Annotated in this window: 193 protein-coding genes and 2 tRNA genes (2 of these 195 running past the window's edge); 102 read left to right on the top strand and 93 right to left on the bottom strand. The window is 61.8% G+C overall.

Annotated elements, in window-relative coordinates:
- The 7 genes from BM344_RS11095 to BM344_RS11065 all read right to left on the bottom strand — a co-directional run.
- Positions 1-745, bottom strand: partial view of an aspartate kinase gene (locus BM344_RS11095; protein WP_091989635.1) — the 5' portion only. It extends 698 nt beyond the left edge of the window; the window shows 745 of its 1,443 coding nt (coding positions 1-745); the start codon lies at positions 743-745; its stop codon lies beyond the left edge, outside the window.
- A gap of 54 nt (positions 746-799) precedes the next feature.
- Positions 800-2,068: a diaminobutyrate--2-oxoglutarate transaminase gene (gene ectB / locus BM344_RS11090; RefSeq protein ID WP_091989632.1), complete on the bottom strand. Its 1,269-nt coding sequence runs from the start codon at positions 2,066-2,068 to the stop codon at positions 800-802.
- Positions 2,069-2,307: 239 nt separating this feature from the next.
- Positions 2,308-2,823 carry a diaminobutyrate acetyltransferase gene (gene ectA / locus BM344_RS11085; RefSeq protein ID WP_091989629.1) on the bottom strand — a complete coding sequence of 172 codons (516 nt, stop codon included), beginning with the start codon at positions 2,821-2,823 and terminating at the stop codon, positions 2,308-2,310.
- A gap of 149 nt (positions 2,824-2,972) precedes the next feature.
- Complete coding sequence (locus BM344_RS11080) at positions 2,973-3,923, bottom strand: metallophosphoesterase family protein (protein WP_091989626.1); 951 nt, start codon at positions 3,921-3,923, stop codon at positions 2,973-2,975.
- 3 nt (positions 3,924-3,926) lie between these two features.
- Positions 3,927-5,330 carry a sodium:solute symporter family transporter gene (locus BM344_RS11075; protein WP_091989623.1) on the bottom strand — a complete coding sequence of 468 codons (1,404 nt, stop codon included), beginning with the start codon at positions 5,328-5,330 and terminating at the stop codon, positions 3,927-3,929.
- Positions 5,331-5,778: 448 nt separating this feature from the next.
- Complete coding sequence (locus tag BM344_RS11070; RefSeq protein ID WP_091989619.1) at positions 5,779-6,750, bottom strand: radical SAM protein; 972 nt, start codon at positions 6,748-6,750, stop codon at positions 5,779-5,781.
- A 79-nt stretch (positions 6,751-6,829) separates the two neighbouring features.
- The gene (locus BM344_RS11065; RefSeq protein WP_091989617.1) at positions 6,830-9,025 is read right to left on the bottom strand and encodes an FAD-dependent oxidoreductase; all 2,196 of its coding nucleotides are present in this window, start codon (positions 9,023-9,025) and stop codon (positions 6,830-6,832) included.
- Between the two features lie 415 nt (positions 9,026-9,440).
- On the opposite strand from BM344_RS11065, the gene BM344_RS11060 reads away from it, so the two are divergent.
- The 11 genes from BM344_RS11060 (at position 9,441) to BM344_RS11010 (ending at position 23,542) form a co-directional block, all read left to right on the top strand.
- Positions 9,441-10,226 carry an HpcH/HpaI aldolase family protein gene (locus BM344_RS11060; RefSeq protein ID WP_167363233.1) on the top strand — a complete coding sequence of 262 codons (786 nt, stop codon included), beginning with the start codon at positions 9,441-9,443 and terminating at the stop codon, positions 10,224-10,226.
- Positions 10,227-10,264: 38 nt separating this feature from the next.
- The gene (locus BM344_RS11055; RefSeq protein WP_091989614.1) at positions 10,265-11,476 is read left to right on the top strand and encodes an ATP-grasp domain-containing protein; all 1,212 of its coding nucleotides are present in this window, start codon (positions 10,265-10,267) and stop codon (positions 11,474-11,476) included.
- Entirely contained in the window at positions 11,476-13,272 is a 1,797-nt protein-coding gene (locus tag BM344_RS11050) for an IucA/IucC family protein (protein ID WP_091989612.1), read from the top strand. Before BM344_RS11055 ends, BM344_RS11050 begins: the two co-directional genes overlap by 1 nt.
- Positions 13,269-14,462, top strand: a complete 1,194-nt coding sequence (locus tag BM344_RS11045; protein ID WP_228143598.1) for an MFS transporter — start codon at positions 13,269-13,271, stop codon at positions 14,460-14,462. Before BM344_RS11050 ends, BM344_RS11045 begins: the two co-directional genes overlap by 4 nt.
- Complete coding sequence (locus tag BM344_RS11040) at positions 14,453-16,303, top strand: IucA/IucC family protein (protein WP_091989609.1); 1,851 nt, start codon at positions 14,453-14,455, stop codon at positions 16,301-16,303. Before BM344_RS11045 ends, BM344_RS11040 begins: the two co-directional genes overlap by 10 nt.
- Positions 16,296-17,492 carry a type III PLP-dependent enzyme gene (locus tag BM344_RS11035; RefSeq protein WP_091989607.1) on the top strand — a complete coding sequence of 399 codons (1,197 nt, stop codon included), beginning with the start codon at positions 16,296-16,298 and terminating at the stop codon, positions 17,490-17,492. Before BM344_RS11040 ends, BM344_RS11035 begins: the two co-directional genes overlap by 8 nt.
- 100 nt (positions 17,493-17,592) lie before the next feature.
- Complete coding sequence (locus BM344_RS11030; protein ID WP_091989604.1) at positions 17,593-19,704, top strand: TonB-dependent receptor family protein; 2,112 nt, start codon at positions 17,593-17,595, stop codon at positions 19,702-19,704.
- A complete protein-coding gene (locus BM344_RS11025) occupies positions 19,704-20,627 on the top strand; it encodes an ABC transporter substrate-binding protein (protein WP_228143597.1) in 924 nt (307 codons plus the stop codon). Before BM344_RS11030 ends, BM344_RS11025 begins: the two co-directional genes overlap by 1 nt.
- Positions 20,624-21,628, top strand: a complete 1,005-nt coding sequence (locus BM344_RS11020; RefSeq protein ID WP_091989602.1) for a FecCD family ABC transporter permease — start codon at positions 20,624-20,626, stop codon at positions 21,626-21,628. The genes BM344_RS11025 and BM344_RS11020 overlap by 4 nt, the downstream gene beginning before the upstream one ends.
- Before the next feature lies 1 nt (position 21,629).
- Positions 21,630-22,706: a FecCD family ABC transporter permease gene (locus BM344_RS11015; RefSeq protein ID WP_228143596.1), complete on the top strand. Its 1,077-nt coding sequence runs from the start codon at positions 21,630-21,632 to the stop codon at positions 22,704-22,706.
- Between the two features lie 17 nt (positions 22,707-22,723).
- A complete protein-coding gene (locus BM344_RS11010) occupies positions 22,724-23,542 on the top strand; it encodes an ABC transporter ATP-binding protein (RefSeq protein WP_091989599.1) in 819 nt (272 codons plus the stop codon).
- A gap of 1 nt (position 23,543) precedes the next feature.
- Here the strand turns inward: BM344_RS11010 and BM344_RS11005 are convergent, their stop codons facing one another.
- Positions 23,544-24,218 carry an FAD-binding oxidoreductase gene (locus BM344_RS11005; RefSeq protein ID WP_091989597.1) on the bottom strand — a complete coding sequence of 225 codons (675 nt, stop codon included), beginning with the start codon at positions 24,216-24,218 and terminating at the stop codon, positions 23,544-23,546.
- A 191-nt stretch (positions 24,219-24,409) separates the two neighbouring features.
- Between BM344_RS11005 and BM344_RS11000 the strand changes: the two genes are divergently transcribed.
- A complete protein-coding gene (locus BM344_RS11000) occupies positions 24,410-25,585 on the top strand; it encodes an ADP-ribosylglycohydrolase family protein (protein ID WP_091989593.1) in 1,176 nt (391 codons plus the stop codon).
- Between the two features lie 17 nt (positions 25,586-25,602).
- On the opposite strand, the gene BM344_RS10995 is transcribed toward BM344_RS11000, so the two are convergent.
- From BM344_RS10995 to BM344_RS10985, 3 genes are all read right to left on the bottom strand, one after another.
- On the bottom strand, positions 25,603-26,301 hold the full coding sequence (locus BM344_RS10995) for an SDR family NAD(P)-dependent oxidoreductase (RefSeq protein WP_091989590.1): 699 nt from the start codon (positions 26,299-26,301) through the stop codon (positions 25,603-25,605).
- A gap of 139 nt (positions 26,302-26,440) precedes the next feature.
- Entirely contained in the window at positions 26,441-27,292 is an 852-nt protein-coding gene (locus BM344_RS10990) for a UDP-2,3-diacylglucosamine diphosphatase (RefSeq protein ID WP_091989587.1), read from the bottom strand.
- A 131-nt stretch (positions 27,293-27,423) separates the two neighbouring features.
- Positions 27,424-28,047 carry a YbhB/YbcL family Raf kinase inhibitor-like protein gene (locus tag BM344_RS10985; RefSeq protein WP_091989584.1) on the bottom strand — a complete coding sequence of 208 codons (624 nt, stop codon included), beginning with the start codon at positions 28,045-28,047 and terminating at the stop codon, positions 27,424-27,426.
- A 133-nt stretch (positions 28,048-28,180) separates the two neighbouring features.
- Between BM344_RS10985 and BM344_RS10980 the strand changes: the two genes are divergently transcribed.
- The 3 genes from BM344_RS10980 to BM344_RS17565 all read left to right on the top strand — a co-directional run bounded on the left by BM344_RS10980 (position 28,181) and on the right by BM344_RS17565 (position 29,553).
- On the top strand, positions 28,181-28,513 hold the full coding sequence (locus tag BM344_RS10980) for an ankyrin repeat domain-containing protein (protein ID WP_091989581.1): 333 nt from the start codon (positions 28,181-28,183) through the stop codon (positions 28,511-28,513).
- Between the two features lie 6 nt (positions 28,514-28,519).
- Entirely contained in the window at positions 28,520-29,263 is a 744-nt protein-coding gene (locus BM344_RS10975) for a spermidine synthase (protein WP_091989579.1), read from the top strand.
- A 113-nt stretch (positions 29,264-29,376) separates the two neighbouring features.
- A complete protein-coding gene (locus BM344_RS17565; protein ID WP_167363232.1) occupies positions 29,377-29,553 on the top strand; it encodes a hypothetical protein in 177 nt (58 codons plus the stop codon).
- Between the two features lie 27 nt (positions 29,554-29,580).
- Here the strand turns inward: BM344_RS17565 and BM344_RS10970 are convergent, their stop codons facing one another.
- Both BM344_RS10970 and yghU read right to left on the bottom strand, forming a co-directional pair.
- Positions 29,581-30,141, bottom strand: coding sequence for an LOG family protein (locus tag BM344_RS10970; RefSeq protein WP_091989576.1), 561 nt, complete (start codon positions 30,139-30,141; stop codon positions 29,581-29,583).
- Entirely contained in the window at positions 30,138-31,010 is an 873-nt protein-coding gene (gene yghU, locus BM344_RS10965; RefSeq protein WP_091989573.1) for a glutathione-dependent disulfide-bond oxidoreductase, read from the bottom strand. The genes BM344_RS10970 and yghU overlap by 4 nt, the downstream gene beginning before the upstream one ends.
- Positions 31,011-31,119: 109 nt before the next feature.
- Here yghU and BM344_RS10960 point away from each other — a divergent pair, with 109 nt between their 5' ends.
- The 3 genes from BM344_RS10960 (at position 31,120) to BM344_RS10950 (ending at position 35,458) form a co-directional block, all read left to right on the top strand.
- Entirely contained in the window at positions 31,120-33,240 is a 2,121-nt protein-coding gene (locus BM344_RS10960; RefSeq protein ID WP_091989570.1) for a NosR/NirI family protein, read from the top strand.
- A 102-nt stretch (positions 33,241-33,342) separates the two neighbouring features.
- Positions 33,343-33,948, top strand: coding sequence for a TetR/AcrR family transcriptional regulator (locus tag BM344_RS10955; RefSeq protein WP_091989567.1), 606 nt, complete (start codon positions 33,343-33,345; stop codon positions 33,946-33,948).
- A gap of 199 nt (positions 33,949-34,147) precedes the next feature.
- Positions 34,148-35,458 (top strand): NAD(P)/FAD-dependent oxidoreductase, encoded by a 1,311-nt coding sequence (locus BM344_RS10950; protein WP_091989564.1) that lies wholly within the window; start codon positions 34,148-34,150, stop codon positions 35,456-35,458.
- On the opposite strand, the gene nuoN is transcribed toward BM344_RS10950, so the two are convergent.
- The 14 genes from nuoN to BM344_RS10880 all read right to left on the bottom strand — a co-directional run bounded on the left by nuoN (position 35,455) and on the right by BM344_RS10880 (position 50,607).
- Positions 35,455-36,885 (bottom strand): NADH-quinone oxidoreductase subunit NuoN, encoded by a 1,431-nt coding sequence (nuoN, locus tag BM344_RS10945; protein WP_407656856.1) that lies wholly within the window; start codon positions 36,883-36,885, stop codon positions 35,455-35,457. The two genes, BM344_RS10950 and nuoN, sit on opposite strands and share 4 nt — an antisense overlap.
- Entirely contained in the window at positions 36,882-38,414 is a 1,533-nt protein-coding gene (gene nuoM / locus BM344_RS10940) for an NADH-quinone oxidoreductase subunit M (protein ID WP_091989559.1), read from the bottom strand. The genes nuoN and nuoM overlap by 4 nt, the downstream gene beginning before the upstream one ends.
- A complete protein-coding gene (nuoL, locus tag BM344_RS10935) occupies positions 38,411-40,276 on the bottom strand; it encodes an NADH-quinone oxidoreductase subunit L (RefSeq protein WP_228143595.1) in 1,866 nt (621 codons plus the stop codon). The genes nuoM and nuoL overlap by 4 nt, the downstream gene beginning before the upstream one ends.
- The gene (nuoK, locus tag BM344_RS10930) at positions 40,273-40,581 is read right to left on the bottom strand and encodes an NADH-quinone oxidoreductase subunit NuoK (RefSeq protein WP_091989556.1); all 309 of its coding nucleotides are present in this window, start codon (positions 40,579-40,581) and stop codon (positions 40,273-40,275) included. Before nuoK ends, nuoL begins: the two co-directional genes overlap by 4 nt.
- Positions 40,581-41,108 carry an NADH-quinone oxidoreductase subunit J gene (nuoJ, locus tag BM344_RS10925; protein WP_091989553.1) on the bottom strand — a complete coding sequence of 176 codons (528 nt, stop codon included), beginning with the start codon at positions 41,106-41,108 and terminating at the stop codon, positions 40,581-40,583. The genes nuoK and nuoJ overlap by 1 nt, the downstream gene beginning before the upstream one ends.
- Positions 41,109-41,126: 18 nt before the next feature.
- Entirely contained in the window at positions 41,127-41,696 is a 570-nt protein-coding gene (gene nuoI / locus BM344_RS10920; RefSeq protein WP_091991025.1) for an NADH-quinone oxidoreductase subunit NuoI, read from the bottom strand.
- 37 nt (positions 41,697-41,733) lie between these two features.
- Entirely contained in the window at positions 41,734-42,711 is a 978-nt protein-coding gene (gene nuoH / locus BM344_RS10915) for an NADH-quinone oxidoreductase subunit NuoH (RefSeq protein ID WP_091989551.1), read from the bottom strand.
- A complete protein-coding gene (gene nuoG / locus BM344_RS10910; RefSeq protein ID WP_091989548.1) occupies positions 42,708-45,461 on the bottom strand; it encodes an NADH-quinone oxidoreductase subunit NuoG in 2,754 nt (917 codons plus the stop codon). The genes nuoH and nuoG overlap by 4 nt, the downstream gene beginning before the upstream one ends.
- A gap of 38 nt (positions 45,462-45,499) precedes the next feature.
- Positions 45,500-46,870: an NADH-quinone oxidoreductase subunit NuoF gene (nuoF, locus tag BM344_RS10905; protein ID WP_091989545.1), complete on the bottom strand. Its 1,371-nt coding sequence runs from the start codon at positions 46,868-46,870 to the stop codon at positions 45,500-45,502.
- Positions 46,867-47,394, bottom strand: a complete 528-nt coding sequence (nuoE, locus tag BM344_RS10900) for an NADH-quinone oxidoreductase subunit NuoE (protein WP_091989542.1) — start codon at positions 47,392-47,394, stop codon at positions 46,867-46,869. The genes nuoF and nuoE overlap by 4 nt, the downstream gene beginning before the upstream one ends.
- On the bottom strand, positions 47,394-49,154 hold the full coding sequence (gene nuoC, locus BM344_RS10895) for an NADH-quinone oxidoreductase subunit C/D (RefSeq protein WP_091989539.1): 1,761 nt from the start codon (positions 49,152-49,154) through the stop codon (positions 47,394-47,396). The genes nuoE and nuoC overlap by 1 nt, the downstream gene beginning before the upstream one ends.
- Before the next feature lie 50 nt (positions 49,155-49,204).
- Positions 49,205-49,882 carry a NuoB/complex I 20 kDa subunit family protein gene (locus BM344_RS10890; protein ID WP_091989533.1) on the bottom strand — a complete coding sequence of 226 codons (678 nt, stop codon included), beginning with the start codon at positions 49,880-49,882 and terminating at the stop codon, positions 49,205-49,207.
- 74 nt (positions 49,883-49,956) lie between these two features.
- A complete protein-coding gene (gene ndhC, locus BM344_RS10885) occupies positions 49,957-50,367 on the bottom strand; it encodes an NADH-quinone oxidoreductase subunit A (protein WP_091989530.1) in 411 nt (136 codons plus the stop codon).
- Positions 50,368-50,533: 166 nt separating this feature from the next.
- A tRNA-Gly gene (locus BM344_RS10880) sits at positions 50,534-50,607 on the bottom strand.
- A 71-nt stretch (positions 50,608-50,678) separates the two neighbouring features.
- On the opposite strand from BM344_RS10880, the gene BM344_RS10875 reads away from it, so the two are divergent.
- The 3 genes from BM344_RS10875 (at position 50,679) to BM344_RS10865 (ending at position 53,562) form a co-directional block, all read left to right on the top strand.
- On the top strand, positions 50,679-52,403 hold the full coding sequence (locus tag BM344_RS10875) for a potassium/proton antiporter (protein WP_091989526.1): 1,725 nt from the start codon (positions 50,679-50,681) through the stop codon (positions 52,401-52,403).
- 107 nt (positions 52,404-52,510) lie between these two features.
- Positions 52,511-53,074: a L,D-transpeptidase family protein gene (locus BM344_RS10870; RefSeq protein ID WP_091989523.1), complete on the top strand. Its 564-nt coding sequence runs from the start codon at positions 52,511-52,513 to the stop codon at positions 53,072-53,074.
- Positions 53,075-53,280: 206 nt separating this feature from the next.
- Positions 53,281-53,562 (top strand): Lpp/OprI family alanine-zipper lipoprotein, encoded by a 282-nt coding sequence (locus tag BM344_RS10865; RefSeq protein ID WP_091989520.1) that lies wholly within the window; start codon positions 53,281-53,283, stop codon positions 53,560-53,562.
- 41 nt (positions 53,563-53,603) lie between these two features.
- Here BM344_RS10865 and BM344_RS10860 read toward each other — a convergent pair whose 3' ends face one another.
- The 7 genes from BM344_RS10860 to BM344_RS10830 all read right to left on the bottom strand — a co-directional run bounded on the left by BM344_RS10860 (position 53,604) and on the right by BM344_RS10830 (position 61,090).
- Positions 53,604-54,410, bottom strand: coding sequence for a slipin family protein (locus BM344_RS10860; RefSeq protein ID WP_091989517.1), 807 nt, complete (start codon positions 54,408-54,410; stop codon positions 53,604-53,606).
- 39 nt (positions 54,411-54,449) lie between these two features.
- A complete protein-coding gene (locus tag BM344_RS10855) occupies positions 54,450-55,946 on the bottom strand; it encodes an NfeD family protein (RefSeq protein ID WP_091989515.1) in 1,497 nt (498 codons plus the stop codon).
- Positions 55,918-56,904 carry a L,D-transpeptidase family protein gene (locus BM344_RS10850; RefSeq protein WP_407656855.1) on the bottom strand — a complete coding sequence of 329 codons (987 nt, stop codon included), beginning with the start codon at positions 56,902-56,904 and terminating at the stop codon, positions 55,918-55,920. The genes BM344_RS10855 and BM344_RS10850 overlap by 29 nt, the downstream gene beginning before the upstream one ends.
- Before the next feature lie 115 nt (positions 56,905-57,019).
- Complete coding sequence (locus BM344_RS10845; protein ID WP_091989510.1) at positions 57,020-57,589, bottom strand: TMEM165/GDT1 family protein; 570 nt, start codon at positions 57,587-57,589, stop codon at positions 57,020-57,022.
- 244 nt (positions 57,590-57,833) lie between these two features.
- On the bottom strand, positions 57,834-59,225 hold the full coding sequence (locus BM344_RS10840; protein WP_091989507.1) for an MDR family MFS transporter: 1,392 nt from the start codon (positions 59,223-59,225) through the stop codon (positions 57,834-57,836).
- A 3-nt stretch (positions 59,226-59,228) separates the two neighbouring features.
- On the bottom strand, positions 59,229-59,654 hold the full coding sequence (locus tag BM344_RS10835; RefSeq protein WP_091989504.1) for a MarR family transcriptional regulator: 426 nt from the start codon (positions 59,652-59,654) through the stop codon (positions 59,229-59,231).
- A 152-nt stretch (positions 59,655-59,806) separates the two neighbouring features.
- Positions 59,807-61,090: an MFS transporter gene (locus BM344_RS10830; RefSeq protein ID WP_091989502.1), complete on the bottom strand. Its 1,284-nt coding sequence runs from the start codon at positions 61,088-61,090 to the stop codon at positions 59,807-59,809.
- A 272-nt stretch (positions 61,091-61,362) separates the two neighbouring features.
- On the opposite strand from BM344_RS10830, the gene BM344_RS10825 reads away from it, so the two are divergent.
- From BM344_RS10825 to BM344_RS10810, 4 genes are all read left to right on the top strand, one after another.
- On the top strand, positions 61,363-62,265 hold the full coding sequence (locus tag BM344_RS10825) for a helix-turn-helix transcriptional regulator (protein WP_091991023.1): 903 nt from the start codon (positions 61,363-61,365) through the stop codon (positions 62,263-62,265).
- 23 nt (positions 62,266-62,288) lie between these two features.
- Positions 62,289-64,052, top strand: a complete 1,764-nt coding sequence (locus BM344_RS10820; protein WP_322853417.1) for an ExeM/NucH family extracellular endonuclease — start codon at positions 62,289-62,291, stop codon at positions 64,050-64,052.
- 111 nt (positions 64,053-64,163) lie between these two features.
- Positions 64,164-65,051, top strand: coding sequence for an alpha/beta fold hydrolase (locus BM344_RS10815; RefSeq protein WP_091989499.1), 888 nt, complete (start codon positions 64,164-64,166; stop codon positions 65,049-65,051).
- A gap of 148 nt (positions 65,052-65,199) precedes the next feature.
- Positions 65,200-66,264: an AraC family transcriptional regulator gene (locus BM344_RS10810; RefSeq protein ID WP_091989496.1), complete on the top strand. Its 1,065-nt coding sequence runs from the start codon at positions 65,200-65,202 to the stop codon at positions 66,262-66,264.
- Positions 66,265-66,267: 3 nt separating this feature from the next.
- Here the strand turns inward: BM344_RS10810 and queE are convergent, their stop codons facing one another.
- A complete protein-coding gene (gene queE / locus BM344_RS10805; RefSeq protein ID WP_091989493.1) occupies positions 66,268-66,924 on the bottom strand; it encodes a 7-carboxy-7-deazaguanine synthase in 657 nt (218 codons plus the stop codon).
- Positions 66,924-67,592 (bottom strand): 7-cyano-7-deazaguanine synthase QueC, encoded by a 669-nt coding sequence (gene queC / locus BM344_RS10800; RefSeq protein ID WP_091989490.1) that lies wholly within the window; start codon positions 67,590-67,592, stop codon positions 66,924-66,926. Before queC ends, queE begins: the two co-directional genes overlap by 1 nt.
- A 186-nt stretch (positions 67,593-67,778) precedes the next feature.
- On the opposite strand from queC, the gene BM344_RS10795 reads away from it, so the two are divergent.
- Positions 67,779-68,312 (top strand): 3'-5' exonuclease, encoded by a 534-nt coding sequence (locus BM344_RS10795; RefSeq protein ID WP_091989487.1) that lies wholly within the window; start codon positions 67,779-67,781, stop codon positions 68,310-68,312.
- A 15-nt stretch (positions 68,313-68,327) separates the two neighbouring features.
- On the opposite strand, the gene BM344_RS10790 is transcribed toward BM344_RS10795, so the two are convergent.
- Complete coding sequence (locus BM344_RS10790; RefSeq protein WP_091991016.1) at positions 68,328-68,567, bottom strand: hypothetical protein; 240 nt, start codon at positions 68,565-68,567, stop codon at positions 68,328-68,330.
- Positions 68,568-69,108: 541 nt separating this feature from the next.
- Here BM344_RS10790 and BM344_RS10785 point away from each other — a divergent pair.
- The gene (locus BM344_RS10785) at positions 69,109-69,381 is read left to right on the top strand and encodes a hypothetical protein (protein WP_091989484.1); all 273 of its coding nucleotides are present in this window, start codon (positions 69,109-69,111) and stop codon (positions 69,379-69,381) included.
- A gap of 33 nt (positions 69,382-69,414) precedes the next feature.
- Here the strand turns inward: BM344_RS10785 and BM344_RS10780 are convergent, their stop codons facing one another.
- From BM344_RS10780 to BM344_RS10770, 3 genes are read right to left on the bottom strand one after another with little or no spacing between them, the layout of a single operon-like run.
- On the bottom strand, positions 69,415-69,828 hold the full coding sequence (locus BM344_RS10780; RefSeq protein ID WP_091989482.1) for a response regulator: 414 nt from the start codon (positions 69,826-69,828) through the stop codon (positions 69,415-69,417).
- 13 nt (positions 69,829-69,841) lie between these two features.
- Positions 69,842-70,399: a hypothetical protein gene (locus tag BM344_RS10775; protein ID WP_091989479.1), complete on the bottom strand. Its 558-nt coding sequence runs from the start codon at positions 70,397-70,399 to the stop codon at positions 69,842-69,844.
- A gap of 30 nt (positions 70,400-70,429) precedes the next feature.
- Positions 70,430-73,897: a response regulator gene (locus tag BM344_RS10770; RefSeq protein WP_091991014.1), complete on the bottom strand. Its 3,468-nt coding sequence runs from the start codon at positions 73,895-73,897 to the stop codon at positions 70,430-70,432.
- Between the two features lie 201 nt (positions 73,898-74,098).
- Here BM344_RS10770 and BM344_RS10765 point away from each other — a divergent pair, with 201 nt between their 5' ends.
- Positions 74,099-75,169 carry a hypothetical protein gene (locus BM344_RS10765; RefSeq protein ID WP_091989475.1) on the top strand — a complete coding sequence of 357 codons (1,071 nt, stop codon included), beginning with the start codon at positions 74,099-74,101 and terminating at the stop codon, positions 75,167-75,169.
- On the opposite strand, the gene BM344_RS10760 is transcribed toward BM344_RS10765, so the two are convergent.
- Positions 75,166-75,423, bottom strand: a complete 258-nt coding sequence (locus BM344_RS10760) for a hypothetical protein (RefSeq protein WP_091989472.1) — start codon at positions 75,421-75,423, stop codon at positions 75,166-75,168. The genes BM344_RS10765 and BM344_RS10760 overlap by 4 nt on opposite strands.
- 196 nt (positions 75,424-75,619) lie before the next feature.
- On the opposite strand from BM344_RS10760, the gene BM344_RS10755 reads away from it, so the two are divergent.
- Complete coding sequence (locus BM344_RS10755; RefSeq protein ID WP_091989469.1) at positions 75,620-75,964, top strand: hypothetical protein; 345 nt, start codon at positions 75,620-75,622, stop codon at positions 75,962-75,964.
- Between the two features lie 10 nt (positions 75,965-75,974).
- Here the strand turns inward: BM344_RS10755 and BM344_RS10750 are convergent, their stop codons facing one another.
- Both BM344_RS10750 and BM344_RS10745 read right to left on the bottom strand, forming a co-directional pair.
- On the bottom strand, positions 75,975-77,261 hold the full coding sequence (locus BM344_RS10750) for a serine hydrolase domain-containing protein (protein ID WP_091989466.1): 1,287 nt from the start codon (positions 77,259-77,261) through the stop codon (positions 75,975-75,977).
- 121 nt (positions 77,262-77,382) lie between these two features.
- Positions 77,383-78,573, bottom strand: a complete 1,191-nt coding sequence (locus tag BM344_RS10745; RefSeq protein ID WP_228143594.1) for a GGDEF domain-containing protein — start codon at positions 78,571-78,573, stop codon at positions 77,383-77,385.
- A gap of 177 nt (positions 78,574-78,750) precedes the next feature.
- On the opposite strand from BM344_RS10745, the gene ybaK reads away from it, so the two are divergent.
- A complete protein-coding gene (ybaK, locus tag BM344_RS10740) occupies positions 78,751-79,221 on the top strand; it encodes a Cys-tRNA(Pro) deacylase (protein ID WP_091989461.1) in 471 nt (156 codons plus the stop codon).
- A gap of 90 nt (positions 79,222-79,311) precedes the next feature.
- Here ybaK and BM344_RS10735 read toward each other — a convergent pair whose 3' ends face one another.
- The 8 genes from BM344_RS10735 to BM344_RS10700 form a co-directional block, all read right to left on the bottom strand.
- On the bottom strand, positions 79,312-81,555 hold the full coding sequence (locus BM344_RS10735) for an NADP-dependent isocitrate dehydrogenase (RefSeq protein WP_091989458.1): 2,244 nt from the start codon (positions 81,553-81,555) through the stop codon (positions 79,312-79,314).
- Between the two features lie 321 nt (positions 81,556-81,876).
- On the bottom strand, positions 81,877-83,865 hold the full coding sequence (locus BM344_RS10730; RefSeq protein ID WP_091989455.1) for an acetoacetate--CoA ligase: 1,989 nt from the start codon (positions 83,863-83,865) through the stop codon (positions 81,877-81,879).
- A 16-nt stretch (positions 83,866-83,881) separates the two neighbouring features.
- Positions 83,882-84,661 (bottom strand): 3-hydroxybutyrate dehydrogenase, encoded by a 780-nt coding sequence (locus BM344_RS10725; RefSeq protein ID WP_091989452.1) that lies wholly within the window; start codon positions 84,659-84,661, stop codon positions 83,882-83,884.
- Between the two features lie 11 nt (positions 84,662-84,672).
- Positions 84,673-86,037, bottom strand: coding sequence for a TRAP transporter large permease (locus BM344_RS10720; protein WP_091989450.1), 1,365 nt, complete (start codon positions 86,035-86,037; stop codon positions 84,673-84,675).
- Entirely contained in the window at positions 86,037-86,675 is a 639-nt protein-coding gene (locus BM344_RS10715; RefSeq protein WP_091989447.1) for a TRAP transporter small permease subunit, read from the bottom strand. Before BM344_RS10715 ends, BM344_RS10720 begins: the two co-directional genes overlap by 1 nt.
- 115 nt (positions 86,676-86,790) lie before the next feature.
- The gene (locus BM344_RS10710; RefSeq protein ID WP_091989445.1) at positions 86,791-87,843 is read right to left on the bottom strand and encodes a TRAP transporter substrate-binding protein; all 1,053 of its coding nucleotides are present in this window, start codon (positions 87,841-87,843) and stop codon (positions 86,791-86,793) included.
- Positions 87,844-88,167: 324 nt separating this feature from the next.
- Complete coding sequence (locus BM344_RS10705) at positions 88,168-89,580, bottom strand: sigma-54 interaction domain-containing protein (RefSeq protein ID WP_091991011.1); 1,413 nt, start codon at positions 89,578-89,580, stop codon at positions 88,168-88,170.
- Positions 89,581-89,727: 147 nt separating this feature from the next.
- On the bottom strand, positions 89,728-91,827 hold the full coding sequence (locus BM344_RS10700) for a 3-hydroxybutyrate oligomer hydrolase family protein (protein ID WP_091989442.1): 2,100 nt from the start codon (positions 91,825-91,827) through the stop codon (positions 89,728-89,730).
- A gap of 352 nt (positions 91,828-92,179) precedes the next feature.
- On the opposite strand from BM344_RS10700, the gene BM344_RS10695 reads away from it, so the two are divergent.
- Positions 92,180-93,091: an alpha/beta hydrolase gene (locus tag BM344_RS10695; RefSeq protein WP_228143593.1), complete on the top strand. Its 912-nt coding sequence runs from the start codon at positions 92,180-92,182 to the stop codon at positions 93,089-93,091.
- A gap of 10 nt (positions 93,092-93,101) precedes the next feature.
- On the opposite strand, the gene BM344_RS10690 is transcribed toward BM344_RS10695, so the two are convergent.
- Positions 93,102-93,464 (bottom strand): DUF6164 family protein, encoded by a 363-nt coding sequence (locus tag BM344_RS10690; protein ID WP_091989440.1) that lies wholly within the window; start codon positions 93,462-93,464, stop codon positions 93,102-93,104.
- 82 nt (positions 93,465-93,546) lie between these two features.
- On the opposite strand from BM344_RS10690, the gene BM344_RS10685 reads away from it, so the two are divergent.
- From BM344_RS10685 to BM344_RS10670, 4 genes are all read left to right on the top strand, one after another.
- Positions 93,547-94,953 (top strand): DUF2868 domain-containing protein, encoded by a 1,407-nt coding sequence (locus BM344_RS10685; RefSeq protein WP_091989439.1) that lies wholly within the window; start codon positions 93,547-93,549, stop codon positions 94,951-94,953.
- A complete protein-coding gene (locus BM344_RS10680; RefSeq protein WP_091989436.1) occupies positions 94,950-96,380 on the top strand; it encodes a GTPase/DUF3482 domain-containing protein in 1,431 nt (476 codons plus the stop codon). Before BM344_RS10685 ends, BM344_RS10680 begins: the two co-directional genes overlap by 4 nt.
- A 50-nt stretch (positions 96,381-96,430) precedes the next feature.
- On the top strand, positions 96,431-96,826 hold the full coding sequence (locus BM344_RS10675; protein WP_091989434.1) for an ectoine synthase: 396 nt from the start codon (positions 96,431-96,433) through the stop codon (positions 96,824-96,826).
- Positions 96,827-96,918: 92 nt separating this feature from the next.
- Positions 96,919-98,040 carry an MFS transporter gene (locus BM344_RS10670; RefSeq protein WP_167363231.1) on the top strand — a complete coding sequence of 374 codons (1,122 nt, stop codon included), beginning with the start codon at positions 96,919-96,921 and terminating at the stop codon, positions 98,038-98,040.
- Between the two features lie 172 nt (positions 98,041-98,212).
- Here BM344_RS10670 and BM344_RS10665 read toward each other — a convergent pair whose 3' ends face one another.
- Positions 98,213-99,388, bottom strand: coding sequence for a type III PLP-dependent enzyme (locus tag BM344_RS10665; protein ID WP_091989428.1), 1,176 nt, complete (start codon positions 99,386-99,388; stop codon positions 98,213-98,215).
- Between the two features lie 180 nt (positions 99,389-99,568).
- On the bottom strand, positions 99,569-100,387 hold the full coding sequence (locus BM344_RS10660) for an ATP-grasp domain-containing protein (protein ID WP_091989425.1): 819 nt from the start codon (positions 100,385-100,387) through the stop codon (positions 99,569-99,571).
- 169 nt (positions 100,388-100,556) lie between these two features.
- On the opposite strand from BM344_RS10660, the gene BM344_RS10655 reads away from it, so the two are divergent.
- Entirely contained in the window at positions 100,557-101,411 is an 855-nt protein-coding gene (locus BM344_RS10655) for a translation initiation factor eIF-2B (protein ID WP_091989422.1), read from the top strand.
- On the opposite strand, the gene hrpB is transcribed toward BM344_RS10655, so the two are convergent.
- From hrpB to BM344_RS10625, 6 genes are all read right to left on the bottom strand, one after another.
- Entirely contained in the window at positions 101,365-103,845 is a 2,481-nt protein-coding gene (gene hrpB, locus BM344_RS10650; protein WP_091989420.1) for an ATP-dependent helicase HrpB, read from the bottom strand. The two genes, BM344_RS10655 and hrpB, sit on opposite strands and share 47 nt — an antisense overlap.
- A gap of 22 nt (positions 103,846-103,867) precedes the next feature.
- A complete protein-coding gene (locus tag BM344_RS10645; RefSeq protein WP_091989417.1) occupies positions 103,868-104,539 on the bottom strand; it encodes an SCO family protein in 672 nt (223 codons plus the stop codon).
- A gap of 147 nt (positions 104,540-104,686) precedes the next feature.
- On the bottom strand, positions 104,687-105,607 hold the full coding sequence (cyoE, locus tag BM344_RS10640) for a heme o synthase (protein ID WP_091989415.1): 921 nt from the start codon (positions 105,605-105,607) through the stop codon (positions 104,687-104,689).
- A complete protein-coding gene (locus BM344_RS10635; protein ID WP_091989412.1) occupies positions 105,604-106,665 on the bottom strand; it encodes a COX15/CtaA family protein in 1,062 nt (353 codons plus the stop codon). The genes cyoE and BM344_RS10635 overlap by 4 nt, the downstream gene beginning before the upstream one ends.
- Before the next feature lie 94 nt (positions 106,666-106,759).
- A complete protein-coding gene (locus BM344_RS10630) occupies positions 106,760-107,410 on the bottom strand; it encodes a hypothetical protein (RefSeq protein WP_228143592.1) in 651 nt (216 codons plus the stop codon).
- Positions 107,410-108,144, bottom strand: coding sequence for an SURF1 family protein (locus BM344_RS10625; RefSeq protein WP_208603392.1), 735 nt, complete (start codon positions 108,142-108,144; stop codon positions 107,410-107,412). The genes BM344_RS10630 and BM344_RS10625 overlap by 1 nt, the downstream gene beginning before the upstream one ends.
- A 77-nt stretch (positions 108,145-108,221) precedes the next feature.
- Here BM344_RS10625 and BM344_RS10620 point away from each other — a divergent pair, with 77 nt between their 5' ends.
- Positions 108,222-108,425: a twin transmembrane helix small protein gene (locus BM344_RS10620; protein ID WP_091989407.1), complete on the top strand. Its 204-nt coding sequence runs from the start codon at positions 108,222-108,224 to the stop codon at positions 108,423-108,425.
- A 10-nt stretch (positions 108,426-108,435) separates the two neighbouring features.
- Here BM344_RS10620 and BM344_RS10615 read toward each other — a convergent pair whose 3' ends face one another.
- Genes BM344_RS10615 through coxB form a run of 4 tightly spaced genes read right to left on the bottom strand, consistent with a single transcriptional unit; the run spans position 108,436 to position 112,714 of the window.
- Positions 108,436-109,323: a cytochrome c oxidase subunit 3 gene (locus tag BM344_RS10615; protein WP_091989404.1), complete on the bottom strand. Its 888-nt coding sequence runs from the start codon at positions 109,321-109,323 to the stop codon at positions 108,436-108,438.
- A 16-nt stretch (positions 109,324-109,339) separates the two neighbouring features.
- The gene (locus tag BM344_RS10610; protein WP_091989401.1) at positions 109,340-109,933 is read right to left on the bottom strand and encodes a cytochrome c oxidase assembly protein; all 594 of its coding nucleotides are present in this window, start codon (positions 109,931-109,933) and stop codon (positions 109,340-109,342) included.
- A 15-nt stretch (positions 109,934-109,948) separates the two neighbouring features.
- Positions 109,949-111,532 carry a cytochrome c oxidase subunit I gene (gene ctaD, locus BM344_RS10605; RefSeq protein ID WP_091991005.1) on the bottom strand — a complete coding sequence of 528 codons (1,584 nt, stop codon included), beginning with the start codon at positions 111,530-111,532 and terminating at the stop codon, positions 109,949-109,951.
- Positions 111,533-111,589: 57 nt separating this feature from the next.
- Positions 111,590-112,714, bottom strand: a complete 1,125-nt coding sequence (coxB, locus tag BM344_RS10600) for a cytochrome c oxidase subunit II (protein WP_091989398.1) — start codon at positions 112,712-112,714, stop codon at positions 111,590-111,592.
- Between the two features lie 202 nt (positions 112,715-112,916).
- On the opposite strand from coxB, the gene BM344_RS10595 reads away from it, so the two are divergent.
- From BM344_RS10595 to BM344_RS10565, 7 genes are all read left to right on the top strand, one after another.
- Entirely contained in the window at positions 112,917-114,245 is a 1,329-nt protein-coding gene (locus BM344_RS10595) for an MATE family efflux transporter (protein ID WP_091989395.1), read from the top strand.
- Between the two features lie 207 nt (positions 114,246-114,452).
- The gene (locus BM344_RS10590) at positions 114,453-115,103 is read left to right on the top strand and encodes a hypothetical protein (RefSeq protein ID WP_091989392.1); all 651 of its coding nucleotides are present in this window, start codon (positions 114,453-114,455) and stop codon (positions 115,101-115,103) included.
- Between the two features lie 13 nt (positions 115,104-115,116).
- Positions 115,117-115,782, top strand: a complete 666-nt coding sequence (locus tag BM344_RS10585; RefSeq protein WP_091991003.1) for a methylamine utilization protein — start codon at positions 115,117-115,119, stop codon at positions 115,780-115,782.
- Positions 115,782-118,160 (top strand): putative bifunctional diguanylate cyclase/phosphodiesterase, encoded by a 2,379-nt coding sequence (locus tag BM344_RS10580; RefSeq protein ID WP_091989389.1) that lies wholly within the window; start codon positions 115,782-115,784, stop codon positions 118,158-118,160. The genes BM344_RS10585 and BM344_RS10580 overlap by 1 nt, the downstream gene beginning before the upstream one ends.
- On the top strand, positions 118,160-119,032 hold the full coding sequence (locus tag BM344_RS10575) for a DUF3034 family protein (RefSeq protein WP_208603429.1): 873 nt from the start codon (positions 118,160-118,162) through the stop codon (positions 119,030-119,032). Before BM344_RS10580 ends, BM344_RS10575 begins: the two co-directional genes overlap by 1 nt.
- Positions 119,032-119,460 carry a group I truncated hemoglobin gene (locus BM344_RS10570; RefSeq protein ID WP_091989383.1) on the top strand — a complete coding sequence of 143 codons (429 nt, stop codon included), beginning with the start codon at positions 119,032-119,034 and terminating at the stop codon, positions 119,458-119,460. The genes BM344_RS10575 and BM344_RS10570 overlap by 1 nt, the downstream gene beginning before the upstream one ends.
- A gap of 22 nt (positions 119,461-119,482) precedes the next feature.
- Complete coding sequence (locus tag BM344_RS10565) at positions 119,483-119,869, top strand: DoxX family protein (RefSeq protein WP_091989380.1); 387 nt, start codon at positions 119,483-119,485, stop codon at positions 119,867-119,869.
- On the opposite strand, the gene BM344_RS10560 is transcribed toward BM344_RS10565, so the two are convergent.
- The gene (locus BM344_RS10560) at positions 119,859-121,655 is read right to left on the bottom strand and encodes a sensor domain-containing diguanylate cyclase (protein WP_091989377.1); all 1,797 of its coding nucleotides are present in this window, start codon (positions 121,653-121,655) and stop codon (positions 119,859-119,861) included. The genes BM344_RS10565 and BM344_RS10560 overlap by 11 nt on opposite strands.
- Before the next feature lie 157 nt (positions 121,656-121,812).
- Here BM344_RS10560 and BM344_RS10555 point away from each other — a divergent pair, with 157 nt between their 5' ends.
- Together BM344_RS10555 and BM344_RS10550 are read left to right on the top strand one after the other, a co-directional pair.
- Positions 121,813-122,043: a DUF1653 domain-containing protein gene (locus tag BM344_RS10555; protein ID WP_091989374.1), complete on the top strand. Its 231-nt coding sequence runs from the start codon at positions 121,813-121,815 to the stop codon at positions 122,041-122,043.
- 115 nt (positions 122,044-122,158) lie between these two features.
- Entirely contained in the window at positions 122,159-123,481 is a 1,323-nt protein-coding gene (locus tag BM344_RS10550; protein WP_091989371.1) for a Na+/H+ antiporter family protein, read from the top strand.
- A 364-nt stretch (positions 123,482-123,845) separates the two neighbouring features.
- Here BM344_RS10550 and BM344_RS10545 read toward each other — a convergent pair whose 3' ends face one another.
- The gene (locus tag BM344_RS10545; protein ID WP_091989368.1) at positions 123,846-124,100 is read right to left on the bottom strand and encodes a YheV family putative zinc ribbon protein; all 255 of its coding nucleotides are present in this window, start codon (positions 124,098-124,100) and stop codon (positions 123,846-123,848) included.
- Between the two features lie 71 nt (positions 124,101-124,171).
- Positions 124,172-126,217, bottom strand: coding sequence for an oligopeptidase A (gene prlC, locus BM344_RS10540; RefSeq protein ID WP_091989365.1), 2,046 nt, complete (start codon positions 126,215-126,217; stop codon positions 124,172-124,174).
- Between the two features lie 212 nt (positions 126,218-126,429).
- Between prlC and BM344_RS10535 the strand changes: the two genes are divergently transcribed.
- The 5 genes from BM344_RS10535 (at position 126,430) to BM344_RS10515 (ending at position 131,647) form a co-directional block, all read left to right on the top strand.
- Complete coding sequence (locus BM344_RS10535) at positions 126,430-126,966, top strand: gamma carbonic anhydrase family protein (protein ID WP_091989362.1); 537 nt, start codon at positions 126,430-126,432, stop codon at positions 126,964-126,966.
- A gap of 126 nt (positions 126,967-127,092) precedes the next feature.
- Positions 127,093-127,344 (top strand): hypothetical protein, encoded by a 252-nt coding sequence (locus BM344_RS10530; protein ID WP_091989359.1) that lies wholly within the window; start codon positions 127,093-127,095, stop codon positions 127,342-127,344.
- Entirely contained in the window at positions 127,341-129,449 is a 2,109-nt protein-coding gene (mdoH, locus tag BM344_RS10525; RefSeq protein WP_091989357.1) for a glucans biosynthesis glucosyltransferase MdoH, read from the top strand. The genes BM344_RS10530 and mdoH overlap by 4 nt, the downstream gene beginning before the upstream one ends.
- Positions 129,428-130,984 (top strand): alkaline phosphatase family protein, encoded by a 1,557-nt coding sequence (locus BM344_RS10520; protein WP_091989354.1) that lies wholly within the window; start codon positions 129,428-129,430, stop codon positions 130,982-130,984. The genes mdoH and BM344_RS10520 overlap by 22 nt, the downstream gene beginning before the upstream one ends.
- Positions 130,985-131,194: 210 nt before the next feature.
- Positions 131,195-131,647: an Hsp20/alpha crystallin family protein gene (locus BM344_RS10515; protein WP_091989352.1), complete on the top strand. Its 453-nt coding sequence runs from the start codon at positions 131,195-131,197 to the stop codon at positions 131,645-131,647.
- Between the two features lie 41 nt (positions 131,648-131,688).
- On the opposite strand, the gene BM344_RS10510 is transcribed toward BM344_RS10515, so the two are convergent.
- The 8 genes from BM344_RS10510 to BM344_RS10475 form a co-directional block, all read right to left on the bottom strand.
- Positions 131,689-132,006: a PA4642 family protein gene (locus BM344_RS10510; protein ID WP_091989349.1), complete on the bottom strand. Its 318-nt coding sequence runs from the start codon at positions 132,004-132,006 to the stop codon at positions 131,689-131,691.
- 111 nt (positions 132,007-132,117) lie between these two features.
- A complete protein-coding gene (locus BM344_RS10505) occupies positions 132,118-132,951 on the bottom strand; it encodes a flagellar motor protein MotB (RefSeq protein WP_091989346.1) in 834 nt (277 codons plus the stop codon).
- Positions 132,952-132,955: 4 nt separating this feature from the next.
- A complete protein-coding gene (locus BM344_RS10500; protein WP_091989343.1) occupies positions 132,956-133,729 on the bottom strand; it encodes a motility protein A in 774 nt (257 codons plus the stop codon).
- Positions 133,730-133,784: 55 nt separating this feature from the next.
- Entirely contained in the window at positions 133,785-134,612 is an 828-nt protein-coding gene (aroE, locus tag BM344_RS10495) for a shikimate dehydrogenase (protein WP_091989340.1), read from the bottom strand.
- Positions 134,602-135,531, bottom strand: a complete 930-nt coding sequence (gene hemF, locus BM344_RS10490) for an oxygen-dependent coproporphyrinogen oxidase (protein ID WP_091989336.1) — start codon at positions 135,529-135,531, stop codon at positions 134,602-134,604. The genes aroE and hemF overlap by 11 nt, the downstream gene beginning before the upstream one ends.
- 9 nt (positions 135,532-135,540) lie before the next feature.
- Positions 135,541-136,149, bottom strand: a complete 609-nt coding sequence (locus BM344_RS10485; RefSeq protein WP_091989333.1) for an L-threonylcarbamoyladenylate synthase — start codon at positions 136,147-136,149, stop codon at positions 135,541-135,543.
- 13 nt (positions 136,150-136,162) lie between these two features.
- Positions 136,163-137,293 carry a DNA-processing protein DprA gene (dprA, locus tag BM344_RS10480; RefSeq protein ID WP_091989330.1) on the bottom strand — a complete coding sequence of 377 codons (1,131 nt, stop codon included), beginning with the start codon at positions 137,291-137,293 and terminating at the stop codon, positions 136,163-136,165.
- Positions 137,294-137,365: 72 nt separating this feature from the next.
- Positions 137,366-138,382, bottom strand: coding sequence for a LysM peptidoglycan-binding domain-containing protein (locus tag BM344_RS10475; RefSeq protein WP_091989327.1), 1,017 nt, complete (start codon positions 138,380-138,382; stop codon positions 137,366-137,368).
- 420 nt (positions 138,383-138,802) lie between these two features.
- Between BM344_RS10475 and def the strand changes: the two genes are divergently transcribed.
- The 12 genes from def (at position 138,803) to BM344_RS10415 (ending at position 152,908) form a co-directional block, all read left to right on the top strand.
- Positions 138,803-139,306, top strand: a complete 504-nt coding sequence (gene def / locus BM344_RS10470; RefSeq protein ID WP_091989324.1) for a peptide deformylase — start codon at positions 138,803-138,805, stop codon at positions 139,304-139,306.
- A gap of 93 nt (positions 139,307-139,399) precedes the next feature.
- Complete coding sequence (gene fmt / locus BM344_RS10465) at positions 139,400-140,335, top strand: methionyl-tRNA formyltransferase (RefSeq protein WP_091989322.1); 936 nt, start codon at positions 139,400-139,402, stop codon at positions 140,333-140,335.
- 1 nt (position 140,336) lies between these two features.
- Positions 140,337-141,638 carry a 16S rRNA (cytosine(967)-C(5))-methyltransferase RsmB gene (rsmB, locus tag BM344_RS10460; RefSeq protein ID WP_091989319.1) on the top strand — a complete coding sequence of 434 codons (1,302 nt, stop codon included), beginning with the start codon at positions 140,337-140,339 and terminating at the stop codon, positions 141,636-141,638.
- Positions 141,635-143,038, top strand: coding sequence for a Trk system potassium transporter TrkA (gene trkA / locus BM344_RS10455; RefSeq protein WP_091989316.1), 1,404 nt, complete (start codon positions 141,635-141,637; stop codon positions 143,036-143,038). Before rsmB ends, trkA begins: the two co-directional genes overlap by 4 nt.
- A 136-nt stretch (positions 143,039-143,174) precedes the next feature.
- Complete coding sequence (gene glyQ, locus BM344_RS10450) at positions 143,175-144,200, top strand: glycine--tRNA ligase subunit alpha (RefSeq protein WP_091989312.1); 1,026 nt, start codon at positions 143,175-143,177, stop codon at positions 144,198-144,200.
- Between the two features lie 2 nt (positions 144,201-144,202).
- Positions 144,203-146,284 carry a glycine--tRNA ligase subunit beta gene (gene glyS, locus BM344_RS10445; RefSeq protein ID WP_091989310.1) on the top strand — a complete coding sequence of 694 codons (2,082 nt, stop codon included), beginning with the start codon at positions 144,203-144,205 and terminating at the stop codon, positions 146,282-146,284.
- 28 nt (positions 146,285-146,312) lie between these two features.
- The gene (gene gmhB / locus BM344_RS10440; RefSeq protein WP_091989307.1) at positions 146,313-146,870 is read left to right on the top strand and encodes a D-glycero-beta-D-manno-heptose 1,7-bisphosphate 7-phosphatase; all 558 of its coding nucleotides are present in this window, start codon (positions 146,313-146,315) and stop codon (positions 146,868-146,870) included.
- A 35-nt stretch (positions 146,871-146,905) separates the two neighbouring features.
- Positions 146,906-146,982 (top strand) — tRNA-Pro (locus tag BM344_RS10435).
- Positions 146,983-147,217: 235 nt separating this feature from the next.
- Positions 147,218-148,771: a methyl-accepting chemotaxis protein gene (locus BM344_RS10430; protein WP_091989303.1), complete on the top strand. Its 1,554-nt coding sequence runs from the start codon at positions 147,218-147,220 to the stop codon at positions 148,769-148,771.
- A 25-nt stretch (positions 148,772-148,796) separates the two neighbouring features.
- The gene (locus BM344_RS10425; protein WP_091989300.1) at positions 148,797-151,163 is read left to right on the top strand and encodes a sensor domain-containing phosphodiesterase; all 2,367 of its coding nucleotides are present in this window, start codon (positions 148,797-148,799) and stop codon (positions 151,161-151,163) included.
- Between the two features lie 23 nt (positions 151,164-151,186).
- A complete protein-coding gene (locus tag BM344_RS10420) occupies positions 151,187-152,476 on the top strand; it encodes a sensor domain-containing diguanylate cyclase (protein ID WP_091989297.1) in 1,290 nt (429 codons plus the stop codon).
- A gap of 60 nt (positions 152,477-152,536) precedes the next feature.
- Positions 152,537-152,908 carry a VOC family protein gene (locus tag BM344_RS10415; RefSeq protein WP_091989294.1) on the top strand — a complete coding sequence of 124 codons (372 nt, stop codon included), beginning with the start codon at positions 152,537-152,539 and terminating at the stop codon, positions 152,906-152,908.
- A 38-nt stretch (positions 152,909-152,946) separates the two neighbouring features.
- Here BM344_RS10415 and BM344_RS10410 read toward each other — a convergent pair whose 3' ends face one another.
- From BM344_RS10410 to ptsP, 3 genes are read right to left on the bottom strand one after another with little or no spacing between them, the layout of a single operon-like run.
- On the bottom strand, positions 152,947-154,710 hold the full coding sequence (locus BM344_RS10410; protein WP_091989291.1) for a PTS fructose-like transporter subunit IIB: 1,764 nt from the start codon (positions 154,708-154,710) through the stop codon (positions 152,947-152,949).
- Positions 154,707-155,672, bottom strand: a complete 966-nt coding sequence (pfkB, locus tag BM344_RS10405; RefSeq protein ID WP_091989288.1) for a 1-phosphofructokinase — start codon at positions 155,670-155,672, stop codon at positions 154,707-154,709. The genes BM344_RS10410 and pfkB overlap by 4 nt, the downstream gene beginning before the upstream one ends.
- The gene (ptsP, locus tag BM344_RS10400; RefSeq protein ID WP_091989285.1) at positions 155,672-158,503 is read right to left on the bottom strand and encodes a phosphoenolpyruvate--protein phosphotransferase; all 2,832 of its coding nucleotides are present in this window, start codon (positions 158,501-158,503) and stop codon (positions 155,672-155,674) included. Before ptsP ends, pfkB begins: the two co-directional genes overlap by 1 nt.
- Before the next feature lie 147 nt (positions 158,504-158,650).
- Here ptsP and cra point away from each other — a divergent pair, with 147 nt between their 5' ends.
- Positions 158,651-159,685, top strand: a complete 1,035-nt coding sequence (gene cra / locus BM344_RS10395) for a catabolite repressor/activator (RefSeq protein ID WP_091989282.1) — start codon at positions 158,651-158,653, stop codon at positions 159,683-159,685.
- Here the strand turns inward: cra and BM344_RS10390 are convergent.
- From BM344_RS10390 to BM344_RS10380, 3 genes are read right to left on the bottom strand one after another with little or no spacing between them, the layout of a single operon-like run.
- Positions 159,606-161,903: a helicase C-terminal domain-containing protein gene (locus tag BM344_RS10390; protein WP_091989279.1), complete on the bottom strand. Its 2,298-nt coding sequence runs from the start codon at positions 161,901-161,903 to the stop codon at positions 159,606-159,608. The two genes, cra and BM344_RS10390, sit on opposite strands and share 80 nt — an antisense overlap.
- Positions 161,900-163,609: a VRR-NUC domain-containing protein gene (locus BM344_RS10385; RefSeq protein ID WP_091989276.1), complete on the bottom strand. Its 1,710-nt coding sequence runs from the start codon at positions 163,607-163,609 to the stop codon at positions 161,900-161,902. Before BM344_RS10385 ends, BM344_RS10390 begins: the two co-directional genes overlap by 4 nt.
- A gap of 26 nt (positions 163,610-163,635) precedes the next feature.
- Positions 163,636-164,436 carry a polysaccharide deacetylase family protein gene (locus BM344_RS10380; protein ID WP_228143591.1) on the bottom strand — a complete coding sequence of 267 codons (801 nt, stop codon included), beginning with the start codon at positions 164,434-164,436 and terminating at the stop codon, positions 163,636-163,638.
- 393 nt (positions 164,437-164,829) lie between these two features.
- Between BM344_RS10380 and BM344_RS10375 the strand changes: the two genes are divergently transcribed.
- The 5 genes from BM344_RS10375 (at position 164,830) to folM (ending at position 169,489) form a co-directional block, all read left to right on the top strand.
- Positions 164,830-165,816: a TRAP transporter substrate-binding protein gene (locus BM344_RS10375; RefSeq protein WP_091989271.1), complete on the top strand. Its 987-nt coding sequence runs from the start codon at positions 164,830-164,832 to the stop codon at positions 165,814-165,816.
- 67 nt (positions 165,817-165,883) lie between these two features.
- Entirely contained in the window at positions 165,884-166,384 is a 501-nt protein-coding gene (locus BM344_RS10370) for a TRAP transporter small permease (RefSeq protein ID WP_091989268.1), read from the top strand.
- Positions 166,377-167,657, top strand: a complete 1,281-nt coding sequence (locus tag BM344_RS10365; RefSeq protein ID WP_091989265.1) for a TRAP transporter large permease — start codon at positions 166,377-166,379, stop codon at positions 167,655-167,657. The genes BM344_RS10370 and BM344_RS10365 overlap by 8 nt, the downstream gene beginning before the upstream one ends.
- Before the next feature lie 186 nt (positions 167,658-167,843).
- Positions 167,844-168,770, top strand: a complete 927-nt coding sequence (locus BM344_RS10360) for a LysR family transcriptional regulator (protein ID WP_091989262.1) — start codon at positions 167,844-167,846, stop codon at positions 168,768-168,770.
- A gap of 11 nt (positions 168,771-168,781) precedes the next feature.
- The gene (folM, locus tag BM344_RS10355) at positions 168,782-169,489 is read left to right on the top strand and encodes a dihydromonapterin reductase (protein WP_091989259.1); all 708 of its coding nucleotides are present in this window, start codon (positions 168,782-168,784) and stop codon (positions 169,487-169,489) included.
- Between the two features lie 9 nt (positions 169,490-169,498).
- Here the strand turns inward: folM and BM344_RS10350 are convergent, their stop codons facing one another.
- Complete coding sequence (locus BM344_RS10350) at positions 169,499-169,948, bottom strand: DUF4864 domain-containing protein (protein WP_091989256.1); 450 nt, start codon at positions 169,946-169,948, stop codon at positions 169,499-169,501.
- A 137-nt stretch (positions 169,949-170,085) separates the two neighbouring features.
- On the opposite strand from BM344_RS10350, the gene BM344_RS10345 reads away from it, so the two are divergent.
- Positions 170,086-170,376, top strand: a complete 291-nt coding sequence (locus BM344_RS10345) for a DUF6482 family protein (protein WP_091989253.1) — start codon at positions 170,086-170,088, stop codon at positions 170,374-170,376.
- 34 nt (positions 170,377-170,410) lie between these two features.
- On the opposite strand, the gene BM344_RS10340 is transcribed toward BM344_RS10345, so the two are convergent.
- Positions 170,411-171,196: an SDR family NAD(P)-dependent oxidoreductase gene (locus tag BM344_RS10340; RefSeq protein WP_091989250.1), complete on the bottom strand. Its 786-nt coding sequence runs from the start codon at positions 171,194-171,196 to the stop codon at positions 170,411-170,413.
- 115 nt (positions 171,197-171,311) lie between these two features.
- Between BM344_RS10340 and recC the strand changes: the two genes are divergently transcribed.
- The 3 genes from recC to recD are packed head-to-tail and all read left to right on the top strand — an operon-like array spanning position 171,312 to position 180,861.
- On the top strand, positions 171,312-174,905 hold the full coding sequence (gene recC, locus BM344_RS10335) for an exodeoxyribonuclease V subunit gamma (RefSeq protein WP_091989247.1): 3,594 nt from the start codon (positions 171,312-171,314) through the stop codon (positions 174,903-174,905).
- Complete coding sequence (gene recB / locus BM344_RS10330; protein ID WP_091989244.1) at positions 174,902-178,630, top strand: exodeoxyribonuclease V subunit beta; 3,729 nt, start codon at positions 174,902-174,904, stop codon at positions 178,628-178,630. The genes recC and recB overlap by 4 nt, the downstream gene beginning before the upstream one ends.
- Positions 178,627-180,861 carry an exodeoxyribonuclease V subunit alpha gene (gene recD / locus BM344_RS10325; protein ID WP_091989241.1) on the top strand — a complete coding sequence of 745 codons (2,235 nt, stop codon included), beginning with the start codon at positions 178,627-178,629 and terminating at the stop codon, positions 180,859-180,861. Before recB ends, recD begins: the two co-directional genes overlap by 4 nt.
- 124 nt (positions 180,862-180,985) lie before the next feature.
- Here the strand turns inward: recD and BM344_RS10320 are convergent, their stop codons facing one another.
- Positions 180,986-182,779, bottom strand: coding sequence for an ABCB family ABC transporter ATP-binding protein/permease (locus tag BM344_RS10320; RefSeq protein WP_091989237.1), 1,794 nt, complete (start codon positions 182,777-182,779; stop codon positions 180,986-180,988).
- A 176-nt stretch (positions 182,780-182,955) separates the two neighbouring features.
- Here BM344_RS10320 and BM344_RS10315 point away from each other — a divergent pair, with 176 nt between their 5' ends.
- From BM344_RS10315 to BM344_RS10300, 4 genes are all read left to right on the top strand, one after another.
- On the top strand, positions 182,956-184,698 hold the full coding sequence (locus BM344_RS10315; protein WP_091989234.1) for an ABC transporter transmembrane domain-containing protein: 1,743 nt from the start codon (positions 182,956-182,958) through the stop codon (positions 184,696-184,698).
- An 89-nt stretch (positions 184,699-184,787) separates the two neighbouring features.
- Complete coding sequence (gabT, locus tag BM344_RS10310) at positions 184,788-186,065, top strand: 4-aminobutyrate--2-oxoglutarate transaminase (protein ID WP_091989231.1); 1,278 nt, start codon at positions 184,788-184,790, stop codon at positions 186,063-186,065.
- 267 nt (positions 186,066-186,332) lie between these two features.
- Positions 186,333-188,048, top strand: a complete 1,716-nt coding sequence (locus BM344_RS10305) for a carbohydrate-binding module family 20 domain-containing protein (protein ID WP_091989228.1) — start codon at positions 186,333-186,335, stop codon at positions 188,046-188,048.
- A 96-nt stretch (positions 188,049-188,144) separates the two neighbouring features.
- Positions 188,145-188,915, top strand: a complete 771-nt coding sequence (locus BM344_RS10300) for a VC0807 family protein (RefSeq protein ID WP_091989225.1) — start codon at positions 188,145-188,147, stop codon at positions 188,913-188,915.
- 134 nt (positions 188,916-189,049) lie between these two features.
- Here the strand turns inward: BM344_RS10300 and gyrB are convergent, their stop codons facing one another.
- The 5 genes from gyrB to dnaA form a co-directional block, all read right to left on the bottom strand.
- Entirely contained in the window at positions 189,050-191,464 is a 2,415-nt protein-coding gene (gene gyrB, locus BM344_RS10295; protein ID WP_091989222.1) for a DNA topoisomerase (ATP-hydrolyzing) subunit B, read from the bottom strand.
- Between the two features lie 52 nt (positions 191,465-191,516).
- Positions 191,517-192,650, bottom strand: a complete 1,134-nt coding sequence (gene recF / locus BM344_RS10290; RefSeq protein ID WP_091989219.1) for a DNA replication/repair protein RecF — start codon at positions 192,648-192,650, stop codon at positions 191,517-191,519.
- 131 nt (positions 192,651-192,781) lie between these two features.
- On the bottom strand, positions 192,782-194,053 hold the full coding sequence (locus BM344_RS10285) for an ABC1 kinase family protein (protein ID WP_091989216.1): 1,272 nt from the start codon (positions 194,051-194,053) through the stop codon (positions 192,782-192,784).
- Positions 194,054-194,067: 14 nt separating this feature from the next.
- Positions 194,068-195,171 (bottom strand): DNA polymerase III subunit beta, encoded by a 1,104-nt coding sequence (gene dnaN / locus BM344_RS10280; RefSeq protein ID WP_091989213.1) that lies wholly within the window; start codon positions 195,169-195,171, stop codon positions 194,068-194,070.
- Between the two features lie 55 nt (positions 195,172-195,226).
- Entirely contained in the window at positions 195,227-196,669 is a 1,443-nt protein-coding gene (gene dnaA / locus BM344_RS10275; protein ID WP_407656853.1) for a chromosomal replication initiator protein DnaA, read from the bottom strand.
- Between the two features lie 657 nt (positions 196,670-197,326).
- Between dnaA and rpmH the strand changes: the two genes are divergently transcribed.
- The 5 genes from rpmH to mnmE all read left to right on the top strand — a co-directional run bounded on the left by rpmH (position 197,327) and on the right by mnmE (position 201,340).
- Positions 197,327-197,461 carry a 50S ribosomal protein L34 gene (gene rpmH, locus BM344_RS10270; protein WP_008940054.1) on the top strand — a complete coding sequence of 45 codons (135 nt, stop codon included), beginning with the start codon at positions 197,327-197,329 and terminating at the stop codon, positions 197,459-197,461.
- A 15-nt stretch (positions 197,462-197,476) separates the two neighbouring features.
- On the top strand, positions 197,477-197,884 hold the full coding sequence (gene rnpA / locus BM344_RS10265; RefSeq protein WP_091989206.1) for a ribonuclease P protein component: 408 nt from the start codon (positions 197,477-197,479) through the stop codon (positions 197,882-197,884).
- Positions 197,884-198,177 (top strand): membrane protein insertion efficiency factor YidD, encoded by a 294-nt coding sequence (gene yidD, locus BM344_RS10260; RefSeq protein ID WP_091989203.1) that lies wholly within the window; start codon positions 197,884-197,886, stop codon positions 198,175-198,177. Before rnpA ends, yidD begins: the two co-directional genes overlap by 1 nt.
- A gap of 4 nt (positions 198,178-198,181) precedes the next feature.
- Positions 198,182-199,897: a membrane protein insertase YidC gene (gene yidC / locus BM344_RS10255; RefSeq protein ID WP_091989200.1), complete on the top strand. Its 1,716-nt coding sequence runs from the start codon at positions 198,182-198,184 to the stop codon at positions 199,895-199,897.
- A gap of 72 nt (positions 199,898-199,969) precedes the next feature.
- Positions 199,970-201,340, top strand: a complete 1,371-nt coding sequence (gene mnmE, locus BM344_RS10250) for a tRNA uridine-5-carboxymethylaminomethyl(34) synthesis GTPase MnmE (protein WP_091989197.1) — start codon at positions 199,970-199,972, stop codon at positions 201,338-201,340.
- 23 nt (positions 201,341-201,363) lie between these two features.
- On the opposite strand, the gene thpD is transcribed toward mnmE, so the two are convergent.
- Together thpD and BM344_RS10240 are read right to left on the bottom strand one after the other, a co-directional pair.
- A complete protein-coding gene (thpD, locus tag BM344_RS10245; protein WP_091989193.1) occupies positions 201,364-202,299 on the bottom strand; it encodes an ectoine hydroxylase in 936 nt (311 codons plus the stop codon).
- Positions 202,300-202,481: 182 nt separating this feature from the next.
- Complete coding sequence (locus BM344_RS10240) at positions 202,482-204,302, bottom strand: acyl-CoA dehydrogenase C-terminal domain-containing protein (protein ID WP_091989190.1); 1,821 nt, start codon at positions 204,300-204,302, stop codon at positions 202,482-202,484.
- Between the two features lie 272 nt (positions 204,303-204,574).
- On the opposite strand from BM344_RS10240, the gene BM344_RS10235 reads away from it, so the two are divergent.
- Genes BM344_RS10235 through BM344_RS10225 form a run of 3 tightly spaced genes read left to right on the top strand, consistent with a single transcriptional unit; the run spans position 204,575 to position 209,427 of the window.
- Positions 204,575-205,135 (top strand): DUF3833 domain-containing protein, encoded by a 561-nt coding sequence (locus tag BM344_RS10235; protein WP_091989187.1) that lies wholly within the window; start codon positions 204,575-204,577, stop codon positions 205,133-205,135.
- Positions 205,136-205,182: 47 nt separating this feature from the next.
- On the top strand, positions 205,183-206,277 hold the full coding sequence (locus BM344_RS10230; protein ID WP_091989184.1) for an efflux RND transporter periplasmic adaptor subunit: 1,095 nt from the start codon (positions 205,183-205,185) through the stop codon (positions 206,275-206,277).
- Positions 206,278-206,280: 3 nt separating this feature from the next.
- Positions 206,281-209,427 (top strand): efflux RND transporter permease subunit, encoded by a 3,147-nt coding sequence (locus BM344_RS10225; protein ID WP_091989181.1) that lies wholly within the window; start codon positions 206,281-206,283, stop codon positions 209,425-209,427.
- A 17-nt stretch (positions 209,428-209,444) separates the two neighbouring features.
- Here BM344_RS10225 and BM344_RS10220 read toward each other — a convergent pair whose 3' ends face one another.
- Positions 209,445-210,710 (bottom strand): EAL domain-containing protein, encoded by a 1,266-nt coding sequence (locus tag BM344_RS10220; protein WP_091989179.1) that lies wholly within the window; start codon positions 210,708-210,710, stop codon positions 209,445-209,447.
- Positions 210,711-211,338: 628 nt separating this feature from the next.
- Here BM344_RS10220 and mnmG point away from each other — a divergent pair.
- The 15 genes from mnmG (at position 211,339) to glmS (ending at position 226,436) form a co-directional block, all read left to right on the top strand.
- Positions 211,339-213,225 (top strand): tRNA uridine-5-carboxymethylaminomethyl(34) synthesis enzyme MnmG, encoded by a 1,887-nt coding sequence (mnmG, locus tag BM344_RS10215; RefSeq protein WP_091989176.1) that lies wholly within the window; start codon positions 211,339-211,341, stop codon positions 213,223-213,225.
- A gap of 9 nt (positions 213,226-213,234) precedes the next feature.
- Positions 213,235-213,879: a 16S rRNA (guanine(527)-N(7))-methyltransferase RsmG gene (rsmG, locus tag BM344_RS10210; RefSeq protein WP_091989173.1), complete on the top strand. Its 645-nt coding sequence runs from the start codon at positions 213,235-213,237 to the stop codon at positions 213,877-213,879.
- 19 nt (positions 213,880-213,898) lie between these two features.
- Positions 213,899-214,693 (top strand): ParA family protein, encoded by a 795-nt coding sequence (locus tag BM344_RS10205; protein ID WP_091989170.1) that lies wholly within the window; start codon positions 213,899-213,901, stop codon positions 214,691-214,693.
- 60 nt (positions 214,694-214,753) lie between these two features.
- Complete coding sequence (locus BM344_RS10200) at positions 214,754-215,629, top strand: ParB/RepB/Spo0J family partition protein (RefSeq protein WP_091991000.1); 876 nt, start codon at positions 214,754-214,756, stop codon at positions 215,627-215,629.
- 283 nt (positions 215,630-215,912) lie between these two features.
- Positions 215,913-216,314: a F0F1 ATP synthase subunit I gene (locus BM344_RS10195; protein ID WP_091989167.1), complete on the top strand. Its 402-nt coding sequence runs from the start codon at positions 215,913-215,915 to the stop codon at positions 216,312-216,314.
- A 19-nt stretch (positions 216,315-216,333) separates the two neighbouring features.
- Positions 216,334-217,206, top strand: coding sequence for a F0F1 ATP synthase subunit A (gene atpB, locus BM344_RS10190; RefSeq protein WP_091989162.1), 873 nt, complete (start codon positions 216,334-216,336; stop codon positions 217,204-217,206).
- A 74-nt stretch (positions 217,207-217,280) separates the two neighbouring features.
- The gene (gene atpE, locus BM344_RS10185; RefSeq protein ID WP_012138088.1) at positions 217,281-217,538 is read left to right on the top strand and encodes a F0F1 ATP synthase subunit C; all 258 of its coding nucleotides are present in this window, start codon (positions 217,281-217,283) and stop codon (positions 217,536-217,538) included.
- A gap of 67 nt (positions 217,539-217,605) precedes the next feature.
- Entirely contained in the window at positions 217,606-218,076 is a 471-nt protein-coding gene (locus BM344_RS10180; RefSeq protein ID WP_208603391.1) for a F0F1 ATP synthase subunit B, read from the top strand.
- A gap of 15 nt (positions 218,077-218,091) precedes the next feature.
- Entirely contained in the window at positions 218,092-218,628 is a 537-nt protein-coding gene (locus BM344_RS10175) for a F0F1 ATP synthase subunit delta (protein ID WP_091989157.1), read from the top strand.
- A gap of 28 nt (positions 218,629-218,656) precedes the next feature.
- Positions 218,657-220,201 carry a F0F1 ATP synthase subunit alpha gene (atpA, locus tag BM344_RS10170; RefSeq protein WP_091989154.1) on the top strand — a complete coding sequence of 515 codons (1,545 nt, stop codon included), beginning with the start codon at positions 218,657-218,659 and terminating at the stop codon, positions 220,199-220,201.
- Between the two features lie 75 nt (positions 220,202-220,276).
- On the top strand, positions 220,277-221,140 hold the full coding sequence (gene atpG, locus BM344_RS10165) for a F0F1 ATP synthase subunit gamma (RefSeq protein WP_091989150.1): 864 nt from the start codon (positions 220,277-220,279) through the stop codon (positions 221,138-221,140).
- Between the two features lie 55 nt (positions 221,141-221,195).
- Positions 221,196-222,590, top strand: coding sequence for a F0F1 ATP synthase subunit beta (gene atpD / locus BM344_RS10160; protein ID WP_091989147.1), 1,395 nt, complete (start codon positions 221,196-221,198; stop codon positions 222,588-222,590).
- 47 nt (positions 222,591-222,637) lie between these two features.
- On the top strand, positions 222,638-223,060 hold the full coding sequence (locus BM344_RS10155; protein WP_008172596.1) for a F0F1 ATP synthase subunit epsilon: 423 nt from the start codon (positions 222,638-222,640) through the stop codon (positions 223,058-223,060).
- Between the two features lie 148 nt (positions 223,061-223,208).
- Positions 223,209-224,573 (top strand): bifunctional UDP-N-acetylglucosamine diphosphorylase/glucosamine-1-phosphate N-acetyltransferase GlmU, encoded by a 1,365-nt coding sequence (glmU, locus tag BM344_RS10150; protein WP_091989144.1) that lies wholly within the window; start codon positions 223,209-223,211, stop codon positions 224,571-224,573.
- 30 nt (positions 224,574-224,603) lie between these two features.
- Complete coding sequence (glmS, locus tag BM344_RS10145; RefSeq protein WP_091989140.1) at positions 224,604-226,436, top strand: glutamine--fructose-6-phosphate transaminase (isomerizing); 1,833 nt, start codon at positions 224,604-224,606, stop codon at positions 226,434-226,436.
- Positions 226,437-226,496: 60 nt separating this feature from the next.
- On the opposite strand, the gene BM344_RS10140 is transcribed toward glmS, so the two are convergent.
- Positions 226,497-228,572 carry a TonB-dependent siderophore receptor gene (locus tag BM344_RS10140; RefSeq protein WP_167363230.1) on the bottom strand — a complete coding sequence of 692 codons (2,076 nt, stop codon included), beginning with the start codon at positions 228,570-228,572 and terminating at the stop codon, positions 226,497-226,499.
- A gap of 398 nt (positions 228,573-228,970) precedes the next feature.
- Here BM344_RS10140 and nhaB point away from each other — a divergent pair, with 398 nt between their 5' ends.
- Positions 228,971-230,476, top strand: a complete 1,506-nt coding sequence (gene nhaB / locus BM344_RS10135) for a sodium/proton antiporter NhaB (RefSeq protein ID WP_091990995.1) — start codon at positions 228,971-228,973, stop codon at positions 230,474-230,476.
- Positions 230,477-230,567: 91 nt separating this feature from the next.
- On the top strand, positions 230,568-230,686 hold the 5' end (the start) of the coding sequence (locus BM344_RS10130; protein WP_228143590.1) for a substrate-binding periplasmic protein. Its footprint extends 733 nt past the window's final position; only the first 119 of its 852 coding nucleotides appear in the window; the start codon lies at positions 230,568-230,570; the stop codon falls past the right edge of the window.

Raw genomic sequence — 230,686 nt, 5'->3', positions numbered from 1 at the left:
AGCTCAGGTGGTATTCCTTGTGAATGATCGCTTCCCGGGCGTTGGTGATCACTGCCACCCGGCTGAAGGTCATCTCACTGTAGCCCCGGTCGAAAGTGCGCATCAGGCCTTCCTTGCACTGGGCATAGCCGGTCACGATCGGCAGCTCCCGGGACAGATCCACCGCGTCGAAGGCCTGCTTGAGCTTTTCGTCCAGCGGCAGCAGCTCGTTGTCGCGCCAGCCGGTCAGGTCCACAAACCGGGCGTTGACGCCCTCCTGCTGGAGCTTGAGGGCCGTATTGAAGGCGCTGTGGGCTTCGCCGATACCGGCGAGCATTTCGCGCACGGTGAGCAGGTGTTCCTCGAGCTGGAACTGGCCATAGGAGCACAGGCGCTGAAGGTCTATGAGACAGCCGCGAACACCTTCGATACGGTCGGTGATGAACTGGTCCGCCTGCTGCTTGAGCATCGGGTCCTCGAACAGCTCACCGTTGATGTCGGTCAGGAACTTGACCAGCTTGGTGAGGTCGTCGCCCCAGGCCCAATCCGATTCCGAATCGGCAAACAGGGCGTAGACACCGGGCTCTCCGGTCTTCTTGTGCTCCAGCAGTTCGTTGGTGACACCACCGTAGGCGGACACCACGAAAATGCGCTGGTACAGGTCGTCTTTCTTGCGATTCCCGATGATGATGTTATCGCGGACGGCCTCGTAGTTACTCATCGACGTACCGCCGATTTTTTCAACGGTATGTTGTTGGCTAGTCATAGGTTTGCCTTTGCTATCCTGCAGCATGAATGTCCAGCGGAGGGACAGCGGGCCTCACGAGGCCTCGCTGAGCCCCTCCTGCATGATTTCGTCGACACTTTGCGCCAGCAGGGCAGCCCCTTTCTTCAGGTCTTCCTCGCTGGTCGTCAGCGGCATCAGGCACTTGATGACTTCATCATTCGGACCACTGGTCTCGATGATCAGGCCGTGCTCGAAGGCACGCTTGGTAATCGGGCCTGTAATGTCCGCGTGGGTTGCTTCGATACCACGCATCAAACCGCGCCCCTTCATTTTGAACTGACCCGGGTACTTGTCGCAAATTGCCTGCAGGGCGTCGCCCAGCACCTTGGTCTTGGCCTTCACTTCGTTGGCGAAGGCGTCGTCTTTCCAGTAGGTTTCCACGGCGGTACGGGCGGTAATGAAGGCCATGTTGTTGCCGCGGAAGGTACCGTTGTGCTCGCCCGGATCCCACACATCCAGCTCCGGACGGAACAGCACCAGCGCCATGGGCAGGCCGTAGCCGCTCAGGGACTTGGACACGGTGACAATGTCCGGCTTGATCCCGGCAAACTCAAAGCTGAAGAACTCGCCAGTACGACCGTTGCCGGCCTGGATGTCGTCGAGGATCAGCAGAATATCGTGTTTCTTGCACAGCTCGGACAGGCCCTTGAGCCACTCGGCGCGACAGGCATTCAGGCCGCCCTCGCCCTGGACCGCCTCAACGATCACGGCGGCCGGCAGCTCGAAACCGGAAGAGCCGTCGCTCAGCAGCTTGTCCATGATCTCCAGGGTGTCCACGTCCTCACCCAGGTAGCCGTCGTAGAACATGAAATCGACGTTGCCCAGCGGTGTACCCACACCACCACGGTGGTGTTTGTTACCGGTGGTGGCCACCGCGCCCATGGTGACGCCGTGGAAGCCGTTGGTGAAGGAGATAATGCCATTACGACCCTTTACCTTGCGGGCCAGCTTGAGTGCGGCTTCCACACAGTTGGTGCCGGTGGGGCCGGTGAACTGCATTTTGTAATCCAGACCACGCGGTTCAAGGATGTACTTCTTGTACGACTCCATGAAGTCGTGCTTGGCCTTGGTGAACATGTCCAGGCCCTGGCTCACGCCGTCGGCCTCAATGTATTCCAGCAGGGCTTTCTTCAGAATGTCGTTGTTGTGGCCATAGTTCAGGGAACCAGCCCCGGCGAGGAAATCCAGGTATTCCTTACCGTCCTCGGTGTACAGGTGCGCGTTCTTGGCACGGTTGAAAATCACCGGGAAGGCACGGCTGTACACGCGTACTTCGGATTCAGTCGACTTGAAAATTTCCATGATCTTGCCTCTTAGCATGTCAGGTTCGAGGTAGGTGCGTGGCGGCCTGTCACAGTCATACGGTGTCGGTGTCGATCAGGCCCACCGCGCGTTGATTGAAGCCGTCTGGCAGGCCTACCTCAGTAGCCTGCCGGCTGGTTCAGATAACTATTTCCGATAACAGCTCGGTTCAGATAACCACTCGGTCACAACGTTTCGCTAACAACGTCTGGTAAAACGCCAGCACAGCGAAAGGCGTCTCAGACTGGCTTGGTGAAGGGCCCGATGCGGAGCAGGAATTCAGAGTCGTGCTCGCCGCCGAAGTGAGTGCCTTTCTCGAAGTGCTCGTGGTAGGTGAGCTCGGCACCCATATCACGGGCAAACGACCGGAACAGCGCCCAGGAGGCTTCGTTGTCCTCGGTGATGGTCGTTTCCATGTGGGTCACGCCCTTGCAGGCGTCACGGCCAACGATCGCTTTCAGCATGCGCTTGGCAAGGCCTTCTCCACGACCTTTCTCGTGGACGGCCACCTGCCAGACAAACACGGTATCGGGCTGTTGGGGAGGAATGTATCCGGAGATAAAGCCGACCAGGTCGCCGTCCTTCTCCGCGGCCACGCCAGTTTCGGCAAAGTGGCTGCACTGCAACAGGTTGCAGTAAATCGAGTTGGGGTCGAGCGGCGGGCATTCCGCCACCAGCTGGTGAAGCCTGAAGCCATCGTCCTTCACCGGTTTGCGAAGCGTGATGGCGGTTGTATTCGATCCTTCTGTTGTCATGGCGAGTTCAATTCGTGGCAAAAAGTTAGTGTTGAATTATATAGACCACAAAATATATTTCAAGTGAGCCGGAAATCGCGCCCACGACAGGGCGCTGGCCCCTTTTCTCAGAATAGACCGATTAACTTCATTCGCCAGTGACAGTCTGGTTAATTTGTCGACGAGAAGACAATATCATCCGGCACCAGGGAGGTGCCGTGAACGAGCCGGTTACGGTAGGAAACGGCCGCCGGCGAACCCGCAGGCCAGAGCCGATCGAATTCAGGGAGCCACTGCTCGAGGCGATAATCCACTGGCATCAGCGACACATGAAGCCCTCCCTGCTCGGCACCGGCAACCGGCTCGGTGACAGGGCTGGTGATGGCAATGCGGGTGATCAGCCCTCGCGAATCAGCGCGCAGGTTGCCCATGCCGGCCGAGCCATTATTGACCACCAGGCGGGCCCGCTCATCCACGCGGCCCGTCCAGAGCACAGGCAGGCAGGTGTGGGTGGAGGCGATGACATCGGCACCGGTTGCCCGGAACCAGTCCGAGAGTCTCTCCCCGCTGCCAGAAGCAAAAGCTTCGTGAGCCAGGCCCCAGCCGGCCAGGGACTCCGGATCACCGTGCACCACCAAAACCTTTAGGCCTCCAAATATCAGGCAGCGATAGCGCGGCAACAACGACAAACGCCGCTGGATATCCGGATGCTCACAGGCCACCGCCTGCAAACGCTCCATGATCCGGTTGGAGCGCTCTACCACCCCGTGATCGACAAAATCCGGATAGGCGCAACCACAGCCGGCACCAGCGCTGGGCAGGGCCAGTTCGTAATCGACATTGCCCAGACTGACCAGATGGTCCAGCACCCGGTTGTTGATCGACCGGAACAGACTGTCACTGGCGTTGAACCAGTTGAAATCGCCGTTAAACACCAGCTTCACCCGATGTCCCCGACGCTCCTCGGCCAGCGCCATCTGCTCGATCTCATCCAGGGCCCAGGGATTACCATAGAGACCGCCGATAATATAGAGCACGTCCTCCGATACCGTCTGGGGCTCCTGGCACAGGGCCTCAGGTGAGTAACGGTACGCCAGCGGACAGCTGCGGCCCTCGGTCATGGCTCAGGCCTCGCCAGCCGCCAGCGAGCGACCGACCAGCCGGCGCAGCACCAGCGGGACAAAGAAACCCGCGGTGCAGATCAGGAAGCCGTAGGCGTTCACGCCCAGCAACATGGCGTACTTACCATCGCCAATGGCCCAGCTTGCCGGAATCAGCCCGACCGCCAGCAACACGCCCAGCCCCAGACCAGTCCAGAAGCTCAGGTGGAAGCTCCAGGGCGACCACCGGGTGAATCCGTAAAACAGGAACACCGGCGCCAGCCCTATCACCATGGTGCCGGAGATGGTCGTGGCCTTCAGGATATCAGTGCCGGCGAACATGGGCAGGTTGCCCAGGAACGCGAAGATCACCATCACCACCGCGCCCACACGCATGCTGGGCAGCTTGTCCGATGCGCGGCGGGCCAGCCTTGGAAGATCCACTGCCAGGGACTTGGCCAGGGAGGTAAAGGTGGAATCCAGGGTGGAGCCGGCTGAAGTCATCATCACCACGCTCATGAAGAACAGCGCCGCCAGCCCCAGGGACTGCCCCACGGCCGCGGGCGCGTTGCCCATGGCATCGATGCCGTTAAGCCGGGCATGCACGCCCACCAGGCTGAAGACAAACACCGCCACAAAGCCCAGCAGTCCGGCCACCACAAAGCTCTTGAGCATGGTTTTTTCCTTGTTCACGAAGCCCCGGTCGGTGAGCACCGGATCATGAAACGGATAGCTGAACAATTGCAGCAAGGCTACCAGCAACAGATCAAAGCCGGCATTGAGCCGGAACTCGCCGTTGGTCAGCAGGGCGCTGGTGTCGTTGGCGGGAATGATCAGGAACAGCACCGCACCCACGAAGAACACGAACACAAACGCCTGGATCACATCGGTGAAGATCGATGACCGCAGCCCGCCTTTCAGGCTGTAGGCGAGAGTGAACACGGTAAACAGCATCGCCGCCGCGTAGTACTCCCATTCGCCGGGCAACCCGAAATAGCCACCCACCACAGCGGTGTTGCTCCAGACCTCGTTGTACAGCCGGATCAGGATGGCCGCGGCAAATGCCAACGCCGCCAGCCGCCCGAACCGGGAGGTGAGAAAGTCCTGCAGGCTGCGGGCGCCGGTCTGGGTCCGGATCAGGTAAATGATGTAGCCGGCCACCGGAATCGACAGCCAGTAACTGGCATACGCCAGCCCACCGACCACCCCATAGGCCGCCCCCAGGTTGGCGGCGTTGGTCACCGATTTGGCGAAAATCCAGCTGATAAAGATACTCGCCGTGAGTGACCACTGACCTACCGGATTGCCCTGATCGTCCGCGCCCTTGTAAAACGAATTCGCGTTCTTGCTCTTGGGCGACAGCGCGTACATCACCACGCCGTAGACCAGCAGAAATCCCCAGAACAGGGTGGCCTCTGTGAAGTTCATGTTTTCTTACCTTGTTCTTTGTCGTTTAGTCCGGGGCTTTTCCCGGGGTTTCTGGCTTGGGTGCCTTTCGGGTCAGGCCGGATGGGGTTTCAAAAAAACGCCCGTGAACCCATCCATGGGGGGCTTGGTCGCGCCATCCCTGGCGCTCCACATTTTTTGAAACCCCATCCCGCCTGCCCCTTGTTCAACCTAAGTTTTGGCTTCCCCGGCAGAGGAGCAAGACATCAGCCATCCCTTTGGCTCGCTTAATCACTCTTCTGATTTCGTATTTCTTTCCCACTCAGCAACCGAATAGCAAAGTCCTATCCGCGGTCTGGGGGGTGACGTTATTTTCCCGCCAGGAAAAAGATGTCTGAGCGAAGCAAGTTGTTTTTCCCAAGGGAAAATAACGTCACCCCCCAGGCCGCCAATGACCAGCCACCAGTCCTGAAACAACGAACACCCAGACCTAAACAGGTGCCGAACAACTGGCCCCAAACCGATAACAGGAAAAACACCGGTGGTGCCGCAACATAATCCGCTCATCCATGCTCTCGGCCAGCGTCCCACCCAGGTCGTACTGCGGGTCATCGTCCACCAGCGTGCAGGCATACACCCGCACCTGATCGCCCTTCTTCACCAACATCCGCGTATAGGTGCACATGAAGTGGGCCCGGGATTCACGGGTGGGGTACTTCTCCATGCACGTCTCGGTGATCTCCGGGCTGCCGTCTTCCGAGCCCGGGGTACCCAGGTCCGGGAAGGCCGTGAACGCCAGATTCTCCGGAATGCCCCGTTCCCGGAAGATCTCACGGAAGGCGGCTTCCACCTCGGACGGAATCTCCTCCGGGTCGGTCTGGCGGGCGACGGACACCTTGAAACCCTGCTCGATCAGCCAGCGGATGCCCTCGAGGGCTTCGTCAAAACTGCCTTCGCCCCGGTCCTTGTCGTGCCGGGCGCGATCGGGGAAATCCAGGCTGACGCGGAAATGGATCGGGTAGGGGTTGTCCAGCAATGGCAACACCTGGTGTTGGCGCTTGTGTAACGGTTCGGTGGCGTTGGTCAGCACGAAGCAGGGCCGATGCTGGCTGGCGTAGTCCAGGATGTTGACGAAATCCCGGATCACGAACGGCTCACCGCCGGTGAAGGAAAACTGCTCCACGCCCATCTCCAGGGCTTCGTGAATAAACGGTTTTACGTCGCTCAGTTTCATGCCCGGAATGCGGCCGTCGCCCGGGTGAGAGCCCTCGAGGCAGAAGGGACAGGCCAGGTTGCAGGCGGTGCCGGTGTGGATCCAGAGTTCCTTGAGCCGGTCGGCGTCGATGTAGCCGCGGGGGTCGCCGTTGCGGGTATGGGTCCAGCTGTCGCGGGCCCTGGGCTCCAGGATCTCCACAGCCGGAATGCGATTTTTTCGGGCCGCTCTGGCTTCGGTTACGGGCATGACTGCTCCTCAATACTTCAATGTTCAGGGACCACAGATAGGGGCAGGACCCAAAGGGTTCACGCCCCAAACCATTCCATCAGCCGGTGGTCACGTCGTTGTGCTTCAGGGGCTGCCGTCCTTCCTTGCCCCGGCGCCAGCCGTGGAGTTTCTCCAGCAGCTTCAGGACGCCTTCAGGCGCATGGGCCCGTTTCCATTCACCGGCCGCGTACTTCGCCGACTCGTTCCAGGTCGGGTAGGGGTGAATGGTGCCCAGGATCTTGTTCAGGCCCAGGCCATGCTTCATGGCCAGGGTAAACTCGGCGAGGATTTCCCCGGCATGGGCGCCCACCACCACAGCGCCCAGGATCTTGTCCTTGCCCGGCGGAGTCAGCACCTTGATGAATCCGTGGTCCTCGCTTTCGGCGATGGCCCGGTCCAGATCGTCCAGCCCATACCGGGTCACTTCGTAGGCCACCCCCTGGGCCTTAGCTTCGGCCTCACTGAGCCCCACCCGGGCCACTTCCGGTGAGGTGAACGTCACCCAGGGCATCACCCGGTAGTCGACCCGGAAGCGCTTGAACTGGCCGAACAACCCGTTTACTGCCGCGTACCAGGCCTGGTGCGAGGCCGCGTGGGTAAACTGGTAGGGCCCGGCCACATCGCCGCAGGCAAACACGTTCGGATAACGCAGGCTCATGTCCTCTTCCACCGGCACAGTGCCGTTGGGCAGGGTGTCCACGCCGATGCGCTCCAGATTCAGGCCGGCGGTATTGGCCGCTCGGCCCACGGCCACCAGCACCTCGTCGAAGGGAATTCGCACCCGCTCACCCTCGTGCTCGCAATAGGCCACCTTCTCGCCTTCCTCAATACGGAACTCGGCCGCGGAATGTTTCAACCGGACATCAATGCCGTCTGACTGGAACTGCTTCAACACCAGGTCAGAAACGTCGGTATCCTCTTTGGCCAACAGGCGATCACCCATCTCCACCTGTGTCACCTTGCTGCCAAGACGGGCAAAGGCATGGGCCAGCTCGGAGCCGATCGGGCCGCCGCCCAGCACCAGCAGGCGCTCCGGTTGCTCTTCCAGATGCCAGAGGTTGTCCGAGGTCAGCGGCTCCATGTCCTTCAGGCCGGGAATGGGCGGCACCGCCGGCTTGCCGCCCGTGGCCACCACAATGCTACGGGCAGTGAGCCGTTCGGTGCGGCCATCGTTATGGCGCACTTCCAGCTCCCAGGGCGACACGAAGCTGGCTTCGCCGGCAATGCAGTCCACGCCCAGCTTGCGGTAGCGCTCCGGCGAATCGTGGGGCTCCACTTTCGCGATCACCTCCTTGACCCGGCTCATGATGTTTTTGAAAGAGCCTTTCACCGGCACCGACTCCAGCCCGTAGCGGTTGGCGTGGCGCAGGGTGTCCGCTGCTTTGGCACTGCGGATCAGAGCCTTGGAAGGCACGCAGCCGGTGTTGAGACAGTCACCGCCCATTTTGTCCTTCTCGATCAGTGCCACCTTGGCCTTCACGGCCGCGGCGATGTACGCAGAAACCAGACCGGCCGAACCACCGCCGATCACCAGCAGGTTGTAATCAAAGTGCGCGGGCTTTTGCCAACCGGCGTATACCTTGCGGCGGCGAAGGAAGCCCACGACAAACTTGGCAATCAGCGGGAACAGACCCAACAGGGCAAAGGACAGCAGCAGATCCGCCGAGACGATGTCACCGGTGGACTCGATCTGGCCCAGTTGCGTGCCAGCGTTCACATACACAAAGGTACCCGGCAGCATCGCCGCCCAGCTGACCAGCGCGTAGGTGCGCAGCTTCATGGCCGTCAGGCCCATAGCCAGGTTGATCAGGAAGAAGGGGAACACCGGTACCAGGCGCAGGGTGGCCAGGTAGAACGCGCCGTCCTTTTCGATGCCCCGGTCCATTTTGGCGACAGTCTGACTGTAGCGCTTGCGCAGCGTGTCCCGCATCAGGAACCGGGCCACCAGAAATGCCAGGGACGCCCCGATGGTTGAGGCCACCGAAACCGCGGCCAGTCCGTACAGGTTCCCGAAAAAGGCGCCACCGGCGAGGGTCATGATGGCAGCTCCGGGCAGGGACAGCGCAGTTACCACCACATAGATAGCCACAAAACCCAGCACCGCCAGCCCCAGGTTCTGATCGATCCACTGACCGATGGCCTGCTGATTGGCCTTCAGGTTGTCGAGCGTCAGAAGCTCGGTACCGCCGGCGGCGACGAATCCGGTGACAACCGCCGCAATTACGGCGATCAGGATCCATTTCTTGAACGTCATGCAAAGGTCCTTTCTGATTCAGATCCACGGGCGAAATGACACCCGACCGCAGGGGCTTTACAGCACAGCCCTGCCGTGCGTATCCAGGCGATATTGCAGTTGTACGTCAGGTAATCCGCCATTGTGTCAACGAATGCTCATGAATATCTAACATTTCGGTTACACCCACCGTGTTCACAGCCGACACGTCGCTTTTCGGCAGCCTGAAAGACACATTCCCATTCTTGAACAATCGCTCACTAAAAGAAACAGCGATAGCCGATATTGCCAGCGTCTTTACCTACTTTTTGAGCCCGACAACGCCCTGGGAAACAACGGGCGCTGATACATGGAGCGCAGGGCTACGGTTGTCAGAAAATGCAAAATGATATCTAATGTTGTTGATAATCATTCTCGTTCATCAGGATTGCCGCCAATGCTGACCAATAACCGCACGCGCCAATTGATCACCGATGGCTTACCCGCCTTTGGACTACTGAACGCAGTACCAACGCCCTGGATGATCGAGATGATCGGCCATGCCGGCTATGACTTTGTCATCCTGGATACGGAACACATGTCCACCAATCCAGAGTCCCTGGAACACATGATTCGCGCCGCCGAGTGCGCCTCCGTCACCCCTCTGGTGCGAGTGCCAGGGGTTGATCGTGCTGCGATTACCCGGGCTCTGGACAGTGGTGCTCAGGGAATTGTTGTTCCCCGTATCCGTAATGCCGAAGAGGCGCGCGACGTTGTTCAGATGGCGCGGTACGCGCCTGCGGGGCAACGTGGAATTACCGGCGGCAGGACAACAGGTTTCGGAACCCTCCCGCTGAAAGACTACCTCAGGCAGGCCAACCAGGAAGTCCTCATTGTGCTCATGATTGAAGACCAGGAAGGCATCGACAACCGTGAAGCCATCCTGGGTGTTCCCGGTGTTGACTGGGTGCTTCCGGGAGCGGTTGATCTGTCGCAATCACTCGGCTGCCCTGGTGACCCGTTCCATTCGTCTGTCAATCACGCCATCGCGGAACTGGCAGCGAGTTGCCGCGGGCGTTCTGTGGAATTTTGCGCCTTGCCACGAAGTCCTGACCAATTGACGGAATGGCAGGAGTGGGGAGCAAGAGCCTTTCTCCTGGGAGAAGACCGCAGTCTGCTCTTTAAATACCTCAAGTCTCACCTTGCGACCTGCCGTGCCGAGTCGAGCCCGCCGTCTCCCTGAGGCGGCCATTCTTCTTCAAGCCTGACAAGAGTTTTCCTATGCGCGATACCGTACTTTTTCTTGCTCATGTTCCAACGGAAGCCCTGAATCGGGGATTCCTGCCTGCAGCCCAGTCGATGGGGCTGAAAGTGATCCTGCTGACAGACCAGGCGGCGACTCATCACCACTATTTCAGTCAACCGGACCTTCCCGCCTATCCGGAACAGATTCTCCAGTGTGATGTATTTAATCCGCTGTCTGTTCTCGATCTTCTCTCAGAACTCCCGGCGCCCGTGGGCGTGTTTTCCAACAGCGATCACCTGCAGACGGTGACCGCTCTGGCCGCAGCCTACCTGAATCTGCCGGGCAAAGACTGGCAAACCTGTTACCGGGCAAAAAACAAGGCCGCAATGCGCCAGTACCTGAAAGCGCTCGATGATGGCGCATGCTGGTTCAGGGCTGTGAATGATCAGACATCCCTGGGGAAGGTGATCGACGACGTTCCCTTCCCGTGTATTGCCAAGCCCCGGGAGGGGGTTGCCAGCCTCAACGTCAGGCGCCTGGACAACGCTGCGCAACTGCAATCGTTCTGTGATCAGTTCTGGCAGGAACAACCCGGGCAACCCTTGCTGCTGGAAGAGTTTCTGTCAGGCCCTGTTCACACACTGGAGACCATTGGGGACGGAAACAGCCTGATTGCGCTCGGAGGATTTGAAGTGCGGCTTTCCGAGCCTCCCCATTTTGTCGAACTTGAAGCGTCGTGGGTGCCCTACCAGCCGGACAGTCCTCACCTGCAGGAGATGTTCAGGCAGGTACGGCGCTTCGGTGTGGGCCTTGGCGCCTGCCATTCCGAATTTGTGATAACCGACAATGGGCCGAGACTTATCGAGATCAATTACCGTACGGTGGGGGATGGCCGCGAATTCCTGCTTGACCGCATGACGAATCATGGGCTGTTCCATGCCATCCTTCAGGCCCATGTTGGCAACCCTCTTGAATTATCCCCTCCCACGCAGGCGGCGCAGATACGCTATCTCAGTGCTTCTACCAGCGGCCGGGTTCGCCGTTCAGCTCCTGAGCGCAGGGAGCCGTGCGGTGACGGCATTGCCGAGTTTGAGCCTTTGAGGAAAGTGGGTGATGACCTCCGACTGACTCATTCAAACAAGGACTACCTGGGCGTGTTGCGGTTGTTTTCGAGCGATCCCTCCCGGGTGAAGGATACGTTGGCCGAATGGACCACCGATCTTGAAGCAGAGTGGGAGATAGGCTGATGACCCGGAACACCGCTCTGTCTTCAACAGACCCCGGGCAGTATCTGACCCGGAGGCTGGTCGATGCCCTGATCCGCGAAGACGTGGCCGGCTGCCAGAGTGATTCTCAGGCAGTTGGGGTGGACGGCGTGCCCGGCTCTCCAGGAACGCCGGCGACCTGGTTACGGTGGACGCTGGCGCAGGGCATCCTGTGGTTGCCGGTCCATCCGGCAACCTTCATGCAGCGTTGGCAGTGGAGTGGCGACGCGCTCATCTGGCAGCCCGCAGGCCAGGTCGGAAGCGTGTCGGAAGTGAATCACTACGAACAGGTTCTGGCCTGCCTCACCGCGGAGGAACACGACGACTCTGGGGAGCAGTTGGAGATCTATGCCGACGAGTGCAGAACCGCGGAGGCACACGACACCCTCTGCCTGGCGGAGCGGTCCAGGTGGTTTGACGACATCCGCCATCAGGGGCAAAGCTGGAAGGATTTTCCCCGGTTATCCGAACGCATGCTTCATTTCGATCGTCTCGCGGCCTTCCTCGATCATCCGTTTTATCCCAGTGCCCGCGCCAAGAGTGGTTTTGATAAGGCAGCACTGGTGGCCTACGCGCCTGAATTTGCCCCGCGTTTTCAGTTAAGGTGGCTTGCCGTCCCCGGCTCGGAAGTCACTTCGATGGGGGAGCTCCCAGGTTGCTGGCCGGATTTCAGCGAGGTAGGGCTGGATAACCGGCTTGCCGACAGCTACCAGCTCTTGCCGGTGCACCCTCATCTCTGGGACACCGCGCTGAGTGAGTATCTGTCGACCACAGACATCGGTGCCAGGGTTATCCGTGCGCCAGCGCCTGCGCTTTGGGTTCAGCCAACACTGTCGGTACGAACCCTCCAGCTTGAGGCAGCGCCGGAGGTCCACGTGAAAGTCCCTTTGACCATTCGCACACTGGGCAACCGGAACATTCGAACGGTCAAACCGAGCACACTTTATGATGGTCATACGGTTCAGAAAATCCTGCAGGAGATAGCCGGCAAGGACCCGGTCCTTAAAGGGACCTTTTCTGTAACCGACGAATCCTCAGGCCTGCACGTTGGCGATCTGCCCTGGCTGGGCTGTATTGTGCGCCGGTTTTGCGGGTTTTCCGACCAGCAGCAGATTGTGCCCGTTGCCTCCCTGTTAGCCGACAGCCCGGACGGTCGCTGCGTTGCCCAAATGATGGCGGACGAGTTTAATCGTGGCGACCTGACAGAGTGGGTGCGCCAGTACGTTGCCTTGACGCTGACGGTGCACCTGCGACTGTGGCTTGTCTACGGCATTGCGCTGGAGTCCAATCAGCAGAACTCCATGGTGCTGCTCACGCCGGGGCGGCCACCGCAGCTGCTTTTCAAGGACAACGACGCCCCCAGGCTGCGGCCAGACAGGCTACGCGGCCAGATGCCGTCCATCGAGTCAAAAGTTGCGCAACTCCGGGATCAACGCATCCTGGTCAAGGATGAAACACCTCTGGCGCAGATGTTTACCACCATCACCCTGCAACTGAACCTGGCGGTTATTCTTGAGGGCCTGTCCGCACGGGGGCTCGGATCCAGGGCCCACTGGTATAGGGTGCTTCGTGAGGAGGTGATCAGCGTCCTCGATCAGCTTGACGACCTCGGCGTCAATACTCAGCCAGCGCGCAAGGTGCTGCTGGAGGATCGCCAGCTTTACACCAAGTATCTTCTCAGGGCTGGCAGCCTGGAAAGCAAGTCCCGCACCGGCGCCGCTGACATCAATAAATTCTACGGTAAGCTGGCCCCGAACTTTCTCAGGAACGGATCATGAGCCAGTCCGTTCTGCCGGTGGTCCTGCTCAGCCACTTTACCGCGGCCTTGGTGGCACTCGGGATGCCACCATTTTTTGGGCTGATCCTGACCGACACATTTGCGGTTGAACACACCGTCTGGGTGGGCTGGTTCTATATTATCCCGACGGTTTTCACGGCGCTGGCGGCGCCGTTCTGGGGGAGGGTGGCGGACCGTTTCGGCCGCCGCTGGTCGCTGCTGCGGGCCCAGATTGGCCTGGCCTTGGCCTTCGTAATCGCCGGATTGGCGCCGAGCGTAGTTACCTTTGCCATGGCACTGATGGTTCAGGGCTTTCTGGGCGGAACCTTTGCCGCATCGAGCGCGTACCTCTCCACCGTTGCTCGCGGTCAAAACCTGACCCAGTCACTGAACTGGATGCAGGGCTCGGCCAGGTCGGCCATGATACTGGCGCCCATCCTTTTCGGTTTTTTCATGACCTGGGTGCCAGCCCAGCGTCTGTACCTCTACATGGCCATCCTGCCGCTTCTGTCAGCACTGCTGGTATGGAAGCTTGCTCCGCCAGATCCGGTTTCAGGTGGGCCTGGTGGCCAGAAACATTCACGTGAAAGGGTTTCGGCATCCGCTAGTTGGCTGCGATTGCGGTTACTTTACTTCGGTTTCAATTTCGCACTGGTGGCCAGTTTTCCCTACTTCATTCCCTGGACCCAGGAACGAACGGGCAGTACCGCCGCTTTGGCCGGAGTTCTCTACAGCCTCCCTCATGCCATCTACCTGATTATTCTGGTTAGCCCACTGCGACGAAGCGTGTTTTTCGGTAACCCGTGGACCTTGCCCGCAGGCCTGTCACTGTTCGTACTGTCCTACGTTATTCAGGCGACTGCCGGAACAACAGCCGCCATTCTCGCCGGACGATTGGTCATGGGGCTGGGCATGACGACCTGTCTTTTTGCCCTTAATGCCGAAACCGCACGCCTCACACGGATAGAAAACGCTGGCCAGAGCTTTGGCGCCCTCGACAGTGCGGGTAAATGGGCCGGTGTCGCCGCGGGGGTTCTCGCGGGTGTTGCCACAGGGATGAGCAATCAGACGGCGCCGTTCTGGCTGGGCGCCGGGGTAACACTTCTTACTATCACTCTGAGCGTCTACCGATCCCGCTCTCCCGCCACTGAACCAAGAACACCTAAACAAGGAGTAAAGCCATGGCAATGACAGCCTCGCATCATTATTTCAGAGATCAGCACTGCGACTTTCAGGCCGATCAAGCCAGCATGGAGGCCCTGCTGAATTGCTACTGTCGGGATCTGGCCCAACCCTCCGGAGAACTGGCGGTTCATCGTGGTGAAGGCAGCCGATCCTGGCCGCAGGGACTCCGTGTCCGCCTGGCTCTGGAACCGGTGAGCGTGCTACAGATTGCATTCCCGGAATCCGAAGATCTTCTGCTGGTTCTGGTGGCGGGAGACTCGCAGACCTGCAACTACCGCTACCTGTCCGCGCCGTATCACAAATCCGGGCTCAGGGGCTGGCGGGTCCTGGGGCTGGAGCAATTGGGCCGGATCCTGCTCCATCAAATGGCACGGCGCTTCAATGAACCCTTCAACGGCGAGCTCTACCGACAGATTCTTCTCAGCCGGAACGTCATGCGGAGTATTCTCGAATACACCCGCGTTCCCGCGGATTGGGGGCAGGGGCTGGAGGCTTTCCGCTGGTCAGAGCAATCCCTGAGTTTCGGGCACCGTTACCACCCGGCACCAAAATCCAGGGAAGGGTTCGACCCGGAAGATATCCTGCAATATTCCCCGGAGATGGGCGCGGGCTTCGCTCTCTCGTATTTCGCTGTTCATCCGGACGATCTTCGCACCCGGGGTGACATTGCCGGGCCAGCTTCAGCCTCCGGTCCGGACATCGGGCTGGATCTGCCCGATGGTTGGGTTGCGGTTCCTGTGCACCCCTGGCAGGCACGCTACCTTATGCGCCTCCCCGTCATCCGCAGCGCTATCCGTTCCGGGCGCATCCTGCCCCTGGGCCAGGTCGGTCAACGATTCTACCCGACCGCATCGGTTCGCACGCTATACCAGCCCGGCAGCCCCTACTTCCTCAAATTTTCAACCCACGTCCGACTGACCAACTGCATCCGGAAAAACGCGGTCTACGAATTGGAGAGTGCTGTAGCCCTCTCCGCCGCACTCAAGACCTACCTTGCCCCGTCACTGGCCCGTTGGCGGGGGTTCAGGCTGCTGTATGAGCCCGGCTACCAGACGGTTGATTTTATCGATCACCCAGAGCCTGATCGCCGCACCATAGCAGAGGGATTCGGCGTCATTATGCGAGACAGTATCGAATCGTACCTCGAACCTGGTGTCACACCATTGCTGGCCGCAGCGCTCTTCAGCGAAGACCGTTTCGGTCGCTGCCCGGCCACCGAAGCTGCCGATACCCTGGGAGTTGCAGAACGGCTCACCGTTTTGGAGGCCAGACTGGCGTGGTTCGAGCAGTACCTCGCCTTGCTGATCCCACCGATCTTCGAGTCGCTGTTCCATCATGGCGTGGTCTTTGAACCACATCTTCAAAACGTGGTTGTAGGCATTCGGGGGGGGTATCCCGTCCAGGTGTTTGTTCGTGACCTGGAGGGAACGAAGCTCGTGCCCGGCCGCTGGTCGGGACAACTGCCGGATACCCTCGATGAACAAACACTGGCGTCGGTTCATTACAGTCAGGGCAAAGCCTGGAAACGGATCGCATACTGCCTGTTGGTCAATCACCTGTTCCAGGCCGTAGCCTGCCTCTGCGGGGGAGACAAGTCTATTGAACGCCGGTTATGGCAGGCACTAGCCGGAGTCGTGCGCGACTGGCTGGAAGAGACCGACGACCCATGGGCCAGGGATGTTCTCGGCAGGCTTCTGGAGGGCGACCCCATTCCCAACAAAAGTAACCTGATGACTCGACTTTTCAAGCGCCCGGACCGTGAGTCACAGTACACCCGGGTACCCAACCCGCTGGCGCTGACGATGCCTTTCACCGTGGAGACCATGGAGGAGCTGTGCCATGCCTGACGTACCTGCCTCCGTTCAGCAGGCCATCCACGCGCTCAAGCGCGGTGAAAGCGACCCGCTGTGCGCCTATGTGTATGACCTGCCCGGACTCCGCAACCGGATAAGGGGCATAGTCGAGTGCTTGCCGGCCGGCTGTGACATGTTTTATGCCGCCAAGGCGAATCCGGCATGGCCGGTGCTCGGCGCCTTGGCCCCCTTTGTACGGGGCTTTGAAGTCGCGTCGGGTGGAGAGCTGGACTGGGTGCGTCGTCATTTCCCGACCACGCCGGTAATTTTTGGCGGCCCCGGCAAACTGGCATCGGACCTCGAAAAGGCTATTGATCAGAAGGTTGAACGGATCCACGTGGAAAGCCTGCTGGAATTACGGCGCCTGTGTGACATCGCCGACCGAAAACAGACCCATCAGGACATTCTGCTGCGCATCAATCTCGAACTGGCCGAAACACCCTCCACACGGCTTACCATGGGCGGCGTGCCCACGCCGTTTGGCATGGAGGAAGCCTGTATACCAGAAGCACTGGCGTTGCTGGCGAAGCAGAACCGGGTCAGGCTGCGTGGCTTTCACTTTCACCTGATGTCACACCAGCTCGACGAGAAACGTCATCTTGCGTTGATAAGGCACTACCTGGAGTCGGTTCGCGCCTGGGAAACGACGTACGACCTGAACCTTGCCGAGATCAATGTCGGTGGAGGAATCGGGATTAACTATACGCAGCCCGATCAGCAATTTGACTGGCCAGGGTTTTGTGCCGGCCTCGACGAGCTGCTTCAAGCTCACTCGGATCGGGCCTGGAACATCCGGTTCGAATGTGGCCGTTTCATCACCGCCCCCTGCGGCTTCTATGTTGGCGAAGTCCTGGATGTCAAACGCTGTGGCGACGAATGGTTTGCGATTTGCCGGGGTGGGACACACCACTTCCGGACCCCTGTTGCGCAGGCGCACAATCATCCATTTGAGGTATTGCCTGCCTCCGAGACAACCTTCGAATCACCCGGCGTCAAAGGCAACCCTGTCACCCTGGTTGGCCAGCTGTGCACACCCAAAGATGTCTTTGCCCGCCGGGTTGAGGTCGACTCGCTCGGGATTGGCGATCTGGTGGTCTTCCACTACGCAGGGGCCTACGCCTGGAATATTTCACATCAGGCCTTTCTGATGCATCCCCACCCAAACGAAGTTTTCATCGAGTAACCGGACAGCCGATTGACCCGTGGGATAATCTGACGTGATTGTAATGCGAATTATTATCAGTACAATGCGCACTAAAATTTAACGCGTGCTGGAGAACACAATGTCGAAGTCTGAAGTTTCAACGCCACTTAAGCGCCACCCTTTGTCTGTAGCCATCGCCATGCTCCCCGTTTCACTTCTGGCCATGGGCATCGCACCCGGCGCCGTGGCACAGGAGCGGGCTGAGGCTGCTGCCCTGCTTCCGGGACTGAACGTCACCGCAGACTGGCTGGGGCCGCCGACGGAGGTGTCCGAAAGAACCTACACGGGGGCGCGCACGGTGGTGGAGGAAGAGGAGCTTCAGGATACCGGCGCTCTGAACCTGGAGGACGCCCTGCGCCCGGTTCCCGGTGTTACAGTGCTTGATGAAACCGGCACGGGCATTCTCCCCAATATCGGTGTGCGTGGCCTGAATCCGCTGCGCAGTGAACGACTTCAGATTCTGCTGGACGGTTACCCGATTGCCATCGGCCCCTACAGCAACGTCGGCGTGTCGCTCTTCCCCGTTACCCTTCCGAGCCTGGAAGTCGTGGATATTGTCCGGGGCGGCGCCTCGGTTCATTACGGGCCTAACAACGTGGGTGGCGTGGTGAACTTCGTTACCAAGCCAATTCCGGCGGAAACCTCCCAGACCCTTCGCGAACGGGTAACCATTGCGGAGGAGACCGGCAACGTCTTTACCGACACCTACTACCGGGTCGGCGGCCGGGCCACTGACAAGCTCGACCTGCAGTTCCAGGCCAATGTCCAGCGCGGCGACGGCTTTCGTGACCACTCCGATACCGAAGTGGACAACCTGATCCTGGATGCCCGTTATTACCTGAACGACCAGCATGAACTGGCGTCGCAGCTGCAGTACTACCGTGTCGACGCCGAACTTCCGGGTGCCCTGACACCACAGGCCTATGAGCAGGACCGTACCCAGAGCCAGCGTCCCTACGATGGCTACGAAGCCGATATGAGCCGCGCCACTTTCACCTGGACTTACACGCCGGCGGACAACGTGGAATTCCAGTGGCGCAACTTCGTACACGATGCCGACCGCACCTTCTTCTTCGGCCAGAACCTCAGCGGCAACGGCCACTGGGCGGACCCGGGGCTGGATTCGACTCACGTCGCGGATTCACCACGTTTGTTCACCGTACTGGGCACCGAGCCCCGGCTCGCGATTCGCCATGGCCGCCATGACATTACCCTGGGCGCGCGATTTGTCAGCGAGGATGTGGAGTTCGACGTCAACCGCCTGGAACTGTCCTCCGGTAACCGTTCCGTGGCACGTGACTGGCACCTGGACACCCGGGCCGCGGCCTTCTACGTCAGCGATACCGTGTCCTTCCTGGATGACCGCCTGACAGTAACACCGGGCCTGCGTTACGAAGACGTCGATATGGATTTCCGCGACAACCTCAGTGGCAACACCGAGGAAAACAACGCGGAGGAGCTGCTGCCGGGCCTGACCGTGGGCTACCAGGCGTCTGATGATCTGTTTGTCTTTGCGAACAGTCAGCGTTCCCTGGTGCCGGTCCAGATTGCCCAGACCACCCGTGAAGGTGCCGTAGCCAATGAAACCGCCTGGAACCATGAGCTGGGCGCACGCCTGCAGGTAACACCGGACCTGTTCTCTTCCGCCACACTGTTCCGCATCGACTACGAGGATCAGATTCAGTTCAACCGTTCGACCAGTCGTTTCGAGAACCTGGGCGAAACCCGCCATCAGGGTATCGAACTGGCAAACCGCTGGAACCTCAACAGCCAGTGGGAACTGGGCCTGGGTTACACCTTCCTGGATACCGAACAGCTGTCCGGCGATAACGAAGGCAACGAGCTGCCCAACGCGCCCACCCACAAAGTCAGCGCCGATGCGGTCTACACCTACCAGGCCTGGGACGCCAGCGTGAACTGGGTGTACGTGAGCGAAAGCTACAGCGATGCCAACAACACGGAAGAGGAAACCAGCAATGGCAGTGCCGGCGAGTTGCCGGATTACCACCTGGTGACTGCCCGGGTCGGTCGCGACTTCGCGTTAGGCGGTGATCGTGTGCTGAACCTCGGCCTGGCGGTCAACAACCTGCTGGATGAGGATTACTACTTCCGGGGCGTGGACGTCAGCCCGGTCGGCCGGGTACCTCAGCCGGGCCGAAGCTTCATCCTCGAGGCCCAGCTGGACTTCTGATGGCCGCACTAAGGAAACGGATTGCAACGAGCCTGCTGGTTGTCCTGCTTTCGCCTGTATCGGGCTGGGCAGACAACCACAGCATCCGGTTGACGGACGACCGCGGGGAAACCCTGCGGTTGTCCGCTGCGGCAACCCGGCCTGCGGCGATTTCGACCTTCGGTGCCGATGTCGCACTGGCGCTGGGCACAGCGCCGGTCGCGGTCACCGACTACGGACTCCAGGGGGTGCCTGACTACCTGGCGCCACAGTTAAGCGGTGTTCGGGGTCTCGGACCGCGACACCAGCCCAATCTGGAAGTGCTGTCGTCGGTCCGGCCGGACCTCGTGATCGCCATCCGCCGCTATACCGAGAAGGACGGTGATCAGATCGAAGCCATCGCTCCGCTCCTGGCCCTGGACCTGATAACGGTCGAGGATAGCCTGCGGGCGGTGGAGTTGGCAGGCCAGGCGCTGGGTAAGCCGGCCAAAGCGGACGCACTCAATGATCGATTCCTCGAACGGGTTCAATCGCTCGCGGAGCGCAATAATGGCAAGCCCACGGGGACCTTGGCGCTGCTGACCAGCGGCAGTGAAACGCCCTTCATCTACTACGACCACTTTCTGCCCACTGTAGTGCTTGAACAGCTGGGCTTCGACAATGTTGGTGGCAAGCCACCCAATCCCGAGAGCGGCATCCCCCTGGGCTACCGGATCAGCCTTGAGGCCCTGCTGAAACTCAATCCAGACACCATTCTTCTGTTACCCACCAGTCGTCAGCGGACGTTCACAATGAATCCGATCTGGCCCTATCTCAAGGCCGTAAGCACCGGCCAGGTCTACGAAGTACCGCATTACTGGAAAGAGGGCGCCGGACCCATCGCCCGGGAGCGCATCCTCGATGACATTCAGCGTCTGTTGCTGGCCCCGGACTCCGGCACATGACCGGTAGCGCTTCGACAGCACGCCCCTCCAATATCTATGTGGTAACACTGCTGTTCCTGGTGCTGCTGTTTTTCCTTGGTCTGATGGCCGGTTCCCAGTGGGTGTCGCCACTCCAGCTGCTGTCAGCCATTGATGGCACCAGCGACCTGCTGACGCGCATTACCGTGCTGGAATTGCGACTTCCCCGCAACCTGCTCGGCATTCTTGGCGGGGCCGCGCTTGGGGTTGCCGGGGCCGTCATGCAAGGCGTTACCCGGAACTCCCTGGCATCGCCCGGCCTGACCGGCGTGATTGCGTCCGCCGCCCTGGCGGTGGTGTCACTTCGAACCCTGAGTTCACCTGGCGCAATGTGGCTGCCGCTGATGGCACTGGGCGGGGGCCTGCTCGGGGGTACTCTGACCTTCGCCATCGCCGGTCGAAGGAGACTCCAGCCGGAGCGCGTGGTACTCGCCGGCATCGCCGTCACCTCGCTGGCAACGGCACTGACTACCGGCCTTTTGCTGGTATCCGGGGCGGAGGCGGCAGAACTCTACTATTGGCTGGCGGGCAGCCTGATGGGAAGAGGCTGGCTCCAGCTCCAGATGGTGCTGCCCTGGCTGCTCCTGCCACTCGGTGCCCTGTTGGCCATGCAGCGCCCCTTTCGTGTGTTGCAGTTGGACGACGATCTGGCGCTGGCCATGGGCCTGGCCGTCGGACGTTGGCGCCTGACTTTCCTGTTACTGGCATTGCTGCTGGCTGCCGCGCTGGTCGCCTTCACCGGTCCAATCGTGTTTATTGGCCTGGTGGCGCCACACATCGCCCGGCGGCTCGCAGGCGATCAGATTCAGCACTGGCTACCATTGAGCGCTCTGCTCGGAGGGCTATTGCTGCTGGCCGCCGATATCCTGGCACGGCAACTGGCCTTCCCCCAGGAATTACCCGTCGGTATGCTGACCGCCCTTATTGGAGCCCCATGGCTGATCTACCTGCTCAATTCGCGAACCTCACCCCGGAGCGCATAACGTGACCAGTCCGGCAACAACACCAACCCGGGTAAGCCGCGCTGGCAGTCGGCCTTCGGGTGCCAGACCTATCGCCAGGCTGTTTCTGGCCGGCGGGCTCAGCCTGGTTGTTGTCATCATCGCTGGCGTTCAGCTGGGGGCTGTGGACCTGACCTGGGCCCAGGTTTGGGCTGGGCTCACCGGAGACAGCTCGCAACACGTACAGAGAGTCGTCTTCGAACTGCGGCTGCCCCGCACCCTGACCGGCGCCCTTATCGGTATTCACTTCGCCCTGTCGGGATGGCTGTTGCAGTTGCTCAGCCGCAATCCCCTGGCCGAAGCCGGCATTCTCGGCATCTCCGCCGGCGCAAGCCTGGTGGCCGTTATCGCCTTCATCGTCGGTGACTGGCTGGTCTCCAGTGAGAACCCCTACAGCAATACCTCCTTTGCCCTTCAATACCTGCCACTGTTTGCGATGGCCGGGGGACTGGTGACGGCGCTTGCGGTGTTTTGCCTTGGCATGCGCCATGGCCAGCTGTCGCCGGTGAAAATGACGCTGACCGGCGCTGTCATTGCCGGCATGCTTCACGCGCTGACCACCGGTGCCCTGGCGTTCTGGGGCCACGCCCATACCGAGCTGGTGGCCCAATGGCTGGCCGGCTCGCTGTATGGTAGCGAGTGGCAACACCTGCACACGTTGCTTCCATGGACACTCATTGGGCTGATCGGAGTGGCTCTGCTCATGCGCCCACTGAATGTGATGCAACTCGACGACCAACACTCACGTACGCTGGGCCTGGGCCTGAACCGCTGGCGTACCTTTGCTCTGCTGATTGCCACCCTGTTGGCGGCCAGCGCGGTCGGCGTGGTGGGCCCCGTTGGTTTCATTGGCCTGCTAATCCCACACATCAGCCGCCGGCTGGCCGGCGCCAACCTTCCGGTGCAGCTGGTGTTGTGTGTACTATTGGGCGCGGTGCTGGCAGTACTGGCGGATTTACTGGGCCGAACGCTGTTCACACCTTATGAAGTGCCCGTGGGCGTCGTTTCCGCCGTCCTTGGCGTACCTTTCTTTCTGTATCTGTTATCGCGTCAACCCTGAAGCCGGACCCCTTCACCATGTTACGAACCGAGTCTCTCTCGCTGGCTTATGGCGACAAAACGGTTGTAGACAACGTCTCGCTGATTATTCCCGAGGGTGGCATTACCTGTCTGCTGGGCCCCAACGGGTCCGGTAAGAGTACCTTGCTGAAAAGTTTTGCGGGCCTGCTGCCGGCCCGCTCCGGCCAGGTCTACCTGGACGACCAACCGGTTGCACAATGGGAACGGGGCAAGCTGGCCCTCAGGCTTGCCATGCTGCCCCAGAAACCGATTGTGCCGGAGGGTATCCTGGTCCGGGATCTGGTGGCGCTGGGTCGGTTCCCGCATCGTCGATGGTGGCAGCGGAACCTCACCACTGACGAAAACGCGATCCACGACGCCATGGCCATGACGGGCGTCTCGGATCTCGCTGAACGCCCGGTCGAAGCGCTTTCGGGCGGGCAACAGCAGCGGGTATGGATTGCCATGGCCCTGGCCCAGGAAACCGACATTCTGCTGCTGGACGAACCCACCACCTTCCTCGACTGGGGCTATCAGTTGGAAGTGCTGGAGCTTTTATCCAATTTGAATCGTGATCACGGCCTCACGGTGGTGATGTCATTGCATGATCTGAACCAGGCCGCACAGTTTGCCGATCGGATTGCGATACTGGCGGACGGCCAGCTCGAAACCATCGGCAGTCCCGGAGAGGTCATCACTGAAAACCTTATCAGCCGTGTGTTTGGCGTAACAACGGCAGTCACGGTCGGGCGGGACAACCGCCCATTCTGTTGCGGCTTTGCCGGGTCTATCAGAACTGACCGTGGTGCAAGTAATCGGCGCCTTTCAGTGACCTGACCTACTTCTCGAAAACCAGCGCGTCCGGCTTGGCGCCCAGCTCTTTCAACGCAGACATAATGCCCTTGTTGAACGGGTCGGGGCCGCACACATAGAACGCCTGATCAAAATTCTCTATGTGTGACTCCAGAAACGACTTGTCGATGACCCCATCCAGAAAGAGGTGATCACCCCTGGGCTTTTCATCGGTGATGACATTGATGAACTGATCACCCAGGATCGTCTCGAACTCGTCCCTGAGGATGATGTCCCGTTCACTCTTGTTGGAAAACAGCAGCTGGTTGTTGCCGATCTCACCCTTGCGATGCAGGTCTCTCAGAATGGCGATAAACGGGGTTACACCCGCACCGCCCGCCAGGAACACACCCTCGCCCTTGTATTCGATGGTTCCCCAAGGGTCACCGATGATCAGGTGATCACCCTTGCTGAGCTTTCCGATCTGGTCGGTCACGCCCTCGTGGTCCGGGTAGATCTTGATGGTGAACTCCAGATAAGGGTCGGAATCGAGCGAGGTAAAGGTAAAGGGCCGGCCTTCGTCCCGCCAGCCTTCGCGATCAACCGACACTTCGGTAGCCTGGCCGGGCGTAAACGTGTAACCCTGAGGCTTCTCCAGGCGAATCTGCCTGACATCGTGGGTCACATTCTGAATATCCTGAATTTTCAGTGTATAACTCATAGACACCTCCTCCCTTAACCCTAGAAGCCGCCCGCCGGAGCGTCAACGCCGGTTTCCGGTACGCACCCATGGGGTAGTGGTGACAACTCAGGCAAAGCCCTAGGATGGAGGGGCCAGGGCACATTGGTCCGGCCTCAGGCAACGGCTCGTATTTTCCGACAAGGCTCTGCATCCCAACCAAGGAGGCCTCAATGACCGACACACAACCCGGACAACGAACCCCCGCCATGATTGCGGCCCTTGCCGGCGGGTGGGTCGCCGATGCCGCAAGCCTGGGACTCCATTGGCTCTACAGCAGCGACCGCATCGCCGAAGTTGGGGGCGGGGCTCCGGAGTTTCTTCCTCCCAGAGCGGAGTACTACACCCGGGGTTTTGGCTACTTCGCCCACGACGGCAAGGAGACCGGGGATATCAGCCACTACGGCGCTGCCACCCACGTGCTGATGGAAAGTCTGCTTGCCAGTCAGGGCACACTGGACATTCGCGACTACCAGCGCCGTTTTCGGTCGTTTTTCGGGCCGGGCGGGCAATGGCGTGGCTTCATCGACAATCCCACACGCATCACGCTCGAGAACTTTGACGCCATTGAGCGCAACGCAGTGGAAAAGGCACTGGCCGACATGCCGGCCAGACTCACCGCCGAGCAGAAGCGCATCCTGGTACAAAAGGTGATGCCCTACACACGCCGGCTGACTGGCAGCCAGCTGGCCCGGCCAGTGCGCGAGGCCATTAACCTGACCTACCCAGACTCCGAAATCCAGGACGCCGGTGTCCACCTGGCAGAGACCATTGATCGGCATCGCGTGGCCGAGAGCGGCGCTGATGACACCCAGCTGCCAGCCGTCTCAAAACTGGCACCTCTGGTGGCGGTGTATTGTGGTCACCCGGACCTTCCGCAGGTTACAGAAGCAGCGGTTCGGGTAACCAACCACAACGATACGGCCGTGGCCTGGGCACGCTGCGCCATGAGGCTGCTCGATCTTCTGTTCCGGGGCGAGTCATTATCGACGGCCCTCGACAGCGCCGCCGGGGAGTCACCGGCCCCGGAAACTCTGAAAAAGGCGCGCGCGGGCAGGCGGATCGACGGGCCCGGCGCTGGCGACACCTTTGGTCGTACGTGTTACCTTCACGAAGCCATGCCGGTGATCTTCCATGTCCTGAGCCATGCCAGTAGCTACACGGAGGCGGTTCGCGCCAACATCCTTTGCGGTGGCGACTCCTGCGGACGGGCCTGGTTGATCGGGCCGGCGATGGCGGCTATCCATGGCCTCGGCGGTGAGCACGGGATTCCCCTGAGCTGGCTGGCACGGGTAAACCATGCGGCCAGCATCTTCTCGGATATCGAACGACTGGTAACATCCCGTTAAACACTGGGGCACACCGGCTACCAGGTCTCCCCGAACGGCCGGATATCGAGCTCATGGGTCCAGGCGGATGGATCCTGCTGGCACAGGTGCCAGACTGCATCCGCCACCGCCGAGGGCTGCACGAAAAAGTCATCGGGCTTGTCCGGCAACATATTGCGGGTACGGGGCAGATCCACCACACCGTCAATCACTACATTGGCCACGTGAATCTTCTCGGGCCCCAATTGTCGCGCCAGCGACTGGGCCAGGCTGCGCTGCGCCGCCTTGGCCGAGGCAAAGGGCGCGGTGTTGGCCCGGCCCCGGGTGGCCGCGGAGGCACTGGTTACAACGATACTCGCCGACGGGTGTTGCCTGAGCTGCGGCAATGCTGCCTTGGTGGCGGCCACCAGACCCTGAACGTTGATTCGCCAGTTGGCTTCGAAATCTTCCAGGCTGGCGTCTTCAACGCTTTTGAACGCGCCACCGCCAGCGTTATAGAGCATCACGGAAACCGGCCCGAGCCTACGTTCTATCGCCGTCATTACCGAGGCAATCTGTGCCGGCTCCATCAGATCACAGGGGAAGGCATGGGCACCCGTCAGCGAGGCCTCCAACTCCAGCAGGTAGTCCGTGCTCCGGGCCAGCATCGCCACCTGGAATCCTTCCTGGCAGAAGCGCCTGACCAGCGCCTCACCGTTGCCGGCGCCAACTCCCAGCACCACACAGATTCCGCTCATGGCAGGCCTCCTGTTGCTTCTGCGCATATCGGTCAGATGCGTCACCTGTTAGTGACGGACTGACCTCAGCATAGCAGACTCATCCGATTACTCTGGCACTCGGAGGCACCCGTAGCCTTGAGCTAACCGGCCTGATGGTTCAGTGGGCCAGCCGGTTCACCTGCTCAACAAATCCCGCGGGTACCACATCGAGGACCGGTCTTGCCTCACCACACACATCCGGATGCGGGGCCTCGGGTTCTGTCGCCAGTATCCTCGGGCTTTCCGACCAGTGCAGCAGTTCCAGCCGACCGTCCTGCCGTTCCACCAACGCCGTGCAGTGCTCCACCCAGTCTCCGTCGTTGCAGTAAAGCCCGTCTTCACTGCGCAGAAAGCCCGCGGAGTGGATGTGGCCACAGATAAAACCGTCGTAGTGGCCCTTCTCGGCAACGGTGAGGGCGGCCAGCTCGAACCGGCGGATAAAGGTGCGGGCCCGGCCAATTCGGCTTTTCACCCAGGCCGCGAGCGACCAGTAAGGCTTGCCCCGGAACCGGCGCCAGGCGTTGAACCAGCGGTTCAGTCTCAGCAGCAGGCCGTGGGCCCGATCGCCCACAAGCAGCATCAACGGGCTGCAGCGTACCACCTGGTCGAACTGGTCGCCGTGGCAGACCATGAACCGCCGGCCATCGGCGGTGGTGTGCTCGGCTTTGAGGCGCAGCTCGACACTGGCAATGGTCTGGCCGCAGAAGCGACGCAGGAAATCGTCGTGATTGCCGGGTATGTAGATCACCCGGGTACCACTCCCCGCCAGCTCCATGAGTTTGTGGATGACCGCGCGGTGGGCATCGGGAAAGTGTACCCGTCGCTGCATGGCGATCAGGTCGATAATGTCACCCACCAGGTACAGGGTCTGGCACTGCACCTGGTTGAGAAAATCCAGCAGGTAGTCGGCCTGGCAATCGGCCGTACCCAGGTGTACATCGGATATGAAAACACTCCGGTAGCGCCGCATGTGGTCTCCCGTCTCTCAGCCAGTCCGGATGCCTAAACCCTGACAGCCTCGGGTGACGGGGAGGTGACAACACAAAGACAGTTCAATGACGGCCAGGGTGTTGCCACACTCGTTGCAGCGCTTTCGCGGGGTCAGCGCAAGTCCGGGTTGAGGGTGTAGGTGCCGGTCACCCGGGCGCTGGCCAGCACGTGCCCGGCCATGGCCTCGCGCACGTCGTTGCCGTCGAACTCGCCCTCGAGGGCCAGAGTGTCGACATCCAGCGCGTGTACTTCGAAGTGGTAGTGATGGATGATTTCATCGTTCCAGGGCGGGCACGGACCGTCGTAGCCGGCGTAGGTGCCGTTCATGTCCGGATTGCCGGCCAGGAACTGGGTGTAATTGTTCACACCGCGAATGCCAATGGGGCCGGGGCCGGGTTCCTTGCCCTTGGGGATGACACCGTCACTGTCCTCGCCTTCAGGAATGCGGCTGATGTTGGCGGGAATGTCCACCAGCAGCCAGTGGAAAAAGTCCACCCGTTCCAGGTCTTTTGACACGGTCTTGCCTTCCTGGTTTACGTCATCCGCCACACTGGGCACGTCCGGGTCGAACATGATGATCGCAAAGCTTTTGGTGCCCTCCGGTGCGCCTTCCCAGACGATTTCGGGGTTCCGGTTGGGACCAAAACTCATGTGGTCTTCCTCGCTGTAGACCCCGAACGCGAATTTCTCCGGAATCGGTTGGCCTTCCTCGATGCCTCGAACCTCTAGTTTCACGGCGTTGCCTCCTCTTGTCTGGGCGGTTTGGCGTTTGGGCCAGGAGCTCATTGACTGTGACTGGGACAGCCAGGTTCTGTGATAATACGTACGGTTTTAACACAAAATCGATTGACCTGACCACGGAGCCCCGATGCCCAATAACAGACACGGCAAGCCGCAGAAGCCCGCCAGCCAGAAAGACGAAGACGCCGTTGCCTTCGCCCAGGGCATTTTCGAGCTGGCCCGCAATGGCGGTGCCGGACCGCTCAGAGTGATGCTGAGCGCCGGCGTTCCGGCCAACATGCGCACCAGTGACGGCGAAACCCTGCTGCTGCTGGCGAGCCGCAACGGCCACACGGATACGGTGCGCCTGCTGCTGGAGCAAGGTGCCAGTGCCGATGTGCAGGACAACCACGGCAATACCGCCCGGTCGGTGGCGGCCACAGACGAGGTCCGACGACTGCTGGACGACCACGGCCAGTAACCCGGCATGTTCAACAAAGGCGAGATTATCCATCACACCCGGGATGCCCTGGGCAGCATTCTGGTGATCGACTACCGCAAGCACCGGGTGCTGACCTTCAACACGGTGTTCGAGCAGAGCAAGATTGACCGCCGCTACCCGTACCTGCCCGTGCACGAATACAACCGGGCCATGATGCTGCCCTCGCTGTTCGCCAACCCCGGGCATGTCACGCTCCTGGGCCTTGGCGGGGGCGTTATGGCAAACGCGTTCCACCACCTGTTCCCGGATTGCCGGATCCACGCCATTGAGTTGCGGGAAGCGGTGCTGGAGACGGCTCGGGAGTTTTTCGAGCTGCCCGACAGCGAGCGGCTTGAAGTCACCATCGCCGATGCCCGGGACACCCTGGAGAAGGCGCCGCCCGGAAGCACCGACATGATCCTGGCCGACCTGTACACGGCCGACCGGATGAGCCCTGCCCAGGCCCAGCGGCAGTTTGTGGACCAGTGCGCGCGGGTGCTGGCCGAAGACGGCTGGCTGGTGCTGAACTATCACCGGACACCGGACATCGACGGCCCCTATTTCCGGCGGCTGAAGCGCTATTTCGCAGTGCTGCTGACGTTCCGTAGCAAGAGCAACAACACCGTGGTGTACGCCAGCAAACACCACTTCCAGTCTGTGCATCCCAGGGACCCGATACTGGACGACTTCGAGGCCCGGCTGCCCATCGACTGGCGGCGCCTGATGGCCAAGGTCACGCGGATGGAATAGGCCGGCGCGGGCTCTCACTTCGGACTTTCGCCTGGGAATGGTCCTTGATGAATGGGAACTATGCTCCATAGTTACAGGTAGGGAAGCCCACATGCTCAGGAGGACTCGGAATCATGAGCGAGGACGACTACAAGAAGCTTCACCCGGTACTCAGTGAAGTCACCCGGACCTACGTGGACCTGTACACCAACCGGCCAAACGAGAAAAACCGTGAGAAGCTGATCAAGCTTGAGGCCCTGCTGCACGAAAAACTGGAAGCGATCCGGAAAGCAAAGGAAGGCGGGGAATAAGGCCCGGCATGGCCGGGCCACAGGGCCTCAGGTCCACTTTTCTCCCGGGCCCTGGTAATCCTCAAAAGCCCGGTGCAAAGACTCGGGCTGGTCGGTCTGTACCAGCATGTCGATGTATTGCTGGCTGAGGAAACCGGCCTGCTCCATGGTGCTGACCATGGCCAGTAGCGGATCAAAGAAACCGTTGACGTTGTAGATGGCGCAGGGCTTGCGGTGCAGCCCCAACTGGCCCCAGGTCCAGGCCTCGAACAATTCTTCCAGGGTGCCGATGCCACCGGGCAGTGCCACGAAGCCGTCCGCCAGGTCCGCCATCAGGGCCTTGCGCTCGTGCATGTTCTTCACCACATGCAGTTCTGTCAGCCCGCCGTGGGCCAGCTCCCGGTCCCGCAGATGCTCGGGGATAACCCCGTGCACCCTGCCGCCAGCGGCAAGCACGGCATCGGCCACCACACCCATAAGGCCGACATGGCCGCCTCCGAACACCAGCTCAATGCCGTTCCGCCCGAAATAGTCACCGAGTTCCCGGGCCTTGTCGGCGAAGACCGGATCGTTGCCGGTCCGGGAGCCGCAGTAGACGGCGATTTTCATTCGCCGTCCCCGATCTTGTCCTGGGTCCGCAGCTCGAAATCACTGGCGTCGTGGCGTTCGTGCAGCTGGCTTTCAGGCTCACCCCAGGCGCGGTTGACCACTCGGCCCCGCTTCACCGCCGGGCGCTTGGCAATCTCATCGGCCCAGCGAATCACGTGGGTGTAGGTGTGGGCTTCCAGGAATTCCGCCGCCTCATACACCTTGTTCTTCACCAGGGCGCCGTACCAGGGCCAGATGGCCATGTCGGCGATGGTGTATTCGTCGCCGGCAATGTAGCGGTGGGTTGCCAGCTGACGGTTCAGCACATCCAGCTGACGCTTCACTTCCATGGTGTAGCGGTTAATCGGGTACTCGTAGTACTCGGGCGCGTAGGCGTAGAAATGCCCGAAGCCACCACCCAGCATGGGCGCGCTGCCCATCTGCCAGAACAGCCAGTTCAGGGTTTCGGCCCGGCCGGCGGTGTCTTTCGGAAGGAAGGCACCGAATTTCTCCGCCAGGTACAGCAGGATGGAGCCGGATTCGAACAGGCGCAGGGGCGGGTTCACGCTGTGGTCCATCATGGCCGGGATCTTGGAGTTCGGGTTCACTTCCACAAAGCCACTGCCGAACTGCTCCCCTTCGGTAATCCGGATCAACCAGGCGTCGTACTCGGCCTCCTTGATGCCAAGCTCCAGGAGCTCCTCGAGCATCACCGTCACCTTTACCCCGTTGGGTGTGGCCAGGGAATACAACTGCAGCGGGTGCTTGCCCACCGGCAGTTCCTTGTCGTGGGTCGGGCCGGCGATCGGCCGATTGATACTGGCGAACCGACCCCCGCTCTCGGAGTCCCATTTCCAGACTTTTGGTGGTGTGTAGGTCGCGTCGCTCATGGTCTTTCTCCTCACAAAGTAGCAGTCAGCTGGCTCCGAGGTCGCATTGAGCCCGGGGCCGAAAACTCTAGCATGGAAGATCAAACAAAAAGAACCACAGGAGTACCCCATGCCAGGGCGCCTTGTGCTCCTTGTTGCCTGTCTGTTGGTATTGCCTCCGGTCCAGGCCGAGCTGTCAGACAGCCGGCGGGCGCTGATCCAGGAGCTGTTTCCGTCGGCAACCGTCATTGAAGACAAGCTGCCGGAATTTCCCGTGTACCCCGTTTACCAGCTCCAGGAGTTGCTCGGCTATGCCTACGAAAGCATCGACCACAGCCGACTCCAGGGCTTCGCAGGAAAACCTGTAAGCCTGCTGATCGGCCTGGATACCCGGGGACGCTTTACCGGTGTAAAGGTACTGAACCATCACGAACCGGTGTTTCTCCACGGCCTTGGCGAAGAACCGCTGTTTGCCTTCGTGGATCAATACGAAGGCCGCTCCCTGAAAGAGCAGATCATTGTCAGTACCTCCAATTCCAGCCGTAGCGGTCGCAGTGCCGACGGTAACGTGGTGCACTTCGACGGCGTCAGCAAGGCCACGGTCTCGGTACTGATCATCAACGACACTGTGCTGTCCTCGGCCCTGAAAGTCGCCCGCACAAAGCTCGGGGGTTTTGCCCAGAGCGCACCTACCCGGGCCAAACCGGATTTCTACGAGCCGCTGTCCTGGCAGCAGCTGGTGGATCGCGGCTATATCGGGCACTGGCAGATTACTGCCAATACCGTCGAATCGGCGCTGGGCCGGCCCCTGGCCGACTACCCGCAGAGCGTTGAACCACCGCCCGGCGAACCCTTCGCCGAGCTGTTTTTCGGCTATATCAATTCACCCATGGTCGGACGAAACCTGTTCGGCGATGAAGGCTACGAGCGCCTGATGCAGCGACTCGACGACAACGCCCAGGTCCTTGTTCTCATGTCCCGGGGGGCGTTTCCCCATGTTTCCGGTGACTTTGTTCCCGGCAGCTCCCCGGACCGGGTCGGCCTGGCCCAGAACAACCTGGCGGTGGAAATGCGGGACCTGAACCTGCTGGATCAGAGCCTCGACTTCCGCGCCGAGGGCATGCCCTCGTTCGAGGCAAGCCACCTGTTTCGAGTAGGCGGCAACGCTGGCTTCAATCCGGGAGCCGAGGCCACCCTGAAGCTCAACGTGGAACTGGCTCGCAACCACCTCGTGGTCGACCGGGCCACCCTGGGTTTCCCGGTGAAATTTAACAGCGACCTGTTCGAGGCCGTCGAGCGGGCGCCGGATCCGGGCGCATCCCGGCAACCGGTCTGGGTTGGCCTCTGGCAGGAGCGCTGGTGGCAGATCACCCTGCTCGTCCTGGGACTGACCGTGCTGACCGTCTTCTTCGCCAGGCAGAAAACCCTGAGTCGGAACCCCGCACTGGTACACCGGTTCCGCTGGGGATTCCTGCTGTTCACCCTGTTGTTCATCGGTTTCTATGCCCAGGGCCAGTTGTCGGTGGTGAACATTTACACCCTGTTCCTGGCCATCTGGGACGGCTTCTCACTGGATGTCTTCCTGCTCGACCCGGTTATTTTCATCCTCTGGACCTATACCTTCATCACCCTGTTCATCTGGGGCCGGGGCCTGTTCTGTGGTTGGCTCTGCCCGTTCGGGGCCCTGCAGGAAATGGCGGCCTGGCTTGGCGAAAAACTGAAGTTCCGGCAAATCACGGTGTCAGAGCGCTGGCACAGGCGCCTGATCCTTCTGAAATATCCAATACTGGTCGGCCTGGTGGGCACCGCATTCTACTCGCTGACCATCGCCGAGAAGCTCGCGGAAGTGGAGCCGTTCAAGACCAGTATTACCCTGTTCTTCGTGCGTTCCTGGCCATTCGTGCTCTACGCCGTGGGCCTGTTACTGATTGGCATGTTCATCCACAAGTTTTACTGTCGCTACCTGTGCCCGCTGGGCGCGGGCCTGGCGGTGCTCGGCCGCCTCCGCCTGTTCAGCTGGCTTGACCGGGTGGAGCTTTGCGGCAACCCCTGCCAGCACTGCAAGAACGAATGCGGCATCAACGCCATTCGCAAGGACGGGCGCATCGACTACGACGAATGCATTCAGTGCCTGGAATGCGTGGTGATTCTCAAGGACGAAGACCAGTGTGTGGACAAACGCCTGCGCAACAAACAGCGGGCAAAGCAGCCCGTCATCCTGGCCACTGATGCCGCAGCAGTATCTTCCTGATCTACCCTCTAGCGGGCTCAGCTTGCGTCACCGCTATTATTGAGTGTTCGTTCAAGTTAAAATTGAATGGTCGCTCAGATCCGGAAGCGGGTAAAGTGAATTATGGCCAGACACCCACGCTACGACCGAAAAATCGCCCTGGAAAAGGCCGTTGGCCTGTTCTGGGAGAAGGGCTATCACGGCAGCTCCATGAAGCAGATCGAGCAGACTCTGGATATGCGCCCGGGCAGCATCTACGCCACGTTTGGCAGCAAGGACGGCCTGTTCTCCGAGGCACTTGCCAGCTATGCCGAGCAGGGCGGTCGGGAACTGGCGGAGCACATGAGTCGGTTTGATTCTGTGATAGAGGGCCTGCAGGCCTATCTGCGGGCCATTGCAATCGGCTGCGGCCAGGACGATGCGCCCCCGTCCCGCGCCTGCATGATCGTGAAAACCCTGCTCGAAGCCAGCAACACCAACCCGGCCCTGGCGGATCAGGCTAACGGCATCCTTTCCGCCATCGAACACTCCTTCGAGGAACTGCTGAACCGGGCAGAGGCCCGGGGCGAGCTGGTTGCCTCCGCCGACAGTGGCCGTCTGGCGCGCCTGCTGCAGGCCCAGATCATGGGACTCCGGGCCATGGCCGAGCGGAATCCCGAGCCGACGGCGCTGCAGGACCTGGGCAACGACATGGCCAGCCTTCTGGACGCTTACCGCAGCCACCATTAGTGTTCCATCCGGCTGACGCAAAACCGCCACTTCCGTAGAATTGTGCCCGCCGGCGCCGCCGCGTTACCATTAGCGCCCGCTGCGGACCCCACCCAGGCATTCGAGCCAGCCCCGGCTGCACGACTGCTCCCCAGTGAGGACAGCCAAGCGTTCTTGCCCCAAGTGCGCTTGGCTCTCTTCACTTACAGGTCTGATCGTTATGGAAAACCTTCATCACATTGTCGTGGTCGGCGGTGGCGCCGGTGGACTGGAGCTGGTTACCCGGCTGGGCAACAAACTGGGCAAAAAGCGAAAAGCGCGAATCACCCTGGTGGACGCCGGTCTGACCCATGTCTGGAAACCCCTGCTCCACGAAGTTGCCTCCGGCTCGCTGGATGCCAGCGCCAATGAAATCAACTATCGAGCCCACGCCCGCAAGCACCACTACGAATTCCAGCTGGGACGCATGAGTGGCCTGGATCGCCAGAACAAACAGGTGGTGATTGCGCCGTTCCACGACATCGACGGCACCGAGGTGGTCCCGGAACGCCAGATTCCCTACGACACCCTGGTGATTGCCGTGGGCAGCACCGCCAACGATTTCGGCACCCCCGGCGCCCAGGACCACTGCCTGTTCCTGGACAGCCTCAAACAGGCCCGGCGGTTCCACAACCTGCTGCTCAATGCCTTCCTCAGGAAAAACCACGAGGCCTTCCAGGGATCGGAGCACACCCTGAGCATCAGCATCATTGGCGCCGGTGCCACCGGTGTGGAGCTGGCCGCCGAACTGCGCCTGGCGTCCCGTGAGCTGCCGGTGTATGGCATGAATCACCTGCAGCCCTCGGACGTTTCAATTACCGTGATCGAGGCTGCCGATCGCATCCTGCCGGCCCTGCCCGGTCGGATATCGGCGGCCGCCACCCGGGAGTTGGAGCATCAGCGAGTCATGGTGCTCACCGGTCAGCCGGTGAGCGAGGTACGATCCGATTCCGTGGTGATGAAAGACGGCACCGAGCTGCCCTCGGAGATGACCATCTGGGCGGCGGGCATCAAGGCGCCCGGGTTCCTTGCGGAGCTGGACGGACTGGAAGTGAACCGCAGCAATCAGCTGGTGGTCGAGCAGACCCTGCAGACCACCCAGGATGTCGACGTGTTTGCCTTTGGCGACTGTGCCGCCTGCCCCCAGCCAGATTCCGAGCGACCGGTGCCACCCCGGGCCCAGGCCGCACACCAGCAGGCCGACACCCTGTTCAGGACTCTCTGCAACCGGCTGGAAGGTGAGGAGGCTGTGCCGTTCGTCTACAACGACCACGGTTCACTGATCAACTTCAGTCGCTACACCACTGTCGGTAACCTCATGGGCAATCTCTCCGGTCGCAGCATGTACATCGAGGGCAAGGTGGCGCGCATGTTCTACCTGTCCCTGTACCGCATGCACCAGGTGGCCCTGCACGGCCCTGTCCGCACCGGCGTAATCTGGCTGATGGACCGCATCAGCCGGGCCATGCATCCCAGGCTGAAACTCCACTAACCGATACTCAGCTCCTGCACCCAGTCGATCATCGGGGCGGGGTAGATACCGAGCACGAGGATGGTCACCGCCAGCGCCATCAGGGTGATGCCCCCCAGCCGGCTGCCCCAGTCGTTGCTGACATCCCGGCGGCGCATGCCCGGCTCGGGCAGGTACAGGGTCACCATCACCCGCAGGTAGTAGTACAGGCCAATGGCACTGCCGGCCACGATACCGCCCACCAGCCACCAGCGGCCCTCGGCCACGCCCAGGGCAATCACATAGAACTTGCCGATGAACCCGGCCGTCAGAGGAATGCCCGCCAGCGACAGGAAGCTTACCGTCATCACCGCCGCCAGGTAGGGCCGGCGCCAGAACAGGCCCCGGTAGACCGGCAGGCCATCGGCATCCTCGCCACCGAACGGGCTGGACAGCAGGGTTACCACACCGAAGGCGGTCAGGGTGGTGACCAGGTAGGTGATCAGGTAGACGCCGGTGGTCTCCGTGGCCAAAGCGTTTCCGGCAACAATCACTACCAGCAGGTAGCCAAAGTGGGCAATGGACGAATACCCCAGCAGCCGCTTGAGGTTGGCCTGGAATAGCGCCAGCAGGTTGCCGCCAAGCATGGTCAGCAGGGCCAGCACGGTAATCAGTGTCTGTAACCACTCACTGTGGAACACCGGCGCCGCCAGCACCAGGCGCAGTAACACTACGAAGACCGCCAGTTTGCTGACCGTGGCCAGGAAGATGGTGGCTGGCGCCGGCCCACCCTGATAGACGTCCGGCGTCCACAAGTGGAATGGCACCACCGACAGTTTGAACCCCAGGCCCACAATCATCAGCGCAGCGCCGGCCAGCATCCAGACATCCGCCTCTCCCGACAGGGCGCCTGCAACGCCGTCCAGATCGAGAAAACCGGTGCGCGCGTAGATCAGCGCCATGCCGAACAGCAGGAATGCGGTGGCCGCGGCGGAGAGCACCAGGTACTTGATGCCCGCCTCCAGGGACTTTTCCGCCCGGAAGCTGTAGGCCAGCATGCCGTACAGGGGCATGGAGAGCAGTTCCAGACTGATGAACAGCATGGCCAGGTGATCGCTGGCCACCAGCCCGAGGGCACCGGCGGTGGCGCACAGCAGCAGCAGATAGAACTCTTCCTTGGGACCGATGTAGCCGGTCAGGTAGTGGTGGCTGAGGATCACCGTCACCAATGCCGACAGCAGCACCAGGGTGCCTGCCATCAGGGCCAGCCCGTCCACCGCCATCAGCGGTGGCGCGCCGCCGGGCACCAGAGGCAGCGCCACCAGGGCCAGCAGCAGGCCGGCCCCGGACAGCACGGCGGTGAGTCCGTGGCGACGCCGCCAGGCAATGGCCAGCATGGCCAACACCGCCGTGGAACCTACGATGATCAGCGGTAGTAGTGTCAGCAGGTCGGCAGCGGTCAGCATCAGTTTACCTCCCCGAGGGCCGACGCGAGCCCGTCACCGCTACGGAAGAGAACAGCGACCGCATGAGAGAGACTTTCCGTGGTATCCAGCAGCGGCTGGGGGTACAGGCCTACCAGAATCACCAGTGCCACCAGGCTCAGCATCATCAGATACTCCCGCGGGGTTGGTCCGGGCAAGGCACCGGTGCGATACACCGGGCCGAAATGCACCCGTTGCATGAGAATCAGGGAATAGACGGCCGCCAACACCAGACCGGTGCTAGCGATCACCACCACCACCGGCGCTGCGGGAAAGGTGCCAAACAGGATCATGAACTCACCAACGAAGTTGGCGGTGGCCGGCATGCCCAGGGAGGCCGCCACGAAACACAGGGTAAACCCCGGCAAAACCGGTATCCGGCCCCAGAGGCCGCCCATGATCCGCATGTCCCGGGTGTGGATACGTTCGTAAAGCTGTCCGCTGAGAATGAACAGGCCGGCTGAGGAGAACGCATGCGCCACCATCAAAACCACCGCTCCCTGGATCGCCAGCTGGGAGCCGGAATAGATGGCAATGAGCACAAATCCCATGTGGGAAATACTGGTGTAGGCGATCAGCCGCTTGATGTCCTGCTGGCCACAGGCCACCACGGCGCCGTACACGATGCCCACCAGGCCCAGGGTCATGGCCACCGGCGCAAAGGCCGCCGACTCCGCAGGGAACAGTGGCAGCGCAAAACGCAGCATGCCGTAGGCGGCGGTTTTCAGCAGGATACCGGCCAGGTCCACGCTACCGGCCGTCGGCGCCTGGGCGTGGGCATCCGGAAGCCAGCCGTGGAAGGGCACCACCGGCAACTTGACGGCAAACGCCACGAAAAATCCGAGCATCAGCCAGGGCGCCAGCGCTTCGGGCACCTCGGTGGTCAGCAGCACTTCGTAGCTGAACGACAGCTGGCCGGTGTTGTCAAAATGGATGAACACCAGCGCCAGAATGGCCACCAGCATCAGCAGGCCGCTGGCCTGGGTGTAGATGAAGAACCGGGTGGCCGCACGGATGCGGGTCTGGCCGGCCGACCCGCTGTGGCCCCAGAGCGCGATCAGGAAGTACATGGGCACCAGCATCATTTCCCAGAACAGGAAAAACAGGAACAGGTCCAGGGCCAGGAACACGCCCACCACGCCGCCGAGAATCCACAACAGGTTCAGGTGGAAAAAGCCGATACGGTGGCCAATTTCATGCCAGGAGCACAGTACGGCGAGAGCGCCCAGGAACCCGGTCAGTGCCACCAGGATGAGGGACAGGCCGTCCATGGCCAGGTGAATCTCGATGCCGAAACGGGGGATCCAGTCCGCCCGCCATTCGATCAGCCAGGAGGCGTGGCCGGGACCGTCCAGAACAAAATCGCCGGCCATCCACAGCCAGAGACTGATCACCAGCACAAACAGCATGGTGCCCAGAGCAATCCAGCGAGGTGCCTGCTCACCCCAGCGATCCGCCTGCCAGCACAGCAGACCGCCCAGGAACGGAATCACGATCAGCCAGACGAGGATCACGGAGCACCTCCCGGCACCATGACCAGCGCCAGCAGGATCACCGTTGCGCCCAGGATCATGGCGGTGGCGTAGCCCCGCACCCGCCCGGTCTGGGCCCGCACCAGGGCGCCGTTGAACAGCCGCGCCAGCACCGCCACCAGGTTGACGGTGAGGTTAATCAGATCATAGCGCAACAGTCGGACCAGCAACTGCCAGGGACGGACCAGCAACCGGTCATAGAGCGCGTCAAAGCCCCAGGCCCGATGCCAGAGCGTCCACAGGAAAGCGCCCGGCCCGCCGGCGGTCTGTTGGCGCAGCCAGTCCGCCTGTTTCAGGAACAGCCAGAGCGCCAGCGCCAGGCCGGCAATGACCGTACCGGTGGCCAGCAACTGCAGCAAAGTATGGCCAGTCTCCGTCCGCTCTCCGGGGGCCACCGGGAACAGGTGGCCCAGGTGGGGATACAGCCAGGTGCCGACCACCGTGGACAGCACTGCCAGTATTGCCAGTGGCAGGTGGTGAGTAAGCCAGGCGGTACCCGGCTCGGCATTCCGGGCGTTGGCGCTGCGGCTGGGCCCATGGAAGGTGCCCAGAACCAGCCGCACCGTGTACAGGCAGGTCAACAGAGCACCGAGGAGGCCGGCTAGCAGCAGTCCGTTCTGGTCTGCCGCCATGGCCTGCCAGAGAATCTCATCCTTGCTGTAGAATCCGGCGGTCACCAGCGGCAGCGCCACGAGGGCCGCCCCGCCCACCAGGAAGCCGGTGTAGGCCACTGGCAGGCGCTTCCTGAGACCGCCCAGATTCGCCATATCCTGTTCGTGATGGCAACTGGTGATGACCGACCCGGCAGACAGGAACAGCAGTGCCTTGAAGAAAGCATGGGTGACCAGGTGGAAGATGGCGGCGTCAAAGGCACCCACGCCAAGCGCCATGAACATGTAGCCGATCTGGCTCATGGTGGAATACGCCAGAACTCTTTTGATGTCGGTCTGGGCCAGGGCCGCGAACGCCGCCAGCAGCAGTGACACCGCCCCGATCACGCCCACAAGCCACAAAACCTCGGGCGCCATGAGAAACACGCCATTAAGCCGAGCAATCAGGTACACCCCGGCGGTGACCATGGTGGCGGCGTGGATCAGAGCCGAGACGGGGGTCGGGCCCGCCATGGCGTCCGGCAGCCAGGTGTGCAACGGTACCTGGGCGGACTTGCCGAGGGCACCACCCAGCACCAGGAGCGCCACCAGGGTGGCCGTGGGATCACCCACCGACCAGACCTCCGAGGCTCGCACCATCACCTGCTGGATATCCAGGGTGCCCAGGTCCCGGAAGATCAGGAACAGGCCCAGGGCCAGGAACACATCGCCGATCCGGGTAACCACGAACGCCTTGAAGGCGGCCCGGCCATTAGCACTGTCCTGGTAGTAATAGCCAATCAGCAGGTAACTGCACAGACCAACGCCTTCCCAGCCCAGGAAGAGCAGCAGCAGATTGTCGCCGAGCACCAGCATCAGCATGCTGAACACGAACAGGTTCATCCAGGCGTAGAAGCGGGTCACCCCGGCCTCACCGGTCATGTACCAGGCGGCGAACAGGTGGATGAAGAAGCCCACACCGGTAATCACCGCCATCATCACCAGGGCCAGGCCATCCACCGCCAGGCCGATGGTGGGCTGGAAACTGCCCACCTGAATCCAGATCCAGAGCGTGAACCCGACAGGGCCGTCATAGAGTGCGATAGCCCAGGCCGTCGCCAGGGCAGCAAGGCCGACACTGGCGACGCCAACAAACGCACCAAAACGCACCCCGAGACGGCCGCCGGAGAGTGCGAGTATCAAAGTACCCATCAGGGGCAGGACAAATGACAGGGTGACCGCCAGCTCCATCATCCACGCATCCTGCTTGCCAGATCGAGGTTCAGGGACTTGAAGCGCCGGAACAGCTGGATCATCAGCGCCAGCCCCACGGCCGCTTCAGCAGCGGCCAGTGTGATCACCAGCAGGAACATGGCCTGGCCATCCGGCTGATCCCAGGCGGTGGCGCCCACCACGAACGCCAGCGCCGCGGCGTTCAGCATCACCTCCAGGCTCATCAGGACAAACAGCATGTTGCGGCGCAGCATCAGGCCCACCAGGCCCAGCACAAACAGAATGGCTGCCAGAATCAGGCCGTGTTCCATGGGAATGCCTGCCATCACGGTGCCCTCCCGGATCTTTGCTGTCGCAACGGGTTTGACCGGCGCCCCACGTGCGAGGCGGCCACCAGCGCGCCTAATAACAGCAGGCCGGCCAGCTCCACCACCATCAGCCAGGGGCCGAACAGGGTGAGCCCGACCGCTCGAGCCGTGAGCAGTTCGCCGTCAATGACCCGGGCCATGTCGCCGCCGGCGATCAGGTAACTCAGTACCGCCAGCAGCACCGCCGCAAGCACAGACGGGCCCAGCCAGTGCCTCGGGTGGCGCCAGGCGGCTTCGTCGCCGTCCTGGTCCGGGCCCAGATTGAGCATCATCACCACGAACACGAACAGCACCATGATGGCGCCGGCGTAGACGATGATTTCGAGGGCGCCGGCAAACGGGGCGCCCAGGGCAAAGAACACCAGTGCCACCGCAATCAGCGAGACAATCAGGTACACCACCGCATGCACCGGATTCCTGCCGGTGATCACGCCGAAGGTGGCCAGCACTGCCACCAGGCCACTGAGATAAAAGGCCAGTTCCATGGGGCTCATCCTCCGTTTCTAGGGCAGCAGGGAACGGACATCCACCGGTTCCTCCTCGTTGAGGGCCTGGCCCTTGTCCTTGCCGCCGATGGCCATGCCGGCCACCTTGTAAAAGTGGTAGTCGTGATCCTTGCCAGGCCCATTGATCAGCAGATCCTCTTTTTCGTACACCAACTGCTGGCGGTCGTACTCACCCATCTCGAAATCCGGCGTCAGCTGGATGGCGGAGGTGGGGCAGGCCTCCTCGCACATGCCGCAGAAGATGCACCGGGAGAAGTTGATCCGGAAAAACTCCGGGTACCAGCGGCCGTCCTCCTGCTCACCCTTTTGCAGGGAAATGCAGTCCACCGGGCAGGCCACCGCGCACAGGTTGCAGGCCACACAACGCTCCTCGCCGTCCGGATCCCGGGTCAGCACAATCCGGCCCCGGTATCGGGGCGGCAGGTCCACGGGTTGGTCCGGATAGTTCACGGTTTCCCGCTTGCGAAAGCTGTGCATGAACACCATGCCCAGGGTGCGCAGCTGGCTCCAGGTGGCCGGCACCAGCCAGAGTACGGATCTGATGAAAGGGACCTTGTCTTGTTCCATATCCGGGTCTCGTTCCATATCCGGGTCCTCCCAGGCGTCAGGGGCCAACCAGCAGCATCACCGCGCCGGTGGCCAGAAGATTGATCAGAGTCAGTGGCAGACAGACCTTCCAGCCGAAGCTCATCACCCGGTCGTAGCGGGGCCTGGGCAACGAGGCCCGCAGCAGGATGAACAACACCAGGAAGGCGCCGGTCTTGAGGGCAAACCAGAGCACCGGCGGCAGCCAGGGGCCCTGCCAGCCGCCGAAGAACAGGGTCACGATCAGCGCCGAAACCAGCACCATGCCCACGTACTCGCCAATGAAGAACAGCCCGAACTTCATCCCCGAGTACTCAATGTGGTAACCGTCCGCCAGCTCCTGCTCCGCCTCCGGCTGGTCGAACGGGTGGCGGTGGGTCACGGCAATCCCGGCAATCAGGAAGGTGCAGAAGCCGAAGAACTGGGGCACCACAAACCAGAGGCCTTCCTGGGCTGTCACAATGTCCCGCAGGTTGAAGGAGCCGGCCAGGGCCACTACACCCATCAGCGACAGCCCCATGAAGACCTCGTAGGAGAGGGTCTGGGCGGAAGAGCGCATGGCGCCGAGCAGGGCGTATTTATTGCCGCTGGCCCAGCCGCCGAGCAGCACCGCGTACACGTTGATGCCCGCCATCGCCAGGAAGAACAGCAGCCCGATGTGCAGGTCGGCAATGCCCCAGCCGGGCGTGATGGGAATGATGATGAACGACAGCAGCAGGGAGGCGAAGGCGATCACCGGCGCCAGCACAAACAGCGGTCGATCGGCGAAAGGTGGAATCCAGTCTTCCTTGAAGAAAATCTTGATCATGTCCGCCACCAGCTGCAGCAGGCCGAAGGGGCCAACCCGGTTGGGGCCGTAGCGATCCTGCCAGAGCCCCAGCAGGCGCCGCTCGACAATGGTCAGGGCGGCGCCCAGCAGAACCGCCCCCAGCAGGATCACGAGAGCCTGAAACATGGCCCAGAGAATGGCCTGCCATTCCGGGTTCAGCCAGCTCATGGCCGCACCTCGCAGCGGGCGCCCGGAGTGGAACCCGGGCCCGCGGTCAGGGTGACATCGCCGTCCACCCCCCAGGGCACGCTGCCGGCCGGCAAGCCAACAAGTCCCCGGGGCCAGTCCGACTGCACCCGCACCGGTAGGGTGACACAGGTGTGTTCCCCCGATACCGTCACCAGGCCGCCCAGCTCGGCGCCCAGGGCAGTGGCATCGGCCTCGCTCAACACCAAAGCAGGGTGGTCCATACGCTGCTGGATGGGCCCGGCCAGCGCCGAGGTTTCCTCGCCTCCGAACAGCCGCGGCAAAACCACGGCCCGGTGGCGCTCACCGGTTGGCTGCCCGGCGGCGGGGATGTCGCGGTCATAGTCGTAATGGCCCGGCACCGGACCGGCGAGACGGATACCCGGGTCGCCGCCGCGCAGATGACCACCCACCTCATCGGTGAACTTGTTCCAGGCCTGGGGCGAATTCCAGCCCGGCGCCCAGGCAAAGGGCACCTGCTGGTGCGGGTGCCGATAACCGCTGTAACCCTCCATGGAATAGGCGAAGGCGGTATCCGGATCCTGCGGTACCCTGGGCTCGCTGACGCTTCGATTGGCCCGCATGGAGGTGCGGCCACTGTAGCGGTGGGGCTCCCGGGCAAGACGCAGACCCTCGATCCGGAAGCCGGCATCGGGCGCGGCGGCGGTGATCATCTCAAGGCCCGGGCAGGCCTGGCTGCAGGCCGCGGTTACCTGGTCCAGTGTTATGTCCGCCGGCGCGTAACCATGCACTTTCACCGCCAGCCCGTGCAGCCAACGCCAGCTCTCGTGAATGCGGGCCTCCGGGCGGAGGTAGCCCGGCTCAAACACCTGGAAGAAACGCTGAGCCCGGCCCTCCAGGCTCACCAGGGTGCCATCGCCTTCGGCAAAGCTGGCCGCCGGCAGGGAGAAGGTGGCACGCTCGAGTGTCGGGGTACGCTGGTGGTCCAGCACCACCAGCGTCCGGGCACTGTCGAGGGCTGTATCAACCCTTGCCGCAGGCAGACGCTGGTACAGATCGTTCTCCAGGATCACCGCGGCATCGGCATGTCCACTGCCGAGCTGCTCCAGGGCCCATTCCAGGGGCTGGCCGCCAAGCAGCGACAGGCCCGTGCTGTTGGCTTCCCGGCGCACGAACATGAGCCCGCCCCGGCTGGCGCGGCGGGCCAGCGCCCGGGCGATGTTGCCGGCGGCCCGGATGATGGCCGGATGCGCCAAGGTGCCACCGCTGACCACCAGGGGCTTCTCGGCAGCCACGAGTGAATCGGCAATGGTTTCCGCACGGGCCTGGAGTGACGGCTCCAGATCGGCCACCGCCGGTGCCGACGAATCAATGGCGTGGGCCACCGCATAGCCAAGGCGCGCAATGTCCTCCGGCGCCAATGGCAGCCGGTCACGGGCAATGCCATCAAGCTCGGTGGCCGTCGGGTAGGCAATGAACAGTGGCTGGTGATGGTCCTGGGCCAGGGTCTTGAGCGCTTCGGCATTCCAGTAGGGAATCCCCACCCGTGCCGCCTGTTCCGAGGGTGGGGTGGTAATGGCCTGGCGAATGGCCAGCCCCAGCCGGGCCGCACTCTCCATGGGGTCTTCCCCCAGCAGCAGCACGGCGTCGTGCTCCTCCACCTCCCGCAGGGTTGGCGCCGGCAGTCCGCAGCTGCGGCCGAGTTCCTGCATCAGCGCCAGACAGTCCTGCTCCCTGGCATGAATACCCGTGGAAAAGTTGGCTGCACCCACCAGTTCCCGCAGTTGGTGGTTGCTTTCCAGGCTCGCCCGGGGCGAGCCAATGCCAATGACCCGTTCGGCATGACGCAGGGCATCGGCAATGCGGGCCAGGGCAGCATCGGTTTCCAGCGGCTCCCGGTCCTTTCCCGGCCCTGGGAGAAACTCGGGCATCCGCGGCCGATCGGCCCGGTTCACGTAGCCGTAGCCAAATCGGCCAAGATCGCACAGGAAGAAGCCGTTGACCTCGCCGTGGTAGCGGTTTTCGATGCGCCGGATATCGCCATAGCGCTCGCCCGGGCTGATGTTGCAGCCCATGGCGCACTGGTGGCAGATGCTGGGCGCAAACTGCAGGTCCCATTTGCGGGTGTAGTGCTCGGAGTGGCTCTGGTCGGTAAACACACCGGTCGGGCAGACTTCGGTGAGGTTACCGGCGAACCGGCTTTCCAGGGTGCCCTCCTGATGGCGGCCAAAGTAGATGTTGTCCTTGGCGCCGAAAGCGCCCAGATCCGTGCCGCCGGCGTAATCGTTGTAGAAGCGTACGCAGCGGTAGCAGGTAATACAGCGATTCATCTCGTGGGCGATGAACGGGCCCAGATACTGGTTGCGGCGAGTGCGTTTGCGGAACCGGTAACGGCGCCGGTCGTGGCCGGTCATCACCGTCATATCCTGCAGGTGGCAGTGCCCGCCCTCCTCACACACCGGGCAGTCGTGGGGGTGATTGATCATCAGCCACTCCACCACGCTGGCCCGGAAGGCGCGGGCCTCTTCGTCCTCGATATCAATGCGGGTGCCGTCCGTCGCCGGTGTCATGCAGGACATCACCAGCATACCCCGGTCATCGTCCCGGTCCTTGTACTGGCGCACCGCGCACTGTCGGCAGGCACCCACGCTGCCCATGGCCGGGTGCCAGCAGAAGTAGGGAATGTCCAGGCCCAGGGACAGGCAGGCCTGGAGCAGATTGTCTGCCCCGTCCACCTCGTAGCTCTGGCCGTCCACATGAATGGTTGCCATGGTGCCGGATTACTCCCCGTTGCCGGTGAATGGTCGGTTCATGGATCCCCCGCCGGTATCGCGTCAGCGGGGGCCTTACCCCTGGCGTGGCGCACGCCCTGCTCGAATTCGTGTCGGAAATGCCGCAACGCGGTCTGCAGGGGCATGGCCGCGCCCGGAGCGTGGGCACAGAAGGTCAAGCCCGGGCCACAGTCAGCGGCCAGTTTGTCGAGCAGCTCAATGTCCCCCGCTTCCCCTTCGCCCTGTTCCAGCGCTTGCAACAGCTTCACCGTCCAGGGCAGCCCGTCCCGACAGGGCGTGCACCAACCGCAGGATTCGCGGGCGAAGAACTCCTCGAGATTGCGCATGAGTGAGACCATGCTCTGGTCCTCGGTTACCACCGTAAGCAGCCCGGTGCCCAGGCGACTGCCTTCCTTGCCCACCGTGTCGAAGTCCAGGGGCAGGTCCAGATGTTCCGGCAGCAGAAAGCCGGTGCTGGCGCCGCCGGGCAGCCAGGCCTTGAGCGCCCGGCCGTTGCGCAGCCCGCCAGCGCGCTCGAGGATCTCCCGGCCGGTGACCCCCATGGGCAGCTCCCACAACCCCGGCCGGTTGACCAACCCGGAAGCACCGTACAGCTTGGTGCCCCCGTCTTTGGTGCGATCGCCCGACAACCGCTGGTACCAGTCGGCGCCCCTGAGCATCACCGCTGGCACGTTGCACAAGGTCTCCACATTGTTCACCACGGTGGGTTTGCCCCAGGCTCCGGACTGGCCCGGGAAGGGCGGCTTGGCCCGGGGATTGGCGCGCTTGCCTTCCAGGGAATTGAGCAGGGCCGTTTCCTCGCCGCAGATATAGCGGCCGGCGCCGGTGTGGAGGGCAATGTCGAAATCAAAGCCGGAGCCGGCAACGTCCGGCCCCAGCCAGCCGGCATCCCGCGCCTCGGCCAGGGCCTGCGCCAGCACCCGGGCTGACTCCACATACTCGCCGCGCAGAAAGATGTAGCCGTAGCGGGCGTTGTTGGCATAGCCCGCCAGCACCATGCCCTCGATCAGCAGGTGCGGCTGCTGCTCCATGAGCAGGCGGTCCTTGAAGGTGCCGGGTTCCATCTCGTCGGCATTGCAAACGATGTAGCCCCGGGGCATGTCGCCGCCCTGCATGGTCAGGCTCCATTTCAGGCCCGCCGAAAAGCCGGCACCGCCACGACCCCGTACATTGGCCTCTTTCAGGGTGGTGATCACCGCCCGGGGGTCGCCGGCCTCGAGCACCTGGCAGAGCGCGCGATAGCCCTCTTTGGCCTGGTAATCCTCAAGGTCCACCACCTGGCCGTCGTCGCGCAGCCGCCAGGTCAGTGGATGGGTCTCCGGCCCCCGTTCCGAGGCCGATTGCTGCAACCGGCTGCGATACACGGGAGACTGGCGCTGGCTGGTCATGGGTAGCCCTCCAGGATGGCCGGCAGTTCGTCGGCCGCCACCGGACCGTAGACATCGTCGCCCACCATCATCGACGGGCCGCCGTCACAGGCGCCGAGGCAGCACACGGGCAGCAGGGTAAAGCGGCCATCGGCCGTGGTTTCACCCAGCCCGATGCGGAGATGGCCGGTCAGGGCCTGCCGCAGCTCATCGAAGCCGGTGAGAAAGCAGGAGCTGCTGTCGCAGACCAGAATCACGTGGCGCCCCACCGGCTGGCGAAAGATCAGGCTGTAGAAGGTGGCGACGCCCTCAACGCTCGCCGGCCCCACGCCCAGCACCCGGGCAATAGCCGGTATGGCCTCATCCGGCACCCAGCCGTGGCGGCGCTGGACGATTTTCAGGGCCTCGATGCAGGCGGCCTGGGGCTGTTCGTAGTGGCCCACCTCCGTACGCATGGCGGCCTCATCCTCCGGATGCAGCCGGAAACCATCGGTGGCGATGGTGGCCGGGTCCGGCGTTTGTGGGTTCGGTGTCGGTTCCATCATCAGCGGTCCACGTCGGCCATGACAAAATCAATACTGCCCAGGTGCGCGATCAGGTCCGGCACGAAGCCGCCGCGCATCACACTGGGTATCTGCTGCAGGTGCGGAAAGCTGGGCGTTCGTATCCGGGTGCGGTAACTCATGGTGTTGCCATCGCTGGTCAGGTAGTAGCTGTTGATGCCCTTGGTGGCCTCCACCATCTGCATCGATTCCTGGGGTTTGAGCACCGGCCCCCAGGACACCTGCAGGAAATGGGTGATCAGGGTTTCAATGTGCTTGAGCATGCGCTCCCGGGGCGGCGGGGTGGTCAGCGGATGATCCGCCTTGAACTCGCCGGCCGGCATGTGGTCCACGCACTGCTGGATGATCCGCAGGCTCTGGCGCATTTCCTCGATGCGCACCTGGCCCCGGTCAAAGACGTCGCCCTTATCACCGAGGGGCACCTCGAACTCGAAGTTGTCGTAACCGGAATAGGGCCGTTGCTTGCGCAAGTCGAAGTTGCAGCCAGTGGCCCGCAGATTGGGGCCGGTGACGCCCCAGGCCAGGGCCTGGTCGGTATCAAACGCGGCGACATGGCGGGTGCGCTCGCGCACCAGAGTGTTTTCCATCATCGCCCGCTCGTACTCGCGCAGCCGGGGCGGCATCCAGTCCAGGAACTCCTGCACCAGTTTCTCCCAGCCCTGGGGCAAGTCCTGCATCAGCCCGCCAATGCGGTACCAGGCCGGGTGCATGCGAAAGCCGGTGATGCCCTCGATCACCTTGTACCCCCGCTGCCGGTCACTGAAGGTGAAGAACACCGGCGTCATGGCGCCCAGGTCCTGCAGGTAGGTGCCAAGGAACAGCAGATGGCTGGTGATTCGGAACATCTCGGCCATCATCACCCGGATGGTTTTCACCCGGTCGGGCACCTCGATGCCGGCCAGCTTCTCCACCGCCAGCACGTAGGGCAGGTTATTCATCACTCCGCCGGTGTAGTCGATGCGGTCGGTGTAGGGAATAAAGCTGTGCCAGGACTGGCGCTCGGCCATTTTTTCCGCGCCCCGGTGGTGGTAGCCGATGTCCGGCACGCAGTCGACGATTTCCTCGCCGTCCAGCTGCAGCACAATGCGAAAGGCGCCGTGGGCGGAGGGATGGTTGGGCCCCAGGTTCAGGAACATGAATTCCGCCCCATCCCGCTCCCGGGCCATACCCCAATGCTCGGGCTGGAACTGCAGGGCTTCCTGCTCGGTGTTCTGGCCCTCCACCGTCAGGGTGTAGGGGTCGAATTCCGTGGCCCGGGCCGGGTAGTCCTTGCGCAGGGGGTGGCCGGTCCAGGTGGGCGGCATGAGAATGCGCTCCAGGTGGGGGTGGCCGGAGAAGCTGATACCGAACATGTCCCATACTTCCCGCTCGTACCAGTTGGCGGAAGGGAACACCCCCGTAGCGCTGGGCATGCTCAGATCGTCGCCGGTGAGCGCGACCTTGAGCATGATGTCGCGATTACCGGCCACGGACATCAACTGGTAGAACACCGTGAAGTCCGAATCCGGCAGGCCCCGGCGATGGTCCCGCAGACGCTCGTCCACCGCCGACAGGTCGAACAGCAGGTTGTAGGCCGGAGACAGCCTTTTCAGATAGCCAAGCAGGTCGGTCAGGGCCTCACGCTGCACCCAGATCACGGGCATGCCGGTGAAGGTCTGCTGCTCGCAGCGCAAAGCCTCGCCAAAGTCCCGGTGCAGGGCCTTGATCAGGTCTTGGTCGATGCTCTCGGTGCGGCTGCTCATGCTCTTGGTTTGCCTCCTGGCATTCCGTGGTAAACAACGGCAAGCGCGTTCTAAAGCTTGTCGGGGGTCCTCAACTCGGTGGCCTGGATACGCTGGTCGCGCCATTTCTCCCGCTGCGACGGCATCTCGGCCCGGTAGACGCCCTGGTCGCCCACCACCCAGGACAGCGGGCGGCGCTCCTCCTGGATCGAATCCTGCAGCAGTTGCAGACCCTGCAGGAACGCCTCGGGACGGGGCGGGCAGCCCGGCACGTAGACGTCCACCGGCAGGAACTTGTCGACGCCCTGCACCACCGAATAGATGTCGTACATGCCCCCGGAGTTGGCGCAGGAGCCCATGGAAATCACCCATTTCGGCTCCAGCATCTGGTCGTAGAGCTGCTGGATCACCGGCGCCATCTTGATGAAACAGGTACCGGCAATGACCATGAAATCAGCTTGCCGTGGAGAGGCCCTGATGACCTCGGAGCCAAACCGGGCAATGTCATGGGGCGAGGTGAACGCCGTGGTCATTTCCACGTAACAGCACGACAGCCCGAAGTTGTAGGGCCAGAGGGAATTCTTGCGGCCCCAGTTCACCGCAGAGTTGAGCACCTCGCTCAACTTGCCGGTAAACACATTGCGTTCAAGCTGCTGCTTGACCGGATCCTCGACCCGCTCACGCCGATCCACCGGATAACGGGCATTGCTGCCCGCAGACCCGTCCGCCCGCGTCAGGGTATAGGCCATGACAACCTCCCATGATGGTCACACCGCGACCCTCTGCCCGATCCCGAAGAATCCGGAGGGCCGGGAATGCGTTGCTATGCGCCGCGCTTGCGTGCCGGGCTCTGCTCGGGCGCCCAGTCGAGGGCGCCGCTGCGGCTGTCGTAGATCAGCCCGGCCAGAAGAATGAAGATAAAAACCGCCGCGCCCCAGAATCCGGTCCAGCCCACGTCGTGGATGACAATGGCCCAGGCAAACAGGAACACTGCTTCTATGTCGAAAATGACGAACAGCATCGCCACCAGGTAAAACTGTGCGGAAAAGCGTTGACGGGCGCTGCCGGCACCAACAATGCCCGATTCGAAAGGAAGTGACCGGCTCACCCCATGGCTGCGGCCACCCAGCAAACTGGACGCCCCCACCATGAATGCGCACAGGCCCACCACCGCAAGGATGAAAAAGCCGGTGGCCCAGTTCTGGACCACGCCGCTGGCCGCGCTTTCGAGCATGCCCTTCCCCCGTACAGCCTCACAGCTGCCGATTTGTATATCTGATTTAAAAGCTAGCAACGGCCCGGGGATTGCGCAAACCGGTCAGTATTGCGGCTGGCCACTGCGCAAGCATTTGATGTAAAAGATAGGGCCGACAAGGCAGGGGAATATGAGAAGATGGGCGTGGAGCGGGTGAAGGGAATCGAACCCTCGTATGCAGCTTGGGAAGCTGCCGTTCTACCATTGAACTACACCCGCATACGCGACCTCTGCGTGAGCAATATAAGCGCTCTGCCCGGCCCGGGGCAAGCGTTCTGTCTGGAGCACTGATGGACCCCACGCTGACCCTGATTGGCGCCCTGATGCTGGTCATTAGCATCGTTCTAAGTCCGCTTTCAAGCCGGGTGGGTATGCCCGTTCTGCTGATCTTTCTGGTGGTTGGCATGATGATGGGCGAGGACGGTCCCGGGGGCATCGAATTCGACGACTTCGAATTAGCCTTCCTGATTGCCAACCTCGCCCTCGGCGTCATCCTGCTGGACGGTGGCATGCGCACCCGGGCCGAGACCTTCCGGGTGGGCCTGAAGCCGGCACTGATTCTGGCCACGCTCGGCGTGGGACTGACTGCGGCTGGCGCCGCCGTGGTGGCCTGGTGGGTGTTCGAGCTGCACTGGCTGACGGCACTCCTGGTGGGCGCCATCATTTCCTCCACCGACGCCGCGGCCGTGTTTTCGCTGCTGCAGGGGCGGGGCCTGCACCTGAACGAACGGGTGAGCGCTACCCTGGAGATCGAGTCGGGCAGCAACGACCCTATGGCCATTTTCCTGACCCTCATGCTGGTCACCCTGATCGGCAACCATGGCGAACACGCCGGCTGGGCCGCCTTGACCATGCTCGTGCAGCAGTTTGGCGTCGGGGCCGTAGCCGGCATCCTCGGCGGCTTTGCCGTGGTGGAACTGGCCAACCGGATCCGTCTGACGCCCTCGCTGTATCCTTTGCTTGTGGCGGCCGCGGGCATTGCGGTGTTCTCCGCCACCAACGCCATTGGCGGCAGTGGTTTTCTGGCTATTTACCTGACCGGTGTGGTGATCGGCAACCGCCATGTCCGGATGATGCCGATGATTCTTCAGGTGCATGACGGCCTGGCCTGGCTGGCCCAGCTGTGCCTGTTCCTGATGCTGGGTTTGCTGGTGACGCCGTCCGACCTGATTCCGTTGGCCGGGGGTGGCCTGATACTGGCCCTGTCGCTGATTTTCGTCATCCGCCCGCTGACCGTAGCGCTCACGCTCTGGCCCTTCGCCTTCAACCGCCGTGAGCTGGGGTTCATCAGTTGGGTAGGGCTGCGCGGCGCTGTGCCGATCGTGCTGGCGCTGTTCCCGATCATCGCGGGTCTGCCCGAGGCGCAGCTGGTGTTTCACGCGGCCTTCTTCATCGTTCTGGTGTCGCTGCTGGTCCAGGGCACCACCATGGCGCCCCTGGCCCGCAAGCTGCGTCTGGAGGTTCCGGCCGGCGAAGACCCCTATCGGCGTCTGCCACTGGATGCCCCGGCCGCCGGCGACCACGAGCTGATGCTCTTCCCTCTGCGCGGCGAGACCTGGGAAACGCCCCGCCGGCTTGGCCAGTTGCGTTTCCCGGAGAACACGGCGGTGGCCGGGGTATTCCGCAACCGGGTCTGCCTGCAGCCGAAAGAGGACCTGGAGGTGTCCAGTGGTGACATGGTCGCCATGTTCGCCACTCCGAATGTGCTGCCGGAACTGGGTAAGGCACTCAGCGGCCGGCACGCCCCGCGGTACCTGGCAGAACGGGCCTTTTTCGGTGATTTTGTGCTCAATGGTGATGCCCTGCTGGGCGATGTGGAACAGGTGTACGGTATCGAATTCGACGACCTGCCGCCGGAGCTGTCCCTGGCCGAGTGCTTTGCCAGGCGCACCAAGGGGCATCCGGTGGTTGGCGATGTGGTTACGCTCGGCCCGGTGACCCTGGTGGCCCGGGCCACCAGTGCCGACCAGGTGACCAAGGTAGGCCTGAAGATGGATAGTTCACAAAATGGCTGATCACGGAACCAGATAGCCAAAAAAGTTAACAAAACCCCTTAACAGACGACCCACCGCCTGTGGTATAAAACGCCTGTGCAAAGATTAACCATTGGTAAGTTAAGGACATGAGCATCCCTCGCAGCCTGCTGACAGTCATTGCCCTGATCAGTCTTTCATTGCCCCCCACGCTCAGCGCCGACGAGCTGCTGGCCCGCGCCGATGCCCGGATTCCGATGCCGGGCGCCTACTCCGAGGCGACCATTCCGACCATCAGCGAGGTCGTTGTTCGAAAGAGCGAACGTCGACTGTACCTGATGAACGGCGACGCGGTGGTAAGCAGCTACCGCATTTCCCTGGGCGACAATCCCGAAGGGCACAAGCTGTACGAGGGCGACGAACGCACTCCCGAGGGTAACTACACGCTCGACTGGCGTAACGCCGAGAGTGATTTCTACAAATCCATCCACATTTCCTATCCCAGCGAACGGGATCGCGAGCTGGCCTCCGCGTGGGGCCTGGATCCGGGCGGCAGCATCATGATCCACGGCCTGCCCAACGACGCCGGCGATATGGCGTTTGCCTACGCTGGCCTCGACTGGACCGACGGCTGCATTGCCGTGACCAACGAGGAGATGGACGAAATCTGGGAACTGGTCTCCAACGGCACCCCGATCAGCATCCTGCCCTGAGTCGAGTCTGACAACAGTATTAAGTTGTTGTCATATGCATAGGAAATTTACCTATCTGCAGTTAACATTCTTCGTGAGAGTGTTTTACACTGTTTCACGACTCCGGTAGTCAACGCCCGGATTTTGTCCGGGCGCAGGTTGACAGGAAGTCGTCTATACTGACTTCCGGATCACAGGAAATAACTCGACCAATAAGGGGATTTACAATGCGTAAACTGACGATCGCCGGGTTTGCACTGGCTACAGCTCTGACAGCAGGTTGTGCCACCACTGATCAGGGCGCCATCGACGAAGCAAATGCAACTGCCAGCTCCGCTGAGCAGACTGCAGAGAATGCACTGAACACCGCTAACAGCGCCGCCAGCACTGCCCGCACTGCCCAGCAGACCGCGGAAGAAGCACTGGCCGCTGCTCGTGCAGCCCAGAAAGCTGCCGACGAAGCCAACGAGCGTGCCAAGCGTATGCTCCAGCGTGCCAGCCAGAAATAAGGCTGATACGTAACGAAAAGGCCGGCATTGCCGGCCTTTTTTTATGTCTCGGTTTCGGGAGTTTCCGGACCGGGCCCGCTTGCTCCCTTGTTCGGCTTGTTTTCCTTGAGGAACGTGGTCATCAGTTCCATAGGTAGTGGGAAGACAATGGTCGAAGAATTGGTATTGCTCATATCCGCCAACGTTTGCAGGTAACGTAACTGCATGGAGCCGGAGTTGGCAGCCATCACATCCGCGGCTTCCACCAGTTTCTTTGACGCCTGCAACTCACCCTCGGCATGGATAACCTTGGCCCGACGTTCGCGCTCTGCCTCCGCCTGACGGGCAATGGCCCGGATCATCGACTCATTCAGATCCACGTGTTTGATCTCTACGTTGGCCACCTTGATGCCCCACTCCTCGGTCTGGGCATCGATAATCTCCTGAATGTCAGAGTTCAGCTTGTCGCGCTCGGACAGCATTTCATCCAGATCATGCTTGCCAAGCACCGATCGAAGGGTGGTCTGTGCCAGCTGGCTGGTGGCGGAGTTGTAGTCCTCGACCCGGATAATGGCCCGTTCAGGATCCACCACACGGAAGTACAGAACGGCATTGACCCGAACCGTGACGTTATCGCGGGAGATCACGTCCTGGCTCGGCACATCCAGGGTGATCACCCGGAGATCCACCCGTACGATTTGCTGAATGCCGGGGATAACAATGATCAGGCCCGGGCCTTTCACGCCCTGGAACCGACCCAGGAAAAAGACCACACCGCGCTCGTATTCGGGCAGTATCTTGATCGCCGAACCGAGAATGAGTAATAGCACCACGGTGGGCGCCAGATAGGGAATCAGATCGCCAATCATACGGCCTCCTTGTCTTGCCGTTGGTTTCTGTCTGTCCGGTCAGACCTGGTCCGAAACAACCCTGACAGTGACCGTCAAGCCTTCAATGGCAGTAACGCGCACGCGGTCGCCCTCGCGAACAGGGCTGTCGCTGACCGCATTCCAGCGTTCACCGCTGAGCCGGATATGGCCCCGATATCGCCCCTGGTCCCCGGGGAAATCTTCCAGAGCGACGCCTTCCTCGTGGGTGATCTGCTCCGCTCCGCTCACCGGGTGCTGGCGACGAAGACCGATGAAACGGGTCACGGTCCAGAGGATGAAGCCGGCCGCCACCACAGCGGTTCCGCCGATGGTGGGCAACGAGATGTCCCGGTGGCTGCCGTCCATAAGGATCACCGAGCCGGTCACAAAGGCGACAATACCACCCACCCCGAGAATTCCGAAGCTGGGCACAAAGGCCTCGCCCACGATAAACGCGAGTCCCAGGAGGATCAGTGCCAGTCCGGCGTAGTTCACCGACAGCACCTGGAAGGCAAACAGCGCGAGGATGAGGCAGATGGCGCCAATCACGCCCGGCACCACCGCGCCGGGGTTGGCCAGCTCGAAGATAATCCCGTAGAAGCCGATGATCATCAGGAAATAGGCGACGTTGGGATCGGTAATCACCGACAGCAAACGGGTACGCCAGTCCGGTTCGGAACGGACAATGTCCAGATCGGCGGTTTGCAGGGTCCGGTCCCCGGACGCCATGCGCACCGTCCGGCCATCGATCTGCTGCAGCAGGTCCCGGATATTGGGAGAAACCACGTCAATAACGTTCCTGTTCAGGGCTTCGTCGGCGCCGAGGTTCACTGCTTCACGGACCGCCTGCTCCGCCCAGTCGGCGTTGCGTCCGTGGCGCTCGGCCAGTCCCCGGATGTAACTGACGGCATCTTCCAATACCTTGCGTTCCATGGCGGTGCCACCCCGGCGCTTGCTGTCGCCGTCCTCCGACTTCGGACTGTCGTTCGGCGCGTCGGCTGCCGGCTCACTGTCCCCGTCGTTTTTCGAATCGCCCGGCTCCGGACTTTCCGAGGGCTCCGGGCTTCCCGGCAAGCCGCCCATCTGCACCGGCGTTGCCGAGCCCAGGTTGGTGGCGGGCGCCATGGCGGCGATGTGACTTCCGTACAGAATGTAGGTGCCGGCACTGGCGGCCCTGGCGCCTTGGGGTGACACGTAAGTGGCAACAGGGACTTCCGAGGCGAGGATTGCCTTGATGATATCGCGCATGGAATCCATCAAACCGCCCGGAGTATCCATTTCGATGATCACCAGGCCATGACCATCAGACTCCGCCCGGCGGATACCCCGGGTGACATAATCCATCGTAGCAGGGCCAATCGCGCCCTCGACGGTAAGCACCAGGACGGTACCCGAAGAGGGTTGCTGGGCCAGGACGCGATGCGCGAGGGAGGCAAAGGCCAGCAATGAGCCAGCCAGAAGCACAACCGCCCATAGCCGCAGGCGATGGGCCTTCGGACGCCCGCCGTCAGAAATAAAGCCGCTGCTCCGGCTCATTTGCCTTCTCCGGTGTTTTCTCGTCAACCGTCTTGTCGGCTGCCATCTGCGTAACGCGCTCACCGATCATGGTCGGCAGCCCGTCCGCCTGGTCCACGGCAATCTCGATGGCGCCGCGTTTGACCTCAACCCCGGGGTGACGTTTCCGGAACGCTTCCACCTCTGCAAACACCTGCCGCCAGAGCCGGTCTCGGTCCTCACGGGGGTATTCTTCATGGGGGCGGTGAACCTCCAGCCAGACCTCACCGTCGGAAAAGCCGATCTTGACCGGGTCATGCACCACCTGCACCGATGTTCCCTTTTCCACCTGGTAGACAAAGCGGGAAATATCTTCGTTGTACATCCGGAAACAGCCGTGACTGACCGGCATGCCGACACCGAACTGTTTGTTGGTGCCGTGGATCAGGTAGCCCTTCTCACTGAGCAACAGCGCGTGGGTGCCCAGGGGATTACCGGGGCCGGGCGGGATCATTCGGGGCAGGTATTCCCCGGCCGCCTCATACTCCGCTCGAACACTCGCTGGAGGGTACCAGGCCGGTGATTCCAGGGGCATGGTGACCTTGGCGTCGGTTAGGGGCGATGGGTTCTCGGCGGTGCCGACCCCCACCGGGTAGACCTGCACACCCTGGTCGGTGAAGTAATACAGACGGTATTCCGCAAGATTGATCACGATGCCTTCGCGCCGGGCATCGGGCAGAACGTACTGCCGCGGCAGGGTAATGGTGGTGCCCTCGCCAGGCAGCCAGGGATCCACCCCCGGGTTGGCTTTCACCAGCTCGAGATAACCCAGGGCCAGGCGATTGCCGATACCGGCAAAGGTATCCTCATAGCTGGTTTCGAAGACCCCCAGCTGGCCGGCCAGATCGCCGTCAATCGCAAAGGTGGGCACGCGCGGGCTTCGGTCCGGCTGCTCTGGAGTGGCCTTGTCACCGGCGCTATTGGCCGAAGGCTCCGCCATACCGGTGCCAGCGAACACCAGAGCATGGGCCATGAAAAACAACGCTAGGATTCTGAACGACATAGCACACTTTCCGAAAACATCAGGTACCCGGGTACAGAGACAGGCATCCGTCTCAGGAGTTCATGTAAGTTGCCACCAGGGTCACAATGGCAAGCGCCACGAACAGCAGACTTGCGCCAATTCGCGCCATCGCCAGGGGCATCCGCTCCATCAGCCAGCGCCCAGCCATGATAACCGGTATATTGGCCAGTAGCATCCCCACGGTGGTGCCCAGTATCACCCAGAATGTCTCGGTAAACCGGGCAGCCAGTACCACGGTGGCAACCTGGGTCTTGTCGCCGATTTCGGCCAGGAAAAACATCACGGTGGTGGCCATGAACGCACCCATGCCCAGGAACCGGGAGTCGTCGCTGTCATCCTTGTCGGGGATCAGAAGCCACAGGGCAATGGCGACAAAACTGATGGCCAGAATCCATGGCAACCAGGTGTCCGGTATGAACGACGCAACCCAGGCACCCAGCCAGGCTGACAGCGCGTGGTTGAGGATGGTCGCAACGAGAATACCGAGAATGATCGAAAGACGGGCGGCGTAACGGGCCACCAGGAACAGTGAGAGCAGTTGGGTCTTGTCGCCGATTTCCGCTATGGCAACGGCAACCGTTGAGGCGAGGAAGGCATCCATCAAGAAAACTCCAGGGCGGAAATCCAGACATGAGACAGCCCACCTTCCGCCCTACGGAGGTGCAGCCGCCTCAGGTCTTGCCAACTTCACCCAGTTGCCGGTGAAGCACGATAGCCACGGGGATTTGGCCCCAAGTATGTTGACTACCATCCGGCCGCAGCGACGATCCGGAGGCTACTCCCCTGAAGAGTGGTTCGCATGTTAATGAATTCGCCGCCCGCTCGCAAGCGTCGGCCGGGCCAGGCTAGGCCCGCATCCGCCAGACGGGCACCAAAGCGAGGGATACGAATACTGCCACCAGCCACCAGGCCGAGTGGAAGGCATTGATCGTTGGCAGGCCCGAGCTGTGCTCACCGAACTCAATGGTCAGGGCCACCAGATTCACCCCGAATGCGCCGCCGAGCTGGCGCATGAAGTTGAGCGTACTCGAGCCGGCACCCAGTTCGCTGGATTCCAGTGGGTTCAGGGCACCGGTCGACAGCGCCGGCAACATGAAGCCGATACCAATACGACCCAGCACGGTCCAGAACGCCAGCCACAGGAACCCCAGTTCGAGGTCCGACAGGGCAAACAGCACTGCCGAGAGCGCAAACACACCAATGCCGAAGGTCACGAGCATGCGCGCGCTGTGTTTGTCCGCAAGGCGGCCCGCCAACGGAAACACCATGCCCAGCACAATCCCGGCCGGGAGCATCATCAGGCCGGCTTCCATGGCGGTGAACCCGAGGGCGGTCTGCACAAACAGTGGCACCAGGTAGGTGGAGCCGAACAGCGCCAGACCCAGGGCCATGGCCCCCAGGCAGGCGCACAGGAAAGCTGGTTTACGAAGCAGATTCAGATTGACCAGTGGGTGTCGGGTGTGGCGCTCCCGCAGCACAAACAGGGTGAAGGAGGCCAGCGCCAGCAGAGCCTCCATGGCAATCCGGAGTTCCTGCCCGTCTGCCTCCTGGAGCCGGTTCAGAGCGTCCAGGGCCAGCCCGATGGTGAGACCCAGCAGCATCAGGCCAGGCAGATCGAAGCGATAGGGCGCCGGTCTGGACACCGGCAGCGGCAGGAAGCGCCAGGCCATGGCAACGCCAATCAGGGTCACCGGCGCCGGCGCGAACATCACGTAGCGCCAGTCCAGCTGATCCACCAGGAAGCCTCCCAAAACCGGACCCAGTGCCGGCGCCAGGATCACGCCCATGCCGTAGATACCCATGGCCTGGCCACGTCGGTTCCTGGGGAAAATCCGGAACACCAGATACATTCCCATGGGCTGCATCAGCCCGGCCATGGCGCCCTGGCCAATACGGGCCACGATCAGTTGCTCCGGGGTGGCGGCAAAGCCGCCCACGATCGAGATCAGGGTGAACACAGCCATGGCCGAGGCCAGCGTCTTGCGGACGCCGAAATGATCCAGCAGCCAGGAAGAGGCGAGCATGGTGGTGGTCATGGCAGCAATGAACCCGGTGGCCAGCCAGTGCACCTGACCCTGACGAATACCAAACTCCACCATGATGTCGTGCAGAGCCACGTTGACCACCGTGGCACTGAGCACCGTTGCCATGGTGCCGGTCATCACGGTGATCACCGCCAGCCAGCGCCAGCGTTCTCCGTAACGGGCCCTCAGGCCCTCGACCGAGTTATCCGCCAAGGGTTACTTCTGCTTTTCCGCGTTTTCCAGAATCTTGTTGAAGACCTTCACGGTGCACTCGATGTCCTTGTCGCTGATGCCTTCGAGCATTTCTTCCCGAAGCCGCTCCGCGCGTTCTGACAGTTCATCCATAAAATTCCGTCCGGCCTTGGTCAGGTGCAGGCGCCGGGCCCGGCGGTCGTTCGGGCAGGGTCGGCGCTCAATCAGCCCCTGCTGTTCGAGACTGTCCAGCAGGCGCACCAGAGTCGGGTTCTCAATGGCCATCAGACTGGCGAGCTCCCGCTGGGTCAGGCCTTCACCGCCTTTTTCCAGGTACACCATGGTGCTCCAGCGGGCCTGGGTGACGCCCAGATCCTTCAGGCGCTCATCAAGCATTTTTCTCCAGCGACGGGTTACTCGCGCCACCGCAAAAGGGAACTGGTCTCTCATGGTTCTCTGCTCCTGAAATAGGCCACTTCTGGCGCTTGCGCACCCCAGGTGGGCCATTAACTCACATTATCGGAAAGTCACCAATAGTATGCTAACCATTGAAATAAAAACAGATATGGAAGTAAATACAAATCGGGAAAAACCGAACTGCGTCAGCTGGCCTGGCGCAGTTCCTCCTCGGGTTCCACTGCTTCGGTTGCGGCGTGGAACTCGTTGTTGCGGGGATCGATCTCGGTAAGTACCGGCGACGTTTCTGGCATGGCGGGTACAAAGTGCTCCTGATCCTCCACCGCGACGTCGTCGGTGTGGCTGATGCGGTAACTGGTGATCAGTGCCAGCAGCACGAGGAACCCGGCGTTGCCCACGAACAGCCCTTTCGGGCCCAGCAGATTAATCAGTTCGGCCATGGCCACCGGCCCGATCACACTACCAACGCCGTAGCTCAGCAGCAGGGTCGCACTGGCGGCGACAATGCGGCTGCTTTCCATACGGTCGTTGGTGATCGCTACGGCAATCGGATACAGAGTCGCGGACAGCCCCGTGAACAAGCCCACCAGCAGAGTGAGCATCCACAGATTGGCGGCGCCCAGAACCGCCACCGCACCCGCGGCACTGGCCGCGAATGCCGCGACCCAGAACATCACCCGGCGCCGGTCAAAGCGGTCACACAGACGCCCCAGGGGCCAGGCCAGAATCATGGCGGCCACAATCGCACTGGCCATGAAGGTCGAGGTTCGGGCCACATCCAGACCCACCAGGGTCGCGTAGACGGGGCCAAGCGCGTAGAACCCACCGATCATGATGCCGCAGATCAGGGATCCTGCCACGCCGGTGAACGACTCCCGCGCCAGGGTGAAAATTGAAATGCGCTGGGCCTGCTCGATCACCGGCGCCTCCATCTGGGTCAGGGACAGGGGCACCAGAGCCAGCACCAGCAGGATGGCGGCGATGGAGAAAGGCATGAAGTTGGCCGGATCGCCAATATTCACGATCAGCTGTCCGCCGGCCGCCGAGGTGTAGAACACAATCTGGTAGACGGCGAACAGTGCGCCGCGATTGGCGTTGGTGGCTCGGCTGGAAAACCAGCTTTCGATCACCACCAACACACCGGCAATACTGAAACCGGAAATCACCCGCAGCGCCGCCCAGAAAATTTCCGACACGGCCATCGGGTATAGCAGGGAGGCTACCGCCGCCATGGCAGCAAACACCGCAAACGCACGGATGTGGCCAACGCGGCCGATAATCCGGTGAACGTACAGCGTGCCCAGCACAAAGCCGATGGAATAGCACACCAGAATCCAGCCAATGATATCGGGCGAGACCGCCTCGATACTCAGACGGATACCCAGCAGGGTCATCAGGAAGGCGTTACCGCTCACCAGCAGGACGATACTGAGAATCAGGGCAGACAAGGAGGTGACCATTCGGGTCATTGCAAGCAACTCCGGGCAGTACGGAACGGGTTTCGGAAGATGACAGACACAATAGCAGCAAGCACCGGACTTTGCCGCGCGGTATTAGACCAGCCCGCGGCCCGCAAGCCACTAGGCACTTCCCGAAACCCGTTAACCACGTCACAAAAACTCTCCGAGGCTCTCGTAGAGCGGTTTGACAGGGTTTTACATTAATGTGCCGTAACAGACCCTGCGTGCCGGAGCAGGTAACATAAACCGCGAGCTATTCATTGGACCGTGAGCGCCTGGTTATGAAAAAAACGGACTGGCCCATCCGCTGGGATCTCCTGCTTCGCTATCGACTGATCGAAACCGTTGCCCTGTGGGAAGGTCGACTGACCACCAATCACATCTGCCACAGCTTCGGGATTGGCCGGCAGCAGGCGTCCAAGGACATCAACACCTATCTTCGGGAGTTGGCTCCCGGCAACCTGATCTATGACCGGCACCTCAAAGGCTATGTCCCGGCTGCCAAATTCCAGCCGGTGGTTACACGGGGGCTGGTCAATGAATATCTGGACCTGCTCGCCCGCCAACAGAGCCTGAGCAACACCTTCGAGTCTCTCAACATCGGTCTGCCGGACAGTACCGTGGTGCAGGGACCAAACCGGGTTATTGCACCGGAAACCATGCGGGCAGTCGTAACCGCCACCCGTTACGGCCGGCAACTGCGGGCCAGCTACGCTTCCCTGAGCCGTCCGGAAGCGGTTGAGAGCATCCTCGAGCCCCATACTCTGGTATGCGCCGGAAACGCCTGGCACCTGAGGGCCTGGTGTGAATCCAACCGCGAGTTTCGCGATTTCGCGCTGAGCCGGTTCCGCACGTCTCCGGAGGCTCTCAGGCAGCGGGCAAGACACACCCGGCAACAGGATGACGACTGGAATCGGGAAGTCACCCTGGTGATCCTGCCCGACCAGCGCCTTACCGAGGCACAGCAGGAAATCATCGCCCGGGACTACGGCATGGAGCGTGGCCGTCTGGAAGTCGACACCCGTGCAGCCCTCGCGCCCTATGTGCTGTCCCGGCTGGGCATCACCTTTGACAATTTGCACCCGGACCCGCTGATCCAGCAGCTGGAGCTTGCCAACCCCGATCAGTTGGGTTTTGGCAGCAAGCGCGAAAGAGCACTCAAAGCCGTAGCCGGCCTGTCCTAGTCGGCCTGACTCGGTCGACCGCTGTGTCCTCACCAATCCTTCTTTTTCGTGCGGCGCTCGCCCTGGCCACAGGGCTGCTGCCGTCGGTGGGACTGGCGGAGCCTGCCTGCGGGCGCCTAGCCACCCCCATTGCCACCATCCAGGGCCAGGGCTCCGCCTCACCCATGGTCGGCCAGACCGTTACCGTGGAGGGAATTGTTACCCTGGACTCACGAATCGAGGGCGGCTTCGGCGGTTTTTACCTGCAACAGGCGGATTCCGAGGCAGATCAGGATCCGCAGACCTCCGAAGCCCTGTTCGTCTACACCAGGCGCAAGGCGGGAAAGCCCGGCACTCGACTCCGGGTGACCGGCACGGTGAAGGAATTCCACGGCCTGACCGAACTGGTGTCGATTCAGGAAGTGGCGGACTGCGGCCCAGCGCCCATGCCTGAGCCAATCCTGGTGACATTGCCCTGGAGCCAGCCCCCTGAGCAACTCGAGAACATGCGGGTACGCTTTGCCGAGCCCCTCACCATCGTCGACAACTACAACCTGGCCCGCTACGGAGAACTGACTCTGGCCGCCACCGACCAGGTCCAGCCCACCGAGCTCCACCCGCCCGGCCCGGCAGCCCTGGCGCTTTCCTATGAGCAGCAGCGACATCGGGTGCATCTGGACGATAACCAGTCGCTACGCAATCCCAGACCCGTACCCTGGCCCCCGGAGGGTCTCTCCTATGCCGCAACCCTCCGCGCCGGTGATCGCGTCGGGAATCTGGTGGGCGTCCTCGATTTCCGCTTCGACGCCTGGCGGGTCCAGCCAGAGTCGCAACCGGTCTTCGTCAAGGCCAATCCGCGGCCTGCGGCTCCGACCCGCCCCCCCGAAGCGTCGGTAAGGATCATGGCACTGAACCTGGCCAACTACTTCAACGGCGACGGCCGTGGGCAGGGCTTCCCGACCCCCAGGGGCGCGGACACCGAAGCTGCCTTTCGTCAGCAACAGAGCCGGCTGGTTGAAGCCCTTCTGTCCCCCGAGCCTGACATCCTGGCGGTAACGGAACTGGAGAATGACGGCTATGGTCCAGACAGCGCAATCGCCGGCCTGGCCCGAGCTCTGGGAGGGCAGTGGCAGTACGTTCGCCCCTCCGGGGACGACGGCGACGACGCCATCCGCACCGCCCTGCTGTTTCGGGCAGACCGGGTAAGCACCCTTGGCCCGGCCCAACGCCTGGCCCGCGGCCCGTTCCAGTCCCGGGGCCGGCCACCCCTCACCCAGGCGTTCCGGCCGTCCGGGAGTGACACCAGCTTCCGGGTGATTGTGCCCCACCTGAAATCCAAATCCTGCCGCGGCGCCCGGGGCGGTAACCAGGATCAGGCCGACGGCCAGGGCTGTTTTGTGCAGCGACGGGCAGAAGAAGCCCGCGCCCTGGTCGACTGGGCCGAGACACTCCCCGTTCCACAGAGCTCAGCAGGCACAGTAATTGCGGGCGACCTCAACAGCTACGCACGGGAACGGCCTCTCGCCATCCTGGAAGACGCCGGCTTCACCAGCGCCGTCCATCGCCAACACGGCTGTACCACCGGCGACTGCCCGCAATACAGCTATCGATACCGGGGAGCCAAAGGCAGCCTCGATTATGCTCTGATCTCACGTTCACTTACCGACCGGATTGTCAGTGCCCAGACCTGGCTGATCAACGCCGATGAACCACCGGCCCTCGGATACCGGGGCGATCTGGCGGGGCAAACCGACGCACCCTGGCGCTCCTCGGACCACAATCCGGTTATTCTCGATCTGCAACTGTAAGCGCTCCCACGCTCGCTCTGATGCCGATCCCGGACTGGCATTGGGGCCAACGTACACAGCCGCTGCAAAGGTAAACTGGCCGCACGACCCATAACTTCTGGTGGTTTAACTATGCAGATTCCCGCACCCAATCTCTGGCCCGCTGCCCGCACAGGCCAACGCCTGCTGGTGGGCGCCCGCCGTCGCGAAACCACAGTGGATGGTCACCGACTGGTCTTCCTGGAGCGGGGCAAGCCCGGGGACGGCGTACCTACTATTGTGCTGGTTCATGGCTTTGCTGCCATGAAGGAGAACTGGGCCCTTTGGCTCCAGACGTTGCCCAGGCACTGGCACCTGCTGGTCCCCGACCTGCCCGGCTTCGGCGAGAGCAGTTATTGCAGTGACGCCAACTACCGGTATGAGACCCAGGCCAGTCGCCTGCACCAGTGGCTGGCACGAGTGCCAACGGACAACCTGCACCTGGCCGGCAGCTCCATGGGGGGCGCCATCGTGGCGGTTCTTGCCCACCGGCTGGATCCGGCGCCCAGGTCCGTCACCCTGCTTAATAGTGCCGGTATCCCCGAGCACGCGGAAGTGGACGTGACAGCTCCAGTGAAATCCGACCGAGACGACATCCTGATTCCCCGGGACTGGAAAGGCGTCTACCGGATGTTCAACAGCGTCGGTACGGGCAAACCCTCGCTGTCGGCCCTTACCATGGCAGGCCTGCTTGGCCCGGATCTCCTGGACCGGACCCCGTCCTTGCGGCACATATTCGACGACATGCTGGCAGACGGGTTCGCACCCGTGCGCTACCTGGGGCCACAAACACCGCCACTTCAGGTGCAGTGGGGCGACCGCGATGTGATCACGCCCACCCGCTGTGTGGACTGGTTCCAATCGGCAACCCCCCATGCGGAAATCCATATGTTCCGGGGTGTCGGGCATCTGCCAATGCTGGAAACGCCCTGGCGCTCGGCCGCCGTTCTACAACGTTTTGTTCAGCATCACAGCCGGTAGGTCAAGCGCCCGGGTCCCATGGTAATTGGCCTTTCGGGCCATTCGCTCCGTCAACCCGGTCATGGGGGAAACGCACCGAACAGGCCATAATCCTCAGAACTACGCCATTGGCGACATAACAAGAACAGAACCAGACGAGGAATTCCCCATGCGCGCCTCCGTTTCAACCGCACAGGACCTGGGCATGCCGGCCATCTACCTGCATCTGCTGGCCGAGCTGCTTCGCAGTATCGGCGTGGACGAGCAGGACCTTCTGCTCCGGGTCGGCCTGGATCCGGCCAGGCTGGATTCCACCGACCTTCGGGTCAGCCAGCCCCAGGCCAGTGAATTCGTCACCCGGGCCATCATCGAGAGTGGCGAGCCGGGTCTCGGCATTCTGCTGGCGAAGGAGCTGAAGCTGCCACTGCACGGTGCCCTTGGCACCGCCGTCATGAGCAGCCGCACGCTGGGCGATGCCCTGGAACTGATGACCCGCTACCTGACTCTGCGAGTGCCACACCTGCAGGTTCGCAAGCGGGAGAATGCCGGCCTGGCCTGCTACCAGGTAACCTGCGACGTTGACCTCGGCCCACTGCACGGTTTCATCATGGACGCCATGCTGTTCGGCTGCGTATCCATGGGTGCCCAGCTCACCGGTTCAGTGGTGGACGGCCTGAAGATTCTCCGGCGTGGCCCTGAGCCGGCCTATTTCCGCCGGTTCCGTTCACAGATCCCGGTGCCGGTGGAATTCGACGCGACCGAGAATGCGCTGGTTGTGCCCGCCGCACGCCTGGCAATGCCGGTCCGCTTCACCGACGACCAACTGGCGGCGTCTTCCCGGGCCCAGTGCGAGGAAGCTCTTCGCCAGTTGACCGAGGATGCCGGATTTTCCTGCCGGGTCAGGCGGGTGATTGAGACCAGCCACCCATTCCCGCCGAAACTGGCGAGGGTCGCGGGCACCCTGTTTGTCTCCGAACGCACCCTGAAGCGGCGATTGCAGGAAGAGCAGGCCAGTTTTCAGCAACTGGTGGACGAGGTAAGACTGGACCGGGCCGGGGACCTGCTTCGTAACTCGGGCCTGAACCTGAGCCAGATTGCAGACGCCCTGGGCTATGCCGACGCCGCCAACTTTACCCGGGCGTTCAAGCGCTGGACCGGCACCAGCCCGAGCCAGTACCGTACTCAGGCCGACCGATCCGCAACACCGGCACAACAGGCGCTGGCGGCGGATTAACAATCAATCGATACCAACAATCTTGTGCATCTGCAGGGTCAAGCGCCACTGCGGATGCGCCAGACAGTAGTCGGTGGCCAGCCTGGTGTTGCTCTGTTTGATTTCATCCTGACCAGACGCCGGTGCCGACGGTGATGCCATGGGTGACAGAAAATAGTGTTGGGCACTAATCGACAGGAATCGCTCGGGCAGTGCCAGTGGTTGGGGATAGACCAGCTTGACTTCATCGCAACGGCGGATCACCACCTCGGCATCGGCCTTGGGGCTGACACACAGCCAGTCAATGCCTTCGGGGGCAGGCAGGGTGCCGTTGGTCTCAACCCCCACCTCCAGACCCTGGCGATGGAAGGCATCAATCAACGCCCCGTCGAGTTGCAGCAGCGGCTCACCACCGGTACAGACCACGTAGGGGCGACCACCGGCGTGCGGCCACAAGCCCCTGATGTGCAGCGCCAGGGCCTCGGCGGTTTCAAAACGACCACCGTTCTGGCCATCGGTGCCGACAAAATCGGTATCACAGAAGTTGCACACTGCCCCGGCACGGTCCTTTTCACGACCGGTCCACAGGTTGCACTTGCTGAAACGGCAGAACACCGCGGCACGACCTGCCTGGGCACCTTCGCCCTGGAGCGTGTAGAACGCTTCCTTGACCCGATACATCAGTGCGCCACCTCATAGTCCAGTGGGTCCGTCACCCCGTTGGCGGCGAATGCCTCCAGGCGCTCAACGCAGGAGCCGCAGCGGCCGCAGGCCCGCTCACGACCGTTATAGCAGGTCCAGGTGTGGCGGTAATCAAGCCCGAGGCGGAGACCTTCCGCCAGTATCTGACCCTTGTCCATGGCCATAAACGGCGCTTCTATGCCCACCGCTTCGTAATTGGCGATGCGACAAACCGCATCCATTTTCGCCACGAATTCCGGACGGCAGTCCGGATAGATGGCATGGTCCCCGCCATGGGCCCCGTACCAGACGGCACCGGCACCCACGGTTACCGCGTAGCCGGTGGCCAGTGACAGCAGGATCATGTTGCGGTTGGGGACCACGGTCGCCTTCATGCTGTCTTCCTGATAATGCCCCTCGGGCACCTGCAGGTCCGAGGTCAGCGACGATCCCGCCATGACCACCTCGCTCATGGCGCGAATATCGATGGTCTGGTGGGGAATGCCATGAGCCTCGCACACCGAACGGGCGCAATCCAGTTCGCGCACATGGCGCTGGCCGTAATTGAAGGACAGGGCATGCACCTGATAGCCCCGGCTGCGCGCCAGGTGCAGCAGGGTGTAGGAGTCCATACCTCCGGAATAGATTACAACCACGGTGTCAGTCATTCGGGCTCCCCGTATGGTGCGCTTGGGTTCTTGGTGGTTTACTGTCGCGCCCTGTGTCGGACGCTGTCATCGGGCTTTTACATGGAGTGGACATATTGTAACAGTGCAGGCACAGGTTGGGTTCGCGTCTCGGGTTCGGGGCGGGTAAACTCGGCTAAAAAACAACGGATCAACTACACTGGCCCCATGACCACGACGCGCCCGGCATTCATCGACTTCGAGGCCTCCAGCCTCGACCTGATCGCGAGCTATCCGATTGAGGTAGGCATCTGTATGCCGGACGGAACCCTGCACAGCTGGCTGATCTGCCCCCACGTGCTATGGCAGGACTGGTCGGACAGTGCCGAACAGATCCACGGCATAACCCGACAGACGCTCAAGGCAGAGGGCAGGCCGGTCAGCGAAGTGGCCCAGGCACTCAATGAGCTGTTGCCCGACCAGGTATTCTGCGACGCCTGGACGTTCGACAGTTTCTGGCTGCACCGCCTGTTCCGGGCAGCCCGCATTCGCCCTCAGTTCCAGCTGGAATCCATCTCGGTGCTGCTCAACACCCGGCAGGTCCGTCAATGGTCGGCCATGCGTCAACGGGTCATCGGCGAGCTGGGCCTGCCGGTACACCGTGCGGCCAATGACGCCCTGATCCTGCACAAAACCTGGGAGCGAATGACGATCGAGGGGGAATCCGTGGCGTCAATGGCAGGTCAGGACCGTCAGGCCTGAATCCTGCGCAGACCCTCAATGCCGGGCGCGCCGCACCCGCAGGGCGAGGACTTCCAGACCATCCCGCAGGGTATTGAGGGTCCAGTAGCTCACCAGCGCCATCAATCCCGCGCCGATCACCGTAAATGCCAGGTTTTCGCCGACGACCTGCTGTCGGGCAACCAGCAGGTACACGCCCAGGGCTAATATCAGGGCAACCTCGACGAGGGCATGGGAATGAAATTTTCTGCGTGCTAATCCGGGGTCTTCGGACATGATGTTCGGTTTCAACCTCTGTACTTGCGATCAATGGATCCTTAGGTCGCAAATTATCCTCTGAACAGAGCTTAAACTCAGTACGAAGTACCGGCTACGAGGTTTCCACTACGCAAAAAAAACGCAGCCCACAGGGCTGCGTAGAAAGGAGAGATCCATCAACTGCCTGGCGCGGCAGGCAGTCGGGATTGCACAACGTAAAACACGTGACACTTACAATTATCGCAACCCGTCCCGACCCCGTCTGTAGGGGTTTGCCGAAGAGCGTGGACTATTGCAAAAGGCCAGAGAGCCGATACACTGAGAGTCGAACCGAAACACCAGAGCCGGTATGACCAGAATGATTCCACAAAGCATTGTTTACGCCACAGCAGGCCGCCGCGCAGCGCAGTCTGTTCGTGCCATGGTGAAAGACATCTAACGGCTTTCGGTCAGTCCCGGGAGCCTTCGCAGCGACCGGGCCAGCTTCTCCGCGAAACCCCGGTTGCCCTCGGCTCCGGGGTTTTTGTTTTTGCAGCCGCAAAACGACAAGGAGAACATCATGAGAAGACATCCGACCACTCGCGCAGCAAACCAGCCCATGGCCAACCGCCAGGGCCCGATCAAGCGTCCGGAAAAGCTGCCGCTGCTGGATGCGATCTGCAAGAAACTCAATCAGCGCGTCAATCTGGATGACGAGCAGCGGGTGCTGGGCGTGTACGAGCGGGGCTGGATTTTCAAAGGGGTACTGGGCAACCTGAACGATTCCGAAGCACGGTATGTCCGGGCTCTGGCCACCCGCTACAACTCCTGGATTGCCAAGCAGGTCGCCTGAATCTGTCGCTCGGGCATCGAGGGCCCGAACCGGTCAGTGACGCCGGTTCAGGCCCTGCATCAGGGCCATGTCTCCACCGTGCACCATGGCGTAATTGTTGACCACATCGTGAATTTTCTCCTGGGAATAGGGTTTCACCACGTAGCCGTTGGCGCCGGCACTGATCGCCCGCTGGATACTTTCGATGGAATCGTCGGCCGTCACCAGCACGATGTGCTGCTGTTCCCGGGCAGCCTTGAACTCCCCCATCAACTCATGGCCATCACCGTCCGGAAGACCCAGATCCAGCAGGATAATGTGGTATTCACCGGCAGCAAACGCCGCCCGGGCCGAAGTCGCATCCACGCATTCTTTCACCTGGGTGGCACCGGCCTCATAAAGCATCCTTACCAGCCGCTCCCGCATCAACGGTTCGTCTTCCACAACCAGTACACTCAAATCTGTCATTGAGTCACTCCTGTCAAACTGTTGGGTCATTGCCCGTGCGGCGCGGCAGATCGAGCGGCACCGGGCGATTCCGGCCTGAATTCGTCTGATCCCGCCCGGACTCCGACTCCTCGGAGCCGGCAGCGGTGGCATGATCACCAAAGCGAGTCAGCAGATTACTGATACTCACGGCCGTGGTATAGAGGGAAATGGCAATGATCAGCAGGACCGGCTGGACGAAGGTGACAAATCCCGGAACGTCCGTGCTTCCCAGAATACTGAGGATCAGGATGATGGCCGGGCCCAGCACCAGGAACAAGGTGAGGGCAATGAAGAAAACAATCCGTTCCTTGTATCGGCCCAGATCACGATTGGTAACCAGGCCCAGAACAAACTTGCCGATGGCCAGGCCGGCGAGAATGGCCGCCGCGATGCTCAGGTCCGGTCGCAACAGGGCCTCATAAAGACGCCCTTCCCACAGGCGCTGCATCCCGATCACCAGGAACGGGAAAAGCACGAACAGGATGTCCGCGTAGGTTCCGTACATCATGCTCAGGGACTGGTGTTCTTTACGTTCCGGCAGATCACTCATGGGCTGGTTCCTTGGTTTTCCTGGCGCCTGTCAGTTTCGGGTCTCGGCCGCCGCCAGGGCACGGTCTATCATTTCACCAAGTCCGGCAAGTTCGCTGCGAACCCGGTCCCAGTCTGGCTCGGTGGTCTTCAGCAGCTCTTCCAGCTGGCCCGCCTGGCGGGTCATCAGCGGATACCCCATGGCGCCGGCCGTACCCTTGATCTGGTGGGCCTCGGTTTTCAGGGTCTCCCGGTCGCGCCGGGCCAGCGCCCGTTCCATAGTGGCACGGCGCTCCGACAGCCCGTCCAGAAAACGGGCGATCAGGTCCGCGATTTCCGCGTCTTCGTCGCTGGCGTCCGACGCTTCCAGCATGGCACCCAACAGACGATCGAGCAACGAGGTAAGATGGGCCTGGTCGATCGGCTTGTTCAATACGCCGTCACAACCGGCCTCCAGCAGGGCATCAATCTCCTGCTGGTCACCGGCGGTAAAGGCGATGACCGGCCGCCGAAAACCCGCCTGGCGCAACAACCCGGTGGCGGCAACACCGTCCATACCCGGCATATGCCGGTCCATGAGAACCAGATGCACGGTATCGGAGAGGGCCGTTCGAACCGCCTCCTCGCCACTCGTGACCGATACAACCTCCAGGCCCTGCCGACGGAGCATGCGTTCCACCAGCTGCCGGTTATCGTCATTGTCCTCGGCCACCAGGACCCGGCCCTGGTACCGCTTTGCCGCTACTGAGGGACTGTCGGGACTGACCGTCAGGTAACGGGCCAGGGTTTCGTAGAAGCGTTGTTTATCGATCGGCTTGGCCAGGTGTTCATTGCAGCCGGCCAGACGGTAATCGGCGATATCCTCCGACATTACGTTGGCGGTGAGTGCGATCACCGGTGTGTTGACTCCGGCCTCGCGCAGCGCCGCGGTCGCATCCCGGCCATTCATGACCGGCATCTGGATATCCATCAGGATCAGGTCGAAACGCTCACGAATGGCCAGCTCGAGGGCTTCGGCACCATTGCTGGCGTGCACCAGCTCCGCGCCAGTGCGGGCCACCAGCAGGGAAACCAGGCGGCGATTCACCTCGTTGTCCTCGGCACAGAGGATGCGGCCGGACAGCGCCGGTGCCACCACCATGGGAATGGCCCGCCGCCGCTGGCTCAGCTCCGAGGCATCGCGCAGGAAGTGCACGCCGTCCAGAGCACCGGTCCGGATCGAAAGCTCGAACTCGCTGCCCTCGCCGTAGGTGCTGTCGACCCGGATACTGCCGCCCAGCAGTTCCGCCAGCCGTCGCGAAATGCTCAGACCCAGGCCGGTGCCGCCGTACTGACGGGAAATGGCAGCACTGCCCTGGGCGAAGGGGTCGAACAACCTCTGCAGCTGTTCGGGCTTCATTCCGATGCCGGTGTCCACCACCCGGGCCACCAGCCGTTGCTGGTCACGGTCGCAGCGCACAGCCAGGGAAATCGATCCTTTCTCAGTGAATTTCAGAGCATTTCCGCACAGATTGATAATAATCTGCCGTAATCGTGTGGGGTCGGTCTGAATCCGTTCCGGCAGCGGATACTCGCAGACAATGCTGAAATCCAGACCCTTCTCCCGGGCCCTCGGGGCGAAGAACGCCCGGATCTCGTCGAGCAGCTCCGGCAGGTTCACCGAGACAATGTCCACGTCCAGTTTGTTGGCGTCGATCTTGGAGTGATCGAGGATGTCGTTAACCAGATCCAGTAGATGGCGACCACTTCGCACCACCGTTTCGGCGCTGCCTCGCTTTTCCGGTTCGGTCAGGTCCGGGTCCAGCAGCGTTTCCCCGTAACCGATGATCGCCGCCAGCGGCGTACGGATCTCGTGGCTCATGTTAGCGAGGAACTGGCTCTTCGCCTCCGCTGAGTTGCGGGCCAGCTCCTTTTCCAGCCGCTCCTGTTCGCGCTCTCGCTCGATCTTCTGCCGGTTGTGGCTCTCGGTGGCATCGATGCAGGTGCCTTCCAGATGGGTAGGCTCGCCATTGGCGTCGTACACCGTGTGCAGGGAAATAGTGGCCCAGCGCTCGTCGCCGTTGCGGGTTCGGTAACGGGCTTCGATGCCCTTGACTGTACCCCGGGCTTCCAGCTGCTCTACCACCAGCCGGCGCAGGCGTTCGTCGGCTATGCAGGTTTCCAGCACATCGGGATTATGCCGGAGCAGCTCGCCGCTGCTGCTGTAACCTAGCAGTCGGGCCATGGCCGGATTGGCCGTGACAAAACGGCGCTCCGGCGACATCTGGAACACGCCTTCGATGGCATTGTCGAAAAGCGACTGATAGCGCTGCAGATTCGAAAGGGCCCGCTGGCTCCAGCCCAGGGCTTCGGCCTGCACCTGCTTTATTCGGTCGGCCAGGGCAAAGGAGAACAGGATGATCTGTCCGGTCAGGCCGAACTGCGGTGAATAGTTGGTGAAGGTGTTCAGGGGCAGCACGCCCATCACCGTAAGCGCGTAAATACCAAAACCCACCAGAGCCAGGGTCCAGGCAAAAAAGTAGGATCGGGCCGCCGGATTGTAGTACCGCCAGGACAGGTAGCTGACGACGATCATGATCATACTGAGCAGAATGGAACCGACAACGATCCACTCCATGGCCACGTGATAGGGCAGGAACAGGGAGAGCACGAAGGTGACTACCACCGAATACAGGCACAGGCGGATCACCTGGTCCAGATCGTTGGAACGCTCCCGGGTTTCCAGCAACGACCTCGCCATCAACAGGCCCCAGAACCAGGTCAGGATGATCTGAAAATGCAGGTACTGTTTGTCGAACAGGGCGGGTCGGTTCTCGAGGAGCTGGACGCCATGGACCTGCTCGGTGAAGATGAACACGGTTGCCGACACCAGATAGAGCACATAGTAGATATTGCTGCGCTCGCGAACTGACACCGCTACAAAGAGGTTGTAAGCCAGGATGGCCAGCACAGCGCCCAGGAGGATGCCGCGCACCAGTTCGTCCACGGATACTTTTTCGATGTAGCTGTCTGGATGCCAGAGACTGATGGGAAGACGGAAGGTATTGGTGTTGGTGACCCGCAGGTAGAGCCGGTTCAGCGTTCCGGGCGCAACCTCCAGCCGGAATGTGGGGTTGGGCACCGCCAGATCGCGGTCGGCCCAGTTGTCCTCGTAACCGGCGCGGCGAACTTCAACCAGACTGTTATCCCGCACCATGTACAGCGCCACTTCGTCGACCAGGGGCAGGGCCAGCTCCAGAATCCAGTCGTGCTGGTCGAGGCCGGTGGCAGCCCTCAGATCCACGCGTACCCAGTAAGCGGATTCGGTGTATCCGAAATTGAGCACCCCACCCTCATGAAGGGTGAACGCCTGCTCGCCCAGATCGCGCACCTCATCGAGGGTCAGTGTCTGCGCCGGATCCTCCAGGTACCAGATGCACCCACCCAGATTGCGGATGCTCCCGATCCCGTCGTCCAGCATTACCTCCCCCTCGCGACAGGTGTCAGCGGCGCCCGCCGGGATGGGCGCCAATGCCGTCATCAGGAGCACAAGGGCCAGCAGCCAGTAGCAGGCCGCCGCGGGTGCCCATTCAAACCGTTGCCGCAAAATGTGATCTCCGCGAGAGTAGATGGCGGTTTTTTATTTTACTCTCTCAAGCCACCGGTGGCCGAGAACAGGGTTCCAGCCCCGGAGATCACTTTAGCCTGTTACACCTGTTTTCGCATCCCGGGGCCTTTCGAAATGAGACATTCCTGCACGTTCGCCGCTATTTACGCCACCCTGGTTGCGCTGAGCGGATGCGGCCTCGAAGATACCGGGCCGTCGGCGTTCAATCCCGCCACCGATGTGGACCTCACTTTCTCCAGTTTCGACCTGGAAAACACCGATACCGCCCCGGACAACCTGGCCAACACCCGCTTCTGGCATTTCTACCGGGGCATACAGCCGGCCGACGACAACGCCGACGACCGTGAGACCGCTCGAGAAATCCGTCGCCACATCGACATCTTCATCGGGGCCACACCCAGCGAATCGGGCGCCAGCTACGTTCGGGTGCGCAACCCGCTGGATCTGATGAACCAGGTTCTGGCGTCCGGCGAAGTGACCAATTTCCAGGAAGGCAAACGATACATTCGCCAGCGGATTGCCGACGGCGCCGGGGGCACCTACAACACCCGCGGCAACGGCGCCCAGATCCGCTTCACCGATCAGAACGCGGCGCTGGCGAACCAGCCTCTGAACGACCAGCTCTGGATCTACCCGACTCTGGACTGGCGCTACCTGCCCGAAGGACCCGAGGGCAATGACCTGGACAACAAGGTGTACCGGACTATCCAGTATGTCAGCCGCAGCGTTCCGGAAGAGCAGAAGGCGGAACAGCCGGAACTGGTCAGCGTACTGGCAGGGAGCCGGTTTGATGCCAATCGGTTCATGGAACTGGGCTACAGCCCCGCCGAATTTGCCACGGCGGATTACCTGAGTCGCAGCTTCGGTAGTATCGAATTGCGCCAGGATTTCATCGCCGAGAATACCGACACCCTGTTTATCAAGAGCGGGGACGCAGAGGTGATCGGTCTTGATCGCTACCCTGGCTACAGCGGGGCGGACAACAGTCCGGACTGTCTGAGGGTGGAACTGGACTACAACATGGAGCGGGTGCGGATATTCGCCTCGGACGGGGAACCGGCCCGCATCGACGATCCGGACTCATCGGACGACCAGGACACCATCCCCAATCCTGATAACTGCACCTACCAGGAAGACGCCGACGCGGTGACAGACTGGGCCACGGTCCCCGTTACCGGGCGCTAGTCGACACCGCCGTTAAGATCCCAGTTCTGCAGGAAGCCTTTTTTCCGGTCGATCAACCGTTCGTAGGTGGAGATCATGATGGCCGCGTGCGGAGACTTTACCAGTCGCAGGGTCTCGATACGGCGCTCCAGGCGCTCAACCTCGGAGCGGACCTGCTGGTGTACGTGATGGCGAACACTGTCGTGGTGGTCCAGCTTGACTTCACGGTGGGCGCCAGGCTGTTCTGGCTGGGGCGGTGCGTGGGGCTTGTCCATTCGGCTTCTCGTCCATTGAGTCGTGATAGATCCCTTTCCCGTTTCGCCAGTCTGCACAAGTGCCTGACAGACTGCAATAAAAATGAATAGAGTTTCACTTTTATTTCTGCGCCGGTGCCGGTCTTCCTCTCATCCACACGATCAAAGCCCTGCTATAGTTCCGTCTGGATCCATTTTTTTTCAGACGGGAGCTCCCATGACCCAGACCTCCGTGGCGGATACGCTCCGTGAATATTCGTCGCTGCTGGAACTGCTCGACGACGCCTACTGGGAGGCCAGTAGCATTCACCACAAGGACATGCTGTACGACATCATCAGCATCTTCAGCCAGGAAGTGGCTGAGATCAACAAGCTCAGCATCCAGGATCACCATTACCCCTACGAGGTGATCACCGAGGGCATACGCCGCGTGGTTCCTAAACTGGAGCGGCTCGACGAAAACCGCGAGGACGTCATACAGCGGACCCAGACCCTGACCGATTTCCGCGACATCCTGTCCTCTGTGCTGGGCATTCTGGAAGCCCAGCTGAGGACCCTGTGAGGCGACCTTCTCAGGCGGCCACCCGGGGACGCTGATGTTCCGGAACCAGGGGAAACTGCTTGCCCACGGTGTAGACAAATTTTGCCAACGCGGGTAAGTGGTGCCCCACAATCGGAAAGCCGGTGTTGAGCAGACTGACCGAGATGTCCCTGGCCGCATCTGCCCAGCACAGTTTGTTGATCAGCCCGACATGGCCGAAGGCGAACCGGCTCTGGGGGCCCCATAGGCCCACCGGGTTGCCGCCGAGCATCATGCCCGCGCTGAAGCGCATGGGGATCATCATGGTGCGATCAATCTGCAGGGACCCGAACTGTTGAATGGCCCGCCGTACGGTGATCTCACTGCATACCCGTCGGCCGTTCCAGACCCCGCCGTTGAGCATCATCTGGAAGAACCGACCCATTTCCTCGGCGGTCCCGCACAGGTTTCCGGCCGGGATGACCGCCTCCTGGAACCGGGGATCGTTAGTCACCGCTTCCACGGTGCGAATGTCACCGCCAAGGGCCCGGTTAACCACCCAGGAGACCGGAAACCGCGGCCTGGGCCCGGTAGCGTAATTGCTGGCCAGGTCGCCCAGATGCTCCGGGGCAATGCCATAGGTAAACCACTTCATACCCATGGGCTGGCGGAGATGGCGATCCAGATAGTTCTCGATGCTGTCGCCGGTGACGCTCTCCAGCACCCGCTGGAGCACAAAGCCGCCGGTAATGGCGTGGTAGGCTACCTTGGCACCGTCCACTTCCACCGGCCGCGCGGCGCACAACAGCCGCCAGATCTCGTCACGGTTCCAGAGCACATCGATCGGGGTTTCCCGGGGAATGGCGGGTATACCGCCTCGATGGGACAGTATCTGATGGACGGTGATGGTGCGCTTGCCATTGCTGGCGAATTCCGGGCAATAGTAGGACACCGGATCCATCAGGTTAACCAGGCCCTGTTCCGCCAGCATGTGCATGAGCAACGCCGTGACCGCCTTGGATGCGGAGAAATAGCAGATGGGCGTGTCCGTGGTCATCGGCACCGGTACCGCATTGGCCGGGTCGTCAGGCCCATTGCCACTGGCGTGGCCAATGGCGCGGTGCAGCACCTGCTCCCCCCGGTGGCGGATTGAGATCTGGATGCCCGGATGGACACCGGTGCGGTACAGGCTCTGCACGCTGCGCCACAGAGCCTCAACCGTTTGCCCACTGATGCCCACCGCCTCCGGATGCTCACCCGCAGTGTCCCGGAAGGTCACGGCCTCGAGGTCGTCGGGCACACGGCAGGTATGTAGTGCATAGCGGGCGATTCGATTCATGGGCAAGACCTTTTTACTGGACGGAAGTTTTCTGACTATCTTTCATCTTACCGCCAAAATCCGCATTGGCCGAATCACGGGCGTGAGGATGTCAGGGCTTCCACCCGGCAGCGCATCGGCATCACGGTGCCTTTCTGACCTGTTGATGCAAGTGGGCAAGAGCGACGCAGTTCCGACCCCGATCCTTGGCCAGGTACATGGCCCTGTCAGCGGCAGCGCACAGGGCAGGTACCGAGACGCCGTGGTCCGGATAAACGGCAATCCCCACACTGATGGTGAGAGGCACCGACTGGCCGTCGCCCAGGGGCTGGGCTGAAGAAGAAACCCGTTTGCGGAGGCGCTCTGCGGTCTCACGGGCCTCTTCCAGGTCCATTTCCGGCAGCACGATGACAAACTCCTCCCCGCCAAACCGACCGATGGAATCGACGCTCCGGACGCTACGCTCGAGCAGGCGGCTCACCGACCGGAGCACCGAGTCGCCAGCGGCGTGGCCGTAGGTGTCATTGATGTCCTTGAAGTGATCGAAATCGATCCAGAGCAGGGCCATCGGGCGCTGATAGCGCCGGGCCCGTTCGAGCTCTTCTTCCATCACGCGCGACAGTTCCCGGCGGTTGTAGAGCCCGGTCAGCGGATCCCGTGTCGCCAGTTCCGCCAGTTCACTTTCCAGCGCCTTCCGGTCGGAGATGTCCAGCACGATCCCTTCCAGAATCACGGTGCCATTTTCCTCTTCCACACCCCGGCCCCGTTCCCAGACCCATATCCGGCTGCCATCCCGGCGGGTAAGGCCGTATTCCAGCGAAAAGGATTCGCCACTGGCGACGGCGGCCTGCACGTCCGCGACCATTTGCTCGTTATCCTCAGGGTTGATAAGGCTGGCGTAACTGACCAGGCGGTTCTCCATCAGATCCTCTGGTTGGTAGCCGGTGAGCCGCACGCAGCCTTGCGACACAAACAGCATGGTCCACTGGGGATCGAACCGGCAGCGATAGGCCATGCCCGGCAGATTGTCCATGAGAACCTGGAGCTGCCGCTCGCGTTTACGCAGTGCCTCGCGCTGTCTGTGTTGGAGGGTCAGCAGTGACCGATCCTTGACCAGTTGGCGCAACAGGACCACAAACAGTACTGCGCCGGTGGCCAGTACAAAAAAGAAGCCCTTCCAGGTCTGGATCAGGGACAGGGTTTCCGGGTCAGGAAACCAGGCCTCGACGGCACGATCGGAAAACGCAATCCACGCCACGCCCACCACGAGATACAGCAGCGCCGCCCATGTCGCCCTCCGGAGGGGGGTCTGGTTATCCGTCAATCTGGTCATTCCCTGAGAGCTTTGCCGAGATGGCTCCATGAACGCACAGCCATCGGTGTTTGGAAGTTGGTGATGTACAAAAAATAGTCATAACGGCACGCCACGTCGAGGAACAAATAGCCGAAAGTTGTTGAAGGGCTGCGCACCTGTTTTAATTTCCAGTTTCCATCCTGCAAGGAGCCAGGCATGACCCCCGGTATCAATGCCGCCCGCAAGGCAAACATACCCCATACCATTCACGAGTATGACCACGACCCGGCCAGCGAGAGCTACGGCACCGAAGCTGCAGAAAAGACCGGCGTGGATCCCGCCCGGGTATTCAAGACACTGGTCGTCGCCATCGACGGAAAGGACCTGGTGGTTGGCATAGTGCCGGTTACCGGACTGCTGAGCATGAAGCTGATCGCTCGAGCGGCCGGGGGCAAGAAGGCCGCCATGGCGGATAAAGCGCTGGTGGAGCGCGCCACCGGCTACGTGCTGGGCGGTGTCAGCCCCCTGGGCCAGAAAAAAAGGCTGAAAACCTTTATCGATGACTCGGCCCTGAACTTCGACACCATTTTTGTCAGCGCAGGGCGTCGGGGTCTGGAAATCGAGCTGGCGCCCCGGGACCTGGCAGAACTGGTTGGCGGCGGCTTTTTTCCGCTTCATCAGGAGTAGATCTGCGGCACAAAAAAACCGGACAACCGCCAAGGCCGCCCGGTTTTCCTGCCCACCGCCGGGACATGACCCGGCGGCGTTGGCGAGAGATTACTTCACGGATGCGCGGGCATCCGAAAGGATCTTGTTGAAAGTCTCGCTCGGCTGCATCACCTTGCAGACTTTCTCCATCGGCGGGTGGTAGTAGCCACCGATATCCGCCGGATGGCCCTGGACCACGGTCATCTCTTCCAGGATCTTGTCCTTGTTGTCTTCCAGCTGCTTGGACAGCTTGGCAAAGAACTCCTTCAGATCCTTGTCGTCGTCCTGTTTGGCCAGCTCTTCCGCCCAGTAACGGGCCAGATGGAAGTGGGAGCCCCGGTTGTCCAGCTCGCCGGTGACCCGGGACGGGGACTGGTTGTTCTCGAGCAGGCGCTCGGTGGCCTTGTCCAGGGTTTGTCCCAGCAGGCGGGCACGCTCGTTGTGCTGCTTCTCGCCCAGCTCGTCCAGGGACACCGCCGTGGCCAGGAACTCACCCAGGGAATCCCAGCGCAGGTGGTTTTCCTGGATCAGCTGCTGCACGTGCTTGGGCGCAGAACCGCCGGCGCCGGTCTCGTAAAGGCCACCACCGTTCAGCAGCGGCACGATGGACAGCATCTTGGCGCTGGTGCCCAGCTCCAGGATCGGGAACAGGTCGGTGAGGTAGTCGCGCAGCACGTTGCCGGTCACGGAGATGGTATCCAGGCCACGAATCAGGCGCTCCATGGTCCAGCGGATAGCGCGGACCGGCGACATGATGCGGATGTCCAGGCCTTCGGTATCGTGATCCTTCAGGTAGGTTTCCACCTTCTTGATCAGCTGGGCATCGTGGGCACGCTCGTCGTCGAGCCAGAATACCGCCGGCATGCCGGTGGCGCGGGCACGGTTGACCGCCAGCTTGACCCAGTCACGGATCGGCAGGTCCTTGGTCTGGCAGGCGCGCCAGATATCGCCTTTCTCGACCTTGTGCTCGGTGAGCACGGTGCCGTCCTCGGCGACGATGCGGACGATGCCGTCTTCCTTGATTTCAAAGGTCTTGTCATGGGAGCCGTACTCTTCGGCTTTCTGCGCCATCAGGCCCACGTTCGGCACGGTACCCATGGTGGTGGGATCGAAAGCACCGTGGGTCTTACAGAAGTTGATCACTTCCTGGTAGATGGTGGCATAGGTGGACTCAGGCATGACCGCCTTGGTGTCCTTCAGCTTGTTGTCCCGGGCCCACATCTTGCCGGAGTTGCGGATCATCGCGGGCATGGAAGCATCAACGATGACGTCGCTCGGCACGTGCAGGTTGGTGATACCCTTCACCGAGTCCACCATGGCGATTTCCGGGCGGTGCTCGTAGCAGGCGTGGAGGGCTTCCTGGATTTCTTCCTGCTTGGATTCCGGCAGTTGCTTGATCTTCTCGACCACGCTGGACAGGCCGTTGTTCGGGTTCACCCCGATTTCGTCGAACAGCTCGCCGTATTTCTCGAACAAATCCTTGTAGAAAACCTTCACCGCGTGACCGAACACGATCGGGTGGGAGATTTTCATCATGGTGGCCTTCACGTGCAGCGAGAACATCACGCCGGTGTTCTCGCAGTCGGCGATGGCGTCCTCGAAGAACTTCACCAGGGCCTTCTTGCTCATGAACATGCCGTCGAGTACTTCGCCTTCCTGCAGCGGCAGGTCGGACTTCAGGACGGTTTGCTCGCCCTTCTTGTTCTCGAACACGATGCGGGCGTTGGTGGCCTTGTCGAGGGTGACGGACTGCTCGCTGGAGTAGAAATCGCCGCCGCGCATGTGGGCGACGTGGGTGCGGGAGGCCGGGCTCCACTCACCCATGGAATGGGGGTATTTGCGCGCAAACGCCTTGACGGCCGCGGGCGCGCGGCGGTCGGAGTTGCCCTCACGCAGCACAGGGTTGACGGCACTGCCCAGTACCTTGGCATAGCGGGACTGGATTTCTTTCTCTTCATCGGTTTTCGGATGCTCGAGGTACTCGGGCACCTTGTAGCCCTGCTTGTTCAGCTCCTTGATGGCGGCACGGAGCTGGGGAATGGACGCAGAGATGTTCGGAAGCTTGATGATGTTGGCATCAGGATCTTTGGTGTACTCGCCCAGTTCGGCCAGGGCATCCGGAACCCGCTGATCTTCTTCAAGGTAATCCGGGAAATTCGCCAGAATACGCGCCGCGAGTGAAATGTCGCTGGTTTCGAATTCAATACCAGCCGGCTTGGCGTAGGTTTCCAGGATGGGAAGAAGCGACCGAGTCGCGAGGGCTGGGGCCTCGTCGGTCAGCGTGTAGACAATCTTGGCTTTGGATGATGTCATTTTCGTCCTCAGGCTAATGGGTGGGTTCAGGACGGTCATGGCGGGGTCTGACGTCTTTTGAACGTCCGACCTGAGCAATGACTGATTGGGAACTTTTGATAGGCCTACTAAGATACCATTTTTTCGTTAATTTTGGTTACGATCTTAGTATAAGAACGGACTAAAAATGCCGGATCTTCGGTTACAGGACGATGAAATGGCGGGAATTTACGAAATTTTCTAACATTATGATTCTGCCGACTTGGGAGTGTCGCAGGCGCCATAGAGTAAGTCGGATTAGCCAACGGCGTAATCCGACAACTACCCTTCGATTCCGGACCTTCAAGCAGGCAACAACCCGGCCTCAGCCAACCGCTCCCGGATATGATCCAGCGCCTCCGGATTGCCCAGGGCATCCCGGTTGTCCGCCTTCTTCGAACCGTTGATTAACCGGGCCACGGCCAATTCCACCTTTTTGCCGCTGCGAGTGTACGGGATGTCGTTCACCTGCACGATGTGCCTGGGCACGTGGCGGGGGCTGGCGCCTTCGCGGATGCGGGTCTTGAGCTGTTTGAGCAGATCGTCGGTGATGGCCTGGCCCTCGGCCGGCACCACCAGCAGCACCACTTCCACGTCGCCGTCGATCTGGCGACCCACCACCAGGCTGTCTTTGACCTCGGCCACGGTTTCCACCTGCCGGTAGATTTCCGCGGTGCCGATGCGCACGCCGCCTGGATTCAGGGTGGCGTCGGAGCGGCCATAGATGATGGCGCCGCCGTGTTCGGTGAATTCGATGAAATCACCGTGGGCCCAGACGCCCGGGAAGGTGTTGAAGTAGGCATCCTTGTAACGCTCGTTGCCCGGGTCCTGCCAGAAGCTGACCGGCATCGACGGCAGCGGCTGGCGGCAAACCAGCTCGCCCCGGCCCTCTTTCACCGGTTGGCCGTCGTCGCCGTAAGCCACGGCATCGACACCCAGGAAACGGCACTGGATCTCGCCGCGGCGCACCGGCAGCAGCGGTGTGGAGCCGACAAAGCAGCCGCAGATGTCGGTGCCGCCGGCAATGGAGCCGAGCAGGGCATTCGGTGCGCCGTCGCTGTAGATCCAGTCGTAGTCTTCCGGCAACAGCGGCGAGCCGGTGGAGAACACCACGCGCAGAGCGCGCTGGTCCAACGTTTTCGCTGGCTGCAGTTCCGCCTTGCGGCAGCCGGCGATGAAGCGGGCGCTGGTGCCGAAATGGGTGACCTTTTCTTCGGCCACGGTGTCCCAGAGAAAACTCAGGCTGGGATAACCCGGGGAGCCGTCTACGGTAATAACGGCGGCACCGGTCAGCAGGGCGGAGGCCTGCCAGTTCCACATCATCCAGCCACAGGTGGTGAAGTACAGGAAGCGGTCTTCGGGGCCGACATCACCATGCAGCATCAGCTCCTTGGCGTGATTGACCAGCAGGCCGGCGGTGCCATGCACAATACACTTGGGTTTGCCGGTGGTGCCGGAGGAGTAGAGGATGTACACCGGGTGGTCCGGATCCATCGGGGTGAATGAGGGGGCCCGGCCCTGGCCGGCTGCCAGGGCGTCGTCCCAGGTGGTGACCAGGTCACCGGGAACCGGTGCGTCATCGGGCAACTGCGCGATACTGACCACGGTCTTCAGGGACGGCAGCCCGGCGATCAGCTCGGCAAAGTCGTTCTGGCGGGCGAAGACCTTGCCGCCATAGCCATAGCCGTTCACCACGATCAGTGCCGAAGGCTCAATCTGGCCAAAGCGGTCGTTGATGGCGCCGATCCCGAAATCCGGCGAGGCGGAACTCCAGATGGCGCCCAGGCTGGTGGCCGCCAGCATGCCGACGAGCGCTTCGTAGCCGTTGGTGACGACGCCCGCCACCCGGTCGCCCTTCTGGATGCCCTTGCTGCGCAGGAAGGCTTCCAGGGCCCCGACATCGGCTTTGAGTTCAGCGTAGGTCCTACGTAGGACCGGCCGGGTTTCGCAGTAGGCCACCACCGCCTCGCGGTTAGCGTGGTCGCCATCGGCCAGCCGCAGCAAATTGGCGGCAAAGTTCAGCTTCATGCCGGGAAACCACTCGGCTCCCGGCATTTCCCGCTTGCCCAGCACTTGCCGGGCAGGGGTGTCACAAACCAGGCCGCAGTAGTCCCAGACCTTCTGCCAGAAGGTGTCGAGGTCGCTGATCGACCACTGATGCAGGACGTGGTAGTCGGCAAACGGGCCGTACCCCTGCTGCTCCAGCCAGGCCTTGAAGCGGCCCATGCGGGATTGCGTCAGGGTGGCCTCGGAAGGCGACCAGACCACCGGTGACTGTTGTTGATTACTCATCCGTCTCTCCTGAAGTTTACTGCATATGCCAGCCGTGACTGACCACGATGGACTGGCCAGTCAGGGCAGCGGACGGAAACGCCGCGAGGTGAACGGCGAGCTCGGCGACGTCTTCCAGGGTCGTGAATTCCCCGTCCACTGTGTTCTTGAGCATGACTTTGCTGATCACTTCCTCTTCGGAAATACCCAGCTCCCTGGCCTGTTCCGGAATCTGCTTGTCCACCAGGGGCGTACGCACAAACCCGGGGCAGATGATGTTGCTGCGTACCCCGTGTTCGGCACCTTCCTTGGCCACCGCCCGGCACAGGCCGAGCATGCCGTGCTTGGCGGCCACGTAGGGTGCCTTCAAGGGCGAGGCCTCCAGCGAATGCACCGAGCCCATGTAAAGCATGGTTCCACCGCCGCTCTGGTACATGTGCCGGAGGGCCGCCCGGGTTACCAGGAAGGCACCGTCCAGGTGCACGCTCATGACCTTGCTCCAGTCGGAGAAAGCCAGCTTGTGCACCGGATCGATGTGCTGGACGCCGGCATTCGCCAGTGCGATGTCCAGACCGCCCCACTGTTTAACCACATAGTTTACGTTTACGTCAACTGCTTCTTCGTTGGTGACATCCATTTCCAATGCCATGGCGGTACCACCGGCCTGCTCGATGGCATCGACCGTGTCCTGGGCCGCCGCCAGGGTCAGATCTGCCACAGCGACCTTGGCACCCTCCCGGCCATAGGCCTCGGCAATGGCCCGGCCAATGCCTCGACCGGCCCCGGTAATAAGGGCAATCTGATTTTCCAGACGCATTACTGTTCTCCTCAGTCGTAAGCCACGCTCGGCAGCCAGGTGGCGATTTCCGGCACCACGAACACAATAGCCAATGCTGCCAGCTGAATTATGATGAACGGCACCACGCCGCGGTAAATGTCGGTTACCCTGATCTCAGGAGGCGCCACTCCCTTGATGTAGAACAGGGCGAAGCCCACCGGCGGTGTCAGGAACGAGGTCTGCAGGCACATGGCGAACAGAATGGTGAACCAGACAAGATCAAACCCGAGACTCTGCACAACCGGGGCAACCAGCGGAAGGATGATCAACGTGATTTCCACCCAGTCCAGGAAGAAGCCGAGCAGGAACACGGCAAACAGGATGGTGAGGACTACGCCATAAGGACCAAACGGCAAGCCCAGCAGAGCTTCCTCAATGACCCGATCACCACCCAGACCCCGCAATACCACCGAGAAGGCCGTCGCGCCCAGGAAAATGGCGAAGATGAAAGCTGCCGTGCGGGTCGTCTGCTGCATGGAAGCATTCAGGACCTTCAGGTTCAGCCGTCGCGCCATCAGTGCCAGCAGCAAAGCCCCCAGGGCGCCGACGCCTGACGCCTCGGTCGGCGTGGCAATGCCGGCGAAAATGGAACCCAGCACCCCAAGGATCAACGCAGCCGTGGGCACCACAGCCTTGGCCACTTCCCAGACAATGGCCCATGTGACTTTCTCCGTACCCTTTGGTACGGGTGCAATGTGGGGCTGCAGCATGGGGCGGATGATGGCGTAGGCCACGTACATGGCGCCCAGCATCAAGCCGGGGAAGAACGCCCCCATGAACAGATCGCCCACCGAGGCTTCGGGAACCGCCAGTCGGTCGGCCATCAGTACCAGCATGATCGAGGGCGGGATCAGGATACCCAGGGTTCCCGTGGCACAGGCCGTGCCCACGGCAAACCCCTTGTTGTACTTGTTTTCCATCATGACCGGCAGGGACAGCATGCCCAGCAGAACCACCGAGGCACCGATGATGCCAGTGGTGGCCGCCAACAAGACGCCGATCACGATGACAGTGACTGCGTAACCGCCTCGAACAGCGCCAAACAGCTTGACCATGCTGTTCATCAGTCGCTCGGCAACGCCGGACTGATCAAGCATGATGCCCATGAAAATAAACATGGGCAGTGCCACCAGGGTTTCGCTGTTCACCACGTTCCATATCCGCTCGGGGACCAGGCCCATGGAGGATGCATAGTCGAACCACAGATTGGCACCGAAATTTTCAACAGCGATGACACCCACAACCGTCCAGATGACTGCAGTACCACCCAACACCCATGCGACCGGATACCCGGTCATCAGCAATGCCCCGAAGGTGAGGAACATGCCGATTACGAAAAGGGTTTCAAGCTCCATCAGGACGCGTCCTCTTTCTTGTTATCACCAGACTTGATCGGAATCGGCCTGGGAAAGCCGAACAGCAAGGCAGTCACTTTCAATAACCGCGACAGGGCGGCGATGATCAGAAGCAGGAAAGACAGGGCCAGAATGCTCTTGAGAATCCAGCGGTGTGGCAGCCCGGCCGGCGCCTGACTGGTTTCACCCTGCTCCCATGAACTGTAGGCGTAGGGGATCATTTCCTGGACCGCCAGCACGAGAAACGGCAACAGCAGCAACAAGATACCGAGAAGCTCCACCCACGCCTGGCCTTTCAGCGACAGCCGCTCGTGGAGCACGTCGACCCGCACGTGATCATCGGTCACCAGTGTGTACCCCAGGCCCAACAGCCAGCCGGCGCCCGCCAGGTGCCACTGCACTTCCTCCAGGGTGACCGACCCCATGCCGAAGGCATAGCGTCCGATGACGGCGTAGATGATCACACCGGTAACCACCAGCCAGAGCCAGGACGCACTCTTGCCGATAGCCGAGATAACGCCGTCCAGGAACTGGCTGAGGCGGGTGGTGGGAAACTCCGTGTGATGATGAATGAATTGACCGGCGTCCGACGCCGACGGGTGCACGTCGGGCGGTGAGCCTTTATCAGATACGGCCATACAACAGTTCCTCGCTCAGAAAGCCTGCCGTGAAACAAGGATGGCCCCGCAGGGCCATCCAGACTCGATAGGAAAACACCGGCGTTGTCCCCGGTGCCTGGGTCAGCCCACTGCCTTAGAGGTCCGCCGGGACATAAGCGCGGGTATCCCACACCTTATAGGTGTCCATGAACTCCTGCTGGCTTTCGTAAACACGCTTGAAGTCGGCATCCTTGGCAGCTTCTTCTTCAAGCACTTCCTGGGTAACCTGCTTCAGCTTTAGCAGAACGTCGCGCGGGATCTGGTCTGCCTGAACGCCTTTGTCCTGGAACTCGGCCAGAACCTTGCCGTTCTTGTACTCACCCTCGGCGAGGCCACGGGTTGTGGCAGCCGTACAGGACGCTTCAACCAGCGCCTTCTGCGCCGCTGTCGCCTTGTTCCACTCCTCCTTGTTGATCAGCATGTACTGCGCGGTGAACTGCTGGTGCCAGCCCGGGAACAGGTTGTACTTGACCACCTGATTGAAGCCCAGGATCTGGTCGATGGCGGGCATGGAGAATTCGGTGGCATCGATGGTGCCTTTTTCCAGGGCCTGGTAGAGCTCACCGCCGGGCATCATGGTGACGGAAGCGCCCAGTTTTTCCAGAACCTTGCCGCCCAGGCCGGCGAAGCGGATCTTCAGGCCCTTGTAGTCTTCCAGGGTTTCGATGGGCTCGGCATACCAGCCCGCTGTTTCCGGCCCGATAATGCCGCACAGCTGAGCGTGAACGTTGAAGCCCTTGTTCGCGTAGGTCTCCTGAAGCATTTCATGGCCGCCACCGAAGTAATACCAGCCGATGTAGGCGGGGGGCTTCATGCCGAAGGGCACGGCGGCAAACAGGGGAATCGCAGGTACCTTGCCCTGGTCGTAGCCGATCCAGGTGTAGCCGGCCGCCACCTTGCCGTCGGAGACGGACTGGAGAATATCGAAGGGCGGAACCAGCTTGCCCGGCTCGTAAACCCGGACCTGGATGCTGCCGTCGGAGGCGGTGGTGAGGTTGTCGGCAACCCAGGCGGCGGGGGAGCCGAGGCCCGGAAGGTTGGTCGCGAAGGCAACCGGCATCTTCCAGCGCAGATCTTCTGCAAACGCGGAACCCGTAGTGAGCGCAATCGCACCGGCCACTCCGGTGAGAGCCTTGAGAAGTTTCATTGGCAAGTCTCCTAGCATTGTTATTGTAGCTGGCCCGGTGATCTCAGCCCGGGACCTAATTCGAGTATAGCCAGAGAATGCAGGAACAGACGGACAAGGTTAGCTTGGGTCCAACGGTTTGGCGTCAGTCTTGTTCTCTGCCTTCTTCTGACGTCCTGCATCCCGGAGAGAGCAGAGTCTGTGCCAGATTAGTTTTTTTATTTAAAAACAATGAGTTGAATTTAGGAAGGATAGTTGAAGCGAACGAAGAATGTCCGGATTTCCAGACATACATAGACATCAGTCGTAGGCAGTTGTACGGATTACAGGACAAGCGTCCGGATTTCAGGACAACCTGGAAAGCTTTTCGTAGAGAACGGAGCGCGAGATGCCCAGCAGCTTTGCGGCGCGGGTGCGGTTACCACGGCTGGCCACCAGCGCCTCTTCAATGGCGTGAGCCTCTGCCTCGGCGAGGGTCTGTGCCAGCGGCCGGACCGGCTGCGGAGCCAGGGAGGACACAGGCCTGCTGCCACCGCGCGGCAGGACCTTGAATATGGCGTCGGCATCCAGCAGACCGCCTTCCTCACCCATGGTCAGGGCACGCTCCAGCACATTCCGCAGTTCCCGGATATTGCCCGGCCAGTCGTAGCTGCCCAGGGCCGAGACTCCGGCGTCGGTCATCTCCACCCGCAGCCCCTGGTCTTCGCAGATGTCCTCCAGCAGGGCTTCGCAAAGCACCCCGAGATCCGCCAGGCGATCCCGCAGCGGCGGGATCGGGATCTCCAGAACGTTCAGGCGATAGTACAGGTCTGAACGGAACTGCCCCTCGGCAATCATCACCTCCAGATTACGGCTGGTCGCGGCAATCACCCGAACGTCCACCGACACCACCTTGTTGGAGCCCAGCGGTTCGATCTCACCTTCCTGCAGGGCACGCAGCAGCTTGGCCTGCAGCGGCAGCGGCATATCGCCGACTTCGTCCAGGAACAGGGTGCCACCGTTGGCGAGCTGGAACTTTCCGTCCCGCGTGCGCCGGTCGGCGCCGGTGTAGGCGCCCGGGGCCACCCCGAAAAACTCCGCCTCCAGCAGGTTGTCGGGTATGGCCGCCACGTTGACGCCCACGAACGGCTTCTCCGCACGGCCCGACACCGCATGAATCGCCTGGGCCAGAACTTCCTTGCCGGTGCCGGTTTCGCCCAGCAGGAGTACCGGCATGTCACGACCGGCGGCCAGACGCGCGCGCCGCTTAACTTCCAGCGCCGCCGGGCTGGCGCCGACGAAGTCGCCCAGGCTGTAGCGTGTGCCCCGCGCCTTCTTCGCCAGCGCCTTGCGCGCGGCTGCCAGATCCTGATGCAAACGGCGATACTTCGACACCAGCGGAGTCAGTGGTTCCAGGTCGTCGTACAGCACGAAGGCCACCGCACCGACAATCCGACCCTGGTCGTCGTAATAGGGCAAGCGGGTCACCACCAGTTGCTGCTGGTTGTGTTCCATGATATCGAGGAGCAGCGGCTTGCCGGTTTCCACCACCTCCGGCATGCGGGTTTGCGGAATCACCTGGCGAACCGGCTGGCCGATGACGGCGGACGGGTCCCCAAGGCCCAGCAAATGCGAGTAGCTGCTATTGATCCAGGTAATGCGGGCGCTGCGGTCTACCGCTATGGCACCGGCACTGGCCTCCTCGAACATCGGGAACAGGGCCTCGATCAGGTCCCGGGTCAGGCCACTCTTGTTGTTATCGGAAAACAGCTCTGTCATGTACCGCGTACCAACGGGTCGAATCTCGTTCATGGTAGAAACCCTGGCACCCGGCGGGCCGGGTGCAATCACGGAAGTATATGAGGGCCCCGAAGCCGGGGCAAACAAACTCCGCCCGGCATGTGGCCGGGCGGCTCAGCAGTCGGACTACTCGGGTATCCGCAGCTGGTCATCCACGAAGACAATCCGGTCGCCATCAGCCGGCTCGGGCGCGATGGCCGGCAGGTTGGCCTCGGTCAGCGGCGTAGCGATCGTGCCCCTGGGCACCGTGCGTACGACCTGGCTGGGCGGCAACGGCTGCTTGTCGGTGAGCCTTGCCCAGACCAGATCCAGGGCCTGGAAATAGTAGTGGTGCAAAGGCACGTAGCGGTCAGCAATGCCGGGGAAGCCGTTCAACACATCGAGGTGATGGGCATTGAGGATCTCGTAGTAACGCAGATTGCTCTTCTTGCCTTCCATGCGCTGGTTCAGCCCGACATAAGGCCGGGACGTGTGGTTGATGGGCAGGATGGCATCGGCCCGACCGGTCACAAACACGGTCGGCTTGCCCTGCAGATCCCCTGTGGCCCGGACCTGCGAGATACCGCCGGCGATGGCGGTCGCCAGTTCGTCCTGCGCGCCATCCAGGGGCGCACCGGTTTCCGCGTTGCGGCCCAGTGCCAGGCTGCGCAGACACAGCAACGCATCCAGGCCGTAATCCGGCTGGTTGCTGCTCGGGGAGGCGCTGGCTGCCAGGTTGGTGGGCTGGCCATCGGCGTTGTCGTAGACAATGCTCACGCCCCCGGTGGGCGGTATGCCATTGCTGGTGGCAAAGAGCGCGGCCTCGGCGGCCGGCGCCAGCTGGGTTATCGCGCCGGCGGCACCGGTGGCCCCGAGGCTCAGCGCACACACCCGGTCCTCAACCCCGGCCCGGCCATAAGCATTGGCGTAGGTCATGGAGATGCTCTGGGCCACCGCCAGGCCGAAATGCACCGGCGCCAGCAGGTTCTGCTCCGGCTGGATGCCAATCTCCTCGTTCAGGATGCGCAGGGCGTCTGTGGCCCGGTCTTCCAGGGTAGCCCCGCCGATCAGTCCCTTATTGGCCAGGGAATTACAGATGTTTTCACCGACCGCCGGCGAGTTGAACACAGCGTTCAGGGGCGCCGTATCGCGAACCGCCGGCGCCAGGTTGGCGCAGCCCTGATAGACCGCCAGTGCCGTGGTGTAATCCAGCAGGCTCCGGCTGTGTTCGGTGATCACCGGCCCACTGCCCTGGCGAATGGTGAAGCTGCGATCCACCTCCGGGTTGACGTTCGGCTCCGACACCGCCACCCCGTCGATCAGGCCTTCGGTGTCCAGCTCGGCAGCCCGAACCGAGGAGCCGCCCCCGTTGGAAACACTGGAGGCGATGACCACCGTGTTTTTGGGGTGGATGGTCCGTAGCGTGGCGCCATTACCCAGCTCTTTGCCGAATTTTTCGTTAAGCACGTAGAAACCAAACTCGATGGACTGCAGCACGTGTCGGCCCCAGTCGGCTTCCGGGTTGACTTTCGAGTGGGCGTGCTTCCAGGCAAAGCGATCGGGCCAGGCCGCATTGAAAGAAGCCCGCTCCTCCTCGCTCAGATCGGCCCGGAACTGCACGGGTTCTGCCGCATCGGTCAGGGTGCCATCGATGCGCTGAGCCGTGTTGGTTGCCAGGTTATGGGCGCCGGTACCGGTGCCCTTGTCGGTGTAGACCACGGCACAGCCTTTCTTCAGGCCCCATTCACCGGCCGTGCCGATGGCCCCGTAGATGCCACGGGAGCCGGACGAGGGTGCCGTGACCATGCACGGTTGTTCAGGATCGAAGCTATCGGGCACCTGGGCCATGACCGTCACCGGCACCTCGGTGCCCGGAACCGACATGAAGGCGATGTACTCATCGCCGGGAATCAGGCCTTCGCCGCCAACACCTACCTGCGGCCCGAAGAAGGTGCCAAAGCCACCGCCCGGGACCGTATCCACCAGCGCTCGGTAGTTGTTGTAGATGGCCAGGCGACGCAGCTCGGCGGGTTCCGGGTTGAGCGGGTTCACGAACGCGGGTGCGGGGGTACTGGCAAGACCGCTGGCACCAAGCCCGGCGGTCAGCAGGTCATCGGTCACACCATCGTAGCGGGTGTGCTGGACATCGCCCCGAACGAACTCGGGGAGGTCGTTGAACGGTTGTTTGCAGGCACTGAGGGTCAAACCGGCAGCGCCAACAAAGGCGCAGAGCAGTATTCGTTTCATGATCGTTCCTTGTTTGTTGTTGTAAACGAACGGGCCAGACCTCAAACAGGCCCGGCCCTATGCCATGCGCATCCTGTGCCAATGCTCCACATCACTGTTTTAGCGCGATTTTCTGAAATTTTCTGCGGCGCAATGGCCGAACAATCCGGAATTCCGGACACCCACAGCCTCACTCGGCTGCCCGCAGCGCCTGCTGGCAGAGCCCAATGACCTGCCATCCGGAATCTCGGACACTGTCAGGAAATCCGGACAACTGTCGCCCGAACCCTTGGTAGCAGGGCATCCGGGCGCGCCGAATGTCCGTAGAAGTAAGGAACAAAACGGGGACATCCAGAACGAGGAGGTTGATGCGGTGATCCGCTTTCCGCCGGCCGCGGGTAAGGCCGTGACTTTGGGGCTGCTGGTGATAGTGCTGGCCACCACCGGCTGCGCCACTCACCACAACGGGCCTTCTGCGACGGCAGCGCCCGCCGAGCGTCCGTTCCGGGTGGAACAGGGCCTGAGGTATACGCCGCCGGACTGGCCGGAAGCCCTTTACGCCGATCTTTATCTGCCCGAGGGCGTTGCCGACGATAGCGCCCGGCCGGTGGTGTTGATGGTGCATGGCGGCGGCTGGCGGCGCCGGTCCCGGGAAGATATGACGTGGATCGCCGAGGATGTGGCCAGCCATGGCTTCGCAGTGCTGAACATCGACTACCGCTTCGCGCCGACCCACACCTTTCCGGCCCAGCTCCACGACCTGCAGATTGCCCGGCAGTGGCTGAATCGCAACGCCGACCAGTATCAGCTGGACCACGCACAGGTCAGCGGTTTTGGATTCTCGTCCGGCGCCCATCTGGTCGCCCTGTTGGGTGTGGTTGCCAGTTCTGACAGCGAGCTCAACCAGCCCTACGGTGGTCCCGGGACCAGGCTGGATGCGGTTGTTGCCGGGGGACTACCCTCCGACCTCCCGGCCTTTGGCTCGGGCAAGCTGATCCGGCAGTTCCTGGGGGGAGAACAGCGGGACATGCCGGAAACCTATCGCAAGGCCTCGCCCATCGCCCACGTTACCGACCAGTCACCGCCCTTCTTCCTGTTCCACGGCGCCATGGACGCACTGGTGCCGTTCAGCCAGGCACAGCGTTTCCGTGCGGAGCTCCAGCGCCACGGGGTGTACAGCGAGCTGTACGAGATGCACCTGCGCGGCCACATCACCAGCTTCCTCACTGCCGGCAATGCCGTGGACGAAGCCATCGGGTTCCTCACCCGCCAACAACAGCGCTAACGGCACGTGGTTAACCGATCCGCACAAACGGCAGCAGACTCAACCCCATGATCACCAGGATACCGATGCAGGCGGCGAGCGTGCGCACCGGACGCCGGCGCAGCATCGACCAGACACCAACGGACTCGCCTCCGGCCAGCCGCTGTTCGTAGGCCTGGCGCTGACGCTCGAACCGCTGACGCTGATAGTCATCCAGCAGGGCCCGGGCCCGGGCAGCCTCGGCGTCATCGTGTACCCAGAAGCCACCCATGCTGATCCCCCAGCGGCTTGGTGGCGTTTCGTAATAGGCCACGTCATGGGCGTCGAACAGGGCCCGGATTTCATCGGCCTCATCGTCGGGTACGTGACGCAGGTTCATCAGGTGGTGGGGCATGGGCGCTCTTGGTCTGGTATCGGATGCCACTATATCCTAGCATCGAAGACGAATTGACCGAATTCGACACCCGGACCATTGAATGACCGAACGCCCCCTCCGGCTGCTGCTGGACTTTGACCATCAGGCCCAGCGGGACCGATCTCAGCCGCCGGCCTTCCTGCATCGCCGGGACCGGAAATTCGCGCTGCTGTGCCGCGAACAGGGGGTGGTTCCCGATGCCGCCCGCTGGCTGTCGCATCTGCAGCGGCTGAGCGGGCCGGAAGCAGCGCCAACTCCCGCCGAACAAACCCTGTCTTCCTGGCGCCGGATCACCGGCGGTTTCGCCGCGGCCGGCGCCATTACCGGTATCCTCACCATGTCCGGGTTGCTGTTCTACGAGGGCGGCCAACGCATCAATATCACCGTGCTGCTGGCCTTTGTCCTGCTGCATCTGGCACTGGCACTGGCGACCACGGTGCAGGCCATGGCCGGCTGGCAGCCCTGGCGCCGCCTGCTTCGGCGTGTTGGAAAGACCGCCGGCGAGGGCGCCTTCCGGCAGCTGCAACCGCTACTGATGGCCCGGGCTGCACACCTGGGCGGCCTCTGTTTCGCCCTGACCGGGCTGGCGACCCTGCTTACCCTCGTGGTCATACAGGACCTGGCCTTTGGCTGGAGCACCACCCTGGATACCGCCGCCACCGGCTATCACCGGCTGATCCGGGCCATTGCAGCCCCGTGGGCCTGGCTGTGGCCAGCGGCGGTGCCAGACCTGGCCCTGGTGGAAGCCACCCGGTTCTTCCGCGCCGGCGAGGGCAATGGCATCCAGCCGGGGCTCTGGGGGCAGTGGTGGCCATTTGTCACCATGCTCTGGAGCGCCTGGGTGGTGTTGCCCCGGTTACTGCTCTGGCTGCTGATGAGTCGTCAGCTCCAGCGCCGGGCCCGGGACTTGCTGACCAGCCACCCGGCGATGCACGCGCTGCGTTACCGCATGGAAACCGCCACCCTTGAAACCGGCAATGCCCACAACGATGCCCACGACCTGCCGGATACCCGCACCCGCAGTAACCTGTTGCCGCTGCCAGACAGTGATGTCCTGCTGTGCTGGGCCGGTGCCGGCGAGCCGGAACTGCCCGACGCCCTCCGTGCCGGCAAGGGCCTCGTGGTGCGGGCCGGCGGTCGGTCAAGCCTGGCCGGGGACGAAGAAGCCCTGCGTGCCATCGAAGCCCAACTGAACGGCCGTGCCGATGCGATCATTCTGCTGGTTCGAAGCTGGGAACCACCCACCGGCGAACTGGAGGACCTTCTGGAAAGCGCCCGGCGGATCTGGCCAGACGGCACCTCGGTTGCCCTGGTACCTCTGGCCGCAGACGCTCACCGTGAGCCGGCCCCCCATCAGATTCAGCCGTGGTTGCGGTTTGCCGAAAAGATCGGTGGCGACTTCCTGCGGGTTTCCCTGCCCCCTATGTCCGAACCGTCACCCTATGCCGGCAAGGATCGGGCGCTATGAGTAAGACACCGGTTTTCGCCGTGGTGGGGCACCCCAACAAGGGCAAATCCAGCGTGGTAGCCACCCTGTCTCAGAACGACGCCATCGCCATCGCCCTGGAGCCAGGCACCACCCGCAGGCGCCAGGCCTACCCCCTGAAAGTCGACGGCCAGATTCTGTACACACTGGTGGACACGCCCGGCTTCCAGCGTCCGCGCCGGGTACTGGAGTGGCTTGAGGCCCACAGCGTCTCCGCATCCGACCATGCCGATACCGTCCGGGCGTTCGTTACTCAACATAAGGGCGACGGCCGATTCACCGACGAATGCGAGCTGCTGACGCCGCTGATCGAGGGCGCGGGCATCATTTACGTGGTGGACGGCTCGGTTCCCTACAGTCCCGAACACGAGGCGGAAATGACCATCCTGCGCTGGACCGGTCGGCCGAGCCTGGCGCTGATCAACAGCATCGGCACCGACGATTTCAGCGACAGCTGGCAGGCGGCGCTGGGACAGTTCTTTCAGGTTGTGCGCCGGTTCGACGCCGTTCGCGCCCCGTTCGAGCAACATCTCGGTCTTTTGAGGGCGTTCGGCCAACTGGAGCCGGACTGGGAAATGCGCCTGGAGCAGGCCACGCACCATCTTTCCGAACAGCGCAAGCAACGACGCCAGCAGGCTGCCCGCCTGATTTCCGGAGCCCTGGAAGACATGATGTCGCTCCAGGAAAAGCGCACCCTGACCGCCGGCCAGGTCGCCGGAATCAGCGATGATGCCCTCGCCGATCAGCTGCGCGACCGGTGGTATCGACACCAGCGCAAACGGGAACAGACGCTCCGGCTGGACATCGAGCACTTGTATCAGCACCAGCAAATCCGCCGGCAGGAAGCCGAGCTGGAGTGGCACAGCGAGCATGATCTGTTTTCCGAGGACAGCCGCAAAACCTGGGCCGTCAGCCGCCGCTACCTGGCCACGGCGGGGTTCGGCGCAGGCGCGGTTGGCGGCGCGGGCATCGATGCCATCACCTTCGGCTCCTCCCTGGGTACCGGCGCCCTGATTGGCGGGTTGATCGGCGCCGCCGGCAGCTACTTCTACGGCGACCGGCTGGCGCTGCCGGCTCTCAACATCGGGGTACTCCGGGACGGCTTGAAAACCGCCACCTTCGGACCTGTACAGGACACCCAGTTCGGCTATGTTGTATTAGGGCGCGCCGTGGATCACTGGTGGCACATCAGCCAGCGCAACCACGCCGGGCGCGACCTTCTGGAGCTGGAGCCGGCCGACCATCACTGGCTGGAGCGCCTCGACCGGACCAGTCGACAGGAGATTCAGAAAGCCCTCGAGAAGGGCCGGAAACAACGACCATTGGATGACCGCCAGCGTGAAAAGCTGGTGGCCGCCCTGGAACAGGCCATGGCCGCCTACGACGATTGGCGGTTGAACCGCACCTGAAAGGGATGTTTATACTAAAAGGCTGTTCCATCACAAAATGGGGAATGCGAATGAAAATCGTACGAGTGCAAGACATCATCGGTACCGAACGCGAAGTGCACGGCCCGGGCTGGACCAGCCGCCGCATGCTCCTGAAGAAGGACGGCATGGGCTTTTCCTTCCATGAGACCATCATTCCTGCCGGTGCCGAACTCAACCTCTGGTACAAGCACCACCTCGAGGCCGTGTACTGCGTGGCCGGCAATGGCAAGATCCTCGACAAGGCCACTGGCGAGACTCACGAGATCACCGACGGCACCCTGTATGCACTCGACAAGCATGACCAGCATACGTTGTATGGTGGCACCGAAGACATGCGCCTGATCTGCGCCTTCAATCCGCCGGTGACCGGCCGTGAAGTGCACGACGAGGACGGCGCCTACCTGCCCGACACCAGCGGGGACTGATTGTTCTGAGCGTCGCTGATCCATCAGCCGCACCTGTACCGCCACCGCCAGCCCGCCTGCTGCCGGTGGCGGTACTGCTTTGGCTGGCCGGTATGTATCTGCGCATCCCGGTTCTGGTGGCCCCACCCCTGGCCCCCTTCATCGGTGAGGAACTGGCGCTCAGCCAGGCCCTGACTGGCGCCCTGACAACGCTTCCGATCCTGATGCTGGCGATAGGATCCATGCCCGGCTCCCTCGCCATTGCCCGCATCGGTCCTCGAAACACCCTGGCCCTGGCCATGGTGGTCATGGTGATCGGCTCCGCCGGCCGGGGCCTGGTCCCGGACACGCTCACCCTCATGCTGGCCAGCTCCGTGATGGGCCTGGGTGTGGCGATGATGCAACCGGCACTGCCGGCCCTGCTACCCCGGTGGCTCGAACCCCATCACCTGGCCCTTGGCACGGCCATCTACATGAACGGCATGCTCATGGGGGAATTCATCGGCGCCGGTATAACCCTGCCAGTGCTCATGCCGCTGCTGGACAACAGCTGGCGCGCCACGCTTCTGGCCTGGTCGCTGCCGGCCCTGCTGGTGGCCGCCGCCCTCTACCTGCCCAGGCGCGACCTTGAAAAGCCGGCAGGCCCCGGCGCCTGGCTGCCGGACTGGCGCAACCCCCTGACCCTCAGGATTGGCCTGCTCCTTGGCTTGTCGGGTTCCATGTTCTTCGGCCTCAACGCCTACATGGGCAACCTGCTGGAACAGCAGGGCCAATTCGACAAACTCGCCGATGCCCTGTTCTGGTACAACATCGCCCAGGTGTTTGCCTCGCTGATCATGCTCAAAATGGCCCGCAGCTGGGTGGGACGCCGCTCGGTCATCATCGTGACCGCCAGCCTCAGCATCGCTGGCACCCTGGGCGCGATCACCCTGACCGGCTGGTGGTCGATCGCCAGCGCCACATTGATGAGCCTCACCGCCGGGGTCCTGCTCATTCTGCTGGTGGCGCTGCCACCCCTGGTGGCAAGAAAGGGAGAGACCGGCCGCCTGTCTGCCGGCACCTTCCTGGTGGGTTACACCCTGGCCTTCTCGGTGCCCATGCTCGGCGGCCTCATTGCCGACGCAACCGGCGACGCCAGACACGCCATCCTCACGATTATTGCCTACAGCGCCCTGGTCCTTCCCCTGGCCTTCACCCTCGACCTGAAACGAAAAAAGGACCAGCTCGAAAGCTGATCCTTTTTATAGATGCAAAACACTCTTCCCCGAAGACTCCACGAACCAGGCCCGAACGGCCGTGGGGCGGGGTGCCTTTTCCGCCGGGAAAAAGATGTCTGAGCGAAGCGAGTTGTTTTTCCCAGAGGAAAAGGCACCCCGCCTCGCGGCCAGACTCCGAGCTAACCCAAGGTCAGATATAGTAATCCTTCAACGGAGGAAACCCGTTAAACTCGATGGCACTGTAAGTCGTGGTATAAGCCCCGGTAGACAGCCAGTACATCCGGTCCCCGATGGCCAGGTTCAGCGGCAGCGGGTACTTGTGATGCTCGTACATGATGTCGGCACTGTCACAGGTCGGCCCGGCAATCACGCAGTCCTCGCCTTCGCCCACCTTCTCGGTCCAGATCGGGAACTTGATGGCTTCATCCAGGGTCTCGATCAGGCCGGAAAACTTGCCCACATCGGTGAACACCCAGCGGTGCAGCGCGGTGCGGGATTTCCGGGAAATCAGCACCACCTCGCTCACCAGAACGCCGGCGTTGGAAATCAGCGACCGGCCCGGCTCAATGATGATCTCCGGCAGATCGGCGCCAAAATCCTCGTGCAGGAAGCGGGCAATCTCCTCGGCGTATACCTTGAGCTCATTGGTGCGGGTAATGTAGTTGGCCGGGAAGCCACCACCCATGTTGATCATCTTCAGCTCGATACCGTCTTCTTCCTTCAGACGCTCGAAAATGACCTTCACCTTGTTCAGAGCCGCATCCCAGGCACCGATTTCGCGCTGCTGGGAGCCCACGTGGAAAGACACGCCGTAGGGCTCCAGGCCCAGATCACGGGCCAGGATCAGCAGGTCCATGGCCATGTCGGTCTGGCAGCCGAACTTCCGGGAAAGCGGCCAGTCGGCGGTCAGGGTGCCTTCCGTTAGGATGCGCACGTACACCTTTGAACCCGGAGCCGCCTTGGCAATGTTGCGCAGGTCCGCTTCCGAATCGGTGGCGAACAGACGCACACCCTTCTCGTAGAAAGTGCGAATGTCCCGCGCCTTCTTGATGGTGTTGCCGTAGCTGATCCGATCACCGGTCACACCCAGGGACATCACCTTGTCCAGCTCGTATACCGAGGCAATATCGAAGCAGGCGCCCTTGTCACGCAACATGGTCAGGATCTGCGGCGCCGGGTTGGCTTTTACCGCATAGTAAACCTTGGCGTAGGGAAAACCCTCCACCAGTTCCTCGTACTGACGGTCAATGGTGCCGGTATCGATGACAACGAACGGGGTTTCCTTGCCGTCGGCAAAGTCCTTGATGCGCTTGAACGTCTCGGCATCGTAGTAGTCGGCAATGTTGGCGTTGGCGGCTTCGGTCATGGGTGGTGTGGCCCTCCACAGGGTATACGGACAAAAAAAGAGGTGCCCCAGCAGCGCTGCGGCACCCGTGAGTTGGCGCGATCATCGGGCATTTATCGGGGACCGCCTATGAGCATATCTACCCATAAGGTCCCGCCCGAAGATTGGCCGGCAGCTATGGAAAAACTAGACGATAATTGGTCAGACTGCCACCGGCCAGAGCGGGGTTGGCTCCACTGGCCCGTCCGGGTCCTCGGGCGCGGTTTTCGCCCGAAGATAACCAAGGATGGCGTCCTGGAGGTCAGACCCCTGACCCAGCCCCTGGTTACCAAACAGACGGTTGAATTCCAGCACGTAGGGATAGCCCTCCACCAGGGCAATATCGAAACCGGCGTGGTCGACGTCCAGCTCCCGGGCAAGGCGCAGTGCCAGTTCCGTCATCACAGCAGGCACTGGACTGGTGTCGATGCGACCGCCACGGGCCACATTGTTGTAGAAGCCCTGATCGGCCTGCATGCGCCAGTAGGCCGTCACCACGCGGTCACCCACCACGACAATGCGCGCGTCGCGATCCAGCGGCAGGTATTCCTGGGCGTAGAGTACGTCGGTACGCTCGCAGTATCGGCGCCAGTCCTCGCGGGTTTCAATCAGCCACACGCCTTCGCCCATGCTGGCCCGTGGCAGTTTGGCCACAAACGGATGCGGCAGGGTGTCCCAGATCATCTCCCGCTCCACCGGGCCGTTGGCTTCGATCAGCGTCCAGGGGGTGTGCTCCGGCGCCACCGTCTGGAATGCCCGGGTCATCTCGACCTTGTCATGGCCAATGCGATAACTGGCGACGCTCGGGAACACCCGGCATTTCAGCCCGTGCACCAGGGCGTTGAGCTGCCAGTACTCAGGGAAAAGCACCCAGTCGGCCTCCCGCAGGAGTTCCTTGTGGCGCAGAAACTGGTCCGGCTTGAGCACCGTGGTGTTGGGAAAGCCCAGGGTCCGGAAGATATCGAAGGAAACAAGGTGCATGGGTAGCGCGCACTCGGGAGTGAAATTGCGCGTATTTTATACAGGACCGGGATACTGGCAAGCGCTATTTGTACCCTGCGGGCATAAGCACAAACCCGGGGTGTCATGCTTGAATCCGGGCTACGCTTGAATCAGGCACCAAACCAAAACCCGGGAGAGTAATGGCGATATGCAGCAACTCGATACGCGGGCACAGTCCATCGTCGCGGAACTGCGGGAAGACCTTCAATCAGGCGCCACCGAACTGGCGCGAAAAACGCTCGATCAGGTGTTGGCCTATCTGGACCGTGAGCAGCCGGATACTGGAACCCTTCGGACACTCCTGTCGGAGCTGCAACGAGCCCGCCCCAGCATGATCGTGATTGGCAATGCCCTGGCCAGGATCAAACAACGAGGATCAGCAGAGCCAGACGCCGTGCGTGAGGCCATAATCGACATCCGGGCCCAGCTGAGAGATGCCACCGGGGCCATGGCCCGCCACGCCCTACAAGAGCTGCCGGACACGCCGGTGATCATGACCCACAGCGCCAGTTCCGCGGTTCTGGCCCTGTTCCGGAGCCTGGCCAAAGACAAGAAGCCGTTCAGCGTGATCTGTACCCAGAGCAGTCCCGGTTTCGAGGGCCATACCCTGGCCAGCGCCCTGAACGGGTTGTCAGTGCCGGTCACCCTGATTACCGATGCCCAGATGGCCCTGTTTGTTGGGCAGGCGGATGTGGTGGTCACCGGATGCGACACCTGGTTTGCCGACGGCTGGCTCATCAATAAAAGTGGCACCCACCTGCTGGCCCTGGCAGCCCGGGCCTCGGGCACGCCCTTCTGGGTGCTGGCCGACAGTTTCCGGAACAGCGACGCCGATCCGGCAAGTGTGATTCTCGAGGAGATGCCAGGGGATGAACTCCGGGCGCCTTCAGGGCGCTGGATAACAACCCGCAACGTCTATTTCGAGCTAATACCACGAGGCCTTGTGAGCCGCCGAATCAGCGAGCAGGGCGTTTCTTCGTGCCCTGTTGGGCCTCGGCCGTGAACGGATCCTCGGGCCAGGGGTGCTTCGGGTATCGGCCGCGCATGTCCTTGCGTACCTCGGGATAGACGTTGCGCCAGAAACTGGCCAGATCGGCGGTGACCGCCAGCGGGCGCTGGGCCGGCGACAGCAGGTGCAGCACCACCGGAACCCGGCCAGCGGCCACGGTGGGGGTCTCTGTCCAGCCAAACAGGGCCTGGAGCTTGGCCGCCAATACCGGGCCGTTTTCAGCAGTGTAGTCCAGGCGCACCCGCTGGCCGGTGGGAATGGTAAGGTGGGTGGGCGCCAGGGACGGCAGCCGTTGCTGATCGGGGTACTCGAGCAGGCTGTTCAGGGCGGTCATCAGGTCCAGGCCAGCCAGATCGGACCAGCGGTTCATACCGGAGAGAAAAGGCCCCAGCCACTGTTCCAGAGTTGCCAGCAGCGTATCGTCGCTGGTATCGGGCCAGCCTTCCTCCGGGAAGATAGCAGCAAGCAACCGAACACGGGCCCGCCACTGGCGGCTCTCCTCGTTCCAGGGCAGACTAGCCAGGCCCTTTTTCCGCACGGCCGCCATCAATCCACGTTGCACCAGCTCCGGGGCGACATTGGTCAGCCGCTTTTCGGCCAGGACAAGTTCGCCGAGTTTCCGCACCCGTCGGGCAATCACCGTGCCCTTGTCGTCGTCCCAGATCGCCTCCTCGGTTTCCCGGATGTGGCCGGCAAGATCCTGCTCCAGCACCGGCATCTCCACCGGCGCCGCCAGATAGATGGTGGCCTCCCTGGCCCGGCCATCCAGCTCGGGCGCTACCAGCCAGTCGTGCCGGGCCAGTGGGTCATCGGCGCGCAAGGCAGCACCTCTGCCGTTACTGAGCTGGTATCTCGGCGCGTTGCCGGGACGACGCCGGGCAACCCGGTCGGGGTAGGCCAGGGCCAGCAGCCGGCCAACCTCCATTTCCGGGGGCGCCAGGTCGCCCGCCGATGGCGACTCACCAAGCCTTGCTGCAGCCTTGCGAACCGCCTTGATGCGCGCCGCATCCACCGTGCCGTCCCGTCGCTCCCCGTAGAACACCCGGATCCGCTCGTGCATATCTGCCCCGGCACCCGGGCCCAGCAGATCACGATCTTCCAGAAGCGCGGCCAGGGCGGCCGCCGGGCCGCCCAGCCCGAGCGCGCGTCCGGTCAGTACCATGTGCGCCAGGCGGGGGTGGCTGCCAAGGTTCCTGGCGGCTTTGCCGTGGGCGGTAATTGCGCCGTCCGCATCCAGCATGTCAAGCCATTGCAGTAACGCCACCGCCTGGCGCCAGTGGGCCAGTGGTGGCGGGTCAATCCAGGCCAGGTCGGCGGGATCCCGGGCGCCCCACTGGGCCAGCTCCAGCACCAGTGGCGCCAGATCCGCCTCCAGGATTTCCGGGGGCGTGTAGTCGGCCAGCCCGTACTGTTCCGATTCGCTCCACAGGCGGTAGCACACGCCAGGCTCGACCCGACCGGCCCGACCCTTGCGCTGTTCGGCCGAGGCTTTCGACAGCCGACCGGTCACCAACCGGGTCATGCCGCTGTTGGGGTCGAACACCGCCCGCCGCTGCTGGCCAGCGTCAATCACCACCCGGATCCCCTCAATGGTGAGACTGGTTTCGGCAATGGCGGTGGCCAGGACCACCTTGCGCCGGCCCTCCGGTGCCGGGGTTATGGCCTGGTCCTGTTGTTCTGTTCTCAGGTTGCCGTAGAGCGGCGCGACCAGCACCCGGTCGCCCAGCGCGCCTCGCAACTGCTGTTCGACCCGGCGGATTTCACCGGCACCGGGCAGGAACACCAGCAGGGAACCTTCCTGGTCACGCAGCGCCTCCTGAATCACCGATACCACCTGATCCTCCAGCCTGGCGTTGCGCGGCAGCGGCCGATAACAGACCTCTACCGGGAACGCCCGACCCTCGCTGGTAATTACCGGAACATCCCCCAGCACCCGGGCGATGGGCCCGGCGTCCAGCGTCGCGGACATCACCAGCAAACGGAGATCCTCTCGCAGCGCCTGCTGGGATTCCCGCACCAGGGCGAGACCCAGATCGGCCTGGAGAGAGCGTTCGTGAAACTCGTCAAAGATAACTGCGGCGTAGTCTTCCAGCATCGGATCGGTCTGGATCAGCCGGGTCAGGATGCCCTCGGTTACCACCTCGATGCGGGTGGTAGCGGACACCCGGGTGTCCAGGCGGGTGCGGTAACCCACAGTTTGGCCGGGTTGTTCACCAAGCTGGGCGGCCATGTACCGGGCCGCAGAGCGTGCCGCCAGCCGGCGGGGTTCCAGCATCAGGATTTTTCCACTTCCGCGCCAGGGCGCGTCGAGCAGGGCGAGGGGCACACGGGTGGTTTTGCCGGCGCCAGGTGGCGCCTGCAGAAGGGCGGTCTGAGTCTGTTCCAGAACGGCTTTCAGTTCCGGGAGAATGGCATCAATGGGAAGCATCAGATTCCGGGTTGCGACAGCGTCAGGAGCTCACCCGGTCACGATTGGCCTTCGCCCACTGGTAGATCCGCTTGAAGGCCTCGGCCAGGTTGTGCGGATTATGAGGCGGCTGCATCACCGCGGCAAGCTCGCCATCCGGGTTCAGCAGCGCAAAATGGCCACTGTGGTCTACCATCAGTTCCCCGTTCACTTCCCGATGAACGAACACGGCACTCAGGCTCTTGGCGAGGGCCCGGAGGGTATCCAGGTCGCCGGTCAGTCCATGGAAATGCTCGCCGAAGAAACCGGTGTAGGCGTCAAGCTTTTCCGGGGTATCGTGCTCCGGGTCGGCACTGACCAGGAGGTACTCCGGCTGGGGCAATTCGCTGGACAGCAACTGGTCGGTCTGGCGCAGGTTGGCCATGGCCGCCGGGCAGATATCCGGGCAGTTGGTATAACCCACGAAGGCAAAGGTCCAGCGGCCCTTCAGACTCTCCCTTGTGACGGTCTCGCCGGCTTCGTTGGTCAGGGTGAATTCGGTGAGTGGCCTGGGGTCGTCATACACATAGGTATTGAAATCCCGCAGGTCCGGTGCCGGAATCGGCTCCTGGTTGCCCACCAGAAAAACCTGCCGGCCGACCACCAGCCCGAAGATCAGAACAACAACTAATAAAAGGCAGAACAGCGTAAGGCGAATAGAGCTGGAGGTTTTCATGTAAGGTCCGATTCATCCCTGGGGACGCGGCCGGGGAGGGCAATCCGAAACACGCTGTGAATACATCCATGTACGCTCGGCTCCGCCATCCATGGCTCCGCACGGTTTCGGATTGCCCTCCCCGGCCGCTCAGCCAGAGTCGTAGGTTCAGAAAAATATAAAATGATCCACCAGCAATACCACAAACAGGGCCATGAGATAAGTGATGGAATACTTGAAGGTATTCAGGGCCACCCGCCGGTCGTCGCCCTTCAGCAGACGCACCGCGTACTGCAGGAAGCGCAGCCCCAGGGCCAGGGCGCCCACCAGGTAGATACCGCCGGACATGCCGGTAACAAACGGCAGCAGACTGACGGCCAGCAGCATCAGGGTATAGAGCAGGATATGCAGCTCGGTGAACTTGTTGCCATGGGTGACCGGCAGCATGGGAATACCGGCCTTGGCGTACTCTTCCTTGCGATGGATGGCCAGGGCCCAGAAATGGGGGGGCGTCCAGGCGAAGATGATCAACACCAGCAGCAGCGCGTGGCCCTCTACCTGGCCAGTCACCGCGGTCCAGCCGAGCAGCGGCGGCATGGCCCCCGCAAGACCACCGATGGTGATGTTCTGGGGCGTGGCCCGTTTCAGGAACAGGGTGTAGACGCCGGCGTAGCCCACCAGAGAGGCCAGGGTAAGCCAGGCGGTCAGATGGTTCACCTGCCACATGAGGACCGCCATGCCCACGCAGGCCAGCAGGGTTGCGAAGACAATGGCATCCACCGGCGCAATCTTGCCCGTGGCAACCGGGCGCTTTCGGGTGCGGGCCATAACCGTATCGATCTTCTGGTCTACCACGTGATTGACCACGGCCGCGGCACCGGCCAGCAGGGCAATGCCCAGATTGCCCCACACCAGAACACCCCAGCCCGGCACCCCGGGGGCCGCCAGCAACATGCCGATCACCGAGGTAAGAATCATCAACGCAACCACCCGGGGCTTGGTCAGCTCCAGATAATCACGCCAGGAAATGGCTGTTCGGGAATCGCTCGCAATCGCCTGGGTCGGCAGTACTTCCACTTGCTCGCTCATGCCGGGACCTCCTGGTTCATAGTTGTGGTATTTGGTGCAGTGGCATTCCTGGTGTGGGGCAGCAGCTGGTGGCGCCAGACAAGATGAATGATGGCCAGAAGCAGCCCCGCTCCCATCGCGTTGTGGGCAACCGCGATGGACAGGGGAATATGGAAGATCACGTTGGCCAGGCCAAGCACGATCTGGGCAACGAGGACCACCGCCACCAGGCCGATGGCCGAACCGAGACCGGAATCACCGCGCCGGCGCCACATCAGTGCCAGCAACGTGGCCCAGTACACCAGCACCACCATGGCGCCTATCCGGTGGGTTACGTGAATCGCCACCCGGCCATCCGCCGTCAGCTGGCCACCCAGATAGTTCGGGCCCACGTGCTGGGTGACATCAAAACCATGGCGGAAATCCATGCCCTCCGGCCACCATTGGCCCTGGCAGGTGGGCAGGTCGGTGCAGGCGACGGCGGCATAGTTGGCTGCCGTCCAGGCGCCGAGCGCAATCTGCAGGATCACCAGCAGCAGACCACCATAGAGCCATGGCCGAAAGCCAGTGAGTGGCGTGGCAGCCGGCGGTTCGGCACCGGTGCCGGCCCGGGCCCGGCGGCGTAAACGCAGGGTGAGCAGGGTCAGCAGGCTGAGGGTGGTGAAGCCACCAAGCAGGTGCATGGCTACGACCTGGGGCCAGAGTTTCAGAGTGACCGTCCACATGCCAAAGGCCCCTTGCAGGACAATGAAACCGGCAATGAACAGCGGCAGTTTCACCGGTACGCCTTCACGCCGGTGTCGCACGGCGTAGGCCGCCAGTCCGAACACCACCAGGCCTAGTGTGCCGGCGGCGTAACGATGGATCATTTCCGGCCAGCCCTTCTCAACGTCCACCGGGGTGTCCGGGAAGCGGGCGTTGGCGATGGCGATATGGGTGTCACTCTGGGGCACGGTCAGGAAACCGTAGCAGCCGGGCCAGTCCGGGCAACCGAGGCCGGCGTGCACCAGCCGGGTCCAGGCACCGAGCATGATGACGACGACCGCCAGCAGCACTGCCAACGTCGCCCATCTGGCCATGATCCTGGCCGCGTCAGGCTGAGCCGGGGACGGGGCAGCTCGGCCGGATGAAGCAAACAAGGGTTGATTCAAGACTGACACTCCGCGCCAACGATTACCCGATCTGAGACAGTTTGAGCAGGTGCTTGAGATCTTCAAGCATCTCCTTGCCCGTATGCTCCGGCCCGTAATGCATCATCACGTTACCGAAGGGGTCCACCAGCAGAATCCGGGGCGTCTCTGCAGGATTGATACCCTCTGGCCAGGCGGGTGCACTGCCCGAGGCCGGCACCAGGCGTTCCATGGAGCTGTATTCGTCTGGCCAACGGGCCTGCAGATCCGCGGGAATGCTGCCCAGCGTCGCCGCGCGGCCGACGCGATTGGCGTTCTTGCCAAGGGCGATGTTGACCTGGCGGGCAAGGTAGAGCAGTTCTTCACAGCTGCTGCCGCAGGCGCCGGCGGATACCAGCATCAACCACTGGGCATCCGGATGCTCCGGGCCGAAGCGTTCGGCCAGCGGCTCGCCGGTGGTGGTTTCAAGATTCAGTTGGGCAACGGGTACCGGGGGCTGAATCAGCTCGCCATTGTTGGTGTGGCCCGCAGGGTTCAGCCAGCCGGTGTAAAACATGATGGTGGCCACGATCATCGGGCCGAAGCCCAGTGCGAACAGCAGAAACGCCGTCCGGCGGCCACGCCGCACCTGTTCCGGGGTAGGGCCTTCGCTGTGTTCCTCGTTGGACATCCGGTCAGCCATTGTCATTGTCATTATTGGCTCCTGTCTTTCGGTAACTCGCTTCTTCGGTAACTCGCCACTACTGTCAATATAGTCAGAGCCACGGCCAGCGCAAACCATTGGGTGGCATAGCCGTAATGGGTTTGCGGCCCCATCATGTCCGGCTCCCAGTCTGCCCGGAAGGCGCCCGGCTGACGCTGCCCTGACAGGCGCAGAATGCCGCCCGGCAGGCCCGGAATTTCCGCTCGTGCGGTTGCCTCCGGGAGACTCTGGACTCGTCTTGGCCATCGGTCGACCGGCTCGGCCGGCTCAGCCAGCACTGGGGGCACCGGGTACTCACCAACGCGCCCCTGCAAACTGTAGACGCCGTCCGGCGCGTCCACCTCTGGCAGCCGGTCCCGGGTACGGGGCGCCGGGACCCAGCCCCGGTTGACGATCACCGGCGGGCCCTCCAGCGGATAAAACCCGGTAAGTACCTCGTAGCCCGGCACGCCATCCCGGGTACGGTTATCCAGCAACCAGGTTCGGTCACCGTATCGCCCCGTCAGTGTCACCGGGCGGCCGGGGGTCAAACCCTGTTCAGCCATCTGCGGCCAGGGCAACGTTTCGGCCTCCTGCTGCCAACGGTCCAGCAGGGTCTGCTTCTCTTCCGCCCGATTCAGCTGCCAAACACCAAGACTCAGGAGCACTGGCAGGAACACGCCGCTGAAGACAAGCAACCGCCAATCGAGATGCCACCGGCGGGCAGTGCGCTGCGAATCACCCATGCTCTGCTATAGTGACCTCAGCGAGTCCGCAGCCGTTACCGGATCGTACATTCGCAAAACCAACAACAGGAAGTCCCATGCTTAAGGCCGTAATCGTAATTCTGCTGCTGGCCGTTCTGGTGAGCCTTTTCAGTGGTCTGTTCTTTCTGATCAGGGATGGCGGTAAAACCAACCGGGTTCTCAATTCCCTGGCGTTAAGGGTCACCCTCAGCATAGTTCTCCTGGCAGTGATTCTGATTGCGTTATGGCAGGGTGCCCTGACGCTCAATCCGACACCCTGATCACCCTCGCTCAAAGAATGTAGACGAACACGAACAGGCCAAGCCAGACCACGTCCACAAAGTGCCAGTACCAGGCCGCCGCCTCGAATCCGAAGTGGTTATCGGCGGTGAAGTGACCCTTGTTCAGCCGCATCAGCATAATGAACAGCATCAGCGAACCCAGGATCACGTGGGCACCGTGGAACCCGGTCAGCATGAAGAAGGTGCTGCCGTAAATCCCGGACTGCAGCGTCAGATCGAGATCCTGATAGGCGTGCATGTACTCGTAGCCCTGCACAAAGACAAACACCAGAGCCAGCGCGATGGTCAGTGTCAGCCACAACTTGGTTTTCGCCCGGTTGCCGGCCTTCAGGGCATGGTGGGCGACTGTCACGGTGAACGACGAGGTCACCAGCAGGATGGTGTTGATCAGCGGCAGCCCCCAGGGTCCGATAACTTCCTTGGGTCCGGGATAAAGCTCGGGATTGGGGTTGTTGACCAACGGCCACGAGGACTGGAAGCCCTCCCAGAGCATGTTGGAGGTTCCCCGATCACCCTCGCCGCCCAGCCAGGGCACCGCAAACACCCGCACGTAGAACAGGGCGCCAAAGAAGGCCGCGAAGAACATGACCTCGGAGAAAATGAACCAGCTCATGCCCCAGCGGAAGGAGCGATCCATCTGCGGGCTGTACAATCCCTTGCGACTTTCCTCAATGACGTTCCCGAACCAGCCAAACAGCATGTACGCCATGATCAGCGCACCAATGAAGAACATGATCCAGGCGCCGGTGGTACTCTCCCCCTGCTTGCCGTTGACCATGATCGCAGCCACCCCGTAGAGGGTGACGCCCAGGCCAACGGTGGCAATGATGGGCCATTTACTCTGTTCCGGAACGTAATAGGTCTGGTTTTCCGCCATGACAGTCTCCAATGGCTTATCCGTTATCGGTTGTTGTTGTGGCTTTCCGGGAATTCGTTGTTACCGCCGGCTGCTTGCCCTGGTCGTACAGCGTGTACGACAGCGTGAGCTTGGTAATGTGAGCCGGCAGGTCCTTGTCGACAATGAAGATCAGCGGCATTTCGGTGCTCTCTCCGGCGCCCAGAGGCTGCTGGTTGAAGCAGAAACACTCGGTCTTGTGAAAGTACAGCGTGCCTTCGGAAGGCGACAGGCTCGGAACCGCCTGACCGACCATGGCCTCGGTGGTCGGATTCTCGGCATAGAAGTTCACCGTGGTGGGTTCGCCCGGGTGCACCTCCACAGAACGAACCACCGGCCGGAAAGTCCAGCTCATGCCAGGGCCGTTGGAGGCGAGAAACTGCACCGTCACCGTGCGGCTCTGGTCAGCCTCGGCCACCTCCGTCACCTCGTAACGCCCGGCGGTCTTGCCGTTGATGCCTGTGATCTCGCAGAACACGTCATACAGTGGCACCATGGCAAATCCGAAGGCAAACATGCCAACGACTCCCGCCAGACACCAGCCCACCACCCGGGTGTTGCTGCGGCCAGACTGTACTTGCCGGTCTGCCATGGCGCGGCCCTCTGCTTACTTCACTTCCGGGGGCGTGGCAAAGGTGTGGTATGGAGCCGGTGACGGCACCGTCCACTCCAGACCTTCCGCGCCGTCCCAGGGCTTGGCGGGTGCTTTCTTGCCACCCCGGATGCACTTGACCACGATCAGCAGGAACAGCAGCTGGGTGGCGCCGAACATGAAGGCACCAATGCTCGACACCATGTTGAAGTCGGCAAACTGAAGCGCGTAATCCGGAATCCGACGTGGCATACCCGCCAGGCCCAGGAAGTGCATCGGGAAGAACGCCAGGTTCATGCCGATGAACGACAGCCAGAAGTGGGTCTTGGCCAGGGTCTCGTCGTACATGTGCCCGGTCCACTTGGGCAGCCAGAAGTAGGCGGAGGCAAAGATCCCGAAGATCGCGCCCGGCACCAGCACGTAGTGGAAATGGGCCACCACGAAGTAGGTGTCGTGGTACTGGAAGTCTGCCGGGGCAATGGCCAGCATCAGGCCCGAGAAACCGCCAATGGTGAACAGGATGACAAACGCCACCGCGAACAACATGGGCGCCTCGAAACTCAGGGAGCCCCGGAACATGGTGGCCACCCAGTTGAATACCTTCACCCCGGTGGGCACGGCAATCAGCATGGTGGCGTACATGAAGAACAGCTGACCCACGATGGGAATGCCGACGGTGAACATGTGGTGTGCCCAGACCACGAACGACAGCAGGGCGATGGCGCCCACCGCGTACACCATGGAGGCATAGCCAAACAGCGGCTTGCGGGAGAACGCCGGGATGATATGAGACACCGCCCCGAATGCAGGCAGGATCATGATGTACACCTCGGGATGCCCGAAGAACCAGAACACGTGCTGGAACAGCACCGGATCACCGCCGCCGGAGGCGTCAAAGAAACTGGTACCGAAGTTGATGTCCATCAGCATCATGGTGACCACACCGGCCAGTACCGGCATCACCGCAATGAGCAGGAACGCAGTGATCAGCCAGGTCCAGACGAACAGCGGCATTTTCATCAGGGTCATGCCCGGCGCCCGCAGGTTCAGGATGGTGGCGATCACGTTGATGGCGCCCATGATCGACGAGATCCCCATGATGTGCACCGCGAAGATGAAGAACGTCGTGCTCGGCGGCCCGTAGGTGGTCGACAGCGGCGCATAGAAGGTCCAGCCGAAGTTGGGCGCGCCGCCTTCCATGAACAGGGTGGATACCAGAATCAGGAAAGCGCAGGGCAGCAGCCAGAAGCTCCAGTTGTTCATCCGGGGCAGGGCCATGTCCGGCGCACCGATCATCAGTGGCAGCATCCAGTTGGCCAGCCCTACGAAGGCCGGCATGACCGCACCAAACACCATGATCAAACCGTGCATGGTGGTCATCTGGTTGAAGAATTCCGGCTGCACAATCTGCAGCCCGGGCTGGAACAGTTCTGCCCGGATGACCATGGCCATGGTTCCCCCGAGCAGGAACATGGCGAAACTGAATATCAGGTACATTGTCCCGATATCTTTGTGGTTGGTGGTCAGCAGCCAGCGGCTGAAGCCTTTGGCCGGGCCGTGATGATGATCCTGGGCGTGGGTATCTGCAACCGCACTCATGAAAACCCCCGTTACCGCCATTTCTTGTGGCTGGTGATATCTGTTATCTGGCGTCGATTACTGCTGGTTCTTGTAATCAAAGATTTCTTTCGGCGTGACCATTTCACCGGTGTTGTTACCCCAGGCGTTCCGCTCGTAGGTAATCACCGCGGCCAGGTCCACTTCGCTAAGCTGGTTACCGAAGGCCTGCATGGCCGTGCCCGCCTTGCCGTTGACAACAATGTCGATGTGCGCGGCCATATCCTCGGTGGCGATCGAGCTGCCCTTGAGCGCCGGGAATGCGGGCGGGGCACCGCTGCCGTCAGCCTGGTGACAGGCCGCACAGGCCGTCTGGTAGGCTTTCTCGCCACGCTCCATCAACTCGGCCATGGTCCAGTCTTTCTGGGTCAGCTGGCGCTCACGCTCGGCGGCTTCCTTCTTTTCCGCCACCCAGGCGTTGTATTCCTCTTCAGGCACTGCTTCCACCACAACCGGCATGAAGCCGTGGTCCTTGCCACAAAGCTCGGTACACTGGCCACGATAGATGCCGGGTTTGTCGACCCGCGTCCAGGTTTCATTGATAAAGCCCGGAATGGCGTCTTTCTTCACGCCGAAATCCGGCACCCACCAGGAATGGATCACGTCGTTTGCCGTCAGCAGGAAGCGGACCTTCTTGCCCACGGGGATAACCAGGGGATTGTCCACCTCGAGCAGATAGTTATCCCCCTTGGCCTGACGGTTCTCGATCTGGGCACGGGGCGTGGCCAGGTTGGAGAAGTAACCGAAGTCCTCGTTGATATACTCGTACTGCCATTTCCACTGATAACCGGTGACCTTGATGTCCACGTCCGATTCGGTCGTATCGTACATGTCGACCAGGGTGGCGGTGGCGGGAATGGCCATCACAACCAGGATGGCGAAGGGTATGATGGTCCAGAGGACTTCCACCAGCGTGTTCTCATGGAAGTTGGCCGGTTTCGCGCCCTGGGATTTCCGGTGCGCAAAAATGGACCAGAACATGACCCCGAAGACCACGACGCCGATCACGACGCAGATCCACAGAATGGTCATGTGAAGGCTGAAAATCTCGTTACTGGTGCCGGTCACCCCCGGGGTCATGTTCAGTGTCCAGTCCGCCATGGACCAGGCGGGGAACATCAGACCGCCTAAGAGGGCACCCGCCCGCTGAGCGTGCACGCGCATACTGTGTCTCCACAGAGTGTTATTCTTGTCGGATTTTGCGTCATCCCCCCGACACCACCGGCGCTCGCATACACCGGACGTTCAGGGTGGAAGCCTGCTTACGGATACATCGAAACTGAGTATAGACACAGATCAAGAAAAGACTAAAAAATCGGCTAAATCCAAAAAATCTAACTAGTTATTTTTAATAATTGTATCGAATATGACTTTTAACCTGCCGGCCACCGACCGGCGCCTCTGGGCCCTGGCCTGGCCCCTGATGCTCACCAACCTCACCGTCCCCCTGCTGGGACTGGTGGATACCGCCGTGCTCGGACACCTGGAGAGTCCCGAGTACCTGGGCGCAGTGGCGGTGGGCGCCAACCTGTTCAGCATTCTTTACTGGACCTTCGGTTTCATGCGGATGGGTACCACGGGCCTGGCTGCCCAGGCCTGGGGCAAACGGGACCGGTTTGGCCAGGTGGCGTTGCTGCTGCGCTCGGTGCTGCTGGCCACGGGGATCGGCCTCCTGCTGATTCTGTTCCACCGGCCGCTGATCGAGATTGGGCTTGCCCTGATGAACCCGAGCGAAAACGTCACGGAACTGGCGGCCGAGTACGCGGCTATCCGCATCTGGAGCGCCCCGGCGGTGCTCTGCCAGTACACACTGGTGGGCTGGCTGATCGGCACCCAGTACGCCCGCGGCCCCATGCTCATGCTCATCGCCGCCAACGGGCTCAACATCGTGCTGGATGTCCTGTTCGTAACGGTGCTGGGCTGGAACAGCCGGGGCGTGGCCATTGCCACGGTGATCGCCGAGTACGGCGCCGCCAGTCTCGGTTTCCTGATCGTGCTGCAACGCATGCCGGAAGGCCAGCGGCTGACCCGGGCCCTGTTCGGCAGCCTGGCCGACTATCTGAAGATTCTCAGGGTTAACCGGTACATTATGGTCCGCACCATTATCCTGTTGCTGGTGCTGGCCTTCTTTACCGCCCAGGGTGCCCGCCAGGGCGATGTGATTCTGGCCGCCAACGCCGTCCTGATCACCTTCCTGCTGCTGATCTCCAATGCCCTGGACGGCTTTGCCAATGCCGCCGAGGCACTGATTGGCGAAGCCATTGGCCGGGGCAGCCGGCGCCGGTTCCGGGTGGTGTTCCGAAGCGCCCTGCGCTGGTCGCTCTGGGGCGCACTGCTGCTTACCGTTGTGTTCGTGGCCGGGGGCCACTGGCTGATATCACTGCTGACCGGCATCGAGGAAGTCCGGACCACGGCCTGGCGTTTCCTGCCCTGGCTCTGGCTGCTGCCGTTCGCCGCCGTCTGGGGCTTCCTGCTGGACGGTGTGTTTATCGGCGCCACCCGTACCCGGGATATGCAGAACACCATGTTGTTCTCGGCATTGGGGGTGTTTGCTCCAACCTGGTGGCTCACCACCGACTGGGGCAACCACGGTCTCTGGTTCGCCCTGATTGCCCTGATGCTTGCCCGGGCCGCCAGCATGGGGTGGCTGTGCTGGTCACACACCCGAAGCGGGCGCTGGTTCCAGACCGATTGACACGAATCGGGCTCGCTTACATTACAGCTGCGCATTTTCACCGCGTCAGAAAAGCAGTCCGGAAAATCTCGGCTACACTTGTCAGAAAAGGCAGGCGCGACGTGGTGGCCAGCCCCCTTCTCCTGCCGGGTAACTCGTTGTTTAACGTTTCTTGCAACGGGAGGCGCCTTGCGACCTCAATTCGTTCAGACATTGGCATCTCCTGAAATGACACCACAGGTAGTCCTCGAAATCATTGACCAGGCACGGCGCAAGGAGGCCCGTTCAGGCGCTTTCCTCCGGCAGCTCCATGAAAAGGCTGCTGCGCTGCCCTCGTCTGTGACCATTGAGGGCTACCAACCCGCCACCTGTCTGTTCCAGTTTGTGGTCGAGTATATCGAGATGGCGCCGCGCCTGATCGAATGTGTAGAGGCCTGCGCCCGTGAAGCCGGCAAGGCCGGGCTGTTCGCGCCTTTCGTCAAGGCGGCCATTCGCTACTTCACGCAGCCGTCGGCGTTACTGGTAAGATACGACGGTCTCGATGGCCTGCTGATCAGGGCCTATCTCTGCCACCGGTTGATGGAGGAGATGCACGAGAACAATCGCTTTACCCGCGCCAGCGAGCTGGTCGACCTGGAAGCGACTCGTGCCAATCTGCTGGCGCATCAGTTGATCGGCGAACCCTTCGCCAATGAACTGGACGATTCCATCACCGTCACCGTGCTGCAGATCGCCGGCACACCGGATTATTACGAGCTGAACCTCGATCCATTCGTGGAACAGGTCAACAACGCCGCCTGGGACTGGATGCGGCATTACTGGGAAAATCTGCTGGAAAGGAACCACATCCGCTTTTCCCTTGGTCCCCGTATGTCCTGAAATGCCCAAGCGTATGAAGAGAGTATCTGCCGCTGGATTGCCAGCAATCCTGTTATTGGCGTCGTGTCCTGTTTTTGCCGTCGCACTTGAGTTGCCGATAACGGTGACCCTCGAGGGCACCGGAGAGCCTGTTGCAGGCGCCGTGGTTTCCGTGGATACCCGCAACAAACCGACTCCTGACACAGCGGAAATCTATCAGAAGAACCGGGCATTTCACCCGCAGATTCTGGTGGTTCCGGTGGGCTCGAGCGTGGATTTTCCGAACCGGGACAACACCCAGCACCACGTCTATTCGTTCTCTCCGGCCAAGACCTTCAATATCGAGCTCTACGCCGGCCGGCCGGAGGCACCCATCGTGTTCGACCAACCCGGAGTCGTGGAGCTCGGCTGCAACATTCACGATCAGATGCAGGGCTTTGTCGTGGTGTCCGACACCCCGGCGGTCGGCACGACCGATGATGCCGGCCAGGTGACGCTGTCCCTGGAACCCTCGCGGAGTTCCGACAGTCCCGGACGGATCGGGCTTGAGATCTGGCACCCCAGGCTGCCAGACAACACCCGGCCGATCACCGTGGAGGTGACCACCAGCGAACCGGCCTCGGTTTCCCTGTCGCTGGTACCGGAAGCTCCGGCGGAAAGCTCCCTGGATTTGCTCCAGCAACGCTTTCGTGAGCTTTGATGAGGATTGTCTCCCGGCTTGGCTTCCGTGGGCGACTGATCGCCGCCATGATTGCACTGGTGGCGCTGGTGAGCCTGGTGGTGATCGCCATGCTCATGGTGTACCTGTTCGAGGATGAGAAGAGCCGGGCATTGAACCAGTTGGCCATCGGCGAGCGCCTGACCCGGGAGGTGATCGACCGGCGCACCGAGCTTGAACTGTCCCGGCTGAGCGTGCTGGTTCGTGACTTTGGTTTCCGATCCGCGGTGGCCAGCCGGGACCCGGCCACCATCGCCAGCGCCCTTGAAAACCACAGCGCTCGTGTCGGCGCCGGCTTTGCCCTGATTCTGGACACCGAGGGCGTACCCCTGGCAACCACCGGAATCCACCCCCTACCCGAAATTCCACCAGGCCAACTGGCAAAGGCCCGCCAGGACGGATTTGCCCGCTCGATCCGGGCCATCGACGGGCAGGGCTATGAGGTCCTGGTGATTCCTGTTGAGGCCCCAGGCCTGCGGGCCTGGCTGGTCATCGGCTTTGCCATGGACCAGGCGCTGGCCGAGGTGATCGCCCGCCTGAGCGATACCTCGGTGATTTTCCGGGCCCGCTCGGAATCGAACAGCCAATACCAGCGGTTTGCCGCAACCACCGACATTGACCAGACGCTGACCCGGGAACTGGCCCGGGCTGCCGGATCCGGCAGCCTGATTGAAAGCTCGGGCTATTTTACCCGCATCATCAACCTCGGCGGCGGCGATGGTGAGGGCAGTACAGAGGGCAATCCCGCGCCGGTCCAGACCATCCTGTTGATCAGCCGGGATGCTACGCTTCAGAGCTATTACCAGAGGGCCGTCGAGATGGCCCTGCTGGTCTGCGCCATCCTCGTGTTCGCCATTCTGCTGGCGCTGATCATCGCCCGGACCCTCGGCCAGCCAGTGCTTCAGCTGGCCAGCTACGCCCGCGCCATTGGCAACGGCGAATCGCCCGAACCACCGACGATCCGGGCCGGCGGCGAGCTGACCCAGCTGCGCAATGCCCTACGGGACATGCTGAAAAGCCTCCGGGAACGAGAGGCCCAGATCCGCTATGCCGCCAGCCACGATGACGTGACCGGTCTGGGCAACCGCAATGCGCTGATGGACGTGGCGCGGGACCTTTTCGAACGTGCCGGAGCCTGCACCCTGATCGGCATTCGCCTGAACGATCTGTCCGACATCAACGACACCCTGGGCCTGGAATTTGGCGACAAGGTGCTGGCGGAGACCTCCCGGCGTCTTCAGGATGCCCTGCCCGACGCCCACATTATTGCCCGCACCGGCGGTGGCGAGTTTCTGGCCCTGATCCCGCCCATGGCACCGGAAGAGCGGGATCAGCGGGTCAGCGAACTGCACGACCTGATCGAATCGCCGCTCCAGATCGACCAGACGCCGTTTTCGCTGCGGGTCACGGTGGTGACCATGGAGTTGCCCGAGGATGCCGCCGACACCAATGCACTGCGCCGCCGGCTCAACCTCACCTTCGAGCAGGCCGAGGCGCATCCGGAACCCTTCACCCGTTACCAGCCCGGTCGCGACGAAAGTCACCTCCGGGAGCTGAAACTGATCACCGACCTGCATGCCGCCATCCTGACCAACTGTTTGCACATGAACTACCAGCCCAAGCTGGACAGCCGCACCGGCCAGCTGGTGCAGGTGGAAGCCCTGGTGCGCTGGATCCACCCAGAACTCGGGTTTGTCTCGCCGGAGGAGTTCATCTTTCTTGCCGAACAGTCTGGCCAGATCCACGAGCTCACCGCGCACATTCTGCAACGGGTGGCCAGCGACGCCCGCCAGTGGCACCGGGACGGGATCGACACCGGCATTGCCATCAACCTGTCTGCCATGGACCTGACCTGGCACTCGCTGATCCAGCACGTTGCCGACAGTTTCAGCAACTGGCACCACGATCTGGATCGGATCACCCTGGAGGTTACCGAAAGTGCGCTGATGGAAGATCCGGAAGAAGCACTGACAACGCTCAGGCGGCTCCGGGATCTGGGAGTGACCCTGTCGGTGGACGATTTTGGCACCGGTTATTCCTCGCTGTCGCAGTTACGCACACTGCCCGTGCAGGAGCTGAAAATCGACAAGTCGTTCGTGCTGAAGCTGGATTCCGAGCCCCAGGACCAGCTGATTGTCCGGTCCACCATCGAGATGGCCCATGGTCTGGGGCTGAAAGTGGTGGCGGAAGGCATTGAAAACCATAATACGTGGCAGCTCCTGCAGCGTTGGGGCTGTAACCTCGGACAGGGCTTTTACCTGAGTCGGCCCGTAGCAGCAGCCGATCTGGCGGAGACCGTCAGAAAGCTGGCCGAGCGTGAACCGGAATTGAGCGAAACAAAACGGGAGTACACCGGATGATGATCCGACCCCTCGTCGTGCTAACGCTGGCGCTTTGGGCGGCTCCTTCGGCCTTTGCCGACATCGGCAGCCGGATCTGGGCCACGGGTGGTGTCACAACCATCGAGGGCGCCGCCGGTGGCGGCCTCGTGCCCTGGGCCCTGCTGGGCAGTTACGCCAGCGACCGGGAGTGGGGCGGCACGCTCACCCTGAGCCGGGCCGAGGTGGATGATTACAGCCTGTCGGTCACCGGGGCCGGCCTGAACTGGAACAACCGGATTGAGGTAACGGTGGCCCGCCAGACCCTGGATCTGGACAGCCTGGTGTTCACCCTCAAGAACGGCTTCGGGCTGGAACAGGACGAACTGAACCAGGATATTTTCGGGGCCAAGCTGCGGCTGTTCGGAGATGTTCTTTATAGCCCCTGGGGGCAGTGGTCTGCGGGCATCCAGCACAAGCGCCAAGGTGACTTCACGGTACCCTCGGCCATCGGCGCCCGGGACGACAGCGGCACCGATGTCTACTTCGGCGGCAGCAAGCTGTTCTTCGCCGCGGTGCTGAACCGCAACCTGCTGGTCAACGTGACCACCCGTGGCACCCGCGCCAACCAGGGCGGCCTGCTGGGGTTCGGCGGTGATCGCAACAACAGCTACGAGTGGATGGTGGAGGGCAGCGTGGGACTGTTTCTCAACCGCCAGTGGCTGGTGGGCGGGGAATACCGGCAAAAACCCGACAACCTGGGTTTTGCCGCCGAAGACGACTGGTGGGATGTGTTTGTGGCCTGGGTGCCAGACCGGCGCCTGGCCGTGACCGCGGCGCTGGTGAACCTGGGTGATGTGGCCACTCTGGAGGACCAGCAAGGGTTTTACCTGTCTCTGCAGGGGAGTTTCTGATGATGACCCGATTCACCGTACTGGCGGCAGCTCTGGTGCTCGCCGGCTGTCAGGCCCTGCAGGGCACACCCGAACCCACCCTCTACCAGCAACTGGGGGAACGGCAGGGTATTGCCCGGATTGTCGAGGATCTTTTGTATCGGATTGTGGAAGACGACCGCATCAACCATCAGTTCAAAGGGGTGAATGTGGCCCAGTTCCACCGTAACCTGACCGACCAGCTATGTGAGCTCAGCGGCGGCCCCTGCACCTACACTGGCCGCGAAATGCGGGAACTGCACGCAGACATGGCCATCACCGATACCCAGTTCAATGCCCTGGCTGAGCATCTGATCCTCGCCATGGAGGAAAACGATGTGCCCACCGGCGCCCAGAACCGGATGATCAAGCGCCTCGTTCCCCTGTATCCTGACATCCGCAACCTTTAACACCTGACACGGAGACCGGACCTTGCTCGAAAACGCTGACGTTGGAAAACTGATCATCCGCCTGACCCTGGGTGGCCTCATGCTGTTTCACGGCATTGCCAAGCTGCTCAACGGCATCGGCTTTATCGAGGGCGAACTGGCCAGTCATGGCCTGCCAACGGTGCTGGCCTATGGCGTGTATGTCGGCGAAGTGCTGGCGCCGCTGATGGTCATTCTCGGCTACCAGACCCGCATTGGCGCCCTGATCATCGTCTTCAACATGCTGTTTGCCATTGCCCTGGTACACGCGCACCAACTGCTGAGCCTCGGCGGCAACGGCGGCTGGGCACTGGAGCTCCAGGGCTTCTTCCTGTTCACGGCGGTGGCGGTCATTTTCCTCGGCCCGGGCCGCTACAAGCTCAAGAACTAGGCGCCACCGCCGCCCGAAAGCCCCGCGCTACCATCACGCGGTTGCGGCCCGCCGCCTTGGCGGCGTACAGGGCCTCATCCGCCTGGCGAATCAACTCCTGGGGTTCAAGATCGGCGGTGGGAATGAGCGTCGCCACCCCGACGCTGATGGTCAGGTGGACCGGCGCCATGTGCTCTCCGGAATAAACCGGAGACCGGGCCACCGCCAGCCGGACCCGCTCCGCCACGCGAACGGCGCCATCCTCGGGTGTGGCCGGCAGCAGGATGCTGAACTCCTCGCCACCGTATCGGGCCAGCAGATCCCCGGACCGCTGCACTTCTTCGGTGCACAGGCTGGCCACCTCTGTCAGGCAGTCATCGCCCACCAGATGGCCGTGGTCATCGTTGACCCGCTTGAAATGGTCGATATCGATCAGGAGCAGACTCAACGGGTGGCCCTGTCGCAGGGCGCGCTTCCACTCGTCGTCCAGCTTCTGGTCAAACCGGCGACGGTTGGCCACGTGAGTCAGTCCATCGGTCAGACTGATGGCCCTGAGCTGGTCATTGGCCCGCTCCAGCTCCTCAGTACGCTCCTGCACCCGCATCTCCAGGGTCTGGTTGGCCTGCTGCTGGATCACCAGCGCCTGCTCCTGGGCTTCCTGACGCCGACGACGTTCCAGGTTGATCCGGTAGGCCATGGCAAAGGACAGCAGGATCACTTCCAGGGCCACTCCCACCTGGGGCACGAACTCGGTGAGAAAACTGCGGGGCATGACCCCGAGTTTGCTGACCGCGAGGATCAGGTGGCCGATCAGCAGCGGCGTCCAGGCAAGCACGTAGAAGCCGCCAAGGACCTGCCCCTTGCGCCAGACGACCACCCCGATCAGCCAGGCCGCCGGTGTCATCACGGTGGCAAACACGCTGACCAGTACGATACCCGACTGATAAGGGCCGAACAGCCCGTAAAGGAAGCAGACAATGGCGATAACCCACGCCACCTGGATAAATCGGTAGCTGGGCTTACTGTACAGGCGTACGTTCAGGAATCTGAGGGTGAAATTAATGGCGAAGAACAGTGCCGCGCTGATTGCCGGCACTGTGAAATACTGGTTCAGGAAGGGCAGGTTGGGCCAGAGCCACTGGAACAGCAAGCCATGAAAATTGAGCTGGACCAGGCCGGTGGCGACCACCGTGAGCACGTACCAGAGATAGGTGGAGTGGCGCACAATCACGAACAGGAACAGGTTGTACAGCGCCATCGCCAGGATGATGCCCAGGAACGCCGTTTGCCAGCCGTAGGAGAGCTGTTCGTTGGCCAGGAACTGCGCCGACGGCGTGATCTCCACCGGAATCTGGACCGCGCCCAGAGTACTCACCCGGACATACGCCGTGGTCGGCTCGGTGTTAGAGGGCACCAGAAACACAAAATTGCGGTGGTAGATGGGTCGGCTTTCGAAGGGCAGGGTATCACCGGTCTGGTGACGCTCGACCACCTCCCCGTTGAGCACCCAGTACACCGATACTTCGTCCAGCAGGGGGTAGCCAACCTCAAGCACACGGTTGACCGGTTCCGGCGGCACCTCGACCTTCAGCCAGAAGCTGCCGTCGCTGAAGCCGCGATTGAAGATCTCATCGGCGCTGGACGTTTGCCAGGCGGCCGGCGGCAACGCCCGCACCTCCTGCAATGACAGCTCCCGGGCTGGGGCCTCCAGCCACTGGAACGCCACAGGCTCGGCCCACGCCGGCCCGGACAACGGCAGTACAAGCGAAACTATCAGAAGAAAGATGCAGAAAACCTGCCGCATCATAGCCGATTCCGGTTTCCGGGCCCGTCCGGTTGTTCTACACTTTCAGGCCCTGACTCAGTCGTTTGCATCCCTGCGGTTTTTTCCAGTGTAGACGGTTGCGCGCCGCACGTCCTCCATACTGCAGCGCCAGCATAACCCGACCCCCTAGAGGCCCCGAATGACAGAACGCAAGAATGACATCCGCCCCGGCCGCTACCGACATTACAAGGGCAAGGATTACGAGGTGCTTGGCATCGCCCGGCACAGCGAAACCGAGGAGCAGATGGTGGTGTACCGTTGCCTGTACGGCGATTACAGCCTTTGGGTGCGGCCCCTCGCCATGTTCCGGGAAACCGTGGAGGTGGCCGGTGAGCAGGTGCCCCGCTTTGCCCGCCTCGACCAGGACTGACCGTTACACAACCGCTTTGACTACCGCAGTCGTTTCCGGCACATTACCGCGCTTTTCATGATGCAGGTCCCCAAAAGGGGCCGGATCGTCCTCAATTCCTACCCGGAGTTTTGCCATGAATGCCGTTGTCGCCGCGGTCGCGATCATGCTCGCCCTGAGCCTGTGCCGCATCCACGTAGTTGTTGCCCTGATCATCGGTGCCGTTTCCGGCGGCCTGATTGCCGGGCTGTCCCTGGAAGCCACCATCGAAGCCTTCAATAACGGGCTGGGCGGCGGAGCCACCGTCGCTCTGTCCTACGCGACTCTCGGCGCCTTCGCCGTGGCCATCGGCAAGTCCGGCCTGGCCCACGCCCTGGCCGACAAGGCCCTGGCCCTGGTGGGCCGCCAGGACGAGGGCAGCGCCGGCAAAGGCGTGCGCTTTATGATCATCGGCCTGCTGCTGGCCATCGCCATCTCGTCCCAGAACGTCCTGCCGATCCACATTGCCTTCATTCCCCTGGTGGTGCCACCGTTGCTGTACGTGATGGCCAGACTGAACATGGATCGCCGCCTGGTGGCCTGCGTGCTCACCTTCGGGCTGATTACCCCATACATGTTCCTGCCCGTGGGGTTTGGCGGTATCTACCTGAACGAAATCCTGCTGGCCAAGGTCAGCGCCAACGGCGTCGATGCCGCCGGCCTGAACGTCATGAAAGCCATGGCCCTGCCGGCGCTGGGCATGTTGTGCGGGTTACTGATTGCAGTGTTCTTCAGCTACCGGAACGGTCGAAGCTATAACCTGGAAACCATCACCAAAGCGGAACGGGTGGACGCCCGCTACAGCCCACGCACTCTGGTGATGGCGCTGGTAGCCATTGTGACCGCATTTGTGGTGCAGCTCTGGCTGGGCTCCATGATTCTGGGCGCGCTGGCCGGTTTCGTGCTGTTCAACCTGTCCGGCGTGGTGCGCTGGAAAGAGGCCGACGACCTGTTTACCGAAGGCATGAAGATGCTCGCCATGATCGGATTCATCATGATCGCCGCCTCGGGCTTTGCCGAAGTGATGCGGGAAACCGGCGAGATCGCCAGCCTGGTGGACAGTTCGGTGGCGGCCATCGGCGAGAACAAGGCCATGGCGGCCCTGCTGATGCTGGTGGTCGGCCTGCTGATTACCATGGGTATCGGCTCGTCGTTCTCCACCATCCCCATCATCGCCGCCCTGTACGTGCCCCTGGCCCTGCAGCTGGGCTTCAGCCCCCTGGCCATCGTGGCTCTGGTGGGCACCGCCGGCGCGCTGGGCGATGCCGGCTCCCCGGCCTCCGACTCCACCCTGGGCCCCACCGCCGGCCTGAACGCCGACGGCCAGCACAACCACATCTGGGATACCGTGGTGCCCACGTTCCTGCACTACAACCTGCCGCTGCTCGCCTTCGGTTGGGTTGCGGCCATGGTTCTCTAGTTCGGAGTTTGCTGTTCCTCGTAGCCTGCTGGTTGGCGGGCTGCGAGGGGGCTGGGGGTCTTTTCCCCTTGGAAATGGAACTCGCTTCGCTCAGACATCCGTTTCTGGCGGGGAATAGACCCCCAACCCCCTCACGTCAGAACAAAACGATATTTCCAGGGATAAAGAATGAAAAACGGCTTTTGTCTCAAGCCGTTTTTCCTTGGAGGGTCTTTCTGGAAATCACTGGACAGTCCGGTCGAGAGGGTATGGGTGTGCTTTTCTGCCGGGAAAAAGATGTCTGAGCGAAGCGAGTTGTTTTTCCCAGAAGAAAAGCATGCCCATGGCCTCTCAGCCCGACCATTATCAGGCTGGGAAAGACAACTTACTCATCGTCGGCAGCGGACTTGAAAAACACCACCTGTTTGACGGTGTGATCATCCTCATTGCGACGCTTGTTCACCCGCGTCTCGAGCTCCGGATTGGCCGGCTGCTCGGTGTCGGACATGGCATCGGTAAAGCCGCAGGCCACACATTCGCGCACCTGCTCATCGTCGTCGGTGGTGAACATCATGATCTTGTCCATTTCCGCACAGCGAGGACAGACCGCACCGGCGATAAAGCGTTTTGGACTCGCCATAAAAAACTCCCGTAACTTTGGGCAGTGGTTGTCGGGTTACGGCCGTGGGCCTAACCCGACACCACTCGGTATCAGGCGGCTTCGTCCGTGATGCCGGTCTGTTTGAGCAGCGCATCCACCTGGGGTTCCCGACCGCGGAACGCCTTGAACAGTTCCATGGGTTCCTGTGAGCCGCCTTTCTCCAGAATGTTGTGGAGGAAGGCCTTGCCGGTGTCCGGGTCGAAGATGCCTTTCTCCTCGAACAATGAGAAGGCATCGGCCGCCAGCACTTCCGCCCACTTGTAGCTGTAGTAGCCCGCCGCGTAACCGCCGGCGAAAATGTGCGAGAAGGCGTTCGGGAAGCGGTTGAATTCCGGGGCTTCCACCACCGCAATCTCACTGCGCACCTTGCGGTGCATATCCAGCGGGTTGGTGGGGGCCTCGTCGGTGAATTCCGCGTGCAGGCGGAAGTCGAACAGGGAGAATTCCAGCTGGCGCACCATGGCCATGCCGGACTGGAAGTTCTTGGCCGCCAGCAGCTTCTGCAGCAGATCCTCCGGCAGCGGCTCCCCGGTTTCGTGGTGGGAGGCAATCAGCGCCAGGGATTCCGGGTTCCAGCACCAGTTTTCCAGGAACTGGCTGGGCAGCTCCACCGCGTCCCAGGCCACGCCGTTGATGCCGGACACGTCCAGCACATCCACCTGGGTGAGCATGTGGTGCAGGCCGTGGCCGAATTCGTGGAACAGGGTGGTGACCTCGTCGTGCGTGAGCAGCGAGGGCTTGCCGTTCACCGGCGGGGTGAAGTTGCAGGTGAGGAAGGCCACCGGCAGCTGCACCTGGCCACGGAGGTTACGCCAGCGCACCCGGCAGTCGGCCATCCAGGCACCGCCGCGCTTGCCCTGGCGGGCAAACAGGTCCAGGTAGAACCAGGCCAGGGGCTCGCCGTTGCGGCTGATGCAATACGCCGCGGCGTCCTCGTGCCAGGTTTCCACCTCGGGTTTCGCCTCGATCTGTACGTCGAACAGCTTCTCCGCCACCCGGAACAGGCCAGGCACTACCTTGTTCACCGGGAACCAGGGGCGCAGGGTTTCCGGGGAGATGTCGTAGCGGGCCTGGCGCAGCTTCTCGCTGTAGTAGCCCACGTCCCAGGCCTGCAGATCCTCAACCCCGTACTCGTCCTTTGCGAACGCCTTGAGCTCGGCGAACTCTTTCTCGGCCTGGGGTTTGGATTTGGCCGCCAGCTGGTTCAGGAATTCGAGCACTTCGTCGCTGCTGCGGGCCATTTTGGTGGCCAGGGAGCGCTCGGCGTAGTTGTTGAAGCCCAGGAGTTTGGCCTGAGCGTGGCGGCGCTTGAGGATTTCGGCCATTACCGGGGTGTTGTCCCACTGGCCGGCGTCAGGGCCCTGGTCGGAGGCGCGGGTTACGAAGGCTTCGTAGACTTCGCGGCGCAGGTCCCGGTTGTCGCAGTAGGTCATCACCGGGTAGAAGCTCGGGAAGTCCAGGGTGATCACGTAGCCGTCCAGCTCTTTCTGCCGGGCCGCCTGTTTGGCGCTCTCGATGGCGGTCTCTGGCACGCCGGCCAGCTGGTCGACGTCGGTGATGTGCTTGTACCAGTGCTGGGTGGCATCCAGTACGTTGTCGCTGAACTTGTTGGACAGCTCGGAGAGCTCCCGGGACAATTCGGCGTACTGTTTTTTCTTGTCCGCGGGCAGATCCACGCCGCCCAGGTGGAAATCCCTCAGGGTGTTTTCCACGGCCTTGCGCTGGGCTTCTGTAAGATCCTTGAAATCCGGCCGTTCGGCCAGTTTCTTCCAGGCGTTGCACAGGGTCTCATTCTGGCTGACTTCGGTGCTGTATTCGGTCAGCTTTTCCAGGCAGCGCTTGTAGACCTGGCGCAATTCGTCGTTGTTCATCACGCCGTTAAGGTGCGAGATCACGGACCAGGCGCGGCTCAGTTTGTCGTCCAGGGCCTGTACCGGCTGGGCCAGGGTTTCCCATGTGGGGTCTTCCTGTTCGGCCAGTTGGCTGATCTTCATCCGGTTTTCACTGAGAATCTGGTCGATGGCCGTTTCCATGTGCTCGGTGCGGACATGGTCAAACTTCGGCAACAGGTCGTCAGTCAGTAACGGGTTATTCATAGGTCCCCTTCTCAGCTGGTCGAATCTTGGGTAGTTTCAGTTTGTGTAAGTCCGAGGTTGGCACCTGTGGGTGAGGCCTTTCCAAAACTCGCTCCTGGCGGCACATCCCTGTGACGCTTGACTGTCGCCATCCCTGGCGACAGACAGTTTTGGAAAGGCCTCACCCACAGGCGCCTCGGGCCTCCGGGTAAATCCATAGCAGGTACTATGTAATGACGAATATACGCGCGCACAAGGGCACTACGCCATATTTTGGGGAACGGGCCTGGGTGGATCCAAGTGCCGTGGTGATTGGCAATGTTAAAACCGGTGATGATGTTTCCATATGGCCAATGACCGTGGTGCGGGGCGATATGCATGAAATTCGCATTGGCCATCGTTGCAGCATCCAGGATGGCTCGGTGCTGCACATCACCCACGCCAGTGACTACAACCCCGGCGGCTATCCGCTCACGCTCGGTGACGATGTGACCGTGGGCCACAAGGCGCTGCTGCATGGCTGCACCATTGGTAGCCGGGTGCTGGTGGGCATGGGCTGTATCATCATGGACGGGGCCGTGGTGGAGGACGAGGTGATCGTGGCTGCCGGCTGTCTGGTACCACCGGGGAAGACCCTGGAGTCCGGGCATCTCTACGTCGGCTCGCCGTGCAAGAAGGCGAGGGCGCTGACAGAGAAGGAACGGAGCTTTTTTACCTACACCGCCGCCAATTATGTCCGGCTGAAGGATGAGTACCTTAACGATCAGTAAACCAGTGGTCTGAAGCCGGTCTCCACGGCGTATCAGAGTTTACGCCCGAGTCTTCCCTGACAGGCCGGTTATCGCTGACCGCAGTTCGTACTGCTGCAAGGCACCTGGTCGGGAATCTGGCTCGGAATGTGGAGAGCGGAGACCATCGTGGATACGCCAGATCAACCCTATTTGCGCGCACTTCTGTATTTGCAGGCGGCCGGTCATGAGACAGACCCGGGAACGCGAGTACAGCTGCAACGGCTGCTCGCTGACGACGCAGCACGGCAGGCAGCGGAGCCGCTGGAACAGCTATCCGGTACCCTCGGCCTGTCGCCCCCTCCCCGCAGTCAGCGGTTGCCCCCGATTGCACGGTCCAGCATGGGCTATCCCGAATGAGCCGCAGCGGTTGCTGGCGGCCGGTGGCCTTTCGCCGGCGCCTGCTACTGGCAACGCTGGTGGCTGGCCAGACGGCAACTGGGCTGTGGCTGTTCGCAGGCACTCTGCCGGAACCCGCCCAGGGCTGGGCGGTGCCGGCGCTGATGACGGTGTTTGGCGTTCTGTTTGCCTGGATTGGCCTGGGTTTCTGGACCGCCGTCTTTGGCTTCGTGGCGCTGCGCCGGGGCGGGGATCCCTGGAGTCTGGCCCGAGCCACGCCCCACCCGCATTCGCAAGCCGGCTCCCTGCCAGCCACGGCACTGGTGATGCCAATCTGCCACGAACCGGTACAGCGAACCCTCGCCGGGCTGCGTGCCATTTACCAGGATATGCAGTCCCGCGGCGAAATTATGGACTGCTATGTGCTGTCCGACAGTCAGGATCCGGAAGTCTGGCTGGAGGAACAGGCCGCCTGCGCCCGGCTCTGCGATGAGCTGGACGCCCACGGCAGGCTGTTCTATCGGCGTCGCACCCTCAACCTGAACCACAAGAGCGGCAACATCGCCGATTTCCTGCGTCGCTGGGGGCGCCTGTACCGGTACATGATCGTGCTGGACGCCGACAGCCTGCTCACGGGCGATTGTGTCCGGCGGCTGGTGCTCCTGATGGAATCCCGGCCCCAGGCAGGCATTATCCAGACCGCGCCGCGCCTGGCTCGGGCCGATACCCGCTTCGCCCGTCTGCAGCAGTTCGCCAACCGCTGCTACTGCCGGCTCTTCGCCGCCGGCCTTGCGGCCATTCAGTTGGGGGATGCCGCCTATTGGGGCCACAACGCGATTATCCGGGTGGCCCCGTTCATACGGCATTGCGGCCTGCGCCGTCTCCGGGGGCCCGGTCTCTTTCGGGGCTCTGTGCTCAGTCACGATTTCGTGGAAGCGGCACTGATGGGCCGGGCCGGCTATGAAGTCTGGCTGGAGCCGGCCATTGGCGGCAGTTATGAAGAGTCGCCGCCCACGCTGGCCGACGATCTGCGGCGGGACCGACGCTGGTGCCGTGGCAACCTGCAGCATCTCTGGCTGCTCGCCACCCTTGGGCGTCTGAGGTTCGCACACCGCATGGCCCTGGCGACCGGCATTCTCTCGTTTCTGGCCTCGCCCCTGTGGCTGTTGTTTCTGGCCCTTTCCGGATACGTCGCCTCCATGCCCCTCGCCCCGTCTCCGGCGCTGCCCGGCATACTGGCCGGTGGCAGTACGGGGTCGGCCGGAGGGCTGGTGCTGATTGCGATGACAGCGCTGCTGCTGTTCGGGCCCCGCATTCTGGCGGTCGTCGACCAACTGCTGGCAGGCCGAGCCGCCCGTTTCGGCGGAACCGTGCGTCTGTGGATGAACACGCTGGTCGAAACCATACTGGCACTGGTGCTGGCGCCGGCACGCATGCTCTGCCACACCGGCCACGTACTCGGCGCATTGATGAACCTGAAGGTGGCCTGGCAGGGCCAGAATCGAGCGGGCCACACCCGATTGGGGTTCGGCCTGCGCCAGGTTGTTCTGCCCCTGGTTGCAGCTGCCGGAGTGCTGGTACTGGTACAGTTGCACGCACCGGGCCTGACACCCTGGGCCCTGCCGGTCGTGGCGCCGGTGCTGCTGATGCCCTGCCTGGCCCGGTGGCTGAGCCGCCCGGCTGCTCCCGGTCTCTGGCTCAGGGTGCCGGAAGACACCGCCACCTCAAGCCTGCTGGAAGCCGCCGACTCAGCACCTCCACTGGCCCGTCGCTGGCAGGACCTGAGCTGGTTTGAACAGGCGGTACTGACTCCGCACCAGCCCCGGTTCACTCCGCCGCGTCAGGCCGATATGACCGGTCGCAAGGGAGCCGCACTGCAGGCGCTGGTTGATCGTTGCGTCAGTGGGGGCGCGGCTGCCCTCGGCAACAGCGAGCGCAGCCGGATCTGCGACCATCCCGGGGCTCTGGCGGAGCTCCACCGGCATGCCTGGTCGGCGGCGCCCGGCACACCCTGGCGGGAAACACTGCATCGCCTGGCCCAGGCAATCCGCGAGCACCCGCCGGAACAGACCAAGGCGCAACCGGTAACATACGAGCAACCGCTATGTCTCGACACCGTCTCCTGATCAGCCTGGTGCTGCTCAACGGGCTGCTGCTGGTTCCGGCCCTGGCCCTGCCCGGCAACAACCCGGTGCTTGCCGTGGAGGCACTCGTGGTCTGGGCGGCCCTGTGCGGGCTGACGCAACACCGCCAGCGATTGAGTTCGGTGCTGGCTGCCGTCTATGCCCTGCTGGTCTTGCTGGTGCTGGCGGACGCTCTGATCCGGCAGAGTCTCGGCCGGGGCCTGAACCTGTACCTGGAAATCGGGCTACTGGACGCCACCTGGAACCTGCTGACTACCAACCTGGGCCCGGCACTGGCTGTGGCTGGGCTGCTGTTCCTGGCTATAGCGCTGGTGGCGCTCGGCTGGTTGTTCCGGTGCCTGCTCGGCCAGGTGGGCCAGCACGCACCCCGACAAATGAGCAAGCCCCTTTGGCTGATGGCCGGGCTGGCTGCTGCCGGCTCCGTCACACCCTGGATCGGCAGCCCTGCATGGGCGCTGGTTGCCCATCAGGCCTCTCTGGTCCATCAGACCCATAACACCCAGCAGGCGTTTGCCAGCGAGTTGGGCACGGGTTCCGGGGGGCAGCGCCAGGCCAGCCCTCTGGCGCAGCTCGCCGGCCGGGACGTGATCTTCGGTTTCGTGGAATCCTATGGCATCTCGGCGCTCGCCGATGACCGATACCGGCCCCTGACCCAGCCCGCCCTCGACACGCTGGCCCGGGAACTGAAAGCCGCCGGGCTGACCGTGGCTACCGGGCGGCTGCAATCGCCGATCCAGGGGGGCCAATCGTGGCTGGGCCACACCTCGGTACTCAGCGGACTTTGGATTGGCAACCAGCTTGCCTACGAAACGCTCCTGAGTAGCGGCTACAGCACCCTGATTGACGATTTTCGCAGCACCGGGCATCGCACTCTGGCCATCATGCCGGCGATCACCCAGCCCTGGCCGGAGGGTCGCCTGCTCGGCTACAGCCAGATCTACGACCATGACGACCTCGGCTACCTGGGCCCGGCCTTCAACTGGGTCACCATGCCCGACCAGTACACCTGGTACCGGTTCCAGCAGCTGCGCCAGGGCAGTGATCGGCCGGTATTCGCCGAGTTGGCGCTGATCAGCAGTCACGCGCCCTGGGTGCCCATCCTGCCGGTGCTGGAGGACTGGGAGGCCATCGGTCGCGGTGAGATCTTCCAGCGCTGGCAGGGGGCGGGCGAAGCCCCGGTGTCACTGTGGCGGGACCCGGACAGGGTTCGACTGCACTATGGCCAGGCCATTGCCTATGCCCTGGCCACCGCCGGCGGGTTTGCCGGCCGTTACCTGGGCGATAGCGCCTTGTTGATCCTGCTCGGGGACCACCAGCCCGCGCCACTGATCACCGGCGAGGGCGCGAGCCGAGATGTGGTGGTTCACGTGATCAGTGCCGACCCGGCCCTGGTAGCGCCGTTCCTGTCCGGTCAGTTGCCCGGATTCCGGCCCGGCGTCTGGCCGGATCTGCGCACCGCAGGCGCCCCCATGAGCCGGTTCCGCGCCTTCCTGCACGACCAGTTCGGCGACTCCTGAAGGCCAGATTTCACGCCTCAACCAATGGTTTGACGGGGATCAAAATTCCACCAGTTAGCCCCTTGAAAACCTGCAGGCTGTACTTAAATTGCAAGATAGCAGAGGTTCACGGATATCCGGTCGGCTGGCGCCACCGACAGGGAGCAGTTCCGCGATCGAAGCTGATGTTCAACCATTCAGATTCGTTTCGTTGAAAAGGAGGGATGCATTATGAGCACTCTTACACGCTGGAATCCGGTCAATGAGTTTGAAGACCTGATGAACCGCTACAATCGCATGTTCGGCCTGACCCGGCCCGCCGAGCGGGAAGGCAAGGATCTGTTCAGTCGCAGCGACTGGGCGCCGGCGGTCGACATCAAGGAGACCCCGGAAGCCTTCACCATTGAGGCGGAATTGCCAGGCATGTCCCGGGAGGACGTCAAAGTGACCGTCCATGAGGGCGTGCTGAGCATTCAGGGTGAGCGCAAGAACGAAGAGGAAACCAAGGACAAGAAGCATCATCGGATTGAGCGCTTCTACGGCAGCTTTCTGCGCCGCTTCACGTTGCCGGACAACGTGGACGAAAACAGCGTGAAGGCCAGCTTCAAGGACGGCATGCTGACCCTGACCCTGCAGAAGGCTGAACCGAAAGAGCCCAAGGCGATTGAGGTCGACGTCCACTGAGGGGCTGCGACCTCACGCCCGAAACCCGCGCCGCGCCGGAGTCAGTCTCCGGCGGCGGCTGTTTTTTGCGCACCAGCCTGTTCCAGGGCGCGGGCGTAATCAACGCTCCGTCGATGCTCGGAAATCAGGTCCAGAATGGTGCCGCCTTCCGGCCCCACCGCGTTCAGATCACGGCCAGCGGCCACAAAGAAACCGATAAAGCGCTCGAAATCCTCGGCCCGCATGGCCTGATAGGCTCTCAACAGGGCGTGATAGTCGGCATTGATGGCACGGTCCCACGGCTGGAGGTCCAGAAAGCTCCTGACCCGCTCATCGCTCCATTCCTCGCCAATGACCTTGGGTTTGTCTGGTCCACTCATATGCTGTTTTGCTCCGCTGTGCCTGTGAATAATCGGGCGCACAGTATAAGGCCCTGAAAGCACTTCAGTTATATGGATTGCGCATGAGCAACTGCCGGCCCGGCATAAGGCTCAGGGCCTGATCTCCACCGGCAGCTCCCCCGCCGGAAGCTGATCGCTGCACTCGGGATTGCGAATGGCAATTTCCACCCGGCGGTTCAACGCGCGGTTTTCCGGCGAGTCGTTGGGCGCAAGCGGATTGGTCTCCGCCCGACCCGCCGCCACCACCCGTTCGGCCGGCACCTGCCGGTTCATTACCAGCTCGTGGACCACCGATACGGCCCGGGCAGCCGAGAGGTCCCAGTTGGAACGGTAGCGTTCGCTGGAGATCGGTCGGTTGTCTGTGTACCCGGACACCAGAATGTCTCCCTCACAGGCGGACAACACCTCCACCACCCGTTCTATGATCGGAATCATCTCCGGCTTGATGGCCGCCTCCCCCGAGCGGAACGTGGCTTCCTCGGAGAAACGGATGACCACCTGGCTTTGATCATAGTTGACGCTCAGGGCCTTGGACGCCACCTCCGATTCCAGTTCACGGATCATCCGGCTGGCCAGATCAATCACCCCGCCGGGCACCTGCGTGGGGGCACTGCCGTCGGCGCGTTCATCGATGAATTCCGGTTCCCTGGCCTGGGATTCGACCGGTTCGGGCAGCGATACGGTCTCGGACTCGATCATGGTCAGGGGCGAGCCACCGATGTCCTCCGCCAGCACGTTGCTGGAACCAAAGGCCACCGCCATGGAGTTGGCCATGGCCCGGTATTTTTCCACGTCCATTTCCGCAAAGGAGAGCAACAGGATAAAGAAGGTGAGCAGCAGGGTGGCCAGGTCGGCAAAGGTGACAATCCAGGCCGGCGTCTGGCTCTGTAGCCGTTTCCTGTTGCGCTTCTGCACCAGTTCCAAGGGCTCAGGCCTCCCGCTCTGGCGCCAGTCCGGTGCGCTGCTCGGGTACCACGAACGACGACAGCAGTTCGGTCATGACCCTCGGATTCTCGCCGCGCATGATGTTCTTGATCGAGGTGATGATCAGCATCTGGTTGCGGGCCTCGTCCTCCGCCTTCAACTGAAGCTTGTCGGCCAGCGGCAGGGCAATGAGCTGGGCGATGAAAGCGCCGTACAGGGTGGTCAGCAGGGCGATGGCCATGGCCGGACCAATCGAGGAGGGGTCATCGAGGGTGTTGAGCATCTGCACCAGCCCCACCAGGGTTCCCAGCATGCCGATGGCCGGCGCCGACTCTCCGATGCCCCGGAACACCCGTTCCGCCACTTCGTACCGCTCCGCGGTCTGCTGGGTTTCCTGCGCCAGCGCTTCCTCCACCAGCTCCGGGGGATGGCCGTCCACACACAGGTTGATCGCCTTCTGCAGAAACTCGTTGTTGGTCTGGTGATTTTCCAGGCCCAGGATGCCCTCTTTCCGGACTACCTGGGCAAGCACGCCGACCTCCCGGATGAGCTCGGTGGGCCGGGGCATCCGGTCGGTGAAGGCTGCCGACATGGCCAGGCGGAAGGCACTCATCACCGACGCCATGCGGAATTTAACCAGGGTCACCGCAAAGGTGCCGCCCAGCACGATGGCCAGCCCCGGCAGGTTCAGGAAGGTAAGGAAGGAGGCGTTGGCAAGCATGGCCAGAAGGACAATAAGAACGCCTGCCACCAGCCCCACAAGGGTAAGAATATCCATGGACAATCCCTACGGAAGGTTGACCCTGAGCATAGCCCATTCCCGGCCGTGAGGCTCAGTCATTGCGCAGCTGCTCGACCACGGGCAGGGTAGCCGGGCTCACGCCCCGCCAGATCCGGAACGATTCCGCCGCCTGCTCCACCAGCATACCAAGCCCGTCGTGAACGATCTGTGCACCCTGTTCCAGCGCCCACTGGTTGAACGTGGTGGTCTGCAGGGAATACATCATGTCGTAAACCACCGTGCGCTCGCCGATTACCCTGGGCGACAAGGGCGGCAGGTCGCCCTGCAAACTGGCACTGGTGCCGTTGATGATCAGATCGAAGGGCTCCGTCGGCTGCTCAAACCCGCACGCGTCCAGACGGGCCGCACCTGCCACCGGGGCAAACAGCGACACCAGGGCTTCGGCCCGGGCGAGGGTGCGGTTGGCGATGGTCACCGACGCCGGCCCTTCCGCCAGAATCGGGCCCAGCACGCCCCGCACCGCACCACCGGCGCCCAGCACCAGGATACGGGCACCGGCCAGGGTAACGCCGTGGTTATCAACCAGATCGCGAACAATGCCACAGCCGTCGGTGTTATCCGCGGTGAGCAGTCCCTGCTCGTCGAGGAACAGGGTATTGGCGGCGCCCGCCTTCTCGGCCCGCTCGGTCCGCCGCTTGGCCAGGTTCCAGGCTTCCTCCTTGAACGGCACGGTGACGTTGAGGCCTTTGCCGCCGCGCTCGAAAAACTGCGTAACGGTACCGGCAAAGTCCTCCAGCGGCGCCTGGATGGCCGTGTATTCAACAGGTTCGCCGGTTTCCCGGGCAAACAGGCTGTGAATGCGGGGAGATTTGCTGTGGCTGATGGGGTTGCCAACAACCGCGTACAGATCATTCTTCATGGCTTGTCTCCAGCCAGTCCCGACCGGTGAGGAAGTAATCCGTCAGCCGGGCCTCTTCCGAGCCCGCCTCCGGCGTCCGGCTGTAATCCCAGCGCACCAGAGGCGGCAGTGACATCAGGATGGATTCGGTGCGACCGCCGGACTGCAGCCCGAACAGGGTACCCCGGTCATACACCAGGTTGAACTCGACATAGCGACCCCGTCGATAGAGCTGGAAGTTGCGCTCTCGCTCGCCCCAGGGCTGATTCATGCGGCGGCGGACAATGGGTTCGTAGGCCTCGATGTAGCTGTCGCCCACGGCCTTCATCAGGCCAAAGTCCTGCTCGAAATTGCCGGTGTTGTGGTCATCAAAAAACAGGCCACCGACGCCCCGGGGTTCGTCCCGGTGCTTCAGGTAGAAGTAATCGTCGCACCAGTGCTTGAATCGGTGGTAAGTACCCTCGCCGAATGGTTCGCAGGCATCGCGGGCGGTGCGATGCCAGTGCACGCAGTCGTCCTCAAAGCCGTAATAGGGCGTCAGGTCGTAGCCACCGCCAAACCAGTAAACCGGCTCGCCGTCTGCCGGCGTGGCAATAAAGAACCGGACGTTGGCGTGAGAGGTGGGCACATAGGGGTTGTGCGGGTGAATCACCAGCGACACACCCATGGCCTGCCAGGGCGCGCCCGCCAGGTGCGGGCGATGCGCCGTGGCGGACGCCGGCATGGTTTCGCCCATCACGTGGGAGAAATTGACGCCGCCTTTCTCGAACACACGCCCCTCGGTGATCACGCGGCTGACGCCTCCGCCCCCTTCGGGCCGATCCCAGGCGTCGCGTATGAACGATGCCCCGCCGTCCACCGCCTCGAGGCGACGGCAAATCGACTCCTGGAGGCCCAGCAGGTACTGCTTGACCGCCTCGCTATCCGGTTGCTGTGCCATAAACTGCTCCTAGCGAAGTTGCTGACCGCTGACAATATCAATAATACGGCTGGGTTTGCGATTGCCACCCAGGGCGCCGGGCACAATCCAGTCGAGGCGGTCGTCGAAATAGCGGCGCACCTGCCAGATGTGTCGGGCGGGCTGGCGGCCAGCCGGATTGCAGGAGGTCGACACCAGCGGCATGCCCGCGACCTCACACAACGCCCGCACCACAGGATGATCGCTCACCCGGACCGCGATGGAAACGTGCCGGCCACGAACCCATTCGGGGATCTGTCGGTTTACATCCGGCAACAGACAGGTGACAGGACCCGGCCAGTGCCGCTCGGCTTCCCGGCGCAGGCTCTCGGGGAGAGGGTCGAGCAGAAAGTGGATCTGTTCCACGGATGAAGCCACCAGAATCACACCTTTTTCCACAGGGCGCTGCTTGAGCTCAAGGAGGTGCGCCACCGCGTCCCGATCCCAGGGGTCACACCCCAGTCCCCAGACCGCTTCGGTAGGATAGGCAATCACACCGCCACCCAGGACGGTACGGCGGGCACAGTGCAGTTGCCAGTCAGAGAGCGGCTTGCTGTCGCAGTGGGTCACGGAGTTCACATCACCTTGGCCGGGATCCATGGGTGCACCCAGTTCAGACGATCTTCTGATAGCCCCCCGGGGCGGAACTGGCCAGCCCCTCAAGTTCCAGGAGCAGCAGTGCCTGCATGAGCTGATCGGCGGGGAGACCGGTGGCTGAACTGAGTGCATCGGTTGACTGCGGATCATACCCTAAAGCCTCCAGGACCGCGATTTCCCTGCGCTCAAGCCCCGCCTGCGACTGTTTCGGAGCGGTCTCGCTGGCCTCAGCGCTCCCCGACGCCGACGACCACCAGGCCCCCAATTCTTCCAGAATATCGTCGACCGTTTCCACCAGGCGTGCGCCCTGCTTGATCAGGTGGTGGCAACCGCGAGCGACCGGGCTGTGGACCGAACCGGGTATGGCAAAGACTTCCCGGCCCTGCTCCAGGGCCATCCGCGCGGTGATCAGGGAGCCGCTGCGCAGACCCGCCTCCACCACCAGGATGCCCCGACTCAGTCCACTGATAATCCGGTTTCGCTGGGGGAAGTGGGCCGCCCTGGCGGGTGTGCCGGGCGGATACTCCGAGACAATCAGCCCGTCTGCGATTACCCGCTCGCCCAAACGCCGATGCTGGTGGGGATAAATCCGGTCAAGGCCGCAGCCAATCACCGCAATGGTCGGGTGCCCGGCGTCCAGGGCACCGGCATGGGCAGCGCCGTCGATGCCCAGGGCCAGACCGCTGGTCACCAGCAATTGCCGGTTCGCGAGCTCGGCGGCAAAACGTCGGGCATGATCCAACCCCGCAGGCGTGGCCTTGCGGCTGCCGACGATGCCGATCTGCTCCCGGCTCAGCAGACGGGTATCGCCCCGGGCATACAGCACCAGGGGCGCGTCGTGGATGTGTCGCAACGGATCGGGGTAATCCCCGTGCTGCCAGGTTACGGTAGCAATGCCGTGATGCTGGCATCGTTCCAGAATAGTGCGGGTTTCTGCCACCGCAGGATGGCGCTCGTCGCGATCCTGCCAGGCGCGGATGGCCGCCAGGCTGTCGTCGTCCAGACCCAGGGCCGTGAGGGTGGCCGTGTTCATGGCCAGTAACCGGACCGGATCGGCAATCTCGGCCACCAGCGCCCGGCGTCGAACGCGGCCGCAGTGGGGCAGGCAGGTCAGAAAAATCCAGGGAGCTTCCGGGGAAGTAAACACGATGTCGTCCTTGAAAACAGAAAAGCCGGACCATCCTGGTCCGGCACATTCAATACAGCGGTTGGCGAAGGCTCAGGGGTTGGTAACCTTGTCACCAACCTCCAGCGCCTGGGTGGCCTGCAGCACCAGACCGTAGCTCATTTTCTCATAGGCCTGGAACACCATCAGCAGCCCGGCACGCTCCGAAGGCAGCTCGATGGTTTCACCGGTCACCGGATCACGAACCAGGTTTCCGCTCTGCAGCACCGCCATCACATTGCCCGATTCCAGACCATCGCGGGTACCACGGTTGATGGCCACCACGTCATACTGGCCGATCTGGGTAACACCGCCATCCACCGCGATCATCTGCCCTTCGACCTTCTGATCGGGCGCGCTGGGTACGAAACTGGTGGCAATGGGGCGGTTAACGTTGGTCAGCAGACGGTCGCCAATCCGCACTTCCTGATTGGTGGAAGTCAGGTCCACGGTGAGGACATCGCCATTTTCCGCCGCCACCGAGCCGGCGCCGATGCTCTTCGCTTCCAGGCCGAGAAACTCGCCGGTCTCCGGATCACGGAATTCCTTGCTGCGACGGAACACGCCCACCTTGTCGGCCGGCTTCTTGCCCCGGGCATACAGCCGGTCACCGGCGCCCGTAATAATGCGGCCGTCCTCGCCCTCAAGCACGTAAGGCGCGCCCTGGAGTTCTTCCGGGCTGACAATGCGGGTGTCGGTCAGGAAACTGCCAATGGCGTCGAGCGGTATGGCGGGAATCGGGGTATCGATCGGCTCGGAGCGCACCTTCGGCGACAGCTTCACCACATCACTGGTCGCCACCTTGGTAATGCGGGGCTTGCCGTCGATATAAACCAGGGCCAGCTGGTCGCCCGGGTAAATCAGGTGCGGGTTGGCCACCTGGGGATTCACGTGCCAGATCTCCGGCCAATACCAGGGGTTGTTCAAAAACCGGGCGGAGATGTCCCAGAGGGTGTCACCCTTCACAACGGTGTAACGATCGGGATGGTCAGACCGCAGCTCCGGTGCAGCATGGGCCCAGGAGGTGATAAGCAGCGTTGTTGCTGCCAGAGCGTACAGCAGTTTCCTCATTGTGTAAGTCCTTGATCGCGTGCCTTGATTCTTTGCATTCTTTTCGGATGCAGTCAGTTTTCTGCAGCTTATTACGATGCTATTCCAGTTACTATAGAAGAAGTCTCGCAAATTGTGATGTTATCTTTTGTTCTTCCAGTAAATTCTACGGCGTCGACGAAAGATTTTAACTATTGACTGATCAGTTTGTACTCAATCGGCGAATTGTTGGATAATACCGTCATGCCGATCACAGAGCCCGTCGCGCGTTGAAAGCGGCGGACCTGCCCCGATAATAGTAGAGGCAGGGTAGAAAATGTCGCAGTACGCCGTCGCAAATCGGAGACCGTTTTCACACGGTTACAAAAGTTAAACGAGCGGCTCGCGCGCGGCACCGGAACGTCGGATCACATTCAGAGCACCAGGTTTAGATACAGCCCTATGATACTAGAGATTCTCGAATACCCGGATCCCCGTTTGCGCACCATCGCCAAACCGGTGGAAGAAGTGACAGACGCCGATCGCAAGCTGATCGACGACATGTTCGAGACCATGTACGATGCGCCCGGTATCGGTCTGGCAGCCACCCAGGTGAACGTGCACAAACAGATCATCGTGATGGATCTCTCGGAGGACAAGAGCGAGCCCCGGGTGTTCATCAACCCGAAGGTGACTGTTCTGGATGGCGAGAAAGAGGCCATGCAGGAGGGCTGCCTGTCGGTGCCCGGCTTCTACGAAGATGTGGAGCGCATCGAGCACTGCCTGATCAAGGCCCTCGACCGGGACGGAAAGCCGTTCGAGCTTGAGGCTCGCGGCCTGCTGGCGGTATGCATCCAGCACGAGATGGATCACCTGAACGGCAAGCTGTTCGTGGACTACCTGAGTTCGCTCAAGCGCAACCGTATCCGCAAGAAGCTGGAAAAGCTGCACAAGAAAAGCGCCTGATTTACCAGCGGGCGTTCGCCAGAACCAGACATTGCGCCGGACCGGGTCACGACCCGGTCTTTTCGTATACAACGGAACAGAGATCACATCACCGTGCGACTTGTTTTTGCGGGCACCCCGGATTTCGCGGCCGAAGCACTGAAGGCCCTGATAGCGGCCGGCCACACCCTCGTTGGCGTTTACTCCCAACCGGATCGGCCCGCTGGTCGGGGGCGCAAACTCCAGCCCAGCCCCGTGAAGCAGGTAGCCCTGGACCACGACATCCCGGTGTTCCAGCCGGAAACCCTGAAAACCCCCGAAGCCCAGCAGGAGCTCGCCAGTCTCGAACCCGAGGTCATGGTTGTAGCCGCCTACGGGCTGATTTTACCCAAAGCGGTTCTGGACATACCGGAACACGGCTGCCTGAACATCCATGCCTCCCTGCTGCCCCGGTGGCGCGGTGCGGCGCCCATCCAGCGGGCCATTGCCGCCGGCGATGCCGAAACCGGCATTACCATCATGCAGATGGACGAAGGCCTGGACACCGGTGCCATGCTGCTGAAGTCCATCACCCCCATTAACGCCGACGATACCGGTGGCAGCCTCCATGACCGCCTGGCGGAGCTGGGTGGCAAGGCCATCGTCAAGGCCCTGGAACTGCTCGCCAAAGGCGAGCTGGCCGGCGAAGCCCAGAACGACAGCCAGGCCTGTTATGCCAGCAAGCTGAGCAAGACCGAGGGCCACATTGACTGGCAGGCCGACGCCACCGATATTGAGCGACTGATCCGTGCCTTCAACCCCTGGCCGGGCACCTACACCGACCTGGGCGACCAGCGTATTCGCATTCATGAGGCGGAGGTGCTCGGCACCCAGAGCGGCAAGTCGCCGGGCACCGTTCTGCTTCGGGACCGCAATGGCATCGACATCACGTGCGGAAAGGGAACCCTGCGCATCACCCGACTGCAACTGCCGGGCTCCCGCGCCCAGAGCGTGAACGACCTGATCAACGGTGGCAAGGAGCTGCTGATGCCCGGCCAGGAGCTGCGCTGACATGGGCGACCAACCGCAGCCCATGCGCGCCATTGCCGCCGGCGTGATACTGGCGGTGGAGAATGGCCAGTCGCTATCCCAGTGCCTGCCACCCGCCCTGAACCGCCTGGCTGTGCACGAGCGGGCCGAATTGCAGGCGCTCTGCTTCGGTACCTGCCGCTGGTTCCACCGCCTCGACGCGGAACTGTCGGGGCGCCTGAAGAAACCCCTGCGCAAACCGGACCGCATCGTCCACCATCTGATGCTTGTGGCCCTGTTCCAGTTGCGGTTCAGCCAGCAGGCCACCTACGCCGTGCTCAATGAAACCGTGGAAGCCTGCCGGGCCCTCGGCAAACCTCATCTTACCGGCCTGGTCAATGGCGTGCTGCGGGCCGCTGAAAGGGAAGGCGCGCCAGAGCCCGGAGACGATGCCGCACGCTTCAGCCACTCCCACTGGATGGTGGAAAAACTGCGCCACAACTGGCCCGAAGACTGGCAGCGGATTCTCGAAGCCAACAACACCCAGGCTCCCATGACGCTGCGAGTCAACGCCCTGCGCTTTGCCCGGGACGAGTACCTGGCGCTGCTGGCCGAGGCCGGTATCGACGCCAGCGCGACCCCCTTTGCGCCTTTCGGCATACAGCTGGCCCGTCCGGTTCCGGTGGACCATCTGCCGTGGTTCGCAGATGGGGCGGTCAGCGTGCAGGACGAAGCCGCGCAACTGAGCACCACCCTGATGGACCTGGCTCCGGGCCAGCGTGTGCTGGATGCCTGCGCGGCCCCCGGCGGCAAAACCTGCGCCATTCTTGAAGCCTGCGCCGGACTGGCGGAAGTGGTGGCCATTGACGAATCCGCTGACCGGCTGCCCAGGGTGCAGGAAAACCTTGAGCGCCTGGATCTGAGCGCCACCCTGAAGCAGGCCGATGCCGCTGCCACCGACACCTGGTGGGACGGCGACCCGTTCGATCGCATCCTGCTGGATGTACCCTGCAGCGCCAGTGGCGTGATTCGCCGCCACCCGGACATCAAGATGCTGCGCCGTGAATCGGATGTAACCCCGCTGGCTGCGGTGCAGCTTGGGCTGCTGGACGCCCTCTGGGCTATCCTGAAACCGGGAGGCCGGCTGGTGTATGCCACCTGTTCGGTGTTTCCGCAGGAAAACCACCGTATAATCCAGCGGTTCCGCAAGGGGCAGACGGACGCCGTCCTCGTTGAGCCGCAGGCGCAGTGGGGACGTGATATGGGGGCCGGGCGGCAACTGCTGCCCGATCCGGATAGCCATGACGGCTTTTTCTACGCCGTACTGGAGAAACCCGAACCATGAAAATTCTGATTCTCGGCGCCGGCCAGGTCGGCGGCACTCTGGCCGAAAACCTCGCCAACGAAGCCAACGACATCACCCTCATCGACAGCGATGGGGCCCGGCTGCGGGAGCTGCAGGACCGGCTGGATATCAGGACCGTGCAGGGCAAGGCATCCTACCCCACCGCCTTGCGCCAGGCGGGTGCCGAAGACGCTGACATGGTGATTGCCGTCACCAACAGCGACGAGACCAACATGGTGGCGTGCCAGGTGGCCAAGCTGCTGTACAAGACCCCCACCACCATCTGCCGGGTGCGGGCCAACGCCTACCTGGCAAAATCCGAGCTGTTCTACCAGCGGGACAAGACCAAGGATCTGGACAGCCTGCGGGGCTTTCCCATCGACGTACTGATCAGCCCGGAACACCTGGTAACCAAGCATATCACCCGGCTGATCGAGAACCCGGGTGCGCTCCAGGTGCTAGAGTTTTCCCGCGGCCTCACCCGCCTGGTAGCCATCCGGGCCGCCAAGGGCGGACCGTTGGTGGGTCACGAACTGTCTTATCTGCGCACCCACATGCCCAAGATTGATACCCGGGTGGCGGCGATTTTCCGCAAGGGTCGGGCGATCATGCCCGAGGGTAACACGGTGATTGAGGACGGCGATGAGGTGTTCTTCATTGCCGCGGCCGACCATATCAAGTCGGTGATGAGTGAGCTGCAGCCGCTGATCAAGCCCTACAAGCGCATCTTTATCTGTGGCGGCGGCAACATCGGCCAGCGCCTGGCCAACACGCTGGAGAACCGGTATCAGGTCAAGCTGCTGGAGCGCGACCACGAGCGCTGCGTGATGCTCTCCGAACACCTGCGCAAGACCGTGGTACTGGAAGGCAATGCCGCCAACAAGGACATTCTGCTGGAAGAGAACATCGAGAACACCGATGTCTTCTGTGCGGTCACCAACGACGACGAGGCCAACATCATGGCCTCGCTGCTGGCCAAGCGCCTGGGCGCCCGCAAGGTACTGACCCTGATTAACAACCCCGACTACGTGGACCTGATCCAGGGTGGCGACATCGACGTGGCCATCTCCCCCCAGCAGACCACGATCGGCAGCCTGCTGACCCACGTACGCCGGGGCGACGTGGTAAACGTTCACTCACTACGCCGGGGCGCTGCCGAGGCTATTGAGGCCATCGCCCATGGCGACCACCGCTCCTCCAAGGTGGTCGGCAAGCGGCTGGACGAGATCAACCTGCCGGAGGGCACCACCATTGGCGCCATCGTCCGTCGGAACGAGGTGCTGATTGCCCACGACCACCTCCGGATCCAGCCCGACGACCACGTCATCCTGTTTCTTGTGGACAAGACCCGGATCCGCGACGTGGAAAAACTGTTCCAGGTGGGACTGGCGTTCTTCTGATTCTAACCATGACAAATCAACAGCCTGGCGGGTACTTAGAAATGCAGCGCCAGCAAGCGTATAATGCGCGTTTCAAAAATTCCGGAGTGTCCCGGTAACGGGGCACGACACACAGACTGACCAGCAGGCAAGCGTCGTGACAGACAAGGCAACCAACACCTCCGCGCCGGACATCAAGACCTTTCAGGGTCTGATTCTGGCACTGCAGAATTTCTGGGCGCAGCACGGCTGCGTGGTTCTCCAGCCCCTGGACATGGAAGTGGGCGCGGGCACCTTCCACCCGGCCACCTTCCTGCGCGCCATTGGCCCGGAAACCTGGAACGCCGCCTACGTTCAGCCCAGCCGTCGTCCCACCGACGGCCGCTACGGCGAGAACCCGAACCGCCTGCAGCACTATTACCAGTTCCAGGTGGTGCTCAAGCCGTCACCGGACAACATCCAGGAACTGTATCTCGATTCGCTCCGGGCCCTGGGGCTGGATCCGCTGGTGCACGACATCCGCTTCGTGGAAGACAACTGGGAATCGCCGACACTCGGCGCCTGGGGCCTGGGCTGGGAAATCTGGCTGAACGGCATGGAAGTGACCCAGTTCACCTACTTCCAGCAGGTGGGTGGTCTGGAATGCTACCCGGTCACCGGCGAACTGACTTACGGGCTTGAGCGCATCGCCATGTACCTGCAGGGCGTCGACAGCGTCTACGACCTGGTGTGGACAAAGGGCCCGGACGGCGTGGTGACTTACGGCGACGTGTTCCACCAGCAGGAAGTGGAAATGTCCACTTACAACTTCGAGCATGCCGACACTGAATTCCTGTTCCACAGCTTCGATGTTCACGAGCGTGAAAGCGCCCGGCTGATCGACGCCGGCCTGGCACTGCCGGCCTACGAGCAGGTTCTCAAGGCCTCCCACACCTTCAACCTGCTGGACGCCCGACACGCCATCTCGGTGACCGAGCGCCAGCGTTTCATCCTGCGGGTTCGCACCCTGGCCCGTTCAGTGGCCCAGGCCTACTTCGACAGCCGTCGCTCGCTCGGCTTCCCGCTGGCGCCCGAGGCCCTGCGCAAGGAAGTGCTGGCAGCCGTTGAGGCCGCCGACGACAAGGCCAACGGTAAGAAGGGCAAGAAAGCGAAGAAGGCACAGCAGGAACAGGGGAACGCGTAATCATGGCAACACAGGATTTTCTGGTCGAACTGGGCACCGAAGAGCTGCCTCCCAAGGCCCTCAAGCCGCTGTCTGATGCCTTCACCCAGGGCATTGCCCGCGGTCTGGAAGAGGCCGGCATTGCTTTTGGCAAGGTGGAAGCCTTTGCCGCGCCCCGACGCCTGGCCGTGCGCGTGCGCGACCTGGCCGATGCCCAGCCGGACAAGCCGGTGGAAAAGCGTGGTCCGGCCGTGAAGGCCGCCTTTGATGACGCCGGCAACCCGACCCGGGCCCTGACCGGCTTCGCCACGTCCCTGGGCGTGACCCCGGACCAGCTCGACACTCTGGAAACCGACAAGGGCGCCTGGGTGGTTTACCGCACCGTGGAGCAGGGCAAGCCCACCGTGGAACTCATGCCGGAGCTGGTGGAGCAATCACTGGCTGCCCTGCCGATCCCCAAACGCATGCGCTGGGGTGCCCACCGCACCGAATTTGTCCGCCCGGTACACTGGGTGGTGCTGCTGTTCGGCAACAAGGTCATTGAAACGCCGATCATGGGCCTGTCTCCGGGCAACAAGACCCGTGGCCATCGCTTCCACTGCCCGAAAAAGCTGATTGTGCCGACCCCCAGCGACTACGAAGTGGTGCTCAAGCAGGAAGGCTATGTGATTGCCGACTTCGCCGAGCGCCGCGAGCAGATCCGCGCCGGCGTCGCCGCCCTGGCCGAAAAGGAATCCGGCGGCAAGGCCGTGATTGACGAAGACCTGCTGGACGAAGTCACCGCCCTGAACGAATGGCCGGTGCCGCTGATGGGCCGTTTTGAAGAACGCTTCCTGGAGGTACCGGCCGAGGCGCTGATTTCCTCCATGAAGGAACACCAGAAGTACTTCCACGTGGTGGCTGCTGATGGCGAAATGCTGCCGCTGTTCATCACGGTGGCGAACATCGAAAGCAAGGATCCGGCCCAGGTCATCGCCGGCAACGAGAAAGTGATCCGGCCCCGGCTGTCGGACGCGGCGTTCTTCTACGAAACCGACCGCAAGACACGGCTCGAGGATCGCATCGACGCCCTCAGGCCGATCGTGTTCCAGGAAAAGCTCGGCAGCATCCACGATAAATCCGTGCGGGTTGCGGCACTGGCGAAGAAAATCGCCGATGCCATCGGCAGCGATCCGGCTCTGGCCGAGCGCGCCGCCATGCTGGCCAAGACCGACCTGGTTACCGAGATGGTGCTGGAGTTCACCGACCTGCAGGGCATCATGGGCCAGTATTACGCCGCCAACGACGGCGAACCGGCGGATGTGGCCAAGGCCCTGAACGAGCAGTACATGCCGCGTTTTGCGGGTGACGACCTGCCCACCACCCTGACCGGTTGCGCCGTGGCCATTGCCGACCGGCTCGACTCGCTGGTAGGCCTGTTCGGCATCAACCAGCCACCGTCCGGAACCCGGGACCCGTTTGCCCTGCGTCGCGCCGCCCTCGGGGTGCTGCGCATCATCATTGAACGGGCACTGCCCCTGGACCTGCAGACCTGCTGCCAGTGGGCGGAGGAAAACTTTACCGTGCTGACCGAGCAGAACACCGCCAGCACCGTGGTGGATTACATGCTGGAACGCTTCCGGGCCCATTACGAAGAGCAAGGCATTGGCGCCGAAGTCTACCTGGCCGTGCACGCCCGCCGGCCCACCCGACCGCTGGATTTCGACCGCCGGGTGAAAGCCGTGGAAGCCTTCCGCCAGCTACCCGAGGCCCAGGCCCTGGCCGGCGCCAACAAGCGGGTGTCGAACATCCTCACCAAGCAGGGCGGGGACAGTGTTGGCGAAACCGTTGACGCGAGCCTGCTGCAGGACAGCGCAGAGAAAGCCCTGGCCGAGCAGGTTGAAGCGCAGGCCGACAAGGTTGTGCCACTGTTCGAGGCCGGTGACTACGCCAGTGCCCTGAGCTCCCTGGCCAGCCTGCGGGAGCCGGTGGACAACTTCTTTGACGAAGTGATGGTCATGGCCGACGACGAGGCCATCCGCAACAACCGCCTGGCGCTGCTCAACCGGCTGCGCAACCTGTTCCTGCGGGTGGCCGATATCAGCCTGCTGCCAACAGCCGGCTGATATCGACTCCGGGAGCGCGGACACGGCCATGCTGATCATCCTCGACCGGGATGGGGTCATCAACCAGTACGATGGCAACTACATCTGCTCGGCGGATGAATGGCAGCCCATCCCAGGCAGCGTGGAGGCGGTGGCCCGGCTCTGCAACGCCGGCCACCGCATCGCCATTGCCACCAACCAGTCGGGTATTGCCCGAGGCTATTACGACACCGATGCCCTGGACACCATGCACGAAAAGCTGGAACGACTGGTGGAAGCCGAAGGCGGCTGCATCGATTTCATTGCCTACTGCCCCCACCACCCGGACGACCACTGCCACTGCCGCAAACCCCTCACCGGTCTGCTTGACCAGATCCGCCGGCATTTCCACCTGGACTCCCTCGAAGGCGCCATCATGGTGGGCGACAGCCGCAAGGACCTGGAAGCCGCGCACTCGGGCAAGTGCCAGCCAATCCTGGTACGAACCGGCAACGGCCTGGACACCGAGCGCCACCTGGACGCCCGGCCCATCCCCGGGGCCCGGGTGGCGATCTACAACAATCTCAGCGAATTTACGGATGCCCTTTTATCCGCCGAGGGCTGGTAAAAGCAAAGCGAATCCGTATAATACCGCCCGTTGTTCGGCGTGTGGCGCAGCTTGGTAGCGCACTTCGTTCGGGACGAAGGGGTCGCAGGTTCGAATCCTGCCACGCCGACCATTTTCCCGCTGAATGGACTTGCCTCCCTCCTTCAAAGAATCGACTCTGTTCGTGACATCCAGAACCGTGCTAATGGCGACAGGCCCGGTGCACCCGTTATTCTGAATTAAATAGTTGCAAATACTCATTGTTCGGGAACATAAAACTACTAAAAAATGCGCGCCACAGGCGGCCTCGTAGTCTACGCTGCTAGTAAACAAAAAGCGGCGAAGCCGTCCCGTTCCAAGGAACAACCATGCGCAAAAACCTGCCAGTCACCAACCATGAACGTACCTATTCACCATCCCAGAAACTGATTTCCTCCACCGACCTGAAAGGCAAGATCCGCCATTGCAACCAGGCGTTCGTGGACGTCAGCGGTTTTACCCGGGAAGAACTCATCGGCCAGCCCCACAACATCGTCCGGCACCCGGACATGCCGCCGGAGGCCTACGCCAACATGTGGTCTTACCTGAAGGCCGGCAAGCCCTGGATGGGCATGGTGAAAAACCGCTGCAAGAATGGTGACTACTACTGGGTCAGCGCCTACGTCACGCCGGTGACCGAGAAGGGCGAGATCATCGGGTACGAATCCGTGCGTTCCTGCCCCGACAGGAAGGACGTCGAGCGGGCGGAGAAGGTCTATGCCGCCATTCGCGCCGGGAAATCCGGGACCTCGCTGTGGCAACGGGTTTCCGGCTCGGGGCTGTTCCTCGCCGGCGTGATTGTCGCAGCCGCGGCACTGTTTCTTGCCGGGCGGACACTACTGTCAGAACTCGTGCTCGGTGGCGGAGCTATCGCCTACGGGGTGTGGATGCAGCTTTCAAGGCGACAGCTGTCAAACTCCGTGATGGATCTGCTTGACCAGAACTTCTCTGATCCCCTCGCCGCCAGCACCTACACAGACGACGATCTGGCCCTTGGCCGGATCAAGGTCGGGATCAAGGCCATGCGCTCCCATCTGGACGCGGTACTGACGCGCCTGGAGGATTCCGCCGGACAGGTCCGCACGGCAGCGGTCAAAGGGCTGGAGATTGCCTACGAGGCCCAGGATACCCTGCACAAACAACAGGCCGAGACCGAACAGGTCGCCGCCGCTGTGCACGAAATGTCGCAGACCATTGCCGATGTGTCGGCCAACGTGCAGGCCACCGCCGACAAGGCCGAGGGCGCCCGGGAATTTGCCGACCAGGGCTCGGAAGTGGTGGCGGGCACTCGCAAGGCCATCGAGCATCTGAAAACCACCGTTCACGAAATCAGTGCCTCGGTGGGTGAGCTGTCCATCCAGACCCAGCAGATTGCCGCGGCGGCGAAAATCATCGAAGACATCGCCGACCAGACCAACCTGCTGGCCCTGAATGCGGCCATCGAAGCCGCCCGCGCCGGCGAACACGGTCGGGGATTCGCGGTGGTGGCCGATGAAGTGCGCGGCCTGGCCAAACGTACCCGGGATTCCACCAGCGACATCCACAATATCGTAGGTGGCCTGATCAGCCGTTCCACCGATTCGGTCAAGGTGGCCGACCAGGGCAAAGCCGCGGCGGATAAGGGTCTGGAGCAGATGCTGGATGCCGAAAAAACCCTGAATGACATCGCCACGGCGGTGAGTACCATTGCCGAAATGGCCATGCAGATGGCCGCGGCCGTGGAAGAACAAGCCCAGGTGTCAGACCAGATCAACGAACAGGTGGAAAATATTTCCGGCCTGGCCAAAAACAATCTGGCGAAAGGCGAAGAATCCACCCATAGTGTCAAGGAGATGGAGCAAATTGCGGGCGAGCTCCACGAACTGGTTGTCAGGTTCAAGTAGTCACTGAACCTTCCTGGAGCGCTGGATGACAAACCCGGGTATCGAAAAACGCAGACTGGCGGCGCTTGAACGCCTGGGCATTCTCGATACCCCGCCGGAGGAACGGTTTGAGCGGCTAACACGTATCGCTAAACATTACTACGGCGTCAAAACCGCGCTCTTCTCGGTGCTCGACACCGAGCGTCAGTGGTTCAAATCGAAGCAGGGATTCGAAGCGGTCGAGACGCCACGCTCGGTGGCGTTTTGCGACTACGCCATCCAGCAGGACAAAATCCTGCTGGTGGAGGACGCCACCAAGGACCCCCGCTTCCGGAACAACCCCCTGGTCACCGGCAAGCCGCACATTCGCTTCTATGCGGGCATGCCGGTGCGCGAGCCCAGTGGCTTCAAGATCGGCACCCTATGCATCATCGACGACAGGCCGCGCCAATTCACCGAGATTGAACTGGACGTTCTGCGCAGCCTGGCCAGCATTGTTGAGGACGAGCTCGAGAGGGCCTATCTCCAGGCCGATGACGGCGAGTTCGCGAAGGTTTCACACCTGAGTCGGGCTATCCATCGGGCGCAGAATGTCTTCCTGACCAATGACAACGAGCACGCCGCTTTCGAGCTGATGCTCAATGATCTTCTGACACTGACGGGCAGCCAGTTCGGCTTTATTGGTGAGATCCTCCATGGGGACGATGGCGCGCCCTTTCTCAAGGTCGGCGCCATTACCAACATTGCCTGGAGCCCGCAAACCCAGGCGCTTTTCCAGGAAGTCGAGCGCCGGGGCATGGTGTTCGATCGCCTGGATAATATCCTGGGCCTACCCATGACCACCGGCGAGGTCATCGTTTCCGCCGATGTGGCCTCGGATTCCCGGGCCAAGGGCCTGCCCGAGGGCCATCCCCCGATCACCAGCTACATCGGCATACCGGTTTTCTCCGGCGACCAGCAGATCGGTCTGATAGGCCTGGCCAACCGCGCCGGCGGCTACTCCGTGAAACTGGCCAATGAGCTGGAACCGCTGATGCAGACCCTGGGCAACCTGATCGAACGCAAGCGGCTCTATCAAGAGAAGCGCGAACATCAGAGAAACCTCGAGCAGGCCGCCAACTACGATGCACTGACCGGTCTGCCGAACCGGCGTCGGATGACCGAACTGTTCGAGCAGGAGCTGGAAGAGGCCCGAAAGCGCGAGGGGCTGGTGTCGGTGTGCTTCATCGATCTCGATGGTTTCAAGGAGATCAACGACCAGCACGGCCACGCCGTTGGCGACGCGGTGCTGAAATCGGTGGCGGAACGGCTGCTGGGGAGCGTGCGGGCCCACGACGTGGTCGCACGCCTCGGGGGCGACGAGTTTGTCGCCATTCTCCGGGATGTGGACGACGAACGGGTCTATGCCCGGCTGCTGGAGGCCATCCGCGAGCCCATCAGTTACCGGCGTCATGTGCTGCACCTCTCCGGCAGCATGGGGGTTACTGTCTATCCCGAGGATGATTCCGACACCGACCAGTTGCTGCGCCACGCCGACCAGGCCATGTACGCGGCCAAGGAAGCGGGCAAGAACCATTACGTGCTGTTCGACCTGGATTCCCATCACTCCCGCAAGGAGCGCATCCGGGTCATCGAACAAATGGGCGCGGCCCTGGCACAGGACGAACTTGAACTGTACTACCAGCCGAAGATTCATTTCGGAAGGCGTCAGGTGGAGGGTTTCGAGGCGCTCCTGCGCTGGAACCACCCCGAGGACGGGGTTCTGGGCCCGGGACATTTCCTGGATCACATTGAATACACCGAATACGCCTGCAAGGTTGGCAACTTTGTGCTGGAAGAAGCCATTGCGCGGCTCCGGGATTTTCACAGCCGGAACCTGCCCTACAGCATCAGCGTGAATCTCAGCCCCTCCCATTTCCTGGGGCCTGGCTTCCGGGAGGACCTGGAGCGGGCCCTGTGTGACTGCCCGGCCGAGATCCGCTCTCGCCTCATTCTCGAGGTGCTGGAAACCACGGCGCTGGACGATACCGACCGGGTGCTCGAGCACCTTGCCGCCTGCCGGGAGCTTGGGGTGGATGTGTCGCTGGATGATTTTGGCACCGGTTACTCGTCGCTGGATCTGTTCCGGCGGCTGACCGCCCAGGAGATCAAGATTGACCGCTCGTTCGTAACCGACATGCTCACCAATCCGGACAGCGAAATGATTGTGAGCGCCATTGTCAGCCTTTCGAAAAGTTTCCGGCGCCGGCTGCTGGCGGAAGGCATTGAGTCGGCCGAGGCCGAGGCGAGGCTGATCGAACTGGGCTGTGACCTTGGCCAGGGTTTCTTCTACAGTAAACCCATGCCCCTGGCTCCCGCCCTGGAATGGGCGGCGTGTTTTGACTGGGAATCCCGGCGTGACCGGTCGGCCTGAGCGCTGAGTGAACGGAAGGACTCATGGAACTGACACCGGAAATACGGCTGAAAGCCATACTTGAAGGCACCGGCGCCGGCACCTGGGAATGGAATCTGGACTCGGGCGAGGTCATCTACAACCCGCGCTGGGCGGAATTGCTGGGTTACTCTCTGGAAGAGCTGGAACCGGTGACCTTCAAGACCTGGGAAGACCTTTGCCATCCGGTAGACCTTCAGAATGCCCGGGAGGCCCTGGCCAGCTACCTTGATGGCCAGAATCCCCAGTTTGAGTGCGTGGTGCGCATGCTCCACAAATCCGGCGACTGGCGTTACATCCATACCCGCGGCTGCCTGCTGACGGACGACCACGGCCACAACACCCGCTGGCTGATGGGCACTCACCTGGACGTGACGCGGGAGAAGGTCAGTGAACACCAGCTGGAGCAGCTGTCCAAATCCCTGCCCGGCATTATTTACACCTTTGTGATGGAGCCGGACGGCCACTACTACTTCCGCTATGTGAGTGAGAAGACCCAGGATTTCTACGGACTGTCGCCGGCACAGTGCCTGCAAGACGCCGAATTGATCTTCAATCTGGTCTATCCGGACGATCTGGCGGCCCTGCGCGAAAGCATTGCGGTATCGGCAGAGACATTGTCCGAATGGGTGTGCGAATACCGGGTACAGGTGGCAGGCCGGGTCACCTGGCTCAGCGGCGTGGCCCAGCCGGAGAAGGATCCGGATGGCACCATTACCTGGCACGGCATGGTCACCAACATCGACCGGCAGAAGACCCTTGAACAGGAACTGGAGCAGCTGTCCATTACCGACGAGCTGACCGGGCTTTTCAACCGACGCTACATGCTGCGCAAACTTCAGGAATCCGTGGCGCAGAGTGAGCGCTACGGCGAAACTTTCTCACTCATCTCACTGGACATCGATTTCTTCAAAGCCATCAACGATTCCTATGGCCACCCCATGGGCGACGGGGTACTGAAGCGGTTCGCCGAGATCATTGACGCCCGAACCCGCAAGACCGACGTGGTGGCACGCACCGGCGGCGAGGAGTTCATGATTTTCATGCCCAACACCGGCCTTTCGGAAGCTGGACATGTGGCGGAACTACTGCGCACCGCCATGGAAAGCGAGCGGTTTGTCAGCTTCGAGGGCAAGGTGTTCAACGTGACCTTCAGTGCCGGGGTGGTGAACTGGTCGGGCGAGGGCGGCGAGCACACCTCGGTGCGAGACCTGCTCGCCGCCTGCGACCAGTCCCTGTACGCGGCCAAACGGTCTGGCCGGAATCGGGTCGTGGCCGACAACAACGGCCAATGATCCCGAGCCGCCTTTCAACGTATTGATATCGCCTGCAACCACGATAAACGGAGAACCACCATGATTGGATACGTTACCCTCGGCGTCAGTGACATGGCGAAAGCCAAGGCCTTCTACACAGACCTGCTCGGCGATCAAGGCGTCAAGGTGCTGCTCGATATGGGTCGCATCGCCTTCATCGGCAAAAACATGAGCTCCCCGATGCTGGCCGTGTGTGTACCCTACAACGAGCAGCCAAACCATCCTGGCAATGGCAATATGGTTGCCATTCCGGCCGGCTCGAAAGAATCCGTAGACGCCCTTTATAAAAAGGCGATCGAGCTTGGAGCGACCTGCGACGGCGAGCCTGGCCAAAGAATTCCCGACCAGTTCTACGGCGCCTACGTAAAGGATCCGGACGGCAACAAGCTGGCGTTTTTTGTGTTCGGCTAAACTCCGATGGCCCTCGTTTGAGGGCCATGTTTCCCCTGTTAACCTGCCGCAGCCGCCACTTCCGCCTTGCCGGTTTTCACCAGCGCGTAGCCAAAACCGATGACCAGCGAACCCACAGCAATCGCCAGCAGGTAGGGCAGTACCGCACTCACCGCATGGGGAATGGCCAACACGAACAGGCCGCCATGGGGCGCCATCAGCTTGACGGCGAACAACATGGACAGAGCGCCGGTGATGGCCCCGCCAATCATGCACACCGGAATCACCCGCAAGGGATCCTTGGCCATGAAGGGGATGGCGCCTTCGGAAATGAAGCACAGGCCCAGCACAAACGAGGCCCGCCCGGCCTGGCGCTCGGCCTCCGCAAACTTGCGCCGCGCCACGAAGGAGGCCACGCCCATACCGATGGCCGGCACCATACCCGCGGCCATAATCGCCGCCATGGGGGCCGAACCGCCACTGCCTTCCGACAACAGCCCGACCCCGAAGGTGTAGGCGGCCTTGTTCACCGGGCCGCCCAGGTCGAAGCACATCATGGCACCGAGGATACCGCCCAGCAGGATGGCATTGGTGGTGCCCATGCTTTCCAGGAAGCCGGTCAGACCATCCATGATCGCGGCCATGGGCTCGCCGATCACATAGATCATCCCCAGCCCCGTCACCAGGCTGGCCAGCAGGGGAATGATCAGGATCGGCTTCAGGGACTCGATGCTTTCCGGCATCGGCAGCTTCTGGCTGATAAAGCGCGCCACATAGCCGGCAAGAAACCCGGCCACGATGCCGCCCAGAAAACCGGCGCCCAGTTCGCCGGCCAGGAAGCCGCCGATCATCCCCGGCGCCAGGCCCGGGCGGTCAGCAATGGACCAGGCGATGTATCCGGCCAGCAACGGAATCATCAGCTTGAAGGCAGTGCCACCGCCGATCTGCATGAGGGCGGCCGCCAGGGTGCCTTCCTGCTGGAAGGCTTCAATACCAAACACGAACGACAGGGCAATCAGCAGGCCGCCGGCCACCACCATGGGCAGCATAAACGACACGCCGGTCAGCAGATGCTTGTAGGGTCCCCGCTTTTCACCGCCGCCGGCACTGCTGGCCGCCTTCTGCGGACCAGACTCAAGAACCTTCGCCTCGGCCAGGGCATCGCGAATGGTATCGGCAGGCTTTTTCAGGGCCGCGCCTGTGGAGGTACGCCACACCCGCTTGCCGGCAAACCGGCCAGGATCCACCTCAATGTCGCAGGCCAGAATGACCACGTCGGCGTTGGCGATCTCATCCCCGGTCAGGGGATCCTGGGCGCCTACCGAGCCCTGGGTTTCGACCCGGATCTGGTGGCCCGCCGATTCCGCGGCGGCGGTCAGCGCCTCGGCGGCCATAAAGGTGTGGGCAACGCCGGTTGGGCAGGCGGTTACCGCAACGATTCGCTTGCCGCCTGACCCATTGGCCTCAGCATGGCCGGAGGCCTCAAGCGACGCGCCAGCGTTGGCCGGGGCCCAGGGCGCGGCTTCTGCCCTCGCTCGGTCGAGAATGGCGTCCGGATCCGGAAGCGCCGCCGTCACCGGCACCTGCAGGAGAGGTTTGCCGGTGTAGGCATCGAGATTCACCGGCACGCCCAGCGCGGCGATGACCAGATCGGCATTCTCGATCGTGGACGCATCGGGCAAGCTGCCCGCTTGCCCATCCGGCCCCCGGCTGTCGGTGGTTACCGACCAGCCTCGCCGGTTCGCGGCCCGCTCCAGGGCCCGGGCGGCAAGAAAACGGGTTGCCACGCCCTGGGGACAGGCAGTCACAATGATCAGATTCATAACGGCATCTCTCCGGTCTTATTGTCCACGGGCCATGCCTGCACCCGGGTCTGTTGGAGAAGGGAAGAAAAGTCCGGCGCCTCGGGGTTTCCCACCCCGATATGACGCACACATTCGGCCGAGAGGGCGGTGGCAAATGCCAGTACCGCGTCATCAGGCTGACCCGCGAGCACGCCATGGAGCATGCCCGCCAGCAGGGTATCGCCTGCACACACGGTGCTGACCACCGGCACCGGCGGTACCCGGGATCGCAGACTGCCCCTGGGCGAGGACCACAACACGCCGTCCGCGCCCATGGACACCACCGCATTGGCGATACCACTGTCATGCAGGCGGGCAACCGCGTTGGCCACAGAAGCCAGGTTCGTCAACGGCGTGCCCAGCCACTCCGAGAGTTCCTCGGTGTTGGGTTTTACGGCGAAAGGCCCCGCCTTGAGGCCGGCCTCCAGGCCCTCGCCACTGGCGTCCAACCACACGGGCTTGCCGGCATCCGCGGCCTGCCGAACCAGGCTTGCTACTGCAGGCGCCGGCAGGTCCGCGGGCAGGCTGCCGGCAATCACCACCGCGTCACAGGTCGTCAACAATGGTGCCAACCGGTCTTGCAGGCGATTCAGGACATCGTCCGGCACCCGGAAACCCGGCCCGTTCAGGTCGGTCATCCGGCCGCCGTTCTCGGCGATCTTGATGTTGATGCGATTCTGGCCCGGGATACGAACAAACTGGTCATCCAGGCCCTCAACCTCGAACAGTCGTTCAAAGGGCCCGGCATTGGCCTCGCCCAGCAGGCCGGTCACCGTGACCGCATGGCCCAGGCTCGCCAGCACACGGGCCACGTTGATGCCCTTCCCGGCCGGCTCCAGCCGGGTATTGCCGGTGCGATTGACCTCCCCCGGAACCAACACCTGGGTTTCGACACTCAGATCCAGGGCCGGGTTCAGGGTCACAGTAAGAACCTTGGCCATCACCAGGCCTCCAGGGCATCACGCACCTCGGCCGCAGTTGCCAGGGACAGGGCCGCCTCGGCCTGGCGACGGGCATTTTCAAGGCTGAGGCCTCGAATACAGGCCTTCACCAGGGGCACGCGGCGACTGGTCACCGACAGTTCGTCCACCTCCAGGCCCACCAGTACCGGAATGGCCTGGGGGTCCGAGGCCAGCTCGCCGCACACCCCAACCCAGCGATCGTGGGCATGGGCCGCCTCCACGGTCATGCGGATCAGCCGCAGCACCGAGGGGTGCAGACCGTCCGATTCCGCCGAGAGCTGGCCGTGGCCACGGTCGATGGCCAGGGTGTACTGGGTCAGATCGTTGGTGCCGACGGAGAAGAAATCCACTTCCGGCGCCAGGGTTGAGGCCAGCAAGGCGCAGGACGGCACTTCGATCATCACGCCCACCTGGACATCACTCGCCGCCACTTCCGCCTGCACCCGGGAGACGATGGCCCGAGCCGCCCGGAACTCTTCGACATCCTTCACCATGGGGAACATGATGCGCAGGGGCCGGTCGCCGGCGGCGGTCAGCAGGGCCCGCACCTGGGTTTCCAGGATGTCCGGGCGAGTGAGCGACAGCCGGATACCCCGCATGCCCAAAAACGGGTTGTCCTCCTGGGGCAGCGGCCAGTAATCCAGAGGTTTGTCACCGCCCACGTCCAGCGTACGGGCCACCAGGGGCAAGCCGTTCAGGGCATCGAACGCGTGCCGGTACTCGCGCACCTGGGTCGCCAGATCCGGCGCTTCCGGATGGGCCATGAAAATGAATTCGGTACGCAGCAGTCCAACACCGTCCGCGCCCCGGTCCACCGCATCCGGCGTGTGGGCGGTGTTGCCCAGGTTGGCGCAGACCTCGATGGTGTGGCCATCCCGGGTGGTGGCGGGCTGATGCCGGCGGTCGTGGGCTTGCGCCTGGAGGTCGTCCAACTGCTGCAACCGGCGGCGGATTTTCTCGCACCGTTCGGGGCCCGGATTGGGCACGATGCAGCCCCGCTCGCCATCCACCACCAGGTTGGCACCGTCGGCAACAGTGAGTATGCGCTCACCGGCCCCCACGACCGCCGGCAGGCCCAGGGCCCTTGCCAGGATGGCGCTGTGGGAGGTGGCGCCGCCCCGGGCGGTTACCAGGCCCCGCACCCGGGTGGTGTCCAGCCGGGCCACGTCCGATGGACCGAGGTCGTCGGCCACCAGCACGTAGGGCGTGTCCGGTGGTGTGGGCATGGCGACACCGCAGAGATTGGCCAGCACCCGGCGGCCGACATCCCGAAGATCCGCGGCGCGTTCCGCCAGCAGACGATCGGCCAGGGCTTCCTGGGCCCGGGCGGCGGTATCGATGGCCTGCCACCAGCCGGCCTCCGCGGAGCCGCCTTCGTTGATTGCTTCCAGCGCGGCCTGATACAGATCCTCGTCCTGCAGCATTTCGACGTGCACCGAGAGAATCGGCGCGGCTTCGCCGCCTTCCGCCTGCCGGATCAGGCTGCGCAACTGGCCGTCCGAGTCGTCCAGGGCCCGGTTCAGACGCTGGATCTCATGTTCACCGTCTGCCGCCGATGCCGAATAGTCCAGTACCGGCTGCCGCATGACGAACGCCGGCGCCAGCGCCAGGCCCGGCGAGGCCGCCACGGCTTTCACAGGCTGGTCATCGGCCAGGGGTTCGGCGGGTTGAGCTTGCGGCTCGGCGGAGGGCTGCTCGGCCTGGCGCAGGGGCGACACGGTTTCGCCCAAGCCGTCTTCAATGGCCCGGGTCAAGGCATGAATGGCCTGTCGGGCCTCGTCTCCGGTTGCCGATAACAGGAGCGTCTGGCCCCGGCGGGCGCCCAGACCGATCACCCGGGTGAGGCTGGTGGCCGACACGGCACTGCCGTCGCCTTCCTGCAGTCGAATCCGGATGGCGGCATTGTGGCGACGCGCCTCCTGCACCAGCTGTTTGGCGGGCCGGGCGTGCAGGCCGTGGGTATTGAGCAGGGTCACCCTGGCGGTGACCGCATCGGCCGCTTCCCCGGACAGTCTGGCCAGCACGGCCTCGGCGTTCAGGCCGTCGATCGGCTCGCCGCTGGCCAGGAAATGATCCATGCGATCGAGCAGGTCGTGACATTCGTCGCCGTGGCCAGCCAGGCAGAACACCCCTCGCAGCCCAGGACTGGTGCGCTTGGGAGTCGCCAGCGACAGGGTCGGACGCCGGGCGCCAACGGTATGGTGGGTCAGCCAGAAACCCTGGCCCAGTTCCACCAGCGGCTGGCCAATGATGCTGGCAAGAAATTCGGTGTCCACACAGTGCAGACTTTGCAGTCGCGCCGCCGCCACCAGGGCCAGCTCGTTCGGGGTGGTTGCGTCGACGCCCAGACACAGGGTCTCGCTGTCGCACTTGGCCACTGCGGGGGCTTTCGACAGCAATGCCACCAGCTCCTCGGCATCCGTGGCTCGGGCAAGCTTGCCCGCAAGGCCGGGTTTGTCCAGCACGCGGGTAAGGTGGCGGAGAATCTCCAGGTGTTCGTCCGACTGGGCGGCAATGGCCACCAGCACGTGAACGCGGGCGCCGTCGTGCCAGGTAACGCCATCCGGAAATTGGAGCAGCCGGATTCCGGTGGCCAGTACCGCCTCGCGGCTTTCGGGTGTGCCGTGGGGAATGGCGATGCCGTTGCCCAGGACCGTGGAAGATTGCCGTTCCCGGGCCATCATGCCGTCCCGGTAAGCGGTGGCGGTGCGGCCGGCCTGTTCAAGGTCCTGGGCTGCCTGGGTCAGGGCATCCTGCCAGTCTGTGGCCCTGGCACCCAGTCGAACGTCGTTGGCGGTGAGCGTCAGCATGTGTGCCTCGCTTTTTGTTCTGGTCGCGCATGCCGTTCTGGTAACGCGTCGTCGTTTTTGTTTGCTGAATCGTGTCAGCATGCTTAAAATCGATGATGAAACAGATATGATCAGAAATCAAGCAATCTTTGAGGGGAGCGGTTCACCATGACGCTTGCGGAACTGGCCCGACTGGCCGGCGTATCCAGAACCACCGCCAGTTACGTGCTCAACGGCCAGGGGCCGGCCCGGCGCATCAAGGCCGAAACCATCGACAAGGTGCTGGCGGTGGCCCAGGCCCACGATTTTCAGGTGGATACCCAGGCCGCAGCTCTCAGGGGTGGGGCCAGCCGCACCCTCGGCTTCATCCTGCCGGATCTGGAAAACACCAGTTACGCCCGACTGGCCAAGCTGCTGGAACAGGGCGCCCGCGCCCGGGGCTATCAATTACTGATTGCAGGCTCGGATGACAACCCCGACACCGAGAAGGAACTGGCAAGATCCCTGAAAGCAAGGCGGTGCGATGTGCTTATCGTGGCCAGCGCCCTGGCGCCAGACGATCCCTTCTACCCCCAGTTGCAGAAGGCCGGGTTACCGGTGGTGGCGGTGGATCGGGCCCAGTCACCCGACCAGCTGCTCTGCGTGCTCAGCGACAATCGCGCGGCCGCCCAGGAACTGACCCGCTCGGTACTTGCACCCGACACCGCCCGCATCGCCTGGCTGGACGCGGTGCCGGAACTGGCCATGACCCGCGACCGGCGAAAAGGCTTCCTGGCTGCGGCCAACGAGGCGGGTGTCAGCCCTCTGGTCGAAAGCGGTCCCCATTACGACCGGGATTCCGGGGCCACCATGATGACCCGGATTCTGCAGGAGCACGGGCTGCCAGACGCTCTGGTGACTGCTTCCTATACCCTGCTCCAGGGTGTGCTGGACGTGTTGCTGGACCTGCCGGACGGGCTCCCGCAGCAGTTGCGCCTCGCCACCTTCGGCGATGACCGGCTGCTGGATTTCCTGCCGGTTTCCGTCAACTCCCTGCCCCAGGACCACGAAGCCATCGCCCGGGCTACGCTCGATCAGGCCATGGCGGCGCTGGAGCCGGGAACCCCCTGCAAGACGGTCACCATCAACCGTTCGCTGAAGACTCGCCCGAGAGCCCCGGGCCTTCAGGCGCCGCAAACCACCACCGGGGCAGCAGCCGATTGACTCCGGGCTGCAGGAAACGGTCATCAATCAGCCAGATCACGCCCCGATCCTCCGGGGTGCGGATAACCCGGCCCGCCGCCTGGGCCACTTTCTGCAACCCCGGAATCAGATAGGTGTACTCGTAACCCGAGTGAAAGCGCTGCTCGAGGCGGGCTTTCAGGATCTCGTGCCAGGCATCGAAAGGCGGCAGGCCGAGCGTGGCCACAAAGGCGCCGATCAACTGGTCACCGGGCAGATCAATGCCCTCGCTGAACACCCCGCCCAGCACCGCAAACGCCACGGTGCCCTCCGGCTCCCGGAATCCGGCCAGAAACTCCGTCCGTTGCCGGGCCGACATGCCAGGCTCCTGTGATCGCTGGGGCACATCCGGCGCCTGCCGGGCCAGTGCTTCACTGACCTGCCGGGCGTACCGGAAGCTGCTGAAAAACGCCAGGTAATGCCCGGGCCGCTCGCGGAACTGGCGGGCAATCAGGTCGGCGATCGGTGGCAACGACGCCTCCCGGTGAACCTGGCGGGTACTGATTCCGGGCGTGAACTGCACCTGAAGCTGGTCGGCGCTGAATGGACTGGGCAGGGCGGTAAAGCGGGCATCCTCCGGCAGGCCTAGCAGGTCCCGGTAGTAGGGGCCCGGGCTCAGAGTCGCGGAGAACAGCAGTACCGAGTGCGCCGCGGCAAACCGTTCGCGCAGGAAATCGGCGGGCACCAGGTTCTGGATGCTCAGGCTGGCGCGGCCCCGGCCGGCCCGCTGGAGCTCGCACAGGGAGTGGTCGCCGAAGGTGTCCGCCAGTTTCATGAAAGCCACGCTTTCGAACAGCAGCTCCTGAAGCGCCAGGTCCGGCGGATGGTCGGCCAGGTAATCGGTAAGGCTGGAAACCATCGCCTGCAGGGCGCCCAGCAACTGGGCTGGCAGCGATTCCAGAAACACCGGGGTTTCATCCCCGGCCTGGTGATCGCGGATGAGGCTCTGCCAGGCGCGGGCTGTGCGGTCGATGGCGGATTTCAGAGGCTTCGGCGCTGTCTTCTTGATCCTCAGCAAACGCTGCTGATCCAGCCGAACCGAGTACATACCCCGCCCCCGGTCCACCAGATTGTGGGCCTCGTCCACCAGTACACTGGCCTTCCAGTTGTTCTGGCCAATCAATCCATGGAGCAGGGCGGATTGATCAAACAGCCGGTTCACGTCGCCGATCACCACATCGCTCCAACGGGCCATTTCCTGAGCCAGAAAATAGGGGCAAATATCGTGACCGGCGGCGATCTTCGCCAACCTGTGCTGATCCAGTGTGCCTTCGGTCTGAGCGGCTTCGGCCCGGGCATCGGGCAGCCGGTCGAAAAAGCCTTTGGCCAGGGGGCAGGATTCGCCATGACAGGCTTTGTCCGGGTGTTCGCAGGCGTCGTCTTTGGAGACCAGTTCCAGGGTTCGCAGTGGCCATTTCCGGGCGCTTTGAGCCGAACGCAAGCGGGCCACCGCATCCATGGCGAGCTGCCGGGCGGTGTTGCGGCAGGTGAGATAAAATAGCCGATCCTGTTCCGCAGTCGGCATCGCCATCAACGCGGGAAACAAGGTCCCGAGGGTCTTGCCCAGACCAGTGGGAGCTTCCAGCAACAGGACGCCAGACTTTACCGAGTTCTTGTACACCGTCTCCGCCAGCTGGCGCTGTCGGGGGCGGAACGCGGAAAAGGGAAAGGTAAGGCCTGAGAGCAGGGCATTCCGCTGCTCGCGGTGATGCGCCTCCTGTTCGGCCCAGGCCTTGTATTCACCACAAAGAACTTCCAGTTCCTGCCAGAGCTCCTCGGCACTGGCGGTCTCCACCACTGGCGTTTCCTTGTCCCTACCCGTGTCGTAGTAAATCAGCGCCATTTCCAGGGTTTTGACGTTTTCCTGTCGACACAGAAGCGCGCCGTAGGCTCTAAGCTGGGCCCGGTGGAGCGCCCGCTGGTGCTCACGGATCCGGGAGAGGTCGCCCCGGTGGGTCTTGATTTCCTCCAGTCGGCCGCGGTGCGAATTGTAGATATCGGCCCGTCCGGAAAGCAGCAAGCCCAGGCATTCACCGGTCAGCGGGTACTCACTTTGGTAGCCGTAACCTCGCCGGGACTGGATCGCCTGATGGCCGGCGATGCCCTCCTCGGCACTCGGCGCCGGGGTATAGCGGAAATCCAGATCGCCCTTTCGGGCGGCAAACTCACACAATGTCCGAACGGCAACCTTGAGCGTCATTCCGGCGCCTCGCTGTCCTGCCATCGTACATAGCAGACACTGGCGGGGATGCCTTCGACCGAGAAGAACTCCAGCCAACGGATCTGATGATCCTGGAGCCGATCGCCCGGGCCTTTCACCTCGATCAGTTCGTAGCGCTTCTGACCATCGTTGCGGTTGGGGAAAAAGCGGATCAGGTCGGGCAGGCCGCTGCGATGCTCGCGGATGTTGCGCAGCAGGCGACGGAACAGTTTCTCAAGGTCGACCGCCGGCAGGCAGTCCAGCGCCACCTCCAGTAGGTCTTCGGTGAGCACCGGCCAGACCACGAACGGGTTGCTGATGCCGTACTTGGCCCGGTAATTTTCGAGGATACGCTGCCGGTAGCTGCCATCTTGCAGATAGCCGAAGGCCTGCTCGAGGGCGAGGCGCCGCCGGCTGACGAAATCCTCCCGGGTCAGGTCCGCCGGGCCCACATGGAACGGATGGAAGAAGGCCCCGGGCACCGGCGCGAAGATCGTCTGCCAGCACAGCAGGCCAAACAGCCCGTTGATCAGGGTGTTCTCCACGTAGTAGGCGGGTGCATCGGGCCGCGACAGGTGCTGCTGCACGGCATGCTCCACCGAACCTGCCTCGGGTCTTGGCAGGGTGAGAACCGTTTCACGGAGGGTTGGCGAGTCGGTCCTTACCGGCGCCGGGCCTCCAACCTTTGGGGCCAGCCGCCGGAGGATGCGGGCCAGCCCCTGGTTCTCGGCGTCGCTCAGATCCTGTGCGTCCCAGGCGATGGCAATCTCCCAGGCCTGCCCGAAGCGCTTCATCCGCTCCAGCAGGCGCAACTGCTTCAGCCTGGCCTCCCGGTGGCTGCTTTCGGACAGGGCCTTAAGGGCCAGTTCCCGATCGCCCTGGCGCTCGGCCTGTCGGCCCAGCTCCAGCAACAGGCGGTCTCGGCGGCTGGCCAGCCAGGCGTTGTCTGAGGGTGGCGGCACCTCTGGCCACACCTCCCGGGCGGGCAGCCCGTCATCCAGCCATTGCCGACACTGGTGCATGGTCAGGTACAGGTCCACTTCGGCCCGGTGCTGGAACGCCCGGGACTCCGGAGTAAAAGGGACGGTTTCATAGCGCTGGTGGCCCAGCTCCACGAGGACGAAATCCGACCAGGTCTGGCGCAGATTGCCGAAAAACATCAGGCGGATCCGATCGAACAGGGCCATGGTGTTCAGCTTCACAACGCCTGGCTGACCCGCACCCAGCCAGTCTTCAATAGACCTCGCATCGGGAAACCGGGCGCGTAACGTCTCACGCATCTGGGCTTTAGGGAGGGAGGGAGGCGCGCCGGCGCCTTTGAGGGTGTCGGCGAAAACAGGGCGCAGTTCGGCCAGGGTGAACAGCCTGAACAGGTCATCCAGGCTCACCGACGGTTCGGCGTCCAGCCAGCCGGTGCCAGCCAGCTCGGCCAGCGCCTGCGACGCCGGCGCGCCAAGCTCCGGGTAATGCAGCTTGTCGGTGCGGAACAATTCACCCGAGCGCATCACCATCCGGGTCAACAGGGCCCGGGCCGGCACCGTCAATCGGGCAAAGTCCGCCAGCCGGTCACCTTCCGCCGGGGTGAGCAGGTCCGGGTGATGACGGTACACCCAGTCCACCACGGTCTCCATGTTCTCGAGGTAGTACAGCGGATTGTTCAGATCTGCGGTACCCGATGGTCGATGGGTCGGGTTCCGTACTGCCATGGTGTCCTGGCGATGTGCCTCCGGTTTCAGTCGTCGAAAAATGGTCTCACATAATCGAAGATCTGTCCCCTGGTGGTTACCCACACGCCCGGCTGATCCACGCAGCGCCGGACAATGTCCTCGAACGCCCAGGCCCCGGCCGGGCGGCCGTAACAGTGGCCGTGTACAATCACATCCAGGATCAGGGTTTCCCGGTTACTGGCCAGCAGCTTGTCCACCGTGAGGTAGAACATATCCACGAACTGCGCGGGGGTCCGGCCGAAGCGCATGGCGTGGGGCAGGTCGTTGAAGTCGATGGTAAAGGGAATGGCCAGGATCTCACTGTCGTCGAACTGCTGCAGGTAGGGCACATCGTCATCGAGGGCATCGCCGTGCCACTGGTAACCATGCCGCGCCAGACGCTGCTGAACCGCTAGATCCGATGTGATCCTCGGGCTGATCCAGCCCCGGGGCCGCCGGCCGGTGGCCTGCTCGAGCAGACGTGTGGAGGTGGCAATGTTGTCTTCAACCTCGTCTTCAGACAGGTAGGGAAACAGCATGTCCTGGCCGTAGCTGTGGCCGATGATCTCGTGGCCAACGTCTGCTCGCCGCTTCAGCTCTCCGGCATGATGTTCGGCCACGCGACCGGAGGTAAACACGCTGGCGGCGACGCCGTGGCGTTCGGCAATATCGAATAATCGCCTGGCTCCGGCATTGGCGTTATAGCGGCCGTAACTGTCGGCGTTGGGGTCAATCCGGTCGCCGGACAGCACGTTGCCCATAGGGTTCACACTGGAGCAGGCCCCGGGTGTCCACATCTCATAGGCGATGTTCAGGTTAACGGCCAAGCGACTGTTTTCCGGCCACAGAAAATCTTTATCCAATCGCTTTATTGCACATGATAAATCCCGAGTCATAATCCGGCCCTTTTCGTTTATTTATCTTTTTATAAATAGCGAACACATGAAATATATCCGCTGATATCCTTTATTTGAAGCGGTTTTTATAAATTCAATTTCATGCACATAGACATGAATCAAGTTCAAAAAGGTAACGTGCACAGTATTCACAAACCCCTGAATTACATTAAATTTGCGCTTTTTATTTCTTTACCCTAAATTGATTTTTACCGATTGAATTCGGGAAACAATAAACGGATAAAGATTGGGTAAAACGGAATAAAAGAACGGGATAAACCGACCAATCGATAATCCCAGTTTGCTATTGACCGGAGAACAACAATGAAACTGATCCCTCGCAAGTCCATTGCCACCGCCCTGCTGCTCTGTGCTGCCACGGTCAGCCAGGCCCAGACCACCATCAAACTGGGCTGGACCACCGCCGACAGCAAGGTGGACCCCTACGCCATCGCCGCCCACTATTTTGCCGAGGAGCTGGAGGCGGCCGCACCGGGTGAATTCAATGTGCAGTTCTATCCCAACCATCAGCTGGGTAACGACACCGCCATGCTGCAGGCCATGCAGTTTGGCACCATGGATGCCGGCGTGATCACCGGTACCCAGGTAGGCACGCTCGACTCCGCCTTCCAGCTCAACGACCTGCCGTTCCTCTACGCCAACAATGCCCAGGCCCACAAGGTACTGGACGGCGAGGTGGGTAAAACGCTGATGGCCAAACTCGATTCCAAGGGCATCATCGGGCTGGGTTTTCCGGAGGCCGGCTTTCGCCACACCATCAACAACAAACGCCCGATAAAGACCCCGGAGGACTTCAACGGCGTGAAACTGCGCGTTCAGCCCAGCGACCTGTTTATCGCCAGCTTCCGCGCCATCGGCGCCAACCCGGTGCCCATGGCCTGGAGTGACGTGTTCACCGCCGTGCAACAGGGCACCGTGGACGGCCTGGAAATTCCCCTGCCGGTTATCTATGCCAACAAATACCCCGAGGTCACCAGCTACCTGTCGCTGACCAGCCATACCTACAACGCCCTGGCGTTGCTGATGTCCAAACAGACCTTCAACAAGCTGTCCGCCGATACCCAGGAAAAGGTCCGTCAGGCCGCCAGGCGCGCCATAGACCGCCAGCGGGAGACGGTAGCCGCCAACAACGGCGAGGTGCTTGAGCAGATCAAGGCCGCCGGAATGACCGTTAATGAGGTGGACGATATCAACGCCTTCCGCAACAAGGTTTCCGGCGTCTACGACGAGTACCGCGGCAAGATCGGCTCGGACATCGTTGATACCGCACTCAAGCAGGTGAGTGAATAACGCAGTCGGATAAAGTGGTCGGCCACGGATGGCCGGCGTTCCGGGATTTTCAATGGGAACCTTGTGAATGTATCAGTATCTGGACAAGTTCGGCCTGGGCCTGGCCTTCGGGTCCCAGGTGATCGGTGCGGTAACTGCCCTGGTCATGATCATCAGCCTGTTACTGGGTGTTTTTTATCGGTACGTGCTGGGTGATGCGCTGGTGTGGAGTGATGAGGTCGCAGCCCTGGCCTTCACCTGGACGGTCTTTCTCTTCGCCAGCGCCCTGGTTCGCACCGGTGGCCATGTTCGGGTAACCCTGCTGGTCGACGCCTTGCCACCGCTTCTTGGCGAGCTGGTTGAGCGGGGTATCCTGGTACTGGTATTGGCTCTGGGGTTGGTGATGCTCTGGACTGGCTGGAACTTTGCCGAGTTTACCAGCGGGCAGGTGTCACCCGCAGTCCGTTATCCAATCTGGCTGGAGAGCGCCGCGGTACCCGTTGGTGGTGCCCTGATCGGTATTCACGCCCTGATCCTGCTGGTTCGGCCACGGCCGATCCATTCTTCCGCGGAGCAAACCCATGGGTGAAATCGGTACTGTCATGGTGGTCGGGCTGGTGGTTCTACTGGCCCTTGGCGTTCCAATTGCCTTCACCATCGGGTTGCTGGCTGCCGTTGGCCTGTGGATGGCCGAGGTCAATCCAATGATTCTGCCGCAGCAGCTCATCGCCGGCAGCAACGTCACCAGCCTGCTGGCCATTCCGGGCTTTATCCTGGCCGGCGAGGTGATGAGTGCCGGCGGCCTGTCCCGGCGCCTGGTTCGGGTGGCGGAAACCTGTTTTGGCCATCTCACCGGCGGTCTTTCCATGTCTACCGTGGCCGCCGGCACCTTCTTCGGCGCCATTTCCGGCTCCGCACCGGCAACCACCGCGGCGGTAGGCTCGATCATGATCGACGAGATGGAAAGTCGGGGCTATCAGCGCGGCTACGCGGCGGCACTGGCCACCGCCGTGGGCCCGCTCGGGCAGATGATTCCGCCCTCCATTCCCATGGTGATCTGGGGCGTGCTCGCCGAAGAATCCATTGCCAAGCTGTTCCTGGCCGGCATCATTCCCGGCCTTATTGCCGCCGCCGGTTTTTGTGTGGTGAGCGTGCTGTACGCGCGTTTTCACGGCGTGGAGAGGGAAAAACGCGCCACCGGCCGGGAGTTCCTGCACGCGCTGAAAGATGGCGTGTGGGCATTGCTGGCGCCCGTGGTCATCCTGGGCGGCATCTACAGCGGCATGTTCACGCCCACCGAGGCGGCCATGGTCGGCGTTCTCTACAGCGCCATCGTGGGCGTGTTCCTCTACCGGGATCTGGACTGGAAAACCCTGCCGGCCATCCTGATGAGTTCCATGCGAACCACCGGCGTCATCATGTTCATCGTGGCCGTGGCCTACGGCTTTGCCTGGGTCATGGCCAGCGAGCAGATTCCCGCCCAACTGACCCGGGCCCTGCTGACCCTCACGGACAATCCGATCCTGCTGCTGCTGATCGTCAACGTCATGCTCCTGTTGCTGGGCGCGGTGATGGACAACATTTCCGCCATGGTGATCCTCAGTGGCGTGCTCATTGGCCTTGGCCAACAGATTGGCCTGGAGCCGATCCAGCTGGGTGCCATGGTGGTGATCAACTTTGCCGTGGGCATGGTCACACCGCCGGTCGGCTACTCCATTTTCGTCGCCTCCAGCATCAGTGGCCTACGCGTGGAAACCGTGGCCCGGCATATCTGGCCCTTCATGCTGGTGTTGATCGCCGTGGTGGCCCTGGTGGCCTACGTTCCGGCGGTAACCCTCTGGCTGCCGGAGACCTTCGGCTGACCGCCGGGCATCCGCAGGCAACCGACGATTCTCCTTCCGGCGTTTTTTGCCGAACCCGGTGCCCGGTCCAGGCACCGGGTCTGTTTGCTTCCCGCCGCAACGCTCACCAAAGTGGCGCTTCCCCGGCCGGTCTGCAAGACTAGTCTCCGATAACAATAACGAAGGCTGCAGCGAGACCGGACAAACATGGTGAATCTTCGGGATTTTGATCTGAACCTGCTGGTTATTTTCACCAACATCATGGAACAACGCTCTATTTCCAAGGTGGCCAGTGAGCTGGGGCTGTCCCCTTCAGCGGTCAGCCACGCCCTGGGCCGGCTGCGCGTGATGCTGAACGACCAGCTGTTCTACCGGACCGCCAAGGGGCTCGAGCCGACCGACCGGGCCAGGGAGATCATTGTCCAGGTGGAGGACGGGCTGTCCTGCCTGTCCAGTGCCATCAGCGCCCAGCAGCAGTTCGTGCCGGCGGAATCCGACCGGGTCTTCAGCATGCAGGTGGCCAACTACATCTCCGGCTTCTTTCTCCCCAGTTTTGCCCGGCGAGTCCGGGAAGAAGCGCCCAACATCACGATTGATATCCTGCCGTTCTCCATTTCCTCCGAGAGCTCGGGCTGGGACCGCGTGGATGCCCAGATCCGTCTGACGCCCGGCCGGCTCAAGCCGAAAGCCGTGCGCAGCCAGCGCCTGATGGCCGACGACGTGGTGGTGCTGATGCGACCGGACCATCCCCGGGCGGCGGAACCCATGACCGCGGAGCTCTATGCCCGCCTGCCCCACGTCAAGCTGTCGCAGGCGTCCACGGGCACCACGGTGATTGACGATGCCCTGGCCGGTCGGGGACTGGAAAGGCACTCGGCACTGGTGGTGGACAGCTGGGACACCATCCCGGACATGCTGCTGACCACCGACCTCATTGCCATAGCGCCGCGCCGTCTGCTGGACCTGGACCCGCGCCTCAAACACCTCAAGGCCGCGCCGCTGCCCCTGGAGGAAGTCGTCTTCTCCTTCGACCTGTGCTGGGACCCCAACTCGGAAAAAGAATCCGGACACAAATGGCTCTGTGAGACGATCATCGACGTATTCAATGCGGAGATTAAACAGATCGAACCCTGAACGGAGCTGTCATGACCGCCCCCATCCTGATCACCGGAGCCGGCCAGAGAATCGGCCTGGCCTACGCGAAAGCCTGCCTGTCCCGCAATCAGCCTGTTATTGCCACCTATCGATCCCACCGACCGGGGATCGACCAACTGCAGCAAGCCGGCGCCCGATGCATCCAGGCGAATTTCGGCACCAACGAGGGCATCGACCGGTTTATCGAGACACTCCGGCATGAGACCGACCAGCTCAGAGCCATCATCCACAACGCCTCCGACTGGCTCCCGGAAAGTCCAGACCAGCCACCGGAAGCCGTGATGAGCGCCATGATGCAGATACACGCCATGGCGCCCTACCGCATCAACCTGGCCTGCCGGGATCTGTTGGAGAAGGGGGATTCGACCACAGATATCATTCACATGACGGATTATGTGGTGGAGAGGGGCAGCGCCAAACACATTGCCTATGCCGCCAGCAAAGCGGCGCTGACCAATCTGACCCTGTCGTTTGCGCGGCTGTTGGCGCCCAGGGTGAAGGTGAACAGCCTGGCGCCCTCGCTGATTATCTTCAACGACGACGACAGCGCCGAATACCGGGAAAAAACCCTGAAAAAATCCCTGATGGGCATCGAACCGGGCACCCGGGTGGCCGTGGACACCATCCAGTTCCTGCTGGACAACCCCTACATTACAGGCCGCACGCTGCCGCTGGACGGCGGCCGACACCTGGTCTGACGACGCCGCTCAGATACCCAGTTCGGCGGGGTGCAGCCGCACCCCCGCGACTTTCCAGTCGCCCTCGCTCATCACCATCCGGTAATAGGCATCCCAGCGTTTGCCATCGGGGCCCTGCAACCGGACCACCTGAATCTCGAAGGCGCCGTGGGGCACCCTTTGAGTGAACTCAATGGCGGTGGCCTGATGCACTGCCGGGTAGGCCTCCCGCACCATGGCGACGAAGACATCGGAAGAACCGAAACGTCGTTTGACACCTTCGGAGGCAAAGGCCCAGGCCTGTTCGCGATCGTCGTTGGCAAACGCCTCGATCTGCCGGAGGATGGTTTCCTGGATGTCTGCGTCTTTGTCTGCGCTCTCGGCCTGAACGCCGGCTGCCCAGACCAGTGCCCAGGCGAAGGCCGCCGCTAGCAGCCATGGGGCCGGCGGGATCCCGGCCCGTTCCTGTTTGAGTCTCATAGCACCACCTCGTGGTTGCTCGTTCACGGATCAATACGACCTGCCCTGGATGCCTCCCTTTTCTGATCATTATATGACCTGTTTACCAGGATCCGCCGTAGAGATGTTTACGACAACAAACCTGCGGGAGACTTCCCATGCATATGGATACCGGAGAGCTGAAATCCCACAAAAACGATCCGATTTCCCTTCTGGAGATTGTTTCCATGGAGGGCCGCTATTACATGGCGCGGTTCTACCTGAACGGCCAGGGTTATGTACTCACCGACGCCTACGACAAGCCGGTGATGTTCTCCGGCGCCTGTGCGGTACGGGAGTATTTCCACGATTATCAGGTTGAACACACCGAGGTGATTCCGCCCACCGGCACCGATGAGATGATCGGCATGCCGGAGAGCGGTTCGGAAACCATGCGGGTGCCGCTCTAGGCCCCAACGAAGTTGATCAGGCCTCCGGGCCCCGTCAACTGGCCGCGAACGACAGCGAATCCACCAGATCCCGACCGTTAAATACCGCCCCATGGAAATCGCTGTCGGGGACTTGCCGAAGAGTGAAGGCCAGAGCGCTGGCCGCCTGTTCCGCGGTGAGGCATTCGCCGGCCTCAAGCCGGCCTGCCAGCCACCGGGCATGGGGCAGATCGAGGTTTTCCGCCTTGGCAATGTGTCTCCGGATGCCCGGGGTATCCACCAACCCCGGCTGGAACAGACTGACCACCGGTCCGTCGGCCATAGTGTCGAACTCCACCGCCATCTGGCGCACCAGCCGGCGCAGGGCCATCTTGCTGATGCCGTAGCTACCGGTGCCGGGCTGGGCCTGTTTATCCATTCCGGCGCCGATCATCACGATGCGGGACGCCGTATCGCCGCCACGCATCAACGGCAACAGCTGCTGGCAAAGCAACAGGGGCGCCGAGACGTTCACCGCCAGCGCTTCCTGGAAATCAATCAGTTCCAGGCTGGCGAAATCCGGCGCCGGCTCGCCAATGCCGGCGCAGTAAATAAAGGCATTGAGGCGCTCGACCTCCTCGCCGATCCTGGCCGCCAATTCCCGGGTGCTGGCCGGGTCTGACAGGTCCGCAGGCAGTATTTCAACCTGACATCCGGGCGACTGCTCCCGAATTGCCTCTGCCACCGCCGTCAAGCGGCCCTTGTCGCGGCCGGACAGCATCAGGTCGTGGCCCTGTTGCCCCAGCTCCAGGGCCAGGGCCCGGCCGATGCCGGAGCTCGCCCCGGTAATCAGTGTCCACATTGCGCTGCCTCCTACATTGCCTCTGTGATCGGTTATCGTTCGGTTATCGGCATCTGAGGTCACATACGGTAACCTCTGGAATCAGGATTGAACCGACTCCCAGACAAGGAAACCCATGGCCACGCCATCCGCCATCGAACCGGGCTTTCACGCCATCCACGCTAACCATCTAGAGGACCTGCGCCGGGCCGTGGTCTACCTCTGCCGGCAGAACCCTATGCCGCCGTTGCAGAGCGAGACGTTTCTGGTGCAGAGCAACGGCATTGCCCAGTGGTTGAAGCTGGCGCTCGCGGAAAAGCGCACCGACGATGGCGTAGAGGGCGGGCTGGGGATTGCAGCGGGCATGGAATTCCTGTTTCCCGCACGGTTTATCTGGCAGGCCTATCGCGCCGTACTGCCCGACGGGGAAGTACCGGAACAGTCGCCCTTCGACAAATCCCGCCTGGTGTGGCGGCTTTACCGCTTGCTGCCGGAACTGGTGGGGCAGGACGACGCCTTTACCCCGCTGGCGAGATTTCTGGACGGCAGTGACACCGACCTGCGCAACTTCCAGCTGGCCGAGAAGGTGGCGGACCTGTTCGACCAGTACCAGGTGTTCCGGGCCGACTGGCTGGCCGCCTGGGAACAGGGCAAGGATGTGGTGATCAGCGCCCGGGGCGAGGAAAGACCCCTCGAAGCCGAGACTCTCTGGCAGCCGCTGCTCTGGCGGGCCCTGGTGCAGGATGTCGGCGCCGAGGCCCACACCAGCCGCTCGCAGATCCACACCCGATTCATGGAACAGGGCCAACGACTCAGCCAGCCGGCCAATCCGGGCCGGTTGCCCGGTCGCATCGTGGTGTTCGGGGTGTCGTCCCTGCCCCGGCAGGCCCTCGAGGCCCTGTACGTGCTGAGCCGGTTCAGCCAGGTGGTGTTGTGCGTTCACAACCCCTGCCAGTACTACTGGGCCGACATCATCAGCGACCGGGAGCTGCTCAAGGCCGAACGCAAGCGGGGCGCCGCCCACCCGGTGCTCGCCACCATTGACGATCCGGATCAGCTGCACCAGCACGCCAACCCCCTGCTGGCGGCCTGGGGCAAGCAGGGCCGGGACTACATCCGCCTCCTGGACGAGTTCGACAACCCGGACGAGTACCGCGCCAGCTTCCAGACCCCCGGCCAGAAGATCGACATCTTCACCGACCACGGCGACCCCGCGTCGCCCCGGCTGCTGCATCAGCTGCAGAACGATATCCACAACCTGACGCCGCTGCAGGAGATCCGCGACCAGCAGCGCACGGTGGATCTGGCCGCCGACCACTCCCTGGTGTTCCACGACGCCCACAGCCCCCAGCGGGAGGTGGAGATCCTGCACGACCAGCTGCTGGCCGCCTTCAACGCCGACGACACGCTCCGGCCCCGGGATGTAATCGTGATGGTGCCGGACATTAACGTCTACGCGCCCCACATCCAGGCGGTGTTCGGCCGCTACGCCCCCGGGCGCAGGCGCCATATTCCGTTCACCATTTCCGACCAGGGCCAGCGCCACCACGAGCCGGTGCTGATCGCCCTGGAAACCCTGATGTCGCTGCCCCGCAGCCGCTTTGGCGTGAGCGAGATCCTGAGCCTGCTGGAAGTGCCCGGCATCCGCGACCGCTTTGACATTCGCGAGGACGAGATTTCCCTGGCCCGGCGCTGGGTGGAAGGGGCCAACATCCGCTGGGGCCTGCACGGCCAGCACCGGGCAAGCCTGGACCTGCCAGCCGAACTGGAGCGCAACACCTGGCAGGCGGGCCTGCGCTCGATGCTGCTGGGCTACGGCATGGGCGACGACGAGCCCTGGGCCGGCGTGGAGCCCTACGGCGAGATCGGTGGCCTGCAGGCCAGCCTGGCCGGACGCCTGGCGGACTTTGTACACCAGCTGGAAGCCCTGTGGCAGGCGCTGCAGAGCCAGCGCACACCGGCGGACTGGGAAGCGCTGTTTTCCAACATGCTGGTTGGCTTTTTTGACAAGGTGGAAGGCCAGGACCTGCTGTTGCTGAACCGCTTCCGGCGCCAGCTGGAACAGTGGCTGGAAGACGCCCTGGCCGCCGGCCTGGGCGAGCAGACGCTGCCGTTGAACATCGTCAAGGACGTGCTGCTGCAAGGCCTGGACGAAGGCGGCCTGAACCAGCGCTTCCTGGCCGGCAAGGTGAACTTCGCCACGCTGATGCCGATGCGTGCGATTCCCTTCCGCCGGGTCTGCCTGCTGGGCATGAACGACGGCGACTACCCCCGCTCCCGACCGCCGGTGGATTTCGACCTGATGGCTCAGGACTACCGGCCCGGGGACCGCTCGCGCCGGGAGGACGACCGCTACCTCTTCCTCGAAGCCCTGCTGTCGGCCCGGGAGCAGCTGTACATCAGCTGGGTGGGGCGCAGCATTCGGGACGATTCCGAGCGGCCGCCGTCGGTACTGGTGGGCCAGCTGCAGGATCATCTGGACAGCCTGTGGAAAGTAGCCGGGCAACCGACGATGAAGGTGGTCGAGGCTCTGACCACCCGGCACCCGCTGCAGCCGTTCAGCCGGGACTATTTCCCGAAAGCCAACGGTGAAGGTGAGGGGGACCACGCCCGACCACGACCACTGGCCGAGGTGTTGGAGGCCCGGCGCCTGTTCACCTTCGAGCGGGAATGGCGCAGCGCCCATGGTGTCGACACGGCCGAGCAGTCTCATCAGCCGTTGCCCTACCTGGCGCCGGAGGAGCCCATCAGCCTGAACGACCTGGCCAACTTCCTGAAACGGCCCATCGAGATCTTCTACCAGCGTCGGCTGCAGGTGCGCTTCGAGGCGGTGGAAGACGAGGACACCGACAACGAGAACTTCGATCTGAACGGCCTGGACCGCTGGCGCCTGGACAACGAGCTGATTCAGGAAGGCGTGGTAAAAGCGGCCAGCGAGGAGGAGCTGCACGAGCGCCTTGAAATCACCCTGGACCGAATGGCCCGGCGCGGGGAGCTGGGCATGGGCGTGACCGAGCACCGGCTGCGCACGGAGCTGGCGGGCCGGCTGCCGAACCTGTTCGAACGTTATCGCAGGGCGCTTGTCGACTGGCCGGAAGCGGTGGCCGAACCGCTGCCGTTCGAGGTTCGCCACCAAACCGATTTGGGCTCAGTGGAGGTGGTCGACCTTATCGACAACCTGCGCTGCAACCCGCAAGGGCAGCTCTGCCGGCTGGTGATCGCGGGCTCCAGCCTGCTGAGCAGCGCCGGCAACGGCAAAAAGGTGCGCTACGCCAACCTGCTGCGGGACTGGCTGATTCACCTGGCCGGCCAGCTCGGCGGGCAGCCCTTCGAGACTGTGATCCTGGGCAAGGAGGAAGACCGCAAATTCCACTTCCCGGCCATGACGCCGGAGCAGGCCAGGGCACCGTTCCACGCCATTCTTGCGCGCTGGATGGAAGCCACCACCCGCGCCCTGCCGCTGCACTGCGAGGCGGGCTTTGCCTGGGTCACAAGCTATTACGGCGGCAAGAAATACCTGGGCGACCACGAACGCGCCATCAGCGAGGCGGAAACGGCCTACCTGACCGCCCTGGAGCGGGACACCGGCTACCTGCGCGGCAGCTTTGACAGCCCCGAGGCACTGATGGCCAGCGGCGAATTCGAGGCCCTGCTGCATGATCTTTATGTGCCCCTGTGGGAAGCGGAGCAGGGCAAATCGGCGGCCGAGCAGATCGGGAGCGTGGCATGACCGAGCAGACCAAAAACCGTAACCCGAACCTGGATCCGCTGGCCCTGCCCCTGAACGGCAGCGCCCTGATCGAGGCCAGCGCCGGCACCGGCAAAACCTTCACCATCGCCATCCTGTACGTGCGCCTGGTGTTGGGTCATGGTCAGCCCGACGACAGCCCCCTGCAGAACCTGCTGCCGCCCAACCTGCTGGTGGTAACCTTCACCGATGCCGCCACCAAGGAGCTGCGGGACCGCATCCGCACCCGGCTGACCCAGGCCGCCGAGGTGTTCTCCGACGGCCCGGACGACCCGAACCCGCCTGCCGAAACCAGACTGATCTACGATCTGAGGAACCAGAGCTACCCGGACCGGGCGAGCTGGCCCGACTGCCGCAAGAAACTGCTGCTGGCCGCCGAGTGGATGGACGAGGCGGCGGTGTCCACCATCCACGGCTGGTGCAACCGCATGCTCAGCGAGCACGCGTTCGACAGCGGCAGCCTGTTCAAACTGACCCTGGAAACCGACCAGAGCGAGCTGCTGGACGAGGTGGCCCGGGATTACTGGCGCACCTTCGTGTACCCACTGCCCCCGGCGTTGATGGACGAAGCCCTCGGGCACTGGCAAACGCCGGCGGATCTACGCAAGGCTGTGCGCAACCTGATCGACGATCCGCACGCCCTGGGCACGCCGCCGGAGAGCGTGCACCAGGCCATTGGCCAGGTGGTGGATCAGCGCCTGGCCCGTTCCGCCGAGCTGAAGGCCCACCCATGGGCCGCCTGGCGCGACGAGGTGCTACCGCTGCTGGACGACCTGCAGAAGGCCAAACGCCTGCATGGGGGCAGCAAGAAGTCCATGCTGACGGCCTGGGATGCCCTGACCGCCTGGGCCGACTCCGAGGACCTGCTGCCGGAAGACCTCGATAAGGCCGGCTTCAGGAACCAGACGCCGGAGGGGCTGGACAACATTCTCAAAGGCGAGGACCCGGCCCCCCGGCACCCGGCGTTCGACGCCATCGGGGCCATCCTGGCGTTCAGCCGCAACCCGCCGACTGCCAAATCCGACATCCTGCGACACGCCAGCCACTGGATAGCTGCGCGCATGGATGAGGAAAAACAGCAGCGTTCGGAAATGGGTTTCGACGATTTGCTCACCCGCCTCGACGACGCCCTCCACGGCCCCCGGGGCGAGCAGCTGGCCGCCACCATCCGCCGCCAGTTCCCGGTGGCGCTGATCGACGAGTTCCAGGATACCGACCCGGTGCAGTACCGCATCTTCAACCGGATCTATCAGGTAGAGCAAAACCGCCCGGACACCTGCCTGCTGATGATCGGCGACCCCAAGCAGGCCATCTACGGCTTCCGGGGCGCGGACATCTACACCTACCTGCAGGCCCGGCTCGGCGTGCAGGATCGTACCTGGACGCTCGGCACCAACTACCGCTCGGCCAGGCCCATGGTCGATGCCGTTAACCGCATGTTCGAGCACAGCGACCGGCACAGCCCGCAGGGCGCGTTCCTGTTTGGCCAGGGCGACACCACGCCGCTGCCGTTCCAGGGGGTGGACGCCAACGGCACCAAACGCCTCTGGTCGGTGCAGGGGGAGGTTCAGCCCAGCCTGGTGTTCTGGACCCACGAGTCCGAGGACACCGGCAAGGAGGGCAGCCCGAAAGGCCTCGCCAAGGGCACCGCCACCGCCGACCTTGCCGAGACCTGCGCCAGCGAGATTGCGCGCCTGCTCACCCTCGGACAGGCCGGACATGCCGGCTTTGCCCTGTCGGAGAACCCGGCGGATCTGGAACCGGTTCAGCCGAAAGACATCGCGGTACTGGTGAACAACCGAAACGAGGCTGCCGCGGTGCGCGATGCCCTGGGCCGACGGCGCATCAAGAGCGTGTACCTGTCGGACCGGGATTCGGTGCTGACCTCGCCGGAGGCGGCGGAACTGCTGTGCTGGCTGCAGGCCTTCGCCGAACCCCGCCAGCTGTCGCTGATTCGCGCCGCCCTGGCCACGCCGACGCTCGGCCAGAGCTGGCAGGCCCTGGACCGGCTGTTGACCGACGAGAACGTGCTGGAGCGGGAGATCGCCCGCTTCCAGGGCTACCAGGCCCAGTGGCAAAGCCAGGGCGTGCTGCCCATGCTGCGCACCTTCCTCATGGATTTCGAGGTGCCCGGCCGCCTGCTGCATCGGCCGGACGGTGAGCGAAGACTCACCGACATCCTGCACATCGCCGAGCTGCTTCAGCAGGACAGCCTGCAGCTGGACGGGGAACATGCGCTGGTGCACCACTTCACCCAGATCCTGCGGGCGGCCGACGAAGAGGACGAACACCGCACCCTGCGCCTGGAAAGCGACGCCGGCCTGGTAAAGGTGATCACCGTGCACAAATCCAAGGGCCTGGAATACCCGCTGGTGTTCCTGCCGTTCGGGACCGCGTTCCGGGCAGAGAACCCGAAGCAGGCCTACGTGCGCTACCACAATGAGCAAGGTCGCCTGGTGACCGTGTTCGATCCCAGCCCCGAAGACATTGCCCGGGCAGACCAGGAACGCCTGGGCGAGGACATCCGCAAACTCTACGTGGCCCTGACACGGGCCCGGTTCGCCACCTGGGTGGGTGCCGCCGCCCTGGACAACTGGCAGCAGAGCGGCCTGGGTTATGCCATTGCGGGCAGTCCGGAACAGGGGCTCGCGGCCGCCCTGGCACCCCTGGCCGAAGGGCGCCCGGAGGTTGCGGTGCTGCCACTGCCACAACCCGAGGACCGGGTGTTCATCGAGACGGCACCCGAGGCGCTGGGGCCGGCCCTGGTGTCGACCCGCGAGGCGAAGGAAGACTGGTGGATTGCCAGCTACTCCAGCATTGAATACACCGGTCTGTCCGGCAGCGGCATCGGGTTCACCGGCGAGGTGGAAGATGCCCAGACCCAGAACCTGCTGGAGGAAAGTGCCCAGGACGAGGCGGACGCCGACGAACCCGCCAGCCCGGTCGCCGCCCGCGATCACCATCATTTTCCGAAAGGCGCCGGTCCCGGCACCTTCCTGCACGAGCTGCTGGAGTGGTGCACCGCCCAGGGCTTCCAGCGGGTGCTGGACCATCCCTCTGTGCTGCACGACCAGCTCACCCGCCGCTGCGGCACCCGGGGCTGGAGCGAGTGGGTGGAGCCCCTGCACCAGTGGCTGCTGGCGCTGATCCGCCAGCCGCTCCCCCTGGGCGGCGACGGCCAACGCACTGCCAGCCTGGCGCAATTGACCCGCCTGCGCCCGGAGCTGGAATTCTGGTTCGAAAGCCGCAATGTGGACATCCAGACCCTGGACAAACTGGTCACCGACCATACCCTGAACGGCGCCGACCGGCCGCAAGCGGAGAGCGGCCAATTCAACGGCATGCTCAAGGGCTTTATCGACCTGGTGTTTGAACACGAGGGCCAGTACTACGTGCTCGACTACAAATCCAACACCCTGGGCGAGGACGACACCGCCTACACCCGCCAGGCCATGGGCGATGCCATCCTGGCCAAGCGCTACGATCTGCAATACGTGCTCTACCTGCTGGCCCTGCACCGGCTGCTGAAAGCCCGGCTGCCTGGCTACGACTACGACCGCCACATCGGTGGCGCGGTCTACCTGTTTCTGCGCGGAGTGAATTCGGCAAGCCAAGGAGCTTTCACCGACAAACCGCCGAGAGCATTGATCGAGCAGCTGGATGCACTGTTCGATGGCGAGCTGACCGACGGGGAGGTGGCCGCATGAGTCGGACCCGCAACAGTGAGAATCAGTTTGCCCTCGACCTGGGCGACAGCACACCAGACCAGCACGGCGCGGTGGATAACGCTGAGCGACTGGCCAGTCTTGCAGAGACCGAGGCCCTTCTGAACCAGTGGCAGCAGGCCGGCTGGATTCGCCCGCTGGATGTAGGCTTTGCCCGGCTAATCCGGCAACTGGGCGAAGAGCAGGGTGATCGCCCGCAGCCCCTGGTGCTGTTGCTGGCCGCGCTGACCTCCCATCAGGTGGGCCGGGGCCACGTGTGCGTAGACCTCACGCACCTGCTGGCGGATGCCGGCAACACCCTGGCGTTGCCGCCGGAGGAGCCGGCCGGGCCGGCACTGAACGACACCGAAGCCACCGCATTGCAGGGCATGCACCCCCAGGACCTGCTCGCCCGGGTACAACTGGCCGACTGCCTGGCCGCGCTCCGGGCATCGCCGGCGGTCAGCGACGGAGCGGTGCCAACGCCCCTGGTGCTGAACGGCAGCCGGCTGTACCTGCGCCGGTTCTGGCGTTACGAACAGCGCATTGCCGAGGGTATCCGGCAGCGGCTGGCATTGCCCTCCCCCCTTGCATACCCAAACGCCTTACCGGCACAAACCCTGTCCCGGGCGCTGACCATTTTGTTTCAGTCGAAAGAGCCCGTGGACTACCAGAAGCTGGCCTGCGCCCTGGCCGCCCGTAGTGGCTTTGCGGTGATCACCGGTGGCCCCGGGACCGGCAAGACCACTACCGTGGTCAATCTGCTGGCCGCGCTGCAGGCGGTGGCCGGCGCCGACCCGGCAAGGGCAGGTCGCAAGGTCCGCATCCGCCTGGCCGCACCCACCGGCAAGGCCGCGGCCCGCTTGAACGAATCCATCGGCGGCGCGGTGCAACGGTTGCCGCTGGCGGAACTGCCCGGCGCCGTGCAACTGGACGATATCCCGACCAGGGTCACGACCCTGCATCGACTGCTGGGCAGTCGGCCGGACACCCGTCAGTTCCGTCATCACCGGGACAATCCGCTGCTGGTAGATATCCTGGTCATTGATGAAGCCTCCATGGTGGATGTCGATCTGATGGCCTCGGTGTTCGACGCGCTGCCCGCCAGCGCCCGGCTGATCCTGCTGGGCGACAAAGACCAGCTGGCCTCGGTGGACGCCGGCGCCGTCCTCGGGGAACTGTGCCAACGCGCCTCCGACGCTCATTACACACCGGAAACCGCCCACTGGCTCGGTGCCATCACCGGTGCCGAGCTGCCACCAAACCTTGTGGATGACCGCGGTCAGGCACTGGACCAGGCCGTGGCCATGCTGCGCAAGAGCTACCGCTTTGGCGAGGACAGCGGCATCCGCCAGCTTGCCGAAGCGGTCAACACCAGCGCGCTGACCGGTACCATGCTGGCCAGGATAAGGGATTCCGAATTTGACGATGTGGTCTGGCTGAATGGCCACGGGCCAACGTCGGATCCGGAAAAGACGCTCGAGCAGATCTGCCACCATGCCATCAGCGGCACCCCGGAACGCTTCCGCAACAAGGGGCAGGGCCGGGTCGTGAATGGAGAGACGCTGCCGCCGCCCGTGGGCTATCGCCACTATCTTGAGGTGATGGCCAACTCAGGATTGAGGGCAGACAGCCCCCGGGAGGCCTGGGATACCCACGCCGCGGCCGTACTGGAGGCATTCAGCGATTTCCAGGTTCTCTGCGCGCTGCGTCGCGGCCCCTGGGGCGTGGAGGGCCTGAATCAGCGCATCGCCCAGCAGCTCATGACGGAAAAGCTGATCGACCGAACCGAGGGCTGGTACCCCGGCCGCCCGGTACTGATCACCGGCAACGACTACAACCTGGGCCTGATGAACGGGGATATCGGCATTACCTTCCGGGTACCCTGGGACACCACGGACGACGGCCAGCCGAAAGACACCTTGCGAGTCGCCTTCCCCAGCAGCGATGCCGAGGGCGGTATCCGCTGGATTTCCCCCAGCCGACTGCAACAGCTGGAAACCGTGTACGCCATGACGGTGCACAAGTCCCAGGGATCGGAGTTCAACCACACCTGCCTTGTGCTACCCGATCGCCTCAGCCCGGTACTCACCAAGGAGCTGGTGTACACCGGCATCACCCGGGCCAGGAACTGGTTCAGTCTGATCACTGGCGATACACAGGTGTTCAGAGACAGCGTGGAACAGCAGGTGATTCGCGCTTCAGGATTAGCGCTTCGGCTAGGGGAGTCCTAGCCCCGGGCTCCGGCGGGGGAGGCCTTTCCAAAACACGCTGTGGATACCTCCCTGTACGCTCTGCTCCGCCATCCATGGCTCCGCAAGGTTTTGGAAAGGCCTCCCCCGCCGCACCCCTGACTTCTCAGTTATCCTCACGCCGGTGCTGCTGCTCCCACAGATGGGCATAGTGACCACCGGCGCCCAGCAGTTCGCTGTGGCTGCCGCTCTCCACAATCTGGCCACCGTCCATCACCAGAATGGTATCGGCATCACGAATCGTGGACAGGCGATGTGCGATGACCAGGGTGGTGCGCTGCTGGCTGACCTCCTTGAGGGCTCCGAGGATGGCCTGCTCCGAGAGCGAATCCAGAGAAGACGTGGCTTCATCCAGGATCAGCAGCGGCGGGTTCTTGAGGATGACCCGGGCGATGGCCACACGCTGTTTTTCACCCCCGGACAGCTTCAGGCCCCGCTCGCCCACCCTGGTCTGATAACCCTCCGGCAGGCTGTTGATAAAGCTGTCCAGGTGGGCCATGCGGGCCGCGCGGTAGACCTCCTCCTCGGTGGCCCCGGGTCGGCCATAGGCCAGGTTCCGGTACAGGGTATCGTTGAACAGCACGGTATCCTGGGGCACCACGCCAATGGCCGAGCGCAGGCTGGCCTGGGTCACCGTCCGGATATCCTGGCCGTCAATGCGGATGGCTCCCTGATCGACGTCGTAGAACCGGAACAACAGGCGGGCGAGGGTGGACTTGCCGGCGCCACTGGCACCTACCACCGCCACTTTGTGGCCGGCCGGAATGGTGAAGTCCACATTTTGCAGGATCGGCCGATCGGGCCGGTAGGCAAAGTGGATATGGTCGAAATGAACTTCGCCCTTGTCCACACTCAGGGGCCTGGCATCTTCCGCGTCCTGGATTGCAGGCTGATCGCCGAGCAGTTTGAACAGGCGCTCCACGTTGACCAGCGCCTGGCGAATCTCCCGATAGACAAAGCCCAGGGCGTTCAGGGGAATGAACAGCTGGATCAGGTAGGCGTTGATCATGGTGAAATCCCCCAGGGTAATCTCACCGCTGGCCACCTCAGCCACCGCCATGGACATGATCACGATCAGTGCCACGCCAATGATCAGTGCCTGGCCGGCGTTCAGGGTCGCCAGCGACAGGCGGTTTTTCAGGCGGGCCTGCTCCCAGTCGTCCAGATCCTGGTCGTAGAGTTCGGCTTCGTAGCATTCGTTATTGAAGTATTTGACCGTCTCATAGTTCAGCAGGCTGTCGATGGCCCGGGAGTTGGACTGGTTGTCCCGGGCGTTGGCCTCCCGTACGAACTTGGTGCGCCATTCGGTAATCTTGATAGAGAACACCACATACACCACCACCGCCACCAGGATGGCCAGCACGTACCCCACGTTGAACACCCACAGCAGGATGCCGGACACCATCAGGATTTCCAGGATAGTCGGCACGATGTTGAACAAGGTGAAGCGCAGCAGGAAACTGATACCGTTGGTGCCCCGCTCGATGTCCCGAGCCAGGCCACCGGTCTTTCGATCCAGATGAAACGCCAGCTCCCGCTGGTGCAGGTGTTCGAACACCCGCAGCGACACCCGCCGCATGGCGCGTTCGGCTACCCGGGCAAATACGGCATCCCGGAGTTCACTGAACAAGGTGGCGCCAAAGCGCAGGGAGCCGTAGGCGACCACAAGAATCACCGGTATCCACAGCAGCAGATCGGCACCGCGATTCTGGTCCAGATAATCGACAATGTATTTCAGGGCTACCGGTGTGGCGACGGTGGCAACTTTCGCCAGGATCAGAAAGCCCAGGGCAGTCACGACCCGGCCCCGGAATTCGAGCAGGTAGGGCCAGAGGCCGGAAATGATGGTCCAGTCCGGTTTGTGGTCTGCCGGGTAATCGTTGTCGGCGTAGGCGCGCACTGACTTTCCTTCTGATTCGGTGACGTCGAGCGCGCGAGGTAACTGGGCCTGCCACCCCGCTCGCTCTTTCGTAGCTGTATGATAGGTCCTGTTTCAAGAACAAACCGTATTGACGCTGGAGTCTACAGCAGCCAACACCCTGGAGGCACATCATTAACACACGCCACCGTAGAGCCCTGAAACTGGTCATCGAGTTTATTAGCCCCTATCGCCGGGCCGTGGCTGGCGCTCTGGTGGCGTTGGTCATCACCGCCGGTATTACCCTGGGGCTGGGCCAGGGGCTCCGTATCCTGGTGGATCAGGGGCTGGCCACCGAATCACCGGAGAACCTGGCCAGGGCCATCGGGCTGTTTTTCCTGCTGGTGCTGGGCCTGGCGTTCGGGTCCTTCGCGCGATTTTACCTGGTGTCCTGGATTGGCGAGCGGGTGGTGGCGGACATTCGCAAGAAAGTCTTCAACCACCTGATTGACCTGCACCCGGGCTTTTTCGAGCAGAACCGGGCCCTGGAGATCCAGTCCCGGTTCACTGCCGACACCACCGTGCTGCAATCGGTGATTGGCTCCACGGTGTCCATTGCCCTGCGCAACGCACTGATGCTGGTGGGCGGGTTGCTGCTGCTGTTCATCACCAACGCCAAGCTGGCGAGCATCATTCTGCTCGGTTTCCCGGTGGTGATTGCTCCCATCCTGTTCTTCGGACGGCGGGTGCGGGCGCTGTCCCGGCTCAGCCAGGATCGCGTCGCCGATGTCGGCAGCTACGTGGGCGAGAATCTTACCCAGATCAAGACGGTGCAGGCGTTCAACCACCAGCCCCACGACCGCCGGTATTTTGCCGAGGTGTCCGAGCGCGCGTTCGAGATTGCCCGGCAGCGCATTCGCCAGCGGGCCTGGCTGACCACACTGGCGATCTCCCTGGTGATGGGCGCCGTGGGCATTGTGATCTGGATTGGCGGACTGGATGTGATCCACGGGCGCATCAGTCCGGGCGAGTTGGCGGCCTTTGTGTTCTACAGTCTGCTGGTAGGCGTGGCGGCTGGCGCCATCAGCGAGGTGATCGGTGAGCTGCAGCGGGCGGCGGGCTCCGCGGCACGGCTGTTCGAGTTGTTGCAGACTGAATCGGCGTTCGCGCGTGAAGGCGAGCGGGAAAAGGGCGTAGGGGATCTGCCCGCGGTCGTGCGCGGCGAACTGCGGCTGGACCAGGTGTTCTTCAGCTACCCCGGCCGCCAGAACCGGCCCGCCATCGCCGGTCTTACCCTCGATATCCGGGCCGGCGAAACGCTGGCTCTGGTGGGCCCCTCGGGTGCCGGGAAATCCACCCTGTTCGATCTGCTGCTGCATTTCTATCAGCCGGATAGGGGCCGGATTCTCATCGACGGTGTGGATACGGCCGGCTGGCCCCTGGAATCCCTGCGCCGTTGCTTTGCCCTGGTGCCCCAGACCCCGGCCCTGTTCCATGGCACGGTTGCCGACAACATCCGCTATGCCCGGCCGGAGGCCAGCCAGCAAGCGGTGGAGCAGGCGGCAAGGATTGCCCACGCCCATGATTTCATTCTGGCCCTGCCTCAGGGCTATGACACCCGGCTGGGTGACGCCGGTCAGGGTCTTTCCGGTGGCCAGAAACAGCGGCTGGCCATTGCCAGGGCACTGCTCGCCGATGCCCCGATCCTGCTGCTGGATGAAGCTACCAGTGCCCTGGATGCCGAGAGCGAGAACCTGATCCAGAAGGCCATGCCGGCGCTCACTGAAGGTCGCACCACGCTGGTGATTGCCCACCGCCTGGCCACGGTGCGGGACGCCGACCGGATTGCCGTGATGGACGGCGGCCATCTGCTCGCAGTGGGCTCCCACGAGCAGTTGATGCGGGAAAACAGTCTCTATCGGCGCCTGGCCAACCTGCAGTTCCGTGAGAATACCGGCTGACGGCGACCATGGTCGGTTTGTTTCCTGCTCCCGTACTACTTACACTGGTATGTGAAACTTTCGAACCTGACCTCAGGGAGAATGGCAAAGTGAGCAATAAAGAATTGCAGGCACTCAAAGAACGCTACGTTGCGGCGGGCGCGGCAAGTCCCAATGAACAGTTTGCCGACCACGCAACCAATGCGGAACTGTGGGATGCCGACGGCAAGCGCATGATCGATTTTGCCGGCGGTATCGGTGTACTCAACATTGGCCATCGCCACCCGAAGGTGGTGGAGGCCGTCAAGGCGCAGCTCGACAAGCTGATGCACACCTGCCAGACGGTAATGCCCTACGAGGGCTACGTAAAGCTGGCGCAGAAACTCAGTGAAGTGGTTCCGGTGAAGGGCCACGCCAAGGTGATGCTGGCCAACTCCGGCGCGGAAGCCCTGGAAAACGCCATGAAGATCGCCCGGGCGGCCACCGGCAAGACCAACGTGATCTGTTTTGACGGCGGTTACCACGGCCGTACCTTCTACACCATGGCCATGAACGGCAAGGCAGCACCGTACCAGACCGACTTCGGCCCGATGCCGGGTACGGTCTACCGCGCCCCGTATCCGGTGCCGTACCACGGGGTCTCCGAGGAGGAAGCCCTCCGTGGCCTGAAAATGGCCATGAAGGCGGATTCCCCGGCCCGCAACACCGCCGCCATCGTGATCGAACCGGTGCTGGGCGAGGGCGGTTTCTACGCCGCACCCACCAGCTTCCTGAAGGAAATTCGCAAGATCTGCGATGAGAACGACATCCTGATGGTGGTGGACGAAGTTCAGAGCGGTTTTGGCCGCACCGGCAAAATGTTCGCCATTGAGCACAGCGGCATTGAGCCGGACATCATGACCATGGCCAAGAGCATGGCCGACGGCATGCCTATCTCGGCGATTGTCGGCACCGACAAGATCATGGATTCCTCCGGCCCCAATTCCCTGGGGGGTACCTACACTGGTAGCCCGACCGCCTGTGCCGCAGCGTTGGCGGTGTTCGATGTGTTCAAGGAGGAGGACATCCTCGGCAAGTCCCAAGCACTGGGCGAGAAACTGAAGCAGCGCTTCAGCCAGTGGCAGGAGCAGTTCGAGCACGTGGACAATGTCCGCAACCTCGGGCCCATGGCGGCGTTTGAACTGGTGGAAAGCAAGCAGAGCCGGACACCCAAGCCGGAGCTGGCAGCAGCGGTCACCAAGAAGGCCAAGGAAAAGGGGCTGATTCTGCTGAGCTGCGGCATGTACGGCAATACCCTGCGGTTCCTGATGCCGGTGACCATCGAGGATGAGGTGCTGGAAGAAGGGCTCGCGATTGTGGAAGAGAGCCTCAAGGAGGTGGGGGCCTGATAAGGGCGCTCTACTCCCAGAAGGACGCGAAAGCCGGGCATTATGCCCGGCTTTTTTGTTCCCGGCTTGGGAGGTTGCATGCGCTCATACCATTCAGTGTGACCTAAATGTGTACCCTTCCTCCATCTACGCCCCTCTGATTTGCGTTGAGGATGTTTTGAGCAATAGTTGATCACTGCATGTTGTCCTGTAGCGGGCGAAAAACGTGTTCTCTTTTTCCAATCGCCTGCTGAATGCACCACAACAAAGACAAGACAGGAGCATGCAATGAGTCAGTTTTCTCGGTTTATCGCCGGTGCCACCCTGGGCGCGGCTTTGGCACTTCCGGTTCAAACGGCCCAGGCCGGGGCGTTTGTGCATCTGTTCGAGTGGAAATGGAGCGATGTCGCCCAGGAATGTGAAAACTTCCTGGGGCCGAAAGGCTTCAGCGCCGTGCAGGTGTCGCCGCCCCAGGAGCATATCCAGGGCAGTGCCTGGTGGACGCGTTATCAGCCGGTCAGTTATCAGTTGAACAGCCGCAGCGGTGATGCCGCGGCTTTTGCCGATATGGTCCAACGCTGTAATGCCGCCGGTGTGGATGTCTATGCCGATGCGGTGATCAATCACATGGCCAATGGCAGCGGTACGGGTACCGCCGGATCCCCGTACAGTTCCGGCTCCCTTAGCTATCCGATCTACAGCAGCAACGATTTCCACACCCCCTGCGGCATCAATCCGGAAGACTATGGCACCGATGCCTGGCGGGTCCGGAACTGCCAGCTGGTGGGACTGCCGGATCTGGATACCGCCGATAGCTACGTGCAGGACACCATTGCCGGTTACCTCAATCAGCTGGTGACTATGGGTGTGGCCGGCATTCGGGTGGACGCCGCCAAGCATATGTCACCTTCCGACATCACAGGGATTCTGGGGCGGGTGAACAGTCCGCTGTATGTGTTCCAGGAGGTGATCGACCTGGGCGGGGAAGCAGTCAGTGCCACCGAATACACGGGCACGTCGGACATAACAGAGTTTCGCTACAGCGCGTCTCTCGGCAATGTCTTCAAGAACCAGAGCCTGGCTTACCTGGCCAACTTCGGCGAGAGCTGGGGTTTCCTGGCCGGCGGTGATGCGGTGGTGTTCACCGATAACCACGACAACCAGCGGGGCCACGGGGCCGGCGGCAGTAATGTGCTGACTTACAAGGACGGGAGTCTGTATAACCTCGCCAATGTGTTCATGCTCGCCTGGCCCTATGGCTACCCGAAGGTGATGTCGAGCTACGGATTCTCGGACGGTGACCAGGGGCCTCCCGCGCAGGCGGTGTACCAGAACGGCAGTGCCCAGTGTGGGGGAGCCTGGATCTGCGAACACCGTTGGGATTCCATTGCCAACATGGTTGGCTTCCGCAATGCCACCGACGGTACCGGGGTTTCCTACTGGTGGGATAACGGCAATGACCAGATTGCGTTCGGGCGCGGCGCCCGCGGCTTTGTAGTCATCAACCGGGAAGGTGCCCCCCTGTCCAGGACCTTCAACACCGGCTTGCCGGATGGTCAATATCGCAACGTGGCGGGAGACGGCAGCTGCGTGACGGTGCAGGGCGGCGAGGTCACTCTCAACGTCGCCGCGATGGAAGCTGCGGCGTTGCATGTCGGGGCCGATTGCAGTGGCGGCGATGGCAGCTCCGGTGACGGCGGCAAGGTCTCTACCACGTTCACCTGCGGCAACGGCACCACCGAGTGGGGTCAGAGTGTTTACGTCACCGGCAATGTTTCCCAACTGGGGGCCTGGTCACCGGCCTCGGCCCGTAAACTTGAGCCCTCCGCCTATCCGACCTGGACCGGGCAGTTGGACCTGCCGGCCAACTCCGCGGTTGAGTGGAAGTGTCTCAAACGCAGCGAGACCGACCCTGCAGTCCAGGTCCAGTGGCAATCCGGGGCCAACAATACCCTTCGGACGGGCAATTCTGGCAGCACCGCCAGCACGTCCGGGAGCTTCTGAGGGCGGTTATGTCCTGGCTCGGATTCGTCGTATACTGCCGGGAGTCTTCCGGCAGTCCGCACGGAGCTGCCGCTGTTTCACCAATCAGGTTCCGCCATGACGTCTCCGAGTTCTTCCAGTAGTTCCCAGCCGCAGTCCAGAGACCACAAGCCCCGTCCGTGGATTGATCTGCTGGTGAGTATCGTCATCCCCTCCGTGATTCTGATGAAGTTCAGCGGAGAAGAGCACCTGGGCAGCGTCAACGCACTGATCATTGGTTTGGCGTTTCCCCTGGGCTGGGGGCTGTTCGAGCTGGTCCGTTACCGGAAGAAAAACTTCATTGCGGTGCTGGGGCTGATCAGTGTCGGGCTCACCGGCGGCATTGGTCTGCTTGAGCTTGACGCCGGCTGGCTGGCCATCAAGGAAGCGGCGATTCCCGCGATCATTGGCCTGGCAGTGCTGGTATCCACCCGCACCCGGTACCCATTGGTACGTACCCTGCTGTACAACCCGAGCGTTCTGGATGTGGACAAGGTGCACCGGTCACTGGAAGAAAAGGGCTGTGTGGAAGAGTTTGAAGCTCGCTTACTGAAAGCCAGCTACTTTTTTGCCGGTACCTTCCTGTTTTCCTCCATTATGAACTATGTACTGGCCAAGTGGATCGTGGTGAGCCCCTCGGGCACCGAGGCTTTCAATGAGGAACTGGGGCGGATGACGCTGGTTAGCTACCCGATGATCGCCATTCCTTCCATGATCATGATGATGTTGATTTTCTACTACCTGTGGCGCACCATCCGGCGCCTGACCGGATATACCCTGGAAGAGGTTATGGCGCCACACCTGGCGGAGAAGGAAAAGACGGCCCGGGAAAAATCTTCCGAGTCGTGAACAACCACCGGGCCCGCGGTGTGCCTGGCCCGGCCCAAGGTTGAAAGCCAATAAAAAAGCGGCGGGGGCTTTGAGCCTCCGCCGCTTTTTTCTGTCCGGCCAATTCAGGCCAGGCCGGATTCCGGACCGATCAATCAGATGTCCAGGTTGGTCACTTCCAGGGCGTTGGTCTGGATGAAGTCCCGGCGGGGCTCCACATCGTCGCCCATCAGGGTGGTAAAGATCTGGTCGGCTGCGATGGCATCCTCAATGGTTACCTTCATCATCCGGCGGGTCTCCGGGTCCATGGTGGTTTCCCAGAGCTGTTCAGGGTTCATTTCGCCGAGTCCCTTGTAACGCTGAATGTTGAGGCCGCGCTGCGCTTCCTTCATCAACCAGTCCAGGGCGCCCTCGAAAGACAGCACCGCCTGTTTGCGCTCCCCGCGCTGCACATAGGCGCCTTCTTCAATCAGCCCGTCCAGGGTTTCGCCCATGCGGGCAATGGCCGCGTAGGACGACGATTCGAAGAAATCGTGGCTGAACACGTGCTCGTGGGGAATACCGTGCACATAGATGGTCACCTTCGGCAGGTAAAGGTCGCGCTCGGTGTCGCGGGTCACCGAGAAGGTGTACTTGGTACCGGTGCGGGTGTCCAGATCCAGTCCATCTCCCAGGCGTGCAACCCAGCGCGCGACTTCGGCCTCGTCCTTCAGATGCTCGGACCTCAGGGTCACGTTCTGGAGCATCTGCTCCAACACCTTGGCGGGGTAGGCGCGGGAAAGGCGACCGATCATCGCCATAACGGCCTGGTAGTCCTTGACCATGGTTTCAAGGGCGGACTCCTTGATCGCCGGTGCCTCCGGGTTCACAAACAGCTGCGCATTCTCCAGGGCGGTCTGTGTCAGGTAGGCTTCCCTGGCCTTTTCGTCTTTCAGATACTGTTCCTGCTTGCCACGCTTGACCTTGTACAGGGGCGGCATGGCGATGAACACGTGCCCGCGCTCGATAATCTCCCGCATCTGACGGAACAGGAACGTCAGCAGCAGGGTGCGGATGTGCGAACCATCCACGTCGGCATCCGTCATGATGATGATGGAGTGATAACGCAGCTTGTCCGGGTTGAACTCCTCGCGACCAATGCCGCAACCCAGGGCCGTGATCAGGGTGCCAACTTCGGCCGAAGACAGCATCTTGTCGAACCGGGCTTTCTCCACGTTCAGGATTTTACCTTTCAGGGGCAGGATGGCCTGGGTTTTGCGGTCCCGGCCCTGCTTGGCGCTACCGCCCGCGGAATCACCCTCCACAATGTAGAGTTCGGAAAGGGCGGGATCCTTCTCCTGGCAGTCGGCCAGTTTGCCGGGCAGGCCGGCGATGTCCAGAGCACCCTTCCGGCGGGTCATGTCACGGGCCTTTCGCGCCGCTTCTCTTGCACGGGCCGCCTCGATCATCTTGTTGACGATCAGCTTCGCCTCGTTGGGCTGTTCCTGAAGATACTCGGCAAAGCTCTGATAGAGTTCCTGTTCAACCGCGGTTTTTACCTCGGAGGAGACCAGCTTGTCCTTGGTCTGGGAGGAGAATTTGGGATCCGGCACCTTGACGCTGATGATCGCGGTCAGGCCTTCACGGGCGTCGTCACCGGAAGTGGCTACCTTGGCCTTCTTGCCCAGGCCTTCCTGTTCAATGTAATTGTTCAGGGAACGGGTCAGTGCCGCCCGGAAGCCCGCCAGGTGGGTACCACCGTCACGCTGCGGGATGTTGTTGGTGAAACAGTAGATGTTCTCCTGGAAGGCGTCGTTCCACTGCATGGACACTTCCACGGCAATGCCATCCTCCCGCTCCCGATTGAAGTGGAATACCCGGTTAATCGGGGTCTTGTTGGCATTCAGATGCTCAACGAACGCTCGCAGACCACCCTCGTATTCGAAGACTTCTTCCTTGCCAGTGCGCTCATCGGTCAAGCGAATACGAACGCCGCTGTTCAGGAACGCCAGTTCCCGAAGCCGTTTGGCCAGGATGTCGTAATGGAATTCGATGTGGGTGAAAGTGTCCGGGGAGGGGATGAAATGGACCTTGGTTCCCGAGGCATCGGTGTCACCCACTTCTGCCAGTGGTGCATTGGGCACTCCATGGGTGTAGCACTGCTCGTACACCTTGCCATCACGACGGATGGTCAGGGTCAGGGTGGAGGAGAGGGCATTCACTACCGATACGCCAACGCCGTGCAAACCACCGGAGACCTTGTAGGAGTTGTCATCGAACTTACCGCCTGCGTGCAGGACAGTCATGATGACTTCCGCCGCCGAAACACCTTCCTCTTCGTGCAGATCCACCGGGATACCCCGGCCATTATCCTTGACGGTTACGGACTCATCAGGGTGAATCACCACGCCGATTTCCGAGCAGTAGCCCGCCAGCGCTTCATCAATGGAGTTATCCACCAATTCAAAGACCATGTGATGCAGGCCGGTGCCGTCATCGGTATCGCCGATGTACATACCCGGACGCTTTCGCACCGCATCGAGGCCCTTCAAGACTTTGATACTGGAGGAATTGTAGTTCGATTCGCTCATTCGGAAACTCCTGAAGCCTGGAATGGGAGGGGCCTGACAGACCCCACCGCTTTTATTCTTCCGTCAATTTTCCATGTTCCACGTGGAACAATCTGTAATCCGGGGCAGTCCCCCGGGGCCAGAGCTGGTCGACGACCGGGTGCTCAATCGAGGTCATAAACACCTGGCAACGAAGGGACTGGAGCCGCTGCGCCAGCATGGCGCGGTGCCCTTCATCCAACTCGGCATTAATATCATCCAGCAGAAACGTTACCTGCTTGCCCAAAGCACTCAACACCATGCCCTGGGCGATTTTCATCAAAATGACCAGCGTCTTCTGCTGGCCCCGGGAAAACGTCTCCGAGACGGGCCTTCCCTGGAACTTTAGCCGGACATCCGCTCGATTGGGTCCATACAGGGTATGCCCCACTTTCCGCTCCTGCTCCCGATGATTCAGCAACAGGCTTTCCAGGGATTGAGAAATATCCCACCCCTGAAACAATTCCAGCTTCAAACCATCGGTCCAGGGTACATCCACTTCCTGCACCAGTGTCTCGAATGCCGTTTTGAACTGATGAAAGGTGGCAGAACGGGCCTCGGAAATCTGGGCGCTCAGCGCAGCGTATTGTCGGTCCCAGACACGCATCATGGCTTCGTCTAGTCTACCATTTCTCAGCGTTTGATTCCGCTGCGATGTCACTCTCTGACACTGCTGCCAGACAGAACCGAAGGAAGGTTCCACGTGGAACACTGCCCAATCCAGAAACTGTCGGCGCTTGCCCGGACCGCCCGCCACAACATCAAACACCCCGGGGTCAATCACCGACACCGGCAGATGCCTGGCCAGGGAGGAAAGACTCCGAACACTCACACCATCCACTCGTAAAGTGGTTTCTTTCTGGGAAAGGTCCCGACCAATACCCAGTCTGTGCACCAGGTCATCGCCGCCTGACGAGTCCGATCCGAATGTTTCAAGACCCTGGTCCAATCCTCCAAATACCGTGAAACGCTGTTCCCCATGCCTCGCCACCGCCTGATGCCGACTCACCCGAAATGACCGACCGAGCCCAAGGTAGCCGATGGCTTCGAGCACACTGGTCTTGCCACTGCCATTCTCACCGTAAAGCAGGTTAAAAGACGGTGAAAAGCTGACGGGTGCAGAGGACAGGTTTCGGAAGTTCTCGGTCTGGAATCTGACAAGCGCCATACGGGAGCTAGCTCAACGAGGAAGCGGGGCGGGCGGCCAAGCCCGGTGAAAAAGCGGAGCCCAACGAAAAAGGCAGCACCCAAAACGGTGCTGCCTTAGTGTACAAAAGCCGGTGCCCGAAGGCGACAGGCTCAGTGCAACATGTTCAGACGCTCGTCCATGAACACGTCCATTTCCGGGGCGAGGATATGCACGTACCGGTCAAAATACAGGAACTGCTTGAGGAGCAGGGCGAATTCCCTCGGAAAATGCAGACCATGACTTTCCCCGATCTTCACCATATCCATCAGAATATGGTTTACATCGTCTTCCGCCTGGTCTGCTTCGTAGGGCACCTGATCCGGAACCATCTTGTCCATCTGCTGGTACAGTCGACGCAGATCGCCCGCCAGATCTTCCACCCGAACCGTCTGGCGAGTAATGCCAATGCGGATCATGGCGTCTGCCATACCTTCGAAGTTACCGACCATGATCGATGAAATAAAATCACTCACCGCTTGCCAGGTATCCGGCTTGATACGCCCAACAATTCCAAAATCAATAAAACCGACCCGGCCATCCTTCAACACCATAAGATTGCCCGCGTGGACATCGGCGTGGAAAAACTCGCACTGGGTCAGGCTCGAAAACCAGGTATTCATTGCGGTAATCAGTGTTCGCTCCGGATCTCTCGCGTAACCCCGGATGCTTTCCAGGTCGGTCAGCGGTACGCCATGGAACCGCTCCATGGTCAGAATGCGGCGCGTGCTGCAGTGCTCAAACACCCGTGGTACCGCTGCATCCTCGTTATGGGTGTCGTGCAGAAAATCCCGGAACACCTTCAGATTGTTGGCTTCCTTGATGAAGTCGCATTCCTCCATCATGGTGCGCTGGATTTCCTCAACAATACCCGACAACGAGGTCCAGGACAGCTTCGGCGCCAACGTCTCCAGAATTCGCGCAGACATATAGAGAAAGTTGAGATCGGTCAGCAGGATGTTCTCGACACCCGGCTTCTGTACCTTGATCACCACTTCCTCACCGGAGACCAGGCGCGCCGCATGCACCTGGGCGATGGACGCGGAGGCGAGAGCCACCGGGTCAATCTCCGAGTAGACTTCATCCAGGGGACGACCCAACTCTTCACGGATGATCTTCTTGATCACTCCGAACGGAAGCACGGGCGTCTTGTCCAGGCAGTTTTGAAACTCCTCGACATACTCCTTGGGGAAAAACGTGGGCGAGCTCGCAATGAACTGCCCCAGTTTTATGTAGGTAGCACCCAGGGATTCAAACGTCTGTCGCAACAGTCGGGGCGTCGGTGGCCGATCACCCCGAAGCCAGTTGATCCCGGTGCGCCCGAGCACCGACACGGTTTGTCCGATCCGGAACGCACCCTTGATTCCATTCGTTACGGTACTCATCAAACTTGTAACTCCTACAGCCTCATGGGCATAACGACATACAGGCAACGGCTGTCGTTTTCCGCTTCAATCAGTGCGCTGCTGTTCGGATTGGAGAGTGTGATTTTCACCTGATCCTCGTCCAGCGCGTTCATCACATCCACCAGATAGCCTACATTAAAACCGATCTGCAGGGATTCGCCCTGATACTCAACTGGCAGCGCGTCTTCGGCCTGTTCCTGATCCGGGTTATTAGCGAACACCTGCAACTCATTGTTGGAAAGATTCAGGCGTACGCCACGAATGTTCTCGTGGGAGAGGATGCCAGCGCGTTGAAGCGTATTCTTGAGCGTGGCCCTGTCGGCCAGCACCACCTTGTCTCCGCCCCGGGGAATCACCCGGTTGTAGTCCGGGAACTTGCCCTCGATCAGCTTCGAGGTGAAGGTATAACTGCCCACGGTGGCCCGAAGATGATTGTCACCGATCACCAGAGTCACCGGCGTATCGACGTCATCCAGCAATCTGGCCAGTTCCAGAACCCCTTTACGGGGCACAATCACCTGCCGTAACTCCGGACACTGGGTAGCCAACTCCAGATGAGCCATGGCCAGCCGGTGCCCGTCAGTGGCGACGGTCCGCACGTGATCCTTGTTCACCTCCAGCAAAAGACCGTTCAGGTAATAACGAACGTCCTGTTGGGCCATGGCAAAAGCTGTTGCATCCAGCATTCTGCCCAGTTCCTTCTGGGGCAATTCCAGCCGGAAGCTCTCGGCTTCATCCTCAACGTTCGGAAAATGCTCCGCCGGAAGGGTAGACAGGGTGAAGTGACTGGCGCCAGAACGAACGTGCAGACGATCGCCTTCCAGGGACAGATCGATGGGCGATTCGTCACCCAGTGCCCGGCAGATGTCGGAGAGCTTGCGGGCCGGCACGGTAATCTGCCCCGGCTGATCCACATGCACTGGCGTAACCCGCGCCACCAGCTCCACTTCCATATTGGTACCGGTGAGGGTGAGGGTGTTGTCTTCGGCTACCAGCAGCACGTTGGACAGCACCGGCATGGTCTGTTTCTTTTCCACCACGCCGGCAATGCTTTGCAGCGGGGTAAGCAGGGATTCACGGCTGATCGTCAGTTTCATGGCACTCAGCTTTCTTGATGTTGGAAGGGTGAATGTTGTTCGCCGACGCCTGGCATCAGGTGGTCAGCAACCTCATAAAATTCTGATAATCCTCGCGGATGCTGGGGTCAGTCTCCTGCAACTCCACGATTTTCTTACAGGCATGCAACACGGTGGTATGGTCCCGACCGCCAAACGCGTCACCGATTTCCGGCAAGCTGTGGTTGGTCAGTTCCTTCGACAGTGCCATCGCCACCTGGCGGGGTCGAGTTACCGTACGGGTACGACGTTTGGACAACAGATCCGCCACCTTGATCTTGTAGTACTCCGCCACCGTCCTCTGAATGTTGTCGATACTGACTTGTTTTTCGTGCAATGCCAGCAAATCTTTCAGGCTTTCCCGGATAAACGGCGGCGTGATCTCGGACCCGGTAAAGTGAGCATTCGCTATCACCAGACGCAGCGCACCTTCCAGTTCCCGTACATTCGAACGAATTTTCTGGGCAATAAAAAAGGCCGCCTCGCTGCTGAGTTTCACATTCGCCTGATCGGCTTTTTTCATCAGGATGGCAACCCGGGTTTCCAGCTCCGGCGGTTCCACCATCACGGTCAGGCCCCAGCCAAAACGGGATTTGAGACGTTCCTCCATGTCAACGATCTCTTTCGGGAATCGGTCGCAGGTGACGATTACCTGCTGGCCACCTTCGAGCAGGGCGTTGAAGGTATGGAAGAACTCCTCCTGGGAACGTTCCTTTCGGGCGAAGAACTGAATATCGTCAATCAGCAGGGCATCAACCGACCGGTAATACCGTTTGAATTCGTTGATAGCGTTCAACTGCAGCGCCTTGACCATATCGGCGACAAAACGCTCGGAGCGCAGATAGGCAACCTTGGCCCGCGGATTACGGCGAACAATCTCGTTGCCAATGGCGTGCATAAGGTGGGTTTTACCCAGGCCAACACCACCGTACAGGAACAGCGGGTTGTAGGCGCCTCCCGGGTTTTCCGCAACCTGCATGGACGCCGCCCGGGCCAGCTGGTTGGACTTGCCCTCCACAAAGGTCTCAAAGGTAAACCCTTCGTTCAGAAAACTCTGGTGCTTGATGTCCCCTTCCACCTGGACGGGGCGCCGGTCACCGCTGCTCTTGGGTTTGATTGAGGCGGGTCCCGCCACCGTTGCGGCGACCCCTTTCTCTTCCTCGGTCACCTGGCTGCCGGTTTCTTCGTGGACCTGTCCGTTGACCCGGACCGGCACTTCCGAGCGCTCGACGGGTTCGCTTTCCCTCGGGGCGGAACCCACTTTCATGTTGACTCGAGGTGCCTGACCACCGTTCAGATCCTTGAGGACCTCCTCTATACGACGCAGGTATTTCTCGTTGACCCAGTCCATCACAAACCGGTTGGGTGCGAACAGCATTAGCTGGCCCTCCCGGTGATCGGATTGCAATGGCCTCAACCAGGTATTGAACTGTTGTGCGGGAAACTCATCCCTAAGAACTTCAAGACATTGATGCCACATACTGTTCGGCACGACAGCCTGCTCCCGATAATCCAGAAATGTCTCCCCCGGACAAGGGGCGTCCTGTCCTGTGAGATGACCCCGAATTCTAACCCGCCCGGCCCGCCAGTGAAAGAGTCAAACCGAGTTAATAAACAGCCTGTGGAAATTTTAACATATATTTTTCAATAACTTGAAAACTTACCTACAGGGTTGTGTACAGAAAAAATGTTGCAATGGAGTTACTCACAAGCCCCTGTGTGCAGCCAGGGGTCAACCCTGTTGGCAAACACTGGACCCACCCCTGAATAACTCGCCACGGGATCACATACCCGACTTTTTCACATTTCGCCCCGGCCTTGTCCACAGAGCTCACGGGCAGTTTTCAAAGTATCTGTCAACGGCTCAAGATTCTGTATTTCTGACTATTTTCCTGGTTACCCACAGAAACAGCCCGTGCTAATAACAGTAATAATTAATCCTTAAAAGAATTCTAAAAAGACCTAAAGAATTTATTAGTGGCCTGCCCACTCGCCACTACCACGCACCTCCGCAAAACCCCCTACCAATAGCCATTGAATTCCCACCGGTATTTGCATAGAATGCCGCTCCTGTTTTGGCTGTACATTTTCCGGCCAACAACCGAACAACCAACTGACGAATTGTGAGATCATCACCATGAAAAGAACGTTTCAACCTAGCGTCCTGAAGCGTAAGCGCGTTCACGGTTTCCGTGCCCGTATGGCCACTGCCAACGGTCGCAAGGTCCTTTCCCGTCGCCGTGCCAAGGGCCGCGCACGTCTGTCTGCATAAGACCAGCGTGCCTCTATGAAGGCTTTGAATTTCCCGAAATCGCACCGGCTACTGCGACCTGCTGATTACGGCAAAGTCTTCGACAACGTGGAACTGAAAGTTCCACACCGGAATTTTCTGGTCCTGGCAACGCCCAATACTCTTGGCCACGCCAGGATCGGTCTGATTTTTTCACGGAAGAACCTGAAACTTGCGGTCCAGAGAAACCGCATCAAACGCCAGATCCGGGAAAGCTTCAGGCATCAGACCGATTTGCCAGCCCTTGATATCGTAGTCCTCGGACGACAGGGTCTCGCCGCTCTGGGCAACCCCGACATCCGGGCATCGGTCGACGATCTCTGGCGCCGACTCAGAAAAAAACACGCCCAGACAAAACCATCCGCTACGGCCTCCTCCCAGGGTGCCAGTCGAGGAACGGGGTAATGCGCAAGCTGCTGCTTCTGCCCATTCGCGTCTACCAGTATGCGATCAGTCCCCTGATGGCCAGTCATTGCCGCCACTACCCCACTTGTTCTCAGTATGCGATCGAGGCCATCAACCGGCATGGTTCGGCGAAAGGATTGTTCCTGGCAATCCGCCGTCTGTTAAGGTGTCATCCTTGGGCCCAGGGCGGCTACGATCCGGTGCCCGGTACCGGAAGGTCAGAACAACACCAGGCCGGGCCACACTGCGGGCATAACGACCACCCCTACACAACAACCCAGACCAGACAGTAACTCTATGGATATTCAACGCATCGTATTATTTGGCGGCCTGGCTATTGTCAGTTATCTGATGGTGCTTGCCTGGAATGAGGACTATCACCAGCAGCCACAAACGGCTCAGGTAACCCAGTCTGTACAGGCCCAATCCGGGACCGAAAACGGCGCGGCGGATGATATGGTGCTCCCGGACGCCAACACCGGGCAGGCCGGTCAATCAGAGGAATTCAGCACCCCTGAATCCGGCCAGACGCTGGCACCGTCCGAGCCTTCTGAAACCACGATTGACGATCAGTACATCCAGGTCACCACCGATGTGTTTGAGCTGGTGATTGATCGGGTCAGTGGCGATCTTGTCCGGGCGCAACTGCTCAACTACGACAAGACCCTGGACAGCGAAGCTCCACTGACGCTTCTGAACAACACACAGAATCGTCTGTACGTACTGGAAAGTGGACTGATTGGTCGGGATGGCCCCGACAGCCGGAACAGCGGTTCTGCGCCTGTCTACGAGAGCGCGGCGACTAGCTACACCCTGGCCGACGGCAAAAACCAGCTTCAGGTGGACCTGACGTTCACCACCGAATCCGGTGTCAAGATCACCAAGCGTTACCAGTTCGAACGTAACAGCTACGAGATTGACGTTCGTTACCTGGTAGACAACCAGTCCGGTCAGCCCTGGCAGGCCAACTTTACTGGCAAGATCGTGCGGGACCAGTCACCGGATCCCACCTCCCAGGCGAGCATGGGTATCCAGGCATTCCTTGGCCTGGTCATCAGCTCTCCGGAGGATCCCTACGAAAAGTTTGATTTCAGTGATTTGCAGGAAACCCGCATCAACCAGTCGATCACCAACGGCTGGCTGGCCTTCCTGCAGCACTATTTCCTGTCGGCCTGGGTGCCGGAACGGGACGTCCCGGCCCAGTTCCAGACCACCCGCCGTGGTTCCAACTACGTGATGGGCTTTGTCTATCCTGCGACCACTGTGGCTCCCGGCGAAACCGCGGAAGTGGGTGCCCGTGCCTACGTCGGACCGAAAATCATTGATCGCCTCGAGAACATGGCCCCCAATCTCGACCGTACCGTCGACTTCGGCTGGCTGTTCTTCATCTCCCTGCCACTGTTCATCATTCTGGAGTGGTTCCACAGTCTGGTAGGCAACTGGGGCGTCGCCATCATTCTGTTGACGGTGCTGGTCAAGGGTGTGTTTTTCCACCTCTCGGCCACCAGCTACCGCTCCATGGCACGAATGCGAGCGGTTGCTCCCCAACTGACCCGCCTCAAGGAGCTCTACGGCGATGATCGTCAGCGCATGTCCCAGGAAATGATGGCGCTGTACAAGCGGGAGAAAATCAATCCGCTGGGTGGCTGTCTGCCGATCCTTGTTCAGATGCCGGTGTTCATCGCCCTGTACTGGGTACTGTTCGAGAGCGTGCAGTTGCGCCATGCGCCGTTCATGCTGTGGATCAACGACCTGTCCCAGATGGATCCGTACTTCATCCTGCCGATCCTGATGGGCGCCAGCATGTTCCTGCAGATGAGTCTGAACCCGACGCCGCCGGATCCCATGCAGGCCAAGATCATGAAGTTGATGCCGCTGATCTTCACGGTCTTCTTCCTCTGGTTCCCGGCCGGTCTGGTGCTGTACTGGCTGGTGAACAACATTCTGTCGATCGCCCAGCAGTGGTACATTACCCGCAAGATCGAGACAGAAATGGCCGGCAAGAAACACTGACACCTGTCAGTTCGCCGACCTGACAAAGGCTCCACTACGGAGCCTTTGTGCTTTTCAGACGGTGGAAAAACCATGAGCCAGACTTCAGACACCATTGTTGCCATTGCCACCGCGCCGGGCCAGGCCGGTGTCGGCATTGTGCGCGTGTCCGGCCCCCGGGCCGGTGCCATTGCCAGCCGCATGCTCGGTTTTACACCCAAACCGCGCTACGCCCATTACGGCCCGTTTCTGGACCAGCAGGGTGAACTAATCGATGAGGGCATCGGGCTGTTTTTCCCCAATCCTCATTCGTTCACCGGTGAGGATGTGTTCGAGCTGCAGGGCCATGGTGGTACCGTCATCCTTGATCTTCTGCTCCGGGAAGTCTTGGCCCAGGGGGCGCGGCTGGCCAGGCCAGGGGAGTTCTCGGAGCGGGCGTTCCTGAACGACAAGCTGGATCTGGCCCAGGCCGAAGCCATTGCCGATCTGATTGAAAGCAGTTCTGAACAGGCCGCGCGCTGCGCCGTGCGCTCCATGCAGGGGGTCTTCTCCCGCCAGATCGATGAGCTGGTGGGCGCGGTTACCCATTTGCGAATCTATGTGGAGGCCGCTATCGATTTTCCCGAGGAGGAAATCGATTTCCTGGCGGATGGCAAGGTGGCCAGCGATCTTCAGGACCTGTTGGCACGGCTCGACCGGATCCTGGGCGAAGCCCAGCAGGGCACCATTCTTCGGGACGGCATGAAGGTGGTGATTGCCGGCCGCCCCAATGCCGGCAAGTCCAGCCTGCTCAACGCCCTGGCCGGGCGTGAAGCGGCCATCGTCACTGCCATCGAGGGCACCACACGGGACGTGTTACGGGAGCATATCCACATTGATGGTATGCCCCTGCACATCATTGATACCGCAGGCCTGCGTGACAGCCCGGACGAGGTGGAACAAATCGGTATTGCCCGGGCCTGGGAGGAAATCCGCCAGGCCGATCGCATTCTCCTGATGGTGGACGCCACCACTACGGACCGCACCGAGCCCCACGAAATCTGGCCGGATTTCATCGACCGGCTGCCGGCCAATGCCCCGGTTACCGTGATCCGCAACAAGGTGGATCTGTCTGGTGAAGCGGTGGGCATCACCGCCGAGCCCGGTCAGAGCGCGCCGGTGATCCGACTGGCCGCCAAATCTGCCGAAGGTCTGGAGATTCTCCGGGACCACCTGAAGCAGTGCATGGGGTTTGCCAGCACCACCGAGGGTGGCTTTCTGGCCCGGCGGCGGCACCTGGATGCCCTGGAGCGCGCCCGGTCGTCTCTGCTCCAGGGGCAGGATCAGCTTGAAGGTTTTGGTGCCGGCGAGCTTCTCGCCGAGGATCTGCGGGCAGCCCAGGACGCCCTCGGTGAGATCACTGGCCACCTGACGCCGGACGAACTCCTGGGCAAGATCTTCAGCAGTTTCTGCATCGGCAAGTAGGGCGCGCCGACAACGTCCCGGTCTCAGCCGGTTTTGCGTGCATCCCTGGAGTCGTTGGGCATCAGCGCGCGGGTATTGGTCCGGTTGCCCAGGAAATCCGGGCGAGGTTTGTTGCCGCAGTAGGGCGCTTCCAGTTGATTTTCCACACTGTTATAGACAAAGAACAGGTTACTCCGGGGCCAGGGTGACATGTTCGCATTCGAGGCGTGTAGCGTGTTGCACTCAAAGATGATCAGCGAACCGGCGGGCCCGGTAGGCGCCTTGATGCCGTTGCGGTCCACCAGCGCCGCCAGATCCTGTTCGTTGGGAACGCCCAGCTCCTGCTTTTTCAGAGAGGATTGATAATTGTCCTCCGGCGTGCGGCCAACGCAGGGCACAAAGGTCTTGTGGGAACCGGGGATCAGCATCAGCGGGCCGTTGAACGGGGTGTTATCGGTCAGGGCGATGGAAAAGCTGACCGCGCGCATGCGGGGCATACCGTCCTCGGCGTGCCAGGTCTCGAAATCCGAGTGCCAGTCGAAGCCCTTGCCATGAAATCCGGGTTTGAAATTGATGCGGGATTGGTGGATGTAGGCGTCGCTGCCCAGCAGCTGGCGCACCATGGCCAGAATTTTCGGGTCCCGCGTCAGCTGGTCAAACCGGTCAGACAGCTCGTGAATGCCGAAGATTGAACGGATTTCCTGCTTTCCCGGCTCGGTGATGGTGCCTTCCGAACGCAGGATGCTGTCATCCTCCTCGTAGGCGCGCAGATCCTCGCGAAACCGGCGAACAGTGGACGGGTCGAGAAATCGGTTGAAGACCAGGAAACCGTCGCGCTCGTATTGGGCCAGTTCGGTTTCACTCAAAGGTCCGTCGGTACGGTCCGTGCCGGTGCTGTGGACAACGGGATCCAGCCGTTCAAAGCTTGGGGTGGGGCGCTCGAGGCGGGTCGGGTAAAAGTCGTCAGTACGAGTATCCATATTCGAACCTCCTTCTTTTATTGTCGAAAGCCTGTCTACTTGTTCAGTTTCCTTATTTAACTCATATAGTTAATGTCTTTTTCAGAGAAGCCTGCCAAAAAGTAAGGGCGCGTCCCGGGTTTTCAAGGGCAAAAAAATCCCGGGCCGTGCCCGGGATCGGAAAGCACCGGAAAACGGGGCGTTTAACCGGTGAAGGCCAGATCGTCGGCATCCAGCTGCATCAGGTTCTTGCTCGGGCTGAGCATGCTGGAGGCATGGCTTTGGGCACGGGGCAGTAACCGCTCGAAGTAGAACTCGGTGGTGGCCAGCTTGGCCTGGTAGAAGCCTTCCGAGTCGGCGCCGCCATGGTCCAGTTTGTCGACCGCCACCGCGGCCTGGCGCAGCCAGATGTACGCCATGGTCACGTAGCCGCTGTACATCAGGAAGTCGTAGGCAGCGGAACTGACCACATCACGATCCTTGCGGGCCGCCAGCATCAGGCGCACGGTCAGCAGGTTCCACTGGCCGGTCAGCTTGAGCAGCTCCAGGGCCCAGGGCCGCAGCCGCTTGTCGGTCAGGTGCTTGCGGGCAAAGTTGGCGATCTTGAAGGTGAATTCCCGAACCGCCCCGCCCTGGGTCATCAACAGCACCTTGCGCCCCAGCAGGTCCAGAGCCTGAATGCCGGTGGTGCCCTCGTACAGGGTGGCAATCCGGGTATCCCGGACGATCTGCTCCATGCCGTGTTCGCGAATATAGCCGTGGCCGCCGAACACCTGAACCCCCAGGTTGGCTGCCTCGTAACCCAGCTCGGTCAGGAAGCCCTTCAGGATCGGCGTGAGAAAGCCCAGCTTGTCGTCGTATTTTTCCGCCTTTTGCTCATCGCCTTCGGTAAAGCCCTCCACCATGTGGTCGGCCAGCCGCGCGGCGTAATAGAGCATGGCCCGGCCGCCCTCGGCGATCGCCTTCTGGGTCAGCAGCATGCGGCGAACGTCGGCGTGGTGGATCAGGCTGTCGGCCACCTGTTCCGGTTCCTTCTTGCCGGAGAGCGCCCGCATTGAGCGGCGGTCCTTGGCGTAAGCGAGCGCCCACTGATAGGACAGCTCGGCGGGTCCGACACCCTGGATGGCGGTGCCGATGCGGGCCGTGTTCATGAAGGTGAACATGCAGTTCAGGCCTTCGTTTTCCGGGCCGATCAGGTGGCCGGTGGCACCGTCGAAGTTCATGACACAGGTGGCCGAGGCCTTGATGCCCATTTTCTTTTCCAGGCTGCCGCAGACCACGGCGTTACGTTCACCGACACCTCCGTTTTCGCCCGGGAGGTATTTCGGCACGATGAACAGGCTGATACCCCGGGTGCCCTTCGGGGCGTCCGGCAAACGGGCCAGTACGATGTGCACGATGTTCTCGGTCAGATCGTGGTCGCCCGAGGAAATGAAGATCTTGGTGCCGGTGAGCTTGTAGCTGCCGTCAGCCTGGGGTTCGGCTTTGGTTTTCACCTGGCCCAGGTCGGTACCGCACTGGGGTTCGGTCAGACACATGGTGCCCGCCCAGCGGCCTTCGGTCAGCGGCGGCAGGTAGGTCTGTTTCTGTTCGTCGGAGCCGTGCAGAAAAATGGTGTTCATGGCCCCCAGGGACAGGCCCGGGTACATGGAGAATGGCCAGTTGGCGGTGCCCATCATTTCCTGCTTGAACAGCCCCATGGAGGCCGGCAGACCCTGGCCACCGAATTCCTCCGGTGCCGAGAGACTCTGCCAGCCGCCCATGGCGTATTGCTCATAAGCTTCGCGGTAACCTTCCGGGGTGCTTACCTCGCCGTTTTCAAGCTTGCAGCCCTCCTCGTCACCGGTCAGGTACAGCGGGCTCAGAACTTCCTCACAGAATTTCCCGCACTCGGCCAGAATGGCGTCCACAATATCCGGCGTGGCGTTCTCGCCACTGGCCAGGGTGGCGTAATGGCCCGGATAATCGAACACCTCATTAAGCAGAAATTTCATGTCGCGCAGGGGCGCCTTGTAAACGGGCATGGCGGATTCCTCTCTCACACGTTGATCTGATGCCTGAATGGCGTGCTGGCCGCATCTCGATGGCCTCGCTTGTCTTCTGTTTTACGCCAATCCCCGGCCACTGCCATTGACGAAAACCGCCGGCACGGATGTCAGAATGGACAATTGGCCGAAATGACGGTTTTGCCGACGGGCGGCCACGGCCACGGAATGATCGGTGAACCTTCCGCGGGCGTATCACTGAACGCCTGCCTGCAACCCATCCGGAAACCCGAGCAAGGAGTGTAAAAGTCATGCAAAGCCTGATCTCCCTGGTATCGAAAAACGCGGCGACCCCTATACTGTGGGTAGCGTTGTCGGCACTGCTGCTGGGCGGCTGTGCCAGCCCTTCCCTTGAGGATTACGCAGATCGTACGCCCACACTGGTTCCCGAGCAGTTCTTTGACGGCGAACTTTCCGCCCGTGGTGTGGTCAAGAATTTCTCCGGCGAAGTGATCCGCACCTTCGACGCGGACATCACCGCGTCCTGGAACGACGAGGGTGTGGGCACGCTGGACGAGGTATTTCGCTTCAACGACGGCGAAGTCCAGACCCGGGTCTGGACCCTGACCCCGAGCGATGAGGGTTACCGCGCCAATGCCGGTGACGTGGTGGAGCCGGGCACCATGCGCTGGCGCGGCAATGCGATCCACATGAATTACGTGCTCCGGGTGGCCTATGGTGATGGCACCCTGGATGTCCGAATGGACGACTGGATGTACCTGATTACGCCGGACACCCTGATCAACGAGACCACCATGAGCAAGTGGGGGATCGATGTGGGCGAGGTGGTCCTGGTGATCCAGAAAAAATGACAGCGAACAATTCGACAGACTGAGACGGCGAATAATCGGGAATTGCTATGTGGAAACAGTGTGTGATTGCGTTGGTGCTGGTGGCCGTTGCCGTGGGTGGTGCCCTGATGTACCGCAATCTCGACGGCGATGGCCAGGCCATGAGCGCCCGGGAGCGACCTGCCAGCGCGGTCAACACGGTGCTTCCCAGCCGTGAGACGGTGCGGGATGTGGTCAAGGCGGTGGGCAGTCTGCAGGCCCTGAATGCGGTGGAACTGACCACCGAGGTCAGTGGTCGGGTGGTCCGGCTGAACCTCGAGGCTGGCAAACGGGTCAACGAGGGTGAGGTTCTGCTTCAGCTGGATGATCGCCAGGCCCGTGCCGACCTGCAGGTGATTGAGGCCCAGCTCTCCGATGCCCGCCGGCAACTGGAGCGCGCCCAGAGGCTGCGCTCCAACAACAGCATTTCCCAGTCCCAGGTGGATGAACTCAGAACCGCCGTAGATGTGGCCGAGGCCCAGCGGCAGGCGGCCCGGGTGCGGCTGGAGAACCATCGCATCCAGGCGCCGTTTGCCGGCGTGGTGGGGCTCAGTGATATCAGCGTCGGCGCCTACGTGACCGCCGGTACCACGGTCACCACTCTGGATACCACCGACCGCATGGAGCTGGGTTTTGCCATTCCCGAGCGTTTTCTGGGGGCGGTCTCCCTGGGCCAGGCGGTAACCGGCACCTCACCGGCCTACCCCGAACGGGCCTTCTCAGGCGAACTGGTGGAGCTGGGTTCCCGGGTCAGTGAACTGAGCCGGTCGCTGCCGGTTCGCGCCCTGATCGACAATCCCGACGGACTGCTACGTCCCGGTCAGTTCATGTCGGCCACCCTGACCCTGCGTAAGCGCGACGCCCTGGTGATTCCGGAGCAGGCGGTGATGGTGCGCGGTGATGAACAATACGTGTTTGTAGCGGACGACGGCGCCGCCCGTCGGACCTCCGTGACCCTGGGCTCACGCATGCCGGGTCTGGTGGAAGTGGCCAGCGGACTGGGGCCGGAGGATGCGGTGATTGTCACCGGGCAGGACCGTCTCAGCAGTGGCGATCGAATCCGGATTCTGGGCGATGACAACGCCATTCCCGATAACCGGTTTGTCACTGCGCGGGAGCTGTAATCCGTGATTCTCTCCGATGTCTCCATCAAGCGACCGGTGTTCGCTACCGTCCTCAGCCTGTTGATTGTGGTGTTCGGACTGGCAGCGCTGCTGGGCCTGCCGGTGCGGGAATACCCGGACATCGATCCTCCGGTGGTCTCCATCTCCACGGATTACACCGGCGCGGCGGCGGAAGTGGTGGATACCCAGATTACCCAGGTGATCGAAGGGGCCATCAGTGGCATCGAGGGTATCCGGTCGATCGAATCCTCCACTGAACAGGGGGAATCCCGCACCAGCATCGAATTCAACACCTCCCGGGATGTGGATATTGCCGCCAACGATGTGCGCGATGCGGTATCGCGGGTGGCCAACCAGTTGCCGGAGGAAGCCGATCCGCCGGTGGTTCAGAAGGCGGATTCCGATGCCCGGCCGATGATGTGGATAACTCTGCGCAGTGACGTCTGGGACAGCGCGGAGCTGAGTGACTTTGCCGACCGGGTGCTGGCGGACCGGCTTTCGGTGCTGGACGGCGTGGCCAGTGTGCGGATTGGCGGTGAGCGTCGCTACGCCATCCGGGTCTGGCTCGACCGGGAGCGCCTGGCCGCCCGGGACATCACCGTGGCTGAGGTGGAGCGGGCCCTGCGTGCCAACAACATCGAGCTTCCGGCCGGCTCGGTGGATTCTTCCACCCGCAATTTCACCGTTCGGGCCGAGGGCCGACTGTCCAACGTGGAAGAGTTCCGCCAGCTGGTGATTCGCAGGAACGGCAACGACCTCCTGCGCCTGGGCGAAGTAGCCAATGTCCAGATGGGGGTGGAGTCGGACGTCAGCCGCCTGCGGGCCAACGGGCAGACCGCCATCGGCATGGGTATCATCCGCCAGTCCAAGGCCAACACCGTGGCGGTTTCGGACGCCGTTCGGGCCGAGCTGGAAAACATCCGTGAAACCCTGCCTCCGGAAGTCACCATTGCCGAGAGCTACGACGAGTCGATCTTTATCCGGGCCTCCATCAAGGAGGTGGTGACCACCCTGGCCATTGCGGTATCACTGGTAATCCTGGTGATCTTTCTGTTCCTGCGCTCCTGGCGGGCGACCCTGATTCCTGCGGTGACCATTCCGGTGGCGGTGATCGGCGCCTTTATCGGCCTGGGTTTCCTGGGCTTTTCCATCAACGTACTCACCCTGCTGGCGGTCATCCTGGCCATCGGGCTGGTGGTGGACGACGCCATCGTGATGTTGGAAAACATCCAGCGCCGCATCGACGAAGGCGAACCGCCGCTGCTGGCGTCCTATCGAGGCGCCAAGCAGGTGGCGTTTGCGGTCATCGCCACCACCCTCACCCTGGTGGCGGTGTTTGTACCCATCTCCTTCATGGGCGGCAACATCGGTCGGCTGTTCGCGGAGTTCGGTTTTACCCTGGCGGCGGCGGTAGTGGTGTCCAGCCTGGTGGCGCTGACCCTGGCCCCCATGCTGTGTTCCAAGTGGCTGAAACACAGTCCGGAAACGGCGGAAGGTCACCGGTTGTGGGCCGCCAGCGAGAAGGTGCTGAACGGGCTCACCAACGGTTACCGTCGGCTGTTGCAGTTCTCCCTGAACCAGCCCGGTCTGCTGCTGGGCCTGGGCCTGGTGGGCCTGGTGATTGCGGCCGTGGTCTACCCGAAGCTGCCCCAGGAGCTGGCACCGACCGAAGACCGGGCGGTGATCATCATGCCCACCAGCGCCCCGCGCGGCTCCACCGTGGAATACACCGATCACTACGTGCGCCAGGTAGAGGAAACGCTGCTGCCCTATCTCGATCAGGGCATTGCCAACCGGTTGCTGTCCATCGTCGGCTTTCGCGATGAGGAGGACAACGCGTTCCTGATCATGGGCCTGGTGCCCTGGGAAGAGCGGGACATCAAGCAGCAGGAAGTCACCAGCCAGATTCGTCAGAAACTGTCCGATGTCTCCGGTATCCGCACCGTGGCCGTGAATCCGCCGGGTCTCGGCCAGCGAGGCTTCAGTCAGGCCGTGGAGTTTGTGATTGCCGGCCCGGATTACGAATCAGTGCAGGCCTGGAGCGAAGAAATCGTAGAGCGGGCCCGGGAAAACCCCAACTTGCAGAATCTCGACACCGATTTCGAACTGACCCGGCCGGAGCTGCGGGTGAACATTGATCGCGAGCGGGCGGCGGATCTGGACATCACCATCGAGGATGTCGGCCTGACACTCCAGACCATGCTGGCCTCCCGCCAGGTCACCACCTACATCGACCGGGGCCGGGAATACGATGTGATCGTGCAGGCCGAGGATGCCAACCGGGCAACTCCGGAGGATCTGGAGCAGATTTTCCTGCGGCCCCGGGAAGGCGGCCGCCTGATTCCGCTCAAGGCGCTGGTATCGGTTCGCGAAATTGGCGCCAATCCGGATCTCAGGCGCATCGACCGACTGCCCGCGGTGGTGATCAGCGCCTCCCTGGCCGATGGCTACGATCTGGGGTCAGCACTGACTTACCTCAACAACCTGGCGGTGGATAACCTGCCCCCCGAGGCCCGGGTCAGCTACAAGGGCCTGAGCCGGGAATTCCAGGAATCCTCGTCCGCCATCTACGTGACCTTCGCCCTGGCGTTTGTCATCGTGTTCCTGGTGCTCGCCGCCCAGTTCGAGAGCTGGATCCACCCGTTGATCATCATGCTCTCGGTACCCCTGGCGGTGACCGGTGCCCTGCTGGCACTGTGGTGGGCCGGTATCAGCCTGAACATATACAGCCAGATCGGGATCATCATGCTGCTGGGCCTGATGGCCAAGAACGGGATTCTGATCGTGGAATTCGCCAACCAGCTCCGGGACCGGGGCTATGAGGTCCGGGATGCCATCCTCGAAGGCGCCTGCCTGCGGTTCCGGCCGGTGTTGATGACCACCATTTCCACCATTTTTGGCGCGGTACCGCTGGTCATCGCCACCGGTGCCGGTGCCGAGAGTCGCGCGGCTATTGGCATGGTGATCCTCGGCGGCCTGATTTTCGCGACCACCCTGACCCTGTTCATCATTCCGGTGCTCTACAACCTGTTGGCCCGTTTTGCCAAGTCCACCAACGCGGTGGAGAGGGAACTGGAGCGTCAGGCGGCTGGAACCGCCGGCGGCACCGGGGTGGCGGCAGCGCCGCAGAGCCGCGCCGATGACTTCTGATCCCGCCTGGCGCGGGCTCAGAGTGTCGCCGGAAAGGTGATTTTGCCGCCAAACACCTCATCTGGGTGGATATCCACACAGAACACCCGCTGCCCGGGCAGCATGGTGGACAGGGTGATGGTACGTTTGGCATCCGGAAGGGCCACATAGGGCCGGCAACTGCTGATGCTCTGTGGCCGCTCGAGGGCATTGCGGAAGTATTCCCGATGCGACCAGCAGGCGCCCGCGGAGTGGTAGAGGGGATTGAACCGGCCGCGCTGAAGGTCCGGGTTGGCCCGGGCCAGATTGCCTTGCTGAATGCCCCGGCTGTCGAGCAGAAAACAGCGTTTCACGCCGTCCACCTCCAGCAGCCGGCGACAGGCGGTATCGAACGGAAGCTCGCGGCTGAGGGAGTGACAGGCTTCGAGGATCTCGAAACGCAACAGTCGCAGATAGCCTTCCCGGTCGCGGACATCCTGTAACGTCCACTCGCTGGAATCGGCGACTACAGTGCGCAGCCGGTGCTCGGTCAGCTCCTGGGAATGGTCTTCAAGCACCGAAGGTCGGGCCAGCAGAAAGCCCTGTAGCAAATCGGCCTCGGTTTCCAGGGCGATACGCGCCTGGGTGTGGTTCTCGATTCCTTCCAACAGGACCAGGCTACCGCTCTCCCGGATCATCTTCACCAGACTCTCCAGCAGCATTCGCGCACGGCTGTGACTCTCGGCGTTTACCAGCAGGCTGCGATCGAGCTTCACGATCAGTGGGTTGATGCGCCAGAGCCGCTCGAAATTCGAGTCCCCCATGCCGAAATCATCAATGGCAATCTGGAAACCGCAGGTTTTGGCCTTGTCGATAAATTCCAGCAGTGCAGCCGGGTTGTCGGAAGCGCTTTCCACGAGTTCCAGCACCACTTTCTCCGGATGAATGCCGCTCTGCTGGCACTGGCTGGCCAGCCGTTCCAGCGAGGCCTCCGGATGAATACAGGTGGCCGGATTGATGTTCAGGAACAACCAGACCGGCTGGCCGCTGGCGGCAAAGTTATCCAGGTGCAGCTGTAGCAGGTGGCGGTCCAGGGCGGGCGTCTGGCCGTGTGCTTCGGCCTGTTCGAACAGCGCAAGCGGCGAAACCGCTTCACCGTTTTTATGGACGCGGACCAGTGCCTCGTAACCCACCAGCTTCTGGTGCGTGGGGCTGAGAATAGGCTGGTACACGGAACTGAAGTCGTGGCTGTGGATAATATCCGGATCGGTCGAGTCGCCGTCTGGCCTGGAGCTGCGACGTGAAAGTCGGACTACGCTGCTCATGGTCAGGAACCTTTCTACTGCTACTGCGGTTAAAGCCTTCCTGGCCGTGTGTGATGCTGGTGTGCAGATGAAACAGACTGCGAATTTCGTACCAACCAGCGGGCAAGGCCGCTGGTCGCAACAGGAGGAGGGTGTCTGGACCCTCGTGCCCGGCCAGTCACACATTCCCTTTGCACCAATTCAGGGCGGCGGTACCGGGGCAGGGGTGAGCTTGTGCACCGGATCGGCGCCAATCCGCGAATCCGGGTTACGGCGCCCAGCATCTGTGGATAATTACTTGGATAACCTCCGGAAAGACGCTGGATGAAATTTTATTTGGCTTTATAAAACAATATGTTAATGGATTTTTAGGGGGTGTGAGAGGTACTGCTGAAGTGTGGATAACTTTCTTGAAAAGTTTTCTGAGAAGACTCGGCCAAGCCCCTGAAAAAGCATAAATTTCGGTTTTCACTTATCCCATACGAGCCGTGAAATCCGGCCATGGGACGAACCTGCGCTTTGGCTGGCTTTCAAGTTATCCGCCATCTGGTTAAAATTTGTGCATTCCCACTGCAATTTGCCGGGTGAGGCGTTATACTCGCCGCCCTGTTTTCGTCCCTAATTTTCAGCCCGATGTTCGAGGTGGACCGTGGATTTTCCGACCCGTTTTGATGTCATTGTCATTGGTGGTGGCCATGCCGGCACCGAAGCCGCTTTGGCGGCTGCGCGCATGGGTTCGCAAACCCTGCTGCTGACCCACAACATCGAGACCCTGGGCCAGATGTCCTGTAACCCGGCCATCGGCGGGATTGGCAAGAGCCACCTGGTCAAGGAAATCGATGCCCTCGGCGGCGCCATGGCCGAAGCCACTGACAAAGGCGGTATCCAGTTCCGGGTGCTGAACAGCCGCAAGGGTCCGGCGGTGCGGGCCACCCGCGCCCAGGCCGACCGGGTGCTGTACAAGGCGGCCATCCGGCACACCCTGGAGAACCAGCCCAACCTGACCCTGTTCCAGCAGGCGGCAGACGACCTGGTGGTGGAAAACGACCAGGTGACCGGCGTGGTCACCCAGACCGGTATCCGCTTCAACGCGAAAACGGTGGTGCTGACCACCGGCACCTTCCTGGGCGGCGTTATCCACATCGGCATGCAGCACCATTCCGGCGGCCGTGCCGGCGATGCTCCGGCGAACGCCCTGGCGAAACGTCTTCGGGAGTTGCCCTTCAATGTGGGCCGGCTGAAAACCGGTACGCCCCCGCGTATTGATGCCCGTTCGGTGGATTTCTCGGTGATGCAACAGCAGTGGGGCGACGACCCAACCCCGGTGATGTCGTTTATCGGCAGCCGCGATCAGCACCCGGAGCAGATCTGCTGTTACGTGACGCGCACCACCGAGCAGACCCATGATATCATCCGCAGCGGTTTCGACCGCTCGCCCATGTTTGCCGGCAACATCGAGGGCGTTGGCCCCCGCTACTGCCCGTCCATTGAGGACAAGGTCAACCGGTTTGCCGACAAGGACTCGCATCAGATTTTCGTGGAGCCCGAGGGGCTGACCACCAACGAGCTGTATCCGAACGGCATCTCCACCAGTCTGCCCTTCGATATCCAGCTGGCGGCGGTGCGCTCGATTCCCGGCTTTGAGAACGCCCACATTACCCGGCCCGGCTACGCCATTGAGTACGACTTCCTGAATCCCCAGGACCTGCGCCACACCCTGGAAACCAAGTTCATCCAGGGGCTGTATTTTGCCGGCCAGATCAATGGCACCACCGGCTATGAAGAAGCCGGCGCCCAGGGCCTGCTGGCGGGCATCAACGCCGCCCTGCGCGCCCAGGAGAAAGACGAGTGGTACCCGCGCCGGGACGAGGCCTATCTGGGCGTGCTGGTGGACGATCTGATCACCATGGGCACTTCCGAGCCCTACCGCATGTTCACCAGCCGCGCCGAGTACCGGCTGATCCTGCGGGAGGACAACGCCGACCTGCGCCTGACCGAGACCGGTCGCAAGCTGGGCCTGGTGAACGATGACCGTTGGCAGAAGTTCAACGCCAAGCGCGAGGCGATTGCCACTGAACGCAGCCGCCTGGAATCCACTCGCATTCACCCCAACACCGAGGCCGGAGAGCGGGCCAATGGCTTTCTCAAACAGCCGATGACCCGGGATCAGTCCCTGGCAGAGTTGCTGCGCCGCCCGGAGATCGTGTACAGCCACATCGCCGAGATTGGCGCCGACCAGGCTGAGGATCCGGTGGTGGCGGATCAGGTGGAGATCGAGATCAAGTATGAGGGTTACATCTCCCGCCAGACTGACGAGATCGAGCGCCTGCGTCGGAACGAAAACACGGTTCTGCCGGTGGATCTGGACTACGACGTGATCGGCGGGCTGTCGAACGAGATCAAGCAGAAACTCAAGACCGTGCGTCCGGAAACCGTGGCCCAGGCCTCCCGCATTCAGGGTGTGACCCCGGCGGCGGTGAGCCAGATCCTCGTGCACCTGAAAAAGCGCGACCTGTTGCGCAAGCAGTCGGCCTGAGCGCCGGCCATGATCAATGCGCAATGGCAGGACCAGCTCAGCACCGGGCTGGCAGTGATGGGGCTGGCGCTGGGCGACGACCAGCAGAGGCGGCTGCTGGCGTTCCTGGGTCTGCTCAACAAGTGGAACCGTGCCTACAACCTCACCGCGGTGCGTGACGAAAGCCAGATGGTGTCCCGCCAGCTGCTCGACAGCCTGAGCATCCTGCCCTGGGTAACTACCGATCACCTGCTGGATGTCGGTGCCGGAGGCGGCCTGCCCGGCATTCCCCTGGCCATTACGCTGCCGGACCGCCAATTCACCCTGCTTGACAGCAACGGCAAGAAAACCCGCTTTCTCAACCAGTGCGTTCTCGAGCTGGGCCTGGACAATGTGCAGGTGATCCACGGTCGGGCCGAGGATTGCAAGCCCTCCCGGCCGTTCAGCCAGATCAGCAGCCGGGCCTTTACCGCCCTGGAAAATCTGGTGCACTGGTGCGACGGCCTGCTGGCAAATGGCGGCGAGTTCCTTGCCATGAAAGGCCAGTTTCCGGATGATGAAGTGGCTGCCCTTCCGGCCGGCTGGCAGGTAAAATCCAGCCACTCCCTGGAGGTCCCCGGCGCCGACGGCGAACGCCATCTGCTGGTGGTCGCCCGGGCAGCCGATTCCCGCTAACCGAACAAGGAGGCACGACATGGCGCGCGTGATTGCAGTGACCAATCAGAAAGGGGGTGTGGGTAAGACCACCACCTGCGTCAATCTTGCTGCCTCCCTGGCCGCCACCAAACGCCGGGTACTGCTGGTGGATATGGATCCCCAGGGCAACGCCACCATGGGCAGCGGTGTCGACAAAAACAGCCTGGAGCTGTCCGGCTACGACATGCTGACCAAGCGCGCCAGTGCCGCCGAAACGATCATTCTGGCGGAGGCCTCGGGTTTCGATATCCTGCCGGCCAACGGGGACCTGACCGCCGCGGAAGTGGAACTGATGAACGAGATCGGGCGCGAGCACCGCCTGCGCCTGGCCCTGAACACGGTTCGTGACAACTACGACTACATCCTGATCGATTGCCCGCCGTCCCTGAACCTCCTGACCGTCAATGCGCTGTCTGCGGCCGATGCCGTGCTCATTCCCATGCAGTGCGAGTACTACGCCCTGGAAGGGCTGGCGGCGTTGATGAACACGGTGGAGCAGATCCAGGAAACGGTGAACCCGAACCTGCAGGTGGAAGGCATCCTGCGCACCATGTACGACCCCCGCAACAGCCTGACCCTGGATGTCTCTGGCCAGCTCAGCGAGTATTTTGGTGACAAAGTGTACCGGGCGGTGATCCCTCGTAATGTGCGATTGGCCGAGGCGCCAAGCTACGGCGTTCCGGCCCTGGTGTACGACCGCGCCTCGAAGGGCGCCATAGCATACCTGGCCCTGGCTGGTGAGATGGTGCGCCGCCACGGTTCAAAAAAGACATCCGCGCCGGTGGCGGTGTAACATACCGCCCTGTCACTCACTTAAGTACAACGATTTTCAACGGGAAGAATGACTGACACCATGGCGGCGAAAAAACGAGGATTGGGTGAACGCGGACTGGGCGCTCTGCTGGCGGGCTCCAGGGTCAATCTGGACCAGGAGCTGAAGGATCACGACGGCGAGCTCCGCGAAGTCCCCATCGACCTCATCCAGCGTGGCCGCTACCAACCCCGTCGCGATATGGACCCGGCGGCGTTGCAGGAACTGGCCGACTCGATTCGACAGCAGGGTGTGATGCAACCGGTGGTGGTTCGCCCCATCAGCGAGGGCCGCTACGAGCTGATCGCCGGTGAGCGCCGCTGGCGGGCCACCCAGATGGCCGAGTTGGACCGGATTCCTGCCATCATCCGGGATGTGCCCGACGAGGCCGCCATTGCCATGGCGCTGATCGAGAACATCCAGCGGGAAAACCTCAATCCCATCGAGGAAGCCTTTGCCCTCCAGCGGCTGCAGGACGAATTCGGCCTCACCCAGGCCCAGGTGGCCGAAGCGGTGGGCAAATCCCGCACCACCATCACCAACCTGCTGCGGCTGATCGGTTTGTCCGAGGACGTACGGATCATGCTTGAGCACGGTGATTTGGAAATGGGCCACGGCCGCGCCATGCTCACCCTGCCACCGGAGCTGCAGATGCAGGTGGCCAAACAGGTGGTCGCCAAATCGCTGTCGGTGCGTCAGACCGAAGCGCTGGTGCGCCGGGTCCAGCAGGAAACTCCCAACAAAAAGTCCGCCAGCAAGGCTGCGCTCGATCCCAACATTCGTGCGCTCCAGGACGACCTGGCCGAGCGGCTTGGCGCCCGGGTCTCCATTGATCACGGCCAGCGCGGCAAGGGCAAGCTGGTGATCGAATACAGTTCCCTGGACGAACTGGACGGCATTCTGGGCCATATAAAGTAACGTCTACCTGAATTGGTCGATTTGAGGTCCGCCGTCCGGCCCCCTACGAAAGTTCGTATTTGTCGGCACACACAACATGTAGTGTTGAAAAATTGAACGCGTGTCTATTTGTGTCGAAAACGGTCGAAGGCCCTTCATAACGCCCGCTTCGGGCCCGTTGCTGGTGCCCGGTTTTGTTGATTCGTGCACATTGAACACATATAATCTGCGGCGCTCGTATCGGTGTATTTGCTTACTTTTTAAACTGCATCGTATATAAAGGCACCGTACTCCCGGAACAAACATGACGAAGGCTAGCTCAGGCGGTATCGGTCGGCCGCCCATCGCACGGTGGTTTGCAATAGAGAGTGTGATGCTGGTCTTCGCAAGCCTGGCGTTTCTCCTGTTTCGAGGCCAGGTGTCCGGTTATTCAGCGCTGTTGGGTGGACTTATTTTTCTCATCCCCCATGGTTACTTTGCGCTCAAGGCATTCCGCTACTCCGGCGCGCGGTCTGCCAAAAAGATCATGAGTTCTTTTTACCAGGGTGAGGCCGGCAAGCTCATCCTGTGCGCCATCGGTTTCACGGTGGTGTTCAAATGGATTCAGCCGATTGATGTTTCGGCACTTTTTCTAACATTTGCGATCATGCTGGTCACCAACTGGTTGACACCGCTACTGGCGGGCAGCAATACGCAGCAAAGCTAACTGGACCTGGGAAACCGTTATGGCAGGAAGTGCATCCGAATATATCCAGCATCACCTCCAGAACCTCACCTACGGTAAACTGCCGGCAGGCTACGAGCGCGCCGACGGGACCGTAATTGAAGAATCCACCTGGACGCTCGCGCGGACTTCAGCCGAAGCCTCCGACATGGGCTTCTGGGCCCTGCACATCGATTCTCTGGGCTGGGCGGTTGCGCTCGGTGTCCTGTTCCTGTTCCTGTTCCGCATGGCCGCCAAGAAAGCCACGTCCGGGCAGCCCGGTGGCTTGCAGAACTTTGTGGAAGTCATGGTCGAGTTTGTCGACAACAGCGTGAAGGAAACCTTCCACGGTCGTAACAAGGTGATCGCGCCGCTGTCACTGACCATTTTCTGCTGGGTATTCCTGATGAACCTGATGGACCTGGTGCCGGTAGACTTCCTGCCCCAGCTGTTCCATCTGATGGGTCTCGAATACATGAAGGTGGTACCGACCACCGATGTGAACGTTACCCTGGGCATGTCCCTGTCCGTCTTCTTCCTGATCATTTACTACAGCCTGAAGGTCAAGGGTGTGGGTGGTTTCCTGGGTGAGCTCACCCTGCATCCCTTCTCTTCCGACAACCTGTTCCTGAAGATCCTGCTGGTTCCGGTGAACCTGCTGCTGGAGGGCGTGAGCCTGATCGCCAAGCCGATCTCACTGGCGCTGCGTCTGTTCGGTAACCTGTACGCCGGCGAGTTGATCTTCATCCTGATTGCACTGCTGCCCCTGTGGGCACAGTGGACGCTGTCTGTCCCCTGGGCGATCTTCCACATTCTGGTTATCACCCTGCAGGCATTCATCTTTATGATGTTGACGATCGTGTACCTGAGCATGGCTCACGAAGACAGTCACTGATCGGACACCATTAAGCCGTAGTTCTAAACCCTAAACCCTTAAACTGAAAAACCTAACTGAAACTGGGAGTTATCATGGAAACTGTAGTTGGAATGACCGCGATTGCCGTTGCACTGCTGATTGGCCTGGGTGCCCTGGGTACTGCGATTGGCTTTGGTATCCTCGGTGGCAAGTTCCTGGAAGGCGCTGCGCGTCAGCCGGAAATGACCCCGATGCTGCAGGTTAAAATGTTCATCGTTGCAGGTCTGCTGGACGCCGTAACCATGATCGGTGTTGGTATCGCTCTGTTCTTCACATTCGCCAACCCGTTTGTCGGCCAGATCGCCGGTTAATCGAGTCGCCAGCCGGGGGCTTTCCCCGGTCAGATGATTCTTAACAAAACAGGCGAGAGGTGAAGACGTGAACATTAATTTGACGATGATTGGTCAAGCCATCGCGTTCTTTATCTTTGTCGTCTTCTGCATGAAGTACGTGTGGCCGCCAATCATGGCCGCACTGCAGGAGCGTCAAAAGAAGATCGCTGACGGACTGGCTGCCTCAGACCGCGCGGCGCGCGATCTGGAACTGGCTCAGGAAAAGTCAGCTCAGGAACTGCGTGAAGCCAAGCAGCAAGCTGCGAGCCTGATCGAACAGGCGAACAAGCGTGCGGCCCAGATTGTGGAAGCATCCAAGGATGACGCCCGCAAGGAAGGCCAGAAGCTGATTGAGCAGGCCAAGGCCGAAATTGAACAGGAGCGCAATCAGGCTCGTGACGCTTTGCGTGCAGAAATTGCCAGCATTGCCGTTGCCGGTGCTGAGAAGATCCTGGAAACCTCTGTCGATGCCTCCAAGCACAACGAGATGTTGGAAAAACTGGCGGCAGAACTCTAAACGGCGAGGTTCACCATGGCAGAACTGAGAACGCTGGCCCGTCCCTACGCAAAGGCAGCCTTTGCTGCCGCTCAGGAGCACAAACAGCTGGCTGAGTGGTCACAGGTGCTGACGATTGCCGGGCAGGTCACCGCGAACAAAGACATTCGACAGCTTCTCGCGAATCCGGGTCTGGAAGAGCAGAAGAAGGCGGATCTGATTCTGGAGGTCGTCGAGGACGGCGTTACGGAGCAGGTTCGCAACTTTTTCGCTGTACTGGCTGAAAACCGCCGGCTGACTCTTCTTCCTGAGATTGCAGCGCTCTTCAACACGTACCGGGCTGATCTGGAGCGCACTGTTGATATTGAAGTCACCGCGGCTTTCGAGCTGACGGACGAACAGCAACAGAAGCTCGCCCAGGCACTTTCGAAGAAACTCGAGCGGCAAGTGTCACTCGCAGCGTCACTGGACAAGTCTCTGATTGGCGGTGTGATTATTCGCACTGGCGATCTGGTCATTGACGCATCTGTACGCGGAAAGCTGACCAAGCTGGCCGACGCTCTGGGCTCCTGATTTCAGCACAAGGTTTGAGGATATTGGCATGCAGCAACTGAATCCATCCGAGATCAGTGACATCATCAAGAAGAGAATCGAGAAGCTCGATATCTCTTCCGAAGCAAAAAACGAAGGTACGATCCTGTCGGTTTCCGACGGTATCGTGCTGATCCACGGTCTTGCCGACGTTATGTACGGTGAGATGATTGAATTTGCCAACGGCACCTACGGCATGGCTCTGAACCTGGAGCGTGATTCCGTAGGCGCGGTTGTGCTGGGTGACTACGAAGATCTGGCTGAAGGCCAGAAGGTTCGTTGCACCGGCCGGATCCTGGAAGTACCGGTAGGTCCGGAACTGATGGGCCGTGTTGTTGACGCACTGGGTAACCCCATCGACGGCAAGGGCGACCTGGGCACCGACCTGACCTCTCCGGTCGAAAAGGTTGCGCCGGGCGTTATCGCACGTCAGTCCGTAGACGAGCCGGTTCAGACCGGTCTGAAAGCCATCGACACCATGGTGCCGATCGGTCGCGGCCAGCGGGAGCTGATCATCGGTGACCGTCAGATCGGTAAGACTGCGGTTGCGATTGACGCGATCATCAACCAGAAAGATACCGGCATCAAGTGTATCTACGTGGCGGTTGGTCAGAAGCAGTCCTCCATCGCAGCGGTTGTGCGCAAGCTCGAAGAGCACGGCGCCATGGACCACACCATCGTGGTTGCCGCCGGTGCCGCCGATCCTGCAGCGATGCAGTTCCTGGCGCCGTACGCCGGTACCTCCATGGGTGAGTACTTCCGCGATCGCGGCGAAGATGCCCTGATCATCTACGATGATCTGTCCAAGCAGGCCGTGGCCTACCGCCAGATCTCCCTGCTGCTGCGTCGTCCGCCGGGCCGTGAAGCCTACCCGGGTGACGTTTTCTACCTGCACTCGCGTCTGCTGGAGCGTGCCTCCCGTGTTAACGCCGATTACGTAGAGCAGCTGACCAACGGCGAAGTGAAAGGCAAGACCGGTTCCCTGACCGCCCTGCCGATCATCGAAACCCAGGCCGGCGACGTGTCCGCGTTCGTACCGACCAACGTAATTTCCATCACCGATGGCCAGATCTTCCTGGAAACCAACCTGTTCAACTCCGGTATCCGACCGGCGATGAACGCAGGTATCTCGGTATCCCGGGTTGGTGGTTCCGCCCAGACCAAGATCATGAAGAAGCTCGGCGGTAACATCCGTCTGGCTCTGGCCCAGTATCGTGAACTGGCCGCTTTCGCCCAGTTTGCTTCCGATCTCGACGAAGCAACCCGTAAGCAGCTTGAGCACGGTCAGCGTGTAACCGAACTCATGAAGCAGAACCAGTACAGCCCGCTGTCTGTGGCTGAAATGGGTACGGTTCTGTTCGCAGCCAACGAAGGCTTCCTGGACGACGTTGATGTCGACAAGGTAGTGAAGTTTGAAGCGCAGATGCTCGACTGGATGCGCTCCGAGCAGAAAGACCTCCTCGACAAGATCAACGAGAAAGGCGATTACAACGACGAAATCGCTGCCGGCCTCAAAGCTGCACTTGAGAAATTCAAGACCACTCAGAGCTGGTAAGAAAACGGGCCTGCGGCAGATGCCGCGGGCCGCTTTTCGTAGCAACGAGTGTCTAACTTGAGAAGGCAGTGAGTTATGGCCGTCGGCAAAGAAATACGTAACCAGATTTCGAGCATCAAGAGCACGCAGAAGATCACCAGCGCCATGGAAATGGTGGCGGCGAGCAAAATGCGTAAGGCTCAGGAGCGCATGCAGGCAACTCGCCCGTATGCTGACAAGATGCGTCAGGTGATCGGGCACATTGCCAAGGCGAATGCTCAGTACAAGCACCCGTTCATGGTCGAGCGCGAGGTCAAGCGCGTGGGCTATATCGTGGTGTCAACTGATCGTGGCCTCTGCGGTGGTCTGAACATCAACCTGTTCAAAGCGCTTGTCCGTGAAATGAAAGCGTGGAAAGAAAAAGGCGTGGAATCCGATCTGTGCGCCATCGGGCAGAAAGGTGCGTCCTTTTTCCGGAGCTATGGCGGCAATGTCGTTGCGGCATTGACCCACCTGGGCGACAGCCCGAGCTCCGAAAAACTCATCGGCAACGTCAAGGTCATGCTGGATTCGTTCTCCGAGGGCAAGATCGATCGCCTGTACGTGGTGAGCAACGAATTCGTCAACACCATGACCCAGAGCCCGAAGGTGGAGCAGCTTCTGCCCCTGCCCGAGGGTGAGGACGAGGAAGAGATCAAGAACCAGTGGGATTATCTCTACGAGCCCGATGCCAGGCAGATCCTCGATGGCCTTCTGCCACGTTTTATTGAATCCCAGGTATACCAGGGTGTGGTAGAAAATCTGGCATGTGAACAGGCAGCCCGGATGATCGCCATGAAGAGCGCAACTGACAACGCCGGTAGCATTATCGACGAGCTTCAGCTGGCTTATAACAAGGCCCGTCAGGCAGCCATTACCCAAGAGATATCGGAGATTGTGAGCGGCGCGGCTTCGGTCTGATCCGGCTCCCAATCCAACTGGTTTTATTGACTATCAAGATAACGAGGAACCGAGCATGAGTAGCGGACAAATCGTTCAGATCATTGGCGCGGTTATCGACGTGGAATTCCCACGTGACTCCGTACCCAAAGTATATGACGCACTGCTGCTTGAAGGTGGCGAAACAACTCTGGAAGTCCAGCAGCAGCTGGGTGACGGCATTGTTCGTACCATCGCCATGGGCAGCACCGAAGGCCTCAAGCGTGGCCTGAAAGCAGAAAACACCGGCCAGCCGATTTCCGTCCCGGTTGGCACCCAGACCTTGGGCCGGATCATGGACGTTCTGGGTCGTCCCATCGACGAAGCCGGCGAGATCGGCGAGGAAGAGCGTTGGGCGATTCACCGGAAGGCTCCGGGCTATGCCGACCAGGCAGCGTCTGCGGACCTGCTGGAAACCGGCATCAAGGTTATCGACCTGATCTGCCCGTTCGCCAAGGGTGGTAAGGTTGGCCTGTTCGGCGGCGCCGGCGTGGGCAAGACCGTTAACATGATGGAGCTGATCAACAACATCGCGAAAGAGCACTCCGGTCTCTCCGTATTCGCGGGTGTTGGTGAGCGGACCCGGGAAGGTAACGACTTCTACTATGAAATGAAGGAGTCCAACGTTCTCGATAAGGTTGCCATGGTTTACGGCCAGATGAACGAGCCCCCTGGAAACCGTCTGCGTGTGGCCCTGACCGGTCTCACCATGGCCGAAAAGTTCCGTGACGAAGGCCGTGACGTTCTGTTGTTCGTGGACAACATCTACCGTTACACCCTGGCCGGTACCGAAGTATCCGCACTGCTGGGCCGTATGCCCTCTGCGGTAGGTTACCAGCCGACCCTGGCCGAGGAGATGGGTCAGCTGCAGGAGCGGATCACCTCCACCAAGAACGGTTCCATCACGTCCATCCAGGCGGTCTACGTACCGGCGGATGACTTGACTGACCCGTCGCCTGCAACCACCTTCTCGCACCTGGATGCGACCGTGGTACTGAGCCGTGACATCGCCTCCAAGGGTATCTACCCGGCGATTGATCCGCTGGATTCCACCTCGCGTCAGCTGGATCCGCTGATCATCGGCCAGGAGCACTACGAAGTGGCCCGTGGCGTGCAGACCAACCTGCAGCGCTACAAGGAACTGAAAGACATCATCGCCATCCTGGGTATGGACGAACTGTCAGAAGAAGACAAACTGACCGTAGCCCGTGCCCGTAAGATCGAGCGTTTTCTGTCCCAGCCGTTCCACGTTGCTGAAGTCTTCACCGGTTCCCCCGGTAAGTACGTTTCCCTCAAGGAAACCATCAGCAGCTTTAAGGGCATCCTGAATGGCGACTATGACGAATTGCCCGAGCAGGCGTTCTACATGGTTGGTACCATTGAGGAAGCGGTCGAGAAAGCGAAGGAAATGAAGGCCAAGGCCAAGAAGTAATTTGCGCTTGAACCCTTGTTTCCGGATCGATCAAAGAGGCAACTGACATGGGTATGACCGTGCATTGTGATGTGGTAAGTGCCGAAACAAAGATCTATTCCGGATTGGTTGAAATGCTGATTGCGGCGGGCTCTGAAGGTGACCTGGGTATTGCCCCGGGCCACACCCCGCTGCTGACCCAGCTGAAGCCGGGTCCCATTCGGATTATCAAGCAGGGCGGTGAGGAAGAGATTCTTTACGTGTCCGGCGGGTATCTGGAGGTTCAGCCCAATCTGGTGACTTTGTTGGCCGACACCGCGGTTCGTGCAAAGGATGTGGACGAAGCTGCAGCGCTCGAGGCACAGAAAGAAGCCGAGAAAGCACTTGCCAACAAGACCGGTGAATTCGAGTACTCCCGTGCCGCTGCAGAGCTGGCCGAGGCTGTGGCCCAGCTTCGCACCATCCAGCAGCTGCGTAACAAGATGCGTTAAGCATCCTCGTTTCGGGTTTGCCGAACACCATAGCCGCATCCTGAGCGGCTGGAAGACCACGCATATGCCTGGGCTTTCCGGCTTCAAAGGGTGCGGTTTTTTATTTTCTGAAAGCCGACAATAAACACTCCGGGAGCCTGACGTTGCCATGAGCCCGCTACACGTTGTCATTCTGGCCGCTGGCCAGGGGTCCAGAATGAAGTCCGCCCTGCCCAAGGTGCTGCATCCGATCGCCGGTCGGCCGATGCTGCATCATGTTATTGCCACCGCCGAACAACTCGGTGCCGAGAAGATCCACACGGTGATCGGCCACGGTGCAGACAAGGTACGGGAAGCCACCCGGGCAGACTCGGTGAACTGGGTCACCCAGAGCGAACAACTGGGTACCGGCCATGCCGTTGCCCAGGCGCTTCCGGATCTCCCGGACGAGGCGCGGGTGCTGGTGCTTTATGGCGACGTACCCCTGACCCGACACCAAACCCTCGAAGGGCTGGTGGCTACCCTGGATGACTCCACGCTCGGCCTGCTCACCGTTACCCTGGACAATCCCCAGGGCTATGGCCGCATCGTGCGTAATGCCGATGGTGCCGTGCAGGCGATCGTGGAGCAGAAGGATGCCACCCCCGAGCAGCAGCAGATCCGCGAGGTAAATACCGGTATTCTCGCGGTTTCCGCGAAACACCTGAAAACCTGGCTGCCGGCCTTGTCGAACCGTAACGCCCAGGGTGAATATTACCTGACCGACATCATCGCCATGGCGGTGGCCCAGGGTCTGACGGTGTCGGTTTCCCAGCCCGAAAACCCGTTCGAGGTTCAGGGAGTGAACAACCGCCTGCAACTGGCCGAACTGGAACGCTGGTACCAGCGTCGTCAGGCCGAACGGCTGATGACCGAAGGCGCGACCCTGGCCGATCCGGCCCGAGTGGATGTGCGCGGAGAAATCACCATCGGCAATGACCTCTGGATCGATGTGAACGTGGTGTTCGAGGGCAAGGTCGCGCTCGGCAGCAACGTTTCCATTGGTCCCAACTGTGTTATCAAGGACGCCACCATCGCCGATGGTGCAGAGATCAAGGCCAACAGTGTGATTGAAGGAGCCAGCGTTGGTGCCAATGCCCAGATCGGGCCATTCGCCCGCCTGCGACCAGGCACCGAGCTGGCTGCCAACACCAAAGTGGGCAACTTTGTGGAAACCAAGAAAGCCGTGGTGGGCGAGGGCAGCAAGATCAATCACCTCAGTTACGTGGGTGACGCCTCACTGGGCCGTAATGTGAATGTGGGTGCAGGAACCATCACCTGTAATTATGATGGGGTGAACAAGTACCAGACGGTACTCGGCGACGGCGTCTTTGTAGGCTCCAACACCGCGCTGGTGGCGCCGGTGACCATTGCCGCTGAGGCCACCATCGGTGCCGGTTCGACCATCACCCGGGACGTGGCGGACAGCGAGCTGGCCGTGGCCCGGGCCCGGCAGCGGAACATTACCGGCTGGGAAAAGCCGAAAAAACACTGATCACGACGAACAACAGACAGGTAGAGCAGCATGTGTGGAATTGTAGGCGCGGTTTCGGAACGGGACGTCCAGGGCATCCTTCTCGAGGGCTTGCGCCGTCTGGAATACCGGGGCTATGACTCCGCCGGCATGGCGGTGATTGCCGGTGACCACAGTGTCCAGCGTGCCCGCGAAGTGGGCAAGGTCGCGTCGCTCTCAGACGCCATGGATGCCCGGCCGCTTCCGGGCCACCTGGGTATCGCTCACACCCGCTGGGCCACCCACGGCGAGCCCTCCCAGACCAACGCCCACCCGCATATGTCTGGTGATCGGCTGGCGATTGTCCACAACGGCATTATCGAAAACTACCAGGAACTGCGCGATGAGTTGCGGGCGGATGGCTTCACGTTCACGTCCCAGACCGATACTGAGGTGGTGGCGCACCTGATCGAAAAGAATTATCGCAGCCTCGGTAATCTACACCAGGCCGTGCGGGCGTCCATCGCCCGGCTTCGCGGAGCCTACGCCCTCGCCGTGGTGCACGGCGACGAGCCCGACCATCTGGTGGTGTGCCGTGAAGGCAGTCCCCTGGTTATCGGCGTGGGTATCGGCGAAAACTTCATTGCTTCCGATCAGCTGGCGTTGCTACCGGTCACCGACCGTTTCATGTTTCTCGAAGAAGGCGACATCGCCGATATCCGTCGGGACAGCGTGTCGATCCTGGACCGCGATGGCAACACGGTTGAGCGGGAGATCACCCGCTTCGAGCACGGTGCCGATTCCGCCGACAAGGGCGAATACCGCCACTTCATGCTCAAGGAAATCTACGAGCAGCCCAAGGTAATCAAGGCCACCATGGAAGGCCGAGTGACCAAAGCCCGGGTGCTCGAACAGGCACTGGGCACCGAGGCGGCCAACCTGCTCGACAACGTTCGCCACGTACAGATCATCGCCTGCGGCACCAGTTACCATGCGGGCATGGTGGCCCGTTACTGGATTGAGGAACTGGCCGGCGTGCCCTGTTCCGTGGAAGTGGCCTCCGAGTTCCGTTATCGCAAGCACGTGATCCAGCAGGACACCCTGTTCCTGTGTATCTCCCAGTCCGGCGAGACTGCCGACACCCTGGCGGCTCTGCGCCAGGCCAAGAAAGCCGGCTTCCGGGCCGCGCTGGCCATCTGTAACGTGCCCGGCAGTTCCCTGGTGCGGGAATCCGATCTGGTGATCATGACCCAGGCCGGTCCCGAGATTGGTGTGGCCTCCACCAAGGCCTTCACCACCCAGCTTACCGCCCTGCTGATCTTTACCCTGGCCCTGGCGCGCCATAACGGCCTGTCAGAGGAAAAGGAAAAAGAGATCGTGGAAGCCATCCATCTGCTGCCGGGCCAGGTCAGCGATGTGCTGGCCCTCGACGGCGAGATCGCCGAGATGTCCAAGGCGTTCATGGACAAGAACCACAGCCTGTTCCTGGGCCGGGGCTCTCAGTTCCCGGTGGCCCTGGAAGGGGCGCTCAAGCTCAAGGAAATTTCCTACATCCACGCCGAGGCCTACCCGGCCGGCGAGCTCAAGCATGGCCCGCTGGCCCTGGTGGATAGCGAGATGCCGGTGGTCACCGTGGCGCCCAACAACGACCTGGTGGAGAAACTCAAGTCCAACCTGGAAGAAGTACGTGCCCGGGGCGGCCAGCTGTTCGTGTTCGCTGACAAAAAAGCCGACGTGAAGCCGGAGGAGGGCATCCACGTGATGCAGATTCCCTCGGTGCATCCGGTCACGGCGCCGATTGTCTACACCGTACCGCTGCAGTTGCTGTCCTATCACGTGGCCGTGCTCAAGGGCACCGACGTGGATCAGCCTCGTAACCTGGCCAAAAGCGTCACGGTTGAGTAAAACAGAAAGGCCCCGCCATCGCGGGGCCTTCTGCTTAACGTCCGTCTCTTCTCCCCACCACTACCAGCGATAGCGCAGGCTGGCCACCACACTGCGCTCTGCGCCGTAGTAGCACCAGTAGTCGCAGCTCGCCACGTACTCGCGATCGGCCAGGTTGCTCACGTTCAACTGGGCCTGCCACTGGGGCGCGAAAGCGTACTGGGCCATCATGTCGAACACGGTGTAGGAGGGCACTTCCGTACTGCCATCCTTGGTTTCACCCACGAACCGGGCACCGGCGCCGACTTTCAGGCCCGGGGCCAGGTCGGTGAAGCTGTAGTCCAGCCATGCCGACGCCTGGTGACGCGGAATCAGCGGCGCCTGGCGTTCGCTGCCGGCGGTGGCCTGGTCGCGAACCTTGGCGCTGTTGTAGGTGTAGGCGGCGGTCAGCTCGAGCTGCTCGGTGAGGTAGCTGACACTCTCAAGCTCGAAGCCTTCAGTGGTGCGCTCACGATCCTGGATCTGGAAGCCACCCTGGCTGGTGCCCAGGGAATTCTCTTCGTCAATCCGGTAGACCGCGGCGGTCACGTAACCGTCCAGGTTGCGGGGCGCAATCTTCACACCCAGCTCGATCTGCTCGCCGGTACGCGGCTCGTAGAGATCGCCGTTGCCGTCGGTGCCGGCAATGGGCTGGAAGGATTCGGTGTAGGACACATAGGGGGAGACGCCGTTTTCGGCGAGGTACATCACGCCACCCGACAGCGACAGCTGATCATCGTCCGCCTCCTGGCGGGTGTTGGCTTCGTGGTTGATGTTGTCCACCTTCGCCTGGTCGTAGCGTGCGCCGGCCAGGAACACCCAGCGGTCGTCCAGGCGTAGCTGATGCTGGAGGTAGTAGCCGGTCTGCTGCTTGTCGATTTCGGTAACGACCAGATCGGCGGGCGTGATTGGTGTGAAGTTGCCGTACTGCGGATCGAACAGATCAATGGGGCTTCCGAACATTGAAAAGCCGCCAACACCGTTCTGTTGACCCTTGTTATTCAGATCCTGGTAATCGACCCCCGCGAGGAAGGTGTGCTCGGTGCGATCGGTGTACCAGTTGCCCACCACGCGGTTATCGACCGTCCAGCTGTCGATCTTACCGTCCCGGTAGGTCAGGTAGCGCTGGCCTTCCCGCGGACCGGTCTGGAAGAAGATGTAGCTGCTGCGCAACAGCAGGTCCAGCTCGCTGTACCGGAAATCCTGCTCGAACCGCCAGACATCGTTGATCTGGTGGCTCAGGGCATAGCCCAGGGAAGACTGGGTGCGCTCATTGGTGTCGTAGCCGGGCTCACTGTAGTTGGTGGAAGGATCCACCTTGCCAAACGGCGTGCCCTGAACGGTGCCGTAGGCCAGTTTGAACGGGTTGGTGGGGATGGCGTCGTCTTTCTGGAAGCTGGCCAGGACCGTCAGGCTGGTCTGGTCCGTAATGTCCCAGGCCAGACTGGGCGCGACGTAGTAGCGCTCGTTCTCGGTGAAGTCCAAGTCGCCTTCGCCATCGCGATACAGGCCCACAAGCCGGTAGCGGACGTTATCGGCTCCGGCGACCGGTCCGGAGGTGTCGACGCCAAGCTGGCGGTGCTTGTCTGTGCCCGCCTGCACCAGCACCTCGCCCTGAGCCTCCTTGGTCGGGCGTTTGCTGATGGCGTTGATCACGCCGCCCGGAGGCGCCTCACCGTACAGGATGGAGGCCGGACCCTTGAGCAGTTCGACCCGTTCCAGGCCATAGGTCTCTGGCAGCCACTGGTAAAAGCCCTCGCGGTAGATGCGCAGGCCGTCCTGATAGGTGGCCTGGTCAAAGCCCCGGATCTTGAGCCAGTCGGTGTCGTTGTCGTCACCGTAGTGGCCCGACAGCACGCCGGCCCGATACTGGAAGGTTTCATCCAGGGACTGCACGTTGCGCTCCCTGAGTTCCTCCTCCTCGACCACCGACGCGGGCCGCGGGGTTTCCACCAGCGGCGCCTCCACTTTGAGCGCCGTGGCAGAGACCACCAGGGCGTCCAGACTTTCCGGCGAGTCATCCTGCGCCAGGGCGGGCATTGACGTGGCAACAATACCCAGGCTCAGGGTAAGTCGGATGGCGCGTGCCAGGGGAGTGGGTAAGAAAGCGGCGGACATAGGGAGAGCACCTTTGCATCACGGATGTTGGTCGGGCGGTGAAGAACTCACCGAAATTCGCCGAATCTTATTCTTAAAGAAATCGTAATGCAAACCAATATCATTAACATGAGCGTGGCAAGATGCCCGGATAGCCGGTAATTCCGGTTAAATGTTCATGAAAACACCGAATGTGGCGGGAAATCGGTTAGAATGCGGTCGCCCCTGGGGTACTAATTAAGTAATATTACGAAAATAATGCTGTTGGCCAGACCTGTTCTCTTTTCTTTTTGCTATTAAGACCAAAAGCGGTCGGAACGTTGTACCTTTGAACCATACCCTGGTACGCAAATATCAAGGAAGATGCGGGGCCTCTGGCACACAATACCAACAAACCGCTTTCTCAGAAGATGTTCGCCATGCCCACAACCGTTCTCTCCGGCTTCACCCACAATTTCCTTGGAAAAGCGCCCGTCTGGTACAAGCAGGTCGTCCTGCTGTTTCTGGTGGCCAATCCCATTGTGATGTGGACCCTGGGCCCCGGAACCGCCGGCTGGCTCCTGATTGCCGAGTTCATTTTCACCCTGGCCATGGCACTCAAGTGCTACCCGTTGCTGCCCGGTGGCCTGCTGGCGGTGGAGGCGTTGCTGATCGGGCTGACAACGCCGGATGCGGTCTACCTGGAGGTACTCACCAACTTTCCGGTCATCCTGCTGCTGATGTTCATGGTGGCCGGCATCTACTTCATGAAAGAACTGTTGCTGGTGACGTTTACCCAGATCCTGGTGGGGGTGCGCTCCAAGTCGGCGCTGTCGCTGTTGTTCTGCAGTGCTGCGGCCCTGCTGTCGGCCTTCCTGGATGCCCTGACGGTAACCGCCGTGATCATCAGTGTGGCGGTGGGTTTCTATTCGGTGTACCACAAAGTGGCCTCGGGCAAGGGCTACCAGCACAAGGACCACAACGCTGGCAGTGATGACGAAGTGATTGAACTGCACCGGGAAGATCTGGAAAACTTCCGGGCTTTTCTGCGCAGCCTGCTGATGCACGGCGCCATCGGTACTGCCCTGGGCGGCGTTGCCACCATGGTGGGCGAACCCCAGAACCTGCTGATTGCCAAGGTCGTGGGCTGGGATTTTGCCGGGTTCTTCCTGCATATGGCGCCGGTGAGCCTGCCGGTGCTGGCGGCGGGGTTGGTTACCTGCTGGGCCCTGGAGAAGCTGCGCTGGTTTGGTTACGGCGGTCGGCTGCCCAAGCCGGTGCGCCGGGTGCTGGAGGAATTTGCTGAAAACGAGCGCGCCAAACGCACCAAAGCTGACCAGGCCGCACTCTGGGTGCAGGCGGTTGCCGCCGCCATCCTGGTGGTGGGCCTGGCCCTGCACCTGGCGGAGGTAGGGCTGATCGGCCTGTTGGTGATCATCCTGATTACCTCCTTTACTGGCGTTACCGACGAGCACCAGATTGGCAAGGCCTTCCAGGAATCGCTGCCGTTCACCTCCCTGTTGGTCGTGTTCTTCGCGGTGGTGGCGGTGATCCACGAGCAGCACCTGTTCAAACCGATCATCGATTACGTGCTGTCGCTGCCCGAGGCCCAACAACCGGGCATGTTCTTCATCGCCAACGGCGTGCTCTCGATGATCAGCGATAACGTGTTCGTAGCGACTGTGTACATCAGTGAGGTCAAGCAGGCGCTGGAAGCCGGCGCCATCAGCTACGAGCATTTCCAGGAGCTGGCGGTGGCGATCAACACCGGTACCAACCTGCCCAGTGTGGCCACGCCCAACGGCCAGGCGGCATTCCTGTTCCTGCTGACCTCGGCAATCGCGCCGCTGGTTCGGCTGTCTTACGGCAAGATGGTTATCATGGCATTTCCCTACACCCTGGTGATGGGCGGCGTGGGCCTGTACATGGTGGTTAACCACATTTGACATCCCGGCCGGATTTTTTGCGGCCTGGGTCAGTGCAGATCTGCCGGTGTCTGTTAATCTTCCCTTAAATAAAAGCGGATAAACGGACTCCATGTACAGCTGTTGTTTCCACGCTCCCGAGTTCCGGAGGCTGGCGAACGGGCGGGTGCTCGTCGCCCGGCTCGCCGGCCTGTGCCTTTTGATGTTCGCGGTCATGGGCGCTTCCGCCCA

The sequence above is a fragment of the Marinobacter gudaonensis genome (assembly GCF_900115175.1).
GTDB classification, from domain to species: Bacteria; Pseudomonadota; Gammaproteobacteria; order Pseudomonadales; family Oleiphilaceae; genus Marinobacter; species Marinobacter gudaonensis.
The sequence above is the reverse complement of the archived record's forward strand: the minus strand, read 5'-3'. Positions and strand labels throughout refer to the sequence as shown.

Excerpts from the sequence above, each read along its gene's own strand:
- ectB (WP_091989632.1), bottom strand. The coding sequence starts at position 2,068 with ATGGAAATTTTCAAGTCGACTGAATCCGAAGTACGCGTGTACAGCCGT.
- ectA (WP_091989629.1), bottom strand. The coding sequence starts at position 2,823 with ATGACAACAGAAGGATCGAATACAACCGCCATCACGCTTCGCAAACCG.
- BM344_RS11080 (WP_091989626.1), bottom strand. The coding sequence starts at position 3,923 with ATGACCGAGGGCCGCAGCTGTCCGCTGGCGTACCGTTACTCACCTGAG.
- BM344_RS11075 (WP_091989623.1), bottom strand. The coding sequence starts at position 5,330 with ATGAACTTCACAGAGGCCACCCTGTTCTGGGGATTTCTGCTGGTCTAC.
- BM344_RS11070 (WP_091989619.1), bottom strand. The coding sequence starts at position 6,750 with ATGCCCGTAACCGAAGCCAGAGCGGCCCGAAAAAATCGCATTCCGGCT.
- BM344_RS11065 (WP_091989617.1), bottom strand. The coding sequence starts at position 9,025 with ATGACGTTCAAGAAATGGATCCTGATCGCCGTAATTGCGGCGGTTGTC.
- BM344_RS11060 (WP_167363233.1), top strand. The coding sequence starts at position 9,441 with ATGCTGACCAATAACCGCACGCGCCAATTGATCACCGATGGCTTACCC.
- BM344_RS11055 (WP_091989614.1), top strand. The coding sequence starts at position 10,265 with ATGCGCGATACCGTACTTTTTCTTGCTCATGTTCCAACGGAAGCCCTG.
- BM344_RS11050 (WP_091989612.1), top strand. The coding sequence starts at position 11,476 with ATGACCCGGAACACCGCTCTGTCTTCAACAGACCCCGGGCAGTATCTG.
- BM344_RS11045 (WP_228143598.1), top strand. The coding sequence starts at position 13,269 with ATGAGCCAGTCCGTTCTGCCGGTGGTCCTGCTCAGCCACTTTACCGCG.
- BM344_RS11040 (WP_091989609.1), top strand. The coding sequence starts at position 14,453 with ATGGCAATGACAGCCTCGCATCATTATTTCAGAGATCAGCACTGCGAC.
- BM344_RS11035 (WP_091989607.1), top strand. The coding sequence starts at position 16,296 with ATGCCTGACGTACCTGCCTCCGTTCAGCAGGCCATCCACGCGCTCAAG.
- BM344_RS11030 (WP_091989604.1), top strand. The coding sequence starts at position 17,593 with ATGTCGAAGTCTGAAGTTTCAACGCCACTTAAGCGCCACCCTTTGTCT.
- BM344_RS11025 (WP_228143597.1), top strand. The coding sequence starts at position 19,704 with ATGGCCGCACTAAGGAAACGGATTGCAACGAGCCTGCTGGTTGTCCTG.
- BM344_RS11020 (WP_091989602.1), top strand. The coding sequence starts at position 20,624 with ATGACCGGTAGCGCTTCGACAGCACGCCCCTCCAATATCTATGTGGTA.
- BM344_RS11010 (WP_091989599.1), top strand. The coding sequence starts at position 22,724 with ATGTTACGAACCGAGTCTCTCTCGCTGGCTTATGGCGACAAAACGGTT.
- BM344_RS11005 (WP_091989597.1), bottom strand. The coding sequence starts at position 24,218 with ATGAGTTATACACTGAAAATTCAGGATATTCAGAATGTGACCCACGAT.
- BM344_RS11000 (WP_091989593.1), top strand. The coding sequence starts at position 24,410 with ATGACCGACACACAACCCGGACAACGAACCCCCGCCATGATTGCGGCC.
- BM344_RS10995 (WP_091989590.1), bottom strand. The coding sequence starts at position 26,301 with ATGAGCGGAATCTGTGTGGTGCTGGGAGTTGGCGCCGGCAACGGTGAG.
- BM344_RS10990 (WP_091989587.1), bottom strand. The coding sequence starts at position 27,292 with ATGCGGCGCTACCGGAGTGTTTTCATATCCGATGTACACCTGGGTACG.
- BM344_RS10980 (WP_091989581.1), top strand. The coding sequence starts at position 28,181 with ATGCCCAATAACAGACACGGCAAGCCGCAGAAGCCCGCCAGCCAGAAA.
- BM344_RS10975 (WP_091989579.1), top strand. The coding sequence starts at position 28,520 with ATGTTCAACAAAGGCGAGATTATCCATCACACCCGGGATGCCCTGGGC.
- BM344_RS17565 (WP_167363232.1), top strand. The coding sequence starts at position 29,377 with ATGAGCGAGGACGACTACAAGAAGCTTCACCCGGTACTCAGTGAAGTC.
- BM344_RS10970 (WP_091989576.1), bottom strand. The coding sequence starts at position 30,141 with ATGAAAATCGCCGTCTACTGCGGCTCCCGGACCGGCAACGATCCGGTC.
- yghU (WP_091989573.1), bottom strand. The coding sequence starts at position 31,010 with ATGAGCGACGCGACCTACACACCACCAAAAGTCTGGAAATGGGACTCC.
- BM344_RS10960 (WP_091989570.1), top strand. The coding sequence starts at position 31,120 with ATGCCAGGGCGCCTTGTGCTCCTTGTTGCCTGTCTGTTGGTATTGCCT.
- BM344_RS10955 (WP_091989567.1), top strand. The coding sequence starts at position 33,343 with ATGGCCAGACACCCACGCTACGACCGAAAAATCGCCCTGGAAAAGGCC.
- BM344_RS10950 (WP_091989564.1), top strand. The coding sequence starts at position 34,148 with ATGGAAAACCTTCATCACATTGTCGTGGTCGGCGGTGGCGCCGGTGGA.
- nuoL (WP_228143595.1), bottom strand. The coding sequence starts at position 40,276 with ATGATGGAGCTGGCGGTCACCCTGTCATTTGTCCTGCCCCTGATGGGT.
- nuoK (WP_091989556.1), bottom strand. The coding sequence starts at position 40,581 with ATGGCAGGCATTCCCATGGAACACGGCCTGATTCTGGCAGCCATTCTG.
- nuoJ (WP_091989553.1), bottom strand. The coding sequence starts at position 41,108 with ATGGAACTGGCCTTTTATCTCAGTGGCCTGGTGGCAGTGCTGGCCACC.
- nuoI (WP_091991025.1), bottom strand. The coding sequence starts at position 41,696 with ATGGAACAAGACAAGGTCCCTTTCATCAGATCCGTACTCTGGCTGGTG.
- nuoH (WP_091989551.1), bottom strand. The coding sequence starts at position 42,711 with ATGAGCTGGCTGAACCCGGAATGGCAGGCCATTCTCTGGGCCATGTTT.
- nuoG (WP_091989548.1), bottom strand. The coding sequence starts at position 45,461 with ATGGCAACCATTCATGTGGACGGCCAGAGCTACGAGGTGGACGGGGCA.
- nuoF (WP_091989545.1), bottom strand. The coding sequence starts at position 46,870 with ATGACCAGCCAGCGCCAGTCTCCCGTGTATCGCAGCCGGTTGCAGCAA.
- nuoE (WP_091989542.1), bottom strand. The coding sequence starts at position 47,394 with ATGATGGAACCGACACCGAACCCACAAACGCCGGACCCGGCCACCATC.
- nuoC (WP_091989539.1), bottom strand. The coding sequence starts at position 49,154 with ATGAGCAGCCGCACCGAGAGCATCGACCAAGACCTGATCAAGGCCCTG.
- BM344_RS10890 (WP_091989533.1), bottom strand. The coding sequence starts at position 49,882 with ATGGCCTATACCCTGACGCGGGCGGACGGGTCTGCGGGCAGCAATGCC.
- ndhC (WP_091989530.1), bottom strand. The coding sequence starts at position 50,367 with ATGCTCGAAAGCGCGGCCAGCGGCGTGGTCCAGAACTGGGCCACCGGC.
- BM344_RS10875 (WP_091989526.1), top strand. The coding sequence starts at position 50,679 with ATGGACCCCACGCTGACCCTGATTGGCGCCCTGATGCTGGTCATTAGC.
- BM344_RS10870 (WP_091989523.1), top strand. The coding sequence starts at position 52,511 with ATGAGCATCCCTCGCAGCCTGCTGACAGTCATTGCCCTGATCAGTCTT.
- BM344_RS10865 (WP_091989520.1), top strand. The coding sequence starts at position 53,281 with ATGCGTAAACTGACGATCGCCGGGTTTGCACTGGCTACAGCTCTGACA.
- BM344_RS10860 (WP_091989517.1), bottom strand. The coding sequence starts at position 54,410 with ATGATTGGCGATCTGATTCCCTATCTGGCGCCCACCGTGGTGCTATTA.
- BM344_RS10855 (WP_091989515.1), bottom strand. The coding sequence starts at position 55,946 with ATGAGCCGGAGCAGCGGCTTTATTTCTGACGGCGGGCGTCCGAAGGCC.
- BM344_RS10850 (WP_407656855.1), bottom strand. The coding sequence starts at position 56,904 with ATGGCGGAGCCTTCGGCCAATAGCGCCGGTGACAAGGCCACTCCAGAG.
- BM344_RS10845 (WP_091989510.1), bottom strand. The coding sequence starts at position 57,589 with ATGGATGCCTTCCTCGCCTCAACGGTTGCCGTTGCCATAGCGGAAATC.
- BM344_RS10835 (WP_091989504.1), bottom strand. The coding sequence starts at position 59,654 with ATGAGAGACCAGTTCCCTTTTGCGGTGGCGCGAGTAACCCGTCGCTGG.
- BM344_RS10830 (WP_091989502.1), bottom strand. The coding sequence starts at position 61,090 with ATGACCCGAATGGTCACCTCCTTGTCTGCCCTGATTCTCAGTATCGTC.
- BM344_RS10825 (WP_091991023.1), top strand. The coding sequence starts at position 61,363 with ATGAAAAAAACGGACTGGCCCATCCGCTGGGATCTCCTGCTTCGCTAT.
- BM344_RS10815 (WP_091989499.1), top strand. The coding sequence starts at position 64,164 with ATGCAGATTCCCGCACCCAATCTCTGGCCCGCTGCCCGCACAGGCCAA.
- BM344_RS10810 (WP_091989496.1), top strand. The coding sequence starts at position 65,200 with ATGCGCGCCTCCGTTTCAACCGCACAGGACCTGGGCATGCCGGCCATC.
- queE (WP_091989493.1), bottom strand. The coding sequence starts at position 66,924 with ATGTATCGGGTCAAGGAAGCGTTCTACACGCTCCAGGGCGAAGGTGCC.
- queC (WP_091989490.1), bottom strand. The coding sequence starts at position 67,592 with ATGACTGACACCGTGGTTGTAATCTATTCCGGAGGTATGGACTCCTAC.
- BM344_RS10795 (WP_091989487.1), top strand. The coding sequence starts at position 67,779 with ATGACCACGACGCGCCCGGCATTCATCGACTTCGAGGCCTCCAGCCTC.
- BM344_RS10790 (WP_091991016.1), bottom strand. The coding sequence starts at position 68,567 with ATGTCCGAAGACCCCGGATTAGCACGCAGAAAATTTCATTCCCATGCC.
- BM344_RS10785 (WP_091989484.1), top strand. The coding sequence starts at position 69,109 with ATGAGAAGACATCCGACCACTCGCGCAGCAAACCAGCCCATGGCCAAC.
- BM344_RS10780 (WP_091989482.1), bottom strand. The coding sequence starts at position 69,828 with ATGACAGATTTGAGTGTACTGGTTGTGGAAGACGAACCGTTGATGCGG.
- BM344_RS10775 (WP_091989479.1), bottom strand. The coding sequence starts at position 70,399 with ATGAGTGATCTGCCGGAACGTAAAGAACACCAGTCCCTGAGCATGATG.
- BM344_RS10770 (WP_091991014.1), bottom strand. The coding sequence starts at position 73,897 with ATGACGGCATTGGCGCCCATCCCGGCGGGCGCCGCTGACACCTGTCGC.
- BM344_RS10765 (WP_091989475.1), top strand. The coding sequence starts at position 74,099 with ATGAGACATTCCTGCACGTTCGCCGCTATTTACGCCACCCTGGTTGCG.
- BM344_RS10760 (WP_091989472.1), bottom strand. The coding sequence starts at position 75,423 with ATGGACAAGCCCCACGCACCGCCCCAGCCAGAACAGCCTGGCGCCCAC.
- BM344_RS10755 (WP_091989469.1), top strand. The coding sequence starts at position 75,620 with ATGACCCAGACCTCCGTGGCGGATACGCTCCGTGAATATTCGTCGCTG.
- BM344_RS10750 (WP_091989466.1), bottom strand. The coding sequence starts at position 77,261 with ATGAATCGAATCGCCCGCTATGCACTACATACCTGCCGTGTGCCCGAC.
- BM344_RS10745 (WP_228143594.1), bottom strand. The coding sequence starts at position 78,573 with ATGACCAGATTGACGGATAACCAGACCCCCCTCCGGAGGGCGACATGG.
- ybaK (WP_091989461.1), top strand. The coding sequence starts at position 78,751 with ATGACCCCCGGTATCAATGCCGCCCGCAAGGCAAACATACCCCATACC.
- BM344_RS10735 (WP_091989458.1), bottom strand. The coding sequence starts at position 81,555 with ATGACATCATCCAAAGCCAAGATTGTCTACACGCTGACCGACGAGGCC.
- BM344_RS10730 (WP_091989455.1), bottom strand. The coding sequence starts at position 83,865 with ATGAGTAATCAACAACAGTCACCGGTGGTCTGGTCGCCTTCCGAGGCC.
- BM344_RS10725 (WP_091989452.1), bottom strand. The coding sequence starts at position 84,661 with ATGCGTCTGGAAAATCAGATTGCCCTTATTACCGGGGCCGGTCGAGGC.
- BM344_RS10720 (WP_091989450.1), bottom strand. The coding sequence starts at position 86,037 with ATGGAGCTTGAAACCCTTTTCGTAATCGGCATGTTCCTCACCTTCGGG.
- BM344_RS10715 (WP_091989447.1), bottom strand. The coding sequence starts at position 86,675 with ATGGCCGTATCTGATAAAGGCTCACCGCCCGACGTGCACCCGTCGGCG.
- BM344_RS10710 (WP_091989445.1), bottom strand. The coding sequence starts at position 87,843 with ATGAAACTTCTCAAGGCTCTCACCGGAGTGGCCGGTGCGATTGCGCTC.
- BM344_RS10705 (WP_091991011.1), bottom strand. The coding sequence starts at position 89,580 with ATGACAGAGCTGTTTTCCGATAACAACAAGAGTGGCCTGACCCGGGAC.
- BM344_RS10700 (WP_091989442.1), bottom strand. The coding sequence starts at position 91,827 with ATGAAACGAATACTGCTCTGCGCCTTTGTTGGCGCTGCCGGTTTGACC.
- BM344_RS10690 (WP_091989440.1), bottom strand. The coding sequence starts at position 93,464 with ATGCCCCACCACCTGATGAACCTGCGTCACGTACCCGACGATGAGGCC.
- BM344_RS10685 (WP_091989439.1), top strand. The coding sequence starts at position 93,547 with ATGACCGAACGCCCCCTCCGGCTGCTGCTGGACTTTGACCATCAGGCC.
- BM344_RS10680 (WP_091989436.1), top strand. The coding sequence starts at position 94,950 with ATGAGTAAGACACCGGTTTTCGCCGTGGTGGGGCACCCCAACAAGGGC.
- BM344_RS10675 (WP_091989434.1), top strand. The coding sequence starts at position 96,431 with ATGAAAATCGTACGAGTGCAAGACATCATCGGTACCGAACGCGAAGTG.
- BM344_RS10670 (WP_167363231.1), top strand. The coding sequence starts at position 96,919 with ATGTATCTGCGCATCCCGGTTCTGGTGGCCCCACCCCTGGCCCCCTTC.
- BM344_RS10665 (WP_091989428.1), bottom strand. The coding sequence starts at position 99,388 with ATGACCGAAGCCGCCAACGCCAACATTGCCGACTACTACGATGCCGAG.
- BM344_RS10660 (WP_091989425.1), bottom strand. The coding sequence starts at position 100,387 with ATGCACCTTGTTTCCTTCGATATCTTCCGGACCCTGGGCTTTCCCAAC.
- BM344_RS10655 (WP_091989422.1), top strand. The coding sequence starts at position 100,557 with ATGCAGCAACTCGATACGCGGGCACAGTCCATCGTCGCGGAACTGCGG.
- hrpB (WP_091989420.1), bottom strand. The coding sequence starts at position 103,845 with ATGCTTCCCATTGATGCCATTCTCCCGGAACTGAAAGCCGTTCTGGAA.
- BM344_RS10645 (WP_091989417.1), bottom strand. The coding sequence starts at position 104,539 with ATGAAAACCTCCAGCTCTATTCGCCTTACGCTGTTCTGCCTTTTATTA.
- cyoE (WP_091989415.1), bottom strand. The coding sequence starts at position 105,607 with ATGAGCGAGCAAGTGGAAGTACTGCCGACCCAGGCGATTGCGAGCGAT.
- BM344_RS10635 (WP_091989412.1), bottom strand. The coding sequence starts at position 106,665 with ATGGCCAGATGGGCGACGTTGGCAGTGCTGCTGGCGGTCGTCGTCATC.
- BM344_RS10630 (WP_228143592.1), bottom strand. The coding sequence starts at position 107,410 with ATGACAATGACAATGGCTGACCGGATGTCCAACGAGGAACACAGCGAA.
- BM344_RS10625 (WP_208603392.1), bottom strand. The coding sequence starts at position 108,144 with ATGGGTGATTCGCAGCGCACTGCCCGCCGGTGGCATCTCGATTGGCGG.
- BM344_RS10620 (WP_091989407.1), top strand. The coding sequence starts at position 108,222 with ATGCTTAAGGCCGTAATCGTAATTCTGCTGCTGGCCGTTCTGGTGAGC.
- BM344_RS10615 (WP_091989404.1), bottom strand. The coding sequence starts at position 109,323 with ATGGCGGAAAACCAGACCTATTACGTTCCGGAACAGAGTAAATGGCCC.
- BM344_RS10610 (WP_091989401.1), bottom strand. The coding sequence starts at position 109,933 with ATGGCAGACCGGCAAGTACAGTCTGGCCGCAGCAACACCCGGGTGGTG.
- ctaD (WP_091991005.1), bottom strand. The coding sequence starts at position 111,532 with ATGAGTGCGGTTGCAGATACCCACGCCCAGGATCATCATCACGGCCCG.
- coxB (WP_091989398.1), bottom strand. The coding sequence starts at position 112,714 with ATGCGCGTGCACGCTCAGCGGGCGGGTGCCCTCTTAGGCGGTCTGATG.
- BM344_RS10595 (WP_091989395.1), top strand. The coding sequence starts at position 112,917 with ATGACTTTTAACCTGCCGGCCACCGACCGGCGCCTCTGGGCCCTGGCC.
- BM344_RS10590 (WP_091989392.1), top strand. The coding sequence starts at position 114,453 with ATGACACCACAGGTAGTCCTCGAAATCATTGACCAGGCACGGCGCAAG.
- BM344_RS10585 (WP_091991003.1), top strand. The coding sequence starts at position 115,117 with ATGAAGAGAGTATCTGCCGCTGGATTGCCAGCAATCCTGTTATTGGCG.
- BM344_RS10580 (WP_091989389.1), top strand. The coding sequence starts at position 115,782 with ATGAGGATTGTCTCCCGGCTTGGCTTCCGTGGGCGACTGATCGCCGCC.
- BM344_RS10575 (WP_208603429.1), top strand. The coding sequence starts at position 118,160 with ATGATCCGACCCCTCGTCGTGCTAACGCTGGCGCTTTGGGCGGCTCCT.
- BM344_RS10570 (WP_091989383.1), top strand. The coding sequence starts at position 119,032 with ATGATGACCCGATTCACCGTACTGGCGGCAGCTCTGGTGCTCGCCGGC.
- BM344_RS10560 (WP_091989377.1), bottom strand. The coding sequence starts at position 121,655 with ATGATGCGGCAGGTTTTCTGCATCTTTCTTCTGATAGTTTCGCTTGTA.
- BM344_RS10555 (WP_091989374.1), top strand. The coding sequence starts at position 121,813 with ATGACAGAACGCAAGAATGACATCCGCCCCGGCCGCTACCGACATTAC.
- BM344_RS10550 (WP_091989371.1), top strand. The coding sequence starts at position 122,159 with ATGAATGCCGTTGTCGCCGCGGTCGCGATCATGCTCGCCCTGAGCCTG.
- BM344_RS10545 (WP_091989368.1), bottom strand. The coding sequence starts at position 124,100 with ATGGCGAGTCCAAAACGCTTTATCGCCGGTGCGGTCTGTCCTCGCTGT.
- prlC (WP_091989365.1), bottom strand. The coding sequence starts at position 126,217 with ATGAATAACCCGTTACTGACTGACGACCTGTTGCCGAAGTTTGACCAT.
- BM344_RS10535 (WP_091989362.1), top strand. The coding sequence starts at position 126,430 with ATGACGAATATACGCGCGCACAAGGGCACTACGCCATATTTTGGGGAA.
- BM344_RS10530 (WP_091989359.1), top strand. The coding sequence starts at position 127,093 with ATGTGGAGAGCGGAGACCATCGTGGATACGCCAGATCAACCCTATTTG.
- mdoH (WP_091989357.1), top strand. The coding sequence starts at position 127,341 with ATGAGCCGCAGCGGTTGCTGGCGGCCGGTGGCCTTTCGCCGGCGCCTG.
- BM344_RS10520 (WP_091989354.1), top strand. The coding sequence starts at position 129,428 with ATGTCTCGACACCGTCTCCTGATCAGCCTGGTGCTGCTCAACGGGCTG.
- BM344_RS10515 (WP_091989352.1), top strand. The coding sequence starts at position 131,195 with ATGAGCACTCTTACACGCTGGAATCCGGTCAATGAGTTTGAAGACCTG.
- BM344_RS10510 (WP_091989349.1), bottom strand. The coding sequence starts at position 132,006 with ATGAGTGGACCAGACAAACCCAAGGTCATTGGCGAGGAATGGAGCGAT.
- BM344_RS10500 (WP_091989343.1), bottom strand. The coding sequence starts at position 133,729 with ATGGATATTCTTACCCTTGTGGGGCTGGTGGCAGGCGTTCTTATTGTC.
- aroE (WP_091989340.1), bottom strand. The coding sequence starts at position 134,612 with ATGAAGAATGATCTGTACGCGGTTGTTGGCAACCCCATCAGCCACAGC.
- hemF (WP_091989336.1), bottom strand. The coding sequence starts at position 135,531 with ATGGCACAGCAACCGGATAGCGAGGCGGTCAAGCAGTACCTGCTGGGC.
- BM344_RS10485 (WP_091989333.1), bottom strand. The coding sequence starts at position 136,149 with ATGGATCCCGGCCAAGGTGATGTGAACTCCGTGACCCACTGCGACAGC.
- BM344_RS10475 (WP_091989327.1), bottom strand. The coding sequence starts at position 138,382 with ATGAGGAAACTGCTGTACGCTCTGGCAGCAACAACGCTGCTTATCACC.
- def (WP_091989324.1), top strand. The coding sequence starts at position 138,803 with ATGATACTAGAGATTCTCGAATACCCGGATCCCCGTTTGCGCACCATC.
- rsmB (WP_091989319.1), top strand. The coding sequence starts at position 140,337 with ATGGGCGACCAACCGCAGCCCATGCGCGCCATTGCCGCCGGCGTGATA.
- trkA (WP_091989316.1), top strand. The coding sequence starts at position 141,635 with ATGAAAATTCTGATTCTCGGCGCCGGCCAGGTCGGCGGCACTCTGGCC.
- glyS (WP_091989310.1), top strand. The coding sequence starts at position 144,203 with ATGGCAACACAGGATTTTCTGGTCGAACTGGGCACCGAAGAGCTGCCT.
- gmhB (WP_091989307.1), top strand. The coding sequence starts at position 146,313 with ATGCTGATCATCCTCGACCGGGATGGGGTCATCAACCAGTACGATGGC.
- BM344_RS10430 (WP_091989303.1), top strand. The coding sequence starts at position 147,218 with ATGCGCAAAAACCTGCCAGTCACCAACCATGAACGTACCTATTCACCA.
- BM344_RS10425 (WP_091989300.1), top strand. The coding sequence starts at position 148,797 with ATGACAAACCCGGGTATCGAAAAACGCAGACTGGCGGCGCTTGAACGC.
- BM344_RS10420 (WP_091989297.1), top strand. The coding sequence starts at position 151,187 with ATGGAACTGACACCGGAAATACGGCTGAAAGCCATACTTGAAGGCACC.
- BM344_RS10415 (WP_091989294.1), top strand. The coding sequence starts at position 152,537 with ATGATTGGATACGTTACCCTCGGCGTCAGTGACATGGCGAAAGCCAAG.
- BM344_RS10410 (WP_091989291.1), bottom strand. The coding sequence starts at position 154,710 with ATGAATCTGATCATTGTGACTGCCTGTCCCCAGGGCGTGGCAACCCGT.
- pfkB (WP_091989288.1), bottom strand. The coding sequence starts at position 155,672 with ATGGCCAAGGTTCTTACTGTGACCCTGAACCCGGCCCTGGATCTGAGT.
- ptsP (WP_091989285.1), bottom strand. The coding sequence starts at position 158,503 with ATGCTGACGCTCACCGCCAACGACGTTCGACTGGGTGCCAGGGCCACA.
- cra (WP_091989282.1), top strand. The coding sequence starts at position 158,651 with ATGACGCTTGCGGAACTGGCCCGACTGGCCGGCGTATCCAGAACCACC.
- BM344_RS10390 (WP_091989279.1), bottom strand. The coding sequence starts at position 161,903 with ATGACGCTCAAGGTTGCCGTTCGGACATTGTGTGAGTTTGCCGCCCGA.
- BM344_RS10385 (WP_091989276.1), bottom strand. The coding sequence starts at position 163,609 with ATGGCAGTACGGAACCCGACCCATCGACCATCGGGTACCGCAGATCTG.
- BM344_RS10375 (WP_091989271.1), top strand. The coding sequence starts at position 164,830 with ATGAAACTGATCCCTCGCAAGTCCATTGCCACCGCCCTGCTGCTCTGT.
- BM344_RS10370 (WP_091989268.1), top strand. The coding sequence starts at position 165,884 with ATGTATCAGTATCTGGACAAGTTCGGCCTGGGCCTGGCCTTCGGGTCC.
- BM344_RS10365 (WP_091989265.1), top strand. The coding sequence starts at position 166,377 with ATGGGTGAAATCGGTACTGTCATGGTGGTCGGGCTGGTGGTTCTACTG.
- BM344_RS10360 (WP_091989262.1), top strand. The coding sequence starts at position 167,844 with ATGGTGAATCTTCGGGATTTTGATCTGAACCTGCTGGTTATTTTCACC.
- folM (WP_091989259.1), top strand. The coding sequence starts at position 168,782 with ATGACCGCCCCCATCCTGATCACCGGAGCCGGCCAGAGAATCGGCCTG.
- BM344_RS10350 (WP_091989256.1), bottom strand. The coding sequence starts at position 169,948 with ATGAGACTCAAACAGGAACGGGCCGGGATCCCGCCGGCCCCATGGCTG.
- BM344_RS10345 (WP_091989253.1), top strand. The coding sequence starts at position 170,086 with ATGCATATGGATACCGGAGAGCTGAAATCCCACAAAAACGATCCGATT.
- BM344_RS10340 (WP_091989250.1), bottom strand. The coding sequence starts at position 171,196 with ATGTGGACACTGATTACCGGGGCGAGCTCCGGCATCGGCCGGGCCCTG.
- recC (WP_091989247.1), top strand. The coding sequence starts at position 171,312 with ATGGCCACGCCATCCGCCATCGAACCGGGCTTTCACGCCATCCACGCT.
- recB (WP_091989244.1), top strand. The coding sequence starts at position 174,902 with ATGACCGAGCAGACCAAAAACCGTAACCCGAACCTGGATCCGCTGGCC.
- recD (WP_091989241.1), top strand. The coding sequence starts at position 178,627 with ATGAGTCGGACCCGCAACAGTGAGAATCAGTTTGCCCTCGACCTGGGC.
- BM344_RS10305 (WP_091989228.1), top strand. The coding sequence starts at position 186,333 with ATGAGTCAGTTTTCTCGGTTTATCGCCGGTGCCACCCTGGGCGCGGCT.
- BM344_RS10300 (WP_091989225.1), top strand. The coding sequence starts at position 188,145 with ATGACGTCTCCGAGTTCTTCCAGTAGTTCCCAGCCGCAGTCCAGAGAC.
- gyrB (WP_091989222.1), bottom strand. The coding sequence starts at position 191,464 with ATGAGCGAATCGAACTACAATTCCTCCAGTATCAAAGTCTTGAAGGGC.
- recF (WP_091989219.1), bottom strand. The coding sequence starts at position 192,650 with ATGGCGCTTGTCAGATTCCAGACCGAGAACTTCCGAAACCTGTCCTCT.
- BM344_RS10285 (WP_091989216.1), bottom strand. The coding sequence starts at position 194,053 with ATGAGTACCGTAACGAATGGAATCAAGGGTGCGTTCCGGATCGGACAA.
- dnaN (WP_091989213.1), bottom strand. The coding sequence starts at position 195,171 with ATGAAACTGACGATCAGCCGTGAATCCCTGCTTACCCCGCTGCAAAGC.
- dnaA (WP_407656853.1), bottom strand. The coding sequence starts at position 196,669 with ATGTGGCATCAATGTCTTGAAGTTCTTAGGGATGAGTTTCCCGCACAA.
- rpmH (WP_008940054.1), top strand. The coding sequence starts at position 197,327 with ATGAAAAGAACGTTTCAACCTAGCGTCCTGAAGCGTAAGCGCGTTCAC.
- rnpA (WP_091989206.1), top strand. The coding sequence starts at position 197,477 with ATGAAGGCTTTGAATTTCCCGAAATCGCACCGGCTACTGCGACCTGCT.
- yidD (WP_091989203.1), top strand. The coding sequence starts at position 197,884 with ATGCGCAAGCTGCTGCTTCTGCCCATTCGCGTCTACCAGTATGCGATC.
- yidC (WP_091989200.1), top strand. The coding sequence starts at position 198,182 with ATGGATATTCAACGCATCGTATTATTTGGCGGCCTGGCTATTGTCAGT.
- mnmE (WP_091989197.1), top strand. The coding sequence starts at position 199,970 with ATGAGCCAGACTTCAGACACCATTGTTGCCATTGCCACCGCGCCGGGC.
- thpD (WP_091989193.1), bottom strand. The coding sequence starts at position 202,299 with ATGGATACTCGTACTGACGACTTTTACCCGACCCGCCTCGAGCGCCCC.
- BM344_RS10240 (WP_091989190.1), bottom strand. The coding sequence starts at position 204,302 with ATGCCCGTTTACAAGGCGCCCCTGCGCGACATGAAATTTCTGCTTAAT.
- BM344_RS10235 (WP_091989187.1), top strand. The coding sequence starts at position 204,575 with ATGCAAAGCCTGATCTCCCTGGTATCGAAAAACGCGGCGACCCCTATA.
- BM344_RS10230 (WP_091989184.1), top strand. The coding sequence starts at position 205,183 with ATGTGGAAACAGTGTGTGATTGCGTTGGTGCTGGTGGCCGTTGCCGTG.
- BM344_RS10220 (WP_091989179.1), bottom strand. The coding sequence starts at position 210,710 with ATGAGCAGCGTAGTCCGACTTTCACGTCGCAGCTCCAGGCCAGACGGC.
- rsmG (WP_091989173.1), top strand. The coding sequence starts at position 213,235 with ATGATCAATGCGCAATGGCAGGACCAGCTCAGCACCGGGCTGGCAGTG.
- BM344_RS10205 (WP_091989170.1), top strand. The coding sequence starts at position 213,899 with ATGGCGCGCGTGATTGCAGTGACCAATCAGAAAGGGGGTGTGGGTAAG.
- BM344_RS10200 (WP_091991000.1), top strand. The coding sequence starts at position 214,754 with ATGGCGGCGAAAAAACGAGGATTGGGTGAACGCGGACTGGGCGCTCTG.
- BM344_RS10195 (WP_091989167.1), top strand. The coding sequence starts at position 215,913 with ATGACGAAGGCTAGCTCAGGCGGTATCGGTCGGCCGCCCATCGCACGG.
- atpB (WP_091989162.1), top strand. The coding sequence starts at position 216,334 with ATGGCAGGAAGTGCATCCGAATATATCCAGCATCACCTCCAGAACCTC.
- atpE (WP_012138088.1), top strand. The coding sequence starts at position 217,281 with ATGGAAACTGTAGTTGGAATGACCGCGATTGCCGTTGCACTGCTGATT.
- BM344_RS10175 (WP_091989157.1), top strand. The coding sequence starts at position 218,092 with ATGGCAGAACTGAGAACGCTGGCCCGTCCCTACGCAAAGGCAGCCTTT.
- atpA (WP_091989154.1), top strand. The coding sequence starts at position 218,657 with ATGCAGCAACTGAATCCATCCGAGATCAGTGACATCATCAAGAAGAGA.
- atpG (WP_091989150.1), top strand. The coding sequence starts at position 220,277 with ATGGCCGTCGGCAAAGAAATACGTAACCAGATTTCGAGCATCAAGAGC.
- atpD (WP_091989147.1), top strand. The coding sequence starts at position 221,196 with ATGAGTAGCGGACAAATCGTTCAGATCATTGGCGCGGTTATCGACGTG.
- BM344_RS10155 (WP_008172596.1), top strand. The coding sequence starts at position 222,638 with ATGGGTATGACCGTGCATTGTGATGTGGTAAGTGCCGAAACAAAGATC.
- glmU (WP_091989144.1), top strand. The coding sequence starts at position 223,209 with ATGAGCCCGCTACACGTTGTCATTCTGGCCGCTGGCCAGGGGTCCAGA.
- glmS (WP_091989140.1), top strand. The coding sequence starts at position 224,604 with ATGTGTGGAATTGTAGGCGCGGTTTCGGAACGGGACGTCCAGGGCATC.
- BM344_RS10140 (WP_167363230.1), bottom strand. The coding sequence starts at position 228,572 with ATGTCCGCCGCTTTCTTACCCACTCCCCTGGCACGCGCCATCCGACTT.
- nhaB (WP_091990995.1), top strand. The coding sequence starts at position 228,971 with ATGCCCACAACCGTTCTCTCCGGCTTCACCCACAATTTCCTTGGAAAA.